Raw genomic sequence first — 229774 nt, forward strand, 5'->3', positions numbered from 1 at the left:
GCGGACGAAAGCGAAGGCCGGCGACGCGAGTTCATCGTCCGGGACCGAAAAACCATTATGGCCGGGATTGCTCATCTGGCGGTCGCCATGAAGTCGTCGGGCGAGGAAGGTCCCCAAAAGCTGAACGAACCGGCTGCGGTCGCCGCTCCGTCCTGTCTCGCGCAAGATCTTGCGCAGCCAATATTCGCTGGCCTTCAATATCCCGAGCGCTTGCAGGTCATCTTCGATCCCCGACATCCCGGTGTCGCGGGCACGGCGGCCCAGCTGGCCGTTCGTATCCCAGATATTCTGACAGATGTTGAGGAAGGTCAGGATATTGCCACCGCTCAGCTCGATGACCTCCGATTTGCCGGACCAGATCGGCCGCTCCTGACAACGCCCGGCGATCTGGACGAGCGCGAGTTCGACCCGTTCCTTGCGCCACCATTCGCGCTCCACATCATCGCGGATGTCCATTGTCAGCTCGGCGGGCAGCAGCCTCGTGGCCCGCGGCGCCGCCCGATCGATCCTTTGCAGCGCTCTTGCCTCCAGGAGGCGGGCGTCGAGCGGATCGGTTTCCCCCAAGGCCTTCAGCGCCGCGGAGAAGGGCTCGGGCCAGTCTTCGTTGACACGTACGGCGCGCGCCGGGTTGCGGCCACCGTAGCGACGCGCTTTGTCCTGTGGCGCGATGCCATCGCCGAAAATGCTGGCCAGAAGCTTGTCGCCTTGGGCGTCGTCCGATGCCAAGCCGACATGCCGCAGCCGCCGCGCGAAGACATCGGCGACGAACCGCGGGAAAATATAGGTCTTGGGATTTTCGGACCGCCTCAGCAACAGGTCGAGGTCAACGAATTTGTAATCCCGCTCCTCTTCGAGCCGCGCGGTTGTCCCCAGAATTCGGCCATGGTCCCGCCAGGCGTGACCGCGCGTCCCGATTCGATAGGAGATGGCCGGGTCGCGGCGTGCCAAGGCGCGATTGATGACCGCTCGATAATCGGGCGTTCTTTCGTCCGGAGATGCAATGTTGGCGAGTTCTTCATACTGGTCGAGATGAACGAAGACCGGCACTTTCTCGGAGATGATACCAGCCCGCTTGAGTTCGGCGACAATCGTCGAAATCGGCGTGCCCATGTCGGTCTTGGTCGCCCGGATGCCTTCGTCGAGCTGTTGATCGTTCCGGTGCAGGTATCGAACAAAGGAATTGAGCCGCTGCCGCATCCGCGCCTCGATCTCCTCCATCGTCTGGCAGCCGGCGAGCGCGCCTTGGAAGACCGGATGGGCCTGGATGTGCCGGGCGAAGTCTTCGGTGCGAACCGGGTCAAGAAGCACGGTCGGATAATGTTTTTCGGCGCGGTCCGGATTGGCCAGCTTGCGCAAGGACTCGAAGAGATCGAGCAAAATCTGGTGATTGACGAAATCCGCGAACAGCAGCGCATTCTCTTCGGGATCGTTGGTGAGCCGCCGGTAGCCGAAATCCATGGCGTTGCAATGCGCAAGATTGATCCCGGCGCCGATGAAATCTCCCGTTGCACCCTGTACGGGGAAGGGCGCCATCGCCCGTCCATATTCGCGACGGACGTCAGCCTTGAGCAACGTCAGGAGCATGCTCTTGCCGCTCCCTTGAATGCCTTTCACGACGACGTTGCCGGGTAGAAATAGCGCCTGCGCATGTTCGACCAGAAAGGGGCTGAAAATTCCCACGAACTCGGCGCTCGTCAGGCGATCGCCGACATAGACCTCGAAGAAGGGGTTGATCTGCATCGTCATGCGCGCTTCAGCCGGGGAAAGAGCGGTCTCCACGCGTCGGTAGCATCCCAGAGGATCGGCAGCGAGTTGTTCGGGCAGTTGGAATATAGGGCCACGACGGCGCCCGTCCCTTTATAGCCATGGTAGCGTTTGGATGCGGCATCGTTTTCGGTCGGGCTGAGACGCGCCGAGACCTTCTGTGTCAGATCCCGCACCCTAGCATGCAGAGGCGCTTCCTCGGCGACGGGATCTGTCGCGACAAGCGTATCGGCGGCGATCTTGAGCGCGGGTTCATAGCAAATCGTCGCATTCGCGGTCGCGAGCTCGCGGCATACCGCGTCGCCGGTGGGGCAGACCACCAGCGGGCAGGCGAGGACGCGCAAATCGGGAAATTCGCTGGCCACGAAGCGCAGCACGCTGCCCAATTGGGTACCGCTGCCGACGAAATCCTCAAGCAGGACGAGGCGCTTCACATTTTCCGTCGCCAGATATGTCTTTATCTTTTCAACGTCGCCGAACTTGCGCAACGATCGCCATTCGGGCCGGTGCGACTTGCCCGTCAGCCCATTGACCTTCAGAAATGCGTTTATTCGCATGGAATCGGTCGCCGGACAAAACCATGTCTGCCGAACCGCCGCATCGATCTGACTTCCGGCCGCGGCGTCCGCGATATCGATATTGCACTCGTCGACGAGCCAGCGCGTCACCGGTCCATGAAAGGCTGCTCGGCACAGCGATTCGAATTCCGGGCGGCCGATGAAGAACAGTCTTTCGAGCAGGCGGAACAGCGTGAGCTGATCATGCTCGTCGTCGACATTATGCAGCCAGCGGTCCAGACGATTTTCGAACCGGTCGAACTGGGCGGGTTCATAATCGTCCCAAACCCGACGGCCCAGATATAGAACCGATTCGAGATCGAGCAGCGCCTCTTCACCCTCCGCCCAGTCATGGAGGCCCCAGCGGGCGAGTAGCGTGCGGAGGCGGTCGGTCATGCCGCCACCGGCAACAGCGCGTTCCGCACGAAATGCGCGAGCCGTCCTGCCATGGGCGGGGGTACGGCATTACCGATCATGCGGAAGGCACGTGCTTTGACATTGCCGAAATCGAACCCGTCCTGAAATCCCTGAATCCGCGCCGCTTCGCGGGGCGTCAAACCGCGATGTTCGAGCGGATGCAGAAAGAGCGCCGGATCACCGAAATGGGTGTCGACGGTTGGCGACGGCCCATCAATCGGCAAGCGCCGAAACTTGCCATTATAGGTATGCTTCAGATCGATGAACTTGCCGACGTGCCTGAGATAGTCGAGCGAAATGAGGTGTTCTATTTCGTCGTGGCAACAGCGGTTCAGATACGCGCAAACGCGCTCGATTTCGACTGGGTCGGCATCGCCGAAATCGCGCCGTCGTTCGCGCCGCCGCAATCGCACGATCGCCTCGAGCACGATCTTTTCGCTCGACGTCGTGACGCCGAACACCTCGGGGATCTCCCAGGTATGAACAGCCGCCGGACTGACGCGGACGTTGCACAATTTTTGCCCAGGTCCGATCCGCGCCGCGATATGGGCTTCACGCGACCCTTGCTTAAACGGCAGCGGATCATGTCCCGATGCGTCACCGATCATGCCGATCGTCTCCATCAGCGCGGGACCGGCCCGCGGTGGCACATCGCACCGCACGGGACTATCGCCCCGCCAAGCCAACAGGAACAGTCGCTTTCGCAATTGGGGAACGCCGCTGGTTTGTCCCTCGGCGACAACCCGCTCCACCTGATATCCGCCCGTGCGAAGCATCGCCTCGACCTGTTCCCAGCGGCTGCCATGACGGCCCGAAATGGCGGCCGGCACATTTTCCAGCACGAAAATCTTCGGGCGGATGGTGAGGGCGATTTCTCCCGCGCGAACAAGTAGATTGTTGCGAGGATCCTCCAGCGCTCGCTTCCCGGCCGTCGAAAATCCCTGGCAGGGCGATCCAGCGAGGAGGACATCCGCCGATATTTGCGGGGTGATTATCGAGAGATCGCAAACCGTCGCGACATTGGCGACATTGGCGTTGAACGCGCCCACCGCGACGGGATCGATGTCGAAGGCGGCAACGGGCCGGAAGCCTTCCGACTTGAATCCCAGATCGAATCCGCCGCATCCGGCGAACAAGCTGGCTACGGTTGGCTCATTGCCGCGCATCACATCACTCCGGGCCCACCGTTGATCGGCGCCGTCGACCCGGCCCCCCTTAACGCGTGTCTATATCAGGCCGGCCCGATACGAAAGAGCGACGGCAAAGTCTCGAAAGCCAGACGTACTGCCGGTCAGCTCACGGCCCAATCCCGGTCACAACTCCACAGCCAAGGTGACATTCCGTATCGCGGCGGCAACATCGCGTATCCCCTAAATGAATAGTCCCTCGCCAATTTTAGCGGGGATCATCATGAATTCGGATTCGACTGACGAGAAGTACGGAGATGACGCGACCAAATTCCGCTCCTCTGCGGAACTCCCAGCCGGCGTGGCCGTCGCAGCATGACCACCGCCTCCTCGCGCTTCCGGCTGTCGAAGTCGAAGATCGCCGCTTTCGAGCACTGCCCCCGGCGCTTATGGCTCCAGATCCATCGTCGGCATGCCGGCCGGTTTGATCCCGCGACGCTAGACCGCTTCCGCTTCGGGCACGACGTGGGCGACAAGGCTCGGTTCGCTGTACGCAATGGCATTATGGTCGACGCCATCCCAGACATCCAGGCAGCGCTTGATCGTACAACCGAGCTGATAGCGAAGGGGCCAGCCCAGCCGATTTTCGAGGCAACCTTTCAGCACGAAGACGTTCTGGTTCGTGTCGACGTTCTCGAACCGGACGGGGATGGCGGCTGGCGAGCGATTGAAGTCAAGGCCGCCGCGAGGGTTAAGGCCTATCAGCTGACCGACCTCGCCACCCAGGTCTGGGTGATGCAGGGATGCGGCATCACCATCTCGCGCGGGATCATCCGGCACATCGCCGGCCCGTTCTCCTGGCGCAGGCCGGACATCGCGAGCGTCAAGTTTCAAGACGCCGACGTGACGCGGTCGTTGCGACGGTACATTGCCAGCCGCCCTCACATAACCGCCGCGGCCCGCGCGGCAATTCGCGGGCCTGAGATCATTCGGGACATAGGCCTGCATTGCGAGCGTCCCTTCATGTGCGAGTTCCGAGCCCATTGTGCCGAATGTCAGGCAATGCCGCTTTTCGCAGCGGGCTTGACCGCTGGCAGAGCGTCGTCGAGCGGCCAACCCCCAACTACTAGCCCAGCCAGCGATTGATCGATGCGGACCTCAGTTAGTTCAAGCTGCCTAGCTAGGTCGCCATAGCGCGAAGCTGGCAGGTTAGGCATTGCGCGGGCGGCGGGGGTGCCACGGGTGGGGGAAATGCCTCTTGACGCGCAATGATCCGGTAAAACTCTGGAGGATAGAGATATCGGACGTCGCGCACCCCGTCTTCGAACGTTGACCTGAAGGGGCGCGGCACCGGCAGAAAAGACGGCGCAGTCGGTTTGTCGTCTGACAGCGAAACTTGAATGGCTGCCGGGTTAAACCGCTGCGGTAGGCGGTGGTACTGTTCGGGCACCAAGCCCATGGCCCGTTGCTTCGGGCCGAGATTATGAGACACTTTAAACCGACATTTTAGCGCAACTTTTCCCGGATTTGCGTATGGCCACGGCATTAGATCTCGGAGGTAAACGGGCTTGCGATCGGGCGTCGTTCGCGCCGACTGCACAAGCTCCATTCGTTCATACCCTTTGAGGAGATAGCTGACCACGCGCCAGTGGTTGATGATCGATTGGTCGCGCCCAAATCTAACGCGGATGGCGCGCGGTACCGCTATCCCGAAATGTCGCTTCACATATCCTTGCGCCCACTCCGCAAAGAGCTTTCGAGGATGCTCGTGAGGCGGGAAAGAGCCTGCCCATTTGAGATTACCAGGCACATGGAGTGCAATATGCGCGTGGTGACGCTCTCCGTCTTCACTTGCCTCGATTCCATATATCCAGGCCGTGGGGTAATTTCGTTCCTGACCCCAAGCGTGATAGCATTTTAAAAAGCGAGTCAGTTCCTGCTGAATTTCCGCAGCATCGAACAGACCCAACAGGTCGAACTTGATCGTCACATGGGTGTCGAGACTCAGCCCATTGGCTACGGCGAATTCCGCTGCGGCGTGGACCTTTTCGAAATCGGCGACGCCAGCATGCGAGGCTCCGTAAGTGGGCATGGTATCGCCCGAGCCACGCCGCCTGCAATGCTTTAGAATGAAGACATGAGGGCGTGCGTCCTGTTCTGTAAATCCGGTGTAGATCTCGTCGCCGGGGTCATAGGCAGGGAAACGGTACCATTCAGACATAATAATCCTTATCGATTGCGCCACCAAAGCATTGCATCTTTCGGCGGCTATCCCGGGAGATGAGGGGGCGCTGTGCGGCGAGGGCGGATGGATGGTGCGGACCGGCACTCGATCCGCACCCCGGTACTCACGCGGCTACAGACTCGCGCTAGGCGGCCTCTGCCGACCACGACTCCTTCAGCGCCGCTTTGAGAGATTCTACCTCATCAGCTGGGACCGCCTTGAAGATGGTGTGCGCGGGCCTCTCCGGCGAACTGAAGCACATCAGGAGACTGGTGTTGCGCCACGTTTCCCGATCAGGGCCGTGGCGGAGATAGGACCGGATCAGTTCAAGATAGGCTGAACGGACCTGATACCTTGGATCGTTCGCCTCGAAATAGGGCGTGTGATGTGCCGCCTTTCGAAGGTCTCTGAGGGCCGAGCGGAACGCAGCGACATTTACGACTGCTCCGATTGCACTCTGTCGCTGGATGAGCAGCACCTTCTTTGTAAACGGATGTCGGATGCTGTGCGGTCGGAGGGTTTGGATAAACTCGATCGCGCGCGTTAGGCGTTTGGCAGCCGCAAGGCATCGGCTCGGAACATCATCGGCCCAATAAGGATCCGCGCAGGCCTCGCAGGCCACATTCATCTTGTTGAGGGCTGCCAAAAATGCCGGGATCATCGGGTGCTGGGAGCTATGACGCTTTCCTGCTGCGAGGCGGGTGAGCTTTTCAAGTTTCAAGGCGAGCGGGCTCGTCGGCACCGGGCTGTTTAGCAAGCTTTCAGCAACTGTCCGAACTTCCATCAGTGGGGATCCGTGCCCAAGCATAAGGCGAAGGAGCTTTTCCTCCGCCGTGAGCGCTGGTGCGACGCGGCCAATCTGAGCCGCAGCAGTCATTACCGAGCGTATCGAGGTCGACGAGGCATAATCGCTGAAATAGGCCGCAGTGGTGACCGTGTCGGCCATAGCCGGCTCGGGCAAGGTGATCGTAGTGTTGGAAGGCATTTGCGCTTCTCCAGGTTAGAGGGCGCAACGGCTGAGGCCGTCGCCTACACATATAGCGTTTTCGCGGCATTTCGTGCAGCAGGGTGGGGCCCTCGGCGGCGTCCCGAGGGCATTTGGGCGTCGAATCTCTACTGTCTGTTGCATAAGTGTCACGATTTGTGGCCAGATTGGTCCTTTTGGAGGGCAAGTCGGTTCGGGGTCAAACTCGAGCTGGACCTGCGCTCATAGTCTGTGCGCACCGTTTCTCGAACTTCGCATGCAGCAGTGCCCACGCAGAGATTGATGGCGAGCACGGCGAGACCGTCCGACCCGATCGTGCGATGCTACCGCTTGAGTTGTGCTACGTCAGGTTGCTACAATGGACCTCATCACAGGCTACGCTTGATTGGCTAAGCCGCTGATGTCGCTGGGGCAGAAAATCTGGGTGTAGGCTCCTGCCGCCCCAGCCAGTTTCGCGCGTAAGCATTCGAAGCCGTTTTCTCACACCCGAAGCTTGGTGAGGCAACCCCGTCGGCGCACATGCTGGCCGACGAGTTCGCTATCTTTTAAGCGCGGCTTCCATCAGCACTGCGGCGGAACGACGATATTCTTCAGCACGCTCCTCGAAGGATGCGGCTGCGGCGGTTCGTCCTGCCCGCAGCGCGTCCAGCCCCAATTTTTCCATCAGAACCACGCGTTCGCCGATGACGCGGAGGGCGATGCGAAAGGACTCGTCGACCGAGCTTTCCTGCTCATGAGCCAGCGCCTCGGCAGTATAGGCGTGCCCGACCTGGCAGCGAAAGCGTAACGGAGCGCGTCTGATCTGCGACAATGTGCCCCCGCAGCCGGGACATGCCAGCGGAGCCGGATCAGCTATCTCGGCTATGGTCTTGCTATCGGAAGGCCGCCCCAGCGCGATCGCAACCTCGATCGCCACGCTGGGCGGTGGGATGATGTCTGGTCCGGGTTCTTCCCGCATCAGTCGTCCGATGAGATCGGCGAGGCCGCTGGCAGGTGCCCGATAGTCGATGTCGCTTGCGAGGAGCGCCGTTCTCGGCATCTCGCTTTCGGCGGCATCGAGCGGGCTCTGGACGACGGTCACCCCACCGCAGCGCTTGAGGTCCGCCAGTCCTGAGGCGCCATCGTTCAGCATCCCGGAGAGGAGTATGCCGACCGCCCGGGGTCCGGCACTCATGCCAGCCGACCGAAACAGCGGATCGATCGCCGGTCGCGACATGTTTTCGCGCGGCCCGCGACCCAGGCGCACGGTGCGGTCATCGATCACCAGATGATGGTCGGCCGGCGCCACATAGATGTGGCCGCGCTCGACGGCTTCGCCATCGGTCGCCGTGCTTGCCGGAAGTGGGCCGCCGCTGTCCAATATGGTGGCCAGGTGATTCTGGCCGAGGGCACCGACGTGAACCGCGATAAAGAGCGAGGCCTGCAGGTCCGCGGGCAGTTCGCGGCAGATCCGGCGGATAACTTCGATCGATCCCGCCGAGCCGCCGATTGCGATGATCTCCCGCGTGGACATGACGTTTCTCCGGTTGCGCGTGTGATGCCGTCCTTGCGCACGGCGCAACTCCCAGTGGGTTTTCGGGAGATCAGCGGGGAGGCGCGCCTAACAAATCCAATACCCCGGTTTCCAGTTCCTTCGCGCTGTAGGGCTTGGTCAGGCGGGGGCGATCGCGATGCCGTTCTTCGAGCGCCCATTCGCTATAGCCGCTGCAAAACAGGAACGGGATTCCGCGCTCCGCCAGGATGTCCGCGATGGGATAGGAGGTTCCGCCCCGGATGTTGACGTCCAGGATGGCGGCGTCGATATATGGTTCCCGGGCAAGCCGTACTGCGGCGTCGAGGCGGGCCGCCGGGCCGATCACCTCTACGCCGAGGTCGAACAGCGCGTCTTCGATCGCCAGCACGATGAACATCTCGTCTTCGACGACGAGGACCCGGCAGCCTTCGGCGATGCGCCTAGCCATCAACCGCCCTTTGCGATGAGGGGCGGAGTTCGCCCACCTCCGGCGTGAACGCCAGGTCGATCGTGCAGATCACACCGCTCGGCGCAAAATCGCGAGCAACGTCGGCGTCGAATTCGTAGCTCAGTGAACGCTCGATCACCGTCGAGCCGAAACCCCTCTTCGAAGGTATGCCGGCCACGGGCGGGCCGCCTGTCTCTGTCCAGCTCAATTTCAGCCGGCGATCGGAACCGTCCGTCACCACCCATTTGACCGCGAGTTGGCCATTGGGGTCGGACAACGATCCATATTTCACCGCGTTGCTGGCCAGCTCGTGGATCGCCATCGCCACGGACAGCCCCGCCTTGGGGGTGAGCACCAGCTCAGGACCCTCGATCTGCAGGTCTCGACCGCGATAGGGCGCGAGTTCGGTATTGATGAGGTTGCGCAGGGTGCCGGGGCCCCCTGCACCGTGACTTGTTAGGCTACTGTGCGCGCGGGTGATCGCCGCGATCCGGCCTTCGATCGTTGTCGCAAACTCTTCCGGAGAAAGATCCGCGCGAAGTGTCTGGGCTACGATCGAGGACACGATCGCCAGGATATTCTTCACCCGGTGGTCGAGCTCGCCCAACAGCAGTTCGGCCTGCGCCTCGGCGCGTTTGCGTTCTTCGATCTCCAATGTGACGGTGATGAAGCCGCTGGTGCGCCCCTCGTCGTCTGCGATTATCGCAACGCTGGCTTGCACCCATATGGGCGTGTCGTCCGGCCGCACGAGGCGGTACTCCGCCTCGAAAATCTCTCCATCGCTCGCCGCCTGGTCGAACTTGGCCATGAGGGCATCGACATCGTCTGGATGAACGATCTCACGCCGACGCAGCCGCAGCAACTCTTCGCCGGTACGGTCGACCGTTCGCTGATAAGCGGCGTTGGTCATCAGGAACCTGCCGGAAAGGTCTGTCTCGGTGATGCCCACCGCCGCCTGGTTGACGATCGCGGCAAAGCGGCGCTCGCTGACGCTCCGGGCGCGCTCGGCCTTCCTGCGGTCGGTCACGTCGACAAAGGTGATGACGACGCCGTCGATCACCCGTTCGACGCTGCGATAGGGGCGGATGCGCATGACGAACGACGCGCCGCGATCGTGCAGTTCGAGCTCGCGTTCGAGCACGGTCAGTTCGCGCAACACCCTGGCGGTGTCGCGCCGCAAGTCGTCATAGGCGAGGAGGCTGACGATATCCGTCAGCGGCCGGCCCCGGTCGCTTTCCCTGAGGCTGAAGATCTCCGACATGCCGGGCGTGAAATTCCTGATTCGCAGGTCTTCGTCGAGAAATATCGTCGCGATCTGGGTGCTGTTGAGCAGGTTCTGCAGGTCGCTGTTGAGGTTGGAGAGCAGGTCGTTCTTCGCCATCATCTCGGCGTTGACCGTCTGCAGCTCCTCATTGATCGACTGCATCTCCTCCTTCGAGGTTTGCAGCTCCTCATTGGTCGATTGCAGCTCCTCGTTGACCGACTGATATTCCTCCGCGCTGGATTTCATCTCCTCGTTCGCGGTTTCGAGATCGGCGATCGTCGCCTGCAACTGCGCTCGAGTCGTTCGAAGCTCCTGCTCGGCGGCGAGGGCTGCCGGACTGCGGATGCCTCCGTCCCCCGGCGGCGGCGGCTCCTGGGCGCTCGTGCGCATGTCCTGGAAGGCTATGACGTGCAGGCCATCGCTGCCCGCGTCCTCCACCGGCTCGACGATGACGCTCAGCAGGCGTTGCTGGCCGTCAATCAGGACGGGCACATTGTCGACGACCACTCCCTCCCCGGTCTTGACCACGGTCTGGAGTGCCGTGCGGACAACGAGCCGCAGGCTTTTCCTCAAATTGGACTGGAGACTGAGGCTCGCGGCGCCGGCGGCTGGCTCCAGATACCGAGCGGCCTCCCCGCCGGAGTAGCGCACGATATTGTGGTTGCGATCGACCACCAGGAAAACGGGCGAGTATTTGGCCAGCGCGGCACGGACGCCGCGATCGATGCGGTCGCCGCCTGTGCGGCCCGACTTACCCGCAAGGCGATCAGGCGCGGCCGGGTCGAGTGTGGGTATGGGCATCGCGGGGAACGCCGCGTCTCCGTTGCGCTTCTGGTAAATATGCGCGGCTTTGTCCTGGTGCGCGAACAGCTTGGCGTGCCCGCTGACACCCTCGGACAATCCGAGGAACAGGAGACCGTCGGCCTTCAGGGCATAGTGGAATGTCCGTAACACGCGATCCTGGAGCTCGCTGTCCATGTAGATCATCAGGTTGCGGCAGGAAATGAGATCGAGCCTGGAGAAAGGCGGATCCTTCGTCACGTTGTGGACCGAGAAGACACACATCCCGCGGATCTGCCGTATCGGGAAATATGCGCCCTCCTCCTCCAAGAACCAGCGCTTCAGCCGCTCGGGTGAAATCCCGGTAATGCGCTGGTAGCGCGCCGCCCGCGCGAACTCGATCGCGTGGTCGTCGATGTCCGTGCCGAAAATCTGCACGTCCGGATTGGCGCCGTGCGCATCGATCAGTTCTCTGATGGTAATGGCGAGGCTGTAAACTTCCTCTCCGGTCGAACAGGCCGGTACCCAGATTCGGAGGGACTGCCTCGCTCCGCCGCGTTGCAGCATGGCTTCGATCGCGGCGGCAAGGCCCTGGAATGCCTCGGGGTCACGGAAGAATTCGGTGACGCCGATGAGGAGATCCCGGAAAAGCATCTCCGGCTCCGCCGGGTCGTCCCGCAGGTGCTTGATATAAGCGGGAACGGTGTCTGCCTGCAGCACCTGCATGCGGCGCTGAATGCGTCGGGTGACCGTCTTGGTCTTGTAATTTGCGAAGTCATGCCCCGTCTTGGCGCGCAGGATGGATAATACGGTCGCGCGGTGCTCTGCGGCATCGGTTCGCGTGCCGTCGTCGTCCTTGCGGTCGGCCACGAGCGCCAGATGATCGCGATACTCGATCAGCTTGGCCGGCATCTCTTCGACCGGCAGCACATAATCGACCAGGCCGGTCGCTGTCGCGCTGTGCGGCATGCCCGCCATGGCGTGATGATCGAACCCGGCCTGCGCGATGGTCAGGCCGCCGGACTCCTTGACGGCGGCAAGGCCGACCGATCCGTCGCTGCCCACGCCCGACAAGACGATCGAGACGGCGTTATCGCCCTGATCCTGCGCCAGCGAGGCGAAGAAGCTGTCGATCGGTCGACGGGTCGCCCTGGGCGGCGCGGGTTTGACGACGACAAGGTGGCCGTTTTCGATGGTCAGGGTGGCATCCGGCGGAATGACATGAACCCGGTTGGGCTCCAACGGCAGGCCGTGCTCGGCTTCGACTACCGGAATCGGTGCGGCCCTCGCCAATATTTCCGCCAGCATGCTTTCATGATCGGGAGAGAGGTGCTGCACCAGGACGAACGCCATCCCGCTATCTGGCGGCAGGTGCGCGAAAAATGTCCTGAAGGCCTCGAGACCGCCCGCGGAGGCGCCAATACCGACAATCAGCTTCGGCAGCGCCGGCTGTTCCTCGTTACGACTCATCAAAATAAAACTCCCGCTCCTCGACTACGTTCCTAAGCCCCACGTTTCTGGAGCCGTTCGTTGCCAAGGGAGCCAAGCGGCCCATTGAGCAGACAGGTTCGTCAACGGTCGGGCAGGCGCGCCCGATAGCAGAGCTTAACGCAGCCGCGTTAAGCCTCAAACCGGCTTTTCTACCTAGAGGCTCATAATCGTACGATTTTTCGGTGGAGCACTCCTCGCGACCAGGTTGCGCGGAGACGACGGAGCGCGATGTGGAGTCGGCCGTTAGGCGATCGGACCACGTCAATTCCTGTTCATTCACCGCGCAGAGGGCTAATCTCACGATATGATTGCTTCCATCGCCCATCTCGGCCTGCTCGACGACGAGGATATCGCGCTCGACATCGCTGCGCTCGAATTGAGCGCGCTCGACCATGCCGGCGTCGATCTCGATGCCTATGTCACGATGCTCGCTGCCATCGAAGCGGACGTGCGGGAGGCGGCCGCACGCGAAAATTGCGATACGGGTGTCAAGCAGGCGGAGATCCTGGCCGCCATTCTCGGCGGACGGCATGACCTCTGCGGCGACATCCAGACCTATGACGCGCCGCTCAATGCAGACATGATCCGCGTGCTCGACCGCAGGAAGGGCCTGCCTGTCAGCTTGTCGATCCTCTACGTTGCAATGGCGCGGCGGCTGGGATGGGATGCGGACGCGCTGAACACGCCGGGGCATGTCCTGGTGCGGATCGGCGCTCCGGAAGATTCGGTGGTCATCGACCCATTTCATCGAGGCGCGACGGTAACGCCGATCGCGCTGATGAACATGATCCGCCGGATGCTCGGCCCGGAGGCGCCCGTGGGTCAGACGCATCTGGCGTCGATGACGAACCGCGGCGTGCTCGTGCGACTGCTGCTCAACCAGGCGACCCGCGCCGAGCGCGACGGCGACACCCGACGGGCGCTCGTCATCTATGGCCGGATGGTCGAGGTAGCCCCGTCGAACGGACAGGGCTGGTGGGATCTTGCCCGGCTACAGCTATCGGAAAGGCGGATCGAGGACGCGCGCGGCAGCCTGAGCGCGATGCTCGAGATCACCCGCGACAGCGACAGCCGCGCGCATATCACGGCGGCGCTGGCGGCGCTGGCAGGGCCGTAATCCCGCCGCAACGACCCTTACTGCGCGAGTGCGATCACCTGATCCGCCAGCCGGATGGGGTCGAACGGCTTCGTGATCACGCCCTTGGCACCTAGCGCGACATATTGGGTGATATCCTGCTGACGCGCGCGGGCCGTCACGAAGATCACGGGCAGAGCTGCGGTATCGGGCTGGTTGCGCAACGCAACCAGCAGGTCCGGCCCGGTCATCCCCGGCATCATCACGTCGACCATGACCAGATCCGGGCGCCAGCCGCCGCCTTGCAGCATCGCCATCGCCTCCTCGCCCGACGCGACGGCGCGCACCTCGATGTCGGGCCTCAGTTTCAGCGACATCTCGACGATCAGGCGGATGTCGGGCTCGTCATCGATATAGAGGATGGAGAGTGAGTCTTTCATCCGGTTGGCGCCTGTCGGTCGATCATCTCGAGCACTGTCGATGCCAGCCGGGGTAGGGCGCGGCGCGACTTGACGACAACGGCATCGGCGAGTGATCGAGTCGTGGCATCGACCTCCTGCGCCGAATAGACGATGATCGAAAGCGCCGGATCGGTTTTCCTGATCTGCTCCAGAAGCTCCCGGCCCGAACCATCGGGCAGGCCGAGGTCGAGTATGATCGCGTCGGGCCGGCGAGTCGTGACGATAGAGCGGGCAGCGGCGAGCGTGGCGGCACCAAGCAGCGCGCCGCGCCCGGCGAGCGCAGCCGAGAAGAGCTCGCGGGTATCATCATCGTCATCGACATGCAGGATCACCGCCTTGCGCTCGCCCGAACGACGGACGGCGCGTTGGATAAGCTGGATCAGGCGCGGCGGGTCGAAGGGCTTCTGAAGCCAGCCGACATAGGCTTCCGCGTCGATGTCGTGCTGCGCGGGCATGCCGGAGATGATGATGACCGGCAGGCGCCGTGTTTCCTTGTCGGCGCCCAGCGCCCGCATGACTTCCATGCCGTCGGAATCGGCCAGCGTCAGATCGAGCAGCACGGCGCTATAAGGTTGGGATCGCGCGTGGGCGATGGCGTCCCGCACGGTCGTCACGAGATCGCTGGCATAGCCGTGCGCGCTCAGGATCGACTGGATCGTATAGCCGGCATCGGCATCGTCCTCGCAGATCAGCAATCGCGTGGAGCGGTCGCCATCGGCCACATGGGCGCTGTCGCGCGGCACGCTGAAGGCGAAGCGGGCACCGCCTTCCCTGCGGTTCTCGAAGGATATCTCGCCGCCATGGTTGCGGATGATCTCCCGCGAGATGGCGAGGCCAAGGCCGGTGCCGGCAATCATCTGCTTGTCGGGACGCGCCCCTTGCGCGAAACGGTTGAAGATATGTTTGGCGAAGTCGGGGTCGATGCCGGGGCCGCTGTCGGTCACCTGGACGATGTGATCGTCGACGCCCCTGAGCAGTTCGAAGATGACCGTCGATCCCACGCTGGAGAATTTGATCGCGTTCGACAGGAGATTGCTCGCCACCTGCACGAGGCGGTCGGTATCCGCACAAGCCTTCACCGATGCATCGGGCATGCGCAGGTCGATCCGGATGTCGCGGCGATCGGCCAGGCCTTGCATCGCCTGCACCGTCTTGGTCATGACCTCGCGAAGATCCATGACCGTATAGTCGAACGCCATTCGGCCTTTGCGGATCTGGTCGATGTCGAGGATGTCATTGATCAGGCGGATCAGCCGCTGGCTGTTGGTCTCGGCGATCTCGGCGAGCCGCTGCGCCTGCGCGGGAAGCTTGCCGACGGCGCCGCTGCGTAGCAGCCCGAGCGAACCGACCACGGAAGTTAGCGGCGTGCGCAGTTCGTGACTAACGGTCGAGATGAAGTCGTCCTTGAGCCGGTCGATTTCCTTTCGGCTCGCGGCATCGCGCAGCACCGCTACTATGTGGACGCCATCGGCAAGCTGCATCACGCCGAGGGTTATGTCGGCGGACACCAGTTCGCCCTGGCTGTCATGCCCCGAAACGTCGATGAGCTCGGTCCGGCGCAAGACGCCCTGGTCGAAGCCGATCCGGTCCAGGAACGGCCCTTCGCCAGGTGCAATATCCACCAGGACCGATATGTCGCGGCTCAGCAGTTCTTCGGCACGATAGCCGAACATGCGCTCCGCTGCAGGATTCATCTTCTCGATGCTGCCGCTCGGATTGATGGTGATGATCGCATCGGTGGCGCTTTCGAAGATCGCGCGCCGGCGGGTGGCGGCCTCTGCGTTCTGGAGCGAAAGGACATGATGAAGCCGCATGCCCCGGCCGATCAGGAAGCCGAGTATCGCTGCGAGCAGTGCGACCGCGGCGATACTCGCCCACAGCACATGGTGATTGCGGGCCGCGCGGTTCGCCTCGTGTTGCTGCAAGGTGGCCAGCTGCCGGCTTCCGCGTTGCTCCATTCCCGCAACCACGGTGCGGATCGAATCCATCAGCCGTTTGCCGGTCCCTTGCCTGAATTGTGCGGCTGCCGGCTCCAGCCCGGCACGGTCGCGTAGCTCGATCAGCAGTTGCATCTCACGGAACTTGGCGTCGATCAGGGATCTCAGGCGCCGCAAGTCGGCGGCGTCGGCGCCCTGGCGGGGCGTCAGGCGAGCCACCCGGGCCCATTGCCCCTCCAGATTGCGCCGCGCTCGCTCATAAGGCTCGCGAAATGCTTGATCGCCGCTGATCAGATAGCCGCGCTGTCCGGTTTCTCCATCCTTGAGCAGCGAGAAAAGCAGTTCCAGCTCGCGGTGATATTCGAACGACTCCTGGGTTGCGCGTGCGGACTGCTCGCCGCGCCGGATTTCGGCCCCGAGCCACAGCGCCACGGATGCGAGCAGCATCGGCCCCAGCGCTGTCAGGATCGCAACCTGCCACCAAGTGGGTTGTATCCGTGGATGCCCGGGCCGCGCTGTGGTCATGAAGGCTGCAGCAGGGGGCGCATCAAAAGGATTGCCTGGGTGCGGTTGGTCACGCCCAGTTTCCGGAAGATGGCGGACAGGTGCGCCTTGATGGTGGCTTCGGATATGCCGAGATCGCCCGCGATCTGCTTGTTGAGATCGCCGCCCGCGAGAGCGAGCAGGACACGCCGCTGCGCGACCGACAAGCTTTCGAGGCGCTTACGCAGCATGTCTGTATGCGCGTCCGGGCCAGGCGAGGGAGGGAATATCCTGCCGCCATTCAGGATGAGCTCGATTCCAGCGACGGTAGCCTGGAGCGGCTGACGCTTCGAAAGGAAGCCGACAGCCCCGACCGCTTGGGCGGTCGACACCATCTGAGCGCCGTCATGAGCCGAGAGGATTGCTATCGGCGTTCTGCCGAGCAGATGCTGGAGTTGGAAGAAACCGCCAAACCCGTTCGAATCGGGCAATTCATAGTCGAGCAGCAGCAGCCGGTAATCGGAGTGCTGCGCGATAACCGCAACAGCTTCCGCGATCGTCCCGACCGCATCGAAGGACAGGCCCGGATGGCGTGCGCCTAACGCAAGTTGAACCGCTTCCTGAATGAGCGGATGATCGTCCGCAATCAAGATCCTCCCGATCATTCTCCCGACACCTCCGGTGATCCTCTCCCCCCGGAACTTTCCGGACTTTCCTGTTGCCCATTTCCTTTCGCAATGCGCGGGGGCTAATGTTTTAACGATCTATGTTGCTGCTCCTTCTACTATTGTCTTAGGCCGACGGTACATCATGCAAAACTACAGTATCCTCCTGACCGACGGCTCGACCGCCCATCAGCGGATCATCGCCGCCGTTATCGCACCCGATGGCAAGGTAGACCGCGCCTCGACACAGGACGCCGCGATCGAGGCTGTGCGGGCGCGATGCTACGACATGGTCCTGCTCGACGAGCAGACGGACCGCGATGATGAGCGGCCCGTCGCGGAGCTCCGCGCAGCGGCGGCCGGATGCGAGTCGCACGTACCGATCATCGCGTTAACGCGCGAGCGCCTGCCCGATCTTCCGCCCGCCCTGGCCCGGAGAGGCTTTGATGGCATGCTGTGCCGCGACTTTCGGGCGGCCGAGCTTGCTGGCCTCGTCCGCCGCTGGCTTGGTGCCGAGCGCACCGCTGCGATCCCGCCGCAGGCCGGTCTGGCGGGGCTGCTTGGCATGTATGAGGCAGAGGCGATGATCGCACGGCTGTATGCCGGCCTGTCCGAGGCCGTCCGGATGATCGACGCCGGCGCCGAGGCGCGGATCTATGGCCATCGTCTGGGCGGGCTCGCCGGCTCGCTAGGCCTGCCGGTGCTCAGCGCCGCATGGCTGACGCTCCAGGAGGGGGATTATGCGGCCTGGTCCATCGTGCGCGAGCTGACCATGGAGGCACTTGCCGCGCAGCGGGAATAGCATGTCGCTTGACGCTGTCGATGCGCACCGCCAATCGGCTCGGCGCGACCAAGGGGCCGCAAGGGGAACTGTTGTGGCCGAGACTTATATCCTGACGCTGTCCTGCGTCGATCATCCGGGCATTGTCGCTGCGGTGTCGACGTCGCTGGCGCGGCACGGTGCGAATATCCTGGAGGCGCAGCAGTTCGACGACCTGCTCACCGGCCGCTTCTTCATGCGGGTCGAGTTCTCGCTTGTTGGAGGGGCGACGATCGCCCAGCTCGAGGCGGGCTTTGCGCCCGTCGCGGCCGATCACGGTCTCGATCACCGCTTCCGCGCATCGGCGGCGCGCAAAAGAGTCCTGCTGCTGGCCAGCAAGTTCGATCACTGCCTCGCCGACCTGCTCTATCGCTGGAAGATCGGCGAGCTGGCGATGGAGCCGGTCGGCATTATCTCCAATCATCCGCGCGAAACCTACGCGCACCTCGATTTTGGCGATATTCCCTTCCACTTCCTGCCCGTCGGCAAGGCCGACAAACCGGCACAGGAAGCAGGGATCAAGGCGATCGCCATCGAAAGCCGCGCCGACCTGGTGGTGCTGGCCCGCTATATGCAGATCTTGTCCGATGACCTTGCGCGCTTCCTGAGCGGCCGTTGCATCAACATCCACCATAGCTTCCTGCCCGGCTTCAAGGGCGCAAAGCCCTATCACCAGGCCCATGCCCGCGGCGTGAAGCTGATCGGCGCCACCGCCCATTTCGTGACGACGGATCTCGACGAGGGTCCGATTATCGAGCAGGACACCGAGCGGGTGAGTCACCGCGACACCCCGGACGACCTTGTCCGGAAAGGACGTGATATCGAGCGCCGCGTGCTTGCCAGCGCGGTGCGCGCCTTCCTGGAGGATCGCGTGCTGATGAACGGCACAACGACGGTCGTGTTCAGCTAAGGCCGCGTCACGTTCCAATCAGCACTCGCCAAGTTTGTTGGCCTGCCGCTGGTGCGACCCGGGGCGATCGTCTATCCAATGGACTGCCTGTCGGAGGGCTTCGGTATCGCCCGCGGCATGCGGCCGCGTACCAAGGCGCGGGCTCCGGCCTATGCCGGGCAGCGGCGTTTCGGGCCCAGGCGATAGTCCAACTTCCATCGCCCATTGCCTCTCTGCTTTGACATTGTCGCGGCGATGGCTAGATCGGCGGCCATGTCCAGCAAGCCCCGCACCCTTTACGAAAAGATCTGGGACGCGCACGTCGTCGAGCGTCGCGACGATGGCACCTGCCTGATCTATATCGACCGCCACCTCGTCCATGAGGTCACCAGCCCGCAGGCGTTCGAGGCGCTGCGCGTCGCCGGCCGCAAGCTGCGCCGGCCGGATCTTACCCTGGCGGTGCCGGATCATAATCTGCCGACCACTGCGCGCCTCGATGCTGCCGGGCATCGGCTGCCCATCGCCGACGTCGAATCGGCGGGACAACTTGCCGCGCTGGAGCGCAACGTCGCCGATTTCGCCGTGCCCTATATCGACGCGGTTGCCGCGGAGCAGGGCATCGTCCACGTCGTCGGCCCCGAGCAGGGCTTCTCGCTGCCAGGCACGACGATCGTTTGCGGGGACAGCCACACCGCGGCGCATGGCGGGCTCGGTGCGCTGGCCTTCGGGATCGGCACGTCGGAGATCGAGCATGTCATGGCCACGCAGACGCTGCTGCTCGCCCGCTCCAAATCGATGGAAGTCCGCGTCGAGGGCGTCCTGGGCCGGGGCGTCACCCCGAAGGACGTGATCCTCCACATCACCGGCACGATCGGCGCCGCCGGGGGAACCGGCCACGTCATCGAATATACCGGCAACGTGTTCCGTGAGATGTCGATCGAGGGGCGGATCACCGTCTGCAACATGGCGATCGAGGGCGGCGCGCGCGCCGGCCTGATCGCCCCGGACGAGACCACCTTCGCCTATCTCAGGGACCGTCCGATGGCGCCGAAGGGCGCGGATTGGGACAAGGCGGTCGCCTGGTGGCGCAGCCTTCCCACCGATGCGGGCGCGACATACGACAAGACGGTGGTGATCGACGCCGCCGATATCGCCCCCTGCCTGACATGGGGCACCAGCCCCGAGGATGTCGTGGCGATCACCGGGGTGGTGCCCGATCCTGCCAGCTTCGCCGACCCGTCCAAGCAGGTCGCGGCGCAGAAGTCGCTGGACTATATGGGGCTGACGCCGGGCACGCGGATGGAGGATGTGCCGGTCGAGCATATCTTCATCGGCAGTTGCACCAACAGCCGGATCGAGGATCTGCGGGACGCAGCAGCGGTGTTGCGCGGCCGGCATGTCGCGCCGAATGTCCGTCAGGCGCTGGTCGTGCCGGGCTCCGGCCTGGTCAAGCGCCAAGCCGAGGCGGAGGGGCTGGATCGCATATTCCTCGACGCAGGTTTTGAATGGCGCGAGCCGGGTTGTTCGATGTGCCTGGCGATGAATCCCGACAAGGTGCCGCCGGGCGAACGCTGCGCGTCCACGTCCAATCGCAACTTTGTCGGCCGGCAGGGCCCGGGATCGCGCACGCATCTCGTCTCGCCGGCAATGGCTGCTGCTGCTGCTGTGGCCGGCCATCTCGCCGATGTTCGCACGCTGGAGCTGGTCGAATGAAGCGGCTGCTGCTGGCTGCGCTGCTGATGGCGGGTGCTGCAGAGGCGGGCAAGGTCCAGGGTACGGTCGACAAGCTATGGCGGCTCGATTGCGGGACGGTGCATGTCAATCAGCTCAACGTCTTTTCGGACAGCAACGCTTATCCGGGGCAGCATCGCGACCTGGTTTCGAGTTGCTATCTGATCAAGGACGGCGACGCCTACATGCTGTGGGACACCGGTTTGCCGGCCAGCACAGGCGACAAGCCGAACGACTCGTCGCAGCCGATGAGCCCGACTCTGGGAAAGACGATCGTCGAGCAGCTGGCGCAACTCGGCCTCAAGCCCGAGCAGATCGGGTTGATCGGGATCAGCCACTATCATTTCGATCATACCGGACAGGCGGCGGATTTTCCCAAGGCCAAGCTGGTGATCGGGGCAGGCGATCTCGCCATCGCGCGTGAGAAGGACAGCGTCGGCAAGCCGTTGGCGCCCTGGTTGGCGCCGGGCGCCAAGGTCGAAGGCGTCGAGGGCGACAAGGATCTTTTCGGCGATGGCAGCGTCATCATGATAAGTCTGCCGGGGCATACCCCCGGCCATCATGGATTGCTGGTGAAGCTGCCGAAGACCGGGACCGTGTTGCTGTCGGGCGATGTTGCGCATTTCCACGAAAATCTGGACAGCAATGGCGTGCCGCCATTCAACACCGACCGCGCGGCATCCGTCGCGGCGATGGCACGCTTTCGCACGATGGCCAAGGACTTGAAGGCGGTGGCGATCATCCAGCATGATCCGCGTGACGTGGCCAAGCTGCCAGCCTTTCCGCAGGGAGCCGAATGATGAAGCCGATCCGTGAAATTGTGGGCCGCGCCTTTCCGCTTGGTCTCAAAAACTGCGACACGGACGTGATCATTCCGGCGCATTATCTCAAGACGATCACGCGCCAGGGCCTCGGCCGCGGCGCGTTCGAGACGATCCGCGCGCAGCCCGGCAACATTTTTGACGATCCCGAATATGCGGGTGCGAACATCCTGGTCGCAGGGGATAATTTCGGCTGCGGGTCAAGCCGAGAGCACGCCGCCTGGGCGCTCAACGACATGGGCGTCGATGCGGTCATTGCGCCAAGTTTCTCGGACATCTTCTCCAGCAATGCCTTCAAGAACGGCATACTCACCGTCGTGCTGCCGCAGGCCGCGGTGGATCGCCTGATGGAGGTCGCCAGGACCCATCCGATCAGCGTCGACCTCGAACATCAGACGGTAACGACGCCGTTCCAGGATCGCTTCTCCTTCGAGATAGACCCTTTCCGCAAGCATTGCCTGCTCAACGGTCTTGACGAGGTGGGCATGACCCTGGCCCGGGATGTAGCGATCTCGGCCTTCGAGGCGCGGATGACGGCCGATCGCCCTTGGCTCTAGTACAGCCGCTTTCCAAGGATTGCGCAGTTGCGCGCGGGTCGTGCCGTGCCTATCTGAATTCGAACCACCGGTGAGCAGGGGACGTGATGACAACCTTCGATGACCGCGAGCAGGCTTTCGAGAGCAAATTCGCCCATGACCAGGAAATGGCGTTCCGCATCACCGCGCGGCGCAACCGGCTGCTCGGCCACTGGGCGGCAAGCTTGATGAAGCTCACCGCCGAGGAAACCGACAGCTATGCAAAATCGGTGGTCCAGGCGGATTTCGAGGAAGCCGGCGACGAGGACGTCATCCGCAAGCTGCTCGGCGACATCACCTCGGCCGGCGTCGATATCGACGATGCGCGCATCCGCGCCGCGCTGGAGAACAAGACCGTCGAGGCGCGCCGCCAGCTGATGGAAGGCAAATAGACGATGCCAATGGCTGCAGGCGAGATCGAGGCGATGATCAAGGCGGCGCTGCCTGACGCGCTGATCGAGATCACGGATCTGGCTGGCGACGGCGATCACTATGCGGCGCGGGTGGTGAGCGAGAGCTTTCGCGGCCTGCCGCGCGTGCGGCAGCATCAGCGTGTCTACGAAGCTTTGGGTGGCCGGATGGGCGGGGTGCTCCACGCGCTTCAGCTCACCACGGCTATCCCCGACTAGGAGCAGATCATGAGTGACGACGTTCAGGCCCGTATCGCAACGGCGGTCAATTCGGCCGACATTCTCCTGTTCATGAAGGGCACGCCGCTCTTCCCGCAGTGCGGCTTCTCCAGCCGGGCAATTGCCATCCTCGAGCATCTCGGTGTCGAATATGCGACGATCGACGTGCTGCAGGATCAGAGCATTCGCCAGGGCATCAAGGAATATTCGGACTGGCCTACGGTTCCGCAGCTCTATGTGAAGGGTGAATTCATCGGCGGATCGGACATCATGATGGAGATGTACGAAGCGGGCGAACTGGCCGACCTGCTTGAGGAGAAGGGCATCGCCCACGCCTGAGTCGATGGCTGCGGCCGGCTCCGCCCGGCCGATCATCATCGCCCATCGCGGCGCCTCGGGCCTGCGGCCGGAGCATACGCTCGCCGCCTACCGCCTCGCGATCGAGCAGGGCGCGGATTTCATCGAGCCCGATCTGGTGATGACGAAGGACGACGTCCTCGTCATCCGCCATGAGAACGAGATATCGACGACGACGGATGTCGCCGATCATGCGGAGTTCGCCGATAGACGGACGAGCAAGGCAATCGATGGCCGTCTCGTCACGGGTTGGTTCACCGAGGATTTCACCCTCGCCGAGCTGAAGACGCTGCGGGCGCGGGAAAGGCTGCCGCAGTTGCGCCCCGCCAACACATTATGGGTCGACGAGCCGATCGCGACATTCGATGAGGCACTGGCCCTGGTCCAGGCCAGCAAGCGCCCGGTCGGCATTTACCCCGAGACCAAGCATCCGACCTATTTCGCCTCGCTGGGCAAGCCGATGGAACGGCCGCTATTGGACGCGCTGGCACGGGAAGGATTCGCCGGGGCCGGCGATCCTGTGTTCATCCAGTCTTTCGAGGTGAGTAACCTCAAGGCGCTGCGGACGATGACGAAGTTGCGCCTCGTTCAGCTGATCGACGCGGAAGAGCCGCCCTTTGACCAGGTCGAGACTGGCAGTGGCCTTGGCGTCGCTGCGATGACCACGCCGGCCGGCCTGCAGGCGATCGCCGGCTATGCTGATGCGATCGGCCCGGCAAAGCTGCTGATCGAACCGCGCGACGCGACCGGCCACGCGCTGGCGCCGACCGCGCTCGTCGACGATGCCCATGCCGCTGGTCTGCTCGTCCATGCCTGGACGTTCCGCCAGGAGAACATCTTCCTTGCCGCGGGTGATCACGAAGGGGAGGATCAGGGCGGCCATGGTGATGCAGCCGCTGAATATCGACGCTTCTTCCGTCATGGCGTCGATGGCCTGTTCAGCGATTTCCCGGCGGAAGCAGTGGCGGCGCGGTCGGCGGAGCAGGCGCTGCGCGCCTGATTGGGAAAAGGAATTAAATCGAGCCGTCGCCGTCCCCTTCACATCGGTGGCGAGCGGTGCCACATGGCGAGCATGAGCGAACAGGTTGCAGGTATTGCCCAGACGCAGCACCCCCTGGTGCGCCGCCTTCTCGCGGCAAATCCGGGGCCGTTCACCTATACTGGTACGCAGACCTATCTGGTCGGCACGCGCGATGTCGCGGTGATCGATCCGGGGCCGGATCTGCCCGGGCAGGTCGACGCGATCATGGCGGCGATCGATGGTGCGCGGGTTCGTGCGATCGTCTGCACCCACACCCATCGCGATCATAGCCCGGCGGCGGCCGAGCTCAAGGCGCGCACCGGAGCGCCGATCATCGGCTGTGCGCCCGTCGTGGTGGATGACAGCGGTCCGCGCGCTGATGCGCCGTTCGATCACAGCTATATTCCTGATGATGCCATGCGCGACGGCGCGCTCATCGAGGGCGACGGGTGGACGCTGGAGGCGCTGCACACGCCCGGGCATACCTCCAACCATATCTGCTATGCGCTACGCGAGGCCAAGGCGCTGTTCAGCGGAGACCATGTGATGGGTTGGTCCACCACCGTGGTGTCGCCCCCCGATGGCAACATGGCCCAGTATCTCGAGAGTCTCGAGCGCCTGATGAGCCGGCAACAGGACGAAGTCTATTATTCGGCGCATGGCGAGCCGATCGATCGGCCCCACCGCTTCGTGCGTGGCCTGATCGGCCATCGCAAGCAGCGCGAAGGCCAGATCATGCGGCTGCTGGCGAAGCAGGCGACCGGGGTCCCGGAGATGGTCAAGGAGATGTATGTCGGGGTCGATGTGCGCCTGCACGCCGCAGCGGGCTTGTCCGTGCTCGCCCATCTGATCGATCTCGAGACGCGCCGCCTCGTCCGCCGCGATGATGCAACATGGAGCCTGGCGGGCTGAGCCGCCCCTGGAGAAGCATGCTATGAACGCCCCCCTGACAAGCCTCGCCGGCCTCGACCTGCGCGCCGAGATCGATCGGCTGCGCAAGGAGCGCAAGGCCGTCATCCTCGCCCATTATTACCAGACTCCAGAAATCCAGGACCTGGCTGATTTCGTAGGCGACAGCCTCGACCTGTCGCGTAAGGCCGCGGCGACCGACGCCGAGGTCATCGCCTTCTGCGGCGTGCGCTTCATGGCCGAAGTCGCCAAGATCCTGTCGCCGGAGAAGACCGTGATCCTGCCGGACATGGACGCCGGCTGCAGCCTCGAGGACAGCTGCCCGCCCGAGGAGTTCGCGCGCTTCCGCGCCGCGCATCCCGATCATCTGGCGCTGACCTACATCAACTGCTCGGCTGCCGTTAAGGCGCACAGCGACATCATCGTGACATCGTCCTCGGCCGAGACGATCCTGTCGCAGCTGCCCGCCGACCAGAAGATCATCTTCGCTCCCGACCGCCACCTCGGCGGCTATTTCGCCCGCAAGACCGGTCGCGACATGCTGCTCTGGGAAGGCAGCTGCATTGTCCATGAGGCTTTTTCCGAAACCGAGTTGCTCAAGCTGAAGGCGCAGCATCCGGGCGCCCCGGTTGCGGCGCACCCGGAATGCCCGGTCCACATCCTCGACCATGCCAATTATGTCGGGTCGACCCGCGGTATCCTCGATTATGTGCTTCACACGGATGCGGACACCTTCATCGTCGCAACCGAGCCGCACATCATCCACCAGATGGAAAAGGCGGCGCCGCACAAGCGCTTCATCGGCGCGCCGGGCGCCGACGGCAACTGCAACTGCAACATGTGCCCCTATATGGCGCTGAACACGCTCGAGAAGCTCTATCTGGCGCTGCGCGACCTCACCCCGCAGATCGAGGTCGACGAGCCCACCAGGATCGCTGCGAAGCGTTCGCTCGACCGGATGCTGGAGATGACCGGCGGGTTGTCCGGGCCGGACGTGGGGCGGCCCAAGCTATAGCGTCGCATCGTCATCCCAGCGAAAGCTGGGATCTCCTTGCCTTACCGACCCAGAAGAAGCGAGATCCCAGCTTTCGCTGGGATGACGCAGGATAGAGCCGATGACCTTTAGCCTCCCCGGTTTCGACCTCGACGACTTCGTCCGCGCCACGCTTGCCGAGGACATGGGGCAGGGCGGCGACATCACCTCCACCGCGACCATTCCCGCGGACGCGCTGTTCGAGGGGGAGATGGCAAGCCGCGACGCGATCAGCGTCGCCGGCTTGCCGCTGGCGGAGGCCTTCTTCCGCGCGCTCGATCCCCAGGTCGCGATCGAAACGCTGGTGCAGGACGGCGTGCGCGTTCCCAAGGGCGGCGCACTGATGCGGTTGCGAGGCAAGGCGCGCGCACTCCTCACCGCCGAGCGTTCGGCGCTCAACACGGTCCAGCATCTGTCGGGCATCGCTACCCTGACGGGCAGTTATGTCGACGCGATCCGCGGCACCGGTGCCACGCTGCTCGATACCCGCAAGACGATTCCCGGGCTGCGCGTACTGGAGAAATATGCGGTGAGGATGGGCGGCGGCACCAACCACCGGATGCGGCTCGACGATGCGGCGATGATCAAGGATAATCATGTCGCCGTCGCCGGCGACATCGGCGAGGCGGTGCGGCGAGCTGTCGCGGCGGGCATCGCGCGGATCATCGTCGAAGTGGATCGCGTCGACCAGATCGAGCCCGCGCTGGCCGCGGGCGCAACCCATCTGCTGCTCGACAACATGGATCCGCCCACTCTGCGGGGCRCAGTGACGCTGGTGGGCGGCCGGGTGCCGACCGAGGCATCTGGCGGGGTTCGACTCGATACGATCAAGGCCATCGCCCAGACCGGCGTCACCTATATCTCGGTCGGACGGCTGACCCAATCGGCACCGGCGGCGGATATCGGGCTGGATTTCCGACCCGCCCGGTGAGTCGTCCTCGGCGGCGAGGGTGACGTATCATCGATCAGGCTCTAGGCTCGCCCGATGAGATTCGCCTTCCTTCCCGCGCTGGCGGCGCTGTTGATGACGCCGGCCTGCGGGAAGCAGCTGTCGTCCTGCACCGTCCCCGCCGATCTTCCGCGTCCGATGCTGGAGGGGCCTACCGTCGAGCAGCCCCGGCGGGTTCTGCCCATCGCCGGCTATACGCTGGCGCTCAGCTGGTCGCCGCAATATTGTGCGAGCCGGACGACGAGCCCGCGCGATCATATCCAGTGCGGTGGCACGGTGGGGCACTTCGGCTTCACGCTCCACGGCCTGTGGCCCGACGGCAAGGGCGCGCAATGGCCGCAATATTGTCGGCCGACCCGGCTGGTGTCCGCGAAGCTGATCCGGGACAATCTGTGCAGCATGCCCTCGCCGCAGTTGATCCAGCATGAGTGGGAGAAGCACGGCACCTGCATGGTGAAGACTCCGGCCGAATATTTCGACAGGAGCGGCGCGCTTTATCACGCCCTGTCCTTTCCCGATATGACCGAGCTGCGGGGCAGGACGATGACAGTCGCCGATTTTCAGAAGAGCTTCGCCGAGGCGAATGAGGGCATGCGCGCCGATCAGCTGCGGCTGGGCGTCACCAGGGACGGCTGGCTCGAAGAGGTGTGGATCTGCCTCAACAAGCGTTTCGCCCGGCGGAGTTGCCCGGCTGGGCAGGCTGGCGCCGCTCCGCAGAGCATCGTCAAGATCAGGTAACAGGGTTGCCCTTGAATCCTTGCGCGATCACATACCATTCGGACGAGTCCTTGCGGCTCGCCGGAGGCTTGGCATGCTTCACCGTCGTGAACAGCCGCTTGAGCTCCGCCACCAGGTTGTTGTCGGCGCCGCCGGCCAGCACCTTGGCGACATAGCAGCCGCCGGGCCGCAGCACCTCGCTGGCAAACAGGCAACCCGCCTCGACCAGCGCCATCGTGCGCAGATGATCGGTCTGGGGGTGGCCGACGGTGTTGGCCGCCATGTCCGACAGGACAATGTCGGCCGGACCGCCGAGCGCCCCGGCGAGCTTGGCGGGGGCATCCTCGTCCATGAAGTCCATCTGAAGGATGGTCGCACCCTCGATCGGATCGGTCTCGAGCAGGTCGATGCCGACGATCACGGCCTGGGGACAGATTTTTCGCACCACCTGCGTCCAGCCGCCCGGGGCGATGCCGAGATCGATCACCCGCTTGGCGCCACGAAGGAAGCGGAAGCGCTCGTCGAGCTCGATCAGCTTGTAGGCCGCGCGCGAGCGATAGCCCTCGGCCTTGGCGCGGCGGACATAGGGATCGTTGAGCTGGCGCGAGAGCCAACTTATTGAACTCGCGCTGCGGCCCTTCGCGGTCTTGACCCGCTGCCGTCCGCCGGTGCCGCCGCGGCTCATTGGCCCATCCTTGCTTTGTCGCGCGCCATCAGCGAGCGGAGAATGCCTTCCCGGATGCCGCGATCCGCCACCCCGAGGCGCTGGGAGGGCCAGATGTCGAGAATCGCGTCGAGGATCGCGCAGCCGGCGACCACCAGGTCGGCGCGTTCCTGGCCGATGCATGGCAGTTCGGCGCGTTCGGCAACGGTCATGCCGGCCAGGCGAGCGCTGATCTCCCGCATTGCCGGCACCGGAACGATCAACCCGTCGATCAGACGCCGATCGTAACTGGGCAGGTCGAGATGGACGCTCGCGAGGGTGGTCACGGTGCCGCTGGTGCCGAGCAGCCGGCCTGGACTCGCTCCGGGGACAAGTTTCGTGGCGAAATCGGCAAAGCTGTGGGCGACGCGCGCGCGCATGCGCGCATAGCTGGCGAGCAGGCCCTTGCGGTCCTCGCCGACATGCGGTTCCGTCTCCGACAGCGAAACCACGCCCCATGGCGCGGAGAACCAGTCGATCACCCGCGGGGGACTATCGTCGGCATCGATCAGGATCAATTCGGTCGAGCCGCCGCCGATGTCGAATACGAGCGCGCTGCCCTCGCCGGGCTCAAGCAGCGCATGACAGCCGAGCACCGCGAGCCGCGCCTCCTGTTCCGGAGTGATGATCTCGAGCGCGATGCCCGTCTCGCGATAGACGCGCTGCACGAACTCGCGGCCGTTCGCGGCGCGGCGGCAGGCTTCGGTGGCGACCGAGCGGACCAGCGACACGCGCCTGCGGCGCAGCTTGTCGGCACAAACCGACAATGCGCTTACTGCCCGGTCCATCGCCGCGTCGGAGAGCTTGCCGGTCGCCGCAAGGCCCTCGCCGAGACGGACGATGCGGGAGAAGGCGTCGACCACCACGAAGCCCTCGGCCGCCGGCCGCGCGATCAGCAGCCGACAATTGTTGGTACCGAGGTCGAGTGCCGCATAGCTGTGCCGCGACATCTGAGGATTCGATGGAGGATGCGCCCGTCGCCCCCCATCACGCGGTGGACGCGGTGCGGCCGGATTGTGGCCGTACGTCATGATCTTCGGTCTCACCTATCACCACGCGGCGGAAACCCGCATGGAACTTGGGAGCAAGACTAATGGCTGGCGCGATGAACGGCAAGGGCGGCGTCCCAGAGCCGTTGACAGGCCCGGTAGCCGTCCTTATGTCGCCCGCTCTGCCTGTTGCCCCGTCGTCTAAAGGTAAGACTACGGACTCTGACTCCGTTAATTGAGGTTCGAATCCTCACGGGGCATCCAGGCAATCTCAATGCTGTTGGGTTGTCTGGCGTTCGAGCCCTTGATGTCCACGCCCATGCCCATTTCATGACTGGAACAGGGCGGCCGTTTACGGCCTCCAGATCACCTTCGTTGGTCATGTGTCCCAGGCCCCGTGGTCCGTTGGCGCACCGAGGCTGTCGGCACCCGGATCGGCGTTGATATGGCGAACTGGTGGGAAGTCGACGGCGCGCTGTTCGAGCTGATCTGCGATCACGCGCTGCTCGGCTACCTCCGGGAGGGAGTCTTGGCCCATTATTTTTAGGGAATCCGTCGATGTTCGCGCGGTCGTCCAATTAGACGAGGAGCGTTCTACGGCCTGCTGCGATATGCGCGGGTGGTAAAACGGCGAAAGTGATCATTGTGGAGGCACGTTAATGGCAATCCGGACACGCATAACCGAACTGCTCGGCATCGAGCACCCGATCGTGCAGGGTGGCATGATGTGGGTAGGGCGCGCGGAACTGGTCGCCGCCGTGTCGAATGCAGGGGGGCTCGGCATCCTGACCGGGCTGACCCAACCGACCCCCGACGACCTTCGCCGGGAGATAGAACGCTGTCGCGCCATGACCGACAAGCCGTTCGGCGTGAACCTGACGATCCTGCCCTCGGTCTCCCCGCCCCCCTATGCGGAGTACCGCAAGGCGATCATCGACAGCGGGATTAAGATCGTGGAGACCGCTGGTCACAAGCCGCAGGAGCATGTCGACGACTTCAAGAGCCATGGCATTACCGTGTTGCACAAGTGTACCGCGGTTCGCCACGCGCTATCGGCAGAGCGCATGGGCGTCGACGTGATCTCGATCGACGGGTTCGAGTGCGCGGGCCACCCTGGCGAGGACGACATTCCGGGGCTTGTCCTCATCCCGGCTGCGGCTGACAGGGTCAAAATACCGATGCTTGCTTCGGGCGGGATCGGCGATGGCCGAGGCCTTGCCGCCGCATTGGCGCTGGGTGCGGAAGGGGTGAACATGGGGACCCGCTTCTGTGCCACGGTGGAGGCACCGATCCACCAGAAGGTCAAACAGTTCATCGTGGACAACGACGAGCGGGCGACCAACCTGATCTTCCGCCGCTTCCACAACACGGGGCGCGTCGCGAAGAACAGCGTGTCGGACGAAGTGGTGGCGATCAGCAAGGGCGAGAACGCGGTATTCCAGGATGTCCAACCCTTGGTCTCGGGCGCTAAGGGACGGGTGGCGCTGGAAACCGGCGATCTCGACGCGGGGCTCGTGTGGGCCGGACAGATCCAGGGCCTCATCCACGACATTCCCACCTGCAAGGAACTTCTCTCCCGCATGGTCGCGGACGCCGAGGCCATCATCGGAGGGAGGCTTGCCGGGTTCCTGAATGGGGGGGCGCCGTCCCGGCATTGGGCCGAGCCCAGCCCGGCCCAATGCTCGCCCAGCGCTTAGCATGGTGACCTACTGGGCCAGGTGAGCGATGAAGGCGGTGTTCGCGTACCGAACATCGCCTGCACGCTCGGCCGCCGCAAGGTCTGCAACATCGAACGGCGCGAGGCTGGTGTGGTCGCCGCCGCTAAGACCGGTTGCGCCGCCAGATCGCGCGCTTTGCCGGTCACCGGGCCTTGAGCACTCAGGCATTTTTTCCAGGAGTAAAAGTCATGACACGCATTTCTCTCGAGCAGGCGCAGGCCATCGTAGCCGGAGCGCAGAAGGAAGGCCGCGCGCTCGGCCTCAAGCCGATCAGCGTGGCGGTCCTTGATGCCGGCGGACACATGATCGCCTTCGCGCGCGAGGACAATTCCTCCAATCTCCGGCCGCAGATCGCCACGGCCAAGGCCTCTGGCGCGCTGGCCCTTGGCGTGTCATCGCGCGCGATCGGCGAAATGGCGATCGAGCGTCCTACCTTCATCAATGCCGCAGCGGGGTTGAATCCCGCTGGCATCGTGCCGGCCGCAGGCGGCGTTCTCGTCCGCGGCAGCGACGGCGCGGTGATCGGAGCGGTCGGCGTCACCGGAGATACCAGCGACAACGACGAGAAGGCTGCATTGGCGGGAATCGCTGCGGCTGGTCTTTCCGCCTGAGCGGCGGCAGGCTGGAGACGGCGTCTTGAATCGTTGAAACCACGGCCGTGCAAATGCGGGGAGCTTCGATCGTCTGTGCCCGGCGGACGGGCCAGGGATGTGCCGGCCAGGTGAACGGGCGCACGTCGAACCGTCCGACCTAGTCCCGTCGGACGTAGGCGCAAAAGGAGGGCGGCCTAGTTCAGATAGTCAGCAAATGCAGGACGAGTCTGACTTTGGTCAGCCAAAAGCAGGAGAACGATCATGAGTGGCAATCGCGGTGTCGTTTATCTCGGACCAAATCACGTCGAGGTCCAGAAGATCGCCGATCCGAAGATGGAAACGCCGCATGGCCGAAAGATCGACCATGGCGTGATCCTGAAGGTGGTCTCGACCAATATCTGCGGATCCGACCAGCACATGGTGCGCGGGCGCACCACCGCGCCGGAGGGCCTGGTTCTCGGCCATGAGATCACCGGCGAGGTGATCGAGGCGGGAAGCGGCGTCGAATTCCTGAAAAAGGGCGATATCGTCTCGGTGCCGTTCAATGTCGCCTGCGGACGGTGCCGCACGTGCAAGGAGCAGGCCACGGGCGTGTGCCTCAACACCAATTCCGATCGTGCGGGCGCGGCCTACGGCTATGTCGACATGGGCGGATGGATCGGTGGCCAGGCGAACTATGTCATGGTTCCCTATGCCGACTTCAACCTGCTGAAGTTCCCCGACCGCGACCAGGCTCTCGCGAAGATCCGCGATCTCACCTGCCTTTCCGACATCCTGCCTACCGGATTTCACGGTGCCGTGAATGCGGGCGTCGGACCCGGGTCGACGGTCTATGTCGCGGGTGCGGGCCCGGTGGGTATGGCTGCCGCCGCATCCTGCGATCTGCTCGGCGCTGCCTGCACGATCGTTGGGGACATGAACAAGGAGCGTCTGGCCCATGCCCGCGCAATGGGCTTCCAGACGGTCGACCTTTCCGAGCATGCCGACCTTGGCGAACAGATCGCACAGATCCTGGGCGTGCCCGAAGTCGATTGCGCGATCGACGCCGTGGGCTTCGAAGCGCGCGGCCATGGTGCGGATTCCTCGCACGAGGCACCTGCCACCGTACTCAACGCATTGATGGAAGTAACCCGCGCATCAGGGCGTATCGGTATTCCAGGCCTTTACGTAACCGGCGATCCGGGCGGCATCGATGACGCGGCCAAGATCGGCAGCCTTTCGATTCGCCTGGGCCTTGGATGGGCCAAGAGCCATGCCTTCTTCACCGGGCAAACACCGGTTGTGAAATATAATCGCCAATTGATGCAGGCGATCCTGTTCGATCGCATGCCGATTTCGAAGATCGTCAACGTCGACGTGATATCGCTCGACGAGGCGCCCAAGGGTTATGAGGTGTTCGACCACGGCGCGGCGAAAAAGTTCGTGATTGATCCGCATGGCATGATCCCGACCGCAGCCTGACGGCCCTGGGTGGCAGCGCAAGGTTTGTGCCGCCACCTGCCCCGTCAGGCACCCGGTTCTTCACAGGAGCACAGATGAGTTTGCAGACTCATGAGAAATATGGTGCGGAGCTTTACGCTGCCTTGCGGGATCGCCGGACGCTGGTTCCGCTGATCGAGCAGGATCCGTCACTGACGATTGATGACGCCTATGCGATCAGCCTCGATTTCCTGTCGCGGCGGCGCAGCGGTGGCGAGAAGATTGTCGGGAAGAAGATCGGCGTGACCAGCAAGGCTGTGCAGGACATGCTCGGCGTGCATCAGCCGGACTTCGGCTTCCTGACCGACTGGATGCACATCGAAGGCGATATCGATGTCGATGGCAAGGCGCTGATCGCCCCGCGCGCCGAGGCGGAAATCGCCTTCATCCTCAAGCGCGGCCTGACTGGCCCCGGTGTCACTGCCGCGGATGTCCTGGCCGCGACGGAAAGCATCGCACCCTGCTTCGAGATTGTCGACAGCCGTATCCGTGACTGGAAGATCAGCATTGTCGATACCGTCGCCGATAACGCCAGCTGCGGCGTCTATGTGATCGGAAAGGAGCGGCTCGATCCGGCAGGGCTGGATCTTCCGAACCTGCATGTCGAGGTTACCAAGAACGGTGCGCCGCTGTCCGAGGGCTACGGCCATGCCGTGCAGGGAGATCCCGCGCAGGCCGTGGCGTGGCTCGCAAATACGCTCGGCGCTTATGGCGTCACGCTTGATGCGGGTGATGTGATCCTGTCGGGCAGTCTCGTCCCGCTTGCGCCCGCCGTGAAGGGCGATCGCTTCGAAATGACCCTGAGCAACGATGCAGGCCCGCTGGGTGCCTGCGTCGCCAACTTCGTTTGAGGAACACCGGATGGCACGCGTAAAGGCTGCGATCATCGGTTCGGGCAATATCGGCACCGACCTGATGATGAAGATGATCAAGTACCCGCAGAACATGGAACTCGCCATCGTCGTCGGCATTGACGAGAAATCGGAAGGCCTCGCCATGGCGCGCGAACACGGCATCGCAACGACGCACGAAGGTCTAGAGGGCCTGCGCAAGCATCCGGTCTACAAGGAGATCGGTATCGCCTTCGACGCGACCAGCGCCTATGCCCACAAGGTCCATGACGAAGCTCTGCGTGCCGATGGCATCCAGGTGGTCGATCTGACGCCGGCCGCGATCGGGCCGTTCATCGTGCCGCCGGTCAACATGGAAGCGAATCTTAGCGCATCGAACGTCAACATGGTCACCTGCGGCGGCCAGGCTACGATTCCAATGGTCGCTGCCGTCAGTCGGGTGGGCAAGGTCCACTATGCCGAGATCGTTGCTTCGGTCTCGTCGCGCTCGGCCGGTCCCGGCACACGCGCCAACATCGACGAGTTTACCCGTACCACTGCTCGCGCGATTGAGAAGGTCGGCGGCGCAACCAAGGGCAAGGCGATCATCATCCTCAACCCGGCCGAGCCGCCGATGATCATGCGCGACACCGTGTTCACCCTGTCCGAGGGCGCCGACGAGGCCGCGATCCGGCAGTCGGTGCAGGACATGGTCGCCGAGGTGCAGAAATATGTCCCCGGCTACCGGCTGAAACAGGAAGTCCAGTTCGAACGCTATGGCGATAACAACAGGCTTAAGATTCCTGGGCAGGGCGAGTTCACGGGCATCAAATCGATGATCATGCTAGAGGTCGAAGGCGCGGGCGACTACCTGCCATCCTACTCCGGCAACCTCGACATCATGACCGCCGCCGCCAAGGCCACCGGCGAGCTGCTGGCCGCGCGCCGCATGGCCGCCGCCTGAAGGAGACCAGACGATGACCTCCACTTTCAACGTCGAGGCGGGCGATAAGCTCTACATCCAAGACGTGACGCTTCGCGACGGCATGCATGCCATCAAGCATATGTACGGCATCGACCATGTGCGTGCGATTGCCAGCGCGATCGAGAAGAGCGGCGTCGACGCTATCGAGGTTGCCCATGGCGATGGCCTGTCGGGTGCCAGCTTCAATTACGGTTTCGGCGCGCACACCGACTGGGAATGGCTCGAAGCCGTCGCGGACGTCCTCGACAAGTGCGTGTTGACCACGCTGATCCTGCCGGGCGTCGGCACGGTCGAGGAACTGCGCCGCGCCTTTGACATCGGCGTGCGCTCGGTCCGGGTCGCCACCCACTGCACCGAGGCTGACGTTTCGAAGCAGCACATCGGCATTGCCCGCGATCTCGGCATGGATGTCTCCGGCTTCCTGATGATGAGCCACATGATCGCGCCCGAGGCCCTCGCGCAGCAGGCCCTGCTGATGGAAAGCTACGGCGCGCAGTGCGTCTATGTGACTGACAGTGGCGGTGCGCTCGACATGGACGGCGTGCGTGCGCGGTTCGAGGCCTATGACCGCGTATTGAAGCCCGAAACGCAGCGCGGCATTCACGCGCACCATAACCTCGGCCTTGGGGTCGCCAACTCGATCGTCGCTGCGCAGTGCGGTGCTGTGCGCATCGACGCTTCGCTCACCGGCATGGGCGCGGGAGCGGGCAACGCTCCGCTCGAAGTCTTCATCGCTGCTGCCGACCGCAAGGGCTGGAACCACGGCTGTGATGTAATGATGCTGATGGACGCCGCCGAGGACCTCGTGCGGCCCTTGCAGGACCGTCCCGTCCGCGTCGACCGCGAGACGCTCGCGCTCGGTTATGCCGGGGTCTATTCGAGCTTCCTGCGTCATGCAGAAAGGGCTGCCGAGACCTATGGCCTCGATACCCGGTCGATCCTCGTCGAACTTGGCCGTCGCAAGATGGTCGGCGGGCAGGAGGACATGATCGTCGACGTGGCATTGGACATGCTCAAGGCGAGAGCCTGAAGGCACGAAGCGTCGGCCGTCCAGGCCGAATTCGCAAACGGCCCGATGGGTCTTCGAGGTTATGTTATGAAGCCGAGCTTGGATGCCAATGCCCAGGGGGCTCGCGAAATCGTGCGGTTCCTCGCCGACCAAGGCATCGGCCACATATTCGGACTGCCCGGGAGCTCGCTCGCGTCGCTGGTCCAGGAATTGTCGGAATCTTCGGTCCGGATCATCGCGACGATCCATGAATCCGTCACCGTCGCTGCTGCCGATGGCTATGCCAGGGTGGCTGGCAAGGCCGCAGCCTATGTCTACATGGTCCCCGGTACGACGAATGCGCTTGCCAACATCTACAATGCCTGGCGGGACGAGACCCCGCTTCTGATCCTTGCATCGCAACAGGCAGCGTGGACGAGGACGCGCGAGGGAACCATTGGCGAAGCGGACCTCGTTCCGCTCGTTGCGCCATTCTGCCGCCATGCCCGCGAGCTTGCCCCCGGCATGGCAGTCTATCGCGAGCTGGAGCGCGCGATGCGATCGGCGTCAGGATTTCCTGGCGGCCCGTCGTTCCTGTCGCTTCCCGAGGACGTGCTGGAAGGCGATGGCCCGGTTCTGCCGGAGGCCCGGACGCACCGAATTGCCTCCGGCGCGCCGGACGTGGGCGAAATTGCCAAGCTTCTGTCGGTAGCGCAGAGGCCCCTGATCGTTGCCGGAGGTCAGGTCAGGCGATATGGCGGCTCAACGATCCTGGCGGAACTTGCCGACCGGCTCGGCATCGCGGTAACGACCGAATATGGCTTCAGCGATCGTCTTGCGCTGTCGCCCGATCACCCGGCCTTTCTCGGCAGCATGACCGGGCTTGCCGGCAGCGTGGCCGAGGCGCAGGCCGACTTCGTGCTGGCCGTCGGCTGCCGGTTCGTGTCCGAGGGTCATCCGAGGCCCGAACCCTATTTTCGCAACGCAAAGTTCGTGGCTCATGTCAATGCGGACCCGGCAAAGCTGGAAGAGACGCACACCGCCAACTGGTCATGCGCGTGTGATCCGGCAGCTTTCCTGGCGGCCCTTGCCGAGGCGGCGCGCCTGCCGGATGAAGATCTACTCGCGGAACGCCGCAATTTCATCGCCGCGGCGCGTGGTGCGTCGATGCCTCCCGGCAATCCCTTTGCGCAGACCCTCGCATCGTATGGAGCCGCACTCGCTTCATTGCATGACGCTTTGGAACGGGGTTGGGTGGTGGATGAATCCGTCATGGGCTCGGTGGCCCTGATCGGTTCCCTCAAGTCCGGAGATGGTGCCCGATATATCGGCTCAACCGGCGGATCCCTCGGTTGGGGGACGGGCGTAGCGGTGGGTGCCGCCATCGCATCCGGCGGGCCGGTAACGTGCGTGCTGGGCGACGGCGCGCTGCGCTTTGGCGTTCACGGGCTGTGGACGGCTGTGGCAGAGAAGCTGCCAATCACCTTCGTGATACTCGACAACGGTGGCTACGGCTCGACCCGACACTTTTCGCGCGCTTATGCCGATCGTGTCAGGAATAGAAAAAATGCTCCAAGCTATGCCGGCATGGATTTCCGTGAGATGGGCGCACCCATAACCGACATGATCCGTGGCTTTGGCGTCGCCTGTGCCGGTCCGGTTTCCATCGCGGACGCCCGCGCGGCTATCGAAGCGGCATGGCTCTCAAACGGCGATGGTCCGAACGCGGTGGTCATCCAGTTGCCCTTTGGCGATTGACGGCCCCGGCTCTGTCGGGCGGCTCGGCCGCTGATCGCCAGTCACACCTCGCTTTCGTCCACGACCGGCCGATCCTCGCGCGTCGCCCTGTAGCGTAGCGAAGGCTTCTGGGGGTCGGGAAGGATGACGACATGATCATCGTAGACTTCGGCGAGCGTTCCCACGAACGGCATGCCTTCGAGAGTGCCGGTGACGCGGTAGCTGACCACGTCACCGACTTTGAAGCTGGCCGGGTCGAAATTGAATTCGAAAGGACAGGACCCGTCGCCCATTCCCTGCATCGTCGCGTTCCCTGACAGTGTCGCCTGCGCCCTTGCGCAGGGCTATGGGATAACTGAGCGCTCTCGACGCCGATACGCAACGTCCGGTCAGACGTCCCCGTGCCGTTCGTCGGCGATCCAGCGCCACATCCTGCGCCATGGCTCGATCGCGTGCTGAATGCCATGGCCGGGCATCCCGACGGCATGGCCGAGAGTGACGAGGCGCTGCGCTCACTGGATCAGGCGGATAACAGGAGGCGCGCGCGGCCGAGTGATTGATAGGCCGCGACGAGTCTACAGCTGGGCTCCGGGCCTGTAGTCCATCCGGACCATGCTCGGAAATTCGCCGCGCAGCAGTGTTCGATCACGTAGGGAGCCCGCTTCAGCTCGCAGAACCGCCTGATCCCGAGGCGCTACTACGACCGTCAGTCGATCGAGAACAAGACCCTGTTCGGAGAGGTGAAGGCAATCATGAGTAACTATAGCTACGCATTGGAACCCCTCGCCGTGCCGGAGCTGGGTGGAGCTGATCTCGTCAGGGCCGCGGAGCGGACAGGATACGACTTCGTCAGCATTTTCGCTCATAGTGCGTCGTCCGAGCTTCCCCTCGACCCATCGGTAAACGATCCCGAACAGCGCGAGGCCATGCGCGCCGCGATGAAGCAGACCGGTGTCGGTCTGCTCAACCTGGAGTGCTTCAATCTCCTGCCTTCTGTCGATCCGGCCGATTTCGTTCGGGCGCTCGAATGCGGCAGCGACCTCGGTGCCCGGACCGCAACTGCGATCGTCTGGGAAAACCCCGATCTGGAAGATGCCTGCACGAAGTTTCAAAGACTTTGCGACATGGCAGCGGAGCACGCTATCAACGTCAATGTTGAATTCTTCGCGACGGCAAGGAGCCTGCCGACCATAGTCGAGGTCGCGGACTTCGTGCGGAAGGCGGGGCGCCGGAACAGCGGCATAGTGGTTGACGTGCTGCACCTGATGCGGACGAGCGGCGGGCTCGATGGGCTCGCGAAGATCGAACCCGAGATGATCGGGGCGCTCCAGCTTTCGGACGGGATGCTGCTTCCGCCTGAGGATGTGGGCGCGGAAATGCTGAGCCGGATGTTGCCGGGCACGGGAGAGTTTCCGTTGCGCGAGATCGTTGGTCGCTGTCCCGTTGGGTTGCCGCTGGGCCTCGAAGCTGCGAACCTGTCGCTGATGGGCAAGGTTCCGGCAGAGGAGCGCGCGCTCGCCATGCGGCAGGCTGCAGGCCGTATCTTCGACTGAGCTCAGTCTCTTTGATGGCGAAGCGGACCGTCCGGTGGGCTGTGGCTCAGCCGGACGGTTTTCATTCGTCGGGGCGGCATAGACCCACGATCAGGAGGCAAGCTGCTTGCACAGAACTAGTCCGGTGAGACGTTTGTGGTTCGGGTACACGATGGTTTCATCGTGACTTAGCTTTCCAATTGCGGGGAGCTTCCATCGTGCCTGGAACTGGCGGTAACATGTTGATCAAGGGTGGCAGGATCGTCGACGGCACGGGATGTGCTGCCTATGTTGCCGACCTGCGCGTTTCCGGCGGACGCATTGTGGAAATCGGCAAGGATCTCGCGATCAACGGCGAGGAAGTGCACGATGCCGCCGGGTGCTATGTCACCCCCGGCTTCATCGATACCCACACGCATTATGATGGCGCACTCTACTGGGATCCGACTTGCGATCCGATCCTCCAACACGGGGTGACAACCGTGCTGATCGGCAATTGCTCGCTGGGTCTTGCTCCGGTCAGAAAGGAGAGCATCGGCGACCTCGCCACGCTGTTCAGTTATATAGAGGACCTTCCGCGCGACACTTTCGAGAACGAGATACCGTGGAACTGGGAGACCTTCACCGAATATGCCGATGACATGCGCTCGCGGAAGCTTGGCGTGAACGTTGTCGCACTGGTCAGTCATTCACTCCTGCGCGGCTACGAACTCGGCCACGCGGCATGGTCCCGCGCCTCGACCGGCGACGAAGTCGAACGGATCGCCGTCGCCTATGATGCTGCATTGGCGGCTGGAGCATTCGGCATATCGAGTTCGCGCTTCGACCGAAATCCTTCCGGCGACCTCGTGCCCAGCTTCTACGCCGATGCCCGGGAACTCGACCGGATCTTCTCGGTGACATCCGCGCACAAGGGTATCTTCCAAGTCATCCCCGACATGAGCAGCCTCGATCAGCAGGAAAAGGACCTTCGCGAATATTGCGGATACTCGATCAAGCACAATCGGGTGCCAGTGATTTCGAACGGCATCTACCAGCGTCCGGACGATCCGGACTATCATCCGCGCCTGCTGGCCATGGCGAAGGAAGAGCGCGCGAAGGGCGCCGACTTCCGCTTTCTGGCGTCGCCGCGTTCGATCGAGTTGCTGGTGAGCTTCCATCAGGCGATGGTCTTCATCTACGTGCCGAGCTGGAATGACGTCGTGCAGCCCGGGGTCGAGCTTGCCGAGAAGCGCCGGCGGCTGTCCGACCCGGCTTGGCGGGAGCAGGCACGCGCCGATTGGGATGAGGTCAAGGAAGGCTTCCCCAGCGGCGGCATGATTCGGGGCTTCCGCATCGTGAAGGTCGGCAAGCCCGAGAACGAGAAGTTTATCGGCAAGACCTTCGATGTGATCCTCGACGAACGTGGTGGCCATCCCTCCGATATCCTGGCCGACTGGGTACTGGAAAACGACTTCGAACCGGAGTTCGTCTATCCATTCACCAATACTGATGAGCGCATCGTGGGCCAGCTTCTGGCCGCGGAAGAGAGCATCATCAGCGCTAGCGATGCGGGCGCACATATCGGCATGTTCGACGGTGCTGGCGACACGACACTGGTGCTCACACGCCATGTGCGGGACAATCCGGACATGGCGCTGGAGGAGGCCGTCAAACGGATGACGCTCGATCAGGCCGACCTCCTCGGCCTGAAGGATCGCGGCGTGATCCGGGAAGGGGCGATCGCCGACATCGCCGTTTTCGATTTGGACGCGCTCCACTGGGATGTGGAGCAGAAGATATTCGACGTGCCCGGCGGCAAGCCGCGCTTCCGTCGCCCTGTGGGCGGCATGCGTTACACCTTTGTAAACGGCGTCCTCGCACAGAAGGATGGCGAATTCACCGGACAACTTGCCGCGCGCTTCCTCGACGCAAGGGATCGCGCAGCCGTGTGACGTTCCATACCGGGAGGGCCATCGTGACCCGTCCTGTCTGGGGCAAAAATTCGCGCGCGGAATGGAAGGTTTAAGTCAGTTATGGCGCATGATCTGGCCGGCAAAGTGGCGATCGTCACGGGTGGGGCATCCGGCATCGGGCTCGCTGTCTGCAGGGTTCTTGCCCAGGCGGGTGCCTATGTTTCTGTCGCCGATATCGACGGCCCGGGTGCTGCCCGCGCCGCTGGCGAATTGACGGCTGCAGGCCTGCGGGCCGAGGCTTTCCCAACTGACATGGGTGATGCCCGGCAGATAGATGCCCTCGCAAGCGCCACCGCGACCGCCTTTGGCGGCATCGACTTCGTGGTGAACAACGCCGTGCAGATGGATCAAGGAGATGCCGCGGTCCATGAAATCGATGCGGATCTCTGGCGGACGCTGCTTTCGGCCAATCTCATCGGCCCTGCGCTGCTTTCCCGCGCGGCTATTCCCCACATGCTTTCGCGGGGTGGGGGTGCCTTCGTGCACATGGCTTCGGTTGCGGGCATGCGCGGTGAGGATAGCCGGACTTGCTACGCCACCGCAAAGGCTGGCCTGTTCGGGTTGTCGCGATCGATTGCGGTCCAGTACGGCAAGCAGGGAATCCGCAGCAACTGCATCGCGCCAGGTCTCGTGATGACGCCTGCCGCGCATGCGACTTTCGACCCCTCGCTGCTGAATCTGCTGCTTGAGCATCACATGACGGCGCAACTCGGCACGGCCGAGCAACTAGCTGCAGCCGTCTGCTTCCTTCTATCCGGGCAAGCCACGTTCATGACTGGCCAGGTGCTCGTCATCGACGGTGGGATGAGCGCCGCAATGCCCGGCGTGCCCGCGTTCCGCGAACTGAAGGCGCAGGCTCTTGCCGAATAAGACGGGCCCTGGGAGGATCCGATGACTGCACGGGGCAACCCTGCCGGTCGAAGGCGGATCATCGGCATCGGCGCTTACCATAGTATCGGCGCACCAACTGATCGCAGATGGCATCGCCCGTTCGGAGGCCGGCAAGGCCTGAACGTCGCAGGTTCGGGGAAAAGAGGAGAAGATGATGGACAGGACAGCTCCCGTTTGGAGTCTCATCAGGGCGTGGGAGATTTGCGACCTTGATCTGATGATGGAACAGCTTTCGGACGACGCTGTGTTCGAGAACGTGCCGATGGACCCGATTGTAGGCAAAGAGGCGATCCGTGCTGCCACAGCGGCCCATATGGCGCTGTGCAATCGCGCGCCGTGGAAGATCTTCAACATCGCTGTGAACGAAGAAACCGGGGCGGTCCTGACCGAACGGATCGACATTTTCGAGCTGAAAGATGGCCGTACCGTCTATTCACCCTGCATGGGCTCATGGCTGGTGAACGAGGAGGGCAAGATCACGGTCTGGCGGGATTACTTCGATCTCGCGAGCTGGAACCGGCAGATGGGCGCCGATCCCGATTTCGCTGCTGGTGACGGAGGCACCAGGGCCGTGTTGCAACAGGCGGGCCTTGATTGAAAGGCCTTCCGGATTTCATGCTGGTTGCAACTGGTGATCAGGCAAAGCGCACCGGGAAAATGATCCGCGTATTCTCAATTGGAGAGGTACATGCTTAAGCAGCAGGATCATTATCACGTTGGCATCATCGTCGATGATTTCGACGCGACGCTCGTTCGCATGTCCAGGCAGAGTGGGGCTGACCTGGACGCCCCGCATTGAGGTTTCTGTACCGATCTGGACAGCCGTGGAGGGCCGCCCGCTGCATCATCTGGGCTATTGGGTCGATGATCTCGCAGAAGTGTCGGCGCAGCTTGAAGAGCAGGGCTGCCCAAAGGTTGCCTGTGCCATGCCCAACGGCCGGATGTTCGGCATGGCCTACCACGAGATGCCCGATGGCATGTACGTCGAACTGGTAGCGCGCACATCCTTCCCTGGCCGGCCTTCCTTGCCGGCACCGTCGACCACGTCGTCGATTTTCCCGAGTGAGGAACCAAAAAGGGGAGCTGTCACGCCCCCCCTTTTCTATTCAGTAAAACGACAAGCCTGCCCCAGTCCGATTACTGGATCGAATGCATCTGGCTGCGCCCTAGCGGTACCAGGCTGTTGGTCAGCAGCGAGACGAGCTGCGACTGGCGGCCGACATCGGTCTTGATGAACATCGAGCGTAAGTGGGCGCGCGCGGTGTTGTGGCGGATGTTGAGGTTCGCCTCTATTTCCTTCAGGCAAAGCCCCTTGGCCAGGCCGACGGCGAGCTGCGCCTCGGTGGCAGTGAAGGAAAACAACTGCTGCAGTAACTTCACGTCGTCTCGGCCTACCACCTCGTGCACGCGCAGGAAGACCAGTGCTGAAACTTCCGGCTTGTCGTGCAGCAACGATTGGTGAACCCGTGGGCGGACGATGACGTGAAGACGCTCACGACCATCGGTCGGTTCGAAGAGCAAGGCCCGGGCACCCGAGCCATCTTCCGCCTGGAATGCCGCGCGAATGGCGGACTGGAAGGTCATGTCCTCACTGGCGTGGATGGCGTGCAGGCCAGAGCGGAACTGCTTGAGCCCGATGCGGTTTTCTATGGCAAAGCGTGCGGTCTGGTTCAGCAGCGAGTGGCTGCCCGACCGGTTGACCAGGAAGGCGGCGATGCCGAGGCTGTCGAGGGCCTCGGTCTGGAACTGGGAAAGAATGCGCGCACGGGTCAACTCGCGGCGAATCCGCATCGCTTCGCGGAAATGCCGGCCCGCAGCCATGACCAGCAGCATTTCTTCCTTGCTGAACGGATCGCTCCCCGTGCCGCGGCAGCAGTTCAGCGTGCACTGCGCCCCATCGATCACATCGATGCAAGCGACGGCCAGATACGCGATGTCGTGCTCCTTCAGCATTTCATCGAAGGGCGCCGAGCTGACGACTTGATCCCAATCGACCATTCGCGCTTCCCCCACGCCAAGTTCGACCGGGAGGAGTTCGCGCGCATTGAAGCGCTGAGCATCTTCGAGACCTTCGGTCGAGACTTTCGGCCCGCTTGCGAAGATATGTTGCCGGGGCCTTGCGCCCTTCTGCGATATGCGGATGCAGGTCGAATTCCCGCCAAGCATGACGCGCAGCATCTCGAGTGGTTCCAGCCACGGCTGTTCGCATTCGATGCTTTCGTAGATAGCGGAAACCAGGGCGTCATAAGCAGTGACTTCGGATTGCCGAATCAGCACATTTCCTCTCCCCTTGCGTCGTACGCCGCTTGAAAGCGCATCGTTCAATAGCCGAATCGAAAGATGCGGCGTTACGCAGTGATGCAGCAAAGTTTACATATTACGCAACATCTGTCAATGAAGGGGACGCAGCGATTGAACGCGAGTTATGGGCGTTTCGTGGCCGCTGGGTGCAATGATGGCGTCTCGAAGCAACGCTTCTGCGCAGTTTTCGACGTTGTAAGAGAGGGCAGGCGACGGAAGGGGAGGTGTGGCTGCACCATGCAGCTGAAAGATGGAGCAGATCCCATGATGACCCAGAGGGATTAATCGGGGGAAAGTGATTGATATTGCCTGAAAGGCCTGAGCAGTTAAGGCAGAGGTGCCACGGCGTGCCATGCGCTCGGCTGAGATGGGTGCACAACGCGTTTTGGCGTATCGCACTTTGAGAAGGTGATGTGAGGCTTTCGATGGCAGTAAAGAGGGCAAGCGGGCGGGCTGCGGTGCCGCCGCCGGCAAATCGTGCAATCGAGAGCCGGAGCGTCAGTTCAGCCATCGGGAGGACATCTTCGCACGAGGCCGGAGGCCACCCTTCGACAGTTCGAATGCACGAAAGCCGCGACATGATCTTCTCGGCTGCAATGGCCGAGTTCAGCGAGCGGGGCTTCAGGGGCGCGACGATCGCGAGCATCGCCCAGCGTGCCGGCGTCTCCCGCATGACTGTATACAAGCACGTCGAGGGCAAGGACCAGCTTCTGGAAAAGCTGTCCGACTACTACAGCGAGCGGCTGCGCTTGGCCCTGCAGAATGCCATCGACGATTCACTGCCGATTTGGGAAGTGCTGATGGAAGTCGGGCGCAGCTTCTATGAAGAAGGCCGTTACGCGGAGTCCAGGGCAATTTCGCGCGTCCTCATCATCGAAGCCGAACGGATGCCGAATATGGCGACCCGCGGGCTTGCGCTGCGCGAAACCTGCCTGGAGCCTCTCGCCAGCTACTTCACCAGACTCTCCCTTGCGGGAATATTCGCGACCGACAACGCGCAACACGCGGCGCAGCAGTTCCTGAACCTTACGACAAATTCGATAGACTATCTTTTTGGGGGATCGGACGTCCAGGAGGGCGAGCGCGAAAAATATCTTGCAGCGGCGGTGAAAACATTCCTGTACGGCGTGAGTTTCCGTCGCGAAGGCGTGCCATCCGGCTTGCCGGGGTAAGTCGCCTGCAAGCCTTGCGTCGCCGGACGCTCCTGCCCCGTGCGCTCTGCTCAGGCCAAGCCGATGATATTCTCGTCTATTCGGACGAGGGCTGTGATGCAGGGGCGATGCTATCGAATTGATATTCGCGGGAGCCTCCGTTTGGAACGCTCGCGCGGTTGCCATCGTCCGGCGTCCGTGCCGGCGAGCGCAATTGAGAGGCAGTCTGGGAGCGTCGGGAAATGGCTACTGCAAAAGAATACGGGCTGGGGGAATATACCTTTCCGCGCGGATGGTTCATGGTCGCGGCAGCCAGCACGGTTACGCAGGCGCCGCATAACGTCCGTTTCTTTGGCCGCGACATGGTGCTCTACCGCGGCGAAAGCGGGCAGGCCTACATGGTCGGGGCCTATTGCCCGCACATGCGGACGCATATCGGCAAGAGCTCGTCATCGTTCATTGCCCAGCGTGGCAGCCAGATCGAGGGAGAATCGATCCATTGCCCCTACCACGCCTGGCGCTACGGGCCGGACGGCAAGTGCGACAAGATCCCTTATTCCGACAAGATTCCCCCCGCGGCCGAACTCGGCGCATATCCCGTGGTCGAGCGCTATGGCGCGATCTACTATTGGCACGATCCGGAGGGTGGCGAGCCGGATTACGATATTCCCGCGATCCCGGAATGGGCTGACGAGGGCTACGTCCGCTGGGAATTCGACGAACTGGGCGCGATGAATCTGCACCCGATCGAGGTTGTCGACAATATATGCGATATGCAGCATCTCTATCCGATCCACGGCTCGCACCAAGATTACTTCGAGAATATCATCAAGGGCCATATGGCCTGGCAGCTGATGGGCGGAAAGCACGAATTGCTCGGTGTCGACGCAGGTATTTCGGAGTTCAACACCTACTATACCGGTCCAGGTATCCTGTTATCACGCTACGTTGCCGACAATGCCAACTACTCCATCATGTATATTGCCCATACCCCGATCGACGATGGTACGGTCTATGTCTGGCACGCAGTGCTCAGCAAGGTGGCCGAGCGTAGCCCGACCGACGAAGATGTGGCGCAGGCCCGCGTACAGCAGCAGATGAGCTGCGATGCCTTCGCGGCCGACTTCGAGATTTGGTCGAATAAGGAAGCTTGCCTGCGCCCGATGCAGATGCCTGCCGACGGGAACTTCCTGAAGGTGCGGACCTGGTACAAGCAGTTCTACAATCCGCGTAGCGATCTACCGGACATCCTTGCCCGTTGCGAGGGGCGCTATCGGATCCCCGGGGTTCCCGATGCGCTGGATGGCGGTGCATCCAAGGAGATCCTCGAGGCGGTCCCGGCGGACTGAGATCTCGACACTTCCGCGCGAACATCGGCAATCGGAGAAGGACTTCCGGATGGGTTACAAAATCGTCATCGACAAGGTTCAGTGTGTCGGCCACGCCCGATGTGCACATTTCGCGCCCGAACTCTTTGAGCTTGATGACAGCGGATACATCGCGAGCGAAGGCTTTGATGTCCCGCCGGGGAAGGAAGTCGACGCCTATCGTGGTGCCAGGGCTTGCCCCGAGCGGGTGATCAGAATGCTGGATTCCGACGGGAACGAGGTGAAGAAGACGCCATCTACCTGACGGCCATCGCTTACGCGCGGGAGGTGCATGCCCCTGCGCCTCGATCGTTGATGCAAGGGCGGTTCGCTTTCAGAAGTACACGCCGTCGTGATAGATGAGCAGGCGTGCCATCCTCCCAGTGCTGCCTCGCCCACGCCAGCCACGACGATGCCGAGGGTTCCGTAAGTGGAGCATTGTTTCGATCGCGCACATCGGGTTGGCCTGTGCCTCTTCCGGTCTCGGCATTGCCCCTTCTTCCCGTGACCGGAGCCCGGCTTCGAACCAGCGATGGCGAGGTTGGCTCCACCAGAGGCCGCGGAAACCTTGCGCCGATGCCCGGACAGAAGGGTGATGCCGATCTCTTCGCCGGAGCAAGGGCGGCATGGATGCTCGCGGACTGATTGCCGCGACCAGCACGCAAGGCGGGGCCACCTTCAAGGAAATGGCGGCAGCCATTGGCCTTCCCCTGCCGGGTAGCTCCGCCGGGGCTGCTGACGCCCCTTCGCTAGCATCGTCCGGTCGGACCATGATCCATTCGATCTGTAAAGCCTAGGATCGCCACGAATGCAGATCGGTTCTGCAGACTTTTAATGCAATAGGAAGCGTTGATGCCAAGGATCATTTTTCGCGGAGCGGATGGCGAAACTCACGAGGTCACTGTCGATGCCGGGCGATCGGTCATGCTCGGCGCGACGATGAACGGCGTTCCAGGTATCGATGCAGACTGCGGTGGGACGCTGTCATGCGCGACCTGCCACGTTTATGTCGATAAGGCCTGGGCGGATCTCATTCCGCCGGTCGAAGAAGTCGAAAACGACCTTCTCGAGAACGTGGCATGCGAGCGTGCGCCCAACAGCCGTCTGAGTTGCCAGATCTTCGTCACCGATACGCTCGACGGGATAACCGTGGACATTCCGGAACGGCAGTTCTGATCCATGGAGGGGCTGGCGATTGTTGGTGGCTCCTACGCGGCGTTGAACATAGCGGCATCAGCCCGACAGCATGGCTACAGCGAAAGCATAACTATCCTGACCGATGAGAACGAGCTGCCCTATCACCGGCCGCCGTTGTCAAAGGGCTTTCTGCTTGGTGCCACCGACCGCGAGACCCTGCCTTTGCGCGGCGAGGCCTTCTACCGCGACAACGCCATCGAGGTCGTGTTCGGCGCTCGCGCTGGGACAATCGACCGGGCCGCGCTCCGGGTCGAGACAACAAAGGGCAGTTTTGGCTTTTCGAAGCTGGCCATTGCGACCGGTACGCGCGCGCGGCTGGTGCCCATCCCTGGCGTGGAACTCGATGGCGTGGTCACGTTGCGCTCACTCGCCGACGCTGACGCGATCAGGGCCAGGCTCCCGTCGGTGAGGTCGGTCGTCATCGTCGGTGGCGGTTTTATCGGGCTGGAAATGGCGGCCTCGATGGCGAAGTACGGCTTTGACGTGACGGTTCTCGAAGGCCTGGACCGGGTTCTGGCAAGAGTGACGGGTCCTACCATGTCGCAATTCATCCAACGCGAATTCCTCGAGCACGGCGTAAAGCTGGTCTGTGGCACCACGGTCGATGCGTTCGAGGGCGCTAATGGCACGGTGCAAGGCGTATGCACTCGGAATGGCGATCGTCATACCGCCGACCTGGTCGTGCTGGCGATCGGCGCTCAACCCAATATCGAACTCGCCGAGCCGCTTGGCCTTGCTGACCCACAAGGGGTCATTGTGGACCTTTGCGGGCGCACTTCCAATCCGGCTGTCTTTGCAGCGGGCGATTGCGCCTATGGCATGAATGCCTTCGCCGGGAGCGCATTGAGGCTGGAATCGGTGCAGAACGCCACGGATCAAGGCAAGGCGGCGGGAGCGGCTATCGCGGGCATCGAAGTTCCGAACGGCGCGGTGCCCTGGTTCTGGTCCGATCAGTTCGACCTCAAGCTGCAGATGGTCGGCTTGTGCGAGGGGGCGGACCGGCAAGTCGTTCGGGGATCGGTGGACTCGCGTAAATTTTCGGTCTTCTACATGAAGAACGATCACATCGTAGCAATCGATTCCGTCAACTGTGCGGGCGACAACATACTGGGCCGCAAGTTATTGGGTAAGCCGCACAGCGTGACTGCGGAACAGGTCGCGGATCCGGGATTCAACCTCAGGAGCCTTGTCTGAGCATCGACTGCCTCGATGCTCGGAACGGCGCCTAGAGGAGTGAAGCAACAAGAAAGAGATCGATGTCGACTGTAACCCAGCTTTGCTATACTACTCGCGATATCGAGGCGACCGCCCTTGGTCTTGCACAGGTCGACCGGATCGGACCGTTCTATTTCGCAGAGTTTCCACAGTCGAACCTGGTCTTCAACGGACAGGCGGTCAGCTATGATCCGATCAAGGTTGCCTTTGGCTACCGCGGATCGCTGCAGTACGAGCTGATCGAGGCGCCGGCAGGAGTCGAGTCCTGCTATTCGCTGGTTCTGAATGGACGACGCGAGGCATTGCACCATAGCTACATCAGCACGGACGAGGATTTCGACGATATCGTAGCCCGTCACGCGAGCGCGGGTGAGGCTATGATCTATCACGGTATCGCGGGCGAGGACATTCGCTTCGGATTCGTCGATGCGAGGCAGCGACTCGGCCATTTCATCGAATTGCTCGAAACCCGCAAAATGGTTGGTTCGGCAGGGATCATGCTGGAAATGTACCCGAAGATGGAAGCGGCGGCGCGATCCTGGCAGGGCGAACGTCCTCTGCGCCGGCTTGAAGAGCTTTTCTGATAGGTTCGCAGTTTCAGCGCGCAATATCGACGCGTACCACTCTGTCCTCGTTCGGCTGGAAGGGGCTGCCACGGGCTCCCCTGGAATGCCGAACTGGCCGGTGACGATTACGGATCGCGGACAATGTCCTGTCTCGCAGGCACAGGGACAGGATTGCCCGGCCTAGCATGCGCAAGTGTCGTGACGGGGGGTAGTGGATCGTCTGACTGGACGAGGCCACGCAGGACCGATCGCCCTATTCAGCTTCGAGGTGAAATGACTTGGCGTGGGCAACCACGAGTGATCCGGATAAAAACAGGATGATGGCTGAAATGGAAGATGCAAACGTCAAGGCCGATATGAAGTCCAAGCCTGCGGCCGAACCGCTGCCGAGCATCTTCATCGTCATGACCGAAGCCGTCGAAGGCCAGGAAGACGAGTTCAACGACTGGTACACCAACATCCATTGCCACGATACCATGCGCTTCCAGGGCAGCGTAGCGACGCAGCGATGGAAGCTCTCGCCATGGCAGCTGCGCTACAACCAGCGCCATTTTGGGCCGGAGCAGCGCTGGCTGTGCATATATGAAATGATGGACACCCAAGCCAATATCGACGCTCATGTCCAAGACTGTTTCACCGACCGGCTCCCGATCACGTCCACGCAGCGAATCGATAAGGCGGAGGACTTTTATTACGTCCCGGCCGCAGGCAGCAAAAATGCGGTCGATGCCTATAATTCTCGCGACGGCGACGTGTTGCTGATCCGTATGAACGTGGTGCCCGGTAAGGAAGCGGAGTTCGTCCGCTGGTTCCGCGAGAAATATATGCCGCGCCTGCTGAAGCTGATCGGGTTCGTCGATGGCGAATTGTTCAAGGCAGCAGACATCCAGCTTATCGATGCCGTGCCGCGCTACCAGTATTCGGCGGTATTCCATGTCGCCGATCCGATGGTGGCGGTGGAAAGCCTGGACAGCCATCTGGCCCAGAACGGCAATATCATCGATTGTCCGATGGTGGCGCCGGGCAGCCTGGGCATAGCCTGCTATTCCGCCATCACGAACCGCTTCACGGCCGATCAGGCCAACAACTTACCGCCGGTGCAGCGGGCGCTCGAGGACGCTTTCCGCGTCGGCATGGGTGATCGCGTGCATCGCGGGGAATCGCCTGATGGCCTGAAGATCAAGCGTGACACTTGATACCCCGCCGCTGCCGACCGGCGTCGGTGGCGGGGCCCCTTTAGAGTAATGGATCGCGCGTAAGTCGAATTTCGGAGCAAGTGATGAAGCAGAAGTTTAGAGGTCAAGAGTTCGACGCGGAAGCGCTTCGCGCAAAGTACAATGCCGAGCGCGACAAGCGCCTGCGCGCCGACGGCAATAACCAGTATGTGCACCTGCACGAATCGACGTCGCACTGGCTGGACGATCCTTATACTCCGCGTGTCGAGCGCGAGCCTGTCACCAAGGATGTCGAGGTGCTCATCATGGGGGGGGGCTTCGCTGCCCTCCTTGCAGCCGGACGTCTTCGTGAAGCGGGGATCGATGACCTGCTGATGATCGAGAAGGCCGGCGATTTCGGCGGAACCTGGTACTGGAATCGTTATCCCGGCGCGGCATGCGACGTGGAGAGCTACATCTATCTCCCATTGCTCGAAGCGACCGGCTACATGCCGACGGAGAAGTATGCGCGCGGGCCGGAGATCTACGAGTATTCGAAGATGATCGGCCGGCGGTTCGGTCTCTATGATCGCACCTTGTTCCAGACGCGTATCCATGCGTTCCGCTGGGATCCGTCGATTTCACGCTGGCGGATAGAGACCGACCGTGGCGATACGATCACTTCGCGCTTCGTGGTAATCTGCCCGGGACACTACCAGAACCCGAAGCTGCCTGGCATACCTGGCGTGGAGACGTTCAAGGGGCATGCGTTCCACACCAGCCGCTGGGACTATGAGTATACCGGCGGCGACAGCCATGGTGCACCGCTCGAGAAGCTCAGGGATAAGTCGGTTGCGATCATCGGGACGGGCGCTACGGCCATCCAGTGCGTGCCGCATCTGGGGGCGTCCGCCAAGAATCTTTATGTTTTCCAGCGTACTCCTTCTGCAGTCGACGTTCGCAACGACCATCCTACCGACCCGGAATGGTTCCGCTCGCTGAAGCCGGGTTGGCAGCGCGAGCGCATGGACAACTTCAATCTCGTGACCACCGGTCTTCCCGCGGACAGGGACCTGGTCAATGACGCCTGGACGCGCGTTACGTTCGAAACGATGTGCCAGAGGACCGATGTCGGGTCGCCGGAATGGTTCGAGATGTCGCAGCTGAACGACTTTGCGATCATGGAAATGGTACGCAAACGGGTTGACGAGATCGTCAAGGACAAGGCGACGGCCGAGAAGCTGAAGCCATGGTATAATCGTCTCTGCAAGCGCCCCTGCTTCCACGACGATTACCTGCCGACGTTCAACCGCCCCAATGTCAAACTCGTCGACACGGCGGGTCAGGGTGTCGAGCGCATCACCGAGAACGGCCTGGTTGTCGACGGGGTGGAATATCCGGTGGACTGCATCGTCTACGCGACAGGCTTTGACGTAACGCCCTACGCCGGCTTCTCGATGCCGGTGTTCGGCCGCGAAGGATTGAACCTGAACGACAAGTGGAAGGAAGGTGCCACCACGCTGCACGGCTTCCACGTCAACCAGTTCCCCAACATGTTCATCGTCAGCACGACGCAGAGCGCTTGGGGTTCCAACTTCCCGCACATGATGGATGAGCAGGCCAACCACATCGCCTACATCGTGAAGGAAGCTCGCGACAGAGGGGCTGGGATCGTCGAGGTTACACCCGAGACCGAGGCAGCATGGGTGGCGCATCATCAGGAGCTTTCCATCAACCTGACCCGGGTTTGGTCGGAATGCACTCCAAGCTATTTCAACAACGAAGGGCAGGTATCGCCCGTTCTCAAGCGTAATGGTGGTTACGGCGGCGGTGTGGACGCATTGATTCAGACGCTGCACGCCTGGCGCGCCGACGGCGGTATGAAGGGACTGGAACTGAGCTAGGCTCTGGGCGCTAGACCCGATCTCGTTCAGATTGAACCGGATCGGGTCTGCTTTCCTTTTACTGCCGTGACTTCCAGGTCGTCAGATGATTCCACCTGACTTGAAAACCTCCTGGCCGCTCTCCCTCAATTGCAAGCGCAGCGGCCGCTCCCGCCGATGCGGGCGGCAGGGGCCAGAACGGCTTACAATTCCGCAATCGAGTCTCTCGGCATCAATGCGAGATTTCCGGCCGGGGCAAAGGATCGGCAGGCTGGATCATGGCAAAGCGGTCCTTGCGGATCGCAATGCGCGTGAATGCCGCCTCAGGTCGATAATAACCAAGGCGGCATCGCGCAGAGGATGTGATTGGGTCGCGGGCCTGGTCGGAACCGTGACAGGTGGCACCTTCAGTCCAGGTCGATCCAGCGGCCTTCCTTGCGGGACCTTTCTACGGCATCGATGACCTTCACGTGCGCAAGGCCGTCCTCGAATGTGGCGATTGCCGGGTTGCGGTAGTCGCGATCGCGAATCCAGGAAGAGAAGGCCGAGGTCAGCCCGACCATTTCCGCAAAGCCATAGTCGCTGCTGTGTGTCTGGACATATAGGGAATCTTCGAGTGCTGGCAGGCGTTCTTCGGGCGCCGCGACGGCAGGGCCTCCGCCGCGAAGTTCTTCGAGAAGGTCCTGCGGCACGTCGACGCCGCCGCTGCCATTGGCGTCGCTCTTTAAGACAATCGCGGTAAAGCCGAGCGAGATACCACCCGTCGAACCCGTAATCCGCGTGGTGGAGAAGGGCTCCCAGGCGCGGCAGGTGCCGGCCATCGCGCCCTGTGCGCCATTCTTCATGACGAATGCGAACGCATAGCTGTCGTCCGAGGACATGCCGCGATCGGCGCCGGGATGTACCACACCCGAGACGGCGCCGAATTCACCAACCATATAGCGCAACAGGTCGATGCCGTGCGAATTCCAGTTGCGCAGCCAGCCGCCGCCGCCTTCGCGCGTCTTCCACCAGCCCGGCACATCGAGCTCCTCGGGCGCGCAGAGCGTGTGGTCGAACTGGGCGACGACATGGATCGGGTCGCCGATTGCTCCGCTTCTGACCAGCCTGCGGGCAAGCGCGTTCTGGCTGAACCAGCGGAATTCGTGGCTGATCATGTTGGCGATACCGGCACTGTTGGCGGCATCGCGCATCTCGCGTGCCTCACCAACGTCCAGCGTCATCGCCTTTTCGCAGATGATGTGCTTGCCAGCTGCAATCGCCTTCATGGCGAACGGGAAGTGAGTTTGCGGCGGCGTGGCAATCACTATGGCATCCACGTCGCTATCAACAACTGCGTCGAACGACGTAAGGGCTTTGGAGATGCCAAAATGTGCGGCGCGGGTCGCCGTCTTCTCTGCGTCCTGCCCGACCAGCATGGTCACATCGAAGCCTGATGCACGCAAGGCGCGGATATGCAGCGTGCATCCGATGTTGGTGCCGATGACTGCAACAGTTGGCTTGCCCATCAGTTTCTCCATTCTCGTTCCTTCGACCATTCGCGGGTCGAAGTGCTATTTTCGCGGCAGGTGAGGGTTGTGCGCTATCTACGCACGCATCATCAGGCTCTGCCGTGCCCGGTCCAGACCACCGACAGCCGCATCGAGTATGCGAGCGGTTTTCAGGAAGAGATGTGCGTCGCACTCGTCGCTGAAGCCCATGCCGCCATGGACTTGGATGTTGAGTCCGGCATTCTCGCGCGCGGCGCGCAGCGAGAGGTTGAGGGCAGCGGCAGGCAGATGTGTGGAACCTGGCACCTTTTCGACCAGCGACAGAGCGGCGAAATTGACGAGTTCGCGTGCGGCATGGGCCGAAATAGCCATGTTCGCACAGTGGTGCTTGACCGCCTGGAATGCGCCGATCGGCTGCCCGAACTGCTCGCGCACCTTGGCGTATTCGACTGCGCGATCACAGCATTCGCTGGCGATCCCGGCAAGCAGCCCGGCGATGAGCAACTGCGCCTTCGCGGCCAATGTCTCATCCACGACCGAATGGGCGGGCTCGGCGTCGTCCGCCACCTCGACCCTGCACGCCCAGTGCGCCTCGTCGTGCGGGTGCACGGTGCCCATCCCGAACAGTTCGATGCCGTCGGCATTGATCACTACGAGCAGGTCACAACCATCGGCGTCGAACGCGATGATATCCTCTCCGCCTTTCGATCGACAGGCGAGAGCAGCGCGCCTGGTCCCCGCAACGAGTTCCCCCGCCAACTCTGGGCGGCCGACCCGGAGCAAGGCATCCGCCGCGAGCACCGTGGCGGGGTAGGAGGTCGAAAGTAGATGCCGTCCGAAGGTCTGCGCGGCCAGCACTTCCTCCAGCAAGCTGAGGCCGACGCCTCCGGTCTCTTCCGGAAGGCCGATGGCGAGCCATCCAAGCTCGGCGACGTGCGACCACCGCACAGTTTCGCCGCCCGGATCGTCGCGAAGACGCGCGACGGGAAATAGCGATTCAACGGGACGGGTGAAGGAATCCACCAGTTCGCGGGTCTCGGAAATATCGCGGAAGATCGTCATGCTTTCCCTCGCGGCAATCCGAGCACGCGTTCACCGATGATATTGCGCTGGATTTCTGCCGTGCCGCCCGCAATGGTTTCGGAATATGCGTCGAGATATTCGTAGGCCCAGCCATGGTCGCCGGCCAGTTCGGCAGCACCGATGCCATAGAGATCGATCGCCAGATCCGAAGCACGTTTGGAAAGTTCGGCGAAATAGAGCCTGATCAACGAGCCTTCGGCCCCGGGCGTGCCGTTCTCGCTGGACAGAGCAAACGCATAGGACATCGCCTTGAGCGCTGCTGCATCTGCACGCAGGTCGGCAAGGCGGGGCGCGATGAACGGATCGGTGCAGTCGGCGGCCAGCTTCTCGATCTTTTCGACAAGGCCGATCTGGAGCGCCAGCGATGCCGTCCCGCGCTCGAAGCTGAGCGTTGCCATAGCGGTTCGCCAACCTTCGCCGATCCCACCGACGACTGATTCGCCGATTGGCACGCGGACCTGATCGTAGAAGACTTCGCAAAACTTCGAGGGACCAGCCATTGTCTTGATCGGGCGGACCGTTATCCCAGGCAGATCCATTGGGCAGATCAGCCAGGTCAGGCCTTTGTGGCGGACCGATCCGGGATCCGTGCGGATCAGCAGTTCCTGATAGTCGCCGATGTCGGCGTAGCTGCTCCAGATCTTCTGCCCCTCGATGACGATTTCATCGCCCTCTATCCTCCCCCGCGTGCGAAGGCTCGCAAGATCGGAGCCCGAACCGGGTTCGGAGAAGCCCTGGCACCAGATCACTTCGCCCGACAGGATCTTGGGGAGATGAAATGCCTTCTGCTCTTCGGTTCCGCAGGCAATGATCGTGGGCCCTGCATGGTTCACGCCCACGAAAGACGCGTTGTGCGTGCTCGGCGCACCGCTGCGTGCATATTCCTCGAACCACACGATCTGCTGCGCGACTGAAAGACTGCGCCCGCCATACGCACTCGGCCAGGTAAGGCCGGCCCAGCCACCCTCGTACATGCGGCGTTGCCAATCGAGCACGAACAGGCGTGATTCAGGACCGTCAAGCGGGGCGGAATGCGCGGGAATATTCGCTTCCAGCCAGGATCGCGCTTCGGCACGAAAACCTGCGAGCTCGTCGCTGGGCATGGGCACTGTCATCTCAACCTTCAGGCCGCGTCTTGCCAGGTCGCAAGGGCGGCCGCGCGCGCCTGCACCGAAGCGCCACCGAGCTCACCGAGCATCGCCTTCAATCGATAGGTCCAGAAATGTAGTGGAAATTCAAGGGTCAGACCCATCGCGCCGCAGAACTGGTGAAGGTCATAGACCATCGTCGGGATCGCATCCTGCACATAGCTTGCGGCAAGCGCGCAGTCGGCCTCGCTATCCGACCACGCCGCGCGCAGCGCGAGCCAGCGGGCTGATTGCTGCCTTCCCGCTGCCATGGCCAGTCGATGCTGGATCGCCTGAAACGAACCCAGCGGGCGATTGAACTGATAGCGGTTGGTCACATGTTCGATGACGGTGTCGATCGCCGATTGCATCAGGCCCGAGCCTTCGACGGCGAGCGCCAGCCGCCAGCGGCGTCGAACGGCCGCAGCAAGATCGGCACCCATCTTGCGCACGGTCAGCCCGTCAAGCGAGGCGAGCTTGCCATAGGGATATGCAAATAAACTCTCGATGGGCTCCACGCGCGAAGGGTCGACGTCGATCAGCAACAGTTCGTCACCCTGATCAACCAGCAGCGTGCGGGCTACCGTCAGGAACCGCGCCGGCGCGAGCGGGTTTCCGGACGCCATCGCGAAAGGACGGGTGACCTCATCCGCCGGGAAAAGCTGGGCGACAAGAGCGGAAAAAGCAACCTCCGCACTCACTGGCAGGCGGGCAAGCCGTTCCACGACGAGCGCGGCATCGAGCAGCGTGAACTCCTCCTCGCGCGCGATGTCCAGAAAGCCCGAGGCTTGCAGTTCCGTGTCGAGTTTGGTCGAGAATGCCAGCACGACGCCGTCCTTCGGCGGCTCGATCTGCTGGTTCGAGATCAGTTGCTCCAGCCCATCGAGGATGGCGGTCTGGTTCTCGTTCGGTTCAAAATCCACGGGTAGTCTCACTCGGAAGGCCAAGGTAGCGGCGGGCGGCAAGGTTCAACTGGATTTCCGCAGCACCAGCCCCGATGCCGGAATAGAGTGCGCGCTGGTGATGCGCCTGTTGCAGGGGATCGCCGCCCAACATGCCGGATGGCATGAATTCGAGCACGAAGTCCGCAACCGCATGGTCGGCCTCTACGAGGATATAACGGGCGAGGCTGCCGTACGGGCTCGGTGGCTGCTCTTTCGCCCGCTCGTCCACGACGCGGTAGACCATCATGCGCGCGGCCTCCACCTTTGCCAGCACGCGGCCCGCACGGTCCTGAACAACTGGATCGTCGAAGCGACCGTCCGTCTTGAGTTCGGCGATGACGCTGTCAAGCACCCTCCGCGCAAAAGCGTAGCGCGCGATGCCGATGCGCTCGTTCTGCAGGGCGTAGCTGATGATTTCCCAAGCCTGACCTTCGGCCCCGAGGCGGTTTTCCTCGGGCACGAAGACGTCGGTCAAGAAAAATTCGTGGATATCGCCTTCGCCGATGAGGGCAGGGATCTGCTTCACCTGAATGCCGGAAGATTTCATGTCGACCAGCAGGATCATGATCCCATCCTTGCCCGTCCCGCTCCGCGCCAGCAGGAAGCACTGGTCGGCATGGGTCGCGAACGATGTCCATACCTTGGCGCCATTGACAACATAGCCGCCATCGACCTTTTCGGCCTTGGTCCTGAGCGAAGCGAGGTCTGAGCCCGCCGAAGGCTCGGAAAAGCCCTGGCACCAGATCACGTTGCCTTCGGTAATCGGCGGCAGGTAGCGAATCTGCTGCTCCGGCGTGGCGTAGCGCATCAGGACCGGGCCGATCCAGTTGACGTTCATGTATTGCGGGCCACGAGGCTCGCCGACCTGCCAGGATTCTTCGCCAAGGATGAAGTGGTTCCAGGGCTGGGTGGCGGAGCCGCCGTACTCGACCGGCCAATGTGGGATGAGCAGGTTCTGGGCCGCGAGAATTTTACAGAATTCGAACGAGAACTTGGTGACAGGCGTCGATCCGGGGCCATGGATGGCCCTTTCCTCCCAGTCATCCGGCAGATTCTCGGCAAGCACGTCCTTGACACGCTGTCTATATGCCGTCTGGTTTTCGCTCCAGCCGAATTCCATCGAAATGTGCTCCAAACCCTAACCGCAAGACGTGAGCAATGCTTCTGGAAAGAGACGCACTCAACCACATCGTCCTATGGGACTATGCACCCTTTTGAGGGTTTAAATATCTGGTTTTAAACAGATTTTACTTAAGAGAAGGCCGGAAGAACCTTATCTGCAAAGAGCTGCGCATGCTGGGCAAGCTTGCTCAGCGGGTATCCCGCCGGCACCATCATCGCATGGCTTTCAATCGGCGCGATCGCCACTTTGGCCTTGAGGTGAGCAATCGATTCCTCCGGGGTCATTACCCAGTTTCTCGCAGCCGGAAGCAGTTCCTCGCGCGTGACTCGCTTGAAGGCGGATGTTGCGGAATCCTCCATCCATTCCGCATAGCTGTTGGTCTGGTAGACGATGTGGTCGATCACGTCCTCCACAGTCTGCTCAGGCTCTTCGGAAACGAGGTGCCACATGTCGTTGCTGCCGATCGAACAGATGCGCGCGCGCTTCGCCGGATCCCCCAACCCCGCCACGGCGGCGGCATATTCGGCAAAGGCCTCGACGGGCCCCAGGAAGCCGTCCGCATATTTCGCGACGCGGCGGTAGGCCGGCGCACTGTTCCCGCCAACCCATAGCGGCATGTCGGGGTTGACCGGAAGCGGATTGATGCGAGCGTTCTTCAATTCGAAAAACTCGCCGTTAAAATCGAACGTCTCCCCCCGCCAAAGCCTGCGGATGATCTGTAGTGTCTCGTCGGTGCGCCGCGCGCGCTTCTTGAAATCGTTGCCATAGCGCTCGGCCTCCCCGGGGACATAGCCGATCGCCAGCGCGAGATCGAAGCGCCCCCCCGAAATGATATCGATGACGGCAGCATCTTCGGCCAGGCGAACCGGGTGGTAGAAGGGCGCGAGTGCAATGCACGTGCCGATTCGCATCGTCTTTGTACGCGCCGCGACCGCCGAGGCCATGACAAGGGGCGAGGGCAGGTAGCCGTCTAGCGACCCATGGTGCTCTGCAAACCAGACGCCCTGAAAGCCGATCGTTTCGGTCCACGCGACGAAATCGAGATGCTCGGCATAATGCTGGTGCCAGGGCTTCTGCCAGTTGGCAGGGTTGCGCATGTCGAAGGCAAATCCGAAGCGTGGCTTGCTCATTTCAGGAATTCTCCTCAGGGATGATGCCGTGCTCAGGCAGAGATGCCGGTGATCCGGATGCCGGAACCATCGAGCTTGTAGCGGCGGTTGAGCGTGATGAGGATGCTTGTCAGCGCTTCGCTTGCCGCTGAATTGGCCAGCGGGCCGGCATCCCAGGCGCCAAGGCCGATGGCCCGCGCAAGATCGACCACTTCATCGGCGGCATCGCGATCGTCGGAGCAGACGAGGACATCACATTCGACGTCGTGATCGAGATGCGCCAGGTGATGCGCCGAGATGTTCTGGAAGGCCGAGACCACCCGCACGCCCGGGCCCAGCAAGGTCTGGAGCGCCGCTACCGCACTGCCGCCTTCGGGCAACTGCACCCGGCCCACTTTGGGTGGCATCAGCGGTACGGTGACATCGACCAGTATCTTACCTTCCAGTGCCTCGGCAACCGCCTGCGCCGTCGCCTGCTGCCCGGCATAAGGCACGCTCAGCACCACGATGTCCGCAGCCTCGGCCGCGTCCAGCATGCTTGCGCCGGACGCACTGCCACTGGTTTTCTCCCGGATCGCCGCAGCTGCCTGCTCGGCCTTCGCAATGTCGCGGCTGCCGATGATAACGGGGAAGCCGGCCTTGGCCCAGCGCAGCGCAAGCCCGCCGCCCTCATTGCCGGTGCCGCCGAGAACGGCGATGGTCTTGCGTGCTTCACTCGGCATTGGCTTTCACTTTCTCTCTGCTTTTCGTGACGGGCGTCTGCACGATCGCGCAAGCACCTTGGGCGACCTCGTCCGGATGATGCCGAACGTGTGATCGCAAACTCGCACGGCTGCGTCCATCAAGGCCTCGTGGATCGCCTATTGCGAGGATCTCTTCCCGGTTCATTCCAGCGTGCGATCATGCTTGAGAAAACGAGATGCCCGATTGCTCGAGGCCGGCATCATCTCCGGAATACCCCAGCCAAGGCACTTCAGGCATTGGCTGCAAGCAATCGCGCTATCCACACCCGTTTGGACTATTCGCAAAACGCGCAATGCCCATTAGCTTTGCGGTCAGGCGCAATGGATAGTCCTACGTGATGGATAGCCCACATGTCGCAAGAGCTGAGCTGACAAGTCCACGCGGCATCGCGATCCACGCCCCAAGTGCAAATCGGGATGGGAGCTGAAAGACATGGCCACGAGTATCGCCACGGCACAAAGACCAGACAATGTTCCCGCGGAACTGGTCTATGACTATGACCTGTATGAAGCACCGCGTGAAATAGCGACGGCCTATCAGGTCGATCTCGCACGGAAGATACATGCCGAGGCACCGGAAATCTTCTGGAGCCCCCGCCTCGGTGGCTTCTGGGTCTTCACCAGGGCCGAGGATATCGATCTGGGCCAGCGCAACGGCGACCTGTTCTCGATGCGCGATGTCATCCTGCCCGCAGGAGCAAGCCCGCAACACAACATCCCGCTAGAAGCCGATGGACCGGAACACATCGCCTATCGCGGGATCCTGCAGCCCGTGTTCATGCCCGACCGAATCCTGAAGCTGGAGCAGGAGGTGCGCGCACTTGCGATCGAACTGATCGAATCGTTCAAGGATCGCGGGCACTGCGAGTTCGTCGGCGAGTTTTCGGCGGTTCTGCCGATCGTGATCTTTCTCAAGCTCGCTGCCCTTCCCCTGACGGACAAGCAGGACCTGATGGCCTGGGCCGATGCCGCGGTGCATCCGCTAAAGCAAGAAGATCGCGTCTGGGGATATGGCCAGATGTCGGGCTATATCGACCGACTGATGATGGAGCGGGAACATAGTGATGGTGACGACGTCATCTCGATCATCATGCGTGCGCAGGTTTTCGGCCGGGACATGACGCGCGAAGAGCGCCACAGCATGATCCTCAATGTGCTGCTCGGCGGCCTCGACACGGTGATGGCGACGATGGGCGTGATAGCGCGCTTCCTGGCGGTCAGCCCCGAGCATCGCCGGCAATTGCGGGAGGACAGCAAGCTGATTCCAAAGGCGATCGACGAGCTCATGCGATATCATGGGGCCACGGCCACGGCTCGCGTGATCACGCAGGACACCGTCTACAAGGGTATCCACTTCAAGAAGGATGACCGCGTCCTTATGCAGTCGATGTTCCATGGCCAGGACGATCGCCGCTTCCCCAATGCCGACAGCGTCGATTTCCACCGTCAGGATGTGCGCCATGCCGCCTTCGGGCAGGGGAAGCACCGCTGCATCGGCGCCATGCTTGCCCGGCTGGAAATCCGCATCTTCATCGAGGAATGGTTGCAGCGCATCCCCGATTTCGGCATTGCCGACGGCGAGCTTCCGGTGATTGAGCGGGGCATGGTCAATTCCATCCGCAAGCTGCCACTGAGCTGGCCGGTTCCTGGCTGATGAGTGCCTCCGGCGTTGGCGGAGCAGTGTTTAGGGCACGCCGCCGACATGTCGGGTCAGGAGGCCAGACTCGATCCCCTTCAGATTGAGCGGATCAAGTCCAGTTTGCCTTCTTTGCCGTCATTTCGGCGTCGTCAGGTGATTCCGTTGACTTTAAATCACTCTAGTTCGCCAGCCCGAAAGGCGCCCGCTCAGGCCCTGCATCGTCCGATCATGTGTGCAGACCGCCTGATCATTGCAGCTTGTTGCGCATGTCCCTTCCAAGGGGGACCAGGCTGCTGGTGATAAGCGAAACCAGTTGCGATTGACGGCTCACGTCGGCCTTCAGGAACATGGAGCGCAGGTGCGCGCGGGCCGTGTTGTGCAGTATCTTGAGCTCGGCCTCGATATCCTTGAGGCACATGCCCTTCGCCAGTCCGACCGCGAGTTGCGCCTCGGTGTGGGTGAAGCTGAACAGTTGCTGCAGCATTTTGATGTCGTCGCGGCAAACCGATTCGTTGATGCGGGCAAAGACAAGCACCGAATATTCGGGATCGCCGGTCAGGAACGACGGATGTGTTCGCCGCCGCACGATCACGTTGAGGCGCCCGCCCTCATCTCCGCGGCGCAACCGCAGCGCTTTACTTTCGAACGGCGCGTTCGGCTGCACAGCCTCTCTCAAAACCTTCTGGAAAGCGGGATCGTCGCTCTCGTCAATTGCATGAAGGCCCATGGCCCAGAAGCGCAGGCCGATCTTCTGCTCGATAGCGAACTCAGCCGTTCGGTTGAGCAGGTAGGTGTGCCGTGATGCGGTCACGAGGACGGCTGCAATGCCGAGGCTGTCCAGCGCATCGGTCTGGAATTCGCCGACGATGCGTGCATGGGTCAATTCGCGCCGAATGCGCATTGCCGTGCGGAAGTGGACCCCGATGTCGCGAAGGAGCTGGCTTTCCATCCGGCTGAACGGCTCATCGCCCCGGCCTCTGCCGCAATTGAGCGTGACCTGCGCGCCATCCTGCGTGTCGACGCAGGTAACCATCATGTGGGCAACGTCATAGTCGTTCAGCAGGGTGTCTATCGACTGTGAGCTCGGCATCTCACGCCAGTCCAATATCCCCACCTCACCGATCTTGAGATCGAACGGCAGCAGATCGCGCGAATGGTGATGCTCCCAGTCATGTAATGCCTGGGGCGAGGCCAGCGGTCCGGCCGCATAGAGTTGCTGTGGTGAGCTGCTGTCGCGCAAGGCAATGCGCAGGCAGGCGACGTTTGCGTTGAGCAGTTGCCTCAGCTTTTCAAGAGCCCTGACCCAAGGCGACGCCTCAGACGCTTCGCGATAGATGGACGAGATGAGATCGTCATAGGCGACCGCCGTTTCCAGTTCGACGAAGCTGCATTCGTCTTCGCCGGCGTTCGGCACACCAGGCGAAGAATGGACTTCGGCGTGTGGCATCGATCCTGCTCCATTGCATGTACCAGCGACTGGCAGCGCAAGCTCCGGCTGCACGCCGTTGTCTGCGAGTATCTGCGAGCCCGCTCTCTGGACGGAGAGTACTGGTCGGCTCTTCGGTCGGTAACGTCCTTCCAGACTATTGTGTAGTAGCTGCTGAAGTTTATGCAGGAAGCCATTCGAGCCTTGGGAGAGCAGGAATGGCGCAGTCCGGTTGGCTGGCGGGAGATGTGGCCCTGATCACGGGTGGTGGCTCCGGTTTGGGCCGGGCTCTGGTGGAGCGGTTCATAGCTGAAGGTGCAAGGATCGTCGTCCTCGAATACTCGCAGGAGAAATCAGACGCGCTCGTTAAGGATTTTGGTGAAAGCATCGCCGTTGTAACCGGCGACGTCCGCTCGCTGGCCGATAACAAGAAGGCGGTCGCGCTCGCCCTCGAGCGTTTCGGAAAGCTCGACATCCTGGTCGGCAATGCGGGCATCATGGATATGCCGGCAATGATGATCGACCTTCCCGAAGATCGGCTGGATGCCGCATTCGATGAAGTGATGGGCGTGAACGTCAAGGGCTACATTCTTGCCGCTTATGCGGCGGCGCCAGAATTGCTCAAGACCCGCGGCTGCATGGTCTTCACCGCATCATCGGCGAGCCATATCCCCGGCGGCGGCGGAATCTTCTATACCACGTCAAAGCATGCGGTCACGGGGGTCGTGCGCGAACTCGCCTACCAGCTTGCCCCGGCGGTTCGCGTCAACGCGATCTGCCCCGGACCGATGAGGACCGATCTGCGCGGGAGTGCAGCGCTTGGTATGCAGGATTTCGTCTTCTCACCGGAGGATGCCGCCGTGAAGGCGGGGCTCGCCAAGGTCTTCCCGCTGCCGTGTGACGATCCGGCCGACTATGCGGGCCTGTTCGTCGCGCTGGCATCAAGGAACAATGCTGCCACGACCACCGGGGAAGTCATCAACGCTGCCGATGGCATCCGGATTCGCGGTCATATGGCTGTGACCGGCGAAAGCGCGCGGTCTTGGGCCAAGGATTGATCCGACGCGATTCGGCGGGGCAGGGCGCTGGCTTCAAAGCGTCCTGCCGCCGTCCGCGACGATGACCTCGCCGGTGATATAGCTGGCGAGGCCCGAGGCCAGGAAAAGCACGACGAGAGATCGACGACGACGGCATGACCCCCGCCTGCGGCAAATCCTTTCGCCACCGCGCGCCCAATTCCCGCTGCCCCACCTGTGATGACGCCGATCTTGTCCTGGAAATTCACGAATCTTCTCCCGACGATGGTGACGCCTCGCGACCAACAATCGCAGGTAGCCGTTGCTAATCCTTCTGGGCGAATTTCCGGACGCGCACCCGCCCAGACAAGGAATCCGCAGATTTCAAAAGCGCGGGCAGGAAGGAATCGCGAGATGCCTGGAGCAGGACGGGTCGCCGGAACGGTTGCGATAACGGTGCCGATGGCGAGTATCGACGCCATCTCGTCCGCTCGGACGACCACTGCGCTCGGGTGAATTGCTATGAAGGAAGGAAGCTGATGCGTGTCTGGAGATTTTGAGAGTGTTTGAGCTGACGAACAGGATAGCTGCGGACCGCCTGGACGAGCTGGTACGCGATTTCGACCATCACAGCGCGGAGTATCGCTCGAACTCGATCGATATCCTGATGCGGATGCAGGAGACGCGTCCATTTTCGCACAGCCCGAAGCATGGTGGGTTTTACATTGCGACAAAGGCGAGCGACTGCCTGACGATCGCGAAGGATGCGATCGGGTTCTCGAACGATCCGACCGACGTGATCCCGGATCTCGAGCCGACGAAGATGATCCCGATTAACGTCGATCCGCCCGAGCTGTACGATTACCGTGCGATTCTTAACCCGCTGTTTGCACCCACCCGGATCAAGGCGCACGCCGCCTACGTGCGCGAGGTGGCGGAAGGCCTGATGGACAAGATCGTGGCGCGCGGCGGCGGGGACCTGAAGTGGGACTATGCGCTGCCGCTGACCGGGATTATGACGCTCAAGCTTGCAGGCCTGCCGCCCGAGGACTGGGAGCACTACGCCCCGCCGCTGCATAAGCTGATCTACAGTGGCCTTCCGATCGAGGAGCGGCTGAAGGACATGGGCGTTATGATCGCGCGGATGCAGGCGGAAATCCGCCGGCTGAAGGACGATCCGGTGCCCGGCTCGGTGATCGAATATCTGCACAATGTCGACATGGCGGGGCGCAAGCTGCGGCTCGACGAGATCGACGGGGTGATCCTGATCATGCTGGGCGGGGGCCTTGACACGACGCAGGCGTTGTTCGGGATGAGCGCAGTGTACCTGGCCGAGAACCCGCATCGGCGCCAGGAGTTGATCGACAACCCAGACCTCATGGACAATGCGATCGAGGAGTTCCTGCGGGTGTTTCCGCCGACGCAAGGCAACTCGCGGCGAGCCACGCGCGAGGCAGTGGTGGCCGGGCACACGATCAAGCCCGAGGAATGGGTGTTCATGTCCTATGCAGCGGCGAACCGCGATCCGGACGAGTATGAGAACCCCCACGAGATCGATTTCCGGCGCGAGAATATCCGGCACCTTTCGTTCGGGGTCGGCCCGCATCGCTGCCTCGGCTCGCACCTTGCGCGGCTCGAGGCCAAGACGATGTTCCAGGTTCTCCTGGAGAAGGCGCCAAACTACAAGCTGGTCGAAGGCGGCGTCGAACTGGGCGCTGACATCGGCACCATTGCGGGCTTCGCCAGGATCGAAATCACCGTCTGAACAGACCATCCGGGCAAAGTGGGGCTTCCTGCACCCTCTCCCCGGAACTTCCTCGATGACTTGGAAAATTAAAAGGCCCGGGATCAAACCCGGGCCTTCTTTTTAGCGCAGGGGCGAATCGCGTTCAGCCGACCGTGGCAAGCTCCCGCAGGGCGTTGGCGATGCTGGTCAGGGCCGCGTTGGAGGCGGGAGAGATCTGGTACGATGTGACGAACCCGTGGGGTAGGTCGTCGAAATGGATCACTCTGCATGGTACTTCTGCAAGCTTGAGCCGCTCAGCATAGCCTTTACCCTCATCACGAAGGGGGTCGAACTCGGCGGTTACCACGATGGCTGGGGGCAGGCCGGCCAGCGTCTCGCACAGAAGTGGCGATGCGAGATCGGATAGCGCAGCGCTGCCCGAGACATAATGGTTCCAGAACCACTCCATGTCGGAAGCGGTCAGAAGGCCACCCGACTTGCGTTCCGTGTACGATGGTAGTGAGCGACGTGCATCGGTGACGGGATAGAGCAGCAGTTGCCCGTCAATCGCAGGTCCGGCCCGGTTCCGCGTGAGAATGCATAGGGCAGCGGCAAGATTTCCACCGGCACTGTCGCCAGATACGATCAGCGGGATGCCACCAAGGCCGAGCGCCTCGCGATTGTCCTCAAGCCAGCGCAGGGCCGCGAAACAGTCTTCTAGCCCGCCGGGAAACGGCGTTTCCGGTGCTAGACGATAGTTGATGGAAAGAACGGCACAGCCGCTTCGTTCGACGAGCCCCGTCATGGCAATGTCATGGGTTTCGATATCGCCCAGAACCCAGCCGCCGCCATGTATAAAGAGAACCACTGCAACGGGTTTGCCTTCAGGTCGGTAAAGGCGCGCGGCAAGGTCCCCTTCGACGCCGGGATATTGCAGCTCGCGGATCTCGCCGATCTGCTCGCGCTCGCCGACGAGAAACGCCGACCACATGGCCCGCGCCGCTTCTGGTTCCAGCGTTGGTATTGCGGGTGCTTCGGCGATAGCGGCGCACATGACTTCATATTCAGGCGCCAGGGTCGGGATTCTCATGATGAGGGCCTTTTTATTGTCAGTCCAGCTAAACGGATTTTCTCGTTCCGTGCCGAGGTCGGAGGCTACGTCTGTCCGGACTATTGGCAACGACGATACCCGGCACAGACCCGTGCCGGCTCAGACGATCGAAAGTACGCTGGTAAGAATGGTCCTGACCAGGTCGGCTTGACCGCGAATGCCCATCTTGCCGTAGATGCGTCTGGTGTAGCTTCTCGCCGACTCGATTGTGATCGCCATTGCATCAGCTGCTTCGGCGATGGAGGCACCTTGGCTGATCAACAAGGCCATCCGCGCTTCGCTGGGCAGTAGTCCGAAAAGTTGCGCCAGCTGTTCGTGCCTCCCGGTCAGCGAACCGATGTCGCCTTGGAGATAGGCAATGATCACCGCTGTTCGGTCGACGCTGAGGTTCGAAGGAACGAAGGGCGCCAGGACGAAGTAGAGCCATGGTTCGTCCGGCAGAGCAATGGCTTGCGGACGTCTCATCTCGCCCGCGGTCAGCGAAGCGATCGCCGTTTTGAGCACGGCGTTGGTAACGGGTCGGCTTGCCACGAGCTTGCCGCGCTGTGATATTCTTAGGCTCGCGGAAAGGCCGAGCAGCGCGTTCGCCTGATCGGACCGCCCGACGACAGTTCCGGTGACGTCCAGTGTCAGCCAGCCGATGTTGAGGCGCCCCATCACGCCATCGGCAACGCGCGCGCGCGCGCGCTCGTTTTCCAGAGCGAGATAGTTGCCGAGCGCGTGTTTCAGATGAAAGGCACAACGGCCGAGCAGCACTTCGTGGCCACTGTCGAAGGGGGCGTCGTTGCGCGCGATGAACAGCCAGCCCGTCACTCCGCCGGATGCGGCAATGCGAACGACCTTGAGGTAGCGGATGTTGCGCGCTTCGAGGATCCTCTGGCGATACAGAGCGTGTTCGTTGTTCTGCTCGTCCAGCAGGTGCGAAATATCGTAGACCCTGCCGTCGACGAGTTCCTTGTTCATGATCGGATCAAGCCGGTAGAAGCCTTCGGCGTAGTCGCGCCGCACTTCATCAGACGCGGGCATGCCCGAATAGATTTCCATAACTCCGCCGGGCACTTGATCCGCCGGGCGGAAGATCATCCCGGCATAGTTGGCATGGACCGCCTGCCGGAGCCGTTCGAGGAATCGCTTCCAGGGATCGGCTTCGAAGGAGCCTTCGTGGAGCGTGGCGATGAGTTCGTCTTCACTGTCGGCGATCATGGCGGTGCCAACGTCCCATATGGGGGCATTGCCGTCCACCCCCATCAGCTAGGTTCCCATGCCAAAGAGCCACCCGGCGGCAGCGCCGCAGCGGGGAGAACGCGGATCGAGGAGATCGAGGTTGACCGGAAAGCCGATAGGGCAGCCTGACGAATACGCCGGGATATGGGAGGATCACGCGCGCGCGCTGGTCGAGGTGAAGGAGCAGTGGTTCGCGTCTGGCTGGGCGGATACGCTGGAGGAACGCCATCGCGCGATGTACCACGTCATGTCGATAGCCCATACCGGCTTCAACGTATTTGTGGCGCCACGGCAGGACTATCCTTTCTTCAGCAAAACCCATGCCTTCCATCATCCCGTGACCTTCACCTGGGGGCTGTGCTGTCCCGATTTCCATTATCAGTTCACCTTCCTCGATGGTGCGCACAGCTATCGTATCCGCGGGAAGCGCGGAACCATGCGCTGGAGCGAGATCCATCTGCAGAACGGATTTTGGGGAGATCCGGCCTACCGGCAGATCGGCATCGTAGATTTCGATACACTCGAGATGGACGCCGACGGTAACTTCGAGCTGATTGTCTCGCCGCATGAACATGCCGGCAACTCTTTTCGAACCGAACCGTCGGAGAACCATATGCTGCTGGTAGTCCGGGACGCGATCTACGACTGGAATCGCGACGAGCCCGCGACAGTGCAGGTCGAGATGCTCGACGCGGGTGAGGTGCCCCTTAAACGGATCGAAGACCGCGATCTTCCTCGCCGCTTGCGGAACCTCACGAACTTCATCCGGTCGTCGGCCCGCGAATGGATCTGCCGCAACGGCGATGTCGTGGCGGACGTCGGCCTCAACGCGTTCTGGACCGGCAAGGAGCAGGCCCGGGGCGGCATTCAGCATGCTGTCTACCATTTCATGGTCTTCGACATCGCCGAAGACGAAGCTCTGGTGATCGAAGCGGACGTGCCTCACGAGGGCAGGTTCTGGGCAGTCCAACTCGCAAACCTCTATTACGACACGGTCGATTACCTGAACAACCAATCTTCGTTAAATGGTAACCAGACGGCCATCGACGCGGATGGCAAGGCTCGCTTCGTGCTCAGCTTGACCGACCCTGGTGTAGCCAACTGGCTCGATCCGGTAGGGAACCGCCGTGGCGTGGCGGCTTGGCGCTGGGTCCATTGCGACAATGTGACGACGCCGCGGGTCCGCAAGGTCAAGCTGGCAGACCTCGGCCAGCACCTTCCCGCCGAGACCGCGACGGTCGATCCCGACCAACGGCGGGCGACGATCGCCGCACGCGGCGCCGGAATTCGTCGCCTCTACGGGCTTTGACATTATCTGATTTGCAAGGACGAGTCATGACCTTCCCGACATCACAGGACCTTATCCGCGCGGCGGAGCTGGAGACCAATCTTTCGGACTGGACGCTGGACCATACCGGCACGCCCTTCGAAGGCCTCCAGATCCTTGTCGACGATCTTCACATGCACGCTGGCATGCATGTCACGGGCGAGCATCGTTTCTACCGCGCACTGATGGAGGTCCTTACATCACGCCTCAAATATGTCGCGGACAGGAAACGCAATCCGGGCTGGCGTGACGAAGTTGTATCAGAACCGATCTTCATTCTTGGCCTGCCGCGCTCGGGCACGACCTTCCTCCACAATCTCATGGGCGCCGATCCCGAGCGCAGGGCGCCCAGACTTCATGAGTTGTGGGGTCCCTCTCCGCGAATTGAGGGAGACATGGCCCGACAACTGCGCGTGGAGTATTGCCGCGACCGACTCTCCTCCCTCGGCATGCTCGACGAGGACTGGCTTGGCGTCCATCCCATGGGACCGGATCGAGCAGAGGAATGCATATTCTTCTGGGATCTCCTGCTCAGTTCCGTCACCTTCATGGCGTGGGCTGAAATTCCAAATTACCAGCAGTTCGTTTTCAGTCGTGACTTCCGCGGAATATACCGGGAGTATCGCGACTACCTGAAGTACATGCAGTTCAGGACCCGCAATCGTGGCTGGGTGCTCAAGACTCCCATCCACGTCCGATTTCTCGACGAGATCCTGGATACTTTCCCGGACGCTCGGTTCGTCCACTGCCACCGCGACACCGCGAAGATTTATCCGTCGATTGCCAACATGACGACCGTCCTGCACAGCAAGTTCGTCAACGTCCCTCCGCACGAGAACGCGGTGGCGGGGGACTATGACGGTACCTGGCAGAGCGCTCTGGAATTTCGCCAGCGGCCCGGAATGGCGGAGCGGTTCGTCGACATCCAGTTCCTCGATTTCCGCGACGATCCCATCGGCACTGTACGCCGGATTTTCGAGGCACTTGGGGAAAATTTCTCCAGGGAACGCGAGACGGCGCTTGAAGCGTGGTTGAAGCATGATGTCTCGGAACGCGCTGGGCAGAAGCACCATCAGTATTCGCTAGCCGACATCGGCGTTACGGAAGCCGATATCGACCGGAAGACAGGGGACTACCTCGCGGCATTCAATGTCCGGCTGGAGCGCTGAACCGATGCCTAGGCCAAGGTCTGTCCATTTGGACGAACCGTGGAAGCGAGAAGGCCGCTAGAAAACGGGCAGACCTGATTTCGCAAGAGGATTGTCCCGCATGCTGCAATTGCCCGGTGTTGCCTTCAAGCTTGAACATGATCAGTCGATGGTCGACGATGTCCTTGCGAGGGTGCGGGCAGCACGCTTTCCGTCAGTGCAGGCTGGTGAGGACTGGCAGACCGGCACGCCGCTGTCCTACATGCGTCGGCTGCGTGACCACTGGCTGGACTCGTTCGACTGGAGTGTCTGGGTAGACCGGATCAATGCCTTCGAGCATCGCATGGTCGACGTTCGTGGCGAGCGCATCCATGTCGTTGTCGAACAGGGCTCGGGCAGGAATTCGCTGCCGCTGATCATGACTCATGGCTGGCCCGGAAGCTTCATCGAGTTCCTCGACCTGATTGACCGCCTCGCCCATCCGGAACGCCACGGCGGCCGGGAAGAGGATGCCTTCACAGTCATCGTGCCGAGCCTGCCGGGCTATGGCTTTTCCCCGCCTCCGTCCAAACCGCTGGCTCCCATGCAGATCTCGCAGCTCTGGTCGGCGCTGATGGTCGAGGGCTTCGGCGTCGAGCGCTACGTTGCCTATGGCAGCGACTGGGGTAGTCTCGTCACGGCGGGAATGGCGTTCGATTGTCCGGAGCGGCTTGCTGGCATCATGATCACCACGCCTGGCGCGGCGCCCGATATTTCTGCCGGACCTGCGCTGACGGAGGAGGAGGAGCAGTTCATCGGGCGCCTGCAGGCCGCAATGCAGGGAGAGACGGCATACCAAGCCATTCAGGGCACCAAGCCCCAGACGCTGGCCTATGCGCAGACGGATTCCCCGATCGGTCTTGCCGCATGGATCATCGAGAAGTTTCAAGGATGGACCGTGCCGGGGCTGAAGCAGGATCCGCCGTTTTCGATGGACGTGCTGCTCGCCAACGTGATGCTCTACTGGATCGGGGAGCCGTTGGCACCGACATGGCTGTATATGTTCCTCGACTCCAGCATGCAGCCTCGCAGCGGAAAGGCAAAGGTGCCGGCAGCCTTCATGATGCCGCCTGAAGACCTGTTCCCCCCCGCGCCACGCAGTTGGGTGGAGCGATCCTTCGACGTTGCGGACTACACGATTGGCGGGGTCGGTCATTTCCCGGGGCTGGACAGCCCGGACAAGCTCGTGACGGAGCTCCGGCGGATCCTGCTGCCGTTGGCAAAGCGCTAGATCAGGCTTGGCGCTCGTCAGAACAGGTCGACGATCGCCCCGGAGATCGCGCCGGACTGCGGCAGGCAGAGCCAGGAGACGGTGCGGGCCAAGGTCTGCGGGGCGATGTGATCGGGTGCGATTACCCAATGATGCAGGATCGTGGCCGGTAGCCGCACCATGCCAGCTTCCGGAGGGGATGCGACGACGCTGATCATCCTTCCCGAAGAACCATGCTCGGCCAGCACCTCGGCCTGGCCCTTGCGGCATGACAACGAGGCTTCGGCATCATGCGGCAGATAGACGTTGACGCAGGCATCAAGCCTGCCGCCGATTTCTGCCGCTTTGATAGCGGCGCTTCCCGTTTGGCCACTGTCGGTCTGGTCGAGCGGAAGCGCGAGCGCTCTGCCCCCGGCCTCGACGACAGACCTCGCGATCGCGTCTGCATCGCCAGCCTTGGCCGCCGCCACGACCGTTGCCCCCGAATCCGAAAGCGCGCCGGCGATATCCCGCGCCACGATGCCCGCGCCAACAACAAGGATGACTTGTCCGGCAAGAGGATGCTGCAGGCCTGATCGCGGTGCCCGGCTGGAAATGCCGTGGATGTTTGTCGTCCCCCAGAAGGCGCGCATTTCCTTGATCCGGCCATACTCATCGAAACGGAACGTGTCCGTCACCTCGATAATCATCGGATCACTCGCCAGCCCCATGTAGCAGTAGAACGAAAAGGCAGCGGCGTTCTCGGGAAAGCGGAAATCTCCCGTCAGTTGCAGGAATGAGGGCTCGTGCCGGAACCGCTCGTAGAAGGCACGGATCTCATCCTTGCTGCGCATGATCGCTGTTCCGACCGGATCTTCGAGTGTCGCATCGTCGGCATAGAGCGCCATGACGCGATCGAAGTCCCTGGCATTGAAGGCCTTGATATATCCGGTGATGAGATTGCGGATATCGTCGCTGCTGATCATGGCCTGCCCTTTTTCGTCCTGGCTCGAGGTACGTTGTCACGGGGATGTTCTATTACCTGTTCCAGTCGCATCGTCTTGATGGACGTCACGCGGCCGAGCGCTGGCGTCCGGAGCTCTATCCAATTGGACGAGGCGAGGTGGTTTGCCGCTGTTAAGCTCGATGTCGAAGCAATTGCCAGGACCGTCGATGACTCTGATTTCTCTCGCGCGCCCCGAACTCTTGGTAGCGCGGTGCCTTGTTGGTGGTGAGTGGGTCAGCGGGGATCGGACCTTTTCCGTGCGCAATCCGGCCAACGGCCGTGTCCTTGCCGAAGTGCCTTCGCTCGGACGCGATGCCGTGGACATTGCCGCAACCCGCGCCGCCGAGGCCATGCCGGCCTGGGCGAAGCTGACGGCCAAGCAGAGAGCGGCAATCCTGCGCCGCTGGTTCGATCTGATGATTGCGAACGCCGACGATCTCGCGGCGATCATGACAGCCGAGCAGGGCAAGCCGCTTGCCGAGGCGCGTGGTGAAATCCTCTACGCAGCCAGTTTCATCGAATGGTTCGCCGAGGAGGGTAAGCGAGCCTACGGAGATGTGATTCCCGCGCACGACCCCTCAATGCGGCTAATTGTGGTCAAGCAGCCGATCGGCGTTACGGCGGCGATCACACCGTGGAACTTCCCGGCTGCGATGATCACCCGTAAGGCCGGGCCCGCGCTGGCGGCAGGCTGCGCGATGATCGTCAAACCCGCCAGTGCGACACCGCTGACCGCGTTTGCGTTGTGCCGTCTGGCAGAAGAGGCCGGGGTTCCTCCCGGTATCCTGTCCTGCATCACCGGCAATGCCTCGGAAATTACCGACGCATTCTGCCGGCACGAGTATATCCGCAAGATCAGCTTCACTGGTTCGACCCAGATCGGTCGTCAACTCATGGAGCAGGCGGCGAAGCACATCACCAAGCTGAGTCTCGAACTGGGTGGCAATGCGCCTTTCATCGTGTTCGACGACGCGGATCTCGACGCGGCCGTGGCAGGCGCGATGCTATCCAAGTTCCGCAATGCGGGGCAGACCTGTGTGTGCGCCAACCGGATCTACGTGCAGGCTGGTATCCATGACGCCTTCGTGGCGAAGCTCGCAGACGCGGTGCGTTCACTGAAGGTCGGTGATGGGACAGCGCCCGACACGCAGATCGGGCCACTGATCAACCACGCAGCGCTCGGCAAGATCGAGGAGCATATCGCAGATGCCCTTGCCAAAGGAGCAACGCTCGTTGCCGGCGGATCGCGCTCGGAGCGGGGCGGCACGTTCTTCCAGCCAACGCTGGTCACGGGCGCGACACGGGACATGCTGGTGGCCGAGGAAGAGACCTTCGCACCTCTTGCGCCGGTGTTCCGTTTCAAAACCGAGGAAGAGGTGATCGCGCTGGCCAATGACACGCGGTTCGGCCTCGCCTCCTATTTCTTCGCGCGTGACATCGGCAAGGTCTGGCGCGTCGCCGAGGCGCTCGAATACGGCATTGTCGGTGTCAATACCGGCCTGATTTCCACCGAAGTCGCGCCGTTTGGTGGTGTCAAGGAAAGCGGTCTCGGGCGTGAAGGATCCAAATATGGGATCGAGGATTACCTGGAAATCAAATATATCTGCATGGGTGGCATTAACTGAACACCATATGCCGCGATAGAACGGCAACGAAGACATGGAGGGAATGGGTGGCCGCAAAGAGAAATTCTGGAGGGCGGCCTGTGACGTGGCGATCGCGCCCAGTTTGTTCTGCCATGCTTCTGGTCATTATCGGGCTTGCACTTGTGGCCGGGGGTGTCCAGCTCATGCTGTTGGGCGGATCGTTCTATTACCTCCTATCGGGCGCTTTCCTGCTGGTCTGCGCATGTCTCTTGATCACCAGACCCCGGTACGGCTTCTTCGCCTATGCGGCATTCCTCATCGCCACGGCTGTGTGGGCCGTCGCGGAGGTCGGTGCGGATTTCTGGGGTTTGTTCGCGCGACTTGCAGCGCCGCTCGTGGTCGGCCTCGGCATGGTCTTCGGCGCGATCATCAGGCGCCATGGCTGGTGGCGCACGATGCTCGGGGCTCTCGGCGTCGTGGTGGTTGCCTTCTTCGCACAAGCCGGGCTCGATTCGGTTGGCACGGCCCAGACGCAGGTCAAGGATCTTGCCCGGGCAAAAGGTTCCGACTGGGAAACCTATGCCGGAGATCTCGGCGCGAACCGGCACTCGAGACTTTCGCAGATCACGCCTGCCAATGTCTCGAACCTAGAGCCGTTGTGGACCTACCGGACAGGCGACTTGCCGGGGCCGGCGGATTCCGCCACGGTCTGGACGCAGGAAGTCACGCCGTTGAAGGTCGGCAACAGGCTGTTCATCTGCACCGCGCACTCGCAGGTTCATGCGATCGACGCCGAAACAGGCAAGGGCCTCTGGAAGCACGACCCTCGCGCGACCATCAACTGGGCGCCGCTGCGTGCATGCCGTGGCGTCGCCTACTTCCATGACACGACGGCACCCTTCGCCGCCGCCTGCGCGGAGCGGATCATCTCGGCGACGGTAGATGGGCGTCTTTCGGCGGTCGACGCCACCAATGGCAGGCCGTGCAAGGGCTTTGGCTTGAACGGGATGATCGACCAGCGCGCAGGGCTGGGCGATGTCACACCGGGCTACTATTTCACCACTTCGGCTCCGCTGGTCGTGGGAGATCATGTCATCATTGGCGCCCAGGTGCTCGATGGCGGCACGATCGGCGAGCCGTCCGGCGTCATCCGTTCGTTCAACGCCCGCACCGGTAAGCTCGACTGGGCTTGGGATCTCGGCGCACCCGACCGGAAAGACGGTGAGAACTACACACGCGGCACGCCCAATGCGTGGGCTCCGCTGACGGCTGATGCGCAGCTCGGCCTGGTCTTTGTCCCGCTCGGAAACCCCACGCCCGATTTCTTCGCGTCCTATCGCACGCCGGCGATGGAGAAGTTCGGTTCGGCCCTCGTCGCGCTCGACGTGGCAACGGGCAAGCTGCGGTGGAGCTTCCAGACCACGCACCATGATATCTGGGACCAGGACATACCCGTTCAACCGAGCCTCTTCGAACTCGAGACGCCCGAGGGCAGGGTTCCCGCTCTCGTCCAGCCCACCAAGCGCGGCGAACTGTTCGTTCTTGATCGGCGCACCGGAAAACCGCTGCTCCCGATAGAGGAACGTCCTGCTCCACAAGGCGCCGTCAGGGGAGATTTCACCGCGCCAACGCAGCCCTATTCGATCGGCATGCCGAGTCTGCTTTTGCCCTATCGCCTGAGTGAAGCGACAACCTGGGGCGTGACGCCAATCGACCAGATGCTCTGCCGTATCCGTTTTCGGCAATTGCGCTACGAAGGGCCGCTAACACCGCCTTCGGTTCAGGGTTCGCTGTCCTATCCCGGGAGCGCCGGAATCGTCAGTTGGGGCGGCGTGTCGATCGATCGCGATCGTCATCTTCTTGTGGTCAATACCACCCACTCGCCGTTCGTCACACGGCTGATACCCCGCGCGGAAGCGGATAGGATGGGCCTCAGCACGCCACCCAATACCGGTGCGAACGGGGGAAGCCGGGGCAGCAGCGAGGCCATGAAGAGTGGGGCCAAGGCAGGGCATCCGCAGTTCGGTACGCCTTATGCCGCGCAGGCGCTGCCATTTCTGTCACCACTTGGCGTACCGTGCATGGCTCCGCCATGGGGAAGGATTACTGGAATCGATCTCAGCACGCGCAAGGTTTCCTGGCAGCGTCCGTTCGGTACCTCGCGTGATACCGGTCCGCTGGGCCTGCGCACCGGCCTGCCGCTGCCAATCGGAGTCCCGGCTGCTGGAGGGCCGATCACCACGGCAAGCGGACTTACCTTCATCGCCGCGGCGCAGGATCGGTTCCTTCGTGCGATCGAAACGACGACCGGGCGAGAGCTCTGGCGCGGACGTCTCCCTGCCGGCGGGCAGGCAACGCCGATGACCTACGTCTCTGCTCCGTCAGGCCGGCAAATCGTCGTCGTCTCCGCCGGTGGCCACGGTGGACTCAATACCGAGCCGGGCGACTACATCGTCGCCTATACGTTGAAGCAATAGGTCGAGCCGACCGGCCAATGTCCCGCGAGGATCCTGGAGATCTCATGCAGCCGAACGAACCGGACCTCAGGATTTCGCTCGAGCACATGACCGTGCTGGGCATGTCGACGGAGCAGATTATCGCCACGGGCGAGGAGCTGAGAGTCGATCACGTCAGCCTGATCCTAGATACCGGGCCTTATGACCTCGGCGTGAAATCGTTTCTCGCCAATCCCGAAATGACGGCCGAGACGGCTCGAAGGCTGGAATCCAGTCCACTGAGCGTCCATGTCACCGAAGGCTTTCTGCTCGAGCCGGAGACCAACTTCGATCGCCTCGCGCGATTGCTCGACGTGACCGCCGCACTCGGAACCGGGATGGCGGTGGTCATGGTCATCGATCCCGACCAGGTGCGCGCGGCAGCCAGCCTTGCAAAGCTTTGCGAGATGGCGCGGCCCCTGGGGATCATAATGTCCGTTGAATTCGTCGCGACGACGCCGGTTGCCGGCCTTGGCGAGGCCCGCCAGCTAGTATTGCAATCGCAGGCGCAGAACGCGGCTATTTCCTGCGACATCCTGCACCTCGTCAGATCAGGGGGTGCTCCGGCAGACATCCAGGCTTTCGAATTTCCATTCGGCGCTGCGCAGCTTTGCGATGGGCCTGCAGTCCTTGCGCGGGACCAGTGGGATATGGAGGGCATCGCCGGTCGCCTCGTGCCGGGGGAGGGCGATTTTCCGGTCGTCCAATTCCTTGCCGCGCTTCCGCCGGAAGTGGTCGTCGGTGTGGAAGTCCCGATGGGCATCGAGCCTGGACCAGACCTGATTTCCGCCGCCGCGCGCAGCGTCGCTGCTGCACGAAGGCTGAGTCCGCGCCTTGCCAAAATTGATCCGGGGGCGACCGCCATGCCGGTCCAATCCCATACAACCAATCCTGATTGAAGGTCGAACGATGGACCACACCACCGAAACGAGTCTCGCCGGCGTCTCCTTGCTCATCTAGCTGCAGGCACGACCGGCTCAGCAGATGAGTTCATGAACGCTCCGATCATCATCACGCGTTCGAAGGACGGCTCAAGGCCTTCCTGAATGTTTGCCGGCATCGCGGTGCAATGGTCTGTCGGAAAACTACAGCGGAAGGCGGACTCGCTTTACAGGACTATGCCGCCAGCAAGGCCATCCAGCGCGGCCTTGCCACTGGAGCACAGAGCGAGATCATATTTGGCCACAACGAGCTCGGCGTTCAGCTCTTCCATCGAAGTCTGGACGTGCAAGGGGCGTAAGCAGAGCTTCTAGGAACTTCCCACGCGGCGGGCGCCACCCTTTGGTGCTTATGATCGGGCAGCTGCGCCGCCGGTCTCGCCAAGGAAATTCAGTTCGAGCAGAACGCCGTTCGGATCTCTGACGAAAAGCTGGGCGAGCGGTATCTCCGGGATCGCATTTTCCCGCCAGCCAATGTCCATCTGGCGGAACCGTTCGATGAAGACCGCCATCTCAGAACAATCGAGCGCCACATGGTGTATCGCGCCGCTACCCGTCCTTGCCACGACCGGCGTACCGTCATCGTCAGGATATCGTGAGCTTAGAGCCCCAACATGGATGACCGGCATCCCGTTGTCGTCGCGCAGCCAGCCGCCTTGCGCCGATGGCTCGGGCTCGATCATGCCGGTGGCCTTCAGGCCCAGGGCATCGGTGTAGAATTTCAGCGTTGCCATGACGTCGGCCACGCGCAGGTTGATGTGGTCAACTCCCTTGATACCCATCGGCTGAATCCTCGTCCCGTACCGAATACGCCCGGCTTCAGACTATCGAAGTCTCGTCGAAGTAGGCATGCATGCGCACGATCAACCCGCTCTCGTCCACCTCGACGATCTCGATGACGCGCATCGCGACCGGAGCGCTTCCCGCCGCCGTCAGCCTGGCGGTAAACAGCATCGCAGCCGATCCGGCGTTGGCAGCAATGTGCTCGACGGTGATTGCCACGCCCAGCGCCGCTCCTTGCTCCCAGAACGCGCGCAGTGCGGCGTGGCCCGTGATCGGGGGCGTGCCGACCGGATCCTCGAAACTGGCTTCAGGCGCGAACAGCGCCAAGCGCGCGTCGATGTCGCCATTGCTGAAGGTGTCGACATAGGCAAGCGCCGCTTTACGCGCGCGGTCTTCGGCGCCGGTTCGCCGATCGAGGGCGGTTTTCACGAACATCTCTCGCAATGTCATACCGGCTGCCGTCCTACTTATCTTCCAGCGATATTAGAGGTGCGATGGCTTGACAACCTCCTCCATTCAGACGAGCCCACGACCTAACGTCCCTTAGTCTAATCAGACGTATGTCCGGATTTGCTGCGCGGCCTACCTGGGAGGCACCAAGAACATGGGGAGATAGCTGGATATGATGCCCAAGGCTGTAATCACTGGAGGTGCCAGGCCCGACGGCATCGGCTGGGCAACCGCGCTCGCCTTCGCGGCGAAAGGCTATGATGTGCTCGTTACGGGTGCCACCGAGGCCGAAGTCGCCGGCGCTGACAAGCATCCTCACATCACCGCACATGTTCTCGACGTTCGCGACGACGAGGCCGTGCGTGCCATATTCAACGGCCTTGATCGGCTGGATGCGCTGGTAAACTGTGCCGGGGCCGCGGATCCGCAAGCCGAGTATACCGCCGATGGTTTTGCGCGGATCGTCGATATCAACCTGACCGGTACGCACCGTTGCTGCCTCGCTGCGCGCGAACTCCTTGCCGCATCTAAGGGCTCCATCGTCAACGTCGGTTCGATCTACTCGACTTTCGGCAGCGGCATCACGCCGGGTTATTCGGCCAGCAAGGGTGCCGTAGTTCAGCTTACGCGATCTCTGGCTGTTGCATGGGGCCCGGACATCAGGGTCAATGCAGTAGCGCCGGGCTGGATCAGGACCGGCATGGCGGCGTCCGTGTTCGACGACCAAGCGTGGGCAGCCAAGCTGATGGAGCGGCTGCCGCTTAGCCGTTTCGGGATACCTTCGGAACTTGCTGATCCCATCGTCTTCCTGTGCTCGCCGGAGGCGCGCTACATCTCCGGCGTTCTATTGCCTGTAGATGGCGGCTACATCGTGCAGGGCTGATCACCTACGCTTTACCCCCGTAATACGGGTGGGCGGAGCAGTGAATGAGGCCAGCGATTTTGGCAAAGGTGCGGGAATGAACTTCGATCATTACCCCCGGGAGCTGCATGTGGAGCGCGTGGACGGCGTCTTGACCGCAACGATCAACAACCCGGCGGAACTCAATGCGGTAAATGAGGCCATCGATGATGCCTTGCCTGATCTTTTCGTCGATGCCGATCGTGATCCGGAGACGCGGGTACTCGTGCTGACAGGAGCAGGCAGGGCTTTCTGCGCTGGAGGCAGCCTTTCCATGATGCAGTCCGGACTCGACAGCCTCGATGGCTTCATGGCTGGTTACAAGAACGGCAAACGCATGCTCCAATCGATGATCGAATGCGACAAGCCGATAATAGCCAAGGTCAACGGCGATGCCATTGGCTTAGGTGCTACGCTGGCGCTGTTCGCGGATGTGACGATTGCTGCGGAGGAAGCCCGCTTCTGTGATCCGCACGTCAAGGTCGGGCTGGTCGCCGGCGATGGTGGCTCGATCATCTGGCCGGCGAACATGGGTTATGCCCTCGCCAAGTACTTCCTTCTGACCGGTGAAATGGTTTCCGCACGCGAGGCCCAGGCCATGGGCCTGATTGCCAAGGTTACGACACGGGACGAACTCGATGCCGAAACCGACCGGATCGCGCGAAAGCTGGCCAAGGGTGCACAGCAGGCGATCCGCTTCACAAAGCGGGTGATCAACATTCCCCTGCGTCGCGCTTTCGTGGAAATGGCTGATGCCGGTTTCGCCCTCGAAGCCATATCGAGCCGACACCATGATCACGGCGAAGGCTGCAACGCCTTTCTCGAAAAGCGGAAGCCCGTGTTTGAATAGGTCGCTGATTGCCCACAAGCCGGACGGACATTGCGCAAGCGGTATAAGTGAGATGTCCGGAAGACGTAGTCTCGGTCCTGGGTATTGGTGGCTTCGGCATGGTTGTGCCCGTCGGCTCGGTTTTGGACGCCGCCTCGTCATCGGATATGTGAGTGAGGGCGCGCTTGAAAGCTGCCGGAATGCTCTGGAACAGGAAGGGTATCGCGTCACCGCGCAGCAGGTGGACGTAACGAGCCGCGCCTCGGTGGAAGCGTTGGACGATCCCTATGTGAGCGGGCAGCCTCCGCATGGCGGCTGGCGCCCAAGGATATCGCAAACGCCCGAACTTGGCGGAACGATGCCTACGACGACGCCATGAGATCTCGGATGAGATCGCGATCGGGACAGTGTCTATCCGACACGGCTTCAGCGCACCGATGCCGGGCACGAAGCGGGGCTATGCAAATGCCCATGCGGGCGCGAACGTAAACCTGCTGCACCGCCCGCGAGATCCATTCCGATCTCGCGGGCGGTGGCAAGATAATCAGTCGGGCGCGAGATTTCCCGCACGTAGCGCTATATGCTCGGCCGCGAGCATCCCGAACACCATGGCCGGCCCGAGCGTTCCGCCCGCCCCGGGATAGGAATCATAGGTCACTGCGCCCGAGACGTTGCCGGTTGCGTAGAGCCCTTCGATCGGCGAGCCGTTCGCGCCGAGCACATTGCCCACTTCGTTGGTCTTGAGTCCGCCCTTCGTCCCGATATCGCCGAGATCGACGGGAATGGCATAGAATGGCGCCGTCTCGATCTTTCCGAGGCACGGATTGGGCTTGTTGCGAGGATCGCCGAAGAACAGATCGTACGGATTGTCTCCGCGCTGGAAATCCTCGTCGACGCCGCTTTGCGCAAAGCCATTCATCCGCTGCACGCTTTTCGCAAGAGCATCCGCCGGGACGCCGATCTTTTGCGCAAGCCCGGTGATGGTGCCTGCCTTGAACAGGACATTATCCCACCACTCGTTCGGAATAAGCGCGTCGGGCTGGATCACCGGCGGCATCATGGCACCAATCGGATAGCGCCAGCGGGCGGTCGCGTCGAAAACCAGCCAGCACGGCATATTCGCCCCGCTGCGCTTGTTTTCCTCGATCATCTCCGCGCCAAAATCGTTGTACGAAATCGCTTCGTTCACGAAGCGCTCGCCCTTCCGGTTGACGCACATGGTGTGCGGATAGCCCCGCTCCATGAAGAACGCGGCGCGCATGTCCACGTTGTTGAAGCCGGGCGCCGGAACGCGCATCGTGGGAACCCACCAGGCCTGGTCGAGGAACTCCGTATCGGCGCCGATCGCCTGGCCGGCGACAAGCGCGTCGCCGGTGTTGTTCTGTCCTGGCGTCAGCGAATGGTCGACTGGCATGGACACGGGCAGGTACTTGTCGCGCAAGCCTTGATTCTTGTCGAACCCTCCCGACGCAACGATCACCCCCTTGCTTGCCCGGATCTCGATCTGGTTGCCGCGCTGGATCGCGTTGACGCCGAGGACACGGCCCGAGTCCTCGATGAAGCCGACAAGACGCGTGTTCAGCAGCAACGGAATGTTGCGATCCATCATGGCCTTGCGCAACCCGCCGATCATGGCGTTGCCGGTCGTCAGGCGGCGATCGCGACGGCTGCGGAAGCGGAATGGCAGATCAAGCCAGTAGCGGAAGAACAGCTTCGCTGCGGTCGTCCACCATGCGCCAGTTCTGCGGATGAGTGGTCCCATCTCGGTAAGGTCGATCTGCATCCGGCCGAGCACTTTGTGCGTGGGATGGGGTTCGCGCATCCGAAATAGCTCGTCTCCGAGCACACTTGCATCGAAGGGCAGGGGCATCATCGTGCGCCCTCCCGATGTCATCGCGCCCGGAAGCCACGGCAGATAGTCGGAATAGCCGGGGACACTAAAATATCCGACGTTCCACTTGGCCAGTTCGTCCAGTGTGCGAGGCGCAGTGTCGATGTAGGACTGGAGCTTTTCTTCCGGCACCATGCCCTTGGTGCACTGGCGCATGTATTCCAGCGCCTGTTCCCTGCTGTCCTTATCCGCGATTGCTGGATTGTTTGGAATCCAGATTCCTCCGCCCGAAACCGCGCTGGTGCCGCCAAAGCGGTCGGCTTTCTCGATCAGGACGGTTTTCAGCCCGAGATCATGCGCGCGCAGGGCGGAAACCATGCCCCCAGCACCTGAGCCGACCACAACAACGTCGCACTCAATTGTCTTCGACATGCAGCCCATTTCCCTGTGTTGCCAAACCGCGCCGGAGCGTCAGAACCCCGGACACGAATTCAACGATCTCTCGCGCAGGTCTTGCAAGGCCTGGCATCTTGTCCCGAAGCTAGGGCCCGGACCCTTAGACTAGTTGCCGGGTGGTGGCGAGGCCTCGTCCGCTCGGACGACTATTGTGTCTGGGTAAATTGTTATGAGGGAAGGTGCTGATGCCTATCCGGACGGCTTGAGAGTTTTGAGCCGACGAGCAGGATGGCTGCGTCACCGAGCGCCCTCGGCTCGACGACGACATTGACTTGCGACGCCTGCCTTCCATGCTGATGACAACTCCTCCGGCGCAGTACGCTGGTGAAGGCCATGCTGGTAAACCGGTGTTGTTCTGCGTGCCGAATTCCCAGTCAGGCAATCTGTGGCGATTTTGCTGGGAGATGGATAGTCTGCTAGGACGATGCCGAGCTAGCCGCTTTCATGAACACCCAAGCCCCATAATGTGCCTGGATAGCGGAGCGTTCGCGCTGGCGCGGATGACCAGAAATCGGGCGCGTCATAAGAATTGTCACGAAGCGACCTCTCTAGCTTCAAGGGTTTTGCTTTTTATGTACCGTGCAGCCGTATTCGAAGAGGCTGGCCGACCGCTGGCCATCAAGAACTTGCCCGATCTTCCGGTTGGCGAGGGGCAGCTTCTGGTAAAGGTTCACCGCTGCGGCATCTGCGGAAGCGATCTGCACATGACCCAAGGGCACGGATACACCGTGGATTCAGGGACCGTTCTCGGCCACGAATTCACAGGCGAAGTCGTTGAGGTTGGCAAGAACGAAACCCGCTTCGGCAAGGGTGACGTGATCGTGGCCATGCCTATTTCTGGCTGTGGCAAGTGCGGTCCCTGCCTGATGGGAGAACCCGCCTACTGCGATAATATTTCATATCTTTTTGGCGGTTACGCGGAATATGCGCTCGTGGGAGCCAGCACTGCGAGCACGCTGCCTAGTCGTCTCTCGGCCGCCGACGGCGCATTGACGGAACCATTGGCAGTCGCTTTGCATGGAATGGCGATGGCGGGCATCGAGCCAGGTAGCCGCGTGCTGGTCCAAGGCGCGGGGCCTATCGGTCTCGCAGCGTTGTTCTGGGCGCGTCGGTTCGGCGCAGGTGTAGTCGACATGATCGAAGGCGCCCCTGTTCGCGCTGAAATCGCGCGCAGGATGGGGGCCGACAACGTCAGTCCGCCACAGTCGCAGGATGAGCAATCGTTCCTGAGCCGCGATCCGGCAAAGCTTTACGACGTTGTTGTCGAGTGCGTGGGGCGTCCTGGAATGCTCAGTCAGTCGATCGGACATGTAAAGCGTCGCGGCACCATCGTTTCGCTTGGCTATTGCTTCATGGCCGACACTATCGTTCCGGCCTTTGCCGGCGGACGGGAAGCCAAACTGCTGTTTCCTCAGCTTTATACGATGAAGGAGTTTCGCTGGGCGCTCGAAGTGCTTAACCAAGGCGCCGTCGAGCCTCGCGCAATGGTTACGCAAACTGTGTCGCTGGATGGTTTGCCGACGGCGTTCGACGGACTTCGTGGTAATCCGGAGCAGTGCAAGGTAATCGTCGATCTGTCCACCTAGCCGCTAAGCCAGTGTTCGTTGAGGCTTTCGCCGCCTGGTAGAAGAAGGGGGTGGGCTTGGCGACGATATTGGCACTGTGGAAGGCAGATCAGTCGTCAAGTGCCCGATGCTGTGCCTTCACGTCGGTACGCTGGAAGAAAGCCCTGCCGCCTGCGGCCTCGACCAAGGCCACGGTTTCCTCACCGTCCCGTTCGCGGCCGCTGCTGACCACCACGCTTCCTCCGGCGCGGCCGAACATAACGATCGTCGCACGTCCTATCCCGCTCGTGGCGCCAGTTGCCAGTGCGACCTTTCCGCGGAAATTATATGTAACTGCGATTCCATCAAACACCCCTTCTCTGTTTGATCTGTCCAGAGGGCGTCCTGATACTTATCCTCGGCGCATACTGGTCTTCGACCGCGATGTGTTTAGGCTCGTTGCGCGAAACAGGTTCTTTTCGAAAATTAGCCTATGCGAACTCAATGCGGCTATTTTCCCGAACGGACGATGTGCGTCGGTCGAGGCCCGCTAGAGTGCTGCTTGCACACTGCGGGAGAGTATGATGAACAGGACGGGAAGAGTAGCGAACAAGGTCGCTATCGTCACCGGTGCCGGTCTGAACGAGCGCGGGCTTAATATCGGAGGGGCGACAGCCCGGCTACTCGCGCGCGAAGGCGCCTCTGTCCTTGTGGGAACAAGAACGGCCGCCGACGCGGAACGCTTGGTTGACTCCATCCGAGCCGATGGAGGCATTGCCCATTGGTGCATTCTCGATCAGGGTGACGAGTTGTCGATCCGTGCGATGATCGACCGATGCATCGAGCTATTCGGCGTGCTTGACATCCTGATCAATAATGCGGTGGCGGTGCTTCCGGACGATACGACCCTGCAGGACACCTCGATCGCGACCTGGGAACGAACATTCGCCGTGAACGCGCGGGGGACTTTCCTGGCATCGCAATTGGCCCTGCCTCATATGCTGGCCCGCGGCGGGGGGGCAATTGTCAATGTTTCATCTGGGTCGGCAATGGCGGGAGACACGACCCGTATCGCCTATGGATCTTCCAAGGCCGCGATCAACACGCTGACCAAGTACATTGCCACCCAGTACGGCAAGAGGAACATTCGCTGTAATGCTATCCTCCCTGGCCTGGTATTGTCTTCTAAGGCGAAGCGCGATGTACCGCCTGAAGCGTTGCGCATTTTCGAGAAGCAGACTCTGACCCCTTATCTGGGCGATCCTGATCATATCGGCTGGCTCGCGCTTTTCCTTGCCTCCGACGAAGCCGCGTTCATTCAGGGAGCTGTGATACCTGCGGACGGCGGGCTGCTGCAGCACCAGACTTACAGCGCCGACATGTCTGAATTGATGGGCACCGCCGGCTGAACGCGTCCCTGGGAGAGGAGACGGAGACCAAGTCCGCATCCCGCTGCCAGCTCCCACAGCCAATCGCCTTCGCCAGCTGTCCGGTATTGCCGGTAAATGGAATTCAGCCGCGGGGGAGGGGTAGAATGCCGCCGTTTGCGCAAGCTCTTCAACGCGCCCGAGCCTTCCAAGAGCTATTGACTCGCGTTTGGAGTGCGAGGGGCGGCCAGCGTAGATTACGCTATTCAGTGAACCGGCCGGGCCCTCTGCCGACGGAGTGTGGACCGCCTCGTGCTAAGTCAGGCGAGATCTGATTATGATGGGCGAACCATGAGTTCGTTGAGGCAACTGACATTCGACTTGCGGACCAAAGGATCCCGGGCCAGCACCAGCCTCGGCAACTTGGTGGCTACTCCGCGGAAAATAGCCTGCGCTTCCTGTCGCGCCAACTGATTGCCCAGACAGAAGTGCGGGCCGGCGGCGAACGCAACGTGCCGATTTTCAGAGCGAGTTATATCGAAGGCATCCGGATTTGCGAACACGGAGGCATCGCGGTTCGCCGCATTCAATTGCATCATGACCGGGCAGCCCTTGGGAATGACGGCTCCTGCAATGTGAACATCCTCGGTTGCGACGCGGGTCAGTGAGCGAGCTGCCGGACTGCAGAAGCGCAACATCTCCTCGACGGCAGAAGGAACGAGTTCCGGATTGGCCCGGAGGAGATCGTACTGGTCGGGATGCGTCAGAAGCGCGTGCATGCCATTGCACACAAGGTTCGCGGTCGTCTCGTGACCTGCCTCGATCAGCATCTGCAAGGAGCCGAGCATCTCGAGTTCGCTGAGTTGCTCGCCTTCACATTCGGCGCGCGCGAGGACAGAGACGAGATCCTCGCCCGGATTGCGTTTAGCTTTGTCGACCAGCTCTTTGAAATAGGTATAAAAATTGCGATGAGCGGCGAGTACCTCGGCGGATTCATCAGCGGAAAGATCGGTGCGGTTGGTGTTGCGGACCACAACGTCGCTCCAGGCGCTCCACAGCGAGTGATCCTCGAAGGGTACGCCCATAAGCTCGCAGATTATCCTCTCGGGCAATGGGAAGGCAATCTGTTGCCGAAAATCAAACATCTCCAAGCCGCTGACAGAAGCGACAAGCTCATCGGCAATTGCTTGCACCCGGGGCTGCCAGGCGGCAACGCGCGTCGGTTTGAATGCCACTTCAAGGATCTGCCTAACGCGGCGGTGTGCCGGCTCATCGAGATTAATCAGCATGTTTACCCAAGCCTGGCGGGCAATCTCGACCTCCTCATCAACCGATCCGGCGGCGTCATGTGCTCCGGATTCGAGGCGAGCACCTTCCGCGCGGCTCAACCGCCGGTCACGGTAGCCTCCGACGATGTCCTCGAAGCGTGTCAGCATCACCACGCCTCCGATGTCGGTGGCCGGATCATTTTGCTGCAACCAGCGGAATATCTGGAACGGCTCCGCCACGGACGACTGGTCATCGTAAATTTGCCGAGCGGCCAATCGGGCAGCTTCTGGCGTCAGGTCTGCAGAGCTGTCCGTCATGTTGCAACTTTCTCGAGAGGGGCGAGCAAGAATTACGGAGTGCCGCCATTCGCGACGGTGCCGGCGGCGGTGTGCTTGAATGCCGATCGGCAAACGTGGGTATATGCGGTCGGCTTCGACTCACACGTCCGGTCGGACGAGGCATGGATGGCGGCACGCATACCGGAAGCGTGGTCGCCAATCGCAAACCAGGCGGCGAGAGGACGGGGTTTGGTGCGGAACCCTCCAAATGGAACACGGCTTGGCTATGTCGAAAGCTATTGGTGGGGCGGCAACGATGCGGAGCCCCAGAGTTCGACACAACTGGGCATTTATCGGCATGATCGCGGGCGCAAGCTTTTGGGTGTGGACACGAGTCTAGGGTGATGGTCGCCGACCTTCCATTCAACCCTAAATGGCTCCTCCGCTGAACGGAGCCGGCGCTTCGGATGGTTAGTCCAATGGGACGATTGCGGTGTCCGGTTTCTGCGAGATGAGAGATCATCCGATTTTCGAGTTTGAAGTGTTTGGAGAATCTCCGTGCCGCAAGAGCAAATGGAAAGCGCAGTTATCAAGGGCGGTCTCGTTGTCGATGGAACCGGGTCTCCGGCTTATCCGGCCGATGTGCGGATCGCGGACGGACGCATTGTAGAAGTCGGGCCTGATCTCGAACCCGGAGCCGACACGGTCTACGACGCGACCGGATGCTACGTCACGCCGGGATTCATCGACACGCACACCCACTATGACGCTTCGCTGTTCTGGGATCCGTCCTGCGACCCTATCGTGCAGCATGGCGTGACGACGATCCTGATCGGCAACTGCGGGTTGAGCCTCGCTCCCGTTCGCAAGGATCGTGTGAGCGATCTCGTCGTTCTGTTCAGCTATATTGAGGATCTGCCGCGCGATGTTTTCCAGGCGGAAGTCCCTTGGACTTGGGAAACCTACCCGGAATATGCGCGCGAAATGCAGAAACGCGACTGGGGGGTGAACATCGCCTCGCTGGTCAGCCACTCGCTGTTGCGGATTTACGAGATCGGCGACGAAGCCTGGAAGCGTTCGTCCGCCCCCGAGGAGACCTCTCGCATCGCACTTGCCTATGCCGAGGCTATGAAAGCGGGGGCTTTCGGTGTCTCGACGTCGCGCTTCGATCGCAGCCCCGCCGGCGAACTGGTTCCCAGCTTTTACAGTGATGCGGCCGAATTCGAAGCGTTGTTCGAGGAGAGCGCAAAGGGTCGCGGCATTGTGCAGATCATCCCGGATGTTGGTGATATCGACCAGCAGGAGAAGGACCTGCGTGAGATGGGCGACTACTCTGCACGCCATGGGGGAGTGCCCGTCATTTCGAACGGCATCTATGATCGGCCCGACATTCCCAGCTACGGACCGAAACTGGTCGAAGTAGGCAAGGATATCCAGGCCAAGGGTGGGAATTTCTACTATTTGGCGTCGCCGCGATCGATCGAGTTGGGTATCAATTTCCGTCAGTGTTTCAATTTCATCTACGTTCCGGCGTGGAACAATCTTGTGCAGTCCGACGTGCCCGATGAGGAAAAAAAGCGCCGCCTGGCGGATCCGGAATGGCGCGCGCAAGCGGTCTTTTCCGGATTACGGAGGTGGGCAAGCCGGAGTACGAAAAATATCTGGCACTGACGTTCGACTATGTGCTCGACCTTCGTCCAGGCCACCCTTCCGATCAGCTGGCCGACTGGGTCCTCGACAATGATCTCAAGGCGGAGTTCGTATATCCTTTCACGAATACCGACGCTGCCAAAGTGGGTGAGTTGCTCGGATCACAGGTGAGCCTCATCAGTGGCAGTGACGCTGGTGCGCACATCAGCAGCTTCGATGGTGCCGGCGATGCGACTCTGGTGTTGACGCGGCATGTCCGGGATCGCGGTGACCTCACGCTGGAAAATGCGGTCAAGAAGTTGACCAAAGACCAGGCCGACCTCATCGGAATCAAGGACCGCGGTGAGATCAGGGTTGGCGCATTCGCCGATATCGCAGTGTTCGATTTGGCAAAGCTACACTGGGATCCCGAGAAAAAGGTCAATGACATTCCAGGCGGACTGTCACGCTTCCGGCGTCCCGCCGGCGGTTTCCGCTATACCTTCATCAACGGCGTGCTCGCCCAGGAGAACGGTGAATTGACCGGCGTGCTGCCGGCGCGGTTCCTTACCGCGGACGACCGCATCTCCGCCTGAATCTGATGCCTGGGGCTGGGTCACGAGATTGTACGTGGTGTCAGTTGCCGGGCTCGGTTGAGCCGCATGATCGCCAGTTCGCGTAGCAAATAGGGGTGAATCTTGTGCCCGAGTGCCGGTTTTGACGGGCTCGGGCTGTGGTAAATCTGTTCGGTCGCCATCTTCATCATCGGTGTGGCGACGTGCTACCGACCGATCCTGGTGCCCTCCTGCCGAAGAAGATCCCGCAGCAACTCCCTCCATGGCTCGAAAACGCAAAGGCCCGGGAGCAAACCCGGGCCTTCTTTCTGGCGCTTTTCGGCAACTGTGGCGGCGTTACCGCACGATCTTGCCCTCCATACCGAAGATCGCCGTCATGGCCAGTACGCCCGCCGACGCAACGCCGCCCCTTCGAATGTCTCGAATGGCATGTGGGGCCCGATCGCACCGAACGACACGGGCGCGCGGAAAACGCTGATGTAGACGGCGCAGACACAGCCCGCAATTGCCTCGGCAGCGCGGCTGCCCCCATGAGGCCTTGTCTGCTCGATTTCCCCGGGAAATCGCGGCGAGGCGCCGCGTGATGCGCGGTTGTTCTATCCGGATATTCTCATCGGTGTACGGGCGTGACCGCAATCCTCCTGAGCACTATGTTCTTTATCTTCCAGCTTTCGCCGACAAGCGCGTAGGTATCGTGATAATGACCGTAGCCGGTGAAACCCCCGATCGGGCGCCCGACAGGATAGCGGATCACATCGGTCATGGCCCAGACGGCCGTGATTTCGCGTGGTGATCCGATCTTCATTTCAGGCATATGCCCATGGTGGACGGTGACGACCCCGTCCAGGGCCATTTCGACTGCGCCCCGTATGGCTGCGCGCGATGTGAGGAGCCAGGCGTCGGCATTGCCGACATCCATGCCCAGCTGCTGCATCGCCGCGGCCTCGCCCCGCATGTCCATGACCGCGTCTTCGGCGAAGAGATCTTCCCATTCATCCCAGCGCTTCTCGTCCATAAGCCGGAAGTAGCGCGCCTTGAGAATGGACACGGCTTCCATCGCTTCCGCCTCGTCAAGGCGTCGGGCCAGGGCATCGATGGTGGAAATCGTCATGAGTTTTTCCTGCACTTCCAAACTATGGAGGCTATTGGCGGTGCAGGGCAGCGCCATCGTCCGTAAAGACGACGGCAGGCGTGCGCGAAGCGTGGATGTGACGCACGAGGCTCAATGCATTTTCAGCCACAAGGATCGAACCCGATGTCTTCAAGGCCTGACCTCGATTCACGAATGCGCCGCCTGGAAGATGCGCGGGCCATCCGCGAACTGAAGGCCCGTTACTTCCGCCACATGGACCTGCGCGAATGGAGCGCCCTGCGTGACGTGTTCACCGCCGATGCCGTCATGGACATGCGCGGCGCGAGCGACGAATTGAAGGCCTCGGGCGTCAATGCCGATCCCGAAACCCTTGTCATCGCAAAGCGCGACACCATCGTCTCGACCATGGAGGGATCGCTCTTCGGCATCGCCACGGTACACCACGGGCACATGCCCGAAATCACTTTCGTCTCCGATGACGAGGCCAAGGGAATCTGGCCCATGGAGGATACTCTGATCTTCCCGAAGGGTGCGCAGGTGCGCCGCTTGCACGGTTTCGGGCATTATCACGAAACCTATCGGCGCGAGCAGGACGGGTGCTGGCGGATCAGCCACCTTCGGTTCACGCGCCTGCACGTCGAGATCGAATGATATAGAGGGGGTGGCGCACGACCTCACGCTCGCAGGAGACCGTCGCTTTCCTGCTCCAGGTCATCGGCTCCGGCGACGTGAAGCCTCTGCATGCTAATTCGCGGGCAGTCGGGCTGGCTGGCTTTGACCGGCCTATCGTGCATCATCCCTGCGCCGGTCCTCCCAGGTAAACGCCGCAGATGCATGTCTGGATGGACGATGAAACTGCACGGTTTCGCTGTTTGGTAGTCGAATGCGATGTCGAGGCACCCAGCCATCATTGTCACAGGAGGATCACATATGACCAACCATAACGAAATGGTCGCCATCGTTACCGGAGCGACCTCTGGCGTAGGTTTCGAGACTGCCTTGGCACTTGCGGGCGCAGGTATGCGCGTGATCGCGCTTGGCCGAAATGACGAGCGGATCGCGGGCAGCAGCGCGCGAATCCTTTCGCTGGTGCCCGAAGCCCGCATGGATTGGGTCAACGCAGACTTCGCTTCACTGCGGCAGGTCGCAGGGGCTTCGCGGAGGATCCTTGAGCTTACCGATCGGATAGACGTGTTGGTCAACAATGCTGGAAACCAGCTCGACCGCCGGCTGATGAGCGGCGACGGCTTCGAGATGACCTGGCAGGTCAACCATCTCGCGCCATTCCTGATGACGCAGCAACTGCTGCCGCGTTTGAGCGAAAGGGCCGGTGCGCAGGTGATCACGCTTTCATCGATCGGCCACACCATGATTCCGGACATGGTCTGGGAAGATCTGCAGGGCCAGGACTCGTTTTCCCCCCTTACGGCCTATTGCCAGAGCAAGCTGGCCAATGTGCTGTTCACGCGGGAGCTGGCCAGGCGGAGCGCGGAATCTGGCCTTGTCGCCAGTGCCGTCCATCCAGGACTTGTGGCGTCGGACTTCGCGAACAAGGGCGGTGAGCATGTCAGGAGCTACTATGCCAAGGCTGAGGAGGAGGGCCACGCGCTTACCTCGCAGCAGGGCGCTGACACGGTGATCTGGCTTGCGCTCGACGATCGCCGAGGAAACCCGTCAGGCGGCTATTTCTGTGAACGGGCGCGCGTTGAACCTTCGTCGGCGGCGCTTGATGAGGCTTCGGCGCAGCGTCTGTGGACCTTGTCGGAGCAGCAGGTAGCGGAATATCTCGAGGTTTGAGGCGCTTTTTGGGGGAGGGCGGGACCGGAAGCTACCCGTGCCCCGGTGATTGCGCCGCGGCACGGGCCCGTGATGGCCCGTGCCGGCAGCATCTCCGCAGCCGGAAATGGCGCTTCAGGACAGGAATCTGTGACCCCAGTCGCTGCCGCGGGTGGTCTCGAACACCACGTTCTCTTCCCAGTTCATCTTCTTACCGCCGGTGCCGTATTCCAGCGAGAATCCACCGGGGGTCAGCATGTAGAACGATGTCATGTTGTCGTTCACATGACGGCCCAGCGTGGCCGTCAGCTTCACGCCATGCTCCTCGACCCGATCGAGGCAGCGGCCGACGTCATCCAGCGTCGCAACCTCGAGCATGATATGAATGCAGCCTCCCGGAATGGGCAACTCGCCCAGCGCGAGGCTGTGCTGGCGCGGGTTGCGACAGTGGAAGAAATGGACCTGCGCGTTGCCGGCAGGGGTAGGCACATTGAGAATATCGGACAGGCCGAAGCCGTGCTTCAGCCAGAACTCGGCCTCCGCCTTGAAATCGTTGGTGGCAGTGAGCACCACATGGCCTACACCCATCCCCTCGGTTATGAAGCTGGAGACGCCGATCGGGGACGTGAATGGCTTGAAATCCGAGATCGGGCCCCATGCCACCTCATGGCTGTGTCCTTCCGGATCGCGGAAAGTGAAATAAGCCTGCACATGGCGCAGGCGCGCACCGCCTTCGTCGCCATCGGCCACGTCAACCCCCACGTCGAGCAGTTCCTGCCTTGCCGCTGCAAATTCGGCGGGCGTGTTCACCAGCCATCCGCTCGCGAGCAAGCCATTGGCGTGGCCGGGAAGAACGGCGATCCGGAAGGCGCGTGGATCGATCTTGAGATAGAGAATCCCGTTATCCCCGTCCGAAGTCATCGTGCCGAGGACGCGCTCGGCATAGTGCCGCCACGCCTCGACATCCGGCGCGCCGACCAGAAGATACCCAAGTTCAGCAATGTTCACGATCCACTCCTCGCTCGCGTCGCTATCGACACCGTCGAGGACCCTATTTGTCGCGACGCGGCGGGTAATCGTCCGAAGAGACATCGATCGGCTGCATCGCCTTCAAGGCGATCCTTGCGAGCGCTGACGCCGCTGTCTCGTCATCTACTGGACCGTCGGGGAAAAACCATGCGTCGAGCAGGACCGCCGAAGCGACCATGCCGAACGCGTAACGCACGAAAAGCCGCGGCTCCACGTCCGCGCCGGATCTTGGATCCTTATGGAACAGGCGCAGACGCTTTTCGGACAGCGCGAAATATTCGTCCAGAGCATGTGCAAGACCCCCCTCGGCTTCGCCGCTCGATTTCACCARCGCGTGGAGAAACGATGCGTTGTTCTTCAGAAAGCGATAGAGCTTGTAAACCACGATCTGGTTTCGACCGTCGAGGCCGGCCTCGTCCGTGTCGAGGCTCTGCAGAAATGCCGAGAAGTCCTTCGTGAAGGGCTGGATGACGGCCTCCTCGAACAGGTTTGCCTTTGAACCGAAGTTGCCGAAGATCAGGTGCTCAGCCACGCCCGCCTTTTTCGCGATGGCGCGAGTAGTGGCGCCGCCGATGCCGGAAAGTGCGAATTCGGTGCGCGCGGCGACGGTGATCAGGTCCCTGATCTCGGTTGAACTGCGTCGGGCGCGGGGGGCACTTGTCATGCCCATGGTCCGCTCGAGCGACTTTCGCTTGCAAGGTGCCGTAGGCTCGGTGTAAGATAGCAGGCACTATTTAACATGATCCACCTTTGTGTGAGACATGGTTTGGGAGAATGGCAGTGGCAACCACTTATCAACTCGCGGTTCGTGGAGGAACCATCGTCGATGGCACCGGCAGGCCACCGTTTCGTGCCGACATCGGTATTCGCGATGGCATCATTGTTGCACTCGGCACTGTCGAAGGCACTGCCGACGAGGAGATCGATGCGACAGGGCTGAGCGTGACCCCGGGCTTCGTCGACGTCCACACACATTATGATGGGCAGATAACCTGGGAAAATCGCATGGTTCCGTCATCGAACCACGGTGTCACCACGGTCGTCATGGGCAATTGCGGCGTTGGCTTTGCGCCGTGCCGCGACGGTGACGAAGACCTGATGATACGACTGATGGAAGGAGTCGAGGACATTCCCGAAGTCGTCATGGCGAAGGGCGTACCATTCAATTGGACCACTTTCCCCGATTATCTTGATGCTATCGCGTCGCGCGAAAGCGACGTAGACTTCGCGGCCCAGATCCCCCATTCACCGCTCCGCGTCTTCGTGATGGGGCAGCGTGGGACGGACCTTGAGCCGCCGACCGACGCGGACCTCGAGCAAATGCGCAAGCTGGTGACCGAGGCGATCAACGCAGGCGCGCTTGGGGTATCGACTTCGCGCAACCTGTTCCATCGCTTCCGGTCGGGCAAGCTGGCGCCCAGCGTGAAGTCGGAAAGGCAGGAGTTCCTGGCTCTCGCCGCCGCATTGAAGGACGCGGGGAAGGGCGTGTTCCAGATGATCCCCGACATCGATGGCGAGGCTGAAAGCGAGATCGACCTATTCGATGCAATTCTCGCAGAATCGGGGAGTCCGCTCAACTTCAGCCTGATCAACACGCCGATGAAGCCTGGCAATTGGCAGAAATACATCGATTTCATCCGCGGCGCTCGCGAACGGGGATTGAAAGTCCATGGCCAGTTCCTGCCGCGGTCGATGGGCGTGCTGTTCGGCCTGGACCTTAGTTTCCACCCCTTTTGTCTCCATCCCAGCTATCGCCCTATCGCCGATCTGCCTCTCGAGGAGAAGGTGGCGATCATGCGCGATCCCGCGTTCCGGGAGCGTCTGCTTTCCGAGCAGCCCGACGATCCCAATCCCTCCTTCGTCGGGCTCGTAACCATGCCCCTGCATCTCTATCGTGTGCAGCAGCCGGCAGATTATGATTTTGCTTCGGAGGATAGCCTGCAGGCCGAGGCGGCGCGAACCGGGCGCGACCTTCGCGATGTGATCTACGACGCCTTGCTGGAGGATGATGGCCGCGCGATCATCTGCGCATATGGCACCGAGGCGAACGAAACCATCGCCAAGACAGCCGAGCTGATCGGCGAGGACGGCATGGTCGTTGCCTTGGGTGATGGTGGCGCCCACTACGCGATGATATGCGATGGTGCCTATCCCTCCTATCTTCTGGCTAATCGCCTGGGGAAGGAAGGTCTCGATCTCGCAACGATCATCAAGTCATTGACCAGCCAGCCGGCGGCTTCGGTGGGCCTGTTTGATAGGGGCCGCATTGCAGCAGGATACAAGGCTGACCTCAACCTGATCGACCCGGATCGGATTGTGCTGCATCGACCTGTGATCGAGCGGAGCCTTCCGGCGGGGGGCAAGCGACTTGCCCAGATCTCGGAAGGATATGTTGCCACGATCGTGAGCGGCGTCGTCACCTATCGCAGCGGAGCTGCCACGGGTGCCTTGCCGGGGCGGCTGGTCCGCGGTGCGCAGCAGTCCGTGAAGGTCGCCGATCTGGAAATCGCCGACGCCTGAGCGCCACGACGGCAGGCTTGGAACGAACAGCCCGGCGATCCTCACTTGGGATCGCCGGGCTGTTGATGCTGCAGCGTGCAGCGTTGATGTCAGAGCAGGATGTCGTTGACTTCACCGCCCATAAGCAGATCGCCGTAGATGCGGCCGTAATTGCGGAACTGAGCAGCAGCATGCTGGCGACCAGTCAACATGTTGCGGTAGATGCGGCCGAGGTTCGAACGATCGTAGACGCCGCCGCCGCCCGCGCAGGTCAGCATGCCCTCGGCCAGCTTGACGCAGCGTTCGGCAACGCTCGCGCTCTGGAAGCGCATCATGTGGCGCATCTCGATCGGCGGCATTTCACCACGCTCGGCATATTCGCTCATGATTTCAAAGTTGGCGAACATGGACTTCCTCATCTCGTCGATGCCGGCCTCGGCGGCGGCAACGGCCAACTGGGCATCCGGATCCTTTGAGACTTTGCTGCCCATGAAGAGCTTGCCCTTGGCATATTCCTTGAAAAGTTCGGTCATGTGCCGCAGCGCACCGATCTGGCCCGACGTGATGCCGCGCATGAAGACGAGCATGAACGGCATGCGGAACAGCGGGCCGTCGTTCCACTTGATGCCAGGGCTGGTGCCGTAATGGCCGTCGCTGAGCTTGTGCGAGCGATAATCGGGAATGAACGCGTTCTCTACGACGATATCCTGGCTCCCCGTCGCGGCAAGACCGGTGGTATGCCATGTATCGACGATCTTCGCGTCTGAACGCGGGAGCAGGAAGGCGCGGTAGTCGGCCGGATCGCCGTCCACGAACCCGCCGAGGAACGTCCAGTCGCAATGGTCGCAACCACTGGAGTAAGACCAGCGTCCGGACATCTCGAAGCCGCCGTCCACGGTCTTGGCTATGCCGCCCGGCATGTAGGGCGAGGCAATCAGAATCGAGGTATCCTCGCCCCACACGTCCTGAGAGGCTCGATCGTCGAGAAGGCCCATGTGCAGGTTGTGCAGGCCGATCACGCCATAGATCCAGGCGACCGACATGTCGCCTTCGGCAAGGGCCATTTGCACTTCGGCGAAGGCCCGCTGGCCAAGCTCGTAGCCGCCCCAGCGCTTGGGTTGGAGTACCCGGAAAAGGCCTGCTTCGTTCATCCGCCGCACGGTATCGGGATCGACGCGCCGGTTGACCTCGTCGGTCGGCGCGCGTTCGCGCATAAGCGGGATCAACTCGCGTGTGCGGGCGACAAGTTCCTTCGTTGTGGGGATTTCGCTCGAAGCCATCACATTCACTGTTGCGGATGACATTGCAGTTTTCCCTTCAATCCATACTCTTGGTTAGTGACTATGCCCCTGCGATGGCGGCGGCATACCTCAATCGGACGAGCGCGAGGCCTAGGCGGTGCGTTCGTCGACCACCACAATTCTTATGCCCGCCGGGTCGAACAAATAGCTCTGGTCCGCATTGATCCGATCGGAAACCGACGGATGGGAAGCCAGGCTCATGGCGTGGTCGAACGCTGCCTGACTGGCGTAGGTCAGTTCGGTGATCACATCGACGTCTGCAATCGTCTCGGGCAAGAAATTGCGGCGGTAATCCACAAGACCGGGTGTCACTTCCCGGATCAGCGGCACATGATTGGCTTCGTACCATGCTACGAATTCGGCCCGCGGGAGATCGCTTCGCTTTTTCAGAAATGCAACCAGCTTTACCGTCATTCCAGTCCTCTCCAGGTCGCGCTGCGAATGCCGCGTCATCCCCGGGCTGGGATCGCCTCAGCAATCGCCTTGCCCATCGCCGTGGTCGACCCGCTTCCGCCGAGATCCGGCGTGAGACACTGCCCGGCGACAAGTGCATCGCCCACGGCCTTGAGGATGGCTGCGCCAGCCTCGCCTTCGCCCAGATGATCGAGCATCATCGCGCCGGCCCAGATCTGGCCGATCGGATTGGCGATACCGCGCCCGGCGATGTCCGGTGCCGAACCGTGGACGGGCTCGAACATCGAAGGGTGACGCCGTTCGGGGTTGAGGTTGGCCGAAGGTGCGACCGCGATGGTTCCGGTGCAGCCCGGCCCGAGGTCGGACAGGATGTCGCCGAACAGGTTGGAGCCGACGACGACGTCGAACTGTTCGGGCTTCATCACGAAGCGGGCTGCCATGATGTCGATGTGATGGCTGTCGGTGCGAACATCCGGATACTGCGTCGCCATGGCATCGAAGCATTCATCCCAGAACGGCATCGAGTAGAACAGGCCGTTCGACTTCGTCGCCGACGAGACGTGCGGCCGGCCGAGTTTCCGAGCGAGCTCGAACGCATAGCGCAGGATGCGATCCGTACCGCGCCGCGTGAACAGCGCCGTCTGGATGACCGATTCATTCTCGCCGCTGCCGCTACGTCCGCCAAGGCGCGAATATTCGCCCTCGGTGTTCTCCCGCACCACCCAGAAGTCGACATCACCCGGCTTCTTGTTCTTGAGCGGGCAGTCGATCCCCGGCAGCAAGCGGACGGGCCGCAGGTTCACATACTGGTCAAATTCGCGCCGGATCGGGATCAGCAGACCCCATAAGGAGATATGGTCGGGAACGCCGGGATAGCCCACCGCGCCCAGATAGATCGCGTCATGCTGTGAAAGCTGCGCGATGCCGTCCTCGGGCATCATGGCGCCGGTCGCGTGATAGGTTTCGCAGCTCCAGTCGAAGTGTTTCCAGTCCAGGGCGAAGCCGAAGATCTCGGCCGCTTTGGTCAAGACGCGAATTCCTTCCGGCATCACTTCCTTGCCGATACCGTCTCCAGGTATAACGGCGACAGTGTAGCGCTTCACGCGGCTCCCCCCTGTTCGTCTTCAGCGAGGATTTCCTCGCGCAATTGATGTTTGAGCACCTTGCCCGTGGCATTACGGGGGAAATCGCTGCGGATTACCACGCGCTCCGGATATTTCAGCTTGGCAACGCCGTGGCCTTCGAGAAACACCGCGAAGTCCTTCACCGTAGGATCCGCGTTCGCGGCCGGAACGACGAAGGCGCAGGCCAGTTCGCCGGTGCGCGGGCTCGGCAGGCCAACCACGGACACTTCGGTCACCTCGGGATGCAGGATCAGGAGATCCTCGATTTCCTTGGGGCTGATGTTTTCCCCGTTGCGGATGATGATGTCCTTCTGCCGCCCGGTGATGACGACATACTCCTCATCCACGATGCGGCCGAGATCGCCCATGCGGAAAAACCCGCGTTCGTCGAATGCGCCGACTTCGTCCTCGGGGTTGTAATAGCCGACGAGCATCTGCGGCGCCCAGGCGAGGAGCTCGCCGTTGCCCTCGGCGTCGGGGCTCTCGATCGCAATCGTTCCGACGCCGACCCTGCCATCCGTGAAGGCTGCATGGTCGCTGTCGCCGGGTTCTACCGACCCGACCGTGATGGTGGGCACTTCGGTCGATCCATAGACGCGGGTGGCGATGCAGTTCTCGAACCAGTCGCTCGCTTCGCGGATCAGCGATGGCGGGACCGATGCGCCCCCGCAGATGAAGATCCTGAGGCTCGGCAGGCGGCGATCCGACTTGCGGCAGGCGTCGAGCAAATGCTGGAGGAAAGGCGTTGCCCCGGCCATGTGGGTGCAGCCTTCGTGTTCGATCAGCGCGGCTGCGGCCTCGCCGTCCCACTGTTCCATCAACACCGCGCTCGTCCGGTAGAGCAGTGGCAGTTCAAACGCGTAGAGCGAACCGCCGATGTGGCTGACCGGCGAGGCGACCAGGTATCGGGCATCCTGCCCCCGGTTCCAGTGACGGTGGATCTGGACGATATCGGCATTGATCGTGTTGTGCGTGTGGACCACGCCCTTCGGCCGCCCGGTCGTCCCCGACGTATATAGGATCATCCGAACCGCGTCGGGATCGACCGGGTCGAAACCGGCATCGTCTCCACCTTCGGCCAGCAGTGCGTCATAGCCAAGGTGAGGACCGGCAGGCCCGCGCAGCACGACGACCACAGGCGGCGAAGCCATCTGCCCGCACACGTCGGACATCATTTTTCCGTAATCAGTGCCGCGGAAGCTGGCAGGGACGAAGATCGCGCGGCTCTTGCAGTCCGCCAGCATGAACAGCAGTTCCGCGCTGCGGAAGTTGGTCACCAGCGGGTGGCTGACCGCACCGACGAGCGCGGTTGCAAGATAGACCACACAGGCCTCGTGCCAATTGGGCAGCATGAAGGAGACAACGTCGCCCTTGCCGATGCCTCGTTGACGCAGGGCGTCGGCGAGGCGACTGGCCGAAGCATATACATCCGCCGCCGTCAGCCGAACTTCGCCGTCAATCAGCAGGACGCGAGCAGGCTCCTCCGCGGCCAATTGTGCGGCTGCCTCGCCGATCGTGGTATCGAGCCACCAGCCGCCCTTGCGCGCATGTTCGGCCCGGCGCGCATCGTGGCGCACGGACCAGCCATCCACAACACGTCGCTCCACCTCGGAGGCGGTGGTCGTCATGGCTTCACCCGCTCGACAAGGCGAGCTTCTTCGCTGAGATACTTGGTTGTTGTCCAGCCGCCATCAACGGCCAGCACCTGCCCGTTGATGAAGCCTGCCTGGTCGGACAGGAGGAACCAGATGGCTTCGGCGATGTCCTGTGCGGTGCACGTCCGGTTCATCGGCGTCATCTCGAAATTCATGCGCTTGAAGACTTCGTTTTCCCAGTTGTACCGGGTCATCGGGGTTTCAGTCACGCCCGGAGCAACGGCGTTGGTGCGGATGCCCTCGGGCCCATATTGTGCAGCCATGTGCAGTGTCAGGCCATTGAGTCCGGCCTTGGCTGCCGAATAGGCTCCGCCGCGCAAACCGCCCAGGATCGAGTATGTCGAGGTCACGTTGACGATCGCCGAACCTGCCTTCATCGCCGTCAGTGCTTCCCGGCAATAGCGGAATGGTGCTCGCAGCAGCACGTCGAGATAGTCGTCGAGGATCTCGTCCGTCGACTCATGGACGGGGAAGGGCTTGCCCTTGCCAGCATTGTTAACAAGGTAATCGAGCCGGCCGAACTGCTCGATCGCGAGCGCGACCGAAGCTGCGGGAGTCTCGTCTGCTGTCACGTCGGCCACGTGCGGTGCAACCAGTGTTGCCCCGAGTTCGCCCTGCAGTTCTTCGAGCGTGTCGCGCGTACGGCCGACCGCAACCACCCGGACGCCATTGGCCACAAGAACCTGCGCAGTCGCGCGACCGATGCCGGTGCCCGCGCCCGTCAGGATCGCAACTTTGCCTTCGTGCTGGTTCATGCTGCCGTTTCCCCGAGAAATTTGATGCACTGGGCGTTGAAGTCATCCTTTTGTTCGATCATGTACCAATGGCCGCAATTGCTGGCGATCACCAGCCGGGCATCCTTGGCCCGTTCGGTCAGTACTAGGCCATGGCTTTGCGGGATGAACTTGTCCTTGGCACCCCAGAAGCACAGGATCGGGCAGGCAATTTCGGCAATGCGATCGGCATGGTTGCCAGTGCGCATTCGCGTCCAGACTTCGCTCGGCTGGCTCAGAGCAATGCCGAAGCGCTCCTGCACGGCATCCTCGGACAGCGAGGCGGGGCTGCTGACCAGATAGCTCAGGAGCTTGCGGAAGGTCGGAAGATCGGTTGGCCGTTCGGTTACCCATGTGAACATGGCATGGAGGCCGACCTGGAAGGGGATATAAGTGCTGCCATCAGCGAGGCCTCCGGGCGCCATGAGGATCAGGCGAGAAACGAGGCCCGGATAGGCCAGGGTATAGGCGGTGGCGAGCAGCCCGCCGAGCGAGTTGCCAACGGGCACGACCTGCGTGATGCCAAGCCCTGTCACGAGTTCGTGCAGTTGCTGAACATAGAATTCGGTCGAATAATCGATATCGGTCGGCTTGGATGAATAGCCGTAGCCGGGATAGTCGATCACCAGGCAGTGATGGCCCGCATCCGCGAAAGCCGGGTAGTTTAGCTTGAAGTTGCTATACCCGCTCGCGCCGGGGCCGCTACCGTGCAGAAAGAGAATGCTCGGCCTGTCTGATGAGCGCACGCCAGCCTCGTGATAGTGGATCGAATAACCACTCGGGGTCTGAAAGTATTTCCCCTCGGGTATCGGTCGTGCAGAATCCACGGCTTTCTCTCCTTAAGCACTCTGGCTGGATCGATACGTCAGCCGGGTATAGTCGCATCGTCCATGTGAACTAGGACAGGGCGCATCGCCCCCCTTATCGTCCTGTGCGAAACTGCCAGGCGCCAGGCGCCGGTTGGAACGGAGAGAATGTGGAAGGCAGAATGTGGAAGACAGGCTGCGCTTGAATGCAGAAGATCGAAATGCCTTGCTCGATCTCAAGGCACGGTACTTCCGCTACGTGGACACAAAGGACTGGAACCTCTTCGCGTCGTTGTTCGCCGCAGATGCGACGGGCGGCCGATCGATGACTTGCCGGGAATTTCGTTCGATGGAGCGGTCGGCGTGCGGGATGGCGTGTCCCGGGCGATGAACGATGTCGTTTCGGTGCATCACGGCTTCACCCCGAATTGGAGATGGTCTCGGCGGACGAGGCGAGCGGCATCTGGCCTATGGAAGACCGCCTCTGGTTCGGCGGCACCGGGCCTGATAGTGCATGGTTTCGGCCACTATCACGAATGTTATACGCGCATCGAGGGCCATTGGCGGTTCAGAAGCGTCGAGCTTCATCGTCTGCGGGTCGAGACGCGAAACGCAAACCCGGCGCTACCGGAGAATAGATGATGACCCCGATTCAATCTCTGCCCGAAAACGTTATCCGCGTGATCGAAGGCGCACCGTTTACCGAATATGCGACAGTCAGCGCTGCTGCCGTTCCGATCAACACCCCGACTTATGTGTTCCCAAGCGATGACCTCGGGGTCCTGGCATTGGCGACCGGCCTGGCATATCCGGCCAAGGCGGAACGGGCGCGCCGCAACCCACGGGTAGGACTGCTGCTGGAAGGCGGTGCCAATGAGCCGGTGGTCTCGATTCGGGGCAGGGCAGCGGTCCGCGATGCCGACCTGGCGAACAATGCGCGCCGATACATTTCGGAGACCGGATTCGAAGGCATCAGTTACGGCTTGTCGTGGAGAGAGGCGCGCAAGGCGGTGTGGTACTGGACCCGCGTCATTGTCGAGGTCACTCCCCAACTCATCATGTGGTGGGACAATCCAGCCGCTATGGATGAAGCACCGAACGTCTGGATAGCTCCGGACGGATTTGTCTTCCCGCAATCCGATCCGGCTCCTGTCGGAAAGCCATCTGCCGCCCCAAGCTGGCCCCAGCGCCCATGGCAGGAGATCGCTCAGGATGGTCTTGGGCGTGGGGTGCTTCCCCATCTTACCCTGTGCGACGACGACGGCTATCCGCTACCCATTCGGCTGCGCAGCTGCGAACTCGTCGGTGATCGTTTCAAGCTGCGGCTGCCGCGTTGGACGCCTTGGAGCCTGCAGGGCAAGGCGCACCTGTCCTACATCGGGCTGGAGTGTTTTGTCGGCGATCTGGACGTTGAAGGCGATAACGTCTGGTTCAAGGTCGAGCGTGCACTTCCGCAGTTGCCGAGCATGATGGACCCCAAGTTGGTGCTAAGTCCTACCGAGGATCTCAGGCAGACCTTCATGACGCGCCTGACGGAAGAAGTCGCCCGGCGGAGCCAGTCGATCCCGACACTCCCGGAGGAAGTGCCCACGCCGACCCGGCTCGCACGGCATCGGTTCGCGAAATTCGGTTCTGGCGCGAAGGCCGAAGGGTCGAACTGATTGAACCAAGGCGAGCGAGAGGTCGAGATGGAGAGCAAGGATTACATCGAAATCTGCAACCTGATGGGCCGCTATGGTCATATCATGGACGAATGCTCGCAGATCGACGGGCAGTGGGAACGGCTCGGGGAAGTTTTCACGGCCGATGTCCAGTTCGACATCACCTCGTTCGGGGGCCCGATGCTCGACGGACTGCAGGCGCTCATCGACATGTGGGCCGGATCCGTCCACCCGTGGGGCCACCACGTTACGAACGCGGTCATCGAAGCCGACGGCGCCAATGGCGCGACCTGCGATACGAAGCTGATCATCGTCACGCCCGATGGCCGGGCGACGTCCGGCATATACCGCGATCGTCTGGTGAGGACTCCGGATGGCTGGCGGATCAACCATCGCTACTGCAGCCTGCGCTTCCCCGATGCGAGCGTCCCGTTGCCGCTGCCGTGGCGCTGAACGGCGCAACGGCTGAATTGGAGCCCGTCGGCATGAGGTAGGCGACATGGATCTTGGAATTGCTGGACGGCGCGCATTCGTGGCCGGATCGACGACCGCAATGGGTGCGGAGATCGCAAAACATCTCGCGGCCGAATGCGTGGAAGTCGTCCATGGCGCAATGCTGCATCCGCTGAAGCCGTCGTCGGCCCAATCCGGGAAAGGGCGCCTTGGCTGAGGGGAAGGAAACTGGCTCGCCCCTGCGCGGTCCTCACTAGACTAGCGGGCCGTGTCCCGTCGCCATAGCCGGACGCCTCCGGACTGCGTCAGTCCGCCTTGGCGATATCCAGCAGCCGCCCCGGCACATTATGGTCATAGCAGGCGATCTCGCTCCGCTCGGCGATGCGCCAGCCGTGCTGCGTGCGGACATGCCGATCGACATACCAGAGCCCCAGGAACATCACCTGGCGCGTGCCGTCGGCCAGTTCGATCTCCATCGGATTGAAGCAGACGGTGCGGCTGGTCGCGCTGTCGCCGTCCAGCTTGATGTCGGCATTCGAGATCATGTGATAATAGTTCGGAAAGCATCCGAGGCTGGTCTTCAGATATTCCTTGATCTGCGGATAGCAGCCCTTCGCGCCGCCCAGCGCCGAATAGTCTATGAACGCGTCCGGCAGGAAAACGTGGTCGAGATCGTCGAACCGCTTGGCGTCGATCGCGGTGCTGTAGTCGATCATCAACTGCTGAATTTCCATGCGATCGGAAATCTCCTCGAGAGTCATCATGCCCGTCTCCGCCGGTGGTCGATACCGCAAGAGCTTGAAGCAGTTTTTTGCTAGGAAGCAAATCCCCGCTGATCTGCCCCCACCGAGTCGACTATCGACATTCCAAAGCGTTTTGCGAAACCATGCCCGTACTGCGGACGCCGTCCCAGCAACACTCCAAACCACAATCTGCCAAAGCAGTGCTAGAAGAAGCCGAGCTTCTTGGGACTGTAACTGACAAGCATGTTCTTGGTCTGCTGGTAGTGATCCAGCATCATCTTGTGCGTCTCGCGCCCGATGCCGGAGCTTTTGTAGCCACCGAAAGCCGCGTGGGCGGGGTAGGCATGATAGCAATTCGTCCAGACCCGCCCGGCCTTGATCGCTCGGCCGAACCGGTAGCAGGTATTGACGTCGCGGCTCCAGATTCCCGCCCCGAGGCCGTATGGCGTATCGTTGGCGATCTCCAGCGCTTCGCTTTCGTCCTTGAAGGTGGTGACAGCGAGCACGGGGCCAAAAATCTCCTCCTGAAAGATCCGCATTTTGTTATGGCCCCTGAACACCGTCGGCTTCACGTAGTAGCCTCCAGCCAGATCCCCGCCAAAATCCGCAACGCACCCGCCGATGAGGAGATCGGCGCCTTCCTGCTTGCCGATGTCGATATAGGACAGGATCTTATCGCGTTGTTCCTGCGATGCCTGTGCGCCGATCATTGTTGCGGGATCGAGCGGATTGCCCTGCCGGATCGCCGCGACGCGTTGCAACGCCCGCTCCATGAACCGGTCATAGATCTTCTCGGAGACGAGAGCGCGGCTGGGCGCGGTGCAGACCTCTCCCTGGTTCAGCGCGAACATGACGAAGCCTTCGACGGCCTTGTCGAGGAAATCGTCATCCTCCGCGAGGACATCGGAAAAGAAGATGTTGGGAGACTTCCCGCCGAGTTCGAGCGTCACCGGGATGAGGTTCGCGCTGGCATATTGCATGATGAGGCGGCCGGTCGTCGTCTCGCCGGTGAAGGCCACTTTCGCGATCCGGCTTGACGACGCCAGCGGCTGGCCGGCCTCCAATCCAAAGCCGTTGACGATGTTCAGGACGCCGGGCGGCAGCAGATCTCCCACCAGATCGATCCATACCATGATGGAGGCAGGCGTCTGTTCTGCCGGCTTGAGGACGACACAGTTGCCCGCAACCAGAGCCGGGGCGAGCTTCCAGGCAGCCATGAGCAGCGGAAAGTTCCAGGGAATGATCTGACCTACGACACCCAGCGGCTCGTGAAAGTGGTAGGCGACGGTATCGTGATCGATCTCGCTGATCGAACCTTCCTGCGCCCGGATCACGCCCGCGAAGTAGCGGAAATGGTCGATAGCGAGCGGGATATCGGCCGCCATCGACTCCCGGATCGGCTTGCCGTTGTCCCAGGTCTCGGCCCTCGCGAGCGTTTCCAGATTCGCTTCCATGCGATCGGCAATGCGCAGCAGGATCCGGGAGCGTTCCGCAGGCGGTGTCCGTGCCCATGCCTCCTGCGCCTGATGCGCCGCATCGAGCGCCGCCTCAATGTCCACCGCCTGAGAGCGGGCAATCTCGCCAACGATCCGGCCAGTAATCGGCGAGACGTTCTCGAAATAGCGCCCATTCTTCGGTGCGACCCATTTGCCACCGATAAAGTTGTCGTACCTAGCCGCGAACGGAGCAGCGGGAGTTTGAACATTGGGGTTTTCTGCCAAGGCGTTCATGACTCATCCTCTTCCAGTTTGTTTTTTCCGCGCCATTGCAGCGGCTGATCGTTTGCCCGTCAGGCGATCGACGCGGCAATCTCGTTGAACAAGGCGAAATGCTCGATTTCCTCGGCTTCGCTCTGGGCCATGTCGATGCCGTAAAGCGGATTAGCCGAGGTCTTGGCTATGATCACGTCTCGCTGCGGATCGATCCAGATGAACTGATTGTAGACGCCAATCGCGGTGTAGGGGCCGCGGTCGTCGGGCAGCCACCACTGGTATCCATAGCCCAGCGGCGACGACGCATTGGTGCGCTTGCCCGGCACGAGATGCGGAGCCATCGCCGTGCTGCAGCCCTCGATCCAGCCTTCGGGCAACAACTGCTGCCCGCCGATTACGCCCCCGTTGGCATAGAGCAGGCCCAGCTTGGCATAGTCGCGCAGCGTCGCGTTGAGCCCGGCCGCGGCAAATTCCATGCCCTGCGAATCGAGGATCCAGAACGCATCGTCTTCCATGCCCAGCGGATGCCAAAGCTCCTGCTCCAGATACTGCGACAGCTGCATCCCCGTGGCGGCCCGCAGGACCATCCCGAGCACATGGGTGTCGCAGCTGTTGTAGCAGTTATACGTGCCCGGCGCGTGGTTGCGGAGGAGCGAACGGGCGACCGCGTCAAAGGATCCGTCGCCGCGAAAGGCATTGTCGAAGCGCGAGACATCGGAATCGGGATCGGAATAATCCTCGTTCCAACGCACCCCGGAGGACATCTGCAACACGTCGCGGATCGAAACCCCGCCATAGCCCGACCCGGCCAGTGCCGGGACATAGCGATCGACGGAATCTTCAAGCGAGGCGACCAGCCGGTCGCGCAGGGCGCAGGCGACGAGCGTCGCTACGAACGATTTGACGACCGAGAACGACATGGTCTGCGTCGAGGCGGTCGTGCCGTTCCAGTAGCCTTCGAACACTGCCTGCCCCCGATGCACCACCAGCATGCCGGTGGTGGCGACCTTGTCGAGGAATGCGGCGGTGTCGCGCGGGGTGCCTTCGTACACGAAACGTTCGGGCAGGGAAATCCGCGTCGGGCCGACCGGGATCGGCCGCGCAACGGACGGTGCGCTGACCCTGCGCGTGGGGAAGATGCGCGCCATGTTGCGGAACGTTTCGATCTGGTCGTCGCCGCGAAACAGCACCACTTCATCGGGGGTCTTGACTGGCATTCGTTTACTCCAGGGGGCGTGCAGCATGATGCGACCGCCAGGCATGGGGAGGAGCGGTGCGGAGGGGGACGTGCGGCGCACCGCCGTCCCATCCCACCGCTCCGTGTTCGGCAATCAGGCCTCTCCCGCGGCAGAAAGCGCACGCGGGGAAAGCCGCCTGCCGCTTACCACCGTTTGGATAGCGAAACGCCGAAGCTGCGCGGCTCGCCGTAGATCTGATAGTAACTTCCCAGGCCGTCGCCGTTCTTGTCAATCACATAGGCCTTATCGAACAGGTTCTTGACCCACAGCCCCAGGGTCGCGCCCAGGCTGTTCGAAGTGACCGAGACCTGCGCGTTGGCAACACCATAACCCGCGATGCCGCGCAGGGCCTGGTCCACCGGCGTAAGGGGGCGAACAAGGGCCGAACGATAGTTGTAATCCGCGTCGATGTTGGCATCGAGATCGTCCGTCAGGCCGAATTCGTAGGACGCATTGGCTGTCGCGCTCCAGGTCGGCGCATAGTCGATCGGCAGGCCTGTCCACGGGATCGCCTGTTGATCGAAGGTGAAGAACAGAACATTGCTCTTGTTGACCTTGGCCTTCAGATACCCGACCGATCCGCCGACGCTTAATCCGCGCACCGGGCGCAGCGTGGCGTCCAGTTCCGCGCCCAGGTGGTATCCGTTGCCGACATTGGCCAGGCGGAAGACGAACTGTCCGGGCGTGAGCGTGCTGGGTAGCGTGGTGAAGGCCTGGATGTCCTTGTGGTCATAATAGAACACGGCCCCATTCACCTGCAGCTTGCGATCGAACCAAGCTGACTTGAACCCGCCTTCGTAAGCCCAGATGATCTCTTCCTTGTACGGGGTCACGTCTTCCGTGGTTTGGGGGAAGCCCCCGAAGACTCCGCCCGACTTGTACCCGCGCGATACGGTTGCGTAGAGCATCTTGCCGGAGGTCGGCTTCCAGGTGAGCGTGGCCTTCCCGGTCAGGTGGTCGCCCAGCCGGTAGGTGCTGGACAGGTTTTCCAGCAGCGGAAACCCGATTGTGGCGAACCCGTCCTGGCCGTCGCGATAATTGGTCTTCTCGTCAGAATAGCGCAGCGATCCGGTCAAGGTCAGTCGCGGGGTCAGGTCATAGTCGAACTGTCCATAGAGCCCCAGATATTCGGTGGTTTGTCGGTAGGAAACGTTCAGAAACGCGTCCTGGGGCGCCAGCGGAATGAACGAGAACCCGGCCTGAACATATGCATTGTCCGACCAGTCGAACAGCTTCCGGTCCCTGATATCGACGTGCGAATACTGCAGTCCGGCAATCCAGCGGAGCGGTTTGCTACTGTCGGATTCCAGGCGGATTTCCTGGCCGATGCTCTCCAGCTCGGCTGCTTCCATCCAGCCGCCCAGATTGAGTTCCGATGCATCGTAATCATAGGTAAAGCCGAAATCGAAATGGTCAAAGCTGGTGATCGACGTGAGCTTCGCAGGCCCGAAATCATAGGAGACGCGTAAGGTGCCCCCCCACTCCTCGTTATCCAGCCGGTCGATCGGCTGCGAGGTCACGGTGCGCCCGTCCTTCGATTGGCTGGCCGGAGACAGCGAACCCGGATCGATGACCTGGGACAGCGTTCCGCAGGACGAGTTATCAAGCCTTCCCGCCAGCACTCCCGGGCAGAACACCAAGCCGCCTAGCGTGCTCGACGACAGATCATAAGCTCCGTTGGCGCTGACCAACGGCGTTTCCGACTTGTCGCGCATATATTGCAGCTTGAGTTGGACATCCAGACCATTGCCCGGGTCGGCATGAAAGACCGCGCGCGCCGCGGTGCGATCCGGATTGCCCCATTTGCTGTTGTCCGCGAGGCTCGTTTGCCACCCATCGCCAAAGCTGCCGTCATGGAAAGCGGCCAGGCGTAACGCGGCGCCGCCGCCCAATGAGACAGTCTGCCCGCCTTCGATCCGGTAGCGGTTCCAACTGCCGTAGTTGGCGGTGATGTATCCGTCGCGATCCCCATCGTTGGGTACGTTGCCGATGATCTGCACCGCCCCGCCCAGTGCGTTGCGTCCATAGAGACCGCTCTGCGGCCCCTTCAGCACTTCAACCCGCTTCAAGTCGAAGATACCCGCGGCGCCCATGACCAGCGAGGGCTGGTAGACATCATCGACATAGACTGCCGTCGATGGGTTATTATTGATGTTGTAATCGAACAGAGCCACGCCGCGGATGGTCCAGTTGGGTTGGCTAGCACCCTTGCTTTCAAAGACCTGCGTATTGCTGACCGAGCTGCCGATTTGATCGATCGTGAGGATGCTGCGCTGCGCCAGCGCCTGGCCGCTGAAGACCTGCATCGCGATGGGCACGTTCTGGACGTTTTCTGCGCGCTTCTGTGCCGTCACGACGATTTCCCCGCCCTCGGCGCCGGCGCCGTTCGCGGCCTGGCTGTCGGGAGCGGGCGTCAATGCTTGCGCATCAACGCGCGATTGTCCGACGAATGCACTTGCTGCCGCAGTCGCCAGAAGCAACATCCGGAAAAGACCCTTATCCGTGCCTGAATTCGTTGATGGTTTTGTTATGATCATGTCAATCCCTGTCCCGTAAGAGGAGAACAAAATCAATATTAACACATTATATTTTATCTCTTTTCAGGTTTGCAGTTCTGTCAAAAATTCACGCATGAGCTGCACGTATCCGTCAATTTCATCTTTGTTATGCGAAAAGGACGCTTGCGGACCCGCGCTGACGATGCAGTCCCAGTACCCCCGGTTCGCCATGAAAACGCGGCGGGCATCCAGCATGTCGAGGTCCATCGAGAGACGCGCTTCGGCATAGTTGCGCGGCAGTTCGGGCGTCAGGCAAAGGCCGGAGCGCGGCCCGATCCGGAACGCGCGGCACGGCAGGTCCAGATCGCCGCAAATCGCATCGATGCCATCAGCCATGTGTGCCCCAAGTTCGGATATCCGAGCGAATGCTTCCTCTGTCAGCACATGTTCCAGCACGGCGCGCGCGCAGGCCATCGACAGCGCATTGCCGTACAGCGTGCCGCCAAGACCGATACCGGGCTTGCGGTGCAAGATGTCGAGATGCTTCTCGACGTGTTCGCCGATCGCCGCCGTCATGCCGTAGGCGGCGAAGGCGAGGCCCGATCCGAACCCCTTTCCGAGCGTGATGAAGTCGGACTCAAGTCCCCAGAGCCGGGTCAGGCCGCCATAAGCGAAGGAAAAGGTGTGCGATTCATCGATGCACAGCATCGTGCCGGTTTCCGCCGTAATCCGCCGCAGGCCTTCCAGATAGCCAGGATCGGGCAGCACCAGGCTGCAGTTGGTGAGGGCCGGTTCGGTGAGGACCAGCGCGACCTCGCGGGATTCCAGCGCGGCCGCGAGGGCATCAAGGTCGTTGAACGGCAGAATGATGGTGTCTTCCGCCCGGCGTCCGGAAAGGCCCTGGTATTCCGGCACCACGCGGTCGCCATCGATCTTGACGAGCGTTTCCTCGATATGGCCGTGGTACTTGCCTTCGAAGACCACCAGCTTTCGCCGCCCGGTGATGTGCCGGGCGATGCGCATGATCTCCGTGTTGGCGCCCGACGCGGCCAGCGTGAATTGCCAGAACGGCAGCCCCATCAGGTCCCCAAGCAATTCGGCGGAGGCTGCGGCATCTTCGGTGGGCAACAGGTAATGCGCGCCGTTGCGAAACTGGCGAACCATCGCCTTCTCGACGGCCGGAATACCATAGCCCAGTGTGGCCGAAAGGTCCGCCACGTTCATGTCGACGTACGCGTTGCCGTCCGCGTCGAAGAACCGCGATCCTTCCCCGCCCGAAACGTAGATCTGTGGATGCATGTAATAGCCGGCCATCCAGGACATCGGCGTTCCCGCCGGCATGACCTTGCGCGCGCGGCCCAGCAATTCCTTCGATCTTCCGGTGCGTGCCGAAAAGCGCTCCAATTCACGCTGATTCAACTGGCCAACGCGGGTCCGATCTGCCCTGTAAGCCGGGGTTCGCGCAAGCGTGGTCGACATCTCGTTCTCCTGTCAAATTAGGTCAGTCGCGGCTCCGGCGCGCCGATGCCTATTTCATTGTGGGCTCGACGGTATCCTCGGGACGGGGGGCGGGCGTGAAGGAGGCCGACGTCACGGCGACCAGGCCGCACAGCAGCAAGGCGGCACAGGCTAGCACTTCCGCCGCATGGGCTGCCGCCGCGACGGAACTGCCGTCGCCGATCAGTCCGGCGGCAAGTGCCGGGCCCAGGAAGCTCGACAGGATCTGCGCGCCGGGAATAAAGCGGGAGATCGTCGTGTCCCGGCCGTAAAAGGCCGTCATCGACATGAAATAGGCGACGCCGAGCGACCACCCCCCGCAGAAAAGCGTAAGACCGCCTTCGAACATGGCAATGCTACCGGCATGGGCGGCGGCGATGCCTCCCGCGAGCAGCATCGCACAAGCTAGCGCCGCCATGGGCAGCCGGCCCGGCCGGTCCCCGCACACCATGGCGAGGACCGCACACACACCTCCGCCGACCAACCCCAGGGGGATGCTGTTGGCGACCATGTCGGGATTGAGGCCCCGTTCGATGCCCAGGCGCGTGGCGTAGCTCCAGTACGCGAAGACGCTGGTCATGAACAACATCAAAGCAATCAGCGACAGGACGGCGGGCAAGGCGCTGCAGTTGCCGCCGGCCGGCGCTGCACCGGCAGCGGGATTGCTCGCGCGGTGCGGAGCGGTCCTCCGCAAGGAAAGGGCGGCGCAAAGGGCGAACCACAGCGCCATAGAGGCAATCGCGGGCGCGAGACCGACCCTGCCCGCCGTCCAAGTCAGCCCTGCGGCATAGATAACCGGAAACACGCTCTGGGCCAGGACAACGCCGCCAAAGGCGCGGCCTAGGTGCCGGGCGTTGCTAACCGCTCCGATTGCGGTTGAGTACAGCAGCCCCGCGCCGAGCCCGGACAGCCCCCGAAGCATCATCAGCATCGCGACGCCTGTGGCGGCTGGACTTGCCAGGTTCGCCGCGAGCGACAGCAGGGCGGCGGCAAGTGCCAGGCGCGGCCAACTGACGCGGGGGAGGATGAAGAGCGCAAGTGCGGTTCCGACGCCGACACCCATAAACTCGGCCGATAGAGTCCACCCCGCTTGTCCAACGGAGATATTGAAGTACTTTACGAACATATCGGCGAATATCGGCATTTCGCCGATCAATACGGTCGATGATCCCGCAACGATTATTGCAGATATAGTTGCTGATTCTGGTATTTTTATTCCCAGAAAATTGCATCTCGCCTTATCCATCATTGCGCCTTATCCTTCAGATGCAATGGAACAGATTATCAAATGCAACTCACCTGCATGACCGCGAGTCACGGCGTGACAAGTAACGACCCCCACATAATGCGAACAATTATTCGCGTTATGTGGGGGTCGTCAAGCGTTATTTTTTCACTAGAAGGCTCGCATGCACGATGACACCAAAGCGACGACGCGCAAGGCGATCGAATCGCGCCGCCGACCGACGCAGGCGCGCTCGCGCGAGATGGTTGCGCGGATCCTCGCGGCAGCCCGCGAGTTATTGCACGAACAGAGCTCCGCCAAGCTGACAACCATAGCGATTGCGCGGGTTGCGGGCATGTCCGTGGGTTCGCTCTATCAGTATTTCCCGAATAAGGAGGCGATCCTTCTCCATCTTGTGCAGGACTGGCTCGCGGATGTTCAGGATGCCATGAGCTTGTTTGCCACTAATTCGCGGCCAAGGAGGCGGGCGGAGGTCGAATCGACCTTGCACGAATTCCACGAGAAGCTCCGTGGCATCTATCTGGAGCGAGCTGACCTACTTCCGGCGGTTGACGCCATGGGCGACTCGGCCGCGCTCGCCGAGATTTATTGCGAGCACAACGAACGCATCACGCAATGCCTTGCCGCCTGGCTCAGTACGATCGACTCTGCGCTGCCGCCCGCCACCGCGCGAGATCTGGGACACCTGATGCTTCAGGTCGGGCACACCAGTCTGGCGGCCAGCCTCGGACACGATGCCGGCCTCGCTGATATTGTCTCGGACATCGATGCGATGCTGATGGCACTTATCTGCAGGCACCTGTCACTGGGCTAAAGGGCATTGTCAGGCCAAATGCACCGCTGGTGACGTTGCCGGCGTGGGATAGGGTAGGGCCATGCCTCGCGCCCGCAAACCCCGTTCCGCTGCTTCAACTCTTCACCGGAGGTGACCCGCCTCGTGGTGGCGATGCGCTCGAACCGTGGGTCGTCGACATTGCGCAGCGACAGCGGAAATCGCGCGTACATCCGGGGCTTTCAAAGCGGATAACAAACCTGTCGATGCTTAATCTGCTTCGGCAGCTATTGCCGTGAAACCTATTTGCGATGACTGACGCTATTTTGTAGCCTCCCGGCTATGGCCACTGAACTGAAAACCGATAGCGATTTGATCAACCCATTAGAGGGCCATATTGGATACCAGCTCCGCCGCGCCTCAACATTGGTGATGGCCGTACTTGCCGATCGCCTGTCCACGACGCATCTCACGGTCACCGAAGCGTCCGTCCTAGTGATGATCGACCATAACCCGGGCATTTCGCAAAGCGCCATTGGCCGCAGCCTTGGCGTGAAGCGCGCGAACATGGCACCTATTATTGCGACACTGGATAATCGCGGTTTGGTGCTTCGCTCTAACCCCAATGGGCGCCTGGTTGGCTTGTCGACAACCGAGGCGGGGCGGCAGTCCGCCAATATGATCGAAGCGATGATGCGCGCCAACGATGTTGAAATGTTCGGCTCGCTCAAGGCGCAGTCGCAACTCGATCTGCTTAATTCGCTCACTGCGCTTCGACGATCACGCGTTTAATCATGCATCGCGAGTCATGATCGTATCGATCACCGTGTATTTACGTCGATCGCGAGCTGGTCGACGGCCAGCATGATCTGCCAGATAGGCGCCCCGTAGGCATCGGTGCGACCATTTCTTAGGTCTGAGCCTGCACGCCATGATCCCGAATCTCGCCAATTGTCGCGCACTACCAACCGGATGGTCATTGAGCAGGCGCGTGTCCGGCTGAGTGATTGCGACTGTGGCTTGCACGCATGTCCAGTTGATGCTATGTTTCATAACACAAGGAGAGGAGCATGGCTTTGGTCGAGGTGCACATGATCGTTGGTGGCAAGCCGCATTTTTGCTCGGCAACATTCGACCGCGCCAATTCGATGACGAACGTCGTCGTGACGCGTTCGGGCGCGGCCAGCACAAGCGATGCAATCGCGGCTGTAGAGGCAGCGGAGCACGCCTTCCCGACCTGGTCGGCACTTGGCCCTAATGCCCGTCGGGCGGCCTTGATGAAGGCAGCTGATGCCCTCGAATCTCGCGTCGATGACTTCGTCGACGCGATGATGTCCGAAATCGGTGCTACGGAAGGCTGGGTTCGTTTCAACCTAGCGCTGGCGAGTTCAATAATCCGCGAGGCAGCCTCGCTCACAACTCAGATCGGCGGCGAGGTTATCCCGTCGGACAAACAAGGCTGCATGTCCATGGCAGTGCGTGAGCCTGCCGGCGTTGTTCTCTCTATGGCACCATGGAACGCACCCATCATTCTCGCTACCCGCGCCATCGCCGTGCCACTCGCGTGCGGGAACACTGTCGTTCTAAAGGCTTCGGAAATATGTCCGCGCACCCATAGCCTGATCGTGGAGGCCTTTGTCGAAGCGGGACTGACCGGCGGCATCGTTAATCTCGTTACCAACGCGCCATCGGATGCAAGCGCGATCGTGGGTGCGATGATCGATCACCCCGCGGTCCGGCGGGTCAATTTCACCGGCTCCACCGCCGTCGGAAAAATCATCGCCATGCGCTGCGCTCAGCATCTCAAGCCGGCATTACTCGAACTCGGCGGCAAGGCGCCGCTCATTGTTCTCGATGATGCCGATTTGGATGAGGCCGTTAAGGCTGCGGCTTTTGGTGCCTTCATGAATCAGGGGCAGATTTGCATGTCCACCGAACGGATTATCGTGGTCGAGTCCATCGCCGATACCTTCGTCGACCGGTTTCGCGAGAAAGTCGGCACCTTGGCGGTCGGCGATCCGCGCGAAGGCAAAACTCCGCTGGGTGCGGTCGTAGGTCTCGCGACCGTCGACCATGTACGCTCGCTAGTCGACGACGCGGTGCGAGATGGAGCGACGCTGGTCAACGGCGGGCCGGCCGACGGCGTCCTCATGCCGGCCCATGTGGTCGATCGCGTGACGCCAGTGATGCGATTATTTGGCGAGGAAAGCTTCGGCCCTGTCGTGGCTATCGTTCGCGCGATGGATGAAGCGCACGCGGTGGAGCTTGCAAACGATACCGATTATGGGCTCTCAGCCTCCGTTTTCACCCGTGACATAGCGCGTGGTCTACGCGTGGCGCGTCAAATCCGATCCGGGATCTGCCATATAAATGGTCCAACCGTGCATGACGAGGCCCAGATGCCGTTTGGTGGTGTTAAAGGCTCAGGTTACGGTAAGTTTGGCGGCAAGGCTGGCGTCGACAGCTTCACAGAGCTGCGCTGGATCACCATCGAGACCCAGCCCGGACATTTCCCGATCTGAACACTCAACCTTCACGCATATCGCTGGAGATTTCCATGGCATTTGAAGACATCGACCCCGTCGAAGCAAGTACAGTCGCCTACACCATTGAAGACAATGTCGCCTGGGTTAGCTTCAACCGGCCCGACAAAAGAAACTGCATGTCTCCCCGATTGAACCGGCAGATGATGCGTGTTTTGAACGAACTCGAGTTTCGCACGGATGTCGGGGTCCTGGTGCTTACCGGCGAAGGCTCGGCCTGGACGGCCGGTATGGACCTGAAGGAGTATTTTCGCGAAACCGAAGCGGAGGGCCTTGCCGGCACGCGCGGGGCTCAACGCGAGAGCTACGGTTGGTGGCGGCGACTTCGGTGGTATCAGAAGCCCACGATCGCAATGGTCAACGGCTGGTGTTTCGGCGGCGGGTACGGCCCGCTCTTCGCCTGCGACCTCGCCTTCGCAGCCGACGAGGCGCAATTCGGCCTGTCGGAAATCAACTGGGGGATTCTCCCTGGCGGCGGCGCCGCCAAAGTCGCTGCCGAGCTCACCAATTTTCGTAACGCCATGTATCACGCTATGATGGGTGAGAACATCGACGGTCAAAAGGCTGCTGAATGGGGCTTTGTTAACGAAGCGGTACCACTCTCTCAGCTTCGCGATCGTGTCTCCCAAGTCGCGCAGGTTCTGCTCACCAAGAATCCCATCGCGCTGAAAGCCACGAAGGATGCAATCCGACGAGTGCGCGAGATGACATACGACAATGCTGAGGATTTTCTGGTTCGCGCACAAGAGGCAGCAAACAGTTTCGATAACGAAGGCCGCAAACAAGGGATCAAGCAGTTTATCGATGACAAGGCTTACAAGCCTGGTCTCGGAGCATACGACAGGTCGAAGCAAGCTGGCTGAAGATTCTTTCTGAAAATGCGCACTAACGGCCCGATCGAACGCTTTGACCTGGAATACTGGAGCTTCGCCGAAAATGGATGTCACAATTCAGGATACTGTTATTGGCGCATCCTCGCTGGATCGTCTGCTTAGGCCGCGCTCGGTCGCTATCGTCGGGGCTTCGGAAAAACCTGGTGCGCTCGGTGCGGCCGTGTTGGGCAATCTCGAACGCAATGGTTTTTCGGGCGAGATCCATTTGATCAATCCAAAACGAACGGAAATCGGCGGGCGTGTCTGCATCCCTTCGGTCTCGGTTCTGCCCGAGCAAGTCGATGTCGCTGTTCTGGCAATTCCGCGGATGGCCGTGCTGGAGACTATCAAGGCATTGGCCGAGCGAAAGGTGGGGGCCGCGATCATCTTCTCGGCGGGCTTTGCCGAAGGCGGCGAAGAAGGCCTGACGGAGCAGCGAGAAATCGCCAGGGTCGCATCAACCACCGGCATGATCATCGAGGGGCCCAACTGCCTCGGGATGACCAACTTCATCGACCGAGTTCCACTGACCTTCGTCGAGACAAGCGCTGTACCGCTCGGCAACCGGAAAGGGATTGGGATAGTCTCGCAGAGCGGAGCGATTGCCTGCGTCCTTTGCACCACCCTCGCCTCGCGCGATCTCGGTCTTTCGTTTTCCATTTCCACCGGGAATGAGGCGGCAAGCGGTGTCGAGGACTATGTCGAATATTTGATTGATGACCCTGCAACCAATGTCATCGTGATGGTTGTGGAATCGTTCAGAAGCCCGCGACGCTTCCTCGAGGCGGCACGCCGTGCTGGATCAATGGGCAAGACGATCGTCCTCCTGCATCCCGGTCGAAGCGGCGCGGCGCGCGAATCCGCCGCGACCCATACAGGAGCGATGGCGGGCGATTACGAGGTCATGCGCGTCAAGGTAGAGCGTGCGGGAGTTATCCTTGTCGAAACGATGGAGGAGCTTGGCGACGTGGCCGAGATGGCACTTCGCTGTCCCCCGGTTCGAACAAGCGGTACCGCCATAATGGGCGAATCCGGCGCCTTCAAAGCTCTTGTACTTGACTTTGCGGAGGCCCTTGATCTCGAATTGCCCAGCATTGACGATGCCAGTGCGCCACAACTGCGAGCTGTTCTACCGGAATTCGTAAGTGTCTCGAACCCCCTCGACTTGACCGCCCAAGGGCTGACAGACTCGGAGCTTTATTACAAGACGCTCGCGGCCTTGGCTCAAGATGATCGTTTTGGCAGTGTGATCGTCGGGATTATTCAGACAGATCCTGTTACGACAGCGGTTAAATTCCCGCCGCTTATACGAGCCATGTTGGAGACAAAACCCGAAAAGCCGATCGTCTTTGCTGGACTAGATGAAGGAGCTGGGGTCGCCCATCATTACATCGAAGAGTTTCGTCGCCTTGGGGCCGTCTACTTCCCCTCGACCGAGCGCGCTCTACGCGCAGTGGCTCGACTGAGCGAGAGCGCTGCACGAGATCTTCGCAGCGTGGTCGCCCCCCTGGATGTCCTGCCGGAACTTCCGACGCAAGGCGGCGTGATCGCCGAATTCAAGGCCAAGGCGCTATTGGCACCGCTTGGCATTGCCTTTCCGGATGGCAAGTTCTGCACGAGCCTGGAAGACGCGCTCACGAGCGCGAAGTGCATCGGTTTTCCCGTTGTCCTGAAAGCGCAGTCCGCCGGGTTGAGTCACAAGAGTGACGCGGGAGGTGTGATCCTCAACATCGTCGATGAGGCATCGCTCAACGAGGGGTGGCATCGTCTTCACGACAACATTGCTCGGCATCGGCCAGGCCTTGTTCTGGACGGCGTCCTTGTTGAAAAAATGGGGGAGCGCGGCGTTGAGCTCATCATCGGCGCAAAAAATGATCTCGACTGGGGGCCAGTCATTCTCGTCGGCTTCGGCGGTGTGGCCGCGGAAGTTTTGCAGGACGTGCGCTTGTTAGCACCTGATCTGCCCTTCGATGGCGTGATACGCGAGCTCAACCGGCTGAAGCAGGCTCCATTGTTGCACGGGTTCCGAGGCTCGCCACCGCTGGATGTCGCGGCAACGGCCAAGCTCGTCATCGCGCTCGGACAGCTGCTTCTTGCGGAGACGTCGATCCGGGAGATCGATCTTAATCCGGTCATCGTGAATCCCGACGGACAAGGCGCAGTTGCTCTCGATGCGCTCATGCTCGTCGCTGCAACGCCCCCATCAAGTCAGTGCGACGGAGGACTCGATGAGCGCGGACCGTGAAACTTTTTCCAGACTGAGAGCGATCGACATTCACGTCCACGCGGAGGTGAGTTGTCACGATCCCGAAGATTCGATCTTCGGCGCGTTCGCGGATGCCGCAACGCGCTATTTCAAGGCGCCCCGTCAGCGCCCGACGATACCGGAAACGATCGCCTATTATCGTGAACGGCAAATCGGTTTCGTCATGTTCACCGTAGATATGGAATCCGGAACCGGGATCAAGCGCATCCGCAACGAGGAGATCGCCGAGGCAGCCCAGGCTAATTCCGATATCATGATCGCGTTCGGATCGATCGATCCCCACAAGGGACGACTGGGTGCGATCGAGGCGCGCAATCTCATCGAAAACCATGGTATCCGCGGCTTCAAATTTCATCCCCCACTTCAGAATTTCGACCCCGGGGACCGCCTGGCGTGGCCGCTCTATGAGGTCATCAATCACTACCGCCTGCCCGTCGTGTTTCACACGGGCCACAGTGGAATGGGCACCGGCATGCCGGGCGGTGGTGGTATCCGCTTGAAATATGGCCGTCCGATGCTCGTCGACGACGTCGCGGTCGATTTCCCGGAGATGAAGATCATCCTGGCCCATCCAGGCTGGCCCTGGACCGACGAATCCCTGTCGATGGCGTTGCACAAGCCTAACGTGTTCATCGACCTGAGCGGCTGGAACCCGCGCTTTTTCCCCGAGCAGATCATGCGGTACGCAAACGGTCAGCTGGGACGCAAATTTCTCTTTGGTTCCGATTTTCCTCTCATTTCGCCCGACAAATGGATCGAAGAGTTCGATCAGGCAGGCTTTAAGCCAGAACTTCGAGATCCGATCCTTAAGTCAACGGCACTCGATCTTCTCTTTGGAACCGCATCCGATCCGTCCGCCGCTAATGTATCCGCGATAGTCAAGCGATAGCTTTGACCCAGAGGCGATCCGGGAAAGGGCGCCTTGGCTGAGGGGAAGGAAACTGGCGGTCACACGATCGACTTGTCGGCAGGCCACTTATTGAAAGCCCACATCTCGTCGGACGCCCACGCGATCTCGATATGGTGACCAAGCTGCTGCCGCATGTCGATATAGCAAAATACGAATCCCGGGACTTCGCCTTCCATCAACAGCGGCAAACCCAGGGATCCAACCTCGCGCTTCATCTCCTCCAAGGTTGTCCGTCGTACCGCCGCATGGTGGAAGCGCGGGATGAAATCGGCGATGTCCGGGGCGAGCGCATCGCGGTAGAGTTCGCGCGTGTCGTCGTTGAGGGGCTCGATCAGTTCGAGCTGCAGGCTACCCGACCAACCCAGCGCCATGCGCGCGCGATAATCCCTCGGCCCCTGCGCGGTCCTCACTAGGATCTCGGCCGGATCGAACGTGACCCATTCGGACACGCCAAAGCGGGAGGTGAACAGCGGCAGGGCTCGGTCGATGTCACGCGTGACGTAGCCGTTCTGGTAATGGTTCCTGAAGAACATGCCTGTCTCCCGATGCTGGTTTTCCCGCCCGCCCCGCAACCGGCCTCGATCATTCCATGAGGCCGCCCGAATATATTGCGTCGAGCTTGTCGAGCGCCTGAAATCCTTCGGCGCGCAAAGCTTCCAGCGGTAGCCGGAATACCGTTACCTCGGGCGGGCTGCCTTCGGTCTTGATGAAACGAAGACTCCAGGTGCCGTGGACGTGGCCGTAGGGATCCAACCAGTTGCCGCCGCATCCGGGGTCTTCGTGGGCGATGATGACCTGCACCGATCCATCGCCTTCGTATCGAGCGCGAAACTTCTGAAGGTAACCCTGACCGTCCTCGTAATTGTCGAGGTTCTCCTGGAACAGGTTGCACAGCTGGAGGATCCAATAGTTGCATTCCGTCGGCATGAAGGTCATCACTAGGGCTTCGTCCGGTCCGCATTCCCAAGTGCCGAAGCCGTGATGCCTGTCCGCCACGCCGCCGTTGGCCAGATAGAGCGCTAGGTCGAAGGCGATGCGGTTGGGCGATCCGCCTGGTCTGTCGTCCCACCAGCGACGGACCAGTTCGGCATAACCCAGTGTGATCTGCCCGACCCGAGCCAGCCCGGCCGCAAGCTCACTGGCCCGCAAGGGACAAGGGAGCGCGCCATCCAATCGTTCGATCCTGATCGATGGCGCGATCGTTTCCTCCCGCAAATGATAGAGGGTGCGGACGAGGACGCCGACCGAGGTTTCCCGAAGAGGCAGCCAGTCCACATCGCTGTCGGGTTTGTCCCGACTGACGATTACCGTGAAGTTGCCATCGCTATCGAAGCGGATGCTGTCGCTGGACAGGAACGAGGTGGCCCGCATTACCGCCGGATCGAATTCGCGGAGGCCTGATGTCCCGAGCGGCGCCCAGTCGCGTGCGCCGTGGTCTGCCGGAAACCCGCCTTCCCATGTCACCATCACGAAATAGGGAACAGTGCCGCGGTTGCCGGTAATCCTGTAATCGCAGGATTCGTCGAAGAACTCGGCGATCAGGTGGTCCTGGTCCGGCGACTGGAAATTGATCCCCTGTCGCCACGGGGTGTCGAGCAGGCGAGGGCGTTTCGGTTCCGAATTTTCGACATAGCGATGGAAACCGTGTCGCATCAGCCGCGAGAGAAAGCGATACCACTCCGTCCGGTCGAGGTCGTTTATTCCCTCGAACTGTTCAATCACGCGGCCTGCGATCATCATCACCTGTGCGAGGTCCTCCCAGGCTCTGCCTGCCAGAAGCCTTTCGCTCGCACGCTGGCGGATCTGTGCGGTCATCGCGCTGTCAACCCGAAGCGATCGCTGTAAAAGGCGAAGCGCTCGCGCAATATGGCGACGTCCAGACCGAAATCCTGCTCGAGATCATATTCGAGCTGGCCATGCCGGTCGCGTTTGTGTGCCTCTAGATAGCTGCCCATCGCAGCCTCGGCAGCATCGGTCATGGGTAGCCCGGCCATCGCGTAGATGCTGCGTACCGTGCCAATCTGGTCAGCCATGAAATCCTCGAAGCGCAGGTCGATCGACCGGAGTTCAGGCAGGATCGAACGGTCGCGCACGCAGGCGCGCAGCAGCCTCTCGATGCGATCGACCCAGTAGTTCGCCACTTCGGCGGGATTCACTTTCACTCGACGCAGGCGATCGATGTACGCATTCATGGTCAGGCAGGATGCTATGACCGCGATCGGATCGCGGTGTGTCATCACGATCGTGGCATCGGGGAACGTCGCCATCAGCGGTCTCAGTTGCTCGAGATGCCCGGGCGACTTCAATATCCAGTTCTGCGGACCGCGAAGCGACGTAAGAACCTGCAGAACCTTGCGCAGATAATGGTAGCTCGATGTCTGGTCGTGCGAGAGATACCAGTCGCGCCAGCGATAGGGACGTGCCGTCCACTCAATCATGTAGGAGGAGAAATCGAGCATCTGCAGTTCGATTTCCTCGTGAATGTGCGTCGGGCTGAGCTCGTGGACATTCTTCTGCATCGGCAGCAACGCATCCAGCCCCGCCCAGGCCGCCTCCGCATCGCTCCGGCGGTTATCAGGGCTGGCTGCAGGCGGTATGGGAGCGAGCGATTCCCAATAGGGGAGGGACCTCAGCCGTTCGTCGCTGGCAATCAGGTTGACGAGGTGCGTCGTCCCGGTGCGCGGCATCCCGATGATGATGATGGGCCGCGTAATTTCGATGTCGAGGATGGCTGGATCCCGGCGGACCGCTTCTTCCACGCGCAGCCGGTTTGCCGCATAGCGGACCATGTCGTTGAAGAAGAATGAGCGACCCAGCGCATTGAGCGCGTCCTCGTCGGCGCTGCGCAGCATGACAGCCAGACGTTCTACGAAATCCATTTCGCCGAAGTCGGTAAGCCCCGTCGCTGCTCTTGCTGCATCCAGGACGGCGTCCACCTCAAGGCTCACGGGCGCTGCCGCTTCGGCCGCCCGCATGAGCGAAAGGGCTGCTTGGGTATGACGCGGGGCGGCAAGATCCTCTATGCGCATGATATGATCTTTCTCGAGGCTTCGTCAGGCGACCGAATAGCCGCCATCGGCGGTCAGGGTCTGTCCGGTGATGAAACCGGCTTCGGGGCTGGTCAGGAAAAGCACAGGGCCGGCCATTTCCTCGCATTCGCCGAAGCGCGCCATGGGGGTGCGGGCCAGCAGTGGAGCCACTGCTTCGGGAACATCGATCACGCGGTCGAATATCCGGGTGCGGATGTTGCCGGGCGCGATAGCGTTTACCCGGATGCCATCGCCGACCCACGAAATAGCGAGGGTCTTGGTCAACTGCACGATCGCCGCCTTGGCTGCCCCATAGCCCGGCACCGCATCCATGCCGAAGAAGGATGATAGCGACGCGAGGTTTACGACGCTTGCACCGCCTGGCATGTCGCTGGCCCTAAGCTGCGGGTGCAGGGCGTGGGCAAGGCGATAGGGACCGAAGAGGATGACCTCTACGGTCTTCTCGAACATGTCAGGCTCGAAGCGCGCCTCGTATCCGCCGGGATGGGATTCACCGGCGTTGTTGATCAGCACGTCCAATTGCGGCAGCCCTTGCTGGATTGCGGCAATGTCGCCTGGATCGTTGGCAACCATGCGGAAATAGCCGAAGCCGGACAGATCCGGGCCATAGTCCTCGATCGCGCCGCGCCGCCCAGTCACGTAGACCCTGGCACCAGCGGCGGCATAGTCTTTCGCGATGGCAAGACCGATGCCTGCGGTCCCGCCGGTTACGAGGACAGTGCGCCCGGAAAAATCGAATGTGCATTTGTTGGGCAAGCGAATGGTCTCCTCTCGAACCATTCTTTTATCCGCCGGGAAGAGCTGCCGCGAGCGTGCAGTGGTCTGCAAAACGGACGTCGGCGCTGCAATCGGACATTATTGGCGTGTCCTTGCCCTGTATTCCTTCGGGGGCAGGCCGATTTCGCGTCGAAAGGCGGTGGCGAACGCGGTAGTGCTTGCGTAGCCACAACGCGACGCGATCTGCTTCACGGGAAGCCTGGTCGAAAGAAGCAATTCGCAGGCGCGGTTCGCGCGAACCCGGGCTATATGCTTCACGACGGTTATTCCGGTGCTGGCTCGGAATGCTCGAAGGAGATGCCGCGGCGACACGCCGATGATCGTGGCGAGGTCGGACACGCCCGGCGCTGATCCGTCAATATGGTGCAATGCCTCGTCGATCCGCCGCAGCTGCCATGGCGCTAGGCCGCCCGTATTAGGCTTTCTCTCAGCGGAAACCCGCTTCTCCATGCGAATGAAGTCAACCAGCAGCCCCGTAACCAGCGCCTCGACCATCGCGGACGAGGCAAAGCCCGGCTCGCAGGCTTCCTGCGCGAGCCTTCGCAGCGTAAGGGCCAGGCCGTCATGGCGCAGATCGGCGATCGGACGGGCATCTGAGAGCAACTCAAACAGGTCGCCGCAGGTCGACCCGTCACCATGGGCTGGGACCGTGCACATCACCAGTCTCTGCTTTCCCCCGGCATTTGTGAATCGCATGGGCATTGCAGCAGGACGGAAAAGCATCTTGCCGATTGCATTGAATACACAGTTGTCTTCAAGGTCTCCGAAAAAGGCTTGAGACTCGCGTGGCACGGGGGAAAGCGAAAGGCCGAAGACCGGATGTTCGTCGACGACGACATCGTCCAACGGGTCGATCCAGACGTAATTGCGCACTTCGATCACGGCATTCTGGTGAATAACGCGCGCTTCAGTGGAAAATGACATCCTCGGCTCCTACAACGAGCTTGATTCAATGCGAGCGATCGTTGGACCCATGCAACGCGGTTTAAAGCAACGGGCGCGCATTAGCCGAATACGACTGCAAATTCGGGTAGATTATGAGCCCCCAGTACCTCGTTCTCGTCCTTCATGGAACGACAGCGCCATGTAGGGTGTGATACCTATATCATCGGGAACGCGCTATGTCCCAAACCCTGTTGGGGAGCCGCAGCATCAATCGTTGAATCGATTCGCACCATCACATTCCGGGACTACACATCTAGAGCGTCAGCGAGGGGGCATGGAGCGCCAGGCCGGGGCGATCGATCGGGATGATTTCGATGCTGCCCCCGGATAGCTCGGTGACGTAGATGCGGTCGCGCTCGATGTCGAACGCCACGTTTGTCGGCAGTTCGCCGTTCGTGGGCAGTCGATCGGCGATCGTGCCGTCGGGGGCCACCACGCAGATATGGCCTTCGTTGAGGACCGCGCAGTACAGCGTCCCGTCGGCCGCGAACGCCATTCCGTCAGGTCCCTTGAAGTCGTCGCTCGGCGAGCGGATCACGTTGGCGTGACGCTCGATGGCGCCGTCGTCGGTCATACGGTAGACAATGCCGGTGAGCGTTTCGTTGAAGTAGAGGTCGCCATCGGGGCCGAACGCGATGCCGTTGGTGAACTTGAGCCCGGCCGCCAGCTTGGTGACCACCTTGCCCGCGCGCGGGTCGATGCGATAGACGGATCCGTCATAGTCCAGATCGCGAAGGCGGCTTCCGGCTGGTTGGGAAAACATCCTGGCTGGATCGATCCCCGAGTCAGTCGCATAGAGCAGGCCGTCGGGGCCGAAGGCAAGATCGTTCGGAAACAGGAAGCCGCGTTCGCCGTCTCCGGTGATCTGCATGAGCAGTTCGCCATCCGGCGCGATCCGCATGATCGATTGATCGGGGCCGCCGGCGACCCAGAAGCAACCGTTGCCATCAATCGCGAGGCCATTGGGATTGCCGCCATGCCGGCACAGGATGCGGTGCGATCCATCGGGCGAGACGATCGACAGGCTCTTTCGGCTCTCGCCCATCTCGACGAGAGCGATGCTGCCGTCGAGCAGCGCGACCGGCCCCTCGGGCATCGCCAGCTGGACACACAGCAAGGCGTTGGACGATGCCGGCCGATCGTCGTCAGGCACCGGCGTGTTCCTCCACGATCCAGCGGCACATCCGCCGCCACGGGTCGGCCGCGTCCTGGACGCCCTGCGCGGGCATCGCCATCGCTTGGCCGAAGGTCATCACCTCCGCGCCATAGATCGCCAGTCGGTCCCATTGCTCGCCGCTCATCTTGGGCGAATCAATCTCGTCCGCGAGGGGCGGGTCGAGCTGCACCGCCGGAGTGCTCATGGTCGGTTCATCGGTATATTTTCTAATATTGCCCCGTCCGTTAGTTGTTCCATCATCAGGACGAGGTCGCTCGTTCCCGGGCGGTGATGACGTTCCTGACTGATATGCGCTTGTCCATAAGATGGTCCTCGTCCTGGCGCTGCTGAGGGGCGATTGCTCATTGTTGGAAAGCGATCAGCCGCTCCGCCGCCTTGTATCGCAATCACGCACGCGCCGCCGCCAGCGCCCTCTGACATCCCATGTCGCGCGCGAGCCCGCATAGTCGGATTGGACGATGGCTCGGTTCGGCTGGATTTGTCATGCAGTGCGCGGATAACAAGCGGAGAGGACGGCCATGGATGTCGAACGCTATGGTCCCTGGGGCTTAGTCGCGGGAGCGTCCGAAGGGATCGGCGCCGCGTTCGCGGAGAGGCTGGCCAGGGAGGGCCTCAATCTGGTGCTCGTCGCGCGCAGAGCCCGGCCGCTGGAACAATTGGCCGGCCGGCTGCGCGCCGAGTGCGGCGTCGAGATCCGAACGATCGCAACCGATCTGTCCCATCCGGAAGCTGTCGATAAGGTGGAGCGCGGTTGCGCCGATGTCGAGATCGGCCTGCTGGTATGCAATGCCGGCGCGGCCCCGGCAATGGCCGACCTCCTCGATCAACCCGACGAGGAGGCCCTCCGGCTGACTTATCTCAACACCATCGGCCAGACGGCGTTCGCGGTACGCTTCGGCAAGCCGATGCGGCAACGGGGCAGCGGCGGGATCATCCTGATGGGATCGCTGGCTTATGCCTCCGGCGTGGGGCGGCTAGCCACCTATGCTGCGTCCAAGGCCTATTCGGCGATCCTGGCCGAGGGCCTCTGGTACGAGCTGCGCCCCTATGGCGTGGACGTGCTGTGCGTGGTCGGGACCACGACGAGGACGCCCGCGATGGTAAAAATGGGCATGCCGCTCGACAATCCCGCTTACCCCGTTGTCGAGCCATCGCAGGTGGCCGAGGAAGCGCTTTCGGCGCTCGGCGGTGGGCCGCTCTGGCACATGGACGGTAGCGAGGGGATCGCGCGAGCAATCCAGGCGATGCCGAGGGCCGAGGCGGTCGAAACAGTCAGTAAGGCGATGGAGCAGGCGGTGCCTCCCGGCGCCCGAGCGGCCACCTGATCCTGCGCCGCTCTTCGGTGATGGATGCTCGTTGATGCTGGCATGACGCTCCCGCATCAGTCCATTGGACAGCAGCGACCAAATCCTTGGTCTCCAGCGAACGATCGAGATCGGATTTTCCGATGATTGAATTCGACCGAGTTGGCTACCAAGGAGGTTACTAAGCCCCACTGCCGGGTGTCGCGGGAGCGGGGGCAGATTGCTCGACTGGGGACGGGAAGCAAGTCGAACATGTATTGCACCGCCCACAGGGAGCCGCGGGCTAGCGGGCCTGACGCAATGTCCGGTCGGCAAGGGCACCGAAAATAGTGCCGATGGTCAGCCACAGGAGAAACTGGATCGCGATCGCGGCAACCCGGAAATTCCAGAGCACGACTGCTGGGAAGTCGGTAGGCACCTCGTTGATCGCTGGCAGGGCGAACTGCACCGCCGCTATCAGCACGATATAGGCGGCTCCGCCAGCGAGAGTCGCATTAAACGAGCCCAGTCGATCCCTCAGTGCCCGGGAGACCTTGACCGCGACGACCATCGTGACAATTGAGAGGGCGATCATCGAAAAGAAGGCAATCGTCCGGAAGGCGACAGTTTCGTGCTGCCCCACGGCTGGCGGCGTCGGCGGATATTTGAGGGCCGGTACCAGGGCCATGGCTATGAAGGCGGCGAGGGCAAGGAGCAGGGCTAGCGAGCGCGGGCCGATCGAGCCTATCCGGCCATATATGGCCGCGAATACCAGCGCGAAGATTCCGCCAACTGCTGCCCCGTAGAGCGTCAGCGCCGTGAGGAGGCCAAGGCCCTTCTGCGTGCCCCGGCTGACGAGCTCGGGCTCTTTAGCCGACGGCATGCCCGGCATGCTGTGCGCCTCGTGCGCGGAATGCGACGCCTCATAGGCGATGGCGAGGTCGACCTGAGGCTCGGCCAGGGCGCGGGCGAACAGGGTGGCCAGGATCGCGGCGAGGATGCCGGCGACCATGCCGCGGATCAGCAAATTTCGGGTCATGGTAGCATCCCCGCCTTAGTGGCAGGGGAAGCCGAGCAGATGACGTCCGTCGTGGACGAACTCATGGACGTACATACCGCTGAACAGCGACAGCGCGCCCTGTTCGGTGCTGACGAAATACAGGAAGATCATGGCCAGCAACGCGCCGAAGATGCCCCAGGGGATGATGTCACCAAGGGGGATCACCCCTGTTCCCGGAAGCGGAATGAAGGCGTCGTCTGCGAAGAGAGGCTTGCTCGCCATGGTCATGCTCCTTTCGGGATATCGCGTCCCGGCACCGTGTCAAAATCGCCCGAGGAAGGTCTGACTCTCGACAGCGCATCGGCGCTGGCGATAACAGTGGCGCGACCGTGCCGGAATCACACCGGCTTCTTCCTCGGTCATTGCTGGCTCCGCACTAGGCCGGATGCATGAGAGGCGTCAACGATCCTTGGAGAAGTCCCCTGGCAGCCCGATTGACGCTTCTGTGCCATGCGGCGACCGCAGCGATGCGAGAAGGAGCTTTCCCTGCGCCCGAAGATCCACTCGACGATGGCGGTGTACGGAAGGCAAACGACTATCGCCTCTCGGAAGGCAAGGCCGACCTCTTCATGGTCAGTCCGGCTCTCGCGGCCCGGCAGACGGCGGACGCGCTGGGGCTGGAAGCGTCTATCGACCGCAGCCTGCGTGATGTCGATCAAGGTGGCTGGGCGGGCCATAGCTTCGAGACCATTCATCAGCGTGATGCGGCGGCCCTTTCCGCGTGGCTGGCCGATCCGGCAAAAGGTGCGCCTGATGGCGAGAGCCTTATCGACGCCCGAGATCGCATCTCTCCCTGGCTCGACGCGCAGGCCCGTCGAGACCTTCACCTTCTGGCGATCACCCATCCTATGGTCATTCGCGCGATCTTGTCGGCAGCGCTCGACATCTCTCTGCCGGCAACCATGCGGATCGACGTCGCGCCGCTGACGGCGGTCAGGCTGTCCTTCAACGGCGGCTGGCGGCTTCAGGCGATCACCGGAGGCTGAGCCGATATATTGGATCGAAGAGGCTGATTCCGCTGTCGTTGCGGTCCACGCACGTTGTCCTTGCAGGGCTGCATCAACTTCCGTAACTGGCGCTTCGTTCGCGCAAAGGCCGAAAGGTCGCGCGCCGACATGATCGCGCCGGTGCCCGAGAGGGCTTAAAATGGGAATGCGGTGCGGGGGGCCGGTGAAAATCGGACACTCTCAAATCCGCAGCTGTCCCTGCAACTGTAAGCGGTGAGCGCGATGCATATGTGCGGTTCGGGCAAGACGTCCCGAGCCGCCAGCCACTGGGCCGGACGCTAATTCATGCGAGGCCTGGGAAGGCCGTGCATCAAGCGATGACCCGTGAGCCAGGAGACCTGCCTGCGTCTGGTCGCTCTTGCTTTGGTCCAGGGGATGGCCGGGGCACGGTGTTTTCCGTCTGAGCGACGAACGAGCGGCTGGGGCCGCACGGTAACGCATGGTGGTCGCCCCCGGGCGCCCGGCCTCTCTGCGTGCCGACCGTTCGTGAACGGTACGCCCCGCCATCGTCGTTAGGCGCCGATGGGGGAATCAAGTGAAAAAAGAGACCAACATCATCGGCGCGCCGCGCTCGCTAATCACGCTTGCCATCCTTGGCGCGCTGGCATCGCCGGCCTTTGCGGAGGACGCCGCGGCAGACGGAAGCGCTCAATCCAACGAGGACACTATCCTCGTTACGGGGAGGCTTGGCGCGGCGTTGACTGTACCAACCAGCACGGGCAGCCGCCTCGGCCTTACTGCCCTTGAGACACCGGCGAGCGTAGTCATTATCGACGGGAATGCGATCCGCGCGCGGGGCGACATCTCAGTCGTCGAGGCGGTCACTCGCGCGCCGGGCATCACGACGGCGGCCACGCCTGGCGATGGCGGTACGGCGCTCGTCGTTCGTGGCTTCAAGGGGCAAGGTTCGGTGCTCCAGCTTTATGACGGCGTCCGGCTCTTTCCGGTCGCAGGGACGATAACCTTCCCGCAGGATACATGGAACATCGATCGGATTGAGATACTCAACGGACCGGCGTCTGTACTCTACGGTCAGGGAGCGCTGGGCGGGGCGGTCAATGTGATCACCAAGAAGCCGAGCGGCGAGCGAACCGAGGTCGAAGCCGAAGCCGGCTATGGCTCGCAGAACAGCTGGCATGCCGCGGCGGGAGCCGGCGGTCCGCTTGGCGACAAGCTCTCCTACCGGGTCGATGGCAGCTATCGGAAATCGGACGGCTATGTCGATCACGGCGATTCGAAGAGCTATGCGGTGTCGGCGGCGCTACGCTTCGCGCCGACTGAGACGCTCTCATTCACGCTGCGCGACGACTATGCGAACCTGCGGCCTATGGAGTATTTCGGTACGCCGCTGATCAACGGCGAGCTCGACACACGCATCCGCCATCGCAACTACAATGTCGCGGACGCCAGCCTTCACTATCGTGACAACCGGACGCTTCTCACCGTCGAATGGGCGCCTTCGGATCTGATCAGCATCTCCAACACCACCTACCGGCTGACGAGCAAGCGGCTCTTCAAGGATTTGGAGAGCTATTGCTGGATCGGTGGCAGCGGCAACTGCCCGAACGGCTATAACGGCACGTCTGGCACCCCCGGCACGATCTACCGGACCGACAATCTTGGCATCATCCACGACCAGACCCAGATCGGCAATCAGGGTAGCGTCAAGTGGAGCGCGGATTTCGGCGATATCCAGAACGATCTCGTCGTCGGCTTCGACGTCAACAAGATCAAGCTCACCTACTCGAACGACTTCGGATCGGACCTGCAGGAGGATTTCGTCGATCCGCTCAGCTTCGACTCCGGTCTGTTCTTCGACACACAGGGGATCGCGCCGCGCTATCGGACGCGGACCGGCGAGTATAGCTTCTTCGCGGAGAACCGTATCCGCTTCAGCGATCAGTTCTCGTTGGTCGCTGGCATTCGCGACGAGCATGATCGGGTGTACCGCCAGAACATCAATCCTTCCGGGGCCATCGGCGCACGCCTTTTCACGAAGAAGCTGCGCAACACAACCTGGCGCGTCGGCGCGGTCTATCAGCCGACCTCGACCGTCTCGCTCTATGGGCAATATTCGACGGGTACAGATCCCATCGGGACGCTGACCACCTTCTCAGGTTCACAGACCGCCTTCAGTAACGCGAAAGGCGACCAGATCGAGTTCGGTGCCAAGGCCGCCTTCCTGGACGGACGCGGAACAGCAACGGTGGCGGCCTACAAGATCGTGAAGAAGAACCTCCTCTCGCAGCGGTTTTTGACCAGCCCTATTGAGCAGATCGGCCAACGATCGTCCAAGGGCTTCGAGGCGTCGGTCTCGATCGACCTCCCGGCTGGTTTCGGAATCGACGCGAACGGTACAGTGCTCGAGGCTCGCTTCGATAGCTTCGTAAGTGGCGGCACGGTTTACACCGGAAACACGCCGGCCGGCGTGCCGGAGACTTCCGGGAATCTCTGGTTGCGCTGGGATGCCTTCCAGCGCTTCCAAAGCCGTGTCGGTCTTCGTTATGTTGGCCATTCTCATTCGGATGACGCGAATGATTTCCGCGTTCCGTCTTATACCGTCGTCGATGCTGGCCTGAGCTACGCCGTGACCGATAATGTCGCGGTCGACGTCCGCGTCTACAATCTCTTCGACAAGGATTACGCAACGACCACCTATAATGACGAGCAATGGATCCTCGGCCGTCCGCGATCGATAGATGTCTCGGTCCGTGCTCGCTTCTAGCGGCAATGGTCCAGCGCTTGGCCATCGGGTCAAGCGCTGGCTCTACATCAGCCACCGATGGATCGGCATCGCGAGCTGCCTGCTGTTCGCGATCTGGTTCATCTCCGGGCTGGTGATGATCTATGTCCCGTTCCCGTCGCTGACCGCGCAGGAACGGGTCGCCGGGCTCCAGTCGATCGACTGGGGCCGGGTGAAGGTGCAGCCCGCCGCTGCCTTGGCGGCGGCAGGCATCGCGGCGCCCAAGGCGATGTCGCTCGAGATGCGTAATCGACAGCCGGTCTGGCGGATTGATCCCTGGGATGGAACGCAACGGACCGTCGCGGCAACGAGTGGATCGGCGGTGAAGCCCGTCGACTTGGCGATGGCCCGGCGCGTGGCAGCCGACTTCGGCCATGCTCCGGTGTCGGCGCTCGAACTGATCACCCGCGATCAGTGGACGGTTGCAGGCGGCTTCAACAAGCACCGGCCCTTGTGGAAAGCGGAACTCGGCGATGAGGCGGGCACGGTGGTCTATGTCTCATCGGTGTCGGGCGCCGTCGTCCAGAACAGCGATCGTCAGGAGCGCTTCTGGAACTGGCTGGGATCGGTGCCGCACTGGATTTACCCGACGATCCTCCGCCAGGACAGTCCGGCCTGGCGACAGGTTGTCCTGTGGGTGTCGGGGCCATGTATCGCCGCTGCCGTGACGGGCATGTGGATCGGCATCCTTCGAACGAGGATGGGGCGTCGCCGGTTTCGGGGTGGCCGAATGACGCCCTATCATGGCTGGATGCTGTGGCATCACATCGCAGGCTTCGGCGGCGGCCTGGCACTGCTCGCATGGATATTCAGCGGCTGGCTGTCGGTCGATCCGGGGCGCCTGTTCGACAGCCCGGGAATCGGCGATGCCGAGCGTATCGCTTATTCCGGCACCGGTAAGGCGCCGCCCCTTGATATCGCGAGGCTCGCGCGCATCGCTCCGGGAGCAAAGCTGCTGGAGCTCAACTGGGCTGCGGGTCGATCACATGTAATGATCGAACGTCCAGGCCGGCCTACGCTCACACTCGACCCCTCGACCGACACTCCGGTCAAGATGTCCGAGCCAGCCATATTGGCGGCGGCGGCCAAGCTCGTGCCGAACGCACGAATCCGTGAGGTCAAGCGGCTCACTGCGCCCGACGCCTATTGGTATGATGTCGGTGCGCTTCCCCAACTCCCCGTCCTACGCGTCGAATATGACGATGCGGCCGGGACATGGGTGCATCTCGATCCGACGACGGGCGCTTTGCTCGGCGAAATCGACGAACGTGGCCGAGTCTATCGTTGGTTGTTCGATTTCCTGCACAAATGGGATCTGAACGGCCTGACGCTGAACCGCCCGGCTTGGGATGCGCTGCTGTGGGGTCTCTCGATCCTCGGCCTTGTCACGTCGATCAGCGGCATCTGGATCGGCTGGATCAGGCTGATGCAGCCGCGCGCCGCTTCGCGTCGCAGGCGGCGGGTACGATAGGCATGTCGGAGCAGGGGAGAGCGCGGCGGCTGGTATCGCTGGTGCGAACGCCCACCGGCTTCGACGTGCTCATCGATCTGGCCAATGAAGGGGACATGCCGCTGGGGCTGCGCATCCACACCGGAGAACGCGACCGGCAACTGCAGCGCGCGATGGCGCGGTCGCGCAAGCCGATCGGTCAGAAGGTGGTCGGACGCGTCCTTGGGATTACGTCGGCTGAGCGGTCGCGATGGGGAAAGGATGGTCGCCTGCCGACATCGGGCTCGATGCAGATCCGAAGGGGCACGACCATCACTTTGCCGACCTATTCTCCGATCGTCATCGAGCAGCTCGCCAACTGCCCGGCCCTCGTCGCGGAATGGCGGGCACAAGACCGCGCGCGATGAAGGGTTGGCCTCGGGCGTGAAACGGACTATCCGGCCGATGGAGTCCAGCAGAAATGCAGGGCTCGAAAGATCGCGCTGGTGCCCGGAAGGGCTTAAAATGGGAATGCGGTGCGGGAGTTCGCTCCCAAATCCGCGGCTGTCCCTGCAACTGTAAGCGGCGAGCGAGATGTGCATGTGTCTATCCATTGGATGGCACGGTCACTGGGTCGGGTTGACCCGGGAAGGCGCGCATCGAGCTATGACCCGCGAGCCAGGAGACCTGCCAGCGCACCGGTCGCTCTTGCCTTGATCCAGGGGATGGTCACGGCACGGTTCCTCTCCGTCTGAGCGACGAACGAAGCGGCGGGTGCCGCACGGTTGCGTGATCACGGGTGCCTTTGGCGCCCGCCCGTCATTGCGCGCCGGCCGTTCGTGTTCCGAACGGCAAGCCCCGCCACCGATGAAGCTCAGGTGCCGGGAGTTTCCCGATGAAGGCCATCATTGTCTGCTTGCCCGCCGCGCCGGGAAGCGTCGGCGCATGAGCAAGATACCGACGACCGTCATCACCGGCTTCCTCGGCGCCGGCAAGACCACGCTGATCCGGCATCTTCTCCAGAACGCCAGGGGCCGCCGACTGGCGCTGATCGTCAACGAGTTCGGCGATGTCGGGGTCGACGGCGAATTGCTCAAGGGCTGCAATGACGAGGCCTGCCCTGAAGACGATATCGTCGAGCTGGCTAATGGCTGCATCTGCTGCACTGTGGCCGACGACTTCCTGCCGACGATGCAGAAGCTGCTCGACCGTCCTAATCCGCCCGAGCATATCATCATCGAGACGTCGGGCCTCGCGCTGCCCAAGCCGTTGGTGAAGGCCTTCCAGTGGCCCGAGATCCGCACCCGCTCAACCGTCGATGGCGTGATCGCGCTGATCGATGCCGAAGCGGTGTCGGCGGGCCGCTTCGCCACCGACGAGGTGGCTTTGGCGCTCGCCCGCGCGGCTGATCCGACGCTCGACCATGACAGCCCGCTCGAGGAACTGTTCGAAGATCAGCTGGCCTGCGCCGATCTCGTCATCCTCAACAAGTCCGATCTGGTCGATGCCGACAAGCTGACCAAGATCGAAGCCGATATTTCGGGCGATACCCGCAGCGGCGTGAAGATTGTCCGTGCCGATCATGGCGCGGTCGACATCGGCATGTTGCTCGGCCTGTTTGCGGGCGCCGAGGACGATCTCGAAACCCGGCCTTCGCATCATGACAGCGATCCCGATCATGACCATGACGACTTCGACAGCTTCGTCGTGAAGGGTGGCGACATCGGCAATGTCGAACCGTTGCTGCGGGCGGTGTCTGAAGTCATCGCGAAGCACGACATATTGCGGATCAAGGGCCTGATCGCGGTCGGCGGCAAGCCCGCTCGGCTGGTGATCCAGGCGGTCGGTCCGCGCGTTCAGCATTATTATGATCGCGCTTGGACGGCCGGGGAGGTGCGCCAGTCGCAGCTCGTTGTAATCGGACAGAAAGATCTCGACCGGCCGGCGATCGAAGCGACGCTGTCGGCGGTATTGGGCGGCTGATGCATCTGCTGGCCGCCACGCCGGGAACGGTTTCGAACGGCGACGAGGCGATCGATCTCGCCCAGTCGCCGGGCGAGATCGTCTTCCTGACCGTGGCGGACAGCGAGCTTGCCTGCTTCGCGCGGGCGGCGGCTGCGCTGGGTGACGGCGCGCCATCGATCCGGCTCGCGAACCTGCTTCAGCTCAAGCATCCCTATTCGGTGGATCTTTATGTCGAGAAGGTGATCGCGCAGGCGAAGTTCGTCGGCGTCGTGCTGCTCGGTGGCAAGAGCTACTGGCCTTATGGCGTCGACGAGATCGCCCGCGTAGCGCGCGAGAAAGGGATCGCTTTCGCCGCCATCGCCGACGGCCGTGAGCCCGATCCGGCGCTCGATGCGGCCTCGACCTTGCCTGACGAGATCCGCGAGCGGCTGCGCGATTGTCTCCGGCAGGGTGGGGTGGCTAATGCAACGAGCTTCCTCCGGCACGCCGCACGCCTGATCGGGCGCGACATTGGTCTGCCCGACGATCCGGTCCCGGTCGCCGACGCCGGGCTGCACCTGCGCGGCCATGAGCGGCCGGTGCTCGACGACGTGCGGGCGCGATGGGTTGAAGGCCGGCCGGTAGCGCTGTTAACCTTCTACCGTGCGCTCACCATCGTCGGCACGCTCGACGCGGTCGATGCGCTGGTCGATGCGCTCGAAGACCGCGATCTCAATGTGGTAGCCGTCTATGTGAGGGCGCTTCGCGAGCCCTTCGCGATCGACTGGCTCCGCGGCGTGATCGCCGAGACCGCGCCTGATGTGATCCTCAACGCCACCTCCTTCGCGGCGTCGTCGCCCGGCGACGATCGGGTGGGCAGCGTGCTCGAACAGGCCGATTGCCCCATCCTCCAGACCGTCTTCGCCGGGGTTGAGGAAAGCGCCTGGCGGGAGAGTCCGCGCGGCCTTGGCGCCCGCGATCTGGCGATGAATGTGGCGCTGCCCGAGGTCGACGGGCGGCTGTTCACGCGCGCCATCGCCTTCAAGGCGTCGGAGCGGTTCGACGAGCGCACCGAGTGCGGCATCGTCGTGCCGAGGGTCGCGCCCGATCGCGTCGCCTTCGTCGCCGATCTCGCTGCCGGCTGGGCGCGATTGCGGCGCACGCCCGCGCCGGATCGCCGGATCGCGCTGGTTCTCGCCAATTACCCCAACCGCGACGGACGGATCGGCAATGGCGTCGGCCTCGATACGCCCGCCAGCGCGGGTGCTATCCTCGGCGCATTGCGTAAGGCGGGCTATAGTGTCGGCGACGCACCCGAGGACGGTGCGGCGCTTATGCCGACCATGCTCCGCGGGGTGACCAACGCGCTCGATTCGATCGACCGGCCTGGCGAGATCGCCTTGCCGCTGGCCGAGTATCTTGCAACCTTCGATACACTCCCGGAGGCTGTTCGGACGGCGATCTCGGATCGCTGGGGCGCTCCCCTTGAAGACCCATTCGTCCGCGATGGCGCATTCCGCCTCTCGGTCCATCGCTTCGGCAATGTCGCGGTCGCGGTCCAGCCGGCGCGCGGCTACAATATCGATCCCAAGACCAGCTATCACGACCCGGCGCTGGTCCCGCCGCACGGCTATCTCGCCTTCCATTTCTGGGTGAACCGCCAGTTCGGCGCGCACGCGGTTGTCCATATCGGCAAGCACGGCAATCTCGAATGGCTGCCGGGCAAGGCGCTGGCGCTTTCCGAGAGCTGCTTCCCCGAGGTCTGTGCCGGTGCGGTGCCGCAGCTCTATCCTTTCATCGTCAATGATCCGGGCGAGGGCACCCAGGCCAAGCGGCGGATCGGCGCGGCGATCGTCGATCATCTGACTCCGCCGCTGACCCGCGCGGAAAGCTATGGTCCGCTCAAGCAGCTCGAGGCGCTGGTCGACGAATATTATCTGGCGGCGGGCATGGACCCGCGCCGGATCAACCACCTCAAGGGCGAGATACTCGATCTGGCGCGCTCGCAGGGGCTCGACACAGATGCGGGCGCGGTCGGCGACGGCGATGATGCGCTGGCCGCATTGGACAATTATCTGTGCGAGCTGAAGGAAATGCAGATCCGCGATGGTCTGCACGTCTTTACCCAATCGCCGGTGGGGCGGCTGCGAACCGATCTGCTGACCGCGCTGTCGCGAACCCCGCGTGGTCATGATCTGCCGGGCCAAGCGTCGTTGCTGCGGGCGCTGGCAGACGATCTGCGGCTCGGTTTCGATCCGCTCGATTGCAGGATGGGGGATGCGTGGGATGGCCCTCGACCCTCGGCTTTGGCGGTAATGGCTGACGATCCGTGGCGAACGGCCGGCGATACTATCGAGCGGTTGGAGTTGTTGGCCAGCGCGCTCGTCTCTGCACTTCGTCATCCTGAACTCGGTTCGGGATCCACCCACCCACCCCAGCATGCTCCCGTTGAGGAGTGGATGCTGAAACAAGTTCAGCATGACGGGTTGGGAGAGAGAACGGCGGCCGTCCTCGCTTCGATCCGTGACGATTTGATTCCGCGCGTCGACGCCTGTGGCCGGGCGGAAAAGGCAGCCTTGCTCGCGGGCCTCGACGGCCGCTTCATCCAGCCCGGTCCCTCGGGAGCGCCGACGCGCGGTCGGCCCGATGTGCTGCCGACGGGGCGCAATTTCTATTCGGTCGATACCCGCTCGGTGCCGACCGCAACCGCCTGGGAGCTGGGCCAGCGTTCGGCGCAACTGCTGGTCGAAGATTATCTCCAGCGCGAAGGCGAATATCCGAAAGCGATGGCGCTCAGCGCCTGGGGGACCGCGAACATGCGGACCGGCGGCGACGACATCGCGCAGGCGCTGGCGCTGATGGGGGTGCGTCCGCGCTGGGATTGGACGTCGGGTCGGGTGATCGGCTTCGAGGTGATGAAGGTGACCGAGCTGGGCCGCCCGAGGGTCGATGTGACCTTCCGGGTCTCCGGCTTCTTCCGCGATGCCTTCCCCGAGCAGATCGACCTGATCGATTCCGCCGCCCGCGCGGTGATGGCGCTCGATGAACCGGTCGATGACAATCCGGCAGCTCACCGTCATCGGGTCGAGACCGCGCGGCTGATCGACGAGGGCGGTGATCCCAAGGCTGCGGCATTGCGGGCGGGCTATCGCGTCTATGGATCGAAGCCGGGAGCCTATGGCGCCGGGCTTCAGGCGATGATCGACGAGAAGCTGTGGCACGACCGCGGCGATCTCGCGAACGTCTATCTCGACTGGGGAAGTTACGCTTATGGCTCGGGTGTCGAGGGGGATGCCGCGCGCGCCTTGTTCACCGAGCGGCTGAGCCAGGCCGATGCCGTCGTCCAGAACCAGGACAATCGCGAGCACGATCTGCTCGACAGCGACGATTATTATCAGTTCGAGGGCGGGATCGCGGCGGCCGTCGAACATCTCAAGGGCAAGCGGCCGCGCTCCTACCATAACGACCATAGCCGACCCGAACGCCCCATCGTCCGCACGCTGGAAGACGAGATAGGCCGCGTCGTCCGCGCGCGCGTCACCAATCCCAAGTGGATCGCCGGCGTGATGCGCCACGGCTACAAGGGCGCGTTCGAGATCGCCGCGTCGGTCGACTATCTCTTCGCCTTCGCGGCAACCACCCACGCGGTGCGCGATCATCATTTCGACGCCGTCCACGCCGCTTTCATCGAGGATGAGAAGGTCCGCGCCTTCATGGCCGAGGCCAACCCGGCAGCGCTGCGCGAGACCGCCGCCCGCCTCGCCGAGGCGCTGGAGCGCGGCATGTGGAAACCGAAATCCAACAGCGCGGGCGTCCTGCTCGCCGAGCTTCAGGGAGCATGACGATGGTGGAACGCACCGACGAACGGCACGCCGAGAAGATGAAGAAGAAGCAGGTCGCGCACGACAAGATCGTGGCGTCGAAGACGATCAAGAAGGGTCTGCTGATCGTCCACACCGGCAAGGGCAAGGGCAAGACCACCGCCGCGCTCGGCATGGTCGTCCGCGCGATCGGGCATGGCAAGAAGGTCGGCGTCGTCCAGTTCGTGAAAGGCGCGATGACCACCGGTGAGAAGGTCGTGTTCGATGCCTTTCCGGCGCAGGTCGAGTTCAAGCCGATGGGCGAGGGCTTCACCTGGAACACCCAGGACCGGACCCGCGACATCGTGATGGCGCGCACTGCGTGGGACGAGGTCAGGCGGATGATCGCAGATCCGAGCTACGACATGGTGCTGGCCGACGAGCTGAACATCGTACTGCGCTATGACTATCTGCCGCTCGATGAGGTGCTCGAGACGCTCGCTGCGAAGCCCGAGATGCAGCACGTCATCGTCACCGGTCGCAACGCGCCCGAGAAGCTGGTCGAGGCTGCCGATCTCGTCACCGAGATGACCTTGGTGAAGCACCCGTTCCGCGAGCAGGGCGTGAAGGCGCAGGCGGGCGTCGAATTCTGATGGTCGCAGGAGCCGCACCTTTGCCTGGTGACCTGACGGCCGCCTCGATCGAGGCGCTGCTGGTCTGGCGGCGAGACGTGCGGCATTTCGAAACTCGTCCGATCGCCGAGGCCGAAATGGAGCGGCTGTTCGGGCTTGCTCAGCTGGCGCCGTCGGTCGGCAATGCCCAGCCGTGGCGGTTCGTGCGGGTCCAGACAGGGGCTTTACGGACGGCGCTGGCTGACCATGTCGACGAGGCCGGTTCCCGGGCGGGCGAGCGATATGACGCCGCCGAGCGTGGCCCACTTTACCAGTCGCTTAAGCTGCATGGCCTGCGCGAAGCGCCCGAGATCCTAGCGGTGTTCTCCGACGAGGTGCCGCTCGCGGGCCATGGTCTAGGCATCGCCACCATGCCCGAAGCGCTACGATATTCGACGGTGCTCGCGATCCACACATTGTGGCTCGCGGCGCAGAGCCGTGGCATCGGCCTGGGATGGGTATCGATACTCGATCCGGCGTTCGTGTCGAGCCTGCTCGACGCGCCGCGGGCGTGGCATTTCATGGCGCTGCTGTGCCTGGGTTATGCCGAAGCACCATCCGCAATTCCCGAACTCGAACGTCGCGGCTGGCAGGCTCGCGACGACTGGAGGGCGCATGTCAGCGTGCGCTGAACCTGCTGCCCTGCGCGGCGATCACCTGCCGGGTCAGGCTGCGCGCCGCCTCGACATAAGCGGGGCCGCCGCACACGGTCCATGCCTGCGGCAGCCGGATGCGCGGGATGTCGCGAAGTGCGGGATGGTGGAGCATCTCGGTGCCCTCATCGCGCACCCTGTCGCTCGCGCTCTCGACAATCAGATAGTCGGGATGCGCGGCGATCAGCTGCTCGATGGTGAGCTGCGACAACGCGGGCTTGCCGAGCTTGGCGGCCAGATTGGTCAGGCCGACCCGTTGCATGAGATCGTCGATCAGGGTGCCGGTGCCTGTCATATAGCCGCGCCGCTGATAATGAGCGGCGAGCCGGCCGCTATGGATACGGGGCAGCGCAGCCAGTTCGGCATCCATCCGGCGGATCATCGCCTCGCCGCGCTCGGGATGGCCGACGGCCTTCGCGACATCGCGGATCTGGCCGACGATCGCGTCATAGCTCCCGGCCGAGGGCAGATCGAGCGTCGGATATTTCTGTTTGGCGATTGCTGCCCGCGTGCCGCTGCGCCGGCCGGGTGTCGCGACGATCAGGTCGGGGTCGAGCGCGAGTACATCCTCGGCCGAGCCGCGTGTCATTGGGATATGCGCCGCGGCTGTGGCGCCCGCCGACATATCCGGATCGCGCGCGAAGCGGGTGAGCGCGGTGATCTGGCCCGGGTCGGCCAGCGCCAGCAGATATTGGTCGGCGCACAGATTGAGCGAAACGATCCGCTTCGGCGGTTCGGCCACTTTTGGGGAAGCGGCGGCGGCTCCGATACCGGCGAAGGCCGCCACTGCGAGAAGGAGCTTCCGATGCATGGCTAGGCTGTGATCGATCGAGGCATGGCGTCTCACCCCATGAACAAGACGGCCCCGGGACACAAGACGTGACGGGGTGACCGATCCAAAACGAGGTCTTCCGTGAGTATCGTTCGAAGAAACAAGTTCCTTCTACCGGGATTATTGGTGATCCTGATTTTGGCCGCGATGTCGTCGTTGCTGATCGGCACCGCGCCGATCGCTCCGGCGCGCCTGCTCGCGGCGCTCGGCGGCCATGGCGACCGGATCGCCAACACCATATTGTTCTATCTGCGTCTGCCGCGGATGCTGCTCGGGCTGATGGTCGGCGCGATGCTCGGTCTCGCGGGGGCGGCGTTGCAGGGCTATCTGCGCAATCCGCTGGCGGAGCCCTCGGTGCTCGGAGCATCGAATGCCGCGGCGCTCGGCGCGGTCGCGGCGCTCTATTTCGGCCTTGCCGATCTTCATCCGGCGGTGCTGCCGATTCTAGCTATCCTGACCGGGCTCGCGGCGCTGATCCTGCTGTTTGCGCTGGCTGGCCGCTCAGAAAGCCCTCTGACGTTGATCTTGGCCGGCATCGCGGTCGCGACCCTGGCTGGAGCGGGGATCAGCCTTGCGCTCAATCTGTCGCCAAACCCGTTCGCGGCGATGGAGATCACCACCTGGCTGCTGGGCTCGCTCGAGAACCGCTCCTTCCAGCATGTCTGGGTGGCACTCCCTTGCATTGCCGTTGGATCGCTTCTGCTGCTGATCGACGGCCGCGCGCTCGATGCGCTGACCCTCGGCGAGGATAATGCCCGCGCGCTCGGTGCAGACCTCCGCAAGACCCGGCTGCGCCTGTTGATCGGGGTTGCGATCGGCGTGGGAGGCGCGGTGGCGGTGTCAGGCGCGATCGGCTTCGTCGGCTTGATCGTGCCGCATCTGGTCCGCCCGCTCACCGATCGCTCGCCATCCGCGATCCTGCTGCCGTCCGCGTGCGCGGGCGCGGCCCTGCTGATGCTGGCCGATATCGGTGTTCGGCTCATTCCGACGGCCAACGAGCTCAAGCTCGGCGTCGTCACGGCGATGATGGGTGTTCCCGTCTTCATCTTCCATCTCCTGCGGGAGAAGCGGATATGGTGAAGATCCAGATCGATGCGGCGACCGTGCCGATCGGCCGGCGCGCCGTGTTGCAGGACGTCAGCACCTCCTTCGAAGGCGGGTCGCTGATCGGGATCATCGGCCCCAACGGCGCGGGCAAGTCCACCCTCGCGCGTGCGATCCTCGGACTGCTTCCGCTGTCCGCAGGCCATATCCTGGTCGACGATCAGGATGTCGCGACGATGGAGAGGCCGGCGCTCGCCCGGACCATCGCCTATCTCTCGCAAGGCCAGACGCTGCATTGGCCGCTGACGGTCGAGCGACTGGTCGCGCTGGGTCGGCTCCCCTATCTGGCGCCGCTGTCGCGCCTGCTGCCGGGCGATGCCGAGGCGGTCGACCGCGCAATGGCGCTGGCCGATGTCGGGGATCTCCGTGACCGCATCGCTACCGAACTTTCGGGCGGCGAACGGGCGCGTGCCTTGCTGGCGCGAGCCTTGGCGGTCGAAGCGCCGGCGCTGGTGGTGGACGAGCCGCTGGCGTCGCTCGATCCCGGTCATCAACTCGAAGTGATGGAGCTGCTCGAACGGCAGGCTCATACGGGGACGCTGGTGGTCGCGATCCTCCACGATCTGACCCTGGCCGCGCGCTATTGCGATCGGCTGCTGCTGCTCGATCGCGGCCGGCTGATCGCCGATGGCCCGCCCGCCGATGTCCTCACCGAGGATCGGCTGGCATCGGTCTACGGCATCGCCGCGTCGATCGACCGGTCGGGCCGCACCCCCATCATCGTTCCATTGAGCCGCATCTGATGCGCCGCTCGCGCACCTCTATCTCAAGGTTTCCCATTTTATGGCTTTTTTCAGCTTTTCGATCGCTCTGCTCCTCTCCTCCGCCTCTGTCGCGGCGCCCCTGGCCGATGCTGGTGAGGGCGACGCCATCATCGTCACCGCAACCCGTTCTCCCGAACCGGTCGACAAGCTGCCCCAGAGCGTGACCGTGCTCGACAAACCCGCGATCGATCGCGCCCAGGATCTCGGCATGTCCGAGTTGCTGCTGCGCACGCCGGGTATCAGCCTGTCGCGCAATGGCGGCTATGGCACGACGACGACCTTGCGCATCCGCGGCGCCGAGTCCGAGCAAACCGTCGTCGTCATTGATGGCGTCAAGCTCAACGATCCAGCGGCGGCCGGCGGCGGCTATAACTTCGCCAACCTGCTCGTCGGCGATACCGAGCGGGTCGAGATTTTGCGCGGGCCGCAATCGATCTTCTGGGGCAGCCAGGCGATCGGCGGCGTCGTCAATGTCGTCACCGCATCCCCGCAAAAGCCGATCGAGGGCAGCTTCGATGTCGAGGCAGGGTCGCGACAGACTGCGAGCGGCCGGGTGGCGCTCGGCGGCAAGACCGGTCCGCTGAGCTGGCGAATCGGCGGGCAGGCCTTCACCACCGACGGTATCTCCGCCATCTCCCCGGCCTTCGGCGGCAAGGAGAAGGACGGCTACACCAATCGCAGCCTGACCGGCCGGGCGGAGCTGGCGATGACCGATAGCGTGTCGGCCGACCTGCGCGGCTACTATTCCCGAGGGCGGTTCGATTTCGACGCCACCGCCGCCGACAGCCCCGAATATGGGTTCACCCGCGAGTTTGTAGGCTATGCCGGGCTGAACGTCGCGATGCTGGACGGGCGACTGCGCAACCGGATCGGCTATGGCTATACCGATACCAACCGCGACCAGTTCGATCCCCGCCGCCAGCGCACGAAGAGTTTCGAGTCCGCCGGCCGCAACATGCGCATCGAATATCAGGGTAACCTCGCCCTGAGCGACCGCTGGGCGCTCCAGTTCGGCGCGGAGAATGAGCGGTCGCGCTTCCGCAGCGTATCGCCGCCTGGGTCGCTGGCGACCGCCGTCCCGGCACCCGCGCGCGGCAAGGCGGAGATCACCAGCCTCTATGGCCAGCTCAGCATCATGCCGCTGACCGGCCTGACACTAACTGGCGGTGTCCGCAGCGACGATCATAGGCGCTATGGCCGCAAGACGCTCACTTCGGTGGGCGGCGTCTGGTCGCTTCCGACGGGCACGATCTTGCGGGCGAGCTATGGCGAGGGCTTCAAGGCGCCGACGCTGTTCCAGCTCTTCTCGGACTTCGGCAACCAGGCGCTCGATCCCGAACAGGCGCATGGCTGGGAGGCCGGCGCCGAACAGCGGCTGTTTGACGGCAAGCTCGGTATCCGCGCGACATATTTCGAGCGGAACAGCCGCGACCTGATCATCTTCAACAGCTGCCCGACGGCGAGCACGCTGCCGCTCTGCTTCCGGCCGGGCACGGCAATCCGGCGGTCGGGCTATTATCTCAACGTCTCGCGCGCCAACGCGCGCGGCGCCGAGGTCGAGGCCAACGGACGTTTCGGCCGGTTGCAAATCGACGGCAATTATAGCTGGACGGTCGCCGAGGATCGCTCACCCGGCGCCGCGACCTTCGGCAAATGGCTGCCGCGGCGACCACGCCAGAGTGCCAACGCATCGGTCAGCTATGACTGGGGGCACGGCCTCACCACTGGCGCCGCCATGCGCTGGGCCGGCCACAGCTTTGACAATGCGGTGAACAGCACCCGGCTCGACGGCTACACGCTGGTCGACCTGCGCACCGAGCTGGCGCTGTCACCTTCGGTTCGCCTGTTCGCACGCGTCGAAAATCTGTTCGACGAGAAGTACATGACCGCCTTTCGCTACGGCACGCTTGGCCGCACCATCTACGCGGGTTTGCGAGGACGCTTTTGATGGAGACGGGACAATGCTGAAGCGGGTCAAGGGCGGGCCGGCCGTCGTCGCCTGCAACACCTGCCGTTTCTCGAAGGAGGAGCGCGAGGACGGTGAGGGCGTGCGCGGTGGCGCACGGCTGGTCGAAGCGCTGCTCGCGGTGAAGAGCAGCGATCATCACTATGCCGACATCGAGGTGCAGGAGATGGCGTGCCTCTTCAATTGCTCCGAACATTGCTCGGTGCATCTCCGCGCGCCGGACAAGGTCAGCTATGTGCTGGGTCGCTTCGAGCCGACGGCCGAGGCGGCGCAGGCGATCCTCGATTATACCGTGCACTATGCGGCGAGCGAGCACGGAAGAGTGCCCTTCAAGCAATGGCCGCAAGGCGTGAAGGGCCATTTCATCACCCGCAGCCCGCCTCCCGGGTTCGTTGCCGAATGAGCGCCTTTTCCACCCGCGCGGCGTTTGAAGCCGCGCTCACTTCGTTGACGACGCCCGACCCCGACGCGATCGCTGCCGCGCAGGCACGGCAGGCCCAGCTCACCAAGCCCGCAGGTTCGCTTGGGCGACTGGAGGAGATCGCCATTTTCCTGGCCGGTTGGCAAGGGCGCGAACGACCGAGGCTCGATCATGGTCGCGCTGCGATCTTCGCGGGCAATCACGGCTTCACCGTGCATGGCGTAAGTGCCTTTCCGGCCGCGGTGACCGCTCAGATGGTCGCGAACTTCGAAGCGGGCGGTGCGGCGATCAACGCGCTGGCGGCGGTGGCGGGCATCGAGCTGAAGGTCGTCGCACTCGACCTCGACTGTCCGACCGCCGACTTCACCGTCGCCCCGGCGATGGACGATGACGAATGCCTGGCCGCGCTGTCGGCGGGCGCGGCGATCGTCGATCCCGCGCTCGATCTGCTTGTCGTCGGCGAGATGGGCATCGGCAATTCGACGGCGGCGGCAGCCCTTTGTCTGCGCAGCTTCGGTGGTGTGGCGGCCGACTGGGTCGGCCCGGGCACCGGCATCGATAACGCGGGGATCGCCCGCAAATCTGCTGTGGTCGATCGCGCTTTGGCTTTTCATGCCGAAGCTCCCAGCACGCCGTTCGAAACGCTTCGACGATTGGGCGGCAGGGAGATCATGGCGATAGCGGGCGCGGTGATCGAGGCGCGCCGTCTGCGGATCCCTGTGGTCCTCGATGGCTTCATCAGTTGCTCGGCGATAGCGCCGCTGGCGGCTGCCGATCCCGATATCGTTGCGCATTGCATTGCCGGGCATTGTTCGGCCGAGCCCGGCCATGGCCGTCTGCTCGATCGATTGGGCCTACAGCCGTTGCTTAGCCTCGACATGCGGCTGGGCGAGGGCAGTGGTGCCGCGGTAGCGGTGGCGGTCATCCGTTCGGCTATTGCCGCGCACGAAGGCATGGCGACCTTCGCCGAGGCCGGGGTATCGGGCGGCGCGTGAGTTTCCTGCTGCATCTCCTTCGCCACGGTGCGCCCGAGCTTCCCGGGCGGATGATGGGCCGAACCGACTGCGCACCGACGCAGGAGGGGATCGCCGCCTGCGTTGACCAGATCGGGGAACTGCAGATCGATGCCGTGATCACTTCGGATCTACGCCGAGCGAGCCAGGCCGGTGCCGCGATCGCAACAATGCTGGCGCTGCCCTTGTCGACCGATCCTCGCTGGCGCGAACTCGACTTCGGCCTGTGGGATGGCATCGCGAGCAGCGAGATCGATCCGGGGGCATTCGGCCGCTTCTGGGATGATCCCGATACCAACCCGCCGCCGCAGGGTGAGCGCTGGTCGAGCCTGACCAGCCGTGTCGCCATGGCGATAGCCGACATGGCTGAGCGCTCGACCTTGGTGGTGACCCATGGCGGTGCGATGCGAGCGGCGCTGGCGGTTCTGTGCGGGTTCGACCAACGCCAGATCTGGGCGTTCGATCTGCCCTATGCCGCGATGCTGTCGCTCAGGGTCTGGTCCGGGGAGAAGCCGTCAGCCCGGATCGTGGGGCTGTGGCCATGAAGGGTTTCATTCTCGCGCTGCAATTCCTGACCCGGCTGCCGACGCCGCGCGTCCGGGCGGACGGAGAAGCCTTTGCGCGATCGATGCGCTGGTTTCCCGCCGTCGGCTTGGTGATCGGGGTGCTGGTCACCGCGGCGGCATGGGCAGGAACGCATGTCGATCCCTGGACCGGTGGGCTGGTCGCTCTCGTCGCATGGGTGGCTGTCACCGGCGCGCTCCATCTCGATGGCCTGTCCGATCTGGCCGATGCGAGCGGTGCCGCACACAAGGACCGCGAACGGCTGCTGGCGGTGCTCGCCGATCCGCATGTCGGCAGCTTCGGCGCCGTCGCAATAGGGCTGCAACTGATCGCCAAGCTCGTCCTGCTGCACGCGCTGATCGAGCGCGAGATGCTCGTTGGGCTGATCCTGATCCCCTTTGCGGCGCGCATTGGCCCACTGGTCTGGACGCAATGGCTGCCGTCGCTGCATGACGGACTGGCCTCCCGCTTTCGGGCCGTGGTCCGGCCATCCGATTTGGCCATCTGGCTGGTCCTGCTGACTGCGAGCGCGTGGTTTGCGCCAGCCATCCTCGTCGCGCCCATTCTGATCGCCGGGTGGGTCTGGTGGCTGCGTCAGCGAATTGGCGGCATCTCTGGCGATGGCCACGGCGCCGGAATCGAGCTCGTCGAGACCGGTCTTCTCCTCGCCCTGCTCGTCGGGGCTGCGATCCGGTGAGCCAATGGACTTTCCATGGCGGCCGGCTGGCCGAGGCACGCGCCCTCTACGGTGGCGAAGACTGGCTTGACCTGTCAACGGGCATCAACCCCACGCCGTGGCCCGGTGCCAAGGATCTAGCGGTCGACTGGCAGCGCCTGCCTGATGAAATGGACCTGCAAGAGCTGGAGAGGGAGGCGGCCAGCTATTTCGGTGTCGATCCCACCTTTGTCTGTGCCGTGCCGGGCAGTGAGATCGGTCTGCGCTTGCTGCGGGATATCGGTGTCATGCCGACCGCCTACGTCATGCCAGCCTATCGCACCCATGCGGATCTGGTCATGCCGCGTATCGCACTGGAGCCGATCGCGTTGCCCTGGTCGTCGGGCAGTCTCATCCTCGCCAATCCGAATAATCCCGACGGACGTATCCTGCATCGGCAGGTCCTGGGTGAGCAACTGGCTGTCACCGAGGCAGCCGTCCATTGGCTGGTGATCGACGAAGCCTTTGCAGATACCGTGCCCGAGGCTAGCTTCGCCAGCGAGATTGGTGACGACCGGCGGCTGATTATCTTCCGATCGTTCGGCAAGTTTTTCGGCTTGGCGGGCGTCCGGCTCGGCTTCGTGCTTGGCCCGCGTTCGGTAATCGCTGCCTATCGGGCGAAGCTCGGAAGTTGGCCCTTATCGTCGGCCGCGCTGGTGATCGGGACCGCGGCATATCGCGATCGAGCGTGGATCGGATCGATGCGGTCGATCCTTCCCGGGCAAGCAGCTTCACTCGACGCCGTGCTGGCACACCATGGCCTCGAGCCTTTCGGCGCATGCCCTCTGTTCCGCTTGATCGAGACTACCGACGCGGCAGCGCTCTTCGACCGGCTGGCGCGTCACTCGATCCTTACCCGGCCATTCGACGAAAACCGCCGCTGGCTACGTGTCGGACTGCCTGGAAGCGCCGAGGATCTCGTTCGCCTCGATCGGGCGTTATCGGATGTCTGAAGCTGTCACCCTGGCTGCGGCGGCGCTCGACGCGTCGGTTGGCTGGCCCTCGGCGCTCTATGCCAGGATCGGCCATCCGGTCGGCTTCTTCGCGCACGTGATCGATGGCTGCGAGCGCCGGTGGAACAGCCCGGCGCGCGGCGAGGCCTTTCGCCGGGCAGCCGGGGTAGGCACCGTGCTGATCCTGTCGCTGATCACGGTCGGACCCGGCCTCGCGCTGGAGCAACTTGCCTATGCGCTGTTCGGATGGTGGGGGTGGGTGGTCGTGGCGATGCTGGCGGCGCCGGCACTCGCACAGCGCAGCCTCTATGATCATGTCGCAGCGGTCGAGCGAGCGCTTCGGTCGGGTGATCTGGTTCAGGCGAGAGCGTCTGTCGGCATGATCGTTGGCCGGGATACCGCGTCGCTCGACGAATCCGGCGTGGCACGGGCCGCGATCGAGAGCCTGGCCGAGAGCTTCTGCGATGGTGTCGCGGCGCCCTTCTTCTGGCTGCTGCTGCTCGGCCTTCCGGGTGTATGGGCCTATAAGGCGATCAACACCGCCGACAGCCTGATCGGACATCGCGAGGAACGTTGGCGTGCGTTTGGCTGGGCGGCGGCACGCACCGACGATCTGCTCAACCTGATCCCGGCAAGGCTCGCTGGCGCGCTCCTCTGCTTGACTAGCTTGGAAGGCTGGCGAGTTATGATGCGGGATGCCGATAAGCATGCGTCGCCAAACGCCGGTTGGCCCGAAGCGGCGATGGCCGGCGGGCTGGGACTGAGGCTTGCGGGTCCGATTGCTTACGATGGAGTGATTCACGACAAGCCGTGGATCGGCGATGGCCGGACCGATGCCGGTGCGGGGGACATCCGCCGGGCGCTTCGCCGCTATGTCATAGCTTGCCTGAGCCTCTGGGCGACAGCAGGAGCCATCGCATGGGCGCGCTGATGTTCCAGGGGACGGGCTCCGACGTCGGTAAGTCGGTGCTGGTTGCTGGCCTGTGCCGGACACTGGCCAATCGTGGCCCGAAGGTCCGCCCCTTAAAGCCTCGGAATATGTCGAACAATGCGGTGGTCACGACCGACGGGGGCGAGATCGGCCGGGCTCAAGCGCTTCAGGCAATGGCGTGCCGGGTTGAGGCGCATAGCGACCTGAACCCAGTCCTGCTGGAGCCGCAGGTTGATCGGGCCTCTCAACTTATCGTCCAGGGGAAGGTCCGCAGCTCGAGGAGTATCTCGATATCGACCGACTGATCAAACTTGCGAACGGAGCATCACGATGAACACGAAGGGCATGGGCCGTCTGCTGGTTCTGGGTGGCGCGCGATCGGGCAAGAGCCGCTACGCCCAGGCGCGAGCCGAAGCGCTCCCTGGCGAGTTGCTCTTCGTGGCAACCGCCCAGTCATTCGATGACGAGATGGGGGATCGGATCGCGCGGCACCGCGCCGATCGCGGAGAGCGTTGGTCCACTGTTGAAGCCCCGTTGGAGCTTGCCGATTGTATCTTCGGCGAGGCGGGAGCCGGACGCGTGCTGCTGGTCGATTGCCTGACTCTGTGGACCTCCAACATCATGCTCGCCGATCGCGATATTCCACATGAGATCGAGCGATTGCAGGGAGCCATCGCGAAAGCCCCCGGGCCTGTCATCTTCGTTGCGAACGAGGTCGGGCTGGGGATCGTGCCCGACAACGCACTTGCCAGGCGGTTTCGGGATGCTTCGGGTACAATCAATCAGGCGGTCGCGCGGTTGTGTGACGACGTTGTGTTCGTCGCAGCAGGGCTTCCCCTCACGCTGAAGTGAATGGAAGCGGAGATGGCTTCGATCTCGGTTTAACGGCGACAGATGCGCGCCGTTGCCGCGCTGCATTATTATGCGAAAGCCTGCCCGACAACTGTCCTTGCCGACCATCAGGAGCACCGTCGCGGTGTGGTCGATCAGATAATCGCCACCCTCGATCGGCACCTTCTTGTAATGGACATGATAGGCCTTCACGATCCGGGCGAGTTCAGCGGGCGAGCCGGTGAGCCCCATGATCGGCGTGCCGAACAAGGTCAGATACTGGCCGATGTCCACGGGCTTATCGGTTAGGGGGCGAGGCTAGATCGCCGCACGCCGCAATGTCCCTCATCTGCGCGTGCAGCGCCTGCAGGCTACGGCGTTCGGTTGGGGCCATCATCTCCAATGCGATAAAATATACACCGTCGGGGTCGGCGTCGCTGACCATACGCTGGCGCGATCCGGTAGCCGAGTTCGAGGTTGCCGACAGCGGTGTAGGCATCGCCGAGACCGACCTTCAGCGCATCTTCGAGCCGTTCGAGCGGGTCGGCAACACCGGCGCGGCGCCGGTCATCGGCCTCGGGCTCACGATTACTCGGTTGCTGACCGAGATCATGGGGGCCGAACTGCTGGTCGAAAGTCAGCCGGGCGCGGGCAGCAGCTTCAAGGTGCGGATGTTGTTCTCGGACGCACCGCCATCGACGACGACAGTGCCGCCGGGCGCGCGGATCACCGGCTATGCTGGGCCGCGCCGCCGGATTCTGGTCGCGCGAGAGCGACGTGCTGTTCTGGATCGCCCAGGGCAAATCGAACCGCGACGCGAGCGAGATCATGAACATCAGCGCGCGCACCGTGAACAAGCATCTCGAGCAGATATTCATCAAGCTCGGCGTCGAGAACCGCGCCGCAGCGGCGGCTATCGCGACGAGGATCATCGCGCTATCGGATTAGCGACGCATTGGCCGGCCCCCGCTCAGCAAGCGATCGCCTCGCGCTCCACCACCATTCGACGCAGGTCCTGCACCGTTCTGTAGGCATCCCGCACCGCTTCGCCAATTCGGGCGACTTTCATCGCATCCCCGATCGCCATCACCGGCACGCCGGCGCCGGCCAAAGCCTCGGACAGGCGAGTATCGGGCACGAGTCCGTGTGCCAGCAACAGGGCAGCCGCCGGCTGCGCCCGTTCCACGCCATCGAAGCCCACGAGCCGGACATGATCGTCCTCAATCCCGCTCAGCGTGATCCGGTCCGCGATCCGGATCGCCGGCTCCGCTTTCAGGCTCGCGAGTAGATGCATGCGATAGAGCGGCTCGGCGTTGCGGGCCAGGAAGCGGGAATCGGATCGGCTCGCCAGCAGGATCTGATGACCCTGGACTGCAAGGTGCTGCGCGGTCTCGGTCCCGGTCTCGCCGCCGCCATAAATGACGATGGGGCATTCGGCGGTCGATGGCGGTAACGCGATGTCGCCCAGCAATGCCGCGGACGCCGGGTGAACCGGCAGCTTTCCCGCACTCTCCAGCATAAGAGGCGCAGGGCGGGATCCCGATGCCAACACGATTGCATCGGGGTCTATTGCTAGGATCGTCGCAGCATCCGCCGTGGTTCCGCACCGGACATCGACACCGCTCGCTGCCATCCGCCGCAACAGGAACCGATGATACCAGAACAGCTTTTCCTTGCCGGGCGGCGTGGCCGAGGTGATCAGGTTGCCGCCGAGCGTTTCGCGCTTCTCGAACAAGGTCACGGCAAAGCCCGCCTGGTCGAGCAACAAGGCCGCAGCCATCCCGCCCGGTCCCCCGCCGACAACCGCCGCCCGACGGCCGGCGCCAAAGGCGTCGATGGGCGGATCTGTTTCATGGCCGCAGCGTGGGTTTTCGGCGCAGCTCACGCCACGGTTGCTTCCGGTCTCCATGATGCACCAGTTACAGGAGGTGCAGGGGCGGATGTCGTCGGGCCGCCCCGCACGAGCCTTGTTAGCCCATAATGGATCGGCCAGCAGGGCGCGGCCGAGCGATATCATGTCGGTGTCCCCGGCCGCGACCGCCATTTCCGCCAATTCCGGCGTGCGGATTACCCCGGCGCACAACACCGGCTTGCCCGTCGCCTCGCGAATCCGCCGGGCCATCGGCAAGCGCCACCCTTCGTCCACGGACATTGGCTCGACAATGACATCGACCCGATCGAGCGAACCGCAGCTGATGTCGATTGCATCGACGCCCGCTTCGCATAGATATGGTGCGATCCGTTCGCTGTCCTCCAAGGTCAGTCCGCCTTCGAGGAAATCGGACACCGACATCCGATAGAGTAGGGGCCTCTCGCCGATCGCCGCGCGGACCGCCTTGATCACCTCCAGCGGAAACCGCATCCGCCGTTCGGAATCGCCGCCCCAGCCATCATCACGCTGGTTGACGAGCGGGGACAGAAATTGCTGCAGCAGATAGCCATGCGCGCCGTGCAGCATCACCGCGTCATAGCCTGCCTGCACGGCCAACGCCGCCGCCGATGCATAGCTGGCGATGATCCGAAGGATCTCCGCTTCCTCCAGCGCGCGAGGTACGGCGTTGAGATAGAAGGACTGAAGTGGCACAGCCGAGGAAGATACCGGCTGCCGCCCGAGCACCGCCTCGCGGGATTGTCGCCCGGCATGGCTCAACTGGACGCACGCACGCGCGCCGCCCGATTTGATCGCCGCAGCTAGATTGCCGTGGCCGGTGCGATAGAATGGAGTGTCGAGCCGCAGTTGCGGCGCCATCGAACTGAAACCGTCGCGTCCGTCGACACAGGTATATTCGACGATGATCAGGCCGGTCCCTCCCAGCGCTCGTTCGCGATAGTAAGCGATCAACTCCCGGGAGACCGACCCGTCGGCATTGCCGAGATGGCTTTCCATGGGCGCCATCACGATCCGGTTTTTCACAGTCATCCCTCGAATGGCAAAGGGCTGAAATAAATGGGGGTAGGCCATGGCCGGCTCCTGCAATCTCGATGGCGGCAGCAACCATGACATTGTTTGTATATGGCGATAAGATACCAATAATCGATAAGACTTTTCGTCAGGAGCAATATATGGACCGAATGCGTGCGCTGGAAGTCTTCGTTGAAATCGTGGAGCGCGGTACGATGTCGCGCGCGGGTGCCGCATTGGGTATGTCGCAGACGATGGTTTCGACCCATCTCTCCGAGCTCGAGGCGCGGCTCGGCAAGCGACTGCTAGCACGCTCGACGCGGCGGATGGACTTGACAGAGGAGGGACGCCGCTTCCTCGACCACACGCGTCACATCCTCGCCAGCGTGCGCGCCGCGGAGGACGCAGTGCGTGGCCACGGAGGTGCGCCGCGTGGGACGGTGCGGATCGATGCTCCTCCCGCAATCGGTCATCGCTTTCTGCTTCCCGCAATTCCGGCCTTGCATGCCGCTTGGCCGGATATTCTGATCGACCTCAGCCTTGGCGACCGCCCGGCCGTGCTGCGTCCTGAAGGCTTCGACATCCTGGTCCGTGTCGGTTCTGTTCGCCCCGAGGATGCCGACATTCGCATGCTCGGCCGCACGCCATTCGTCACCGTCGCGTCCCCGGCCTATCTCGCCCGGCGCGGCGTCCCAAAGTCGCCCGACGACATCGCCAGCCACGCCTGCATCGTCTATGCCACGGTCGAGCGTCCCGGTGGCCAGCGCTGGGACTTCGTTCGGGACGGCATTGTTCGATCGCTGCGCCCGCCGACCGTTGCGCGCTTCAACGACGGCACCGCAATCAGTGGCGCTGCCGTTGCCGGGCTCGGCATCGCCCGTACTTTGGAAGTGTTGGTTGCCGACGAGTTGGCGGATGGCCGACTTGTCCGGCTGCTCGAGGATTGGTCGGTTGAGCCGCAAATGATCAGCGCCTTCGCGCCGCTGGCCCGCAGCCACATCCCCGCCGTCGCCGCGACGCTCGATTATCTCGAGACGTTGCCCTGGACCGGAGCCAGTTCGGCATCGTTTGTAACTTCCGTCTAGCAGGTGGATTATATGCTTGGACCGCGGTAGTGATGTTTTGCGTGGCCGAACCCGGCTGGGACGCGGCACTCGACGGCGAAGCAGGGCCTGCTTTGGAGAGAGGAGAAATCAATGCGTGTAGCCTTTGAGCAAAAGCCAGGGCAGCCGCTGGGCGATCTCAGTTCCCGGTATTTGCCCGAACTGTTGAACGCGGCAGGGGGGTTCTCCCATGCCACTTATCAGCACTCCCGCCTGCCGCTGCGGCTATTTGAGGCGGCGCGCATTGCCACGGCGGTGATTAACGGCTGCACCATTTGTATGAGCTGGCGCTCGGCGCGCGATGTCCAGCTACTGGGCGTCGAAGGCAGCATCAACAAAGCGGGAGATGAACCCGACGAGAATTTCTATCAGGCGGTCCTGGCGGGCGATCTGTCCATGCTCGACGCTCGTGAGCGCCTCGCCGTGCGCTTCGCCCAGAAAATGGGCACCGAACCGCGATCACTCTCCGCCGACGAAGCGTTTTGGACTGAGCTGAAGGCCGTCCTTAGCGACTCTGAGATCGTCGACCTGACATATTGCTGTGCGAGTTGGATCGGTCTTGGCCGCGCTGCACATGTGCTTGGCATAGATGCGGCCTGTCAAATTCCAGAACTGCAAGCGACGTGATTTCCCGGACGCGCTTGGCCGCCGGCCGCCGTGAACCGCCCCGAGATTGCCGGAGGCCCAAATCCTGAGATGAGGGCGACGCCGATCGCATCTTGTCCGGCCACACGGACATCATCCCAACCATGAAGCATGCTCGAAAGTCCGGGCTTGAGGTCGGCCTAATTCAGTTGCCTGCCCCCACGCGGAGGGCTGGACGATACCCTGAAGGCGCATGCCGATTTCGCCCGACATGTCGGCTGGCCTGAACCGCTAATTCAAACTGGGATACTAGCGGTTATTCGCCTCGCTGAGGTCGGGAAGACACCGAAGTACGAAAGGCACTCCGTGTACAAAGAAAAATATGGACCTTGGGCAGTCATCCTTGGGGGTTCCGAAGGAGTGGGCGCTGAATTGGCCCGGGCGCTGGCGCAGGACGGCGTCAATCTCCTGCTGGTCGCCCGCAGGGCCGAGCCGTTGGAGGCGTTGAAACGGAGTATCATTGATCAAGCACCCGTTGAAGTCCGGGAGTTGGCGCTTGATGTCACGGTACCGGAAGCGGCCGATCGGATTGCGGCCGCAGTCGCCGACGTTGAGATCGGGATGCTGATCTGCAACGCTGGATCCGGTGTCGCGTTGGGCGCTTTCATCGCGCAGGATGTTGAAGCACACCTCCGGCTAGTGCAGCTCAACATTACCAGTCAGATCCGGCTGATCCATCACTTCGGCAGGCTCATGGCCGATCGGCGGCGCGGAGCGATAATGCTGGTCGGTTCTGGTTCCGGCGAGGTGGGAACCGGGTACGTCGCGGTTTATTCAGCATCAAAGGCCTTCCAGCGGAATCTTGCGGAAGCGCTATGGTTCGAGCTTGCGCCCCGGGGCGTCGACGTTTCGGTGATGATGCTGGGCGTGACCAAGACGCCCCAGCTTGGACGGAAGGGCTATCCTGTCGATGATCCGGATGCGCCTGGCGCGGACCCTCGCGACGTTGCCTTGGCCTGCCTTGATGCTATCGGCAATGGTCCGGTCGTTCATCTCAACGAGACTGTCGACATCGTGGAGGATCTCAAATCGAAGTCACGCAAGGACGTTATATGTATTCTATCCGAACGGGCAGGCAAAGTGCTTGGCAATGACCTGAAATGATTTAGCGGGGACTTTACATAAGCCGCCACCCTGGCGAGCTACGGCTAAGACCTGCTGTTTCGCGATTGAGACCACCGAACATGATTACGATGCAGCTGCGGCGACGGTAGCGGCATTTGTCGTATCTGACCGGATCGTCGCGTGATCGGCGCCTGGATACGAGGCTGGATGCACTTGTCCTAGAGAACGTCCCTGAACCAATTGGCGTCGTAGCTCTTTGGAAAGAACGGCCGCAGGCGCTCCATCTGCTCCTCTGTCAGTCAAAACAGGTCGCTCATTCCAGTCTCCTTGCGGAGCCCGAACCAGATGACACCTCTCGCATCAATCGGTCCTGACCCTAGGCTGCAGCCAGAAAGACCGACCAAGCCTGACTGAAGTAGGTGTCGACATGGAGCTCATCGCGCATGAGCGGGTCGCCCATCAGTAGCCGGTTCAGCGGATTGGACATGAACGTCCCGATCACTGCCGTCGCGAGTGTAGCAGCGCTGTGGCGCTGGAATGTCCCCGCGTTCTGTGCGGCAAGTATGAGACGGCGGAAGGCCCGCTCGTGTTCGTCAGACGACCACACCATCATGGCCGCCAAGGCCTCGATCCGCTGGGTCTCGTTAATTGCCATCCGATAGAAGGCCGATGTCGAAGGCTTCAGCGCGGTGCTCAGCAAGAACCGGCAGGCGTCTCGAAGCGCGTCCATCGAATCAGGATCCATGTACCGTAGAGTCGCGTGTAATTCCGCCACTGCTTTGTGGATCTGGCGTTCAGCAACGGCAACTAGGAGCGTGTCCTTGTCGGGGAACCGATGAAGCACGCTGCGGCGCGTCGTGCCGCAGTCTGAAGCTATCCCTTCGATCGTGGTTGGGGCAAAGCCGTAATCGCAGAACGAACGCAATGCGCAGGCGAGGATACGGTCGCTCAAATGACTGGATTCTTCACGGCGTGGTCGACCTGCGCGGCGCGTGGAGGGGGGGGCAACAGCCGAGGTAGGCGCACTGGTTGACAGATCAGACACCCGTACAATCCGGGTCGCGGTACGCGGTATGCTTCGCAAGGCCTACCCTTTCGCCCAACGTCTCAGCCCACCGTGGGCGGCGGAGGTGATGGTCTGTCACCTGCTGATAGGCATAGCCAACGCGACAAAGCAGGTCCTCGTTCAATCTGCCAGCCGCGAGTTGCAAACCCAGCGGCAAGCCACTTTCCGAAAATCCCCCGGGGAAGCTGAGGGTCGGCACGCCAGCCAGATTGAACGGGGATGTGAACCGGTACAGCGTGCGCCGCACTGCGTCGACGTCAGAGACAAGAGCCCGAAGCTCGCTCAACGAAGGTACGGGCATACCAAGGCCAGGAGTAACCAGGACGTCTACCTCTTGAAACAGCCTGCCCATCTCCCCTGTAAAGGCGGCCCTGCGTTGGCTGGCCCGGATATAGGCGGCGGCGGCAATACCCTGCCCAAGTTCTATCGATGCTCTGGCCTGCGGGCCATATCGCGAGGCGTGATCTGGAAATAACCCAGCATGGGTTTGGGCAAGTTCAGCCAGCACGATCGTCAATCCGGCCTCTGCGATCTCATCGTCCCACGGCATTCTGACGGATCTGATTTGCGCTCCCAAATCTTCCATAACCTCGCAGAATTCATGAACCGTCCGGCTGATCTCTGGAGATAAGCCATATGTAGCAAACGACTGGTCGATGCCGATCACGACGCCGTCAACCAGCTTTGCGATTTGGCCGAGATAGTCCTCGCGCGGTGCCAGAAGCGCCGTGGGGTCACGCCTGTCAGCCCCGGCTATGACCTGGAGCATCGCTGCGACGTCCTGAACGCTGCGTGCCATCGGACCGATGTGATCGAGGCTCTGAGCTAGTGGGAAGAGACCATGTCGACTGACCCGGCCCCATGTGGGCTTCAGTCCGCTCACCCCGTTGGCTGCGGCTGGCGTTCTGATCGAACCGCCGGTATCGGTGCCAATGGCGCCGTAGCAGAGGCCTGCGGCCGTCGCCACGCCAGGCCCGCTCGAGGACGCTCCGGGCCAGTGCTCTGCGCTCCATGGATTGCGCGGTTGTGCCAGCGACGGATGATGCTCGAGCAGTGCGGCCTCAGTAGTGTGGAGTTTGCCGAGGATAACGGCGCCAGCCTGGCGGAGCTTGCGCACCACGGTAGAGTCCGAGGCGGCAACATTATTCCGCAATATCACCGATCCAGCGGCCGTCGGCTGTCCCGCCATGTCGAGCAAATCCTTGACCGCGACCGGTACGCCATGGAGCGGGCCCCGCCACAGGCCCATGGCAATTTCACGATCTACTGATCGAGCCTGTTGAAGCGCATCGTCAACAAGCAGCGCGACAAAACTGTTGAGCGCGCTGTCTAACCGATGACAGCGCGCCAGCGCTTCTGTCGTGACCTGTTCCGACGTCAACGCGCCCTTGCGAATGTGCTCACCGACTTCCACCAGCCCAAGGTAGGCCAAACTGTCGGACTGGCAGGGATCTGCGGTCATCCTAGGGCTCCGTATGCATCCGCCATTAATAGCAGGGTTGCCTGCTATTAATGGCGCGATACTAAGCGTGCAATCCTGAACGGCCTCCATTCGCTTATATATCTGCTGATATTTAGACAATTCAGTAACTTTCTTTCAATACGGCGCGTTTAACGAGTGTCCAGTGTATCATTATGGCGGAGCCGTACGCCCGGCACATCCGGCGACGTGTCTTGTGACCAGCGCACCCAGAAAGGGCGTCAGCCAGCGCCCGAGATCCCCAGTCCAATCCGCGTCCAGGGCCGGCCCTCCTGAAATGCCAGCCACCTATGAATCACCCAAATCCGCCGAAGGAATCCCCTTTCTCAGCAATTGCCAAGATAGTGGTAGTGGGTGTTTCACCGGTAATGAGGCCGGGCTCTTTCTTGACCCGCCGTCGCCCCTGCCGCAAAGGGCACGCAACATCGATACCGCCCCAGAAGGACCTGCCTTGGCGACCAAGCCGCTCTCGTTCCAGCGCCTGATCCTGACCCTCCATGATTATTGGAGCGATCAGGGCTGCGTCATCCTCCAGCCCTATGACATGGAGATGGGCGCCGGCACCTTCCATCCTGCCACCACGCTGCGTGCGCTCGGTCCCCAGCCGTGGAAGGCGGCCTATGTCCAGCCTTCGCGGCGGCCGACCGACGGGCGCTATGGCGAGAACCCGAACCGGCTGGGCCATTATTATCAATATCAGGTGATCCTGAAGCCATCGCCCGCCAATCTGCAGGAGCTGTATCTCGGCAGCCTCGAGCGGATCGGTATCGACCCGCTGGCGCATGATATCCGCTTCGTCGAGGATGACTGGGAGAGCCCGACGCTGGGCGCGTGGGGCCTCGGCTGGGAAGTGTGGTGCGACGGCATGGAGGTGACCCAGTTCACCTATTTCCAGCAGGTCGGCGGGTTCGACTGCAAGCCGGTCGCGGGCGAGCTGACCTACGGGCTTGAACGGCTCGCGATGTATATTCAGGGCGTCGACCGGGTCTATGACCTTGCCTTCAACGATGAGGGCGTCAGCTATGGCGATGTCTTCCTCGAAAATGAGCGCCAGTTCAGCGCCTATAATTTCGAGGCGGCGAACACCGAGCTGTTGTTCAAGCAGTTCACCCAGGCGGCCGACGAATGCCGGGCGCTGCTCGATCGCCAAGTCGACGGTGAGAGCCGGCCGTTGCCGCTGCCCGCCTATGACCAGGCGATCAAGGCGAGCCATATCTTCAATACATTGCAGGCGCGGGGCGTGATCTCGGTCGCCGAACGCCAGGCCTATATCGGCCGGGTCCGCGAGCTGGCGAAGGGTGCCTGCGCCGCGTGGATGCAGCATAATGGGTGGGAGGCGTGACGATGGCCCAAGACCTCGTCATCCCAGTGAAAGCTGGGATCTCCCTTTCCTCCGTCACCGTCACAGGCAGTGAGATCCCAGCTTCCACTGGGATGACGGATCGGGAGGGAATCCGATGAGCGATTTCCTGCTCGAACTTCTCTCCGAGGAAATCCCCGCTCGGATGCAGGAGAAGGCCTCTGCCGATCTCGCGCGTCTGTTTGGTGAGGAACTTGCCAAGGCCGGACTCAAGCCGGAGAAGCTGACCAGCTATGTCACGCCGCGCCGCCTCGCGCTGATTGCGCGGGGCTTGCCGGTGGAGACCGCCGCGGTCGCGGAGGAGATCAAGGGTCCGAAGGCATCGGCGCCGCCGCAGGCGCTCGAAGGCTTCCTGCGCAAGACTGGCCTCGCCCGCGAGCAGCTCGTCGAGCGCGACGGCATCCTGTTCGCGATCATCGATAAGCCCGGCCGTGCCACCGCCGATGTGCTGGCCGAAGCAGTCCCGGCGATCATCCGCGGTTTCCCCTGGCCGAAGTCGATGCGTTGGGGCGCCGCCTCGCAATCCACCACCGCGCTGCGCTGGGTGCGTCCGCTGCAGGGGATCGTCGCGCTGCTCGGCGACGATGTCGTGCCGATCGAGGTGGACGGGATCGTCAGCGGCGCCGCCACGGTCGGCCATCGCTTCCACCATCCCGGCGCGATCACGATCGGCAATGCCGACGATTATGCCGCCAAGCTGCGCGCCTGCCATGTCATCGTCGATCCGGCCGAGCGCCGCGACATCATCCGCGCGCGCGCCGCCGAACTGGCCGCCGAGGCCGGGCTGACGGTGGTCCCAGACGAAGGGCTGGTCGCCGAAAATGCCGGGCTCACCGAATGGCCGGTGCCGCTGCTCGGCCATTTCGATCCGAGCTTCCTGGAGGTACCGCGCGAGGTGATCCAGCTGACGCTGCGCACCAACCAGAAATATTTCGTGCTCAACGATGCGACGGGCAAGCTCGCCCCGGCGTTCATCTGCACCGCCAATATCACCGCCCGGGACGGCGGCGTCGGTATTATCGCCGGCAATGGCAAGGTGCTGGCGGCGCGGCTGTCCGACGCGAAATTCTTCTGGGAGCAGGATCTCAAGATTCCTCTCGCCGAGCAGGCGAACAAGCTCGACCAGATCGTATTTCATGAGAAGCTCGGGACGGTGGCCGACAAGGTCGATCGCGTGGCGAGGCTGGCGCGGTGGCTGATCGAATCCGATATCGTCACCCCGGCGAAGGCCGGGGTCTCGGGCGGCGAGGACGGTGCTTCATCTCCCGAGATGCCGGCCTCCGCCGGCATGACGCGCGAGGCGCTGGCTGACATGGCCGAACAGGCCGCGCGGTTGGCCAAGGCGGATCTCGTTACCGGCATGGTCGGCGAGTTCCCCGAGCTGCAGGGCGTGATCGGCGGCTATTATGCGCGGGCTGAGGGGCTGCCAGACGCTGTCGCCGATGCTATCCGCGACCATTACAAGCCGGTCGGGCAGGGGGATGAGGTGCCCACCGCGCCGGTGACCGTGGCGGTAAGTCTGGCGGATAAACTGGATAGTCTAGGTTGCTTCTTCGCTATAAATGAGCGGCCGACCGGCTCCAAAGACCCATTTGCGCTCCGCCGTGCAATATTGGGATTGCTGCAGCTCATTGAGCTCAATGAGCTGCGCGGTTCTCAGATCAAGATGTTCCAGGTAGCCGCGTCGATGGCATCCAACATATCGACCGTACATAGTTACATGGAGGGCATGGCGGCCACAGCTATAGCTCAGAACAATTTGGACATTGGCGGTTTGTCACCACGTGAATGGCAAATCTGCCGAGTGGCCGAAGAGCTTTTCGCCTTTGAGATCGACCGCCTCAAGGTCCAGCAGCGCGAGGCCGGGGTCCGCCACGACCTGATCGACGCGGTGTTCGCGCTCGGCGGTGAGGACGATCTCGTCCGCCTGCTCGCGCGGGTGAAGGCGTTGCAGGCGTTCGTCGAGACCGAGGATGGGGCGAACCTGCTCGCCGGCTACAAGCGCGCCGCCAATATCCTGAAGAAGGAAGCGCCCACCTCTTCCGTCACCCCGGCGGAGGCCGGGGTCTCGGGACGCGAGGGCGCTGCGCCTTCTCCCGAGATGCCGGCCTCTGCCGGCATGACGCCGTGGGGCTATGATCCCGAACCTGCCGAAGCCGCGCTCAAAGCGGCGCTCGACACCGCCGAAAGCAGTGCGACCTCCGCCATCGCGGCAGAAGATTTCGCCGGCGCCATGTCCGCGCTCGCCTCTCTGCGCGGGCCGATCGATGCCTTTTTCGACAAGGTCACGGTCAACGATGCCGACCCGGTGAAACGAACGACCCGCCTCGCGCTGCTTGAAAAAATCCGTGCTGCGGTGCACAACGTCGCTGACTTCTCGAAAATAGAAGGCTGATTCGATTGCCGCGCCCCCGATAAGGGGCGGGTCGTGATAGGGAAGAGTGACGGCTTATGAAGACGCAGTTTGTGTATCGTTTCGGGGGTGGCGTCTCCGATGGGGGCAAAGGCGACAAGAATCTTCTGGGCGGCAAGGGCGCCAATCTGGCGGAAATGGCCGCGATCGGCCTGCCGGTTCCGCCCGGCTTCACCATCTCGACCGAGATGTGCCAGACCTATTATGACGAAGGGCAGATCTTCCCCGAAAGCCTGAAGGCCGAGGTGGCGATGGGGATCGCGCATATCGAGGCGATCACCAACAAGAAGTTCGGCGTCGCCGCCGATCCGCTGCTCGTCTCGGTCCGCTCGGGCGCGCGCGCCTCGATGCCCGGCATGATGGACACGGTCCTCAACCTTGGCCTCAACGACGAGACCGTCGTCGGCCTTGCCGCGAATTCGGGCGATGCCCGCTTCGCCTGGGACAGCTATCGCCGCTTCATCCAGATGTATTCGGATGTCGTCCTGGAGTTGGATCACAGCGCCTTCGAGGAAGCGCTCGAGATCGCCAAGGAGGACAAGGGCTATCATCTCGACACCGAGATGCGGGCTGAGGACTGGCAGGCGCTGGTCAAGCGCTACCAGGAACTCGTCGTCGAGCTGTGGGACAAGCCGTTCCCGCAGGACGTCCACGAGCAACTGTGGGGCGCGATCGGCGCGGTGTTCGGTTCGTGGCAGTCGGAGCGGGCCAAGGTCTATCGCCGGCTCAACGATATCCCCGCCGAATGGGGCACCGCGGTCAACGTCCAGGCGATGGTGTTCGGCAATATGGGCGATACCTCGGCCACCGGGGTCGCCTTCACCCGCGATCCGGCCAAGGGCGACCGCGCTTATTATGGCGAGTTCCTGATCAACGCGCAGGGCGAGGATGTCGTCGCCGGCATCCGCACGCCGCAATATCTGACGAAGGAAGCGCGCGAGCAGGCGGGCGCCAAGCCCGCCTCGATGGAAGAAGCGCTGCCCGAGGTCTATGGCCAGCTCGCCAAGGTGTTCGACCTGCTCGAGACGCATTATCGCGACATGCAGGACATCGAGTTCACGGTGCAGCAGGGCAAGCTGTGGATGCTGCAGACCCGCGCCGGCAAGCGCACCGCCAAGGCGGCGCTGAAGATCGCCGTTGACATGGCCAATGAGGGGCTGATCACCCAGGAGGAGGCGGTGGCCCGCGTCGATCCTGCGGCGCTCGACCAGCTGCTCCATCCGACGCTTGATCCCAAGGCGCATCGCGACGTGATCGCCAAGGGCCTCCCCGCCTCGCCGGGTGCTGCATCCGGCATGGTGGTGTTCGACGCGGAAACCGCGGCAGAGCGCGCCGAGCTGGGCGACCACGTCATCCTGGTTCGTACCGAAACCTCGCCGGAAGACATTCACGGCATGCACGCGGCGCGCGGCATTCTGACGGCCCGCGGCGGGATGACCAGCCACGCGGCGGTGGTCGCGCGCGGCATGGGCCGTCCCTGCGTCTCGGGCGTCGGCAATCTCGCCATCGACGCCAAGGCGAAGATATTCCGCGTCGCAGGCCGCGAAGTCCGTGAGGGCGACATCATCACCATCGACGGCGCGACCGGAGAAGTGATGATCGGCGCGGTTCCCACCGTGCAGCCCGAGCTGGCCGGCGATTTCGGCACCCTGATGGAATGGGCCGACAAGGTCCGCCGCCTGAAGGTTCGCGCCAATGCCGAGACTCCGCTGGATTGCAAGACGGCGCGTATCTTCGGTGCCGAGGGGGTCGGGCTGTGCCGTACCGAGCACATGTTCTTCGATGCGGGGCGGATCACCGCCGTCCGCCAGATGATCCTTGCCGAGGACGAGAAGGGCCGGCGCGTCGCGCTGGACAAGCTGCTGCCCGAACAGCGTGCCGACTTCACCGAGATCTTCGAGATCATGGCCGGCCTGCCGGTGACGATCCGCCTGCTCGATCCGCCGTTGCATGAGTTCCTGCCCCATGAGGAGGAGGAGTTCGCCGAAGTCGCGTTGGCGACCGGCATTGGCGTCGAGGCGCTCCGCCGCCGCGCGGCCGAGTTGCACGAGTTCAACCCGATGCTGGGCCATCGCGGCTGCCGGCTCGGCGTCACCTATCCCGAAATCTACGAGATGCAGGCGCGCGCGATCTTCGAGGCCGCCTGCGATGTTGCCGAGAAGAGCGGCAAGGCACCGATCCCCGAGGTGATGGTCCCGCTGGTCGGCACGCGCCGCGAGCTCGAGCTGATGAAGGTGGTGATCGACAAGGCTGCCAAGGCGGTGTTCGCCGAGAAGGGCCGCACCCTCGAATATCTGGTCGGTACGATGATCGAACTGCCGCGCGCTGCGCTCAAGGCGGGCGAGATCGCCGAGGTCGGAGAGTTCTTCTCCTTCGGCACCAACGACCTGACCCAGACTACGCTGGGCGTCAGCCGCGATGATGCCGGCCGCTTCCTGACCACCTATGTCGACAAGGGCATCTACGCGAAGGACCCGTTCGTCAGCCTCGACATCGAAGGCGTCGGCGAGCTGATCGAGCTGGCGGCCGAGCGTGGCCGCAAGACGCGGCCAGGGATCAAGCTGGGCATCTGCGGCGAGCATGGCGGCGATCCGGCCTCGATCGCCTTCTGCGAGACGACCGGCCTCGATTATGTCTCGGCTTCGCCCTACCGCGTGCCAATCGCCCGGCTGGCGGCGGCGCAGGCGGCGCTGAAGGCGAGGGGCTGAGGCTGGATCGCTGACATATTCCGTCATTCGGGCGGGCGCCAGGGTCTCATGAGGCTGAGGCGCATCCTTGCCTCCCGAGATCATGGCCTCCGCCGGGATGACGAAGAAGTCAGCGGGGCCCGCGCGCCATGACTGCCGCGCATCCGGTCGATCCGGCCGCGCGCATCGGCTCGATCGACGCGCTGCGCGGTATCGCCTTGTGCGGGATATTGCTGGTCAACATCTTCGACATGGGCGGCCCGATCGCGATGGACCGGCCGCTCACCGTGCCGACCCTCGGCGATCCCGACTGGCAGGTGTGGGCGATCGCCCAGCTGTTCATCACCGGCACGATGCGCGGGCTGTTCTCCATGCTGTTCGGCGTCGGGCTGCTGATCTTCGTCGGCGATGATCCGAGCGCCGATCGCTCGCGCCTCTATCTGCGCCGGCTCGTGCTGCTGCTGCTGTTCGGGATCGTCGACAGCACGCTTTTGCTTTGGCCGGGCGACATCCTGGTCGTCTATGCGCTCGCCGGTACCGTCGTGTTGATCCTGCACCGGCTCAAGCCCGCACAGCTGTTCGCGGCTGCCGGGGTCATCCTGATGCTGATTTCAGCATGGGCGGCCCATGAGGCGCGTGGGATATCGCCGCTTGCAACGATCTACTCTCCAGCAATGCTGGATCGTGAAGCTGCGGCGCGGCTTGGCGGTTATTGGCAGGCATTCGACTATATGAGCTATGTCAGCTGGAACTGGACGATGAACGCGCTGACCTATCGCTGGGTGGGCGACGCAGCCGCCTTCATGCTGATCGGCATGGGTCTGTACCGCGAGCGGCTGTTCGAGCCCGGAACTGATCGCCGCCTGCCGATCCGGATGGTCGCGTTCGGCTATGGCACGGGCCTGGCCTTGCGGCTGACCCACATCGTCCTGATCTGGAGCCATGACGGTGGACCGACCCTGCTCAGCGCGCTGATCGACCAGCCGGGCCGGCTGGCCATGACGCTCGGTCATGTCGGCCTGTTCCTGCTGCTCTGGCGCAGGGGTATCGCGCCCCGCATCATGACCTGTTTCGCCGACATGGGGCGGATGGCACTCACCCTCTATCTCGGCCAGAGCCTGATCGCCGCGTTCGTCTTCTCCGGCTTCGGCCTCGGGCTGTGGAATAGTTTGTCCTGGCCGCAGCTGTGGCTCGTCGCGCTAGCCATTCTGCTGGTTGAAGCATCGTTCGCGACGCTCTGGTTCAAGCTGCTGCGCTACGGGCCAGTCGAGTGGATCTGGCGCTGGGGCACCTATCGGCAGAGGCCCGCGCTGCTCAGGTGACGCGCATCGGCAGTGGCCGGCCGACGGAGAGGCCGTTCGGCGTCCCGGCTAGGCGAACATCCTGGCATGCTCGTCGAACTTGCCTTTGCGGAGCATCTCGGCCTGATCCCGCCAGCGCTCTTCGGCGATGGTGCCCGGCGCGAGGCCCATTTTCGCTTCGAGTGCGGCCTCGTCGGACAGCGACAGCGTGACGATATCGGCATAGCGGTGGATGCCGAATTCGTTGAGCTTGGCCTCTCCGCTGCGCCCGACGCCGAAGATCCGCGAAAGATCGTCGCGCGGGCCGGCGGCGGCGCTGCCGTCGCCGGCCATACCCTGATTAACCGGCTGGCGACGTTTCTCGAGTTCGACGATGCGCTGGTTGCTGGCGGTCGCGCGCGCGATATGGTCGTCGCGCTCCCGCTCGAGCGCTGCCCGCCGGTCGCGTTCGCCTTCCAGCGCCGTCAGCCGCGCGCGGAGCCTATCGACCTCCGCATCCGCAGCGATGCGTTCCACACGCTCCTGCTCGAACGCTCTCCGCCATTTGCGTCGGCCTGCCGTCGTCAGCAGCCCCAGGAACCAGCCGAGGATCAGGACGAGGCCAAGGATGACCCATTGGTTAGTGGTAAAAGCCGGCATGAAAGCCTCCCAATCTGATGCGAGGCTAAACCGTTCCGGAGGAAGGACGTTCCGGCCATTGCTTTGCAATGGCCGCCGCTCAATGCATCACATTGTCCTTGATCGAGCAGGCTGCGGGGCCGAGGATCACGATGAACAGCACCGGAAGGATGAACAGGATCAGCGGCACCGTCATGATCGCCGGCAGCCGCGCGGCCTTTTCCTCGGCGCGCATCATGCGTTGGTGGCGAAATTCGGCGGAAAGCACGCGGAGCGCCGCAGCCAGTGGCGTTCCGTATTTCTCGGTCTGGATCAACGTCGTGACGACGCCGCGGATGGAGTCGAGATTGACCCGCTGGGCGAGATTCTCGAAGGCTTGGCGGCGGTCGGTCAGGAAGCCGAGTTCGATGGCGGTCAACGCGAACTCGTCGCCGAGTTCCGGATAGGCCTTGGCCAGCTCGCGTGCGACCCGGTTGAAGGCGAGATCGACCGACAGGCCGGCCTCGGCGCAGATCACCAGCAGATCTAGCGCGTCGGGCAGGGCCTTGCGGATCGCGTGCTGGCGCTTGGTGACCAGATTCTTCACATAGATGTCGGGCGCCTTGTAGCTGGCGAGCAGCGTGCCAGCGACGATCATGTATTTCTTGAACGCGCTGGCGTCGGGGAACCAGTGGAGCAGGTAGACGCCGATCGCGGCGGTGCCGCCGACCAGGATCGGCGCAACCAGGCGGAAGAAGATCACCGTGATCGCGGCGTCCTTGGTGCGGATGCCGGCGCGGGACAGATTGAGCGACGCCGTCTTGAGCTGCGAATCCTGCAGCATCTTCATGCTGCCGAGGATCGACTTCATCCGATTGATGGAGAGGCTGGTCTTCTTCTCCATGTTGGCGCGGCGGCGCGTCTTGGAGGCGGCAACGCCGGCCTTGAGCTGCTCGCGCCGATCGTTGAGTGCGCGCACCCGGCGCGACATGGGATCGCGTGCGACCGACTTCACCAGCCCGTGGCCGACGATCAGAATGATGATCGCGGTGGTCAGCGCGATTCCAATCGAGATCAGCGTGCTGAAGAAATGCGGGGTGACTGCGTGGTCCATCGCCGCCTCAGATCTCGAAATTGATCATCTGGCGCATGATGTACGCACCGATCGACATCCACACCATGCCGCCCATTCCGGCGATGATCAGCCGCTGGTCATGGAAGAAGGCGCCCATATAGTTGGGACTGATGACGCTGATCAGGCCGAAGACCATGAACGGCAGTACCCCGATGATGTAGGCGGATGCCTTGGATTCCGACGACATAGCGGCGATCTTGAGCTTCATCTGCATACGCTTGCGCAGCACTTCGGACAGGTTCGACAGCGTCTCGGCAAGATTGCCGCCGGTCTCGCGCTGGATGGCAAGGGTGATCACGAAGAACTGGAACTCCGACGTACCCATCCGGTCGGCGGTCTCCTGCAGCGCCGCCTCGAGCGTGCGGCCGATCTTTATGCGATCACAGACCGCCTGGAATTCGCTGCCCACCGGTCCGTCGATCTCGGTCGCGACGGCACCCATCGTCTCCGCGATCGGCAGGCCGGCGCGCAGGCCGCGCACGAGCAGTTCGATCGCGTCGGGGAAGCGGGCGACGAACTGGGCGAGGCGGCGCTTGCCGAGCATGTTAAGCCAGAATTTGGGCAAAGCCAGCCCTGCGCCGGTCCCTGCGATCAACGCCATCCACACCGGCAGGCCGGCGATGCCGAGCCCGAGGAACGGGATCAGGCCGGTTACCGCGCTGCCGATGAAATATTGCTTCACCGTCCACTTCTTGCCGGCAGCCTGGATCTTGCGTTGGATGTCGAGCGGATCGGGCAGGAAGCGGTCGAGAAGGGTATTTTCCTTGCGCGCCATCGCTGCGCGGCTGGCCAGCAATTTGCGGACCTGCTCGTTGACCACAGGCTCACCGCTGACGTTATAGCGACCCCGCACGCCCGATAGCCGCCGAACCAGCGCACGCTGCGCCGGCGGCCGGGCGACCACGAAGAAGAACATGGTCATGACCACCGCCATGACCATCATGAACAGCGCCGTGATCATGGGATCGCGATCACCCGCCCGATCATTTCTTGGCGATCTTGGACTTGGGCTTGAAGATGGCGGCCAGCTCGTCGAGCAATGACGGTTTCGCCTTCTTACCGTCGGCGGTGAAATCGTCGTTCAACAGCTCCAGCAGCTTTTGCGAGATCTTTGCCAGCCCCTGGCCGATCTTGGCGGTCTTGGCCGCTTCGGCGAGCGGCTTGCCCAGCTTGGCGGCGTTCACCGCCTGTTTGTGGTCGAACGGCAGCACGAAATCGATCTCGCGCTCGATCGAATTCTCGAAGTCCTTGCGGCTGATCTCGGTCAGGCTCGGGTGGACGCGATTGGCGACCACCAGAACGCCGGCCTGCGGAGCGTTGTTCTTCAGCCATGCGAGGATGCGGATCGTGTCGCGTGTCGCGGCGAGGGTGAGGTCCACCACCAGCACCACCGACTGCACATCGTGGAACAGGTGGGGGTGCTGCACCATCATGCCGCGCGGAACGTCGACGACGGTGCATTCGAATGCGCCCTTCATCTCCTCCTGCAGCTGGAAATAGGCTCCGCCGTCGGTGTTGATGGGATTGTTGATCGGGGCCTCGGACGACAGCACCGAAAGCTTGTCATTCGCTTTCACCAAGGCGCGCTCGAGGAACAGCCCGTCGATGCGGGTCGGGTTGTCGATCGCGTCGGTAAGGCCGCGGCCCGGTTCCAGGTCGAGCGATAGCGCGCCGGTCCCGAAATGCACGTCGAGGTCGAGAAGCGCGGTGCCGTGACCGCCATCTTCGCCCATCAGCCAGGCGATCGAGGTCGCGACGGTGGAGGCGCCGACGCCGCCACGAACGCCGATGACCGCGGTCATCAGGTGGATCTTGTCTTCGGCCGCCATGCCGTGACGCGGGCCCATCAGCATCATCTGGGCCTGGGCCAGCGAATCGCGGATCTGATCGGCGGTAAAGGGCTTGAGCAGGTAATCCTGGATGCCGCTGTTGAGCAGCTCGCGGTACAGCCTGACGTCGTTGGTGGAGCCGGCCGCGATCACGATCGTGCCTGGCTCGCAGACCTCCGCAAGCGCGTTGACGTCGCTCAGCGGATCGACCGAGTCGGCGAGATCGACGAACAATATGGTGGGACTCGCCGATACCGACAGCGACTGGATCGCCGCACGCAGGCCGCCCTTGCCGACGGATTCGGGCGCCCAGCCGAGTTCGAAGACGAGCGGCTTGAGCAGTTCCGCGCTGATATCGTCGCAGACATAGGCCGCGAAGGGGTTGCGGGTCTGCTGCTTGGGATGGGCGTTGAAAGGCGCGTTCATCAGTTGTCGCCCTTCACCGATTCGATCTTCAGCCCCTTGGTCGCCGTCGGTTCGGCGTTGCGCCATATCCGGATCGCCTTGGCGGCGGTCTCGGCGGTCGATCCCCGCGCTTCCTGGCCGCGCACCAGATCCTCCGGGTTGGCGACCATCGCCGCCAGCGTGGAGTTCATTGCGCAGCCATAGTTTGACGAGGCGGCGGCGGTGAAGTTGGGCTGCGACGGCTGGCTGTAATCGGGGCAGTTCGGAACGCTGGCCGTCGATCGGCTGACGATGATGCGGACATTGCCGGGCACGATCGCGCCCTCCGTCGCCGGCGCGCCGTCGCTGACGAACAGGCCGTAGCGACCGGCGATGGCGGCGATGTCGCTGTTCGACGCCGCTGTGCCGACGCTCGTGTCGATGCTGATGCGATCCCCATAGCCAACCCTGATCGCGTCGAACCATTGCGCGATGCGCGAAGCTTCAGCCGGGTCGAGGCCGTTGCCGGGAACATCCATGACATAGTCGCTGCGCTGGACCACCGGCTGGTGGACCGAGTCGACGCCACGATTGAAGCGGTCCGCATGGACCGCCCCGCCGGGCAGGGCTGCGGCGATGATTGCGAGTGGGAGAGAAGCGATCCGGAGTCTCATGATCAACCTCTCATCAATTCAGCGAGAAGCCGGCGTCGGGTATCGACGCGGGTTTCGATTGGGACGAGCGATCGGTCTTGGAGGCCCGATCTCCGGGCAGAACCGTCCGGGGCGGCGCAGGGATCGGGATCGGACTCTTCTCGCCTGATTTGCCCATGAAGCTCTGCCCCGCGATGATCCGCTCGCCATCGGTCGCCGCACGGAAGCCGGCAGTCGGCAGCGCGACCTGGTTCTGTGATACCGGGCGAACCAGATAGGGTGTCACGACGATCATGAGTTCGGTCTCGTTGCGCTTGAACCCATTCGAGCGGAATAGCGCGCCGAGCACCGGGAGGTCGCCCAGGAACGGCGCCTTGTCGAGCGAACTATTCTGTCCGTTCGACATCAGGCCGCCGATCATGAAGGATTGGCCCGATCCGAGTTCCACTGTCGTTTCCGCGCGGCGGGTGGAGATGCCGGGGATGGTGTAGCCGTTCAGGCGGACCGAACCCGCGTCCGTCAATTGGGAAACCTCTGGCCGCACCCGCATCGAAATCCTGCCGTCGGCCAGCACGGTCGGTGTGAACGACAGGCTCACGCCATATTGCTTGAACTCCACGGACACGGCGCCGAGGCCCTGCGCGATGGGAATGGGTATTTCGCCGCCCGCCAGGAAGCTTGCGGTCTCGCCCGAGATCGCGGTCAGGTTGGGCTCTGCCAAAGTCGTAACGAGGCCGTCATTCTCGGCCAGGTCAAGCGTTGCGAGCAGGTCCAGACCCAGGAGATGTCCAGCAAGGCCCAGGGTGGTGCCCGTTGTGGCGTTGTTGAACGTATATTGGGATGACCCTAGGAATGTGGTTCCGGTGTTGGGGTCGACAAAGGGCTTTACCGTGCCGGGATTTCCCTGGCCTATGCCGAACAGGAAGCCACCGGTGGTGTCGCGGCTCAGCAGGTTTACGCCTATATTCTTGGCGAACTGCCGGCTGACCTCCGCGATCTTGACGTGGAGGCTGACCTGCAGCGGCACCGCCGACTTCAGCCGGTTGACCACCTGGATATCCTTGCCGACGAACTGCTCGACCAGCTTCTGCGCTTCTTCGACATCGCTCGGAGCGGCGACCGCACCGGTCAGCAGGACGATGCCGTTCATAGTCGTTGCGGTGATCGCTGCCTCGGGCATGGCCAGCTTGAGCATCGTATCGACGCTGGTGATGTTGCTGCCGACCCGGACGATCGACGACCAGATCACCTTGCCGGCCTTGTCGGTGGCGTAGACAGCAGTCTCGCCCGGTCCCTTGCCGAAGATGTAGAGTTGGGTCGACGAGCGCACCTGGACGTCGGCGATCTTGTCGTCCGCCACGAACAGGTCGCTCATCGCGCTGGGCAGGGCAACCATCTGCCCCGAACCGATCGACAGCGTCGTCGTCTCCGCCGGCTTGCCGATCGTCGCGGTTCGGACGCCGCTGCCGCCGCTCGATATGGCGGCTGTTGCCGTCGCGATCGGTGCCAGCGCGACCGCTGCCATCAGGGCGGTGCCGAATGTGTGGTGGATAAGCCTGCGCATCTTCACTTGGCTCCCACGGTGCTGGCGGTGACATTGTTGCCGCGCGCCACGCGAACGACGGGACCGGTCGGTGCGGCCGTGTTGGAAACGGGTGAGCTCGAGGCGCTGCCGCCGGGCTTGGCGGGCACGCTCGAGCGCTGGTAGCGCGATACGTCGGCGCCGACCGTGTAGGTGGTGTCGGTGTCGATCGGGCGCGAGGCTATTTCGAGCAGCATCTGGCGCTCCACCTTGGGATCGGCGTCGGCGGGCAACGTGACCTCGCCGCGGGCGATCCGCTCCTCGAGCTCGGCCTTGTCGTCGGCGATCGAGCGGAGCGACAGCGAAAGCTGGCCGATGGTCTGCGCCACCGCGATCTTCTCTGCGATCTTGGGCGTCGCCTCGAGCGTGACGCTGGAGGTATTGGCGACGACGGTCTTGCCCTGTTCGTCGACGGTCTTGTCGGTGCGCTGGTCGGCGGCGAGCACGCGGATGTTGCGGATGATGGTTTCGGCGGCCTTGAGCGGAGGACCGTCGCCGCCGCCCGGCACTTCCTGGGTGAGCATCAGGTCGACGCGGTCCCCTGGGAAGACGAAACCGGCCACGCCCGACTGTGCCGAAACCGAGATCGTGACGGCGCGCATGCCGGGGCCGAGGGCGGCCGCCAGGAAGCCTCGATCGCCGGGCTTGACCAGCGCGCCCTGGGTGACCGGCGCACCGGCCGTGACCGCATAGCGGACCACCGAGCCGTTCAGCGCGGCAAGGTCGCTCTCGCCCTTGATATAATAGGTCTTGTTGACGAGTTCGGCGGGCCAGCGCTGGTAGCGGAAGCTTTCGGGGCCGATGATCGTGCCGACGGGGAGCGGGCGGACCGCGACCGCGACCTCCGGGCCGCTCGGCTGCGGGGCGGCCATCATCGGCGCAGCTTCTGCCTCGCTCTTGCCTCCGAACATACCGCGCACGACCACGGCGGAAATCCCCGCCATTACCAGCGCCATGATCAACAGAAGCAACTTCCTGGCATCCATCGGTTCAGACCCAATCTTCGCCCAACAGGGGCGTTAAAATATGAGGTCCGATCCGGACCTGTCGTACCGCTATGCCCCGGATATGGTTAACAAGCCGTTCGCGATCACCCACAGCCCGCCGATCGCGATGGCCACGCCATAGGGGATCTCGGGGCGGGGGAGGTTCGGCCGCCAGCGTTGGCGGATGAGCAGGGCCAGGGTGATGACCCCGCCCGCAAGCGCCATGACCGCAAGCATCGCGATCAGCGCATCGAAGGAGAGCCACAGGGCCAGCGCGCCGATCATCTTCACATCGCCACCGCCCATCATCCTCAGCATGAACAGCAGCGCGCACAGCGCGAACAGGCCGAGAGCGACACCGATCCGGATCGCGACATCGGGCCACAGCGCCTCGCCTGCCACCCACCAGAAGGCGATCGCCATCAAGGCGATCGTCGCATTCAGCTCGTTGGAGATTGTGCGCGTCTTGATATCGCTCCACGCCGCCATCAGCAGCAGGACGGCCAGCAGGATACCGAAGATATCGGGAAGTTGAACAGTCATGGTTAAGGAGGCTAGACGCGACGCCTTACCAAAACCTAAACGCCTTGCATGAATATAGCGAACATCCCGGCTGATATCGCGATCATCGGCGCCGGCATGGCAGGCGCGAGCCTGGCCGCAGAGATCGGCGATGCGGCGCGTGTGATCCTGATCGAAGCCGAGCCGCAGCCCGGCTATCACAGCACGGGACGCTCGGCGGCATTCTGGTCCGAAAGCTATGGCGGCCCGGATATTCAGCCGCTGACCACCGCGTCTCATGCCTATCTCGACGACAATGGCTTTCTCCATGATCGCGGCGCCGTCCATCTCGTCGGCCGCACCGGCGAGGCGGCGCTGACCGCGCTGTTGCATGACCATGGCGAGGTTGTCCGGTTCGAGCGGCTCGACGCCAAGGGCGTGGCGGCGCTGATACCTGGCTTGCGCTCCGGCGAAGGGGGCGGGGTGGCCGAACCGAGCTGCCGCGATATCGATGTGGCCGGCCTCCATGCCCATTATCTCGGCCGCGCCAAGCGGGCCGGAGCGGTCCTGCTCGTCGATGCGCGGGTGAGGGCGGTCATCCGCGATGGCGAAGCCTGGCGGATCGAGACCGACGCCGGCGCCGTGGTGGCGCCGCTGGTGGTCAATGCAGCCGGCGCCTGGGCGGGTGAGGTCGCGACACTCGCGGGTGCGGCGCCGATCCCGATAACCCCGCATCGCCGCACCGTGGTTCAGCTGCAGGTCGATCCCCCGGCATCTCCGGCGATGCCGCTGGTGATGGACGTCCAAGGAAAATTCTACTTCAAGCCCGAGGCGGGCGGCCGCATCTGGCTGTCGCCGCATGACGAGACACCGACCGCCGCCTGCGACGCCGCGCCGGAGGAGCTGGACATCGCGATCGCGATCGACCGGCTCGAGCAGGTCGTCGACTGGCGCATCGTGCGGAGAGAGCGCGCCTGGGCGGGATTGCGCAGTTTCGCGCCCGACCGGCTGCCGATCTATGGCTATGACGCGCACGCACCGGGTTTCTTCTGGTTTGCGGGGCAGGGCGGATTCGGCATCCAGACCGCCCCCGCGGCGGCGATGATAGGAGCGGCGCTGCTGCTGAGGCGGCCGCTGCCGCAGCCGGTGCAGCATATCGATCCGGGCCGTTATGCGCCGGGTCGTTTCGCCTAGCCTGGCCTTGTCCGACGCTAGAAGGTGATCAGCCGGTCCTCGCCCAGCGCTGCAAGCATGCCGACAGCGCCCTGCGCCTCGACGCGCGGATCGAGCTGAGCAAGGCTCAACCCCGCGAGCGCCAGGCCGCTCTGGCAGACCGTGATCGCCACCTCCTGGTCGAGCGCTTCGTCCAGTATCTGTCCAAGCGTCGGCAGCCCGGCGGCGGTGCGGGCCGGATCGGCCGCTGCAGTCAGCGGCGGGCGCAGTAGCGCGACGGCGCCTTCGTGCAGATGGACCCGCACCGCATGGCCGCAGGCCGCGCCCGCGGCGGCATAGGTCAACGCGGCATGGAGCCGTTCCGCCTCGGCGGTGGCCACCAGGATCGTCAGGCCGCGCATCGGCATTTCGGGTCCTTGGGGACCATGATGGTGCGGAAGCGGAAGGCGAGCGCATCGACCAGCAACAGCCGCCCGGCCGGATCGTCGCCAAAACCGGTGAGCGCGCGGATTGCCTCCATCGCGCCCAGGCTACCCATCACGCCGGTCAGCGCCCCGAGCACGCCCTGGTCGGCACAACTGACATCGGGCCGTCCCGGCTGGTCGCCGACGAGGCATCGATAGCAGGGCTTGCCGGCCTCCCAGCCGCGCCATACCCCCAGCTGTCCGTCGAACTGGCCGACCGCCGAGGATATCAGCGTGATGCGCAGCCGCGTTGCCGCATCGGATATGGCGAGTCGGGTATCGAAATTATCGCACCCGTCCAGGATCAGGTCGGCCCCGGCGAGCAGCGAATCGGCGGTGCCGGCGTCGATCCGCACCGTCACCGGCTCCACGGCAACATCGGGGTTCATCGCTGCGACGCGCTCGGCGGCGACAGACGCCTTGGGCCGGCCGATATCGGCGGTACCGAACAACGTCTGGCGCTGGAGGTTGGAGAGGTCGACGACATCGTCGTCGATCACACGCAGCTGTCCGACCCCCGCTGCGGCGAGATACTGGATCGCCGGCGATCCGATCCCGCCGGCGCCGATCACCACGACCGTCGCCGCAAGCAGTGCCTGCTGCCCCGTTCCGCCGATCTCCTTCAGGATGATGTGGCGCGCGTAGCGGTCGAGTTGGGGGTCGGTCAGGGACATGACAGCACCTTAGCGCATGAGCGATGAAGGGTCAGCGGCCGGTCGACCCGAAGCCGCCGATACCGCGTACCGTCTCGTCGAGCTCATCGACTTCGGCAAAGGCCGCTCGCTGGACGGCCGCCGGCACGAGCTGAGCGATCCGCTCCCCGCGCTTCACTTCGAACGGCTCGCCGCCGAGATTGGCGAGAATGACCTTCACCTCGCCGCGATAGTCGGCATCGATTGTACCGGGCGTGTTGAGGCAAGTGATGCCGTGCTTGAGCGCGAGGCCGGAGCGTGGGCGGACCTGGACCTCATAGCCTTCGGGAATGGCGATCGCGAACCCGGTCGCCACGGCGTGCCGTGCACCGGGGGCGAGCGTCACATCCTCGGCCGCCACCACGTCCAGGCCGGCGGCATGGGCGGTGGCATAGACCGGCAGCGGCAGGCCCGCGCCATGGTCGAGGCGCTTCAGTCGAATTCCAATTTCAGGCGAACTCATCGGCGATCCTTGCGGCGAGGCGGCGCGCGACATCGGCCTTGGGAAGTGTCTCCCAGCTTTCGACTCCGTCGCGCGTGACGATATGGATGCTGTTGCTGTCGCCGCCCATGACGTCGCCGGACACATCGTTGGCAACGATCCAGTCGGCATCCTTGCGCCGGCGCTTGGCAATGGCGTGATCCACGACCTGCTCGGTTTCCGCGGCAAAGCCGATAAGCAGGCGAGGGCGGCGCTCGCTTGCGGCGAGCCCCGCGAGGATATCGGGATTTTCGGTCAGGGTGAGCGCCGGTGCCGGCCCGGACGCGCCCTTCTTGATCTTCTGACCTGATGCGCTTTCGGCGCGCCAGTCGGCCACCGCCGCGACCATGACGGCGGCGTCGGCGGGCAATGCCGCCTCGACGGCGGCGGCCATCTCCCGTGCCGTTTCGACATCGACGCGATGGACGGCGTGCGGCGTCGGCAGGCTCACGGGGCCGGAAACCAAGGTCACCCGGGCGCCCAGCTCGGCGAGGGCGGCGGCGATCGCATAGCCCTGCTTTCCGGACGAACGATTGGCGATGTAGCGAACCGGATCGATCGGCTCATGGGTCGGGCCGGCTGTCACCAGCACATGCCGGCCAGCGAGCGCGCCGCCCTTGATCCCGGGCGCGGGCCGGGCGCGGCGGTCATCGAGCAGCTTGCGAATGGCGTCCCAGACGAATGGCGGCTCGGGCAAGCGGCCCGGCCCGAACTCGCCGCAGGCCATGGCCCCGTCGTCGGGATCGAGCACCGTCACGCCGTCCCCCCGTAACCGCGCGACGTTGCGCTGGGTCGCGGCATGCAGCCACATCCGCACGTTCATGGCAGGGACGGCCAGCACCGGTTTGTCGGTCGCGAGCAGCAGCGTGGTGGCAAGATCGTCGGCTATGCCCGCCGTCATCTTTGCCATGAGATCGGCGGTGGCGGGGCAGACCACCACCAGATCGGCCTCCCGGCTCAGCTGGATATGGCCCATCTCGGTCTCGTTCTTGAGATCCCACAGGCTGGTATGGACCTCCTGCTCGCTGAGCGCGGCCAATGTCATGGGCGTCACGAAATGCTGCGCGCCCTCGGTGAGCACGCAGCGCACGCTGCCGCCACCCTTGCGGATCAGTCGCACCAGCTCGCACGCCTTATAGGCTGCGATACCGCCGCCGATGATCAGCAGGATACGGGGAGCGATCATGGGCCTCAGTGTAGGAGCAGCGCTGCGCCGACGCCAGCCGCCGCCGCGAGCACCGCCACCACCGCATAACGCCAGCCGGTCGCGATGCGGATCACCTGCACTTCGCGCAGCGGCGGTGGCGGCGGTGCGGCGCCGGGCGCGGGATATTGCGCCTCGATGCGGCGGATCAGTTCGGGCAGGCTGGCAAAGGTGCGCAGGTCACCGGCGATCCGGTCCGCGAGCCAGGCTTCGGGGCCGAGCTCGGAGCGGAGCCATTCCTTCACGAACGGGCCAGCGGTCTCCCACATGTTGAGATCGGGATCGAGCGTCGTCGCGACGCCCTCGACCATCACCATGGTCTTTTGCAGCAGCAGCAGATGCGGCTGGGTCTGCATGTCGAAGTCGCGGGTGATGCCGAACAGGCCGTCGAGCATCTGGCCGATCGATATATCCTTGACGGCAAGCCCGCGGATCGGCTCGCCGACAGCCCGCAACGCAGTGGTGAACTCGCCGACATTATGGTGGGGCGGAACATAGCCGGCTTCGAAGTGAATCTCGGCCACGCGCCGGTAATTGCCGGTGATCAGCCCGTGGAGGATCTCGGCCAGCCAGACCCGCGCGCGCCTGTCGATCCGCCCCATGATGCCGAAGTCGATGGCGGCGATGCGACCATCGGGCAGCGCGAACAAATTGCCCTGGTGAAGATCGGCGTGAAAAAAACCGTCTGCGATAGCCTGGCGCAGAAACGCCTGGACCAGCAGCTTCGCCAGCGCCTTGCCATCATGCCCAGCCTCCAACAGCGCGGCGCGATCGGCGAATTTGACGCCGTCGATCCACTCCATCGTCATCACCCGGCGGGCAGTGCGATTCCAGTCGATCGCCGGGGCGATGAAGCCCGGCACGGCCGCCATATTCTCGGCAAGCTCGGACGCGGACGCCGCTTCGCGCCGCAGGTCCAACTCGCGGGCGGTCCATTGCCGGAAGGTCGCGATCACGAGGCGCGGGCGTAGCCGGGCGATCTCGCCGCCCATCAGTTCGGCATGCGCGGCCGCCCATTCATATGTCTCGAGCGCGCGGGCAAACTCTTCCTCGATCCCCGGTCGCAGGATCTTGACCGCGACGGTACGGCCCTCGGTGGTCACCGCCTGATGGACCTGCGCGATCGAAGCCGCGCCGACCGCGACCTCGTCGAACGAGGAGAACATCGCCTCGATCGGCTTGCCGAGGCTCTGCTCGATCGCAGCGCGGATGGCGGGGAAGGGCGCCGGCGGAAGCGCATCCTGCAGCCGGAACAGCTCGGAGGCTGCCTGTTCGCCGACCAGGTCGGGCCGTGTCGCCAGCGCCTGGCCGAGCTTGATCGCCGCCGGGCCCAGCGCCTCGAAGGCTTCGGCATAAGCGGGCTGCTTCGGAATGCGGGCGCCGAACCGTGCCAGCCGTACCAGACGGCGCACCGGCGCGGGGGTCAGCGGATCGCGCTCGATCCCGCGCAGCGCTCCGTGGCGCGCGAGCGTGCGGCCCCAGCGGAGCAACCGCCAGACATGGGTTACGCTTGTCGTCAAATCTTCCAACCGCTGTGAATGGCGACGAGGCCGCCGAGCATCGGCTCGACCCTGGTCTGCACGAAGCCGGCCGCATCGATCTCCGCGCGGAACGCGTCCATCGTCGGGAAGCGGCGGATCGATTCGACGAGGTAGCGATAGCTCTCCTCGTCGCCGGCGAGCAGCTTGCCCAGCTTCGGAACCAGCCGATGCGAATAGGCGTCATAGGCTTCCTTGAAGCCCGGCCACAGCGTCGTCGAGAATTCGAGGCAGAAGAAGCGCCCGCCGCGCTTCAGCACGCGATGCGCCTCGATCAGCGCCTGTACGCGGTGGGTGACGTTGCGGATGCCGAACGCGATCGTATAGGCGTCGAAGCTACCGTTGGCGAAGCTCAGCGTCTCGGCATTCTGCTCGGACCAGGCGAGCCCTGCGATGCCGCGCTTCTTGGCGCGTTCCTGGCCCACCGCCAGCATCGCGCCGTTGATGTCCGAGACCGTGACCTGCGCGCCGGAGCGGGCCAGACGGAACGCGATGTCGCCAGTGCCGCCTGCCATGTCGAGGATGGCCTCGCCTGCGCGCGGCTTCACCCGACGAACGAAGCGGTCCTTCCACAACCGATGCATCCCGCCCGACATGGCGTCGTTCATCAGGTCGTAACGCTCTGCCACGCTGCGAAAGACTTCGCCGACTTTCGCGGTTTTCTCGTCGGGGGAGACGTCGGTGTAGCCGAAGGAAACGGTGTCGCTCATGGTGGACGCTCTAGCTTCAGCTTGCCCCGGCCGCAAACCATGTCTCGGTATTTTGTCATTCCGCGAAACACTGATCGCGATGTTCAGCCCGTGGCACCGCAAGATCGACGCTTTCACGGCGACGCGCTGTCGTCTAGGTCCGGCTCATGCCCGAGCTTCCAGAGGTTGAAACCACCGTCCGCGGCCTGCGGCCTCCGCTGGAAGGCCACCGCCTCACCCGCGTCGAAACGCGGCGTGCCGATCTCCGGCGGCCATTCCCGGCCGACCTGCGCCAGCGCATGACCGGTGCGACCATCATCGGCTTCGGGCGGCGCGCCAAATATGGATTGCTGGAGACCGATCGCGAAGATGTGATGATCTTCCATCTCGGCATGTCGGGTCGGTGGCGGATCGATCCGTCGGAGATCGGCCGACATGATCATCTGGTTCTCGAAACCGATGAGCGGCGCGTACTGGCGCTCTGCGATCCGCGGCGATTCGGATCGGTCGATCTGGTGCGCAAGCAGGACCTCGCCGACTTCCCGGCATTCAAGGCACTGGGCCCGGAGCCGCTCGGACCGGAACTGACCGGCGCCTATCTGGCCAGGGCGCTCGATGGCCGCGTCGCACCCATCAAGGGGATGCTGCTGGATCAGCGGATCGTGGCGGGTCTCGGCAATATATATGTGTGCGAGGCGCTCCACATGACCGGGATCGCGCCAACGACGCAGGCGGGAAGGATTGCGGCCAAGCGGCTCGACCGCCTCGTCGAGTCGATCCGCGCAGTACTGGCTGCGGCGATCGATGCCGGCGGCTCTACCCTGCGCGACTATGCCCGGCCCGATGGCGAGCTCGGCTATTTCGCGAAGCAATGGCGCGTCTATGGCCGCGAAGGCGAGGGCTGTTCCTGCGGAGCGACGATCGCGCGGCGGGTAGATGGGGGGCGTTCGACCTTCTACTGCCCGAAATGCCAGAGATAGCCACGGCGCATCAGTCGGTGGTTGACCATGTTGGCGCCGCTGTGTATTGGCGCGGCCTCCCGGCGGGAGTGGATTCTCCCGCTGTTTTGTCATTTTAGCTAGGGTTACATCGAGCATGGCGAACACGCCGCAGGCAAAAAAGCGCATCCGTCGCAACGACCGTCGCGCCGAAATCAACGGTGCCCGGGTCAGCCGGATCCGCACCTTCGTCAAGAAGGTCGAGTCCGCGCTCGCTGCCGGCGACAAGACGGCCGCCGCCGCCGCACTCGCCGCCGCCCAGCCCGAACTGTTCCGTGGCGTCTCGAAGGGCGTCGTCCACAAGAACACGGCTGCCCGTAAATTCTCGCGCCTGACGAAGCGGGTGTCCGCGCTCGCCTGAGCGCCGCGCAAGCGTAGATTTCGAAGACAGCAAACCCGCCGGCAGCAACGCCGGCGGGCTTTCGTCATATTTGCGTCATCGAAACGTAACCCTCGGAATAAGCTTGATTCGTTGCCGGGTGTATCCCTAACTATCTGTAAGTATATAATAAAAAATAATTTCCCCAGCAAGTGCCCGGCTTATCGCGTGTCAAGCCATATTGCGGGTTGGTGACAAAATTGATGCTCTTGATCGGTGTCCCGCCTTCTCCATAGAGTGCTCCCGTGGCTGGAGCGCGATTCTGTCGCAACCGGTTTCTAGATGATTTCAATACGGGTGTTCCGGGGGATATGCCTCCGGACTGGGGGAGGGCGTTGCCCTCAAAATCGAAGTATTTCGGGGGAGCAGACCTTGTTTGCTCGGGAGGGAATTGGCGTGCCTCAAGACATTGGCGGGTGGGACATGGACGACGGTTCGCCGACCGGCGGCGGCGTCGATGTCGCGCTGGCGCAGGCTTGGGAGACGATCCGGGCCAACCTCCGGCGCGGCATCGGCGCGCGCACCTTCGATGGCTGGCTGAAGCCGCTGACGCTCGGCGAATGCGATCTTGCGGGCGGCACGCTGAAGCTCGTCGCGCCCAGCGAGTTCATGGCCAATTGGGCTACGACCCATTTCGTCGAGCACCTGCTTCATGGATGGCGCGCGCTTCTGCCACAGATTCGCCAGGTCTCGATTGTCCCGGCATCGGGCGCCGATCGGCCTGCGATGTTTTCGGCGGAGCCCGCGGAAGCGACTCCGGCCGACGCCGTCGTCGTCGATGAGCCGATCGGCGCCGATGCCGGCGTGCGCTGCGGTACCCCGCTGGAAAGCCGCTATACGTTCGAAAGCTTCGTTGTCGGCAAAGCGAACGAGGTCGCCTATAATGCGGCGCGTACCCTGGCCGAGGGAGGCAAGCTCGTCTTCAACCCGCTATTTCTTCATGGCGGAACCGGGCTCGGCAAGACCCACCTGATGCATGCGATCGGCCATGAATATCTGGCTCGTCATCCGGGCGCCAAGGTTGTCTACATGTCGGCCGAGAAGTTCATGTTCGAGTTCGTCTCGGCGATGCGGGCGAAGGACACGTTCAGCTTCAAGCAGCGGCTGCGTGCGGCCGATCTGCTGATGATCGACGATGTGCAGTTCATCGCGGGGAAGGAATCGACCCAGGAGGAATTCTTCCACACGATGAACGAGCTGATCTCGGCGGGCCGCCGCCTTGTGATCAGCGCCGATCGTTCGCCACAGGATCTCGATGGGATCGAAAGCCGTATCCTGTCGCGCCTGTCCTGGGGGCTGGTCGCCGACGTCAACCCGGCCGACTTCGAGCTACGCCTCAACATCCTCACCCGCAAGCTTCAGGGCATGCCGCAGGCCAATGTGCCGCAGGACGTAGTGATGTTTCTCGCGCGCCGGATCAGCGCCAATGTCCGTGAGCTGGAGGGCGCGCTCAACCGGGTGGTCGCCTATGCCGCGCTGTCCGGCAAACCCGTCGATGTCGATTTCACCCAGGCGACGCTGGCCGACATATTGCGTGCGAACCAGCGCCGCGTGACGATCGACGAGATCCAGCGCAAGGTTTCGGATCATTATCGGATTCGCCAGGCGGAGATGTCGAGCGCGCGCCGCGCCCGCGAAGTCGCCCGGCCGCGCCAGGTGGCGATGTATCTCGCCAAGCAGCTTACGCCACGTTCGCTACCCGAAATCGGCCGTCGCTTCGGCGGGCGCGATCACACCACCGTGATTCACGCGGTCAAGCAGATCGAGAAGCTGCGCCAGACCGACGCCGAACTCGATGCCGACGTCAGGCTGCTGATCCGCCAGCTCGAGGGCTGAGCTCCGGCCTCTGCGAGGCTGATCTGGTGGTGGTGATCGGGGGAAAACCACCCTACATGGAACGTATGTCGGCTGCGCTTTACAATTCGAACATCCTCCGCCTTGCCACCAGCATCCCGCATCAGGCGCGCCTTGCCGATCCGCAGGCAACGGTGTCGAAACGGTCGCCGATCTGCGGCAGCCGGGTGACGGTGGACGTTGTCGTCGACCGCGAAGGCCGGGTCGCCGAGCTGGGCCAGGAGGTCCGCGCCTGTGCGCTTGGCCAGGCCTCGGCGGCGCTGATGGGCGAGCATGCGATCGGACGAACGCCGGCGGAACTCGCCTCGGCGCGAGATGCGCTTACCGCCTTTCTGGCAGGGGAGCGCAATGATCCCGGCGAATGGCCGGGTCTTGAACTGTTCGCGCCAGCGCGACCGCACGCCGCACGCCACGCGTCGATCCGGCTGGCGTTCGAAGCGGTGGCCGAAGCCGCCGCCCAGGCCGCGAGCGGCACCGCAGAATGACCGAAGTCGCCGACACGGCCCTGCTGCTGCGCGATGGCGTGCTGCTGCTTGGCGCCGCGATTGTCTTCGTGCTGCTGTTCCGACGACTCGGGCTCGGCGCGACGCTTGGCTATATCGTCGCGGGAGCCCTGATCGGACCGCAGGGTCTCGGGCTCATCGGCGATGCCGAGTCGAAGCTGGGGATCGCCGAACTCGGCATCGTCCTGCTGCTGTTCCTGGTCGGCCTCGAACTTCATCCCAACCGACTCTGGCGCCTGCGCCGCGACATCTTCGGCCTTGGTCTTGCGCAGGTGGTGATCTGCGGGCTGGTCCTCAGCGCGCTGATCTATGTAGCAACCGCGTTCAGCGGTGCGGCCGCCATTGCGCTGGGCCTACCGCTGGCATTGTCCTCGACCGCGCAGGTACTGCCGATGCTGCGCTCCGCCGGTCGGATGAACACGCCCGGCGGCGAGCGTGCCTTCTCCGTCCTGTTGTTCCAGGACCTGTCGCTGATCCCGCTGATCACGATCATAGCCACGCTGTCGCGCACTCCGCCCGTTGCCGGCACACCGCCGGGGTGGCTGCTCGGCCTGTATAGCGTAGCGGCGGTGGCGGGCCTGGTGCTGGCAGGGCGTTACCTCATCAACCCGCTGTTCCGGCTGGTCGGCAATCTGGGCGAGCGCGAGCTGTTCGTGGCGGCCGGGCTGTTCACCGTCCTTGCCAGTGCAGCGGTGATGGAGGCACTGCACCTGTCGACCGCGCTCGGCGCCTTCGTCGCCGGCGTGATGTTGGCGGACTCGCCGTACCGCCATGAGCTTGAGGCGGATGTCGAGCCGTTCCGCACGATCCTGCTGGGCTTGTTCTTCATCGCAGTCGGTATGATGCTTGACCTCCATGTCATTGCTGAACGGCCATTTTTCGTAATCGCAATGGCGTTCGCAGTGGTGGCTGCGAAGGCCAGCGTCATGTTCGGCATCGCCAGGATGTTCGGCGTATCGAACCGCGGGGCGCTGAGCTTCGGCCTGCTGCTGAGCCAAGGCGGCGAATTCGCCTTCGTGCTGTTCAGCCAGGCGCGCGACGCGCTGCTGATCCAGCCGGAAGCGGCGAGTCTGTTCGGGGCGGTGGTGACGCTGTCGATGGCGACGACGCCGTTCCTGATGATCGTGTCGCGCCGCTTTCTTGCCGCTCCACCTCGGCACGAGGAGCGCGAAGGCCCCGACGGGAGCGATGTGCCGATGGCGATCGTCGTCGGCTATGGCCGCTTCGGTCAGACCGTGGCGCAGATGCTGTTGGCGGCGGGTATCCGAGTCAGCATCATCGACAGCAAGGTCGATCAGATCGATATCGCCCAGGCCTTCGACGTCAAAGTCCACTATGGCGACGGCACCCGGGTCGGCCTGTTGCGCCAGGCCGGAGCCGAGCAGGCGCGGGCGATCATCTTCTGCGTCGACGGCGACCAGCTCGGCAAGAAGGAGCTTCAGCCGGTGCTCAGCACCTTCCCCAACGCGGCGGTGCTGGTCCGGGCGTTCGACCGGCGGCATATGATGGTGCTGGCGCGGCTCGATATTGCCGGTGCCGTGCGCGAACTGTTCGAGTCGGCGGTGATGCTCGGATCCGAGGCGCTTGCAGCTGTCGGGGTCAGCGCGGAAAACATAGAGAAGGTCGAGGGCGAATATCGCCGCCGCGACGGATCGCGGCTCGAGGCCCAGATGGCGACCGGCGACATTGCCATCCAGCGCGAGACGATGTTCAACCATGAACGAAGCCTCGATCTCGAGCCGGAGGAGGGTAAGGCCTCATGAGAACGGGAAGAGGGAAGGCGGCAGGCGATCCGCTGGCCGCGCTGCTGGCGCTGTCGGGCGCGATCGCGGTGATCGCCGGGGCCTATGGAGCCCATGGCGTCCAGGGCAAGCCGGCCGAATGGCTGAACACCGGGGCGCATTACCAGATGATCCACGCCGTGGCGGGGCTGGTGGCGCTTGGCAAGGCGAGAGGGCCTGCCGCGCTCTTCCTGCTGGGCGCCGCTCTGTTCGCGGGCACGCTCTATGCGATGGCGTTCGGCGGGCCGCGCTGGCTGGGCGCCGTCACGCCGCTGGGAGGATTGGCGATGATCCTCGGCTGGATGTGGCTTGCGGCGCTGTGCCTGCGGCGGCGCTAGCGTCGTCTGAAAGGATGTGGGCGCGGAGCTAGCCCGGATTTCTCACCCTGTCTTTTGATGGCGGCGGCGCGGGCGCGGAGGGCTTCGTTTGTGGCATGATGGGATTGGTGGGGAACGGGGCGTGTGCGCTGTCTGGTTCGTCATGATCGACCAGATCCTCATAGCCCAGCGCTATCCCGGAACACCCGTTGGCTCACCAGCCTGCCCACGCCGTGCTCGATCAAATCCGCCCGCTGCCGATCCGAAAAACACTCAGCGAGCCGATCCAGCAGCCCGATCGCCGGATCCGTCGCTCCCAGAAGCAGGTTCCCGGCATCGTTCGTGATCGCCACCGTCAAACAACGCCACCACGTCACGCGATTCTGCGCGTTCAAACCCGAAGGATTTTGCACTACACTCTGTCGGCATTGGGGAAACTCCTCCGCTGTCAGGTAAGCCTTTGGTGCAGAAGAATTATTTCAAATTCAGAGTCCCGGTGCACCCGATTGTTTGAGAAATCCGGGCTAATCGTCAGTGGGGAACGCCATGTACGAGATTGACTTTGACGAGAAGAATCGAGTCTTAACCACACGATTCTTTGGCTTTTGGGGCGTCGCCGACGTGAAGCGCTACGGCGAGGAATTTGCCACGACCTTGCGCCGATTAAAGGCCAGATACCCCGACCTTTCGTTACTTGCGGACGTGCGGGAAATGTCGGTGACGACACCGGAGGTTTCTGCCGCTTTCGCTACGCTGTCAGACGATGAGAACTTTCGGTCGATCCAACGATCCGCCGTCGTGGTGGCCAAAATGCTGTCCAAGCTTCAGGTCGAGCGAACTTCCCACCAGCCGCTCGGAGTGTTTTTCGATGAGGCCGAAGCGCGCGCCTGGCTATCCGCTCCGCTCGCGGACTGATCGCCGCTGCTTTCAGCCTGCCCCTTGGCCCGGGTCGCGTGGGCGTCGGCCGAGGTGCGCGTTCAACAGCTGGCCGGCAGAGAGAAATATTCGCTTAGACCTTGATCGGATCCGGCTGAATCAGCCTGATCCGTGAATTCAGAGCCCCGATACACCTGATTGTTTGAGAAATCCGGGCTAGCCGCGCTCGCTGTCCAGGAACGCTTTGACCGCTGCCAAGTCTACCTTCTTTTCCAGGAAGGTTTTCCCAATTCCCCGCGCCAGCAGGAAAGGCAGCTGGCCGCCCTCCATCTTCTTGTCGTGCATCATGTGCGCGACCAGCACCTGGCCGCTGGCGTCGACGCGCGCGGCCTGCAGCGTTGCCGGCAGGCCGGCGGCTTCGAGATGGGCGGTGACGCGGCGGGCGTCCTCGATTGGGCAAAGGCCGAGCGACGCCGAAAAGCGGAAGGCCAGCGCCATGCCGGCCGCAACCGCCTCGCCGTGGAGCAGCTTGTCGGAGAATCCGACCTCGGCTTCGAGCGCATGGCCGAAGGTGTGGCCGAGGTTCAGCAGCGCACGCCGGCCGCTGGTCTCGCGTTCGTCCTCACCGACGATTCTCGCTTTGGCGCTGACGCTGGTGGTGATGGCATGGGTGCGCGCGTTGCCGTCGCCGCTCAGTAGCTTGCCGCCATTATCCTCGCACCAGCTGAAGAAGGCCGGATCGTCGATCAGGCCATATTTGACGACCTCTGCATAGCCGGCGCGCAGCTGGCGCTGCGGCAGGCTGTCGAGGGTCGTAGGATCGATCAGGACATGCGCGGGTTGATAGAAGGCGCCGATCAGGTTCTTGCCCGCCTTGCTGTTGATCGCGGTTTTGCCGCCGACCGATGAATCGACCTGGGCGAGCAGGGTCGTCGGGATCTGCACGAAGCGGCAGCCACGCTTGAGGATCGAAGCCGCGAAGCCGACCAGATCACCGATCACGCCGCCACCGAGCGCGATGATCGTGTCGTTGCGTTCCACGCCGTAGGCGAGCAGCGCGTCGCTCAACTTCTCGAGCATCTTCCAGCTCTTGGTCGATTCGCCCGGCGGCAACACCTCGGCGGCACTGGCGATACCTGCTGCCGTGAGTGAACTTTCCAGTCTGTACAGCTGATTAGAAACGATATTTTTATCAGTCACGACAATGAAGCGGCCACGGGTGGCGTAGGGGGCGAGCAGTTCGCCGGCCCGGTCCAAGGCGCCGGCCTCGATGCGGATATCGTAGCTGCGCTCGCCCAGCGCGACACGGACGGTCATTCTGCAAGAACCTTCAATATGTTGTCGACGGTGGCGTCGTGTGGCAGTGGCTGGCTGCGGACGCGAAAAGGCGCCAGCGCATAGACCGGGTTGCGGATCGCGGCGAGCTCGGCGAGCGCTGCGCGAGGATCTCGGTCCTTGAGCAGCGGCCGACTGCCTTCGCGGCGCTGAACCCGCTCGGCGAGAACGTCGATATCGGCGTCGAGCCAGATAGCCAGTGCGCGCGTCAGAATCAGTTCGCGGGTTTCGTCCTGCATGAAGGCGCCGCCGCCGGTGGCGATGACCTTCGGCTTGCCGTCGATCAGCCGGCCAATCACCCGCCGTTCGCCATCGCGAAACTCCTTCTCGCCGAATCGCTCGAAAATCTCCGGTATAGTGAGGCCGGCGGCGCGCTCGATCTCATGATCGGCATCGACGAAAGGAAGGTGAAGGCGTGCCGCCAGGCGCTTGCCGATGGTCGACTTTCCGGCGCCCATCAGGCCGATAAGGACGAGCGGGCGATCAAAACGCGGAAGATTTGGCGGCAGGCTTTGCGGCATGTCGTCGAGGGCTATACACATGGCCGCCCCCTCGGGCAAAAGCGTCTCCATTGCAACCATCCGGATACCCACATGTCGCGGTTCAGCTTCATCCTACTGAGTGTCGTCGTCATCATCATCGGGGCGCTGCTGGCGCTGAGCTTCGTCAATCCGGAGAAGCCGCCCGTGACGGTCGAGAAGGCGATGCTGAATGAAGCTCAGGCCAAGTAAGAAGGCGGCTTTCGCGCTGACGGCCGGGGCGGTCGCATTGGCCGCCGCCGCCGCTCTGGCCCAGGAATCGCTGCTTCCTCCCGGCTTCGGCACACAGCCCGGTCCTTCCAACCGTCCGCAGCAGGTCGGCACGCCGGCGCCGGGGCAGCCTAACGCGCCGCCGGCACCCGCCGCGCCGCCTGTGTTCGAGCTGGATCCTGCGATCTTCGCCTCGGCGGCAGACGAGGAGCCGGCCGTCGAGCCGCCTTCGGAGCTGCCTGATTCGGCGCGTCGCTCGATCGACGTCGCGGGGCCATTCGAAGGGTTTGGCCGCGCTGCATGGGGCGAAAGCGATGGGCGCTTCCTGTCGACGCTCATGCGGCGGCTCGACGTGCCGATCGCATCGCGCTGGGCGTCGATCACGCTGCGGCGCGCGCTGCTGACCCGCGTCGGCACGCCCGATCATGTCGCCGCGCCCGACTGGGTGGCGGAACGGGCCTGGCTCCTCCTCAGGATGGGAGAAGCCGATGGGGCGCGGATGCTCGTCCAGGGCGTCGATGTCGATAAGTTCAACGCCAAGCTCTATGCCGTCGCCGGCCAGAGCGCTCTTGCCACCGCCGACGCAGCGGGGCTCTGTCCGCTGGCCGATGGTGGGCAGATCCGCAGCAGGGAACCGCTCTGGCCGATGGCGCGGGCGATCTGCGCGGCATTGTCGGGCGATAGCGCCATTGCCGACGTGCTGATGGATCAGGCGCGCCGCCGCACCAAGGATCCGCAGGGGATCGATATCCAGCTGGCGGAGCGGATGATGGGCGTGAACGGCGCGGGACGCCGCAGCGTCAACGTCGAATGGGCGGGGGTGAACCAGCTGACCAGCTGGCGCTTCGGCATCGCGAGCGCGCTGGGCCTCACCATTCCGTCGGACCTCGTACAGACGGTGGGGCCGCAGGTGCTTGCCTGGTCGGCGCGCGCGCCGATGATCCCGGCCGCCGAGCGGCTGGACGCGGCGATGACTGCGGCGCGGCTGGGCGTGTTCTCCAGTTCGGCGTTGGTCGATCTCTACGCGCAGGCGGGGGAAGATAGCGGCGAGATCACCAGCGATACCCCCGCCGGGCGGCTGCGTGCCTGCTATGTCGCGGATGGCGATGGGGGCCGCCTGTCGTCCATGCGCGGCTTCTGGACCGGCGAGGGGCTGGGCGAAGGCAAGAGCGTCGACCGCTACGCCAGTCTGATCCTGACGGCACGTGCCGCGGCGCGGATCGCCCCCGACGCCAGCCGTTCGGGCGATGTCGCCGAACTGGTCGGATCGATGATGTCGGCGGGGTTCGATCGCAAGGCCGCGCGCTGGGCGCCGGTGATCGCCGGCATGTCGCCTGAGAAGGGCGATGCGGCCTGGGCGATTCTGGCGGTGGGAACGCCGCGCGTTTCTGTCGATCTTTCGGCGGACCGGCTGGCCGGCGTTGCCGATCGCTGGGCGGAAGCGAATCCGCAGAAGCTCAGGCTGCTGCTGGGCGCGCTGGCCGGGCTGGACCGGATGAACACACCGGAGCAGCTTAAGCTGCTGGTCGATTACAAGGTCGGTTTCGACAATCGCAGCAGCTGGGCCCGGATGCTGCTCCAGGCCGCCGAACGCAAGGAACCGGCGACGGTCGCGCTGCTGGTTGCGGTGGGCCTGCAGAAGGTCAGCTGGGGCGGCGTATCGCCTGCGATGTTCGCGACGATGATCCGCGCGCTCCACGATGTCGGGCTCGAAGGCGAAGCGCGAATGATCGCCGCCGAGGCGATGACGCGCTTGCAATAGCCGGTGCACGTCGCGTCTTCGCTCGGCCGCAGTGGGACAAGAGGCGGGTGAAAGACGCCGAGGCCATCCTGCAGTTTCTCGAGATGCTCGCAGCCGAGGGCGGCGCGGCGAAGAATACGTTGCTGGCCTATGGGTCCGACCTGCGCGGAGCCTCGGCGCTGCTTGGCGGTGCGCTGGTCGCCGCTGACACGCCGGCTCTCCAGCGGCTCGGATCCGAGTGGATGGCGCTCAGCAGGACCAGCGTGGCGCGCAAGTCGTCGGTGCTGCGGCGCTTTTACGGTTTTCTGGAGGAGGAGGGCATTCGTGCCGACGACCCCTCCGACGCGCTGCCGCGGCCAACCACCCAGCGCGCCCTTCCGCGCATCCTCACCCATGGCGATATCGCCCGGCTGTTCGAGGCGCTCGAGGAACGTCGCCGCGACCGACATGGCGACCCGTTGACCTTGCGGCTGATTGCGCTGGTCGAGTTGCTCTACGGCTCGGGGCTGCGCGCCACCGAACTGGTGTCGCTGCCGCGCCACGCGCTGCGCGGCGACCGGCCGTTCCTGATCCTGCGCGGCAAGGGCGGGCGCGAGCGGCTGGTGCCGATTTCGGATCGGGCGCGGCAGGCGGTGGCGGAATGGAGCGTGCATGCTCCGGCAGACCAGCCCTTCCTGTTCCCCTCGGGGCACGGCCATCTGAGCCGGGTGCGGCTGTTCCAGCTGCTGCGCGAGATCGCCGCCGAAGCGGGCATTCCGCCGCAGCGGATCAGCCCGCATGTGCTGCGACATGCCTTCGCCACCCACCTGCTCGAAGGTGGCGCGGATCTGCGCGCCCTCCAGACGATGCTCGGCCATGCGGATATTGCCACGACCCAGATCTATACGCATGTAAACAGCGCGCATCTGGTGGAGTTGGTGAACAGCCGGCACCCCCTCATGGATGCGGCTCGGAGCCGGAACACCGATTCTCCGCCCAAGGGGCGGGCGCAGTAGTGTCCCTTGTCTCCGCGCACGCTCTGCCATAGGCGTTTGCGCGATAGCAAATAGGACCGAGGATTGCGGCATGGCGGCGGGTGGAGTGGAATTCGATGCGAAGCGCGACCGGCTGGTCGTCATCGCGTCGACGCTCGGGACGGTCTTCGAATGGTATGACTTTTTCGTCTACGGAACGCTCGCCAGCATTATCTCCGGCCATTTCTTTCCGTCCGACAATCCGGCGGTCAGCTTCCTGATCTTCCTCGCCAGTTTCGGCGTTGGCTTCGGCATGCGCCCGCTGGGCGCGGTACTGTTTGGCGTGCTTGGCGACAGGCTCGGGCGCAAATACACGTTCCTCGTGACCATCGCGATGATGGGCGTCGCTACCGCGGCGGTCGGCATATTGCCTACCTATGAGACGATCGGCGTCGCGGCCCCCGTGCTGCTGGTGCTGTGCCGCGTGCTCCAGGGGCTCGCACTCGGGGGCGAATATGGCGGCGCCGCGGTCTATGTCGCCGAACATGCTCCCGCGCATCGCCGCGGATTCTACACCAGCTTCATCCAGTCGGGGGTGATCGGCGGTTTCCTTCTCAGCCTGACCGTAGTGCTCGCGTCGAACATGTTCGTCGACAAGGATGCTTTCGCTGCGTGGGGATGGCGCATCCCCTTCCTGTTCTCGCTGCTTCTCCTCGCCGTGTCGCTCTGGATCCGGCTCAAGCTCAAGGAAAGCCCCGTCTTCAAGGAGATGAAGGCAAATGGTGAGATCGCGTCTAACCCGCTGCGCGAGAGCTTCAATAGCTGGTCGAGGGTGAAGATGATCCTCGTCGCGCTGTTCGGCATATCTGCGGGCCTGACCGTCATCTGGTATACCGCTCAGTTCCAGGCGTTGTACTTCCTGCAGAACAGCCTGCGCATCGAGGATAACACTGCCCGGCTGATCGTCGGCGCCTCGGCCGTCGGCAGCCTGTTCTGGTTCATCCTGTTCGGCTGGCTGTCGGACAGGATTGGCCGGCGCAAGCCGATCCTGATCGGCTATGCCCTGACGCTCGTGCTGTTGTTCCCGCTGTTCCACTGGATTGCCGACGCCGCCAACCCGCAGCTGGCCCACGCCATGGAGCGCGCACCGGTCGTCGTCACCGGCAGCGACTGCAACTATGATCCCTTCGCAAAGGAACAGGCAACCGCCTGCGGCAAGGTGCTCGACATCCTGTCCAAGAAGGGCATCGCCTACACCAAGGTCGAAGGCGCCTCGGCGGCGGCACCCAGCGTGACGATCGGCGGCTGGCCGGTCGATGCGAGCGATGCCGGCAGCCTGGAGGCCGGACTGGGCAAGGCGGGATACAAGCTCGACAAGATCACGCCACCGCTGGACGGCGCGGTGCACATCGTGCTGCTTCTGCTCATGATCGGCCTGCTGTCAGGCATGACCTATGGACCCGTCGCGGCGCTGCTGGTCGAACTGTTTCCGGCGCGCGTGCGCTACACGTCGCTGTCGGTGCCCTATCATATCGGCACCGGCTATTTCGGCGGCTTCCTGCCGTTCATCAGTCAATATATCGTGGCGCGAACCGGCGACCCCTTTGCCGGCCTATGGTATACGGTCGGCGTCGTGGCGATGGCCTTCGTCGTCACGCTGATCTGGCTGCCGGAAACCGCAGGCAAAGAACTGGAATAGCCGGGGCAGGGCGGCTATCGGCGGAATCGTGAACCCCGATCTCTATCCCCTGCGCCTGATCCTCGATAGCAACGCGCTTGTCGCCAACTGGCGCTGGCTGGCCGCCCGCGCCGGTGCGCAGGCGGGGGCCGCGGTGAAGGCCGACGGCTACGGCCTCGGTGCGTGTGAGGTGGTGCGGCGCCTCGCCAGGGCGGGATGCCGCGACTTCTTCGTGGCGACCTGGGCCGAGGCCGATGCGCTCGGCGCCTTGCCCGAAGGCGCAGCGCTGTCGGTCCTCCATGGCGTGCGCGAGGAGGACATGGCCTCGGCACTGGCGTCGCGCGGACGGCCGGTGCTCAATACACCCGCGATGGTCGCGCGCTGGAAGGCGGCCGCGCCCGGGCGACCCTGCGACGTGATGATCGATACCGGCATGAACCGGCTCGGGCTGAGCATGGCGGAGGCGTGCTCGGGCCTGCTCGACGGGCTCGAGGTTGACCTGCTGATGAGCCATCTCGCCTGTGGCGACGAGCCCGACAGCGCGATGAACGAGCGCCAGCGGGCAAAGTTCGCCGATATCGCCACGCGTGTTCCAGCCAGGCGGCATAGCCTCGCGAACTCGGCAGGAGCGTGCCTTGGCCCCGCCTTCGGCTTCGACCTGATCCGTCCCGGGCTGGCGCTGTATGGCGGAATCCCGCGTGCCGAGGCGGCGGGCCGTATCGCGCAGGTCCTTCGGATCGAGGCGCAGGTCCTCCAGATGCGCGACGTGCCGGCGGGCGATAGTATCGGCTATGGCGCAACCTTCACCGCGGCGGCGCCGATGCGGGTGGCGATCCTCAATCTCGGCTATGCCGATGGCTATCTGCGCGCTTTCGCGGGCCGTGGCAGCGCACGGTTCGGCGATGCCGCCTGTCCACTGGTCGGGCGGGTCTCGATGGACCTGGTCGCGGTGGATGCGGGTCCGGCGAAACTCGGCGAAGGCGACTGGCTCGAGGTCGACTATCATCTGGAGGCCGCGGCCGGCGAAACCGGCCTGTCGCAATATGAGTTGCTGACCGGGCTCGGCTCCCGCTATCAGCGGCTCTGGAACGACTAGGATAGTTTCAATTTGCAGCCAATTATCGCCTTTTTGGCCGCAATCGGCCGATTGTTGATCAATGCATTGGGTTCGGTAGGCCGAGTGGCGATGTTCGCCGCGACGACCGCGGCGCGCGCGGTGCGGCCGCCATATTATCCGGCACGCCTGTTCGAGCAGCTGATGCAGATCGGCTGGTTCTCGCTGCCGGTCGTCGGCATGACCGCCATCTTCTCCGGCGCTGCGCTGGCGCAACAGACCTTTACGGCCGGATCGCGCTTCAATGCGACGTCGACGGTGCCGGCGATCGTCGTGCTCGGCATCGTGCGGGAGCTCGGGCCGGTGCTGGTCGGCCTGATGGTCGCCGGGCGTGTCGCGTCGGCGATGGCGGCGGAGCTCGGCACGATGCGGGTAACCGAGCAGCTCGATGCCCTGTCCACCCTGCGCACCGATCCCTATCGCTATCTGATCGCGCCGCGGGTGATCGCCGCGTTGATAGCCATCCCGCTGATGGTGCTCGCCGCCAATGCGATCGGCATATTCGGGGGCTATTTCGTCGCGGTCTACAAGCTCGATTTCAATGCCGTGGGCTATCTGAACACGACCCGGCAGTTCCTGACCGCGACCGATCTTCAGATGGCGCTGGTGAAATCCGCTTTCTTCGGCTTCTTCATCGCGCTCATGGGCTGCTATCATGGCTTCAAGGCCCAGGGCGGCGCCGCCGGCGTCGGCCGCGCCACCACCGATGCGGTGGTCTCGGCCTTCGTCCTGATCCTGCTGTCGAACCTCATCATCACGCTGATGGCCTTCGGCTGATGGCGGACGACTATAAGATCGTGCTCGAGGACGTCGCCAAGGCATTTGGCGGCAATACAGTGCTCGACGGCGTCAATCTGGAGATCGAGCGCGGCGAATCGATGGCGATCATCGGTCAGTCGGGCAGCGGCAAGTCGGTGATGCTCAAGATCATCCTCGGCCTGCTCAAGGCCGATCATGGCGCGATCCGGATCGATGGCGAGGATTTGCTAACGATGTCGTCGCGCGAACTGGAGCGCACTCGCGCCAAGTTCGGGATGTTGTTTCAGGGTTCGGCGCTGTTCGATTCACTGCCGATCTGGCGCAACGTCACCTTCGCCCTGACGCAGGGGCGGATGAAGGATGCAGCCAATATGCGCAGGCTCGCGACCGAGAATCTCGAGCGGGTGGGCCTCGGATCCCAGGTGCTGGATCTTCGTCCGAGCGAATTGTCCGGCGGTATGCAGAAGCGCGTCGCCCTTGCCCGTGCCATCGCGCCGAGGCCGGAGATCATCTTTTTCGATGAGCCGACCACCGGCCTCGACCCGATCCGCGCCGACGTGATCAACGACCTAATCGTCGAACTCGTCGAGGATCTCGGCGTCACCGCCCTGACCATTACCCACGACATGGCGTCGGCGCGCAAGATCGCGCATCGCGTGGCGATGCTCTATCAGGGCAAGATCATCTGGCGTGGGCCCCGAGATCGTCTGTACGACAGCGGCAACCCATATGTGGATCAGTTCGTTCAAGGACGAGCCGACGGCCCGATCCGCTAGAGCTGTTCGATATATCCGATCACTGAGAACGTCTTTTATCGTTGGATCGATCAGTCGCCCTTGGCCATTAAGCGTCATCCAATCTCGAAAGGACGATAAATGCTCGGACGTACCGTACCCGATGTGACGCTCAAGACCCGTGTTCGCGACGAGAGCGTCGAGGGCCCCAACCCCTTCCGCTGGCAGGATGTGCAGACCGGCGACCTGTTCAAGGGGCGGCGCGTCGCTATTTTCGCCTTGCCCGGCGCGTTCACCCCGACCTGCTCGACCGAGCAATGCCCGGCCTATGAGCGCAGCTACGACGATCTGAAGGCCGCTGGCGCCGATGAGGTCTATTGCCTGTCGGTCAACGATGCCTTCGTCATGTTCCAGTGGGGAAAGAATCTCGGACTGCAGAAGACCAAGCTGCTTCCCGACGGCTCGGGCGACTTCACCCGCCGGATGGGCATGTTGGTCAACAAGCAGCATCTCGGCTTCGGCTACAGGTCGTGGCGCTATGCCATGGTCGTCGAGGACGGCAGGATCGTCGCCTGGTTCGAGGAACCCGGCATCAACGACGAAGGCGCCGACGAGGACCCCTATGGGGTGAGTTCGCCAGACAATGTCCTGGAGTGGCTGAACGCGAATCCGGCAACATGATGATAGCGCGGGGCAGGCCAGGGCCTGCCCGGTGCGACAATCCTCGGCTCGTCGTTCCTCTCAGTCGTTGATCCTGGCAGCGTCCTCCACCCGCCCGATCCACTGCTGGATCGCGGGATAGCGGGCCAGGTCGAATCCGCCCTCGCCCGCCACCCTCGTATAGGCGACGAGGGCAAGGTCGGCGAGGCTGAGGGTGTCGGCTACCAGGAAAGCCCGGTCAGATACGGCCTCATCGAGCAGTTTCAACGCCGCGTTGCCGCGCTCGACGATCTTCGGCTCGAGTTCGGAGACCGGCTTGCCGAGATAATGGACCTGGAACCGCGCCACTGCCACATAAGGCTCGTGGCTATATTGCTCCCAGAACAGCCATTCGAGCATCTTTGCCCGTGCGAAGAACTCGGCCGGGATCAGCGACGATCCTTCGCAAAGCGCCAGCATGATCGCATTGGACTGGGCGAGGACCGTGCCATTCGCGAACCGGACCAGCGGCACCTGGCCCGCCCGATTCATCGCCAGGAAGGCTGGAGTCCGCGTTTCGCCGCCGAGCACACTGGTCTCTATCCAGCGATAATCGAGGCCGAGCAGGTCGGCCGTCCACTTCACCTTGAGGCAGTTTCCCGAAATCGAATCGCCATAAATCTGCATGATGTCCCCCTCGGCGCGCGCCCAACGGATATCCGGTCCCACCGGCGAAGGAAAACTAAGCTGCAGGCGGTTCTCACAAGGGCAGCTTATGAGGCTGGTATTGCTCGATCTTTCCTGTGCTTCGAAGCGAAGTGCCGCGAAGGCGTCACGAAGCTGCAAGAATGCGGCGAGGTGGTTGTAACAATTGGGAATCATAGCGTCGGCTCGTCATCCAGCAGGAGACGAGCAATGAATGCCATCACCCGAATAGCGGCGTATCAGGGCCAGGCGCCCGCCATAGCTGAAGGGCGCGGCAAGCGCCGCCGCTTCCGTACCATCTGGGTGTCGGACATCCACCTCGGCACGCGCGGCTGCAATGCGCAGATGCTGATCGACTTTCTCGACTCCACCGACAGCGAGACGATGTACCTGGTCGGCGACATCATCGACGGCTGGCGGCTGCGGCGCAGCTGGTACTGGCCGGCCGCCCATAACGACATCGTCTGGCGGGTGATGAAACGGGCCAAGCGGGGCACGCGCGTTGTCTTCATTCCCGGCAATCACGACGAGATGTTCCGGCAGTTTTCCGGCATGACCTTCGGTGGCATCGAGATACGCCGCAATGCGATCCATGAGACCGCGGATGGACGCCGGCTGATGGTGACGCATGGCGACGAATTCGACACGGTGGTGATGTGCCACCGCTGGCTCGCCTTCGCCGGCGACTTTGCCTACGAAACGCTGATGCGGCTCAACGTCGTGATCAACGTGGTGCGGCAGCGGTTCAATCTGCCCTACTGGTCGCTGTCGAAGCATGCCAAGCACAAGGTGAAGAACGCGGTCGAGTTCATCTCGCGCTTCGAGGAAGCGGTTGCGCACGAGGCCGGCGAACGCGGCGTCGATGGCGTCGTCTGCGGCCACATTCACACTGCGGAGATCCGCAGCTTCGGCGATATCGTCTATTATAACGACGGCGATTGGGTGGAGGGCTGCACAGCGCTGGTCGAGCATTTCGACGGCCGCCTGGAGGTTCTGCACTGGGCCGATGAAATCGCCGCACGCACTGCCGCCGCCACCGCGCTGGCGGCCTGAGCGGCATGCGCATCGCCATCGCCACCGATGCATGGGCTCCGCAGGTCAACGGCGTCGTCCGCACCCTGCAGGCGGTCAGCGCCGAACTGCTCGTCATGGGACATGACGTGTGCGTCATCGCGCCGGATCAGTTTCGATCGGTGCCTTGTCCCAGCTATCCCGAGATAAGGCTCGCCCTGACGACGCACGCCGGCGTCGGCCGGCGGATCGCCGACTTCGGCGCGGACGCCATTCATATCGCGACGGAGGGGCCGATCGGCCTCGCTGCGCGGCGCCATTGCCTGAGCCGCCGCTTCGCCTTCACCACCGCCTATCATACCCAGTTCCCGGACTATCTCGCCGAGCGTACCGGCATGCCCGCGCGATGGTTCTGGCACTATATCCGCTGGTTCCATGGCCCCTCGGCTGCGGTGCTGGCCTCGACTCCGTCGGTCGAGGCGATCCTCGACCGACATCGCATAGGCCCGGTCCGGCGCTGGGGCAGGGGCGTCGATCTGGCGCTGTTCCATCCCGGCCAGCCTCCGCATCCCGCGTTCGCGGAACTGCCGCGTCCGATCCAGCTCTATGTCGGCCGGGTCGCGGTCGAGAAGAATATCGAGGCGTTCCTGGCGTGCGGCGGCCCAGGGACCAAGATAGTGGTCGGCGACGGCCCCGCCAGCGCGGCACTGAAGCGCGCCTATCCGCAGGCGTTTTTCCTCGGGGCGCTGCAAGGCCAGGCGCTGGCGGCGGCCTATGCAGGCGCCGACCTGTTCGTCTTCCCAAGCCGCACCGACACCTTCGGGCTGGTCATGATCGAGGCGTTGGCCTGTGGTACGCCGGTCGCCGCCTATCCGGTCACCGGCCCGGTCGACATCCTCGATCCCGCGTCGTCGGCGATGGACGAGGATCTCGGCAAGGCGATCGGGCAGGCGTTGACGCGCGATCGGAGCGCGGCGGCCGCCTATGGAGCGACCTTCGGCTGGCGCCGCAGTGCGGAGCAGTTTCTCGCGGCACTCGCTCCGCAGGGAGAGGGCAGGGCGCGGCTGGCGGCTTGATCGTCGGCGCTCTCCGGCAAGAGTAGCTTGTGCTGAACGCGCGGTTTCAGTACATCGGTATCCATGCTTCGGCCGCTCCGTGACGGGGCGGCCTCTTTTATTTTTGGAGACCGCCATGGCCCAGCCACTCATGCCCCATGCCACCGCTTCGTGGCTGGTCGACAATACCGCGCTCAGTTTTCCCCAGATCGCCGATTTCTGCGGCTTGCATATCCTCGAGGTCCAGGCGATCGCCGACGATATGGCAGCGACCAAGCTGACCGGGCGCGATCCGGTCCGCGCCGGCGAACTCGGCATGGCCGAGATCGAAAAGGGTCAGAAGGATCCGAATTACCGGCTGGTGATGCTCAAGGGCCCGGACCAGCAGCGCCGCACCAAAGGCCCGCGCTACACGCCGGTTTCCAAGCGCCAGGACAAACCCGACGGCATCGCCTGGATCATCCGCAACCATCCGGAGGTGTCGGATGGCCAGATCTCCAAGCTGATCGGAACGACGCGCACGACGATCGCGGCGATCCGGGACCGCACCCATTGGAACATCGCCAACATCATCCCCAAGGATCCGGTAACGCTCGGCCTCTGCTCGCAGCGCGAGCTCGACGCGGTGGTGGCGAAGGCGGCCAAGGCAGCCGGCATCGAAGCGCCGACCGACACCCGGCTCGAGGGCGACCGCGAGGCCCTGATCGAGCAGCTTCGCGCCGAGCGCGACGCTGCCGGCAAGGTGGCCGAGATGACGCTGGCCGAGCAGGAGGCGGCGCTGTTCAGCGGCCCCGCCTTCCAGGATCCGTTCAAGAAATAAGGATCATCGCCGCCCCGGCCTTGGCCGGGGCCGACAGGCTCTGCTCGCGCCGCGGCGCGAGCGCTGTCCTACCAGCTTTGGCTGGGCGGCGGATTCCCCGGAGGGCAGCTTGACCCTCGTCCACACCAAGCCCAAAAGCCGATCCTATGGATGATATTGCCGCCTTCGCCGACCTCTCCTTCGAGGACGCCCTCAAGCAGCTCGAGACGATCGTGCGGCAGCTGGAATCGGGCGACGTACCACTCGATCAATCTATTGCGCTCTACGCGAAGGGCGATGCGCTGAAGCGCCAGTGCGAGGCGCGACTGAAGGCTGCGCAGGCACGGATCGAGAAGATCAGCATCGGCGCGGACGGCGCGGCGAAGGGGACCGAGCCCTTCACGGCAAGCTGACCATGGCGGAGCTGCTCTCCTCCGAACTGGAGCGCATCGCGCACGAAATCGACATGCGCTTCGATGCCTTGCTGGCTCTGCCCGAGGACAGCCGCCGCCGCCTCTATCAAGCGATGCGCCACGCTGCCATCGGTGGCGGTAAGCGGCTGCGGCCGTTACTGGTCTGTGGCGCGGCGCGGCTGTTCGCGGTCGATCCGGAATGCGCCCTGCGCGTTGGCGTCGCCGTCGAGGCGATCCACGTCTACAGCCTCGTCCATGACGATCTTCCGGCGATGGACGATGACGACGTCCGCCGCGGCCGACCGACCGTGCACAAGGTCTATGACGAGGCGACGGCCATCCTCGCCGGCGATGCCTTCCAGGCGCTCGCTTTCGAAATATTGGCGGCCGAAGAGACCCATGCGGATCCGTTCGTCCGTGCCGAACTGGTGGCCGCGCTCGCCGTCGCGGCGGGACCGGGCGGGATGGTCGGCGGACAAGCGATGGACATGGCCGCCGCCGAGACGATGCACGATCTTGGAAACGTCACCCGGCTCCAGCAGCTCAAGACCGGGGCGTTGATCGGGTTCGCGATCGAGGCCGGGGCGATCCTCGGCCGGCTGCCGCCCGAAGGCCGTAGCCGGCTTCGCGGCTATGCACACGACCTTGGCCTCGCCTTCCAGATCGCCGACGACCTGCTCGATGCCGAGGGCGATCCCACGGCGATGGGCAAGGCCGCGGGGAAGGACTCCGCCGCCGGCAAGGCGACCTTCGTGGCCCTGCTCGGCGCCGATCGTGCCCGCGCCCAGGCCCGGTCGCTTTCGCAGCAGGCGATCAGCCATCTTGGCAATTTCGGGCGGGAAGCCGATCTGCTACGCGAAATCGCAGCTTATGCAGTCGACCGCGACCGATAAGCGATCAGGGGGAGGGCACAAGACATGCGCATCGGCGTCTATCCGGGGACATTCGATCCCGTTACGCTCGGCCATATGGATATCATCCGGCGTGGCGCGAAACTCGTCGACAAGCTCGTCGTCGGGGTAACCACCAATCCGTCCAAATCGCCGATGTTCGATCTCGACGAGCGGCTGGCCATGGCCCGCCGCGAAACCGAGGATCTCGGTGACAAGCTCGAAATCGTCGCATTCGATTCACTGCTGATGGATTTCGCCGAGAAGATGGGCGCTTCGATCATCGTCCGCGGCCTGCGTGCGGTTGCCGATTTCGAATATGAATATCAGATGGCGGGCATGAACCAGCAGCTGAACAACCGTATCGAGACGGTATTCCTGATGGCCGATGTCGCCCTCCAGCCGATTGCGTCGCGGCTCGTCAAGGAGATCGCGCTCTACGGTGGCGCCATCCACCGCTTCGTGCCCGAGCGGGTGGTGCAGGAAGTCGTCGCGCGCGTGGAAAAGATCGGTAAGAAGGGCAGCTGATTTCCGGCGACCGGTTCAGCGCGTGGCAAGCCTGCGAGATTTAACGAGGGCCGCGCGCCAAGCGCGGTGTGGAGAATGTGTCTGATGCGATCGAAGTTCGTTGTTGCGGCCCTTTCAGGCCTGTTCATGGCCGGCATGGCGTTCGCACAGACCGCGCCGGAAGCCGCGGCCCCGCCGGCCGATCCGCAGAACATCCTCAATCTGGACCTGTCGACCGGAGGGCGCGTCAAGATATTGCTCCGCCCGGACAAGGCACCTTACTCGGTCGATCGCGTGAAGACGCTGGTGCGGCGCCATTTCTATGACGGGCTGATCTTCCACCGGGTGATCGAAGGCTTCATGGCGCAGGGCGGCGATCCCAAGGGAACGGGCGAAGGCGGGTCGGACCTGCCCGACCTGAAGGCGGAGTTCAATGATTTCCCCCATGTTCGTGGCACCATGGCCATGGCCCGGGCTGAAGGGCTCGACAGTGCCAACAGCCAGTTCTTCATCATGCTGCAGCCCAACCTCAGCCTCGACGGAAATTATACCGCGATCGGCCGGGTGACGAGCGGCATGGAATATGTCGACGCGATCGAGAAGGGCGAGCCGCCGGCAAACCCCTCCAAGATCGTCCATGCATCGATAGAGTCGGACGAGCAGGGAATTGCGCCGGCAGCCTTCGTGCCGCCGGCGCCTGCGGCGGCAACGGCCCCTGCCGAGACCGGCAAGAAGGCGAAGAAGCAGAAGGCCAAGGCTGCAAAGGCGGAAAAGCCTGCGGAAGCCCCGAAGCCTGCGCCTGCGGAACCCGCGCCCGCCGAGACTCCTGCTCCGCCGGCCGTGCCTCCATCGGCGGGCGATCCGGCTGCGCCAGCAGTCTCACCGCCCAGCACCGACGCGGCGATCAACGCCGTCACCAGCGACGAGGCGGCAGCTCCGCCGCGCTGACGTCGGTCTGCTGAGCCAGACTCGCCCATGCGTGTCGACCTTTTCGATTTCCACCTTCCGCCCGAAAACATCGCGCTGAGGCCAGCCAGCCCGCGCGATAGCGCGCGGCTCCTGCTCGTGCCGCACGAGGGCGGCTTCTCCGACCATATCGTAACCGAGCTTCCGGCATTGCTGCGGGCCGGCGATTGCCTGGTCTTCAACGATACGCGCGTCATCCCGGCCCAACTCGAAGGCCGGCGCGGCGAGGCGCGGATCGGCGCCACCCTGCACAAGCGTGAGGGACTGCGCCGCTGGCGCGCCTTTGTCCGCAATGCGAAGCGGCTGCGAATCGGGGACTCGATCGATTTCGGTGCGGGTGTCTCCGCTGTCGCTGCCGAGCGTGGCGACGACGGATCAATCCTGCTCGACTTCGCAGGGGAGGAGCCGGTCGAACTGCTGCTCGAACGGGCGGGGCGAATGCCGTTGCCGCCCTATATTGCGGGAAAACGCCCAGCCGACGCCCGCGACCTCGACGATTACCAGACGATGTTCGCCCGCGAAAAGGGCGCCGTCGCTGCCCCCACCGCCGCGCTCCACTTCACGCCGGAGCTGATCGCATCGCTCCATGAGGCCGGGATCGGCACCGAGACGCTGACCCTGCATGTCGGCGCAGGCACCTTCCTGCCGGTCAAGGCCGATGACACCGACGACCACAGGATGCACGCCGAATGGGGCCGGATCGACGCCGCCACGGCCGACCGTCTCAACGCGGTGCGGGCTGGCGGCGGGCGCGTGATTGCGGTCGGCACCACCAGCCTGCGCCTGATCGAGAGCGCCGTCGACGAGGCAGGCGTGATCCGCCCGTTCGAAGGCGACACCGCAATCTTCATCACGCCCGGCTATCGCTTTGGCGGCATCGACGGGCTGATGACGAACTTCCATTTGCCGAAATCGACGCTGTTCATGCTGGTTTCGGCATTGACGGGCCGCGAGCGAATGCAGGCCGCCTATGCCCACGCCATCGCGACGGGCTATCGCTTCTACAGCTATGGCGATGCGAGCCTGTTGCTGCCTTAGGGTTGCATCGCCCCTTCTACATCCTATCCGTCGACTGTCCTACTCCCGCTGCGCCGCCGTCTCGTCGCGCTTGGCCTTGAACTCGGAGTTGGCGCTCCATTCCGGCCAGATACGGCTGTCGGCCAGCGCTCGGCCGGTATTGTAGAGCAGGGTCAGGTCGGGTTGCACGCTCGACAGGTCCCAGTCGGCGCTCCACTCGTCCGCTGGCTGGTGATATTGGTCCTTGATGTAGGCGTCGCTGAGCGCCTTGCCGCGCTCGACACCGCCCTTGACGAGATCCATGCCGGGCTTGAACGAGATGGCGGGAACGCCCTGTTTCGCGATCGTGAAGTGGTCGGATCGATAGAACCCGCCGGTCTCCGTGCGCGGGTCGGGAACATAGACGCGACTCAATTTTTGGCCTTCCGCGATCATCATGTCGAGTAGGCCCAGCCTGGCGACGCCCGAGATGGTGAAGTCCCGGGCGGCACCTTGGCCGAATATGTTGTCCATGTTGATCACGCCTGCGGTTGTCGCCAGCGGATAGACGGGGTGAGCGCCGTAATATTCCGAGCCGAGCAGGCCCTTTTCCTCGGCGGTGACCGCAAGGAAGACGATCGAGCGATCGGTACGCGGCGCCTTGGCGAAGGCACGGCCCAGCTCGAGCAGGCTGGCGATGCCCGAGGCGTTGTCCTTGGCGCCATTATATATGCGGTCGCCTTTAGCATCGGGCTGGCCGATGCCGAGATGATCCCAATGCGCGGAGTAGATAACCGTTTCGGCCGGATGTCTGGCGCCGGGCAGGCGGCCGATGACATTGTGCGACACGATCGTCTCGGCCTTTACGGCATAGGATGCATCGAGCGTCGCATTGAGCGGCACGGGCTTGAAATCCTTGCGCTGCGCGGCCTTCTTCATCGCGTCCAGGTCGAGGCCGGCGGCCTTGAACAGATCAGCGGCAAGATCGCGCTGTATCCATCCTTCCAGCGGCACATGCTCGGCGGCGGGGTTGGCGCGGACAATGTCGAACATCGTGTTGGTGTTCGAGTTCTTGACCGTCGCCCAGCCATAGGAGGCCGGGGCATATTCGTGGATCACCAGCACGCCGGCCGCGCCCTGCCGCGCGCCTTCCTCATATTTATAGGTCCAGCGGCCATAATAGGTCATCGTCTTGCCGCTGAACTCTCCTTCTCCGCCTTCGAAGTCGGGGTCGTTGACCAGCACGACCATGATCTTCCCCTTGAGATCGGCGCCCTTCAAATCGTCCCAGCCGCGCTCCGGCGCCTTGACGCCATAGCCGACGAACAGCAGCGGCGCGGCGCGCAGGTCGATGCGATCCTGCCCGTTGAGCGCCGAGCGAACCGCGATCTCGCCGCCCTGGGTCAGCGTGCGCCGGGAGCCGTCGCCAGCCGTCAGCGACAGCGTCGGAGCGCCGACGATATCCGATTTGAGCAACGGCACGTCCTGCGTCCATGCGCCGCCGGAGCCGCCCGGCTGGAGCCCGGCCGCCTTCATCTGCCGGGTGATATAGGCGATCGTCCTGGTTTCGCCGTCCGTGGCCGGTGCGCGCCCTTCGAAGCTGTCGTCCGCCAGCATCCTGACGTCCTGGCTGATGCGGGCCGTTTCGAAGACCGGTACAGGAGCAGCCGATAGCGCGGGCGCGAGAAAAGCGGTGGCGGAGAGCAAAGCGACGATCTTGCGCATATCCGGATCCAGTGCAGCAACGGGCGACAAGCTGTTGCAGATAAATGCTTTTACTCGGAGAGGAAAGCCTGGGCTGACAAAGCCGTCAGCAACGGTCCTCCAGCAGCATGGCTGCGCCTTTCTCGGCGATCATCAGGGTGGGCGCGTTGGTGTTGCCCGAAATTATCCTGGGCATCGCCGACGCGTCGATGACGCGCAGCCGCTCGATCCCGCGTATGCGCAGCCGTTCGTCGAGCACCGCGTGCGGGTCGGTGGCGGGCCCCATCGCTGCAGTGCCGACCGGATGGAAGATGGTGGTGCCAAGCTCGGCCGCTGCCGCGAGCAGCTCGGCGTCTCCTTGCGCCTGCGCCCCGGGGCGGAACTCTTCCGGCGCATAGCGCGTGAGCGGCGCCTGCCCGATGATCCTGCGCGCCAGGCGCAGCGAGTCGATCGCCACCCGTTGATCCTCCTCCGTCGACAGATAGCCGGGCGCTATGCGCGGGGGGGTGGCAGGGTCCGGGCCGGCGATGTCGATGCGGCCGCGGCTCGACGGGCGCAGGTTGCACACGCTCGCGGTGAAGGCGCCGAACGGGTGGAGTCCATCACCCCATCGGTCGAGCGAGAGCGGCTGGAAGTGGAATTGGAGATTGGGCGTCGCATAATCGTCCGAAGACCGCGCGAACATGCCGAGCTGCGATGGCGCCATCGTCAGCGGCCCCGTACGGAGGAACGCATATTGGACGCCCATCGCGGCGCGGCGGAACAGGTTGGCATAGTCGCTGTTGAGCGTCCGAACGCCACTGACCTTGAAGATCGGCCTGATCTGGAGATGGTCCTGCAGATTGCCGCCGACGCCGGGCAGATGGTGGATCACCGGGATATCCAGGCGGCCGAGCATTTCCCCATCGCCGATGCCGGATAATTGAAGCAGCTTGGGAGATCCGACCGCGCCCGTGGCGAGGATCACTTCGCCGGCGGCTCTCGCTTCGAACCGCTCGGTGCCGCGGCGGAATATGAGCCCCGTGGCTTGCCTGCCATCGAAACGGACGCGCTCGACCTCCACACCGGTTTCCAGCCGGAGGTTGGGTCGCTTGAGCGCAGGCTTGAGGAAGGCGCCAGCCGAGCTGACCCGGCGGCCGGCACGCTGGTTGACCTGGAAGTAGGACGATCCTTCATTGTCGCCGCCGTTGAAATCGTCGACCGGCGCGATCCCCGCGGCGGCGCCCGCATCGCGGATCGCGTCCAATATGTCCCAGCGCACGCGCGGATGCTCCACCCGCCATTCGCCGCCGGCGCGGTGATGTGGTCCGTGCGGTGCGATATGGTCCTCATGCCGCAGGAAATGGGGAAGAACGTCGTCCCAGCCCCATCCGGCGAGGCCGAGCTGCCGCCAGCCGTCATAGTCCGCCGCCTGGCCGCGCATGTAGACCATGGCGTTGATCGAGGAACTGCCGCCGATCACCTTGCCGCGTGGATAAGCAAGCTTGCGACCGCCCAGCCCAGGCTCCTCGACGGTCTCGAACATCCAGTCGGCCCGGGGATTCCCGATCGCGAACAGATAACCCACCGGCACGTGGAACCAGATCCAGTCGTCCCTGCCGCCGGCTTCGAGCAGCAGCACGCGATTGTCCGGGTTCGCCGAGAGCCGGTTGGCCAGCAGGCAGCCGGCCGAGCCTGCGCCGGCGATGACATAATCGTAGGTCCCTAAGTCGGTCGGTTCGTTCGTCATGCGGGTCCCAGCATCGCCTCCGGTCGCTATAGACGCTGCGCGCGCCGATCGCGACGGCTATTGCGTCCCGCTGCCTTGCCATCACGCACCGTACACAGTAAAGGCGCGCCCATCTTCCAACGACCCTCAAGATATGGAGCCGCTCGGCCATGGCGACCGAACGTACCTTTTCGATTATCAAGCCCGACGCGACCCGCCGGAACCTGACGGGCGCCGTCACGGCGAAGCTCGAGGAGGCCGGCCTGCGCGTCGTCGCCTCGAAGCGCATCCAGATGAGCCGTGAGCAGGCCGAAGGCTTCTACGGCGTTCACCGCGAGCGCCCCTTCTTCGGGGAGCTGGTCAGCTTCATGATCTCCGGCCCGGTCGTGGTGCAGGTTCTCGAGGGCGAGAACGCCGTGGCGAAAAATCGCGAAGTGATGGGCGCCACCAACCCGGCCAACGCCGACGAAGGCACGATCCGCAAGACCTTCGCGGAGTCGATCGAGGCCAATTCCGTCCATGGTTCGGACAGCCTCGAAAATGCCGGGATCGAGATCGACTTCTTCTTCAAGCCGGAAGAGATCGTCGGCTGATACCCTTCGTCAGACAGATGACGGGATGAGCCTGCCGCGCTGGCGATGATCAGCGCGGCGACGTCCTGCATTCCTATGTCAGAGCGATTCCGGGTGCAGTTCACTGGCGCTCAAACATCCATCATCGCCTTGAGTTTCGGTGGCGCGGCCAGCCGCCAGCTTTCGCGAAGGCGGTGTTCAACCAGTTCCCAGTCGGTTCGCTCATGATCGAGCCGCACGCCAACCCCAGCCCGACGGGCCGAGATAGGGCGGCTTGAAATAGATGCCGGGATCCATCTCGATCAGCATCTCCTGCTCCTCCACGCCGCTGGTCTTGACGAGGACGGCAGTGCGGTCGTCGCTGTGATGATCATGCCAGAAATAGGCGAACATGCGCTTGTCGGCGACGCGCCAGCAGGGCGAACCGTGCGAAACTTTCTCCTCGACCTGCGGCAGCGCCGCCGCCAGCTTGCCGACGCGGGCGTGAACAGCTGCGGGGTCGGACACGCTCACGAGCGCGTCGCCCTCTTATGGCGTGCGTTCCACAGGGCATCGAGGCGAGCAGGCACGGCTTTGGCGGTGCTGCGTCCGATCAACGACAGGCCGCGCAGCCTGATCGAGGTTCCGCCTAGCAGGCTGTTTTCGGTGATATAGCCGACATCGTACAGCGTCACGTCCTCGGCAAGCGCGCCATTGGCCGTGAAGCGGGTGGTGATTGCCACGGGCACGCGCGCATCGCCGCGGACCTTGTCGTCCTCCCCGGCGGCGCGGCGCGCCTTCTTGAGGCCTTCGGCAAACCAGCGTGCTTCGATGCGCGGATCGGTGCTGTCGATCGGATCGACGCCGAGCGCCTTGGGGAAAGCAATGGTCTGGCCCTGGATCACCTGGTCGCCGGCGGGCGTCAGGGTCAGCCGCTCGCCGTCTTTGTCCCGCTCGGCCTTGAGGATCAACGTGCGGGCCTTGGCGCTCGCCTGCTTTTCCTCGATCGTCCGGGCGACTTCGCTGTGCCGCCGCTCGCTATAGCTGTTCCAGAAAGTGAGACCGGATATCACCAGCGCCGCCACGCCGAGGATCTCGCCGAGCGTCAGCCAGCGCAACCATCGCCGCCGCATCGCGGCATCGGAAATTTGGTCAGCCATGCGCCTGGATATAGGTCGCAAGCGCGTCTGGATAAAGCCGGTGCTCTTCGAACAGGATGCGATCGGCGAGCGTGGCTGGCGTATCGCCCGGCAGGATGGTCACCCTCGCCTGGGCGATCACTTCGCCATCGTCGAGTTCCGGCGTCACCAGATGGACCGAGCAGCCCGCTTCTGCGTCGCCCGCCGCAATCGCGCGGGCGTGGGTGTCCAGCCCCTTGTACTTCGGTAGCAATGACGGGTGGATGTTGACGATCCGCCCGGCCCATCCGGCGATGAAGCCGTGCGACAGAATCCGCATATAGCCGGCCAGTGCGACATAGCGGGCGCCAGCCTGGCGCAGCGCGCCGTCGATGATCGAATCGAACTCTTCGCGGGTCAGGCCCTTGTGACTGTGCGCAAAGGTCGCGATCCCGGCGTCTCGCGCCGTGGCAATCCCCGCGGCGTCAGGCTTGTTCGAGGCCACGAGGACGACCTCATAAGGGCAATCCCCGGCGCGCGACGCCTCGATCAACGCGGCCATATTGCTGCCCCGGCCGGAGATCAGGATGGCGAGGGGCGCTTTGCCGATGCGCTTCACCGTCAACCCAGATGCGTGGCCGACCACGCCGCCTGCGCGCTCCATGTCTCGATCGATCCCGTCACCGTGCAGCCCTTGTCGCCGGCTGCGATACTGCCGACGCGCAGCACCGTCTCGCCGGCCGCTTCGAGTGCGCCGGTGACGCCGGCGACGTCGTCCTGCGCGACGATCAGCGCCATGCCGATGCCGCAGTTGAAGGTGCGTGCCATTTCCTCCGGCTCGATATGGCCCTGCGCCTGGAGGAACGCCATCAGCCGGGGCTGCTCCCAGCCATCGGCATCGACATGGGCGTGGAGCCCGTCGGGCAGGACGCGCGGGATATTCTCGAGCAGGCCGCCACCGGTGATATGGGCCATGGCGCGGACCTTGCCGGAGCGCACGAGCGGCAGCAGCGACTTCACGTAGATACGGGTAGGCGCCATCAACGCCTCGATCAGCAACCTGTCCTGATCGAACAGGGCGGGGCGATCGAGCTTCCAGCCCTTGTCGGCCGCGAGACGGCGAACCAGCGAGAAGCCATTGGAATGAACACCCGAGGATGCGAGGCCGAGAATCGCATCGCCAGCGGAGACGCGATTGCCGGTCAGCGCCTCGTCCCGCTCGACCGCGCCGACGCAGAAGCCGGCAAGATCATAGTCTCCGTCGGCATACATGCCGGGCATTTCGGCGGTCTCGCCACCGATCAGCGCACAGCCGGCCAGCTTGCAGCCCTCGGCGATCCCGGCGATCACCCGCTCAGCGACACCGTTGTCAAGCTTGCCCGTCGCGAAATAATCCAAGAAGAACAAAGGTTCGGCGCCCTGCACGATCAGGTCGTTGGCACACATCGCGACAAGATCGATACCGACTCCGTCGTGCCGCCCGCTATCAATCGCGAGCTTGAGCTTGGTGCCGACGCCGTCATTGGCGGCCACCAGCAAAGGATCTCTGTAACCCGCTGCCTTGAGGTCGAAGAAGCCGCCGAAGCCGCCGAGATCGGCGTCGGCACCGGGACGTCGAGTCGATTTGGCAAGCGGCCCGATAGCCTTGACGAGCGCATTGCCCGCGGCGATCGAGACGCCGGCCTTGGCGTAGGTGTAGCTGGTCGGCTTGTCTGTGCTGTCGGTCATCTCGCCCGCCTAGCCACATCGCACTTGGATTTCCACGACCAAGTCGCCAAAAGGCGCTTTGTGACCATCGCCGAACGTCTTTTCCGTCCTGTCCCGATGTCGATCCTGGGCGCCGCACTGTTCGCCGCGGCGCTGGCGCTCGCCCAGCTCGAGCGGCCGGACCAGCGCGGCGTGCCGCCGATCGGCGGCGCCGGGAGCTACGAGGTCGACGGCGTCAAGGTCGATGTCGCCGCCCGCACCGCCGATCAGGCGCGCGACGGCGGTTGGCGCGAAGCGCAGCGCAAGGGCTGGAAGATGCTGTGGGCGCGGGTAAACGGCAAGCCGGTCGAGAACGCGCCTGGCCTGCCCGATTCGACGCTCGACTCGATCAGCGGCGGGATCGTCGTCGAACATGAACAGATCGGTCCCAATCGGTATATCGCCAGCCTCGGGGTGCTGTTCGATCGGGCCCGCGCCGGCGAATTGCTCGGTGCCAAGGGCGCGGTACGCCGCTCCGCACCGATGCTGGTGATTCCGGTGCAGTGGAGCGGCGGTACGCCGGTCTCCTTTGAATCGCGCACCGAATGGCAAAAGGCGTGGGCGCGGTTCCGCACCAACAACAGCCCCGTCGACTATGTGCGCGTCTCCGGGACCGGCGCCGATCCCGTGCTGCTCAATGCGGCCCAGACCCGGCGACCGGGGCGTAGCTGGTGGCGGATGCTGCTCGATCAATATGGTGCTGCGGATATCGTCGTTCCCGAAGTGACCCTGTTCCGCCAGTGGCCGGGCGGACCGGCGATCGGCAGGTTCGTCGCGCGGCATGGGCCGGACGGCGCGGTGATCGACCAGTTCACGCTCACCGCCGAGGATGGCGACGCACTGCCGGCGATGCTCGACCGTGCGGTCGAGCGGATCGATGCGGCTTATGTCCGTGCCCTCCAGGAAGGGGCGCTGCGGCCGGATCCGTCGCTGGTGATCGAGACACCGGTCGAGGAAGTGCCGATCGACGACGTGCTGTCGCAGATCGCTTCGGCGGTAACTGCCGCGATCATGGTTCAAGCCGACACGCCGGATGCAGCGACGCTGCGGGCCGATGAAACTGCCTTGCGGGCAATGCCCGGCGTGACGCTCGTACAGACATCGAGCCTGGCGCTAGGCGGCACTTCGATCTTTCGCGTGAGCTTCTCGGGGCCGCCGACGGCATTCCGCGAGGCACTGGTGGCGCGCGGCTGGCAGGTCGAGGACGTCGCCGGCGGAGTCCGCATCCGGCGCGGCGGCAGCCAGCCCGCGCGATGACCGACCAGATCGCGCTGCCGTTCCAATGGCCGGCCGACGCGGATGAGCGCGATTTCATCATCAGCGACGCCAACCGCATCGCGGTGAAGCATCTGGAACATTGGGCCTTGTGGCCGGTGATGGCGACGGTGCTGACGGGACCGCGCAAATCGGGCCGTAGCTTGCTCGGGCGGATCTTCGCAGCCAAGAGCGGCGGCCGTTTCGTGGACAATGCCGATGCCCAGGATGAGGAGAGGCTGTTCCACGCATGGAACACGGCACAGGCCGATCGCAAGCCGCTGCTGCTGGCGGCGGACCTTGCGCCCGCCAAATGGAAGATCCGCTTGCCGGACCTGCGCTCTCGGCTGCTCGCGAGCCCGCACGTCGCGATCGAGGAGCCCGACATGCCGTTGATCGGCGGCATCATCGAGAAGCTGCTCCACGCGCGAGGCCTGGCGGCACGGCCCGAGGTGATCCGCTATGTCGTGCCGCGGATCGAGCGCAGCTATATCGGCATCGGCAGGATCGTCGATGCGCTCGACGAAGCGGCGCTTGCCCGGCGCAAGGCGATCACCCTGCCGATAGCCCGCGAGGCCCTTGCGGCGATCGGAGTCACGGAGGATACATATAAGCTGCTATAGTGGACGGTCATGGAATCGATAGAACAACCTGTTCGGAACGAAGATCTTGTCGGCGGCATGGCGCCGGCCGATCCGATCGCGCTGCGCGATCGCTATTTCAACCGCGAGCTCAGCTGGCTGGCCTTCAACCAGCGTGTGCTGGACGAGGCATGCAATCCCGCCCACCCTCTGCTCGAGCGGCTCCGTTTCCTATCGATCTCGGGAAATAATCTCGACGAGTTCTTCATGGTCAGGCTCGCGGGCCTCAAGGGCCAGCTGCTGGAAGGGGTCGATGCATTATCGCCCGACGGCCTGACCGTGGCCCAGCAGATCGAGGGCGCCACCAAGCGCGCCGACCAGTTGATGGCGGATCAGCAGCTCGTCTGGGATCGCCTGCATGGCGAGCTCGCCGCCGCCGGCATCATCGTGCTCGAAGAAAGCGATATCGACGGCGCCGATGCCGCGTGGCTCGAAACCTATTTCCGCAACCACATCTTTGCGGTGCTCACGCCCCAGGCGCTCGACCCGGCCCATCCATTCCCCTTCATTCCGAACAAGGGCTTCAGCCTGTTGTTCGATCTGACCCGGCAATCCGACGGCCAGCAGATCTTCGAACTGCTGATGGTGCCGAATACGCTGTCGCGCTTCATCCGCCTGCCCGGCGAGGGGGCGCGCTACGTGGCGATCGAGACGCTGGTGCGCCGCTTCACCTCGGTTCTGTTTCCCGGCTATGTGGTGCGCGGCCAGGGGGCCCTCCGGATCATCCGTGACAGCGATATCGAGATCGAGGAAGAGGCCGAGGATCTCGTCCTCTACTACCGGACGGCGATCAAGCGGCGGCGGCGCGGGCGCGTGATCCGTCTCGAGCTCGAAGGCGGAATGTCTTCCTCGTTCGAGCCGCTCTGGAAGGACCAGATCGGTGGGGCCGACGCCTTCATCACCGAATCGGGCAACTTCCTGGGGATCGCGGACCTTGAGCAACTGGTCGACGAGGACCGGGCCGATCTCAAATTTCCAGCGTTCGCGCCGCGCTTTCCGGAGCGGATCCGCGAACATGGCGGCGATTGCTTCGCGGCGATCCGCTCCAAGGACATCGTCGTCCATCATCCCTATGAGACGTTCGACGTCGTGCTCGCCTTCCTGCGGCAGGCGGCGGCGGATCCCGACGTCATTGCCATCAAGCAGACGCTCTATCGCGCCGGCAAGCAATCCGCTGTCATCCGCGCGCTCGTCGATGCGGCGGAGGCGGGGAAGTCGGTCACAGCGGTGGTCGAACTCAAGGCGCGCTTCGACGAGGAGCAGAACCTGATGTGGGCCTCGCAGCTCGAGCGGGCGGGGGTCCAGGTCGTCTATGGCTTCATCGACTGGAAGACCCACGCCAAGGTGTCGGTAGTGGTGCGGCGCGAGGCGGAAGGACACCGTACCTATTGCCACTTCGGAACCGGCAATTACCACCCGATCACGGCGCGCATCTATACCGATCTGAGCTTCTTCACCGCCGATCCGCGGCTGGGGCGCGACGCGGCGCAGCTGTTCAACTATATCACCGGCTATGTCGAACCGACCGATCTCGACCTGCTGACCATCTCGCCGCACGGCATGCGCGACCAGCTGTGCGCGCTGATCGACGCGGAGATCGACCATGCCCGCGCCGGCCGCGATGCCGCGATCTGGGCGAAGATGAATTCGCTGGTCGATCCTGCCATCATCGAGAAGCTCTATCGCGCGAGCTCGGCCGGCGTGCAGGTCGACCTGATCATCCGGGGGATATGCTGCCTGCGGCCCGGCGTTTCGGGCCTCTCGGAGAATATCCGCGTCAAGTCGGTGGTCGGCCGCTTTCTGGAACACAGCCGGATCGTCTGCTTCGGCAATGGCGGCGATCTGCCCAACCGCCAGGCGAAGGTTCTGATCAGCTCCGCCGACTGGATGCCCCGCAATTTCGATCGCCGGGTCGAATATCTCCTGCCCATCGAGAACCCGACGGTCCACGCCCAGATCCTCGATCAGGTGATGGTCGCGAACCTGATCGACGACGAGCAGAGCTGGCAGCTGCTTCCCAATGGCGAATATGAGCGAGTGGCCCCGGGGCGGCGGGCGTTCAACCTTCACCGCTATTTCATGACTAATCCCTCACTCTCGGGCCGCGGCGCTGCGCTGCGCCAGAGCGGGCAGGTGCCGAAATTGTCTTTGCGGCGGGGGAGCTAGGCGGCGTTGCCGGATGGATGCAGCCAGCGCTGCGCCGTCCCGACCCACAACATCCCCAAACCCAGGCCTGCGAGCACGTCGCTGGGCCAATGGACGCCCAGCGCGATACGGCTCCATCCAACGACGCAGGCGATGGCCAGCGCCAGGAGCAGCATGGGGCGTCCTCGCACCGGAAAGACCAGCGCCAGCGCGAGCATGGTCAGCATGGTGCCCGCGCTGTGCGAACTGGGGAAGCTGTAGGAGGTCACCGAGGCGAGTTGCCCGGACAGCGGTGGACGTTCGCGTCCAAACAGCAGCTTCACGGCCTCCACCATCAGCCGGCCGCTGGCGATGGTCAGCAATAGCCATAAAGCTTCGCGGCCCCGCTTCCGCCAGGCGAGCAGGCCCGCTGCCGCCAACGCCAGCGGCCCCAGCACCGCGAAGCCGCCAAGGCGGGTGAGGCCCACGATGAGGGGCGCCCAGCCGCTGCGCCTGCCCAGCCTCAGCGCCTCGAACATGGGTAGGTCGACCGAGGCATGCCGCAGCCACAGCAAAGCCCCCGCCAGCATCAGCACCATGCCCAACGGCAGCAGCATCTTCGACCAATAGTTCAACGCCATGGATCGCCGTTGCACATAACCCATGCGTTTGACAAACCGGACGCAGCCAATAGCAGTCTGCGCCTCATCTGGCTTCATGGCGGAGACTTCCCTTGGCTCGACCGGTATTGTTCACCCCCATCGATCATGGCCGGGTCAAGCTCGCCAACCGCATCGTGATCGCGCCGATGTGCCAATATTCGGCGCAGGACGGATGCATGACCGACTGGCATCTGATCCACCTCGGCCATCTTGCCCTTTCTGGCGCGGCGTTGCTGACGATCGAGGCGACCGCCGTGCTTCCCGAAGGCCGGATCAGCTGGGCCGATGTCGGGCTGTGGGACGATGCGACCGAAGCGGCTATCGCGCGGACGCTGGAGTCGGTCCGTCGTTGGTCATCGATGCCTATCGCCATCCAGCTTGCCCATGCCGGTCGCAAGGCATCCACCGAGGTGCCGTGGGCAGGCGGGGCGCAATTGCCGCCCGGCGATCTCCATGGCTGGCAGACCGTGGCGCCTTCGCCTGTCGCCTTCCACGACTATGAAAACTCCCCCGTTGCGCTGGATCGGGAGGGGCTGGCGCGGATCAGGCAGGGCTTCGCTGACGCCGCAGTGCGTGCGGCGCGGCTGGGTATCGATGTGATCCAGCTACATGGCGCGCACGGCTATCTGCTCCACCAGTTCCTGTCGCCGCTATCGAACCGTCGCGACGACGAATATGGCGGATCGCTGGAGAATCGGATGCGCTTCCCGCTGGAAGTGTTCGACGCCGTTCGCGCCGTCTTTCCGGCGGATATGGCGGTGTCGATGCGCGTGTCCGGTACCGACTGGGTGAAGGGCGGGTGGGATATCGACCAGACCATCGCCTTTGCCCAAGCACTGGAGGGGCGGGGCTGCGATGCGATCCATGTGTCGAGCGGCGGCCTGGACCCGAGCCAGCAGATACCGGTGGGGCCGGGTTACCAGGTGCCGTTGGCGCGGGCGGTGAAGCAGGCGGTGGGAATCCCCGTCATCGCGGTCGGCATGATCACCGACTTCCAGCAGGCCGAGGCGATCGTGGGAGCCGGCGACGCCGATATGATCGCGCTGGCGCGGGCAATCCTCTATGATCCCCGCTGGCCCTGGCATGCTGCGGCGGAACTGGGCGGGCAGGTCGCTGCGCCGAACCAGTATCTGCGGTCACAACCGCATCGCTTGAAGGACCTGTTCGGCAGATAGCCGAAAGGCGCCGCCGCAGGGGCAACGCCTTTCGATCGCATCAGGCAGAAGCAAGCTTCGGCAGGCTTCCGGTGCGGCGGCGTGCGCGGACCTGTCCACCCACAAAGCCGAACCCGACGATCATCATCGCCCAGGTCGACGCCTCGGGAACCGCCGCAACGCCGATCGACACCTGGCGGATGCTGTCGAAGTTCTGGGCGACTCCTCCGTCCGCAGCAGTCGCGAGGCCGCTGAACGTGATCGACGAGAACAGGGTGTTGCTGTCGGAGAAGATGGCGAACTTGTTTTCGCCGCCGGTGTTGAACGCGACGTTCTCGAACTTGATCAGCGGATCGTCATTGGCCGGGTCGAGGATGATATCGCCATACCAGGTATTATTGCCGGTACCGAGAGCAGCGATATTGAAGTTGATCGCGTTGAAGCCGAGAGCCGTCGATTGGGGGCTGATCGTCAGGCTGGAGAAGCCAGACTCGTTGGCACCATTTCCAAGGCCGCTGACGAATGCAAAACCATTTCCCTGTCCGGAAGCTTCGAGGGTCGTCGGTGCGGTGTAATTGATGGGAATGTTGCTCGGCTGCGTTGCCAGCGTCAACGTCGTGCCATTGGGCGCGCTATTGTTCTTGACCATTTCGGCGAGCGGAGGCTCCGCGCCGAAATCGAGCGTGACGCCGTTGATCGTCGTGTCGCTCGAAATGATCCCCGCCAAGGATGGCGTTGCCATCAGTCCCAATCCGATGATCGGCAACATGATTGAAAATCGACCCATTTTAACCTCCCATACAACGCGCGACTAAACACGAGGACGACGCAGATCCGAAATGATCTTACTGCTTTCGAACGCTCAATGTTCAAAAGTCGTGCAAGTACATCCTGATCACGACAGCGATATTCAGCACGACGATCAACGACATGCTGCAGGTGGATCTTACATCTATCTGGAGTGAGAAAACACTGATCTACCCTAACGGTTCCTATCATCGACATAACGCCAAAGCAGGAGAAGCATGTTCGTCCGGTCGGTGTGGCTCGTAAAATGCCGTAGTATTCTACGGAAATTAACGCCTATATACGTTATTGGGATTGTGAGATCTCGGCGACCCGCCGCCTCCCCCGAAACGATTTGCCGTGACTTGCTCGGGATGAAGTGCTCAATTCTGTAAACGAGAGCACAGAGAGGTGCCCGCTCTGTTGCAGCCGATCGCAGCTTGTCAGACCGCGCAACTCCACCTTCGACGGCGCGAAGATCCTAATCTACGGTGGGATTGCAGCGACTGCTGCAGTTATCTTGCCGGGAAATCGCTGCGTTCGGCCAGCGCGCCGATTTCATGGATGTTCATGAACTTGGGCCGCAGCGTCCCAGTTGATATCCGTCATCGATCTAGCTCTTGAAAATGGGTCGCGGTCTTATGGAGTCGCTCAAACCCATTCCGCGAGCCAGTTAGCCAGGGCCTGCGCCGTCATCGAACGAGCGTCGGCGAGCGCAAAGATCCGGCCCCTGTTGATAAGCTTGCCGCTCTGCGGGTCGACGATCAGCAGCGCCGGAACGCCTTCCAGCTGGGAAATGCCGTAGCGGGCGGGGATCTGCTGATTCTTGTCCATCCGGCCGATATCGATGCTGACCAGCTCGTAATGTTGCACGATGAAGGCGTGCAGCGCGGGAATGTCCATCACCCCTGCGAGCACCCTGCAATCGAGGCACCAGTTGCCGCCGAGATCGATCAGCACGAGCTTGTGCCCTGTCTTGGCCTTGGCCACGGCCGCCTCGAGCTGCGCCTCCGCGTCGGCGTCCGCGTCATAAGGAAGTGGCAGGGGCCGGATGATCTGGCTGTCTGCGACCTGCGGGGCTTTGGCGGGTCCGCCCGCGACCAACTCCACCGCCGGCGCAAGGATCAAGCCGGGGATGAGCAGGAGGCGAAAGAGGCGAAGGATGCGCATGGCTGGCTTTCTGCTCTGATCGATATCGATGAGGTAGAGCGATGCCGCCAGGACCTCAATAGCGGTGCACCATGTTTGATCCGACCGACAAATCCGCTACACGGGCAACATATGTCAGCGATCTCGATGTTTCGCCGCGCCAGGAATCCGGCGCCCGGCCACACCCGCATGGGGATCATCGATATCGGTTCGAATTCGATCCGCCTGGTAATCTACGATGGGCCGGCGCGCATTCCCGCCGCGCTGTTCAACGAGAAGGTCATGGTGGGACTCGGCAAGGGAGTTTCGCGGGATGGTTCGCTTGACCCCGAGGCTATGGAGCGTGCGCTCAGCAGCCTGGCACGATTCCAGCGCCTGGCCGAGCAGATGGGCGTGCCGCGTCCGCGCACCGTAGCCACGGCGGCGGTGCGCGAGGCCGCCAATGGCAGGATGTTCATCGATCGCGTTCTCGATCTGGGCTTGCCGGTCGAGGTGCTGTCAGGCGACGACGAGGCGCGGATGGCGGGTCTGGGCGTCATCGCGTCCATTCCCCAAGCCAACGGCATCGTCGGGGATCTCGGCGGCGGCAGCCTCGAACTTGCCCGGGTTGTCGGCGGTGAGGTGCGGGAGACCAGTTCCTTCCCGCTTGGCGTGCTGCGGATCGGCGCAGTTCGGGAACGCGGGCCGCGCGCCCTTGCCGCGCTTGTGGCGAAAACCATCGAAAAGAGCGGCTGGACCGGCAAGGGCGCCGGGCTGCCCTTCTACATGGTCGGCGGGTCCTGGCGCTCGCTCGCGCGGCTCGACATGCACCTGGCGGAATATCCACTGCCGATCGTGCATCACTACTGGATGCCGCCCGAAAACGCACAGCATCTGGTTCGCGTCCTTGCCCATCTCGATCGCAAGCGCCTTCGTGACGTGGTGGGCTTGTCCGGCGCCCGCATCCCGACCCTCGCCCATGCCGCTTCGCTGCTCAGCCATGTCGTCCGCCGCCTTGGTTCCAGCGAGCTGATCGTTTCTGCCTACGGCCTGCGCGAGGGGCTGCTGTACGACGAACTCACCGAATATCAGCGCGCCCAGGATCCGCTGATCACCTCGACCCGCGAGGAGGGCGCCCGCCAGGGGCGCTTCCCCGAACATGGCGATCTGCTCGATCGCTGGATCGCGCCCCTGTTCGAGAAGGAGAGCCCCGGCGACGCCCGGATTCGCCACGCCACCTGCCTGCTGGCGGATGTGGGCTGGCGCGCCCACCCCGAGTTCCGCGCCGAGCGTGGCGTCGAGACGGCGCTGCATGGCAATTGGGTAGGGATCGACTCGCGCGGTCGGGGGATGATGGCGCATGCGCTGTGGACCAGCTTCGGCGGGCAGGGCTGCGCGCCGGTGATCAGCAGCATCTGCTCGCTGTCGGAGATCGTCATCGCCGAGCGCTGGGGCTTTGCGCTGCGCCTTGGCCAGCGCTTCTCGGGCGGTGTTGCCGATGCGCTGGTCGGCAGCAGGCTAATGCTGAAAGAAAAGCATCTCGAGCTCCATGTCGAGCGCGAGAACATGATCCTCTACGGCGAGCCGGTCGAACGTCGTCACAAGACGCTCGCCGCCTCGTTCGGCCTGGCCCCCAAGCTGGTGGTCGATTAGCGGCTTCAGCCTTCCCCGTTGTCGAGCGCGGACATCACCATCTTGCCGTTGCGCACGCTGAACGCGAGCCGGCCTTCGACCAGCGCCAGCGCATCCTTGCCGAAGATATCGTTGCGCCAGCCCTTCAGCATGGGCAGGTCGCGAACGCCGGCGGCGAGCAGTTCGAGATCGTCGGCGCGCGCGATCAGGCGCGGAGCGACATCGGCGTCGCGCGAACGGACCTTGAGCAGCAGCTTGAGCAGGTCGGCGATCAGCGCGCCCTCCTTGCCGAGGCCGGGCTTGCGGTCCTCGCGCGGCGGCATCTCGCCCTCGCTCATCGGCTGAGCGTCGGCAATCGCGTGCATCAACCGCGCGCCGATATCATTCTGTGCCCAGTTCGGCGAGAGCCCGCGGACCTTCGCGAGATCGGCCTGCTCGCGCGGCGGGTGCGATGCGATGTCCGCGATCGTCTCGTCCTTGGCGATGCGTCCGCGCGGCAGATTCTTCGAGCGAGCCTCGCGCTCGCGCCAGGCGGCAATCGCCTTTAGCCGGCCGAGCACCTCGGGCTTGCGGCTGGGAAGGCGGATGCGGGTCCATGCCAGTTCAGGAAGGTTCGCATAGCTGGCGGGATCGCCCAGCCTTTCCATCTCATTGTCGAGCCAGCCGCCGCGGCCGGTCTTGCGCAGCTTTTCGAGCATGCGCGGGAAGAGTTCGGCCAGGTGGGTGACGTCGCCGATCGCATAATCGATCTGGCGCTTGTCGAGCGGCCGGCGGCCCCAGTCGGTGAAACGCGCACCCTTGTCCAGCTTGATGCCGAGCATCGTCTCGACCAGGTTCGAGTAGCCGATCTGCTCGCCCAACCCCATCGCCATCGCCGCGACCTGGGTATCGAACAGGGGATAAGGAGTCTTGCCGGTGAGATTGTGGACGATCTCGAGATCCTGGCCGCCGGCATGGAAGACTTTCAGCACCTCGTCATTCTCGACCATCAGGTCGAGCAACGGCTTGAGGTCGATGTCCTTGGCCTTGGGATCGATCGCGGCGGCCTCCTCGGTATTCGCGATCTGGATCAGGCACAGATCCGGCCAGTAGGTGCTTTCGCGCATGAACTCGGTGTCGACGGTGACGAAGGCCGAGCCGGACAGGCGGGTACAGAGATTGGCGAGTGTCGCGCTGTCTGTAATCAGGGGGTGAATATGCATCGGACGTGCATAGCTGGGTTACAACGCTTGACAAGCACTGCGCGCCCGCGCGAAGCGCACCGCTCGCAAATTCACCTGAAAGTCGATTATCCATGCATGCCTATCGCACCCATCATTGCGGCCAGCTCCGCGCGCAGGACGTCGGATCGCAGGTCCGCCTGTCGGGCTGGGTGCATCGCAAGCGTGACCATGGCAACCTGCTGTTCGTCGACCTACGCGATCACCACGGACTGACCCAGATCGTCACCGACATCGAGTCCGACGCCTTCAAACAGCTCGAGCGGCTGCGGGTTGAGTCGGTGGTGACGATCACCGGCGACGTGGTGGCGCGTTCGGCCGATGCGGCTAACCCCAATCTGTCGACCGGCGATATCGAGGTGCGCGCACGCGACGTGTCGGTCCAGTCCGCCGCACAGGAACTGCCGATGCCGGTGGCGGGCGAGGCCGATTATCCCGAAGATATCCGGCTGCGCTATCGCTTCCTGGATCTCCGCCGCGACCGCATTCACGCCAATATCGTGCTGCGCTCGAACGTCATTGCGTCGATCCGCCAGCGGATGATCGGGCAGGGCTTCACCGAATATCAGACGCCGATCCTGACCGCGTCGAGCCCCGAAGGCGCGCGCGACTATCTGGTGCCGAGCCGTGTGCACCCGGGTAAATTCTACGCGCTTCCGCAGGCGCCGCAGATGTTCAAGCAGCTGCTGATGGTCGCTGGCTTCGACCGCTATTTTCAGATCGCACCCTGCTTTCGCGATGAGGACGCCCGCGCCGACCGTTCACCCGGCGAATTCTACCAGCTCGACTTCGAGATGAGCTTCGTCACCCAGGAAGACGTGTTCGCGGCGATCGAGCCGGTGCTGCACGGCGTGTTCGAGGAATTTTCCCGTGGCCGCGCGGTTACCCCCGCGCCGTTCCCGCGGATTGCCTATCGCGATGCGATGCTGCGGTATGGCTCCGACAAGCCGGACCTGCGCAATCCGCTGGAAATCACCGACGTCACCGAGCATTTCGTGGGCTCCGGCTTCGGGCTGTTCGCCCGCATCGTCGAGGGCGGCGGCGTGGTCCGCGCGATCCCCGCGCCGGGGGCCGGCGCGAAGAGCCGCAAATTCTTCGACGACATGAATGATTGGGCGCGGTCGCAGGGCCATGCCGGCCTGGGCTACATCAACATCAAGTCCGGCGAGCCGGGCGGCCCGATCGCCAAGAACCATGGCGAGGAGGCGACCGCCAAGTTGATCGCGGCGCTCGGCCTGGGGCCGGACGACGGCGTGTTCTTCGCTGCCGGCAAGGAGTTGGCGACCGCCAAGCTCGCCGGCGCGGCGCGCACCCGGGTGGGCGAGGAGCTCGGCCTGATCGAGCAGGGCGTGTTCAAATTCTGCTGGGTCGTCGATTTCCCGATGTACGAATATGATGAAGAGGCCAAGAAGGTCGACTTCAGCCACAATCCCTTCTCCATGCCGCAGGGGGAGATGGAAGCGCTGGAGACGATGGATCCGCTCGACATCCTCGCTTATCAATATGACATCGTCTGCAACGGCGTCGAACTGTCTTCGGGCGCGATCCGGAACCACAAGCTCGACGTGATGTACAAGGCGTTCGAGATCGCCGGCTACACCCAGCAGCAGGTCGACGAGAATTTCTCGGGCATGATCAATGCGTTCAAATATGGTGCCCCGCCGCACGGCGGTTCGGCGCCGGGCATCGATCGCATCGTGATGCTGCTCGCCGATGAACCGAATATTCGCGAAGTCGTGCTATTTCCGATGAACCAGAAGGCCGAGGACCTGATGATGGGGGCGCCGTCGCCGGTCAGCCTGAAGCAACTCCGCGAACTGAACATCCGGATCGTGGAGCAGCAGAAGGGCTGACAGATCTCCACATTCCGGCAGGAGGAGCCCCCTGCGAAATGTCCCATAGTAGGACGCCCGCGAAACTATTAAGCATCTCCCGCGCTTAATGTGCCGTTGCCGTGCGATTATGCAGCAATGGTTCGAGGCAGGGAGTATCACCGCGTTGGCCATCGATCTGGCGGACTATGAGCGGGGCGAGGCGTTCGCAGGCGACTACGACACTGCGCTGGCCCAGGTGCAGAAGCGGTTGTCGCGCCTTCAGGTGGCGCACATGGTCTGCAACATCCGCAGCATGATCGTGTTCGAAGGATGGGACGCGGCCGGCAAGGGCGGCGCGATCCAGCGCCTGACGATGGGCTGGGATCCGCGCCACTTCCATGTCTGGCCGATCAGCGCGCCGACCGAGGAGGAGCGCAGCCGCCATTTCCTGTGGCGGTTCTGGCAGAAGATACCAGGCAAGGGCCACATCGCGATCTTCGACCGCAGCTGGTATGGCCGTGTGCTGGTCGAGCGGGTCGAGCATTATGCGGCCGAGCGCCAATGGCGGCGCGCCTATGACGAGATCAATGAATTCGAGGCGCAGCAGCAGACCGACGGCGTCACCATCATCAAGCTGTTCCTCCACGTCACCCAGGAAGAGCAGGACAAGCGGCTCGCCGACAGGCTCGAACATCCGTGGAAGCGCTGGAAGGTCACGCCCGACGATTTCCGTAACCGCGCGCGCAGAGCCGACTATCTCGACGCCATCCACGACATGTTCCGAGAAACAGACACGCGCTGGGCCCCCTGGGCTATCATCGATGCCAACAACAAGAAGGCGGCGCGGATCGCTGCGCTGAGCCACATCGCCGACATGCTGGAGCAGGTCGTGCCGGTTGACCCTCCCGAACTCGATCCACACTTCGAGCGCTATGCCAAAGCGCAGCTCGATCGCCCCAAAAAAGCATGAATTTGGCGCAAAAAGCGCTCGTCTCGGCTCTTGCGGATATTGCATCATTGTTGCAGCATCGTCGCCGCGGCCGCAACGCCGGCCGAAACGACCGGCATGACCAAGAATGACGCGGCGAAGGCGGTGGAGGCGGTGTTCGATTCCATTACGTCTCAGCTCAAAAGTGGTGATGAAGTGCGTCTGGTCGGCTTCGGCACCTTCTCGGTGAGCAAACGCAAGGCGTCGACGGGCCGTAATCCGCGCACCGGCGAACCGATGAAGATCGACGCGTCGAGCCAGCCTAAGTTCAAGCCCGGCAAGGGCCTGAAGGACGCCGTCAACTGATCGATCAGAAGACGCCCCGCTGCACGGCGAGGCGATTGGGAGGCCGCTGCACCGCGAGGCGCGCGGCCTTCTTTTTGGCTGGACAGCAGGAAAATCCCGCCCTATCCGCTCAGCCCGCACGCGAGTTCGCTCCCGTCGCCGTCAGAGTGGGCGCATAGCTCAGTGGTAGAGCACTGTGTTCACACCGCAGGGGTCGCAGGTTCAAACCCTGCTGCGCCCACCACTCTGAAATCCTTGCGATTGACGGCCGAAGCAGCCGTCATCCTGCGCTTCGGCCGATCGAGGGCCCTCATGCGTAACGGGGCGGCATCTCTCGCCGACAGCCTTACGCGGTCTGTCCGATGACTGTGCTTTCGGCCTGCAGTCGAGAGGCGGTCATGACCTGGTCACGGCCTTGAGCCTTCGCAACCAGGAGGGCGGCATCGGCGGAGGCAATGAGATTCGCGAAGGATATGCTGCCTGTTCCGGTTGCAGCAATGCCGATCGACACCGTTACATGGCCGAGCAGACTTCCTCGGAATGCCAGCGCCGTTGCGCGTATCTGCTTCCGCAGCGTTTCTGCCCAGGCGGCACTTGCCTCCTCGTCCGCGTCCGGAAGCAAGATGGTGAACTCCTCGCCGCCGAATCTAAAAGCTTCTCCCGCATTGCCGACGGCTGCCATCATCATGCCTGCCACATGCTGCATGACCATATCGCCAGCGTCATGGCCGAACTCATCATTGAATCGTTTGAAATGATCGATGTCGATCATCAGGCAGCTGCACGGACCTGCATCTGCCGCACGCGCGCGCCGGTTAAGTGTTTCATCGAGGCAGCGGCGATTGAGCAGCCCTGTCAGCGGATCGCGGGCGGCCAGGTTGGTGAGGCGTTCGCGAAGTCGCAGATTAGCCAGGGCCAAACCGATATTCTCGGCCATCAGCTCGAGATAGAGGCGCGCGCTGTCGACGGTTGCGTCAGTGTCGGCAGGTGCTTCGAAATAGAGAAGACCGATGGCATCGCCTTGAGCAGCCAGCGGTACGCATAGCGACGATCGTTCGAAAGGCCCGACGTGGGGGCACGCAATATCGTCGCGTCCACTGACATGCGGGCGGCCCCGGCGGAGCCCCCAACAGGCACTGGTCGAAAGCGAGGCGGTTTGGTTGACTGGATCGAGCCAGCTCCCGGCGAGCACCAGCGTCTGTCGGTTCTGGTCCAGAACATAAAGATGACCAGCCAAGGCCGGGAAGGTTTGCGGTGCAAAGCGGGAGACCACTTCGGCCAGTTCGTCCTGGCTGTTCGTCGCCTGCAGCCGGTGCATCATCTGCAGGATCGCGTCTTTGACCCTCTGCTCGGCTGCCCGTTCCGCTTCGAGCCGCTCGCGCTCCAGCCCATTGTCACGGAAAATCTCTATCGCCTGTGACATTTCGCTGATCTCGTCCCGGCGACGATCCGGAGGAACTTCGACGCTATAATCCTGCTTGGCGAGGCGCATGACGATGCTGGTAAGGTGCGATAGCGGCACGGACACCCTGCGGCGCAACACGAAATAGAGAACAGCCAGGAAAAGCGCCGCCGTCAGCCCCAACATCGTCCTGGCGACATCAGCATAACGATCACTTTTGATCTTCGCCGCCTGAACCTCGGCGCCTGTCCGAACATTCACCAGCGATCGGAAGCGAACGATCGGTTCCAGCACCTGGTTCTGAGCACGTTCATGATCTGGGCCGAACAGCATCTGTCGCGCTGGGGAACTCTCGCCTCGTTCAGCTCGCGACAGCGCTGCGCGCTCGATCGAATCTAGCTCGCCGATATTTTGTTCTGCCTGGTCGAGCGCAAGTAGCTCCGGCGGGGTGAGTTCGCGCTGCCGTAGCCTGGCCAAGGTCTGTTCGCGGGCTTTGATCTGCTGCTCTTCGTGTCGGAAGGCGCGAAGATGGCGTACATTGCCGCGCATAGCGTAGAGCCGGGCTTCATCAGACCGCTTTTCCGCCGCGATTGCGAGGTCGTCGCCTAGGTCGTCAAGCTCAGCCCGCTGCTGTACAGCGAGGCGTTCTTCCAGGATAGCGTTCGCCGAGCTGATGAAGGCAATTGCCGACACGCTGGTCAACAGCAATGTCGCGCCATAGGCAAAATTGGTGATCGTACTGATGCGCATGTCGTCGGTTTATCCCAATGCGGGGCAATGCTCCGCTAAGGATAATCCCATGAATGATGCTAGCGGAGTTGCAAAAGCCGGATGAGCGTAGGACAGCCAGAGATCGTTAAGGAGTCATCGCAATGACCGGACCAGCAGGACTGATTCTGTCGCTTCTGATGCTGGCAGGCATATCGCTCGCTGCTGGTGGGATCTGGCTGCTCGCCAAGCGCGGCGACCGGCGGCGGGCGCTGCTGATGCTCGCAGCCGCGACGGTGATGTTTGGCAATGTCGCGATCTGGACGCTGCCGCTCGGGTAGGCCGAGTCCTCCTCATCGCGCGATGAGGAGGACTATGGAATGAAGCGGGTCTCAGCGGTCGCCTGACAGCCGCATGTCGAGATAATCGTCAACCGACTTCATCAGCTGGGGCATCTCGTCGGCGAAGAAATGGTTCGCGCCGGGGATCGTGTCATGATGGATCGTGATGTGGCGCTGCGTCCGAAGTTTGTCGACCAGCTTCTGCACCGCACCCGGGGTAACGACTTCGTCGGCATCGCCCTGGATGATGATGCCCGATGAGGGGCATGGCGCAAGGAACGTAAAGTCGTACATATTCGCCGGCGGCGCGATCGAGATGAACCCCTTGATCTCCGGCCGTCGCATCAGCAGCTGCATGCCAATCCAGGCGCCGAAGCTGAAGCCGGCGATCCAGGTGGTCTGCGCCTCGGGGTGGATCGATTGCACCCAATCGAGCGCCGACGCCGCATCGGAAAGCTCGCCTATGCCATTGTCGAACACGCCTTGGCTCTTGCCGACACCGCGGAAATTGAACCGCAGGGTTGCGAAACCCCGGCGGACGAACGTCTGGTATAGCGCCTGGACGATCCGGTTGTTCATCGTGCCGCCGCCCTGCGGATGCGGATGAAGGATCATCGCCACAGGCGCGCGCGGGCGCGGTCCGGGATTGAAACGGCCTTCGAGGCGGCCTTCGGGACCGGGGAAAATAACTTCGGGCATCGATATCCTTCAGGACAGGCTTGGGCGGACCGCGCGGATGGTGCGCGTTCGATCGAACGCCTATATAAGGAGGGGCGCACCGCGCGCAATCAAATGGAGCACAGTGCCTTGGCAACGCCCCGCCTCTACCTCGATCATGCTGCGACCACGCCGCTCCTGCCGGCCGCGCGGTTGGCGATGGCGGATGGGCTGGAGCGCTGGGCGAACCCTTCGTCGCCGCATGCCGAGGGCCGGGCGGCGCGGGCGGCGCTGGAGGATGCCCGCGCGCGGATCGGTCGTGCGCTCGATTTCGAGGGTGCCATAATCTTCACCAGCGGCGCGACCGAGGCGATCGAGATCGTCCTGCGCCGAGCCAAGGCCGGTGCGCGAATAATCTCCGCGGTTGAGCATGATGCCGTGCGGAGGGGCGCCGGCGAGACCCCGCGGATGCCGGCCTCCGGGACCGGGATCATCGATCCCACCACGCCGCTTCCCGACAGGCCGCTGGTCGCAGTCCAGGCGGTCAACAATGAGACCGGGGTCATCCAGCCGCTTCGCGAGCATGTCGCGGCGGCTCGGGCGGCCGGCGGTTTGTTGCTGGCGGATTGTGCGCAGAGCGCTGGCAAGATGCCGTTGCCCGACGCCGATTTCATCGCG

At 63.1% G+C, this 229774-nt stretch carries 211 protein-coding genes, 2 tRNA genes, 6 pseudogenes and 2 riboswitches (2 of these 221 running past the window's edge); of the genes and pseudogenes, 128 read left to right on the top strand and 91 right to left on the bottom strand.

Annotation, left to right across the window (positions count from 1 at the left end; all coding sequences use genetic code 11):
• The 3 genes in view from AC1DQK_RS10905 to AC1DQK_RS10915 are tightly spaced (each overlapping or abutting the next) and all read right to left on the bottom strand, a layout consistent with a single transcriptional unit that may run on beyond the window.
• Positions 1-1746: the 5' portion of an ORC-CDC6 family AAA ATPase gene (locus AC1DQK_RS10905; protein WP_477870316.1), read on the bottom strand. Its footprint begins 282 nt before the window's first position; the window shows 1746 of its 2028 coding nt (coding positions 1-1746); its start codon is at positions 1744-1746; the stop codon falls past the left edge of the window.
• Entirely contained in the window at positions 1743-2717 is a 975-nt protein-coding gene (locus AC1DQK_RS10910; RefSeq protein ID WP_477870318.1) for a phosphoribosyltransferase-like protein, read from the bottom strand. The genes AC1DQK_RS10905 and AC1DQK_RS10910 overlap by 4 nt, the downstream gene beginning before the upstream one ends.
• Complete coding sequence (locus AC1DQK_RS10915) at positions 2714-3904, bottom strand: DNA cytosine methyltransferase (protein WP_477870320.1); 1191 nt, start codon at positions 3902-3904, stop codon at positions 2714-2716. Before AC1DQK_RS10915 ends, AC1DQK_RS10910 begins: the two co-directional genes overlap by 4 nt.
• 336 nt (positions 3905-4240) lie before the next feature.
• Here AC1DQK_RS10915 and AC1DQK_RS10920 point away from each other — a divergent pair, with 336 nt between their 5' ends.
• A complete protein-coding gene (locus AC1DQK_RS10920) occupies positions 4241-5011 on the top strand; it encodes a hypothetical protein (RefSeq protein WP_477870322.1) in 771 nt (256 codons plus the stop codon).
• Between the two features lie 34 nt (positions 5012-5045).
• Here the strand turns inward: AC1DQK_RS10920 and AC1DQK_RS10925 are convergent, their stop codons facing one another.
• The 5 genes from AC1DQK_RS10925 to AC1DQK_RS10945 all read right to left on the bottom strand — a co-directional run bounded on the left by AC1DQK_RS10925 (position 5046) and on the right by AC1DQK_RS10945 (position 12549).
• Entirely contained in the window at positions 5046-6086 is a 1041-nt protein-coding gene (locus AC1DQK_RS10925; protein ID WP_477870324.1) for a hypothetical protein, read from the bottom strand.
• Between the two features lie 148 nt (positions 6087-6234).
• Positions 6235-7035, bottom strand: a complete 801-nt coding sequence (locus AC1DQK_RS10930; protein ID WP_477870326.1) for a hypothetical protein — start codon at positions 7033-7035, stop codon at positions 6235-6237.
• Positions 7036-7612: 577 nt separating this feature from the next.
• On the bottom strand, positions 7613-8587 hold the full coding sequence (locus tag AC1DQK_RS10935; RefSeq protein WP_477870328.1) for a chemotaxis protein CheB: 975 nt from the start codon (positions 8585-8587) through the stop codon (positions 7613-7615).
• Positions 8588-8657: 70 nt separating this feature from the next.
• The gene (locus AC1DQK_RS10940; protein ID WP_477870330.1) at positions 8658-8984 is read right to left on the bottom strand and encodes a response regulator; all 327 of its coding nucleotides are present in this window, start codon (positions 8982-8984) and stop codon (positions 8658-8660) included.
• Between the two features lie 43 nt (positions 8985-9027).
• Positions 9028-12549, bottom strand: a complete 3522-nt coding sequence (locus AC1DQK_RS10945) for a chemotaxis protein CheB (RefSeq protein WP_477870332.1) — start codon at positions 12547-12549, stop codon at positions 9028-9030.
• A gap of 325 nt (positions 12550-12874) precedes the next feature.
• On the opposite strand from AC1DQK_RS10945, the gene AC1DQK_RS10950 reads away from it, so the two are divergent.
• Positions 12875-13687 carry a SirB1 family protein gene (locus AC1DQK_RS10950; RefSeq protein WP_477870334.1) on the top strand — a complete coding sequence of 271 codons (813 nt, stop codon included), beginning with the start codon at positions 12875-12877 and terminating at the stop codon, positions 13685-13687.
• A gap of 17 nt (positions 13688-13704) precedes the next feature.
• Here AC1DQK_RS10950 and AC1DQK_RS10955 read toward each other — a convergent pair whose 3' ends face one another.
• From AC1DQK_RS10955 to AC1DQK_RS10965, 3 genes are all read right to left on the bottom strand, one after another.
• Positions 13705-14085 carry a response regulator gene (locus tag AC1DQK_RS10955; protein ID WP_477870336.1) on the bottom strand — a complete coding sequence of 127 codons (381 nt, stop codon included), beginning with the start codon at positions 14083-14085 and terminating at the stop codon, positions 13705-13707.
• Positions 14082-16490 carry a hybrid sensor histidine kinase/response regulator gene (locus AC1DQK_RS10960; RefSeq protein ID WP_477870338.1) on the bottom strand — a complete coding sequence of 803 codons (2409 nt, stop codon included), beginning with the start codon at positions 16488-16490 and terminating at the stop codon, positions 14082-14084. Before AC1DQK_RS10960 ends, AC1DQK_RS10955 begins: the two co-directional genes overlap by 4 nt.
• A 74-nt stretch (positions 16491-16564) precedes the next feature.
• Entirely contained in the window at positions 16565-17191 is a 627-nt protein-coding gene (locus tag AC1DQK_RS10965; RefSeq protein WP_477870341.1) for a response regulator transcription factor, read from the bottom strand.
• 145 nt (positions 17192-17336) lie between these two features.
• Between AC1DQK_RS10965 and AC1DQK_RS10970 the strand changes: the two genes are divergently transcribed.
• From AC1DQK_RS10970 to AC1DQK_RS11030, 13 genes are all read left to right on the top strand, one after another.
• Positions 17337-17993 (top strand): response regulator, encoded by a 657-nt coding sequence (locus AC1DQK_RS10970; RefSeq protein WP_477870343.1) that lies wholly within the window; start codon positions 17337-17339, stop codon positions 17991-17993.
• Positions 17994-18066: 73 nt separating this feature from the next.
• On the top strand, positions 18067-18921 hold the full coding sequence (gene purU, locus AC1DQK_RS10975; protein ID WP_477870345.1) for a formyltetrahydrofolate deformylase: 855 nt from the start codon (positions 18067-18069) through the stop codon (positions 18919-18921).
• 252 nt (positions 18922-19173) lie between these two features.
• On the top strand, positions 19174-20613 hold the full coding sequence (gene leuC, locus AC1DQK_RS10980; protein WP_477870347.1) for a 3-isopropylmalate dehydratase large subunit: 1440 nt from the start codon (positions 19174-19176) through the stop codon (positions 20611-20613).
• Positions 20610-21431, top strand: a complete 822-nt coding sequence (locus AC1DQK_RS10985; protein WP_477870349.1) for an N-acyl homoserine lactonase family protein — start codon at positions 20610-20612, stop codon at positions 21429-21431. The genes leuC and AC1DQK_RS10985 overlap by 4 nt, the downstream gene beginning before the upstream one ends.
• Positions 21431-22009, top strand: a complete 579-nt coding sequence (gene leuD / locus AC1DQK_RS10990; protein ID WP_477870848.1) for a 3-isopropylmalate dehydratase small subunit — start codon at positions 21431-21433, stop codon at positions 22007-22009. The genes AC1DQK_RS10985 and leuD overlap by 1 nt, the downstream gene beginning before the upstream one ends.
• Positions 22010-22095: 86 nt before the next feature.
• Entirely contained in the window at positions 22096-22419 is a 324-nt protein-coding gene (locus tag AC1DQK_RS10995; protein ID WP_477870351.1) for a DUF1476 domain-containing protein, read from the top strand.
• Between the two features lie 3 nt (positions 22420-22422).
• Positions 22423-22656 carry a BolA/IbaG family iron-sulfur metabolism protein gene (locus AC1DQK_RS11000; RefSeq protein WP_477870353.1) on the top strand — a complete coding sequence of 78 codons (234 nt, stop codon included), beginning with the start codon at positions 22423-22425 and terminating at the stop codon, positions 22654-22656.
• Between the two features lie 9 nt (positions 22657-22665).
• The gene (gene grxD / locus AC1DQK_RS11005; protein WP_477870355.1) at positions 22666-22995 is read left to right on the top strand and encodes a Grx4 family monothiol glutaredoxin; all 330 of its coding nucleotides are present in this window, start codon (positions 22666-22668) and stop codon (positions 22993-22995) included.
• 4 nt (positions 22996-22999) lie between these two features.
• On the top strand, positions 23000-24013 hold the full coding sequence (locus tag AC1DQK_RS11010; RefSeq protein ID WP_477870357.1) for a glycerophosphodiester phosphodiesterase: 1014 nt from the start codon (positions 23000-23002) through the stop codon (positions 24011-24013).
• A 63-nt stretch (positions 24014-24076) separates the two neighbouring features.
• Positions 24077-24946, top strand: coding sequence for an MBL fold metallo-hydrolase (locus tag AC1DQK_RS11015; protein WP_477870359.1), 870 nt, complete (start codon positions 24077-24079; stop codon positions 24944-24946).
• A 22-nt stretch (positions 24947-24968) separates the two neighbouring features.
• Complete coding sequence (nadA, locus tag AC1DQK_RS11020) at positions 24969-25958, top strand: quinolinate synthase NadA (protein ID WP_477870361.1); 990 nt, start codon at positions 24969-24971, stop codon at positions 25956-25958.
• A 100-nt stretch (positions 25959-26058) separates the two neighbouring features.
• Complete coding sequence (gene nadC / locus AC1DQK_RS11025) at positions 26059-26907, top strand: carboxylating nicotinate-nucleotide diphosphorylase (protein WP_477870363.1); 849 nt, start codon at positions 26059-26061, stop codon at positions 26905-26907.
• A 54-nt stretch (positions 26908-26961) separates the two neighbouring features.
• Entirely contained in the window at positions 26962-27663 is a 702-nt protein-coding gene (locus AC1DQK_RS11030; RefSeq protein WP_477870365.1) for a ribonuclease T2, read from the top strand.
• On the opposite strand, the gene AC1DQK_RS11035 is transcribed toward AC1DQK_RS11030, so the two are convergent.
• Both AC1DQK_RS11035 and AC1DQK_RS11040 read right to left on the bottom strand, forming a co-directional pair.
• Positions 27656-28327 carry an RlmE family RNA methyltransferase gene (locus tag AC1DQK_RS11035; RefSeq protein ID WP_477870367.1) on the bottom strand — a complete coding sequence of 224 codons (672 nt, stop codon included), beginning with the start codon at positions 28325-28327 and terminating at the stop codon, positions 27656-27658. The genes AC1DQK_RS11030 and AC1DQK_RS11035 overlap by 8 nt on opposite strands.
• Complete coding sequence (locus AC1DQK_RS11040; RefSeq protein ID WP_477870369.1) at positions 28324-29376, bottom strand: Ppx/GppA phosphatase family protein; 1053 nt, start codon at positions 29374-29376, stop codon at positions 28324-28326. The genes AC1DQK_RS11035 and AC1DQK_RS11040 overlap by 4 nt, the downstream gene beginning before the upstream one ends.
• A gap of 148 nt (positions 29377-29524) precedes the next feature.
• Here AC1DQK_RS11040 and AC1DQK_RS11045 point away from each other — a divergent pair.
• The 9 genes from AC1DQK_RS11045 to AC1DQK_RS11085 all read left to right on the top strand — a co-directional run bounded on the left by AC1DQK_RS11045 (position 29525) and on the right by AC1DQK_RS11085 (position 37685).
• Positions 29525-29598, top strand: a tRNA-Gln gene (locus tag AC1DQK_RS11045).
• A gap of 395 nt (positions 29599-29993) precedes the next feature.
• A complete protein-coding gene (locus tag AC1DQK_RS11050) occupies positions 29994-31031 on the top strand; it encodes an NAD(P)H-dependent flavin oxidoreductase (protein ID WP_477870371.1) in 1038 nt (345 codons plus the stop codon).
• Positions 31032-31052: 21 nt separating this feature from the next.
• Entirely contained in the window at positions 31053-31208 is a 156-nt protein-coding gene (locus AC1DQK_RS11055; RefSeq protein ID WP_477870373.1) for a hypothetical protein, read from the top strand.
• Positions 31209-31240: 32 nt separating this feature from the next.
• On the top strand, positions 31241-31663 hold the full coding sequence (locus AC1DQK_RS11060; RefSeq protein ID WP_477870375.1) for a GlcG/HbpS family heme-binding protein: 423 nt from the start codon (positions 31241-31243) through the stop codon (positions 31661-31663).
• A gap of 243 nt (positions 31664-31906) precedes the next feature.
• A complete protein-coding gene (gene fdhA, locus AC1DQK_RS11065) occupies positions 31907-33106 on the top strand; it encodes a formaldehyde dehydrogenase, glutathione-independent (protein WP_477870377.1) in 1200 nt (399 codons plus the stop codon).
• A gap of 74 nt (positions 33107-33180) precedes the next feature.
• Positions 33181-33975 carry a fumarylacetoacetate hydrolase family protein gene (locus AC1DQK_RS11070; RefSeq protein ID WP_477870379.1) on the top strand — a complete coding sequence of 265 codons (795 nt, stop codon included), beginning with the start codon at positions 33181-33183 and terminating at the stop codon, positions 33973-33975.
• A 10-nt stretch (positions 33976-33985) separates the two neighbouring features.
• Entirely contained in the window at positions 33986-34918 is a 933-nt protein-coding gene (locus AC1DQK_RS11075; protein WP_477870381.1) for an acetaldehyde dehydrogenase (acetylating), read from the top strand.
• Positions 34919-34931: 13 nt separating this feature from the next.
• Positions 34932-35969 (top strand): 4-hydroxy-2-oxovalerate aldolase, encoded by a 1038-nt coding sequence (dmpG, locus tag AC1DQK_RS11080; RefSeq protein WP_477870383.1) that lies wholly within the window; start codon positions 34932-34934, stop codon positions 35967-35969.
• Between the two features lie 66 nt (positions 35970-36035).
• Positions 36036-37685 carry a thiamine pyrophosphate-binding protein gene (locus AC1DQK_RS11085; RefSeq protein ID WP_477870385.1) on the top strand — a complete coding sequence of 550 codons (1650 nt, stop codon included), beginning with the start codon at positions 36036-36038 and terminating at the stop codon, positions 37683-37685.
• A gap of 41 nt (positions 37686-37726) precedes the next feature.
• On the opposite strand, the gene AC1DQK_RS11090 is transcribed toward AC1DQK_RS11085, so the two are convergent.
• Positions 37727-37966: a hypothetical protein gene (locus AC1DQK_RS11090; RefSeq protein WP_477870387.1), complete on the bottom strand. Its 240-nt coding sequence runs from the start codon at positions 37964-37966 to the stop codon at positions 37727-37729.
• 450 nt (positions 37967-38416) lie between these two features.
• Here AC1DQK_RS11090 and AC1DQK_RS11095 point away from each other — a divergent pair, with 450 nt between their 5' ends.
• From AC1DQK_RS11095 to AC1DQK_RS11110, 4 genes are all read left to right on the top strand, one after another.
• Complete coding sequence (locus AC1DQK_RS11095; protein WP_477870389.1) at positions 38417-39217, top strand: sugar phosphate isomerase/epimerase family protein; 801 nt, start codon at positions 38417-38419, stop codon at positions 39215-39217.
• Between the two features lie 218 nt (positions 39218-39435).
• A complete protein-coding gene (locus AC1DQK_RS11100; RefSeq protein WP_477870391.1) occupies positions 39436-41130 on the top strand; it encodes an N-acyl-D-amino-acid deacylase family protein in 1695 nt (564 codons plus the stop codon).
• Positions 41131-41211: 81 nt separating this feature from the next.
• On the top strand, positions 41212-42021 hold the full coding sequence (locus AC1DQK_RS11105; protein WP_477870393.1) for an SDR family NAD(P)-dependent oxidoreductase: 810 nt from the start codon (positions 41212-41214) through the stop codon (positions 42019-42021).
• A gap of 175 nt (positions 42022-42196) precedes the next feature.
• Entirely contained in the window at positions 42197-42640 is a 444-nt protein-coding gene (locus tag AC1DQK_RS11110) for a limonene-1,2-epoxide hydrolase family protein (protein WP_477870850.1), read from the top strand.
• Positions 42641-43179: 539 nt separating this feature from the next.
• Here the strand turns inward: AC1DQK_RS11110 and AC1DQK_RS11115 are convergent.
• The gene (locus AC1DQK_RS11115) at positions 43180-44319 is read right to left on the bottom strand and encodes a helix-turn-helix transcriptional regulator (RefSeq protein ID WP_477870395.1); all 1140 of its coding nucleotides are present in this window, start codon (positions 44317-44319) and stop codon (positions 43180-43182) included.
• A gap of 602 nt (positions 44320-44921) precedes the next feature.
• On the opposite strand from AC1DQK_RS11115, the gene AC1DQK_RS11120 reads away from it, so the two are divergent.
• The 8 genes from AC1DQK_RS11120 (at position 44922) to AC1DQK_RS11155 (ending at position 52897) form a co-directional block, all read left to right on the top strand.
• On the top strand, positions 44922-45515 hold the full coding sequence (locus AC1DQK_RS11120) for a TetR/AcrR family transcriptional regulator (RefSeq protein ID WP_477870397.1): 594 nt from the start codon (positions 44922-44924) through the stop codon (positions 45513-45515).
• Between the two features lie 221 nt (positions 45516-45736).
• Positions 45737-46843 carry a 3-ketosteroid-9-alpha-monooxygenase, oxygenase component gene (locus tag AC1DQK_RS11125; protein ID WP_477870399.1) on the top strand — a complete coding sequence of 369 codons (1107 nt, stop codon included), beginning with the start codon at positions 45737-45739 and terminating at the stop codon, positions 46841-46843.
• A gap of 49 nt (positions 46844-46892) precedes the next feature.
• Positions 46893-47126 (top strand): ferredoxin, encoded by a 234-nt coding sequence (locus AC1DQK_RS11130; protein ID WP_477870401.1) that lies wholly within the window; start codon positions 46893-46895, stop codon positions 47124-47126.
• A gap of 587 nt (positions 47127-47713) precedes the next feature.
• Positions 47714-48037, top strand: coding sequence for a 2Fe-2S iron-sulfur cluster-binding protein (locus AC1DQK_RS11135; RefSeq protein WP_477870403.1), 324 nt, complete (start codon positions 47714-47716; stop codon positions 48035-48037).
• A gap of 3 nt (positions 48038-48040) precedes the next feature.
• Entirely contained in the window at positions 48041-49252 is a 1212-nt protein-coding gene (locus AC1DQK_RS11140; protein WP_477870405.1) for an NAD(P)/FAD-dependent oxidoreductase, read from the top strand.
• A 62-nt stretch (positions 49253-49314) separates the two neighbouring features.
• On the top strand, positions 49315-49857 hold the full coding sequence (locus tag AC1DQK_RS11145) for a hypothetical protein (RefSeq protein WP_477870407.1): 543 nt from the start codon (positions 49315-49317) through the stop codon (positions 49855-49857).
• Positions 49858-50168: 311 nt separating this feature from the next.
• A complete protein-coding gene (locus AC1DQK_RS11150) occupies positions 50169-51035 on the top strand; it encodes a hypothetical protein (RefSeq protein WP_477870409.1) in 867 nt (288 codons plus the stop codon).
• 83 nt (positions 51036-51118) lie between these two features.
• Positions 51119-52897 (top strand): flavin-containing monooxygenase, encoded by a 1779-nt coding sequence (locus AC1DQK_RS11155; protein WP_477870411.1) that lies wholly within the window; start codon positions 51119-51121, stop codon positions 52895-52897.
• 386 nt (positions 52898-53283) lie between these two features.
• Here AC1DQK_RS11155 and AC1DQK_RS11160 read toward each other — a convergent pair whose 3' ends face one another.
• The 7 genes from AC1DQK_RS11160 to npdG all read right to left on the bottom strand — a co-directional run bounded on the left by AC1DQK_RS11160 (position 53284) and on the right by npdG (position 60474).
• Entirely contained in the window at positions 53284-54396 is a 1113-nt protein-coding gene (locus tag AC1DQK_RS11160; RefSeq protein ID WP_477870413.1) for a Gfo/Idh/MocA family protein, read from the bottom strand.
• Positions 54397-54462: 66 nt separating this feature from the next.
• Positions 54463-55428, bottom strand: a complete 966-nt coding sequence (locus AC1DQK_RS11165; RefSeq protein WP_477870415.1) for an acyl-CoA dehydrogenase family protein — start codon at positions 55426-55428, stop codon at positions 54463-54465.
• The gene (locus AC1DQK_RS11170) at positions 55425-56552 is read right to left on the bottom strand and encodes an acyl-CoA dehydrogenase family protein (RefSeq protein WP_477870417.1); all 1128 of its coding nucleotides are present in this window, start codon (positions 56550-56552) and stop codon (positions 55425-55427) included. Before AC1DQK_RS11170 ends, AC1DQK_RS11165 begins: the two co-directional genes overlap by 4 nt.
• 20 nt (positions 56553-56572) lie before the next feature.
• Positions 56573-57499 carry an acyl-CoA dehydrogenase family protein gene (locus AC1DQK_RS11175; protein ID WP_477870419.1) on the bottom strand — a complete coding sequence of 309 codons (927 nt, stop codon included), beginning with the start codon at positions 57497-57499 and terminating at the stop codon, positions 56573-56575.
• Positions 57489-58640, bottom strand: a complete 1152-nt coding sequence (locus tag AC1DQK_RS11180) for an acyl-CoA dehydrogenase family protein (RefSeq protein ID WP_477870421.1) — start codon at positions 58638-58640, stop codon at positions 57489-57491. Before AC1DQK_RS11180 ends, AC1DQK_RS11175 begins: the two co-directional genes overlap by 11 nt.
• 131 nt (positions 58641-58771) lie before the next feature.
• The gene (locus tag AC1DQK_RS11185) at positions 58772-59773 is read right to left on the bottom strand and encodes an LLM class flavin-dependent oxidoreductase (RefSeq protein ID WP_477870423.1); all 1002 of its coding nucleotides are present in this window, start codon (positions 59771-59773) and stop codon (positions 58772-58774) included.
• Positions 59774-59805: 32 nt separating this feature from the next.
• Positions 59806-60474 carry an NADPH-dependent F420 reductase gene (gene npdG / locus AC1DQK_RS11190; protein WP_477870425.1) on the bottom strand — a complete coding sequence of 223 codons (669 nt, stop codon included), beginning with the start codon at positions 60472-60474 and terminating at the stop codon, positions 59806-59808.
• Positions 60475-60928: 454 nt separating this feature from the next.
• On the opposite strand from npdG, the gene AC1DQK_RS11195 reads away from it, so the two are divergent.
• Positions 60929-62149, top strand: a complete 1221-nt coding sequence (locus AC1DQK_RS11195; protein WP_477870427.1) for a cytochrome P450 — start codon at positions 60929-60931, stop codon at positions 62147-62149.
• A gap of 232 nt (positions 62150-62381) precedes the next feature.
• On the opposite strand, the gene AC1DQK_RS11200 is transcribed toward AC1DQK_RS11195, so the two are convergent.
• The gene (locus AC1DQK_RS11200; RefSeq protein WP_477870429.1) at positions 62382-63581 is read right to left on the bottom strand and encodes a helix-turn-helix transcriptional regulator; all 1200 of its coding nucleotides are present in this window, start codon (positions 63579-63581) and stop codon (positions 62382-62384) included.
• Between AC1DQK_RS11200 and AC1DQK_RS11205 the strand changes: the two genes are divergently transcribed.
• Both AC1DQK_RS11205 and AC1DQK_RS11210 read left to right on the top strand, forming a co-directional pair.
• Positions 63575-64618 (top strand): SDR family NAD(P)-dependent oxidoreductase, encoded by a 1044-nt coding sequence (locus tag AC1DQK_RS11205; protein WP_477870431.1) that lies wholly within the window; start codon positions 63575-63577, stop codon positions 64616-64618. The two genes, AC1DQK_RS11200 and AC1DQK_RS11205, sit on opposite strands and share 7 nt — an antisense overlap.
• 520 nt (positions 64619-65138) lie before the next feature.
• Positions 65139-66341, top strand: a complete 1203-nt coding sequence (locus AC1DQK_RS11210) for a cytochrome P450 (protein WP_477870433.1) — start codon at positions 65139-65141, stop codon at positions 66339-66341.
• Between the two features lie 124 nt (positions 66342-66465).
• Here AC1DQK_RS11210 and AC1DQK_RS11215 read toward each other — a convergent pair whose 3' ends face one another.
• Both AC1DQK_RS11215 and AC1DQK_RS11220 read right to left on the bottom strand, forming a co-directional pair.
• Positions 66466-67392, bottom strand: a complete 927-nt coding sequence (locus tag AC1DQK_RS11215) for an alpha/beta hydrolase (RefSeq protein ID WP_477870435.1) — start codon at positions 67390-67392, stop codon at positions 66466-66468.
• A 120-nt stretch (positions 67393-67512) separates the two neighbouring features.
• A complete protein-coding gene (locus AC1DQK_RS11220) occupies positions 67513-68661 on the bottom strand; it encodes a helix-turn-helix transcriptional regulator (RefSeq protein WP_477870437.1) in 1149 nt (382 codons plus the stop codon).
• A 76-nt stretch (positions 68662-68737) separates the two neighbouring features.
• On the opposite strand from AC1DQK_RS11220, the gene AC1DQK_RS11225 reads away from it, so the two are divergent.
• The 3 genes from AC1DQK_RS11225 to AC1DQK_RS11235 all read left to right on the top strand — a co-directional run bounded on the left by AC1DQK_RS11225 (position 68738) and on the right by AC1DQK_RS11235 (position 72382).
• Positions 68738-69946: a DUF1214 domain-containing protein gene (locus AC1DQK_RS11225; RefSeq protein WP_477870439.1), complete on the top strand. Its 1209-nt coding sequence runs from the start codon at positions 68738-68740 to the stop codon at positions 69944-69946.
• A 293-nt stretch (positions 69947-70239) separates the two neighbouring features.
• Positions 70240-71133: a sulfotransferase family protein gene (locus tag AC1DQK_RS11230; protein ID WP_477870852.1), complete on the top strand. Its 894-nt coding sequence runs from the start codon at positions 70240-70242 to the stop codon at positions 71131-71133.
• 100 nt (positions 71134-71233) lie between these two features.
• A complete protein-coding gene (locus tag AC1DQK_RS11235) occupies positions 71234-72382 on the top strand; it encodes an epoxide hydrolase family protein (protein WP_477870441.1) in 1149 nt (382 codons plus the stop codon).
• 17 nt (positions 72383-72399) lie between these two features.
• On the opposite strand, the gene AC1DQK_RS11240 is transcribed toward AC1DQK_RS11235, so the two are convergent.
• Complete coding sequence (locus AC1DQK_RS11240; RefSeq protein WP_477870443.1) at positions 72400-73326, bottom strand: nuclear transport factor 2 family protein; 927 nt, start codon at positions 73324-73326, stop codon at positions 72400-72402.
• A gap of 187 nt (positions 73327-73513) precedes the next feature.
• Between AC1DQK_RS11240 and AC1DQK_RS11245 the strand changes: the two genes are divergently transcribed.
• From AC1DQK_RS11245 to AC1DQK_RS11255, 3 genes are all read left to right on the top strand, one after another.
• The gene (locus AC1DQK_RS11245; protein ID WP_477870854.1) at positions 73514-74971 is read left to right on the top strand and encodes an NAD-dependent succinate-semialdehyde dehydrogenase; all 1458 of its coding nucleotides are present in this window, start codon (positions 73514-73516) and stop codon (positions 74969-74971) included.
• A gap of 113 nt (positions 74972-75084) precedes the next feature.
• A complete protein-coding gene (locus AC1DQK_RS11250; RefSeq protein ID WP_477870445.1) occupies positions 75085-77409 on the top strand; it encodes a membrane-bound PQQ-dependent dehydrogenase, glucose/quinate/shikimate family in 2325 nt (774 codons plus the stop codon).
• A 17-nt stretch (positions 77410-77426) separates the two neighbouring features.
• Complete coding sequence (locus tag AC1DQK_RS11255; RefSeq protein ID WP_477870447.1) at positions 77427-78326, top strand: sugar phosphate isomerase/epimerase family protein; 900 nt, start codon at positions 77427-77429, stop codon at positions 78324-78326.
• A 389-nt stretch (positions 78327-78715) separates the two neighbouring features.
• Here the strand turns inward: AC1DQK_RS11255 and AC1DQK_RS11260 are convergent, their stop codons facing one another.
• Together AC1DQK_RS11260 and AC1DQK_RS11265 are read right to left on the bottom strand one after the other, a co-directional pair.
• A complete protein-coding gene (locus AC1DQK_RS11260; RefSeq protein ID WP_477870449.1) occupies positions 78716-79147 on the bottom strand; it encodes a VOC family protein in 432 nt (143 codons plus the stop codon).
• A gap of 37 nt (positions 79148-79184) precedes the next feature.
• Positions 79185-79577: a nuclear transport factor 2 family protein gene (locus tag AC1DQK_RS11265; protein WP_477870451.1), complete on the bottom strand. Its 393-nt coding sequence runs from the start codon at positions 79575-79577 to the stop codon at positions 79185-79187.
• A 193-nt stretch (positions 79578-79770) separates the two neighbouring features.
• On the opposite strand from AC1DQK_RS11265, the gene AC1DQK_RS11270 reads away from it, so the two are divergent.
• Positions 79771-80481, top strand: coding sequence for an SDR family NAD(P)-dependent oxidoreductase (locus tag AC1DQK_RS11270; RefSeq protein WP_477870453.1), 711 nt, complete (start codon positions 79771-79773; stop codon positions 80479-80481).
• A 76-nt stretch (positions 80482-80557) separates the two neighbouring features.
• Positions 80558-81349 (top strand): enoyl-CoA hydratase/isomerase family protein, encoded by a 792-nt coding sequence (locus AC1DQK_RS11275; RefSeq protein ID WP_477870455.1) that lies wholly within the window; start codon positions 80558-80560, stop codon positions 81347-81349.
• 523 nt (positions 81350-81872) lie between these two features.
• Here the strand turns inward: AC1DQK_RS11275 and AC1DQK_RS11280 are convergent.
• Positions 81873-83591 (bottom strand): FAD-dependent oxidoreductase, encoded by a 1719-nt coding sequence (locus AC1DQK_RS11280; RefSeq protein WP_477870457.1) that lies wholly within the window; start codon positions 83589-83591, stop codon positions 81873-81875.
• Positions 83592-83905: 314 nt separating this feature from the next.
• Between AC1DQK_RS11280 and AC1DQK_RS11285 the strand changes: the two genes are divergently transcribed.
• Complete coding sequence (locus AC1DQK_RS11285) at positions 83906-85201, top strand: alcohol dehydrogenase catalytic domain-containing protein (protein ID WP_477870459.1); 1296 nt, start codon at positions 83906-83908, stop codon at positions 85199-85201.
• 88 nt (positions 85202-85289) lie between these two features.
• On the opposite strand, the gene AC1DQK_RS11290 is transcribed toward AC1DQK_RS11285, so the two are convergent.
• Complete coding sequence (locus AC1DQK_RS11290; protein WP_477870461.1) at positions 85290-85532, bottom strand: SDR family NAD(P)-dependent oxidoreductase; 243 nt, start codon at positions 85530-85532, stop codon at positions 85290-85292.
• 208 nt (positions 85533-85740) lie between these two features.
• Between AC1DQK_RS11290 and AC1DQK_RS11295 the strand changes: the two genes are divergently transcribed.
• Positions 85741-86568, top strand: a complete 828-nt coding sequence (locus tag AC1DQK_RS11295) for an SDR family NAD(P)-dependent oxidoreductase (protein WP_477870462.1) — start codon at positions 85741-85743, stop codon at positions 86566-86568.
• 293 nt (positions 86569-86861) lie between these two features.
• Here AC1DQK_RS11295 and AC1DQK_RS11300 read toward each other — a convergent pair whose 3' ends face one another.
• Positions 86862-88112 (bottom strand): cytochrome P450, encoded by a 1251-nt coding sequence (locus tag AC1DQK_RS11300; RefSeq protein ID WP_477870463.1) that lies wholly within the window; start codon positions 88110-88112, stop codon positions 86862-86864.
• A 534-nt stretch (positions 88113-88646) separates the two neighbouring features.
• Here AC1DQK_RS11300 and AC1DQK_RS11305 point away from each other — a divergent pair.
• Both AC1DQK_RS11305 and AC1DQK_RS11310 read left to right on the top strand, forming a co-directional pair.
• The gene (locus AC1DQK_RS11305) at positions 88647-89744 is read left to right on the top strand and encodes an amidohydrolase family protein (protein WP_477870464.1); all 1098 of its coding nucleotides are present in this window, start codon (positions 88647-88649) and stop codon (positions 89742-89744) included.
• Positions 89708-90298 carry an amidohydrolase family protein gene (locus tag AC1DQK_RS11310; RefSeq protein WP_477870465.1) on the top strand — a complete coding sequence of 197 codons (591 nt, stop codon included), beginning with the start codon at positions 89708-89710 and terminating at the stop codon, positions 90296-90298. The genes AC1DQK_RS11305 and AC1DQK_RS11310 overlap by 37 nt, the downstream gene beginning before the upstream one ends.
• 589 nt (positions 90299-90887) lie before the next feature.
• Here AC1DQK_RS11310 and AC1DQK_RS11315 read toward each other — a convergent pair.
• Entirely contained in the window at positions 90888-91445 is a 558-nt protein-coding gene (locus tag AC1DQK_RS11315) for a nuclear transport factor 2 family protein (RefSeq protein WP_477870466.1), read from the bottom strand.
• Between the two features lie 87 nt (positions 91446-91532).
• Here AC1DQK_RS11315 and AC1DQK_RS11320 point away from each other — a divergent pair, with 87 nt between their 5' ends.
• Positions 91533-92021, top strand: a complete 489-nt coding sequence (locus AC1DQK_RS11320; protein ID WP_477870467.1) for a nuclear transport factor 2 family protein — start codon at positions 91533-91535, stop codon at positions 92019-92021.
• A gap of 279 nt (positions 92022-92300) precedes the next feature.
• Complete coding sequence (locus AC1DQK_RS11325; RefSeq protein ID WP_477870468.1) at positions 92301-93167, top strand: SDR family oxidoreductase; 867 nt, start codon at positions 92301-92303, stop codon at positions 93165-93167.
• Between the two features lie 114 nt (positions 93168-93281).
• Here AC1DQK_RS11325 and AC1DQK_RS11330 read toward each other — a convergent pair whose 3' ends face one another.
• Positions 93282-94154: a VOC family protein gene (locus tag AC1DQK_RS11330; RefSeq protein WP_477870469.1), complete on the bottom strand. Its 873-nt coding sequence runs from the start codon at positions 94152-94154 to the stop codon at positions 93282-93284.
• A gap of 43 nt (positions 94155-94197) precedes the next feature.
• Positions 94198-94839 carry a TetR/AcrR family transcriptional regulator gene (locus AC1DQK_RS11335; RefSeq protein WP_477870471.1) on the bottom strand — a complete coding sequence of 214 codons (642 nt, stop codon included), beginning with the start codon at positions 94837-94839 and terminating at the stop codon, positions 94198-94200.
• Positions 94840-94955: 116 nt separating this feature from the next.
• Between AC1DQK_RS11335 and AC1DQK_RS11340 the strand changes: the two genes are divergently transcribed.
• The gene (locus AC1DQK_RS11340; RefSeq protein WP_477870473.1) at positions 94956-96695 is read left to right on the top strand and encodes an N-acyl-D-amino-acid deacylase family protein; all 1740 of its coding nucleotides are present in this window, start codon (positions 94956-94958) and stop codon (positions 96693-96695) included.
• Between the two features lie 89 nt (positions 96696-96784).
• On the opposite strand, the gene AC1DQK_RS11345 is transcribed toward AC1DQK_RS11340, so the two are convergent.
• From AC1DQK_RS11345 to AC1DQK_RS11370, 6 genes are all read right to left on the bottom strand, one after another.
• Positions 96785-97978 carry an acyl-CoA dehydrogenase family protein gene (locus AC1DQK_RS11345; RefSeq protein WP_477870475.1) on the bottom strand — a complete coding sequence of 398 codons (1194 nt, stop codon included), beginning with the start codon at positions 97976-97978 and terminating at the stop codon, positions 96785-96787.
• 87 nt (positions 97979-98065) lie between these two features.
• On the bottom strand, positions 98066-98428 hold the full coding sequence (locus AC1DQK_RS11350) for an EthD domain-containing protein (protein ID WP_477870477.1): 363 nt from the start codon (positions 98426-98428) through the stop codon (positions 98066-98068).
• Positions 98425-99492 (bottom strand): tartrate dehydrogenase, encoded by a 1068-nt coding sequence (locus AC1DQK_RS11355; protein WP_477870479.1) that lies wholly within the window; start codon positions 99490-99492, stop codon positions 98425-98427. Before AC1DQK_RS11355 ends, AC1DQK_RS11350 begins: the two co-directional genes overlap by 4 nt.
• Positions 99489-101141, bottom strand: a complete 1653-nt coding sequence (locus tag AC1DQK_RS11360) for an AMP-binding protein (RefSeq protein ID WP_477870482.1) — start codon at positions 101139-101141, stop codon at positions 99489-99491. Before AC1DQK_RS11360 ends, AC1DQK_RS11355 begins: the two co-directional genes overlap by 4 nt.
• A complete protein-coding gene (locus AC1DQK_RS11365; RefSeq protein ID WP_477870484.1) occupies positions 101138-101923 on the bottom strand; it encodes an SDR family NAD(P)-dependent oxidoreductase in 786 nt (261 codons plus the stop codon). The genes AC1DQK_RS11360 and AC1DQK_RS11365 overlap by 4 nt, the downstream gene beginning before the upstream one ends.
• Positions 101920-102768, bottom strand: coding sequence for an alpha/beta fold hydrolase (locus AC1DQK_RS11370; protein WP_477870486.1), 849 nt, complete (start codon positions 102766-102768; stop codon positions 101920-101922). Before AC1DQK_RS11370 ends, AC1DQK_RS11365 begins: the two co-directional genes overlap by 4 nt.
• Before the next feature lie 163 nt (positions 102769-102931).
• On the opposite strand from AC1DQK_RS11370, the gene AC1DQK_RS11375 reads away from it, so the two are divergent.
• The 3 genes from AC1DQK_RS11375 to AC1DQK_RS11385 all read left to right on the top strand — a co-directional run bounded on the left by AC1DQK_RS11375 (position 102932) and on the right by AC1DQK_RS11385 (position 104861).
• Positions 102932-103138 carry a nuclear transport factor 2 family protein gene (locus tag AC1DQK_RS11375; protein ID WP_477870488.1) on the top strand — a complete coding sequence of 69 codons (207 nt, stop codon included), beginning with the start codon at positions 102932-102934 and terminating at the stop codon, positions 103136-103138.
• A 247-nt stretch (positions 103139-103385) separates the two neighbouring features.
• A complete protein-coding gene (locus AC1DQK_RS11380) occupies positions 103386-104408 on the top strand; it encodes a pyridoxamine 5'-phosphate oxidase family protein (RefSeq protein WP_477870490.1) in 1023 nt (340 codons plus the stop codon).
• A 27-nt stretch (positions 104409-104435) separates the two neighbouring features.
• A complete protein-coding gene (locus AC1DQK_RS11385) occupies positions 104436-104861 on the top strand; it encodes a nuclear transport factor 2 family protein (protein ID WP_477870492.1) in 426 nt (141 codons plus the stop codon).
• Between the two features lie 305 nt (positions 104862-105166).
• Here the strand turns inward: AC1DQK_RS11385 and AC1DQK_RS11390 are convergent, their stop codons facing one another.
• From AC1DQK_RS11390 to AC1DQK_RS11415, 6 genes are all read right to left on the bottom strand, one after another.
• Positions 105167-105625, bottom strand: a complete 459-nt coding sequence (locus AC1DQK_RS11390) for a nuclear transport factor 2 family protein (protein ID WP_477870494.1) — start codon at positions 105623-105625, stop codon at positions 105167-105169.
• Positions 105626-105807: 182 nt separating this feature from the next.
• Complete coding sequence (gene adh / locus AC1DQK_RS11395) at positions 105808-107334, bottom strand: aldehyde dehydrogenase (protein WP_477870496.1); 1527 nt, start codon at positions 107332-107334, stop codon at positions 105808-105810.
• A 59-nt stretch (positions 107335-107393) separates the two neighbouring features.
• Positions 107394-108533, bottom strand: coding sequence for a serine hydrolase domain-containing protein (locus tag AC1DQK_RS11400; protein WP_477870498.1), 1140 nt, complete (start codon positions 108531-108533; stop codon positions 107394-107396).
• A 164-nt stretch (positions 108534-108697) separates the two neighbouring features.
• A complete protein-coding gene (locus tag AC1DQK_RS11405) occupies positions 108698-111037 on the bottom strand; it encodes a TonB-dependent receptor (protein ID WP_477870500.1) in 2340 nt (779 codons plus the stop codon).
• A gap of 117 nt (positions 111038-111154) precedes the next feature.
• Complete coding sequence (locus AC1DQK_RS11410) at positions 111155-112531, bottom strand: aminotransferase class III-fold pyridoxal phosphate-dependent enzyme (protein WP_477870502.1); 1377 nt, start codon at positions 112529-112531, stop codon at positions 111155-111157.
• A 49-nt stretch (positions 112532-112580) separates the two neighbouring features.
• On the bottom strand, positions 112581-113798 hold the full coding sequence (locus tag AC1DQK_RS11415) for an MFS transporter (RefSeq protein ID WP_477870504.1): 1218 nt from the start codon (positions 113796-113798) through the stop codon (positions 112581-112583).
• Between the two features lie 160 nt (positions 113799-113958).
• On the opposite strand from AC1DQK_RS11415, the gene AC1DQK_RS11420 reads away from it, so the two are divergent.
• The 6 genes from AC1DQK_RS11420 to AC1DQK_RS11445 all read left to right on the top strand — a co-directional run bounded on the left by AC1DQK_RS11420 (position 113959) and on the right by AC1DQK_RS11445 (position 121137).
• Positions 113959-114609 (top strand): TetR/AcrR family transcriptional regulator, encoded by a 651-nt coding sequence (locus tag AC1DQK_RS11420; RefSeq protein ID WP_477870506.1) that lies wholly within the window; start codon positions 113959-113961, stop codon positions 114607-114609.
• Between the two features lie 300 nt (positions 114610-114909).
• Positions 114910-115359: a MarR family winged helix-turn-helix transcriptional regulator gene (locus AC1DQK_RS11425; RefSeq protein ID WP_477870508.1), complete on the top strand. Its 450-nt coding sequence runs from the start codon at positions 114910-114912 to the stop codon at positions 115357-115359.
• 278 nt (positions 115360-115637) lie between these two features.
• The gene (locus AC1DQK_RS11430; protein ID WP_477870510.1) at positions 115638-117089 is read left to right on the top strand and encodes an aldehyde dehydrogenase; all 1452 of its coding nucleotides are present in this window, start codon (positions 115638-115640) and stop codon (positions 117087-117089) included.
• Positions 117090-117124: 35 nt separating this feature from the next.
• A complete protein-coding gene (locus AC1DQK_RS11435; protein WP_477870512.1) occupies positions 117125-117973 on the top strand; it encodes a p-hydroxycinnamoyl CoA hydratase/lyase in 849 nt (282 codons plus the stop codon).
• A 73-nt stretch (positions 117974-118046) separates the two neighbouring features.
• Positions 118047-120227, top strand: coding sequence for an acetate--CoA ligase family protein (locus AC1DQK_RS11440; protein ID WP_477870514.1), 2181 nt, complete (start codon positions 118047-118049; stop codon positions 120225-120227).
• Positions 120211-121137 (top strand): amidohydrolase family protein, encoded by a 927-nt coding sequence (locus AC1DQK_RS11445; RefSeq protein ID WP_477870516.1) that lies wholly within the window; start codon positions 120211-120213, stop codon positions 121135-121137. Before AC1DQK_RS11440 ends, AC1DQK_RS11445 begins: the two co-directional genes overlap by 17 nt.
• 59 nt (positions 121138-121196) lie before the next feature.
• Here the strand turns inward: AC1DQK_RS11445 and AC1DQK_RS11450 are convergent, their stop codons facing one another.
• The 7 genes from AC1DQK_RS11450 to AC1DQK_RS11480 all read right to left on the bottom strand — a co-directional run bounded on the left by AC1DQK_RS11450 (position 121197) and on the right by AC1DQK_RS11480 (position 127291).
• Positions 121197-121691 carry a VOC family protein gene (locus AC1DQK_RS11450; protein WP_477870518.1) on the bottom strand — a complete coding sequence of 165 codons (495 nt, stop codon included), beginning with the start codon at positions 121689-121691 and terminating at the stop codon, positions 121197-121199.
• Positions 121692-121740: 49 nt separating this feature from the next.
• The gene (locus AC1DQK_RS11455; protein WP_477870520.1) at positions 121741-122973 is read right to left on the bottom strand and encodes a DUF1214 domain-containing protein; all 1233 of its coding nucleotides are present in this window, start codon (positions 122971-122973) and stop codon (positions 121741-121743) included.
• A complete protein-coding gene (locus tag AC1DQK_RS11460; RefSeq protein ID WP_477870522.1) occupies positions 122970-124133 on the bottom strand; it encodes a sulfotransferase family protein in 1164 nt (387 codons plus the stop codon). The genes AC1DQK_RS11455 and AC1DQK_RS11460 overlap by 4 nt, the downstream gene beginning before the upstream one ends.
• A 78-nt stretch (positions 124134-124211) precedes the next feature.
• Positions 124212-124964, bottom strand: a complete 753-nt coding sequence (locus AC1DQK_RS11465) for an SDR family NAD(P)-dependent oxidoreductase (RefSeq protein WP_477870525.1) — start codon at positions 124962-124964, stop codon at positions 124212-124214.
• A gap of 99 nt (positions 124965-125063) precedes the next feature.
• Positions 125064-125909: a helix-turn-helix domain-containing protein gene (locus tag AC1DQK_RS11470; protein ID WP_477870527.1), complete on the bottom strand. Its 846-nt coding sequence runs from the start codon at positions 125907-125909 to the stop codon at positions 125064-125066.
• Positions 125910-126183: 274 nt separating this feature from the next.
• Positions 126184-127083 (bottom strand): SMP-30/gluconolactonase/LRE family protein, encoded by a 900-nt coding sequence (locus AC1DQK_RS11475; protein ID WP_477870529.1) that lies wholly within the window; start codon positions 127081-127083, stop codon positions 126184-126186.
• Positions 127076-127291, bottom strand: coding sequence for a hypothetical protein (locus tag AC1DQK_RS11480; protein WP_477870531.1), 216 nt, complete (start codon positions 127289-127291; stop codon positions 127076-127078). Before AC1DQK_RS11480 ends, AC1DQK_RS11475 begins: the two co-directional genes overlap by 8 nt.
• A 334-nt stretch (positions 127292-127625) precedes the next feature.
• On the opposite strand from AC1DQK_RS11480, the gene AC1DQK_RS11485 reads away from it, so the two are divergent.
• Positions 127626-128432 carry an SDR family NAD(P)-dependent oxidoreductase gene (locus AC1DQK_RS11485; RefSeq protein WP_477870533.1) on the top strand — a complete coding sequence of 269 codons (807 nt, stop codon included), beginning with the start codon at positions 127626-127628 and terminating at the stop codon, positions 128430-128432.
• Between the two features lie 262 nt (positions 128433-128694).
• Here the strand turns inward: AC1DQK_RS11485 and AC1DQK_RS11490 are convergent, their stop codons facing one another.
• Positions 128695-129429, bottom strand: coding sequence for a CbtA family protein (locus AC1DQK_RS11490; RefSeq protein ID WP_477870535.1), 735 nt, complete (start codon positions 129427-129429; stop codon positions 128695-128697).
• Positions 129430-129444: 15 nt separating this feature from the next.
• Positions 129445-129672 carry a CbtB domain-containing protein gene (locus AC1DQK_RS11495; RefSeq protein ID WP_477870537.1) on the bottom strand — a complete coding sequence of 76 codons (228 nt, stop codon included), beginning with the start codon at positions 129670-129672 and terminating at the stop codon, positions 129445-129447.
• Between the two features lie 167 nt (positions 129673-129839).
• Here AC1DQK_RS11495 and AC1DQK_RS11500 point away from each other — a divergent pair, with 167 nt between their 5' ends.
• The 8 genes from AC1DQK_RS11500 to bluB all read left to right on the top strand — a co-directional run bounded on the left by AC1DQK_RS11500 (position 129840) and on the right by bluB (position 141676).
• Positions 129840-130436: a histidine phosphatase family protein gene (locus tag AC1DQK_RS11500; RefSeq protein ID WP_477870539.1), complete on the top strand. Its 597-nt coding sequence runs from the start codon at positions 129840-129842 to the stop codon at positions 130434-130436.
• Positions 130437-130558: 122 nt separating this feature from the next.
• A riboswitch (cobalamin riboswitch) is annotated at positions 130559-130817 on the top strand.
• Positions 130818-130992: 175 nt separating this feature from the next.
• Positions 130993-133182, top strand: coding sequence for a TonB-dependent receptor (locus AC1DQK_RS11505; RefSeq protein ID WP_477870541.1), 2190 nt, complete (start codon positions 130993-130995; stop codon positions 133180-133182).
• Positions 133157-134671 (top strand): PepSY domain-containing protein, encoded by a 1515-nt coding sequence (locus AC1DQK_RS11510; RefSeq protein ID WP_477870543.1) that lies wholly within the window; start codon positions 133157-133159, stop codon positions 134669-134671. The genes AC1DQK_RS11505 and AC1DQK_RS11510 overlap by 26 nt, the downstream gene beginning before the upstream one ends.
• Before the next feature lie 2 nt (positions 134672-134673).
• Entirely contained in the window at positions 134674-135057 is a 384-nt protein-coding gene (locus tag AC1DQK_RS11515; RefSeq protein WP_477870545.1) for a hypothetical protein, read from the top strand.
• A 59-nt stretch (positions 135058-135116) separates the two neighbouring features.
• Positions 135117-135338: riboswitch (cobalamin riboswitch) on the top strand.
• A gap of 236 nt (positions 135339-135574) precedes the next feature.
• Positions 135575-136612, top strand: coding sequence for a cobalamin biosynthesis protein CobW (cobW, locus tag AC1DQK_RS11520; RefSeq protein WP_477870547.1), 1038 nt, complete (start codon positions 135575-135577; stop codon positions 136610-136612).
• A complete protein-coding gene (cobN, locus tag AC1DQK_RS11525) occupies positions 136612-140415 on the top strand; it encodes a cobaltochelatase subunit CobN (protein WP_477870549.1) in 3804 nt (1267 codons plus the stop codon). The genes cobW and cobN overlap by 1 nt, the downstream gene beginning before the upstream one ends.
• A 2-nt stretch (positions 140416-140417) precedes the next feature.
• The gene (gene cobO / locus AC1DQK_RS11530) at positions 140418-141026 is read left to right on the top strand and encodes a cob(I)yrinic acid a,c-diamide adenosyltransferase (RefSeq protein WP_477870551.1); all 609 of its coding nucleotides are present in this window, start codon (positions 140418-140420) and stop codon (positions 141024-141026) included.
• Positions 141026-141676, top strand: coding sequence for a 5,6-dimethylbenzimidazole synthase (gene bluB / locus AC1DQK_RS11535; RefSeq protein WP_477870553.1), 651 nt, complete (start codon positions 141026-141028; stop codon positions 141674-141676). Before cobO ends, bluB begins: the two co-directional genes overlap by 1 nt.
• Here the strand turns inward: bluB and AC1DQK_RS11540 are convergent.
• A complete protein-coding gene (locus tag AC1DQK_RS11540; protein WP_477870555.1) occupies positions 141663-142508 on the bottom strand; it encodes an ABC transporter substrate-binding protein in 846 nt (281 codons plus the stop codon). The genes bluB and AC1DQK_RS11540 overlap by 14 nt on opposite strands.
• Before the next feature lie 150 nt (positions 142509-142658).
• On the opposite strand from AC1DQK_RS11540, the gene AC1DQK_RS11545 reads away from it, so the two are divergent.
• The 11 genes and pseudogenes from AC1DQK_RS11545 to cobU all read left to right on the top strand — a co-directional run bounded on the left by AC1DQK_RS11545 (position 142659) and on the right by cobU (position 151812).
• Complete coding sequence (locus AC1DQK_RS11545) at positions 142659-143609, top strand: FecCD family ABC transporter permease (RefSeq protein ID WP_477870856.1); 951 nt, start codon at positions 142659-142661, stop codon at positions 143607-143609.
• A complete protein-coding gene (locus AC1DQK_RS11550; RefSeq protein ID WP_477870557.1) occupies positions 143603-144376 on the top strand; it encodes an ABC transporter ATP-binding protein in 774 nt (257 codons plus the stop codon). Before AC1DQK_RS11545 ends, AC1DQK_RS11550 begins: the two co-directional genes overlap by 7 nt.
• A gap of 40 nt (positions 144377-144416) precedes the next feature.
• Positions 144417-146345, top strand: a complete 1929-nt coding sequence (locus AC1DQK_RS11555; protein ID WP_477870559.1) for a TonB-dependent receptor plug domain-containing protein — start codon at positions 144417-144419, stop codon at positions 146343-146345.
• Between the two features lie 13 nt (positions 146346-146358).
• Entirely contained in the window at positions 146359-146766 is a 408-nt protein-coding gene (locus tag AC1DQK_RS11560; protein ID WP_477870561.1) for a DUF1636 domain-containing protein, read from the top strand.
• The gene (cobT, locus tag AC1DQK_RS11565; protein ID WP_477870563.1) at positions 146763-147779 is read left to right on the top strand and encodes a nicotinate-nucleotide--dimethylbenzimidazole phosphoribosyltransferase; all 1017 of its coding nucleotides are present in this window, start codon (positions 146763-146765) and stop codon (positions 147777-147779) included. The genes AC1DQK_RS11560 and cobT overlap by 4 nt, the downstream gene beginning before the upstream one ends.
• Entirely contained in the window at positions 147776-148342 is a 567-nt protein-coding gene (locus AC1DQK_RS11570; protein ID WP_477870565.1) for a histidine phosphatase family protein, read from the top strand. The genes cobT and AC1DQK_RS11570 overlap by 4 nt, the downstream gene beginning before the upstream one ends.
• Positions 148339-149058, top strand: coding sequence for an adenosylcobinamide-GDP ribazoletransferase (locus AC1DQK_RS11575; protein WP_477870567.1), 720 nt, complete (start codon positions 148339-148341; stop codon positions 149056-149058). Before AC1DQK_RS11570 ends, AC1DQK_RS11575 begins: the two co-directional genes overlap by 4 nt.
• A complete protein-coding gene (locus AC1DQK_RS11580) occupies positions 149055-150029 on the top strand; it encodes a threonine-phosphate decarboxylase (RefSeq protein WP_477870569.1) in 975 nt (324 codons plus the stop codon). The genes AC1DQK_RS11575 and AC1DQK_RS11580 overlap by 4 nt, the downstream gene beginning before the upstream one ends.
• Entirely contained in the window at positions 150022-150960 is a 939-nt protein-coding gene (gene cbiB / locus AC1DQK_RS11585) for an adenosylcobinamide-phosphate synthase CbiB (protein ID WP_477870571.1), read from the top strand. Before AC1DQK_RS11580 ends, cbiB begins: the two co-directional genes overlap by 8 nt.
• Positions 150948-151238, top strand: a pseudogene (locus tag AC1DQK_RS11590) (nucleotide-binding protein); the annotation flags it as partial. The gene cbiB and the pseudogene AC1DQK_RS11590, both read left to right, overlap by 13 nt.
• Before the next feature lie 67 nt (positions 151239-151305).
• Positions 151306-151812, top strand: coding sequence for a bifunctional adenosylcobinamide kinase/adenosylcobinamide-phosphate guanylyltransferase (gene cobU, locus AC1DQK_RS11595; RefSeq protein ID WP_477870858.1), 507 nt, complete (start codon positions 151306-151308; stop codon positions 151810-151812).
• Between the two features lie 156 nt (positions 151813-151968).
• On the opposite strand, the pseudogene AC1DQK_RS11600 reads toward cobU, so the two are convergent.
• Positions 151969-152043, bottom strand: a pseudogene (locus tag AC1DQK_RS11600) (SCO family protein); the annotation flags it as partial.
• A gap of 86 nt (positions 152044-152129) precedes the next feature.
• Between AC1DQK_RS11600 and AC1DQK_RS11605 the strand changes: the two are divergent.
• Positions 152130-152405 (top strand): annotated as a pseudogene (locus AC1DQK_RS11605) (sensor histidine kinase); the annotation flags it as partial.
• Between the two features lie 151 nt (positions 152406-152556).
• Positions 152557-152739 (top strand): annotated as a pseudogene (locus AC1DQK_RS11610) (helix-turn-helix domain-containing protein); the annotation flags it as partial.
• 22 nt (positions 152740-152761) lie between these two features.
• Here AC1DQK_RS11610 and AC1DQK_RS11615 read toward each other — a convergent pair.
• The gene (locus AC1DQK_RS11615; protein WP_477870573.1) at positions 152762-154795 is read right to left on the bottom strand and encodes an oxidoreductase; all 2034 of its coding nucleotides are present in this window, start codon (positions 154793-154795) and stop codon (positions 152762-152764) included.
• A gap of 59 nt (positions 154796-154854) precedes the next feature.
• Between AC1DQK_RS11615 and AC1DQK_RS11620 the strand changes: the two genes are divergently transcribed.
• The 3 genes from AC1DQK_RS11620 (at position 154855) to AC1DQK_RS11630 (ending at position 157545) form a co-directional block, all read left to right on the top strand.
• Positions 154855-155778, top strand: a complete 924-nt coding sequence (locus AC1DQK_RS11620; RefSeq protein WP_477870575.1) for a LysR family transcriptional regulator — start codon at positions 154855-154857, stop codon at positions 155776-155778.
• A 111-nt stretch (positions 155779-155889) separates the two neighbouring features.
• Positions 155890-156423: a carboxymuconolactone decarboxylase family protein gene (locus tag AC1DQK_RS11625; protein ID WP_477870577.1), complete on the top strand. Its 534-nt coding sequence runs from the start codon at positions 155890-155892 to the stop codon at positions 156421-156423.
• Positions 156424-156747: 324 nt separating this feature from the next.
• Positions 156748-157545, top strand: a complete 798-nt coding sequence (locus AC1DQK_RS11630) for an SDR family NAD(P)-dependent oxidoreductase (RefSeq protein ID WP_477870579.1) — start codon at positions 156748-156750, stop codon at positions 157543-157545.
• 67 nt (positions 157546-157612) lie between these two features.
• Here AC1DQK_RS11630 and AC1DQK_RS11635 read toward each other — a convergent pair.
• The 3 genes and pseudogenes from AC1DQK_RS11635 to AC1DQK_RS11645 all read right to left on the bottom strand — a co-directional run.
• Positions 157613-157763 (bottom strand): annotated as a pseudogene (locus AC1DQK_RS11635) (IS5/IS1182 family transposase); the annotation flags it as partial.
• Between the two features lie 119 nt (positions 157764-157882).
• Positions 157883-158458: a TetR/AcrR family transcriptional regulator gene (locus AC1DQK_RS11640; protein ID WP_477870581.1), complete on the bottom strand. Its 576-nt coding sequence runs from the start codon at positions 158456-158458 to the stop codon at positions 157883-157885.
• A gap of 85 nt (positions 158459-158543) precedes the next feature.
• Positions 158544-160034, bottom strand: a complete 1491-nt coding sequence (locus AC1DQK_RS11645; RefSeq protein WP_477870583.1) for an amidase — start codon at positions 160032-160034, stop codon at positions 158544-158546.
• Between the two features lie 469 nt (positions 160035-160503).
• On the opposite strand from AC1DQK_RS11645, the gene AC1DQK_RS11650 reads away from it, so the two are divergent.
• The 4 genes from AC1DQK_RS11650 (at position 160504) to AC1DQK_RS11665 (ending at position 167834) form a co-directional block, all read left to right on the top strand.
• Positions 160504-161394, top strand: coding sequence for a glycine--tRNA ligase subunit alpha (locus tag AC1DQK_RS11650; protein WP_477870585.1), 891 nt, complete (start codon positions 160504-160506; stop codon positions 161392-161394).
• A 115-nt stretch (positions 161395-161509) separates the two neighbouring features.
• Entirely contained in the window at positions 161510-163807 is a 2298-nt protein-coding gene (gene glyS / locus AC1DQK_RS11655) for a glycine--tRNA ligase subunit beta (protein WP_477870587.1), read from the top strand.
• A gap of 56 nt (positions 163808-163863) precedes the next feature.
• Positions 163864-166533, top strand: a complete 2670-nt coding sequence (gene ppdK, locus AC1DQK_RS11660) for a pyruvate, phosphate dikinase (protein ID WP_477870589.1) — start codon at positions 163864-163866, stop codon at positions 166531-166533.
• A gap of 128 nt (positions 166534-166661) precedes the next feature.
• Complete coding sequence (locus AC1DQK_RS11665; RefSeq protein ID WP_477870591.1) at positions 166662-167834, top strand: DUF418 domain-containing protein; 1173 nt, start codon at positions 166662-166664, stop codon at positions 167832-167834.
• A 48-nt stretch (positions 167835-167882) separates the two neighbouring features.
• Here AC1DQK_RS11665 and AC1DQK_RS11670 read toward each other — a convergent pair whose 3' ends face one another.
• The 8 genes from AC1DQK_RS11670 to AC1DQK_RS11705 form a co-directional block, all read right to left on the bottom strand.
• A complete protein-coding gene (locus AC1DQK_RS11670; RefSeq protein ID WP_477870593.1) occupies positions 167883-168452 on the bottom strand; it encodes a hypothetical protein in 570 nt (189 codons plus the stop codon).
• 79 nt (positions 168453-168531) lie between these two features.
• Positions 168532-169524: a type II secretion system F family protein gene (locus AC1DQK_RS11675; RefSeq protein ID WP_477870595.1), complete on the bottom strand. Its 993-nt coding sequence runs from the start codon at positions 169522-169524 to the stop codon at positions 168532-168534.
• A gap of 7 nt (positions 169525-169531) precedes the next feature.
• Positions 169532-170506 (bottom strand): type II secretion system F family protein, encoded by a 975-nt coding sequence (locus AC1DQK_RS11680; RefSeq protein ID WP_477870597.1) that lies wholly within the window; start codon positions 170504-170506, stop codon positions 169532-169534.
• Positions 170507-170528: 22 nt separating this feature from the next.
• Entirely contained in the window at positions 170529-171800 is a 1272-nt protein-coding gene (locus tag AC1DQK_RS11685; RefSeq protein WP_477870599.1) for a CpaE/TadZ family protein, read from the bottom strand.
• Positions 171800-172432: a CpaD family pilus assembly protein gene (locus tag AC1DQK_RS11690; protein ID WP_477870601.1), complete on the bottom strand. Its 633-nt coding sequence runs from the start codon at positions 172430-172432 to the stop codon at positions 171800-171802. The genes AC1DQK_RS11685 and AC1DQK_RS11690 overlap by 1 nt, the downstream gene beginning before the upstream one ends.
• 13 nt (positions 172433-172445) lie before the next feature.
• The gene (locus AC1DQK_RS11695) at positions 172446-173975 is read right to left on the bottom strand and encodes a type II and III secretion system protein family protein (RefSeq protein ID WP_477870603.1); all 1530 of its coding nucleotides are present in this window, start codon (positions 173973-173975) and stop codon (positions 172446-172448) included.
• Between the two features lie 2 nt (positions 173976-173977).
• On the bottom strand, positions 173978-174979 hold the full coding sequence (gene cpaB, locus AC1DQK_RS11700) for a Flp pilus assembly protein CpaB (protein ID WP_477870605.1): 1002 nt from the start codon (positions 174977-174979) through the stop codon (positions 173978-173980).
• Between the two features lie 69 nt (positions 174980-175048).
• Positions 175049-175522: an A24 family peptidase gene (locus AC1DQK_RS11705; protein WP_477870607.1), complete on the bottom strand. Its 474-nt coding sequence runs from the start codon at positions 175520-175522 to the stop codon at positions 175049-175051.
• A gap of 48 nt (positions 175523-175570) precedes the next feature.
• On the opposite strand from AC1DQK_RS11705, the gene AC1DQK_RS11710 reads away from it, so the two are divergent.
• Positions 175571-176674: an NAD(P)/FAD-dependent oxidoreductase gene (locus AC1DQK_RS11710; protein ID WP_477870609.1), complete on the top strand. Its 1104-nt coding sequence runs from the start codon at positions 175571-175573 to the stop codon at positions 176672-176674.
• Positions 176675-176691: 17 nt separating this feature from the next.
• On the opposite strand, the gene AC1DQK_RS11715 is transcribed toward AC1DQK_RS11710, so the two are convergent.
• From AC1DQK_RS11715 to AC1DQK_RS11740, 6 genes are read right to left on the bottom strand one after another with little or no spacing between them, the layout of a single operon-like run.
• Complete coding sequence (locus AC1DQK_RS11715) at positions 176692-177060, bottom strand: DsrE family protein (RefSeq protein ID WP_477870611.1); 369 nt, start codon at positions 177058-177060, stop codon at positions 176692-176694.
• Positions 177042-177791, bottom strand: coding sequence for a HesA/MoeB/ThiF family protein (locus AC1DQK_RS11720; RefSeq protein ID WP_477870613.1), 750 nt, complete (start codon positions 177789-177791; stop codon positions 177042-177044). Before AC1DQK_RS11720 ends, AC1DQK_RS11715 begins: the two co-directional genes overlap by 19 nt.
• Before the next feature lie 31 nt (positions 177792-177822).
• Positions 177823-178272 (bottom strand): dUTP diphosphatase, encoded by a 450-nt coding sequence (gene dut, locus AC1DQK_RS11725; RefSeq protein ID WP_477870615.1) that lies wholly within the window; start codon positions 178270-178272, stop codon positions 177823-177825.
• Positions 178259-179476 carry a bifunctional phosphopantothenoylcysteine decarboxylase/phosphopantothenate--cysteine ligase CoaBC gene (coaBC, locus tag AC1DQK_RS11730; protein WP_477870617.1) on the bottom strand — a complete coding sequence of 406 codons (1218 nt, stop codon included), beginning with the start codon at positions 179474-179476 and terminating at the stop codon, positions 178259-178261. The genes dut and coaBC overlap by 14 nt, the downstream gene beginning before the upstream one ends.
• 5 nt (positions 179477-179481) lie before the next feature.
• Positions 179482-181014, bottom strand: coding sequence for a 2-polyprenylphenol 6-hydroxylase (gene ubiB, locus AC1DQK_RS11735; protein WP_477870619.1), 1533 nt, complete (start codon positions 181012-181014; stop codon positions 179482-179484).
• A complete protein-coding gene (locus tag AC1DQK_RS11740) occupies positions 181011-181742 on the bottom strand; it encodes a class I SAM-dependent methyltransferase (RefSeq protein WP_477870621.1) in 732 nt (243 codons plus the stop codon). The genes ubiB and AC1DQK_RS11740 overlap by 4 nt, the downstream gene beginning before the upstream one ends.
• Before the next feature lie 146 nt (positions 181743-181888).
• Here AC1DQK_RS11740 and mutM point away from each other — a divergent pair, with 146 nt between their 5' ends.
• The 6 genes from mutM to AC1DQK_RS11770 all read left to right on the top strand — a co-directional run bounded on the left by mutM (position 181889) and on the right by AC1DQK_RS11770 (position 187574).
• On the top strand, positions 181889-182701 hold the full coding sequence (gene mutM, locus AC1DQK_RS11745; RefSeq protein WP_477870623.1) for a bifunctional DNA-formamidopyrimidine glycosylase/DNA-(apurinic or apyrimidinic site) lyase: 813 nt from the start codon (positions 181889-181891) through the stop codon (positions 182699-182701).
• A gap of 115 nt (positions 182702-182816) precedes the next feature.
• Positions 182817-183080, top strand: coding sequence for a 30S ribosomal protein S20 (rpsT, locus tag AC1DQK_RS11750; RefSeq protein ID WP_477870625.1), 264 nt, complete (start codon positions 182817-182819; stop codon positions 183078-183080).
• A 441-nt stretch (positions 183081-183521) separates the two neighbouring features.
• Complete coding sequence (gene dnaA, locus AC1DQK_RS11755; RefSeq protein ID WP_477870860.1) at positions 183522-184934, top strand: chromosomal replication initiator protein DnaA; 1413 nt, start codon at positions 183522-183524, stop codon at positions 184932-184934.
• Positions 184935-184999: 65 nt separating this feature from the next.
• A complete protein-coding gene (locus AC1DQK_RS11760) occupies positions 185000-185437 on the top strand; it encodes an iron-sulfur cluster assembly scaffold protein (RefSeq protein WP_477870862.1) in 438 nt (145 codons plus the stop codon).
• A complete protein-coding gene (locus AC1DQK_RS11765) occupies positions 185434-187218 on the top strand; it encodes a cation:proton antiporter domain-containing protein (RefSeq protein WP_477870627.1) in 1785 nt (594 codons plus the stop codon). The genes AC1DQK_RS11760 and AC1DQK_RS11765 overlap by 4 nt, the downstream gene beginning before the upstream one ends.
• The gene (locus AC1DQK_RS11770) at positions 187215-187574 is read left to right on the top strand and encodes a DUF423 domain-containing protein (RefSeq protein WP_477870629.1); all 360 of its coding nucleotides are present in this window, start codon (positions 187215-187217) and stop codon (positions 187572-187574) included. The genes AC1DQK_RS11765 and AC1DQK_RS11770 overlap by 4 nt, the downstream gene beginning before the upstream one ends.
• A gap of 158 nt (positions 187575-187732) precedes the next feature.
• Here AC1DQK_RS11770 and AC1DQK_RS11775 read toward each other — a convergent pair whose 3' ends face one another.
• The gene (locus tag AC1DQK_RS11775; protein WP_477870631.1) at positions 187733-187912 is read right to left on the bottom strand and encodes a transposase; all 180 of its coding nucleotides are present in this window, start codon (positions 187910-187912) and stop codon (positions 187733-187735) included.
• Positions 187913-188099: 187 nt separating this feature from the next.
• On the opposite strand from AC1DQK_RS11775, the gene AC1DQK_RS11780 reads away from it, so the two are divergent.
• On the top strand, positions 188100-188468 hold the full coding sequence (locus tag AC1DQK_RS11780) for an STAS/SEC14 domain-containing protein (protein WP_477870633.1): 369 nt from the start codon (positions 188100-188102) through the stop codon (positions 188466-188468).
• Between the two features lie 177 nt (positions 188469-188645).
• On the opposite strand, the gene aroB is transcribed toward AC1DQK_RS11780, so the two are convergent.
• Both aroB and AC1DQK_RS11790 read right to left on the bottom strand, forming a co-directional pair.
• Complete coding sequence (aroB, locus tag AC1DQK_RS11785) at positions 188646-189746, bottom strand: 3-dehydroquinate synthase (protein WP_477870635.1); 1101 nt, start codon at positions 189744-189746, stop codon at positions 188646-188648.
• The gene (locus AC1DQK_RS11790; protein WP_477870864.1) at positions 189743-190285 is read right to left on the bottom strand and encodes a shikimate kinase; all 543 of its coding nucleotides are present in this window, start codon (positions 190283-190285) and stop codon (positions 189743-189745) included. The genes aroB and AC1DQK_RS11790 overlap by 4 nt, the downstream gene beginning before the upstream one ends.
• Positions 190286-190357: 72 nt before the next feature.
• Here AC1DQK_RS11790 and AC1DQK_RS11795 point away from each other — a divergent pair, with 72 nt between their 5' ends.
• The 8 genes from AC1DQK_RS11795 to AC1DQK_RS11830 all read left to right on the top strand — a co-directional run bounded on the left by AC1DQK_RS11795 (position 190358) and on the right by AC1DQK_RS11830 (position 198173).
• Positions 190358-190495, top strand: coding sequence for a hypothetical protein (locus AC1DQK_RS11795; RefSeq protein ID WP_477870637.1), 138 nt, complete (start codon positions 190358-190360; stop codon positions 190493-190495).
• Entirely contained in the window at positions 190476-192275 is a 1800-nt protein-coding gene (locus tag AC1DQK_RS11800; protein ID WP_477870639.1) for a hypothetical protein, read from the top strand. Before AC1DQK_RS11795 ends, AC1DQK_RS11800 begins: the two co-directional genes overlap by 20 nt.
• A gap of 47 nt (positions 192276-192322) precedes the next feature.
• The gene (locus tag AC1DQK_RS11805; RefSeq protein ID WP_477870641.1) at positions 192323-193249 is read left to right on the top strand and encodes a tyrosine-type recombinase/integrase; all 927 of its coding nucleotides are present in this window, start codon (positions 192323-192325) and stop codon (positions 193247-193249) included.
• Positions 193250-193319: 70 nt separating this feature from the next.
• On the top strand, positions 193320-194906 hold the full coding sequence (locus AC1DQK_RS11810; protein ID WP_477870643.1) for an MFS transporter: 1587 nt from the start codon (positions 193320-193322) through the stop codon (positions 194904-194906).
• 25 nt (positions 194907-194931) lie between these two features.
• Positions 194932-195981 (top strand): alanine racemase, encoded by a 1050-nt coding sequence (gene alr / locus AC1DQK_RS11815; protein WP_477870866.1) that lies wholly within the window; start codon positions 194932-194934, stop codon positions 195979-195981.
• 54 nt (positions 195982-196035) lie between these two features.
• Positions 196036-196776: an MlaE family ABC transporter permease gene (locus AC1DQK_RS11820; RefSeq protein ID WP_477870645.1), complete on the top strand. Its 741-nt coding sequence runs from the start codon at positions 196036-196038 to the stop codon at positions 196774-196776.
• Positions 196776-197534 (top strand): ABC transporter ATP-binding protein, encoded by a 759-nt coding sequence (locus AC1DQK_RS11825; protein ID WP_477870647.1) that lies wholly within the window; start codon positions 196776-196778, stop codon positions 197532-197534. Before AC1DQK_RS11820 ends, AC1DQK_RS11825 begins: the two co-directional genes overlap by 1 nt.
• A 99-nt stretch (positions 197535-197633) precedes the next feature.
• A complete protein-coding gene (locus AC1DQK_RS11830; RefSeq protein ID WP_477870649.1) occupies positions 197634-198173 on the top strand; it encodes a redoxin family protein in 540 nt (179 codons plus the stop codon).
• 60 nt (positions 198174-198233) lie between these two features.
• Here AC1DQK_RS11830 and AC1DQK_RS11835 read toward each other — a convergent pair whose 3' ends face one another.
• The gene (locus AC1DQK_RS11835) at positions 198234-198818 is read right to left on the bottom strand and encodes a glutathione S-transferase family protein (protein ID WP_477870651.1); all 585 of its coding nucleotides are present in this window, start codon (positions 198816-198818) and stop codon (positions 198234-198236) included.
• A gap of 228 nt (positions 198819-199046) precedes the next feature.
• Here AC1DQK_RS11835 and AC1DQK_RS11840 point away from each other — a divergent pair, with 228 nt between their 5' ends.
• The 8 genes from AC1DQK_RS11840 (at position 199047) to queA (ending at position 205515) form a co-directional block, all read left to right on the top strand.
• The gene (locus AC1DQK_RS11840) at positions 199047-199889 is read left to right on the top strand and encodes a UDP-2,3-diacylglucosamine diphosphatase (protein ID WP_477870653.1); all 843 of its coding nucleotides are present in this window, start codon (positions 199047-199049) and stop codon (positions 199887-199889) included.
• 5 nt (positions 199890-199894) lie between these two features.
• The gene (locus AC1DQK_RS11845; protein WP_477870655.1) at positions 199895-200923 is read left to right on the top strand and encodes a glycosyltransferase family 4 protein; all 1029 of its coding nucleotides are present in this window, start codon (positions 199895-199897) and stop codon (positions 200921-200923) included.
• Positions 200924-201038: 115 nt separating this feature from the next.
• Complete coding sequence (locus tag AC1DQK_RS11850; protein WP_477870657.1) at positions 201039-201722, top strand: DUF1013 domain-containing protein; 684 nt, start codon at positions 201039-201041, stop codon at positions 201720-201722.
• Positions 201723-201868: 146 nt separating this feature from the next.
• A complete protein-coding gene (locus AC1DQK_RS11855; RefSeq protein ID WP_477870659.1) occupies positions 201869-202114 on the top strand; it encodes an exodeoxyribonuclease VII small subunit in 246 nt (81 codons plus the stop codon).
• A gap of 2 nt (positions 202115-202116) precedes the next feature.
• Entirely contained in the window at positions 202117-203007 is an 891-nt protein-coding gene (locus tag AC1DQK_RS11860) for a polyprenyl synthetase family protein (RefSeq protein WP_477870661.1), read from the top strand.
• A 24-nt stretch (positions 203008-203031) separates the two neighbouring features.
• On the top strand, positions 203032-203532 hold the full coding sequence (gene coaD / locus AC1DQK_RS11865; protein WP_477870662.1) for a pantetheine-phosphate adenylyltransferase: 501 nt from the start codon (positions 203032-203034) through the stop codon (positions 203530-203532).
• A 126-nt stretch (positions 203533-203658) separates the two neighbouring features.
• Entirely contained in the window at positions 203659-204459 is an 801-nt protein-coding gene (locus AC1DQK_RS11870; RefSeq protein WP_477870868.1) for a peptidylprolyl isomerase, read from the top strand.
• 27 nt (positions 204460-204486) lie between these two features.
• The gene (gene queA / locus AC1DQK_RS11875; protein WP_477870663.1) at positions 204487-205515 is read left to right on the top strand and encodes a tRNA preQ1(34) S-adenosylmethionine ribosyltransferase-isomerase QueA; all 1029 of its coding nucleotides are present in this window, start codon (positions 204487-204489) and stop codon (positions 205513-205515) included.
• Between the two features lie 39 nt (positions 205516-205554).
• On the opposite strand, the gene AC1DQK_RS11880 is transcribed toward queA, so the two are convergent.
• Together AC1DQK_RS11880 and AC1DQK_RS11885 are read right to left on the bottom strand one after the other, a co-directional pair.
• On the bottom strand, positions 205555-207198 hold the full coding sequence (locus AC1DQK_RS11880; RefSeq protein WP_477870664.1) for a M28 family metallopeptidase: 1644 nt from the start codon (positions 207196-207198) through the stop codon (positions 205555-205557).
• Positions 207199-207283: 85 nt separating this feature from the next.
• Positions 207284-208906 carry a GMC family oxidoreductase gene (locus AC1DQK_RS11885; protein ID WP_477870666.1) on the bottom strand — a complete coding sequence of 541 codons (1623 nt, stop codon included), beginning with the start codon at positions 208904-208906 and terminating at the stop codon, positions 207284-207286.
• Between the two features lie 149 nt (positions 208907-209055).
• Here AC1DQK_RS11885 and ndk point away from each other — a divergent pair, with 149 nt between their 5' ends.
• Positions 209056-209478 (top strand): nucleoside-diphosphate kinase, encoded by a 423-nt coding sequence (gene ndk, locus AC1DQK_RS11890; RefSeq protein WP_477870668.1) that lies wholly within the window; start codon positions 209056-209058, stop codon positions 209476-209478.
• Positions 209479-209679: 201 nt separating this feature from the next.
• On the opposite strand, the gene AC1DQK_RS11895 is transcribed toward ndk, so the two are convergent.
• From AC1DQK_RS11895 to purM, 4 genes and pseudogenes are all read right to left on the bottom strand, one after another.
• On the bottom strand, positions 209680-209970 hold the full coding sequence (locus AC1DQK_RS11895) for an MmcQ/YjbR family DNA-binding protein (RefSeq protein ID WP_477870670.1): 291 nt from the start codon (positions 209968-209970) through the stop codon (positions 209680-209682).
• The gene (locus tag AC1DQK_RS11900; protein ID WP_477870672.1) at positions 209967-210596 is read right to left on the bottom strand and encodes a hypothetical protein; all 630 of its coding nucleotides are present in this window, start codon (positions 210594-210596) and stop codon (positions 209967-209969) included. Before AC1DQK_RS11900 ends, AC1DQK_RS11895 begins: the two co-directional genes overlap by 4 nt.
• 7 nt (positions 210597-210603) lie before the next feature.
• Positions 210604-211164 (bottom strand): annotated as a pseudogene (purN, locus tag AC1DQK_RS11905) (phosphoribosylglycinamide formyltransferase); the annotation flags it as partial.
• Between the two features lie 11 nt (positions 211165-211175).
• On the bottom strand, positions 211176-212282 hold the full coding sequence (purM, locus tag AC1DQK_RS11910; protein ID WP_477870674.1) for a phosphoribosylformylglycinamidine cyclo-ligase: 1107 nt from the start codon (positions 212280-212282) through the stop codon (positions 211176-211178).
• Between the two features lie 96 nt (positions 212283-212378).
• Between purM and AC1DQK_RS11915 the strand changes: the two genes are divergently transcribed.
• The 3 genes from AC1DQK_RS11915 to AC1DQK_RS11925 are packed head-to-tail and all read left to right on the top strand — an operon-like array spanning position 212379 to position 216361.
• On the top strand, positions 212379-213557 hold the full coding sequence (locus AC1DQK_RS11915; protein ID WP_477870676.1) for a heavy-metal-associated domain-containing protein: 1179 nt from the start codon (positions 212379-212381) through the stop codon (positions 213555-213557).
• Positions 213554-214177, top strand: coding sequence for an HdaA/DnaA family protein (locus AC1DQK_RS11920; RefSeq protein WP_477870678.1), 624 nt, complete (start codon positions 213554-213556; stop codon positions 214175-214177). The genes AC1DQK_RS11915 and AC1DQK_RS11920 overlap by 4 nt, the downstream gene beginning before the upstream one ends.
• 57 nt (positions 214178-214234) lie before the next feature.
• Positions 214235-216361: an RNA degradosome polyphosphate kinase gene (locus AC1DQK_RS11925; RefSeq protein ID WP_477870680.1), complete on the top strand. Its 2127-nt coding sequence runs from the start codon at positions 214235-214237 to the stop codon at positions 216359-216361.
• On the opposite strand, the gene AC1DQK_RS11930 is transcribed toward AC1DQK_RS11925, so the two are convergent.
• Entirely contained in the window at positions 216358-216960 is a 603-nt protein-coding gene (locus tag AC1DQK_RS11930) for a phosphatase PAP2 family protein (RefSeq protein WP_477870682.1), read from the bottom strand. The two genes, AC1DQK_RS11925 and AC1DQK_RS11930, sit on opposite strands and share 4 nt — an antisense overlap.
• A gap of 92 nt (positions 216961-217052) precedes the next feature.
• Here AC1DQK_RS11930 and AC1DQK_RS11935 point away from each other — a divergent pair, with 92 nt between their 5' ends.
• The gene (locus tag AC1DQK_RS11935; protein WP_477870684.1) at positions 217053-218156 is read left to right on the top strand and encodes an NADH:flavin oxidoreductase/NADH oxidase; all 1104 of its coding nucleotides are present in this window, start codon (positions 217053-217055) and stop codon (positions 218154-218156) included.
• A 40-nt stretch (positions 218157-218196) separates the two neighbouring features.
• On the opposite strand, the gene AC1DQK_RS11940 is transcribed toward AC1DQK_RS11935, so the two are convergent.
• A complete protein-coding gene (locus AC1DQK_RS11940; RefSeq protein ID WP_477870685.1) occupies positions 218197-218877 on the bottom strand; it encodes a PEPxxWA-CTERM sorting domain-containing protein in 681 nt (226 codons plus the stop codon).
• Between the two features lie 695 nt (positions 218878-219572).
• Positions 219573-220049, bottom strand: coding sequence for a thioredoxin family protein (locus AC1DQK_RS11945; protein ID WP_477870687.1), 477 nt, complete (start codon positions 220047-220049; stop codon positions 219573-219575).
• A gap of 153 nt (positions 220050-220202) precedes the next feature.
• On the opposite strand from AC1DQK_RS11945, the gene AC1DQK_RS11950 reads away from it, so the two are divergent.
• Positions 220203-221702: a Ppx/GppA phosphatase family protein gene (locus AC1DQK_RS11950; RefSeq protein WP_477870689.1), complete on the top strand. Its 1500-nt coding sequence runs from the start codon at positions 220203-220205 to the stop codon at positions 221700-221702.
• A 5-nt stretch (positions 221703-221707) separates the two neighbouring features.
• Here the strand turns inward: AC1DQK_RS11950 and rnd are convergent, their stop codons facing one another.
• Positions 221708-222883 carry a ribonuclease D gene (gene rnd, locus AC1DQK_RS11955; RefSeq protein WP_477870691.1) on the bottom strand — a complete coding sequence of 392 codons (1176 nt, stop codon included), beginning with the start codon at positions 222881-222883 and terminating at the stop codon, positions 221708-221710.
• Positions 222884-222975: 92 nt separating this feature from the next.
• Here rnd and aspS point away from each other — a divergent pair, with 92 nt between their 5' ends.
• The 4 genes from aspS (at position 222976) to AC1DQK_RS11975 (ending at position 226232) form a co-directional block, all read left to right on the top strand.
• Positions 222976-224754 carry an aspartate--tRNA ligase gene (aspS, locus tag AC1DQK_RS11960; RefSeq protein WP_477870693.1) on the top strand — a complete coding sequence of 593 codons (1779 nt, stop codon included), beginning with the start codon at positions 222976-222978 and terminating at the stop codon, positions 224752-224754.
• Positions 224755-224899: 145 nt separating this feature from the next.
• Positions 224900-225685 carry a polyphosphate kinase 2 family protein gene (locus AC1DQK_RS11965; protein WP_477870695.1) on the top strand — a complete coding sequence of 262 codons (786 nt, stop codon included), beginning with the start codon at positions 224900-224902 and terminating at the stop codon, positions 225683-225685.
• A gap of 57 nt (positions 225686-225742) precedes the next feature.
• Positions 225743-226009, top strand: a complete 267-nt coding sequence (locus AC1DQK_RS11970; RefSeq protein WP_477870870.1) for an HU family DNA-binding protein — start codon at positions 225743-225745, stop codon at positions 226007-226009.
• A 148-nt stretch (positions 226010-226157) separates the two neighbouring features.
• Positions 226158-226232 (top strand) — tRNA-Val (locus AC1DQK_RS11975).
• Positions 226233-226334: 102 nt separating this feature from the next.
• Here AC1DQK_RS11975 and AC1DQK_RS11980 read toward each other — a convergent pair.
• Positions 226335-228140 (bottom strand): diguanylate cyclase, encoded by a 1806-nt coding sequence (locus AC1DQK_RS11980; protein WP_477870697.1) that lies wholly within the window; start codon positions 228138-228140, stop codon positions 226335-226337.
• Positions 228141-228262: 122 nt separating this feature from the next.
• On the opposite strand from AC1DQK_RS11980, the gene AC1DQK_RS11985 reads away from it, so the two are divergent.
• Complete coding sequence (locus tag AC1DQK_RS11985) at positions 228263-228439, top strand: hypothetical protein (RefSeq protein WP_477870699.1); 177 nt, start codon at positions 228263-228265, stop codon at positions 228437-228439.
• 51 nt (positions 228440-228490) lie between these two features.
• Here the strand turns inward: AC1DQK_RS11985 and AC1DQK_RS11990 are convergent, their stop codons facing one another.
• Positions 228491-229138, bottom strand: a complete 648-nt coding sequence (locus AC1DQK_RS11990) for an alpha/beta hydrolase (protein WP_477870701.1) — start codon at positions 229136-229138, stop codon at positions 228491-228493.
• A gap of 108 nt (positions 229139-229246) precedes the next feature.
• On the opposite strand from AC1DQK_RS11990, the gene AC1DQK_RS11995 reads away from it, so the two are divergent.
• Positions 229247-229774: the 5' portion of a cysteine desulfurase family protein gene (locus AC1DQK_RS11995; RefSeq protein WP_477870703.1), read on the top strand. It continues 531 nt past the right edge of the window; only the first 528 of its 1059 coding nucleotides appear in the window; it begins with the start codon at positions 229247-229249; its stop codon lies beyond the right edge, outside the window.

It is taken from the genome of Rhizorhabdus sp. P4_G5 (genome assembly GCF_056401065.1).

Bases quoted from the DNA above. Each gene is read 5' to 3' on its own strand.
- AC1DQK_RS11255 (WP_477870447.1), top strand. From the start codon at position 77,427: ATGTCCCGCGAGGATCCTGGAGATCTCATGCAGCCGAACGAACCGGAC.
- AC1DQK_RS11105 (WP_477870393.1), top strand. From the start codon at position 41,212: ATGGCGCATGATCTGGCCGGCAAAGTGGCGATCGTCACGGGTGGGGCA.
- AC1DQK_RS10915 (WP_477870320.1), bottom strand. From the start codon at position 3,904: ATGCGCGGCAATGAGCCAACCGTAGCCAGCTTGTTCGCCGGATGCGGC.
- AC1DQK_RS11665 (WP_477870591.1), top strand. From the start codon at position 166,662: ATGACTGCCGCGCATCCGGTCGATCCGGCCGCGCGCATCGGCTCGATC.
- AC1DQK_RS11285 (WP_477870459.1), top strand. From the start codon at position 83,906: ATGCTGATGACAACTCCTCCGGCGCAGTACGCTGGTGAAGGCCATGCT.
- nadA (WP_477870361.1), top strand. From the start codon at position 24,969: ATGAACGCCCCCCTGACAAGCCTCGCCGGCCTCGACCTGCGCGCCGAG.
- AC1DQK_RS11010 (WP_477870357.1), top strand. From the start codon at position 23,000: ATGGCTGCGGCCGGCTCCGCCCGGCCGATCATCATCGCCCATCGCGGC.
- AC1DQK_RS11490 (WP_477870535.1), bottom strand. From the start codon at position 129,429: ATGACCCGAAATTTGCTGATCCGCGGCATGGTCGCCGGCATCCTCGCC.
- AC1DQK_RS11435 (WP_477870512.1), top strand. From the start codon at position 117,125: ATGGCATTTGAAGACATCGACCCCGTCGAAGCAAGTACAGTCGCCTAC.
- AC1DQK_RS11695 (WP_477870603.1), bottom strand. From the start codon at position 173,975: ATGCGCAGGCTTATCCACCACACATTCGGCACCGCCCTGATGGCAGCG.
- AC1DQK_RS11110 (WP_477870850.1), top strand. From the start codon at position 42,197: ATGGACAGGACAGCTCCCGTTTGGAGTCTCATCAGGGCGTGGGAGATT.
- leuD (WP_477870848.1), top strand. From the start codon at position 21,431: ATGAAGCCGATCCGTGAAATTGTGGGCCGCGCCTTTCCGCTTGGTCTC.
- AC1DQK_RS11365 (WP_477870484.1), bottom strand. From the start codon at position 101,923: ATGAACCAGCACGAAGGCAAAGTTGCGATCCTGACGGGCGCGGGCACC.
- AC1DQK_RS11740 (WP_477870621.1), bottom strand. From the start codon at position 181,742: ATGAGCGACACCGTTTCCTTCGGCTACACCGACGTCTCCCCCGACGAG.
- AC1DQK_RS11440 (WP_477870514.1), top strand. From the start codon at position 118,047: ATGGATGTCACAATTCAGGATACTGTTATTGGCGCATCCTCGCTGGAT.
- cobU (WP_477870858.1), top strand. From the start codon at position 151,306: ATGGGCCGTCTGCTGGTTCTGGGTGGCGCGCGATCGGGCAAGAGCCGC.
- AC1DQK_RS11900 (WP_477870672.1), bottom strand. From the start codon at position 210,596: ATGGCTGACCAAATTTCCGATGCCGCGATGCGGCGGCGATGGTTGCGC.
- AC1DQK_RS11300 (WP_477870463.1), bottom strand. From the start codon at position 88,112: ATGACGGACAGCTCTGCAGACCTGACGCCAGAAGCTGCCCGATTGGCC.
- AC1DQK_RS11245 (WP_477870854.1), top strand. From the start codon at position 73,514: ATGACTCTGATTTCTCTCGCGCGCCCCGAACTCTTGGTAGCGCGGTGC.
- AC1DQK_RS11305 (WP_477870464.1), top strand. From the start codon at position 88,647: ATGGAAAGCGCAGTTATCAAGGGCGGTCTCGTTGTCGATGGAACCGGG.
- AC1DQK_RS11885 (WP_477870666.1), bottom strand. From the start codon at position 208,906: ATGACGAACGAACCGACCGACTTAGGGACCTACGATTATGTCATCGCC.
- AC1DQK_RS10955 (WP_477870336.1), bottom strand. From the start codon at position 14,085: ATGAAAGACTCACTCTCCATCCTCTATATCGATGACGAGCCCGACATC.
- AC1DQK_RS11415 (WP_477870504.1), bottom strand. From the start codon at position 113,798: ATGATGGATAAGGCGAGATGCAATTTTCTGGGAATAAAAATACCAGAA.
- AC1DQK_RS11275 (WP_477870455.1), top strand. From the start codon at position 80,558: ATGAACTTCGATCATTACCCCCGGGAGCTGCATGTGGAGCGCGTGGAC.
- AC1DQK_RS11765 (WP_477870627.1), top strand. From the start codon at position 185,434: ATGACCGAAGTCGCCGACACGGCCCTGCTGCTGCGCGATGGCGTGCTG.
- ppdK (WP_477870589.1), top strand. From the start codon at position 163,864: ATGAAGACGCAGTTTGTGTATCGTTTCGGGGGTGGCGTCTCCGATGGG.
- AC1DQK_RS11050 (WP_477870371.1), top strand. From the start codon at position 29,994: ATGGCAATCCGGACACGCATAACCGAACTGCTCGGCATCGAGCACCCG.
- AC1DQK_RS11320 (WP_477870467.1), top strand. From the start codon at position 91,533: ATGTCTTCAAGGCCTGACCTCGATTCACGAATGCGCCGCCTGGAAGAT.
- bluB (WP_477870553.1), top strand. From the start codon at position 141,026: ATGGTCGCAGGAGCCGCACCTTTGCCTGGTGACCTGACGGCCGCCTCG.
- adh (WP_477870496.1), bottom strand. From the start codon at position 107,334: ATGAACGCCTTGGCAGAAAACCCCAATGTTCAAACTCCCGCTGCTCCG.
- AC1DQK_RS11425 (WP_477870508.1), top strand. From the start codon at position 114,910: ATGGCCACTGAACTGAAAACCGATAGCGATTTGATCAACCCATTAGAG.
- AC1DQK_RS11615 (WP_477870573.1), bottom strand. From the start codon at position 154,795: ATGTCATGGTTGCTGCCGCCATCGAGATTGCAGGAGCCGGCCATGGCC.
- AC1DQK_RS11480 (WP_477870531.1), bottom strand. From the start codon at position 127,291: ATGAGCACTCCGGCGGTGCAGCTCGACCCGCCCCTCGCGGACGAGATT.
- AC1DQK_RS11625 (WP_477870577.1), top strand. From the start codon at position 155,890: ATGCGTGTAGCCTTTGAGCAAAAGCCAGGGCAGCCGCTGGGCGATCTC.
- AC1DQK_RS10970 (WP_477870343.1), top strand. From the start codon at position 17,337: ATGCAAAACTACAGTATCCTCCTGACCGACGGCTCGACCGCCCATCAG.
- AC1DQK_RS11220 (WP_477870437.1), bottom strand. From the start codon at position 68,661: ATGGGGGTGGACGGCAATGCCCCCATATGGGACGTTGGCACCGCCATG.
- AC1DQK_RS11835 (WP_477870651.1), bottom strand. From the start codon at position 198,818: ATGCAGATTTATGGCGATTCGATTTCGGGAAACTGCCTCAAGGTGAAG.
- AC1DQK_RS11015 (WP_477870359.1), top strand. From the start codon at position 24,077: ATGGCGAGCATGAGCGAACAGGTTGCAGGTATTGCCCAGACGCAGCAC.
- dut (WP_477870615.1), bottom strand. From the start codon at position 178,272: ATGAGTTCGCCTGAAATTGGAATTCGACTGAAGCGCCTCGACCATGGC.
- AC1DQK_RS11280 (WP_477870457.1), bottom strand. From the start codon at position 83,591: ATGTCGAAGACAATTGAGTGCGACGTTGTTGTGGTCGGCTCAGGTGCT.
- cobN (WP_477870549.1), top strand. From the start codon at position 136,612: ATGCATCTGCTGGCCGCCACGCCGGGAACGGTTTCGAACGGCGACGAG.
- AC1DQK_RS11690 (WP_477870601.1), bottom strand. From the start codon at position 172,432: ATGAGACTCCGGATCGCTTCTCTCCCACTCGCAATCATCGCCGCAGCC.
- dnaA (WP_477870860.1), top strand. From the start codon at position 183,522: ATGGACGACGGTTCGCCGACCGGCGGCGGCGTCGATGTCGCGCTGGCG.
- AC1DQK_RS11215 (WP_477870435.1), bottom strand. From the start codon at position 67,392: ATGAGAATCCCGACCCTGGCGCCTGAATATGAAGTCATGTGCGCCGCT.
- coaBC (WP_477870617.1), bottom strand. From the start codon at position 179,476: ATGATCGCTCCCCGTATCCTGCTGATCATCGGCGGCGGTATCGCAGCC.
- dmpG (WP_477870383.1), top strand. From the start codon at position 34,932: ATGACCTCCACTTTCAACGTCGAGGCGGGCGATAAGCTCTACATCCAA.
- AC1DQK_RS11200 (WP_477870429.1), bottom strand. From the start codon at position 63,581: ATGCCACACGCCGAAGTCCATTCTTCGCCTGGTGTGCCGAACGCCGGC.
- AC1DQK_RS11515 (WP_477870545.1), top strand. From the start codon at position 134,674: ATGTCGGAGCAGGGGAGAGCGCGGCGGCTGGTATCGCTGGTGCGAACG.
- AC1DQK_RS11470 (WP_477870527.1), bottom strand. From the start codon at position 125,909: ATGTCATTTTCCACTGAAGCGCGCGTTATTCACCAGAATGCCGTGATC.
- AC1DQK_RS11240 (WP_477870443.1), bottom strand. From the start codon at position 73,326: ATGATCAGCAGCGACGATATCCGCAATCTCATCACCGGATATATCAAG.
- cobO (WP_477870551.1), top strand. From the start codon at position 140,418: ATGGTGGAACGCACCGACGAACGGCACGCCGAGAAGATGAAGAAGAAG.
- AC1DQK_RS11185 (WP_477870423.1), bottom strand. From the start codon at position 59,773: ATGAGCAAGCCACGCTTCGGATTTGCCTTCGACATGCGCAACCCTGCC.
- AC1DQK_RS10920 (WP_477870322.1), top strand. From the start codon at position 4,241: ATGACCACCGCCTCCTCGCGCTTCCGGCTGTCGAAGTCGAAGATCGCC.
- AC1DQK_RS11325 (WP_477870468.1), top strand. From the start codon at position 92,301: ATGACCAACCATAACGAAATGGTCGCCATCGTTACCGGAGCGACCTCT.
- AC1DQK_RS11860 (WP_477870661.1), top strand. From the start codon at position 202,117: ATGGCGGAGCTGCTCTCCTCCGAACTGGAGCGCATCGCGCACGAAATC.
- AC1DQK_RS11710 (WP_477870609.1), top strand. From the start codon at position 175,571: ATGAATATAGCGAACATCCCGGCTGATATCGCGATCATCGGCGCCGGC.
- AC1DQK_RS11455 (WP_477870520.1), bottom strand. From the start codon at position 122,973: ATGACCGCACAGATCCGCCAGCGTGCGAGCGAAAGGCTTCTGGCAGGC.
- AC1DQK_RS10930 (WP_477870326.1), bottom strand. From the start codon at position 7,035: ATGGCCGACACGGTCACCACTGCGGCCTATTTCAGCGATTATGCCTCG.
- AC1DQK_RS11810 (WP_477870643.1), top strand. From the start codon at position 193,320: ATGGCGGCGGGTGGAGTGGAATTCGATGCGAAGCGCGACCGGCTGGTC.
- AC1DQK_RS11645 (WP_477870583.1), bottom strand. From the start codon at position 160,034: ATGACCGCAGATCCCTGCCAGTCCGACAGTTTGGCCTACCTTGGGCTG.
- AC1DQK_RS11155 (WP_477870411.1), top strand. From the start codon at position 51,119: ATGAAGCAGAAGTTTAGAGGTCAAGAGTTCGACGCGGAAGCGCTTCGC.
- AC1DQK_RS11400 (WP_477870498.1), bottom strand. From the start codon at position 108,533: ATGCCAGTCAAGACCCCCGATGAAGTGGTGCTGTTTCGCGGCGACGAC.
- AC1DQK_RS11120 (WP_477870397.1), top strand. From the start codon at position 44,922: ATGATCTTCTCGGCTGCAATGGCCGAGTTCAGCGAGCGGGGCTTCAGG.
- ndk (WP_477870668.1), top strand. From the start codon at position 209,056: ATGGCGACCGAACGTACCTTTTCGATTATCAAGCCCGACGCGACCCGC.
- AC1DQK_RS11540 (WP_477870555.1), bottom strand. From the start codon at position 142,508: ATGCATCGGAAGCTCCTTCTCGCAGTGGCGGCCTTCGCCGGTATCGGA.
- AC1DQK_RS11840 (WP_477870653.1), top strand. From the start codon at position 199,047: ATGAATGCCATCACCCGAATAGCGGCGTATCAGGGCCAGGCGCCCGCC.
- AC1DQK_RS11715 (WP_477870611.1), bottom strand. From the start codon at position 177,060: ATGCCGATGCGCGGCCTGACGATCCTGGTGGCCACCGCCGAGGCGGAA.
- AC1DQK_RS11920 (WP_477870678.1), top strand. From the start codon at position 213,554: ATGACCGACCAGATCGCGCTGCCGTTCCAATGGCCGGCCGACGCGGAT.
- AC1DQK_RS11800 (WP_477870639.1), top strand. From the start codon at position 190,476: ATGAAGCTCAGGCCAAGTAAGAAGGCGGCTTTCGCGCTGACGGCCGGG.
- cobW (WP_477870547.1), top strand. From the start codon at position 135,575: ATGAGCAAGATACCGACGACCGTCATCACCGGCTTCCTCGGCGCCGGC.
- AC1DQK_RS11260 (WP_477870449.1), bottom strand. From the start codon at position 79,147: ATGGGTATCAAGGGAGTTGACCACATCAACCTGCGCGTGGCCGACGTC.
- AC1DQK_RS11060 (WP_477870375.1), top strand. From the start codon at position 31,241: ATGACACGCATTTCTCTCGAGCAGGCGCAGGCCATCGTAGCCGGAGCG.
- AC1DQK_RS11195 (WP_477870427.1), top strand. From the start codon at position 60,929: ATGGCCACGAGTATCGCCACGGCACAAAGACCAGACAATGTTCCCGCG.
- AC1DQK_RS11140 (WP_477870405.1), top strand. From the start codon at position 48,041: ATGGAGGGGCTGGCGATTGTTGGTGGCTCCTACGCGGCGTTGAACATA.
- AC1DQK_RS11250 (WP_477870445.1), top strand. From the start codon at position 75,085: ATGCTTCTGGTCATTATCGGGCTTGCACTTGTGGCCGGGGGTGTCCAG.
- AC1DQK_RS11680 (WP_477870597.1), bottom strand. From the start codon at position 170,506: ATGATCACGGCGCTGTTCATGATGGTCATGGCGGTGGTCATGACCATG.
- AC1DQK_RS11035 (WP_477870367.1), bottom strand. From the start codon at position 28,327: ATGAGCCGCGGCGGCACCGGCGGACGGCAGCGGGTCAAGACCGCGAAG.
- rpsT (WP_477870625.1), top strand. From the start codon at position 182,817: ATGGCGAACACGCCGCAGGCAAAAAAGCGCATCCGTCGCAACGACCGT.
- AC1DQK_RS10935 (WP_477870328.1), bottom strand. From the start codon at position 8,587: ATGTCCACGCGGGAGATCATCGCAATCGGCGGCTCGGCGGGATCGATC.
- AC1DQK_RS11560 (WP_477870561.1), top strand. From the start codon at position 146,359: ATGCTGAAGCGGGTCAAGGGCGGGCCGGCCGTCGTCGCCTGCAACACC.
- AC1DQK_RS11770 (WP_477870629.1), top strand. From the start codon at position 187,215: ATGAGAACGGGAAGAGGGAAGGCGGCAGGCGATCCGCTGGCCGCGCTG.
- AC1DQK_RS11445 (WP_477870516.1), top strand. From the start codon at position 120,211: ATGAGCGCGGACCGTGAAACTTTTTCCAGACTGAGAGCGATCGACATT.
- AC1DQK_RS11940 (WP_477870685.1), bottom strand. From the start codon at position 218,877: ATGGCAACGCCATCCTTGGCGGGGATCATTTCGAGCGACACGACGATC.
- leuC (WP_477870347.1), top strand. From the start codon at position 19,174: ATGTCCAGCAAGCCCCGCACCCTTTACGAAAAGATCTGGGACGCGCAC.
- coaD (WP_477870662.1), top strand. From the start codon at position 203,032: ATGCGCATCGGCGTCTATCCGGGGACATTCGATCCCGTTACGCTCGGC.
- AC1DQK_RS11170 (WP_477870417.1), bottom strand. From the start codon at position 56,552: ATGCCCAGCGACGAGCTCGCAGGTTTTCGTGCCGAAGCGCGATCCTGG.
- AC1DQK_RS11410 (WP_477870502.1), bottom strand. From the start codon at position 112,531: ATGTCGACCACGCTTGCGCGAACCCCGGCTTACAGGGCAGATCGGACC.
- AC1DQK_RS11675 (WP_477870595.1), bottom strand. From the start codon at position 169,524: ATGGACCACGCAGTCACCCCGCATTTCTTCAGCACGCTGATCTCGATT.
- fdhA (WP_477870377.1), top strand. From the start codon at position 31,907: ATGAGTGGCAATCGCGGTGTCGTTTATCTCGGACCAAATCACGTCGAG.
- AC1DQK_RS11550 (WP_477870557.1), top strand. From the start codon at position 143,603: ATGGTGAAGATCCAGATCGATGCGGCGACCGTGCCGATCGGCCGGCGC.
- AC1DQK_RS10945 (WP_477870332.1), bottom strand. From the start codon at position 12,549: ATGAGTCGTAACGAGGAACAGCCGGCGCTGCCGAAGCTGATTGTCGGT.
- AC1DQK_RS11135 (WP_477870403.1), top strand. From the start codon at position 47,714: ATGCCAAGGATCATTTTTCGCGGAGCGGATGGCGAAACTCACGAGGTC.
- AC1DQK_RS11720 (WP_477870613.1), bottom strand. From the start codon at position 177,791: ATGTCCCTGACCGACCCCCAACTCGACCGCTACGCGCGCCACATCATC.
- grxD (WP_477870355.1), top strand. From the start codon at position 22,666: ATGAGTGACGACGTTCAGGCCCGTATCGCAACGGCGGTCAATTCGGCC.
- AC1DQK_RS11130 (WP_477870401.1), top strand. From the start codon at position 46,893: ATGGGTTACAAAATCGTCATCGACAAGGTTCAGTGTGTCGGCCACGCC.
- AC1DQK_RS10940 (WP_477870330.1), bottom strand. From the start codon at position 8,984: ATGTTCATCGTGCTGGCGATCGAAGACGCGCTGTTCGACCTCGGCGTA.
- AC1DQK_RS11075 (WP_477870381.1), top strand. From the start codon at position 33,986: ATGGCACGCGTAAAGGCTGCGATCATCGGTTCGGGCAATATCGGCACC.
- cpaB (WP_477870605.1), bottom strand. From the start codon at position 174,979: ATGGATGCCAGGAAGTTGCTTCTGTTGATCATGGCGCTGGTAATGGCG.
- aroB (WP_477870635.1), bottom strand. From the start codon at position 189,746: ATGACCGTCCGTGTCGCGCTGGGCGAGCGCAGCTACGATATCCGCATC.
- AC1DQK_RS11620 (WP_477870575.1), top strand. From the start codon at position 154,855: ATGGACCGAATGCGTGCGCTGGAAGTCTTCGTTGAAATCGTGGAGCGC.
- AC1DQK_RS11000 (WP_477870353.1), top strand. From the start codon at position 22,423: ATGCCAATGGCTGCAGGCGAGATCGAGGCGATGATCAAGGCGGCGCTG.
- AC1DQK_RS11180 (WP_477870421.1), bottom strand. From the start codon at position 58,640: ATGGAATTCGGCTGGAGCGAAAACCAGACGGCATATAGACAGCGTGTC.
- AC1DQK_RS11380 (WP_477870490.1), top strand. From the start codon at position 103,386: ATGATGACCCCGATTCAATCTCTGCCCGAAAACGTTATCCGCGTGATC.
- AC1DQK_RS11780 (WP_477870633.1), top strand. From the start codon at position 188,100: ATGTACGAGATTGACTTTGACGAGAAGAATCGAGTCTTAACCACACGA.
- AC1DQK_RS11390 (WP_477870494.1), bottom strand. From the start codon at position 105,625: ATGATGACTCTCGAGGAGATTTCCGATCGCATGGAAATTCAGCAGTTG.
- AC1DQK_RS11510 (WP_477870543.1), top strand. From the start codon at position 133,157: ATGTCTCGGTCCGTGCTCGCTTCTAGCGGCAATGGTCCAGCGCTTGGC.
- AC1DQK_RS11315 (WP_477870466.1), bottom strand. From the start codon at position 91,445: ATGGCGCTGCCCTGCACCGCCAATAGCCTCCATAGTTTGGAAGTGCAG.
- AC1DQK_RS11790 (WP_477870864.1), bottom strand. From the start codon at position 190,285: ATGCCGCAAAGCCTGCCGCCAAATCTTCCGCGTTTTGATCGCCCGCTC.
- AC1DQK_RS10965 (WP_477870341.1), bottom strand. From the start codon at position 17,191: ATGATCGGGAGGATCTTGATTGCGGACGATCATCCGCTCATTCAGGAA.
- AC1DQK_RS11980 (WP_477870697.1), bottom strand. From the start codon at position 228,140: ATGCGCATCAGTACGATCACCAATTTTGCCTATGGCGCGACATTGCTG.
- AC1DQK_RS11235 (WP_477870441.1), top strand. From the start codon at position 71,234: ATGCTGCAATTGCCCGGTGTTGCCTTCAAGCTTGAACATGATCAGTCG.
- AC1DQK_RS11685 (WP_477870599.1), bottom strand. From the start codon at position 171,800: ATGAACGCGCCTTTCAACGCCCATCCCAAGCAGCAGACCCGCAACCCC.
- AC1DQK_RS11880 (WP_477870664.1), bottom strand. From the start codon at position 207,198: ATGCGCAAGATCGTCGCTTTGCTCTCCGCCACCGCTTTTCTCGCGCCC.
- AC1DQK_RS11930 (WP_477870682.1), bottom strand. From the start codon at position 216,960: ATGGCGTTGAACTATTGGTCGAAGATGCTGCTGCCGTTGGGCATGGTG.
- AC1DQK_RS11295 (WP_477870462.1), top strand. From the start codon at position 85,741: ATGATGAACAGGACGGGAAGAGTAGCGAACAAGGTCGCTATCGTCACC.
- cbiB (WP_477870571.1), top strand. From the start codon at position 150,022: ATGTCTGAAGCTGTCACCCTGGCTGCGGCGGCGCTCGACGCGTCGGTT.
- AC1DQK_RS10995 (WP_477870351.1), top strand. From the start codon at position 22,096: ATGACAACCTTCGATGACCGCGAGCAGGCTTTCGAGAGCAAATTCGCC.
- rnd (WP_477870691.1), bottom strand. From the start codon at position 222,883: ATGCATATTCACCCCCTGATTACAGACAGCGCGACACTCGCCAATCTC.
- AC1DQK_RS11430 (WP_477870510.1), top strand. From the start codon at position 115,638: ATGGCTTTGGTCGAGGTGCACATGATCGTTGGTGGCAAGCCGCATTTT.
- AC1DQK_RS11450 (WP_477870518.1), bottom strand. From the start codon at position 121,691: ATGTTCTTCAGGAACCATTACCAGAACGGCTACGTCACGCGTGACATC.
- AC1DQK_RS10960 (WP_477870338.1), bottom strand. From the start codon at position 16,490: ATGCTGCTCGCATCCGTGGCGCTGTGGCTCGGGGCCGAAATCCGGCGC.
- AC1DQK_RS11385 (WP_477870492.1), top strand. From the start codon at position 104,436: ATGGAGAGCAAGGATTACATCGAAATCTGCAACCTGATGGGCCGCTAT.
- npdG (WP_477870425.1), bottom strand. From the start codon at position 60,474: ATGCCGAGTGAAGCACGCAAGACCATCGCCGTTCTCGGCGGCACCGGC.
- AC1DQK_RS11870 (WP_477870868.1), top strand. From the start codon at position 203,659: ATGGCCGGCATGGCGTTCGCACAGACCGCGCCGGAAGCCGCGGCCCCG.
- AC1DQK_RS11085 (WP_477870385.1), top strand. From the start codon at position 36,036: ATGAAGCCGAGCTTGGATGCCAATGCCCAGGGGGCTCGCGAAATCGTG.
- AC1DQK_RS11270 (WP_477870453.1), top strand. From the start codon at position 79,771: ATGATGCCCAAGGCTGTAATCACTGGAGGTGCCAGGCCCGACGGCATC.
- AC1DQK_RS11855 (WP_477870659.1), top strand. From the start codon at position 201,869: ATGGATGATATTGCCGCCTTCGCCGACCTCTCCTTCGAGGACGCCCTC.
- AC1DQK_RS11040 (WP_477870369.1), bottom strand. From the start codon at position 29,376: ATGACGTACGGCCACAATCCGGCCGCACCGCGTCCACCGCGTGATGGG.
- AC1DQK_RS11030 (WP_477870365.1), top strand. From the start codon at position 26,962: ATGAGATTCGCCTTCCTTCCCGCGCTGGCGGCGCTGTTGATGACGCCG.
- queA (WP_477870663.1), top strand. From the start codon at position 204,487: ATGCGTGTCGACCTTTTCGATTTCCACCTTCCGCCCGAAAACATCGCG.
- purM (WP_477870674.1), bottom strand. From the start codon at position 212,282: ATGACCGACAGCACAGACAAGCCGACCAGCTACACCTACGCCAAGGCC.
- AC1DQK_RS11165 (WP_477870415.1), bottom strand. From the start codon at position 55,428: ATGACGATCTTCCGCGATATTTCCGAGACCCGCGAACTGGTGGATTCC.
- AC1DQK_RS11850 (WP_477870657.1), top strand. From the start codon at position 201,039: ATGGCCCAGCCACTCATGCCCCATGCCACCGCTTCGTGGCTGGTCGAC.
- AC1DQK_RS11670 (WP_477870593.1), bottom strand. From the start codon at position 168,452: ATGCCGGCTTTTACCACTAACCAATGGGTCATCCTTGGCCTCGTCCTG.
- AC1DQK_RS11150 (WP_477870409.1), top strand. From the start codon at position 50,169: ATGGAAGATGCAAACGTCAAGGCCGATATGAAGTCCAAGCCTGCGGCC.
- AC1DQK_RS11070 (WP_477870379.1), top strand. From the start codon at position 33,181: ATGAGTTTGCAGACTCATGAGAAATATGGTGCGGAGCTTTACGCTGCC.
- AC1DQK_RS11100 (WP_477870391.1), top strand. From the start codon at position 39,436: ATGTTGATCAAGGGTGGCAGGATCGTCGACGGCACGGGATGTGCTGCC.
- AC1DQK_RS10925 (WP_477870324.1), bottom strand. From the start codon at position 6,086: ATGTCTGAATGGTACCGTTTCCCTGCCTATGACCCCGGCGACGAGATC.
- AC1DQK_RS11950 (WP_477870689.1), top strand. From the start codon at position 220,203: ATGTCAGCGATCTCGATGTTTCGCCGCGCCAGGAATCCGGCGCCCGGC.
- AC1DQK_RS11495 (WP_477870537.1), bottom strand. From the start codon at position 129,672: ATGGCGAGCAAGCCTCTCTTCGCAGACGACGCCTTCATTCCGCTTCCG.
- AC1DQK_RS11350 (WP_477870477.1), bottom strand. From the start codon at position 98,428: ATGACGCGGCATTCGCAGCGCGACCTGGAGAGGACTGGAATGACGGTA.
- AC1DQK_RS10910 (WP_477870318.1), bottom strand. From the start codon at position 2,717: ATGACCGACCGCCTCCGCACGCTACTCGCCCGCTGGGGCCTCCATGAC.
- AC1DQK_RS11760 (WP_477870862.1), top strand. From the start codon at position 185,000: ATGTCGGCTGCGCTTTACAATTCGAACATCCTCCGCCTTGCCACCAGC.
- AC1DQK_RS11915 (WP_477870676.1), top strand. From the start codon at position 212,379: ATGTCGATCCTGGGCGCCGCACTGTTCGCCGCGGCGCTGGCGCTCGCC.
- AC1DQK_RS11500 (WP_477870539.1), top strand. From the start codon at position 129,840: ATGAGAGGCGTCAACGATCCTTGGAGAAGTCCCCTGGCAGCCCGATTG.
- AC1DQK_RS11420 (WP_477870506.1), top strand. From the start codon at position 113,959: ATGCACGATGACACCAAAGCGACGACGCGCAAGGCGATCGAATCGCGC.
- aspS (WP_477870693.1), top strand. From the start codon at position 222,976: ATGCATGCCTATCGCACCCATCATTGCGGCCAGCTCCGCGCGCAGGAC.
- AC1DQK_RS10985 (WP_477870349.1), top strand. From the start codon at position 20,610: ATGAAGCGGCTGCTGCTGGCTGCGCTGCTGATGGCGGGTGCTGCAGAG.
- AC1DQK_RS11990 (WP_477870701.1), bottom strand. From the start codon at position 229,138: ATGCCCGAAGTTATTTTCCCCGGTCCCGAAGGCCGCCTCGAAGGCCGT.
- AC1DQK_RS11575 (WP_477870567.1), top strand. From the start codon at position 148,339: ATGAAGGGTTTCATTCTCGCGCTGCAATTCCTGACCCGGCTGCCGACG.
- AC1DQK_RS11095 (WP_477870389.1), top strand. From the start codon at position 38,417: ATGAGTAACTATAGCTACGCATTGGAACCCCTCGCCGTGCCGGAGCTG.
- AC1DQK_RS11830 (WP_477870649.1), top strand. From the start codon at position 197,634: ATGCTCGGACGTACCGTACCCGATGTGACGCTCAAGACCCGTGTTCGC.
- AC1DQK_RS11485 (WP_477870533.1), top strand. From the start codon at position 127,626: ATGGATGTCGAACGCTATGGTCCCTGGGGCTTAGTCGCGGGAGCGTCC.
- AC1DQK_RS10950 (WP_477870334.1), top strand. From the start codon at position 12,875: ATGATTGCTTCCATCGCCCATCTCGGCCTGCTCGACGACGAGGATATC.
- mutM (WP_477870623.1), top strand. From the start codon at position 181,889: ATGCCCGAGCTTCCAGAGGTTGAAACCACCGTCCGCGGCCTGCGGCCT.
- AC1DQK_RS11705 (WP_477870607.1), bottom strand. From the start codon at position 175,522: ATGACTGTTCAACTTCCCGATATCTTCGGTATCCTGCTGGCCGTCCTG.
- AC1DQK_RS11345 (WP_477870475.1), bottom strand. From the start codon at position 97,978: ATGTCATCCGCAACAGTGAATGTGATGGCTTCGAGCGAAATCCCCACA.
- AC1DQK_RS11825 (WP_477870647.1), top strand. From the start codon at position 196,776: ATGGCGGACGACTATAAGATCGTGCTCGAGGACGTCGCCAAGGCATTT.
- AC1DQK_RS11555 (WP_477870559.1), top strand. From the start codon at position 144,417: ATGGCTTTTTTCAGCTTTTCGATCGCTCTGCTCCTCTCCTCCGCCTCT.
- AC1DQK_RS11925 (WP_477870680.1), top strand. From the start codon at position 214,235: ATGGCGCCGGCCGATCCGATCGCGCTGCGCGATCGCTATTTCAACCGC.
- AC1DQK_RS11090 (WP_477870387.1), bottom strand. From the start codon at position 37,966: ATGCAGGGAATGGGCGACGGGTCCTGTCCTTTCGAATTCAATTTCGAC.
- AC1DQK_RS11160 (WP_477870413.1), bottom strand. From the start codon at position 54,396: ATGGAGAAACTGATGGGCAAGCCAACTGTTGCAGTCATCGGCACCAAC.
- AC1DQK_RS11985 (WP_477870699.1), top strand. From the start codon at position 228,263: ATGACCGGACCAGCAGGACTGATTCTGTCGCTTCTGATGCTGGCAGGC.
- AC1DQK_RS11795 (WP_477870637.1), top strand. From the start codon at position 190,358: ATGTCGCGGTTCAGCTTCATCCTACTGAGTGTCGTCGTCATCATCATC.
- AC1DQK_RS11360 (WP_477870482.1), bottom strand. From the start codon at position 101,141: ATGACGACCACCGCCTCCGAGGTGGAGCGACGTGTTGTGGATGGCTGG.
- cobT (WP_477870563.1), top strand. From the start codon at position 146,763: ATGAGCGCCTTTTCCACCCGCGCGGCGTTTGAAGCCGCGCTCACTTCG.
- AC1DQK_RS11125 (WP_477870399.1), top strand. From the start codon at position 45,737: ATGGCTACTGCAAAAGAATACGGGCTGGGGGAATATACCTTTCCGCGC.
- AC1DQK_RS11460 (WP_477870522.1), bottom strand. From the start codon at position 124,133: ATGCGGGCGGCCGAAGCGGCAGCGCCCGTGAGCCTTGAGGTGGACGCC.
- AC1DQK_RS11405 (WP_477870500.1), bottom strand. From the start codon at position 111,037: ATGTTGCTTCTGGCGACTGCGGCAGCAAGTGCATTCGTCGGACAATCG.
- AC1DQK_RS11145 (WP_477870407.1), top strand. From the start codon at position 49,315: ATGTCGACTGTAACCCAGCTTTGCTATACTACTCGCGATATCGAGGCG.
- glyS (WP_477870587.1), top strand. From the start codon at position 161,510: ATGAGCGATTTCCTGCTCGAACTTCTCTCCGAGGAAATCCCCGCTCGG.
- AC1DQK_RS11845 (WP_477870655.1), top strand. From the start codon at position 199,895: ATGCGCATCGCCATCGCCACCGATGCATGGGCTCCGCAGGTCAACGGC.